Raw genomic sequence first — 178167 nt, 5'->3', positions numbered from 1 at the left:
CGCGGGGTCGCTGGTCAGGGGCGTGCCGCTCCCCCGGCGGAGTCGGGGGCCGCATCCGGTCCGGTCCTGCTGGTGGGCCGGCCGCACCTCGCACGCTTTTCTGTGGTCTCGCACCCTCTGCAGGAGCTGCGAGGTCGCAGAAACAGGTGCGACGTGGGCGCGGGGGCGACCGGCGGGAACACCGGCGCCGCGGGTGTCAGAGATCGGCGCCCACGGCGTCGTCGACGCACGAGAAGCCGTCGGCGCGCAACAGCGCCGCGAGCTCACGGTGGACCCGGGCGGGCCGGAGCAGACCCCCGTCGACGAGACCGGACCCGCCCGACGGGCCGCGTCGAGCGAGGTCGAGCCCCTGGCTGCGCACCGTCCTCACCGCGCACGTCGTCGGTGTCGGGACGCGCGGACGGAACACGGACGGGGGTCGGGTGGAACCGGACGGGCCTCGTGTACGACAGTGACGGTATGGACTGTCAGGGCTACCGCGAGGTGCTGTCCGCCCGTCTCGACGGTGAGGCGGGCGACGACGAGCGCGCGGCGGCCGAGGACCACCTCGCCGGGTGCGCGTCCTGCCGCGCCTTCGCCGACGGCGCCGACCGCCTCGGACGGCTCGCGCGGGTCGGTCCGGCGGACCCGGTCCCCGATCTCACCGACCGGGTACTCGCCGCGCTCGGCGTCTCCGCCCCGGCACCGGCACCACCGGTCCCGGCCGTCCCGCGGCTGAGCTGCCTCGACGGCGGCTGCTGCAGCGGGTCGGCGGGACGTGTCCCGGTGGGCGCGGCGACCTCGGCCTGCGGGTGCGCGAGTACCTGCGGCTGCGGCTGCCAGCAGGGCGCGCCCTGCCGCTGCGCCGTGCGCGCCGCGTAGGGGAGAGGAGACGGCCGGTCCGGTGCGGCCGGAACCGCCGGGCGGCGGGCTCGCCGACCGGCACCCGGAGCCACCCCGTCGGTGGCGCCGCGGCCGGTGCGGTCGTGATGCAATGGCGGTCCCGACATCCCGGCACCGCAGTGACGACGAGGGAGCCGCATGAGCGCACCGCGTACGCCCGGCCCGGGCGCGCTGTCCCCGGAGGCGTCACCCGAGCTCGCCGACGAGCTCACCCGCATCGCATGGCGGGTCGACCGCTGGATCGACCCCGGCCCCGCCTCGGTCGTCGCCGGCGCGGGGGTCGCCGCCGTCGTCGCCGCCCTGCTCATGCCCTGGTCCACCCGCGGCGCCGGGTGGGAGGTCCTCGTCGGCCGGGCCGCGATGGGCCCGCTGCCGTGGCTGTTCACCGTGGTCGCGGTCGTCGCGGTGGGGGTGTCGGTGCTCGCCCTCCTGACCCGGTTCTGGCCGCTGGCCTGGACCGCGGCCACCGTCACCGGCGTCGGCGCGGTCACCGGGCTCTGGGCGGTGTGGTCACGGCAGACCGCGGTCACCGGCACCGACGACATCGGGCCGGGCCTGATCGTCACCGTGCTCGGGGTGCTCGTGCTGTTCGGCACCTGGGCGCGCACCGTCGTCGCCTGCGGGCCGCGCGCCCCGCACGGCCCGCCCGCCTGACCCGGCAGGTCAGGCCACGAGCGCGGGGACCCGACGCGCGGCCAGGTCCTCCAGGACGCCGACGGCGTCCTCCACGGGCGGCAGCGCCAGCATCGCGCGCTGGGCCGAGCGCATCCGTGCGCGGATGTCGTCGTCGCCCAGGAGCCGGGTGCACGTCGCGGCGACCTCGGCGGCGTCGGGCGTGCAGTGCGCGCCCAGCCCGAGCTCGGCGATCCGGCGGGCGTTGTGCTCCTGGTCCCCGAACTGCGGCAGCACCGCCAGCGGGACGCCGTGCCGCACGGCCTCGCGGACGCCGTTGTAGCCGCCGTGGGTCAGGAACAGGTCCGCGACCTGCAGGAGCAGCGGCTGCGGCACCCACGGAGCGGGATGCACGTGTGCGGGCAGTGCGAGGTCGTCGACGGGCAGGCCGCCGGTGGACAGCACCACCTCGGCGTCGAGCCGGGACGCCGCCTCGGCCACCGTGCGCAGCGCGGCGTGCGGGTCGACGGGGGCGCGGCGCTCGGCACGCCCGGCCATCGCCGGCATCGCCGTCCCCAGCCCCGCGACGACCAGCGGCCGGCTCCCGGGCAGCGCGCCGACCCAGCCGGGCAGCGTCTCGCCGCGGGAGACCTGGTCGTCCTGGCGGAACGCCCGCGCCGGCGCGATCTGCGGCCCCGCCAGCGAGAACTGCGGCGGCATGCAGTCCAGCCGCCCCCACCGGTGCAGCGCAGCCGGGTCGTCCGGGGCGGCGAAGCCGAGCTCGTCGCGACGCTCCGACAGCGCGTCGGCCACCACGTCCGGCGAGAGGACGTTGCCCGCACCCGACGGCGCCGCCACGCACGGCACCCCCAGGTGCTCGGCCACCAGGAACCCCGCGGTCTCGCCGCCGTCGCGCAGCACCAGGTCCGGCGTCCCGTGCGACTCCACCAGCGCGAGCAGCGCCCGGGCCGAGCCCGTCACCTGCGGACCGGCGAACAGGGTGGGCAGCAACGCCGTCGTCACCTCGGTCGCGGTCAGCGTCGCCAGCGCGGCGGGCCCACCGAGCCGGGCGAGGGCCGGGCCGAGGTGCTCGGCGGAGTCGGCCATCGTCGCGAACACCGGCTCGACGACGACCGGCGCACCGTCGAACACCCCCGCGATGTCGGGCGGGCACGCCACCACGACCCGGTGGCCCGCGTCGCCCAGCGCGCGGGCGAAGGGGAGCACGGCCCGGCCGTGCGAGGGGGAACCGGTGACACTGCAGAGGACGAGCACCCGATCATGATCGACCCGATCGTTGCGGTAAGCAAATGATCAGGTGCGGGTCCAGCGGCCCAGCACCATCAGCGTCCGGGTCCCGGTGACCGTGCCGTTGCGCCGCAGCCGGTCGATCACCTCCTGCAGGTGCGCGAGATCGCGGACCCGGACCTGCACCAGGGCGTCGAGGTCACCGGCCAGGGTGTAGACCGCCTGCACCTCCGGCTGGCGCGACGCCGAGTCGACGATCTCCGAGACGCTCGCGGTGCCGGCGTAGCGGATCTCGCTGAACGCCTCGACCGGCCAGCCCAGTCTGGCGTGGTCGACCTGCACGGTGAACCCGGTGATCACCCCGGACCCGCGCATCCGGTCGACCCGGCGCTTGGTCGCGGCGGTGGACAGCCCGACCCGCTCGGCCATGTCGGCGTAGGTGCGGCGCGCGTCCTCGTGCAGCAACCGCAGGATCGCATGGTCCAGGTCGTCGACCTCGGTCTCGGGCACGGCACCTCCAGCGCAACGGATCCACGGTCTCGTGGCCTGCTGACGGTATCCGTTGCGTATCCGCGGCGATCGCTACCGCAGGCATTGTGTCGGGGCCGTCGTCGCGCTGTCCTGGTGCGGACGCGCCGCCCGACTCGCCGAGGAGCCGAGAATGACCGTGCTGGACGACAAGTACCTCGCCGCCCACGGTCGGGCCCCGATGAGCGGGATCCAGGCGCTGGTCCGCCTCGTGCTCGAGCAGGCCCGCCTCGACACCGCCCGCGGGTTCGACACCGCCTCGTTCGTCTCCGGCTACCAGGGCTCCCCGCTCGGCACCTTCGACGCCGAGCTCGGCCGCGCCCGTGCCCACCTCGACGCCGAGCGCGTGGTCTTCCGTCCCGGGCTCAACGAGGAGCTCGCCGCCACCGCCGTCGCGGGCACCCAGCTGCTCGACGCCGTCCCCGGTCGCCGCCACGAGGGCGTCGTCGGCTGGTGGTACGGCAAGAACCCCGGCCTCGACCGGGCCGCCGACGCGATCCGGCACGGCAGCCTGGCCGGCACCGCCCGGCTCGGCGGCGCCGTCGCCGTCATCGGGGACGACCCGTCTTGCAAGTCCTCCACCGTGCCCAGCTCCTGCGAGCCGATGGCGCAGTCACTGGCGATGCCGCTGCTCGCGCCCGGCTCGGTGTCCGAGGTGATCGAGTTCGGGCTGCACGCCGTGGCGCTGTCCCGGGCCACCGGCCTCTGGACCGGCCTGAAGATCATCGCCGACGTCGCCGACGCGTCCTGCACCGTCGACCTCGGTGCGCTGCGCCCGGAACTGCTCGGCGTCCCCGCCCCGCCCGCCACCGACCGCGCGCAGTCCGGCCCGCTCGTCGGTCCCGCCGCCGTCGAGGCCGAGCACGACCAGCTCACCCGCAGGCTCGACCTGGCCCGCCAGTACGCCCGCGAGACCGGGCTCAACCGCGTCACCTTCACCTCCCGCGACCCGCACCTCGCCGTGCTCGCCTCGGGGACCGGCTACGCCACCGTGCTGCGGGCGTGCGAGGACCTGGGCCTGGGCGAGGCCGAGCTCGACGCGCTCGGGGTACGCCTGATCCGCCTCGCCATGCCGTTCCCGGTCGACGCCGACGCGCTCGCCGGGCTCGTCGGGGGCTGCGCGGAGGTGCTCGTCGTCGAGGACAAGGTGCCGTTCCTGGAGGGCCACCTGCGCGACGCGCTCTACGGACGCGACCACCGGCCCACGGTCACCGGCCGCCGCGACGAGCGCGGCCGCCCGCTGCTGTCCGCCCGCGGCCAGCTCGGCGCCGAGGACGTCGCCCGTGCCCTCGCCGCCCGGCTCACCGCCGCCGGGCGGATCCTGCCCGCCGCGGCGACCGCGCACCTGGAGCGCCTCGCACCGCCCAGGCCGTCGCGGATCGGGCTGGACCTGCTCGGGAACCGGACGCCGTACTTCTGCTCCGGCTGCCCGCACAACACCTCCACCCGCACCGGCGACGACACGCTCGTCGGGGTCGGGATCGGCTGCCACGCGATGATCGCCCTCGACGGCGAGCACCGCGGCCACCAGATCGGGCTGACGCAGATGGGCGGCGAGGGCGCCCAGTGGATCGGCCTGGCCCCGTTCACCGACGACCGCACCCTCGTCCAGAACCTCGGCGACGGCACCTTCCACCACTCCGGCTCGCTCGCGATCCGCGCCGCCGTCGCCGCCGGGGTCACCATGACCTACAAGCTGCTCTACAACGACGCCGTCGCCATGACCGGCGGGCAGCGCGCCGAGGGCCGGATGAACGTCCCCGACATCACGCGCTCGCTCGCCCTCGAGGGCGTGCGCCGGATCGTCGTCACCACCGACAGCCCGCGTGACTACCGCGGCATCGCCCTCGACCCGATCGCGAGCGTGCGTCACCGCGACGAGCTCTCCGCGGTCGAGGAGGAGCTGAAGGCCCTCGACGGCGTCACCGTCCTGATCCACGACGACCGCTGTGCCGCCGAGGAGCGCCGCCTGCGCAAGCGCGGGAAGCTGCCGGCCCCGGCCGAGAAGGTGCTGATCAACGAGCGGGTCTGCGAGGGCTGCGGTGACTGCGGCGAGGCGTCCACCTGCCTGTCGGTGCTGCCGGTGGAGACCGAGTTCGGTCGCAGGACCGCCATCCACCAGGCGTCCTGCAATACCGACTACTCCTGCCTGAAGGGCGACTGCCCGTCGTTCCTCACCGTGGTGCCCGGCACCCGGCCCCGCCGCGAGATCCCGGCGCTGCCGGTCACGCTCGTCGCCCCCGAGCCGCGGGTCGACCCGGACGCGACCCTGATCCGGATGCCCGGCATCGGCGGCACCGGCGTCGTCACCGCCTCGGCGATCCTGCAGATGGCCGCCCACCTCGACGGGCTCTTCGCCGCGGGTCTGGAGCAGGTCGGGCTCGCGCAGAAGGGTGGCCCGGTCGTCTCGGACGTCCGGATCTCCAAGCAGCCCCACCACGGGATCCTGCGCGCCTCCCGCGGCACCGCCGACGTGCTGATCGGGATGGACCTCGTCGGCACCGCCTCCGACGCGACACTCGCGGTCGCCCGGCCCGGACACACCGTCGCCGTCGTCAACACCTCGCTCGTACCGACCGCGGCCATGGTCACCGGCCGCGTCGTGCTGCCCGGCTCCACCGACGACGCCGTCGAGCGGATCGGCGCGGTCACCCGGGACCTGCTCGCCGTCGACGCCCAGACGCTGTCCGAGGCGCTGTTCGACGACCACCTCCCGACCAACATGCTGCTGCTCGGTGCCGCCTACCAGCACGGGGTGCTCCCGGTGTCGGCCGAGGCGCTGGAGGAGGCGATCCGGGTCAACGGCGCGGCCGTGGAGACCACGCTGACGGCGTTCCGCTGGGGCCGGGCCGCCGCGATCGACGCCGCCGCCGTGCACAGCGCGCTCGTCACCCCGCAGCCGGCCCCGGTCGCCGTCGACGAGGCGTCCGCGGCGCTGGCCCGCTCGGTCGCCGCGGGCACCGGGTTCACCGACCTGCTCGCCACCCGGATCGCCGACCTCACCGGCTACCAGGACGCCGCCTACGCCCACCGCTACGCCGAGGAGGTCCGCCGGGTCGCGGCCATCGCCGCCGCGCGGGCCGGGGACACGGCCGGTGAGCGCGTCGGCGCCGCCTACGCCCGCGGCCTGCACCGGCTCATGGCCTACAAGGACGAGTACGAGGTCGCCCGGCTGCACCTGGACCCGGTGGAGACCGCCCGCCGCGACGCCGCGTTCGGGCCCGACGCCCGGGTGTCGGTGATGCTGCACCCGCCGGTGCTGCGCGCGCTGGGGATGAACCGCAAGATCGCTCTCGACGGACGGCTGGCCGCGCCCGCGTTCCGGGCACTGCGCGCGGCCCGGAGGCTGCGTGGCACCCCGCTGGACGTGTTCGGCCGGGCCGGGGTCCGTCGCGTGGAGCGTGAGCTGGTGGGGGAGTACCAGACACTGGTTCGCGCGGCGCTCGACCACCTGGCACCCGACACCGTCGAGGCGGTGGTCGAGGTCGCCGGGACCGCGGAGCTGGTGCGCGGCTACGAGGACGTCAAGCTCGGCAACGTCGAGCGGTTCCGCGAGCAGGCCCGGGCCGCGCTCGATGCCCTGACCGGCTGACTCTCAGCGACTCGCGCGGGCGGGTCTCAGGCACCCCTCAGCGTTGCGGCGCACAATCGCCCGCGTGGGGGAACGCCTGATCGCACAGCACTGGAACGACCGTCTCCGGGAAACCCGCACCCCGAGGCGGTGGCGGCGCCCGGAGTCGTCGGTGCTGCGGCGGCTCGCGATCGGGATCCTGGCCGGCGGGCTCGTCCTCGCCGGGTGCTCGGCGCCCGCCGCGGTCGGCGTCGCGGCGGTCGCCTCCGTCGTGCCGCCGGGTACGACCGGCGACCTGCCGAGCGCCGCGGCGCTGCCCGCGGCCACCGTCCTCACCGACCGCGACGGCACCCCGATCGCCTACCTCGACGAGCAGTACCGGATCCCCGTGTCCTACGACCGGATCGCCCCGGCGATGGTCGCCGCGATCGTGGACGTCGAGGACCGCCGGTTCTTCGACGAGTCCGGGGTGGACCCCGTCGGCACCCTGCGCGCGCTGGTCACCGACGCCGCGGGCGGCGCGGTGCAGGGCGGCTCCACCATCACCCAGCAGTACGTGAAGAACTGGCTGATCGACGTCGTCGACCGCGACGACCCCGCCGCCCAGCGGGCCGACCACGCCGACACCCCCACCCGCAAGATCCGCGAGGCGGTGCTGGCCCAGCGCCTGGCGCACGGCACGTCCAAGCAGGACGTGCTCGCCGGGTACCTCAACACCGTCGAGTTCACCGGCAACGTCTACGGCGTCGAGGCCGCCGCCCGCGCCTGGTTCGGCACCGACGCCGCGCACCTCACGGTCCCGCAGGCCGCGCTGCTCGCGGGCGCGGTCAACAACCCCACCCTGTTCGACCCGTTCCGCCACCCGCAGGCCGCGACCGACCGGCGCAACACCGTGATCGCGGCCATGCGCGACGCCGGGTCGCTCACCCCCGCCCAGGCCGCCGAGGCCACCGCCGCGCCGCTCGGGGTGCGCGCCGGCGGGCCGCAGGTCCCCGGGCACAACTGCTACGGCGCCACCGACGGCGCCGGGTTCCTCTGCGAGTACGCGGTGTCCGAGCTCGAGCGGGCCGGGTTCACCGAGCAGCAGCTCGACACCGGCGGCTACACGATCCGCACCACCCTCGACCCGGCCGCGACGGCGTCGGCGCAGCAGGCGGTCGACACGAACGTGCCGCGCACCCAGGACGGCGTCGCCAACACCCTGGCGCTGATCCGGCCCGGCCACGGCGACGCCGCCACCGGCGACCACCAGATCCTCGCCATGGTCGCCAACCGGCGGCCCGGCACCGACGCCACGGCCGGCGACACCACCCGCGACCTTGTCGCCGCGCCGTCGAACGTCTTCGGCGCCGGGTCCACCTTCAAGATCTTCACCACCGCCGCGGCGCTGGAGGCGGGCACCGTCGGCTACGACAGCACGCTGCCCGACCCGGCGTCGGCGTGCTTCCCCGTCGCCGGGAGCAGCTGCTACCCCGTCAGCAACGACACGCCGGACTACCCCGACCCGATCCCGCTGCCCGTCGCGCTCGCGACCTCGCCGAACACCGCGTTCGTCGACCTGGAGGAGCGCACCGGCATCGCGAAGGTCGTCGACATGGCGCGCCGGCTCGGACTGCGCGACACCCTGACGTCGAACGCGGCGGGCGGGACGCCGGACCCGTCGTCGCCGGACGCGCGGATCTCCCAGCCGCAGTCGACCTTCTTCGCCGACCTGCCGTCGTTCACCCTCGGGGTCAGCCCGGTGTCCACCCTGGAGATGGCGAACGTGGCCGCGACCGTCCAGAGCGACGGCGTGTGGTGCGCCCCGGACGCCGTGCTGTCGGTGACCGACCGGGACGGTGCCGCGGTGCCGGTGAACCGGCCCGCCTGCGAGCAGGCCGTCGCCCCCGGGATCGCGCACACCCTGTCCGCCGGGCTCGGCGGGGACACCGTGTCCGGTACCTCGGCGGCCGCGGCGCGGGCCGCGGGCTGGACGCGGCCGACGATCGGCAAGACGGGTACGACCAACGCCTCGGAGTCGGTCGCGTTCGTCGGGGGCACCGGGGGCATCGACGGCGTCGCCGGGTCCTCGATGGTGTTCGCCGACGGCCCGAACCCGTCCGAGATCTGCCCCGGGGACCCCGTGCACCTGGGCGACTGCGGGCACGGCGCGTTCGGCGGGACCGTCGCGGCGCCGCCGTTCTTCGCGGCCGTCGACCCGCTGGTCGCCGGGCGGGCCGACGTGCCGCTGCCCGACCCGGACCCGGCCTACCTGCAGCCCCGCAACGGGTGACCGGGCCTACTTCAGCAGCTTCTGGACCTCGCGGAAGCGCGGATGCGCGGCGTCGCGCAGCCACTCGAACAGCACCATCTCCGAGGTGACGATCTCGGCTCCGGCCGCGCGGGCGCGCTGCAGCGCCAGCTGCTCGTCCTCGACGAACCGTGAGCCGACCGCGTCGGCGACGAGCACCACCCGGCGGTCGTCGGCGAGCAGCTCCAGCACGGTCTGCAGCACGCAGACGTGGGCCTCCACCCCGGCGACGACGATCTCGCCGCGGCCGGGCGGGAACAGCACGTCGTCGTCGGCGGCGAAGCGGGTCTTGGGCATCACCAGGTGCGGAAGCCCGGCGAGCCGCTCGACGGTCGGGCCCAGCTTCTCCGGGACCTGTTCGGTGGCCAGCACGGGGACCTCGAGCAGGGTCGCGGCCTCGGCGAGCCGGGCGGCCCGGGCGACGACCCGCTCGCCGTCGTGCATGGCGGGGACCAGGCGCTGCTGCAGGTCGACCAGCAGCAGGACGGCGTTGCCTGCGTTCATCAACACGCCTCCGACGGTACGGGCAACGCCGTCGCGGTCAGCTCCGCGACGCGTCGATCACCCGGTCCAGCACCGCCCGCAGCTCCTCCAGCTCGGGCAGCGGCATCCCGAGCCGCTCCACGATCGCCGGCGGGATCGCCTCGGCCCGCGCGCGCAGCGCCCGGCCCGCGTCGGTGAGGGAGACCGCCATCGTCCGCTCGTCGCCGGGGACCCGGCGGCGGTCGACCAGCCCGGCCGCCTCCAGGCGCTTGAGCAGCGGCGACAAGGTGCCCGGGTCGAGGGCGAGCGCGCGGGCCAGCTCGCCCAGCGAGCGGGGGGAGTGCTCCCACAGCGCGAGCATCACCAGGTACTGCGGGTGGGTCAGGCCCATCGGCTCGAGCAGCGGCCGGTAGAGCGCGATCACGTTGCGGGCCGCGACGGCGAGGGCGAAGCAGACCTGACGGTCGAGCCGCAGCAGGTCCCCGCCGGTCGCGGCACCGTCACCCGTGTCACCGTCACGCGTGTCACCCTCGTCCGGGGATGCGCTCGCCATGACGGACATCGTACATTGTTGGTGCACCAAGAATTGGGGGACCAACTGTGAACGAGCGGCCGAACCCACTGCGGTGGCTGGCCTACGTCTACGGCGCCGGGCTGCCCACCCGGCACCGCGGCTGGGTGCTGCACGACGTCACGACCCGGACCTGGCAGCTGCGCCACCTCGTGCGCACCACCGTGCAGCTGCTGCCGGTCGGGGTGCTGCTGTACCTGCTCATCCCCGGCCCCGTGTACGTCCGGGCACTGTCGGTGCTGGCCGGGGCCATCCTCGGCTACTTCTACTCGGTGGCCTACATGTACGAGTCCGCCGAGCACCGCGTCGCGAAGGCCGGGTACCCGGTCGGGCACGCCGCCGCCGTGCGGGAGCAGGCCGACGCGGGGAATCGGGACGCGGCCCGGGAGCGCTACGAGCGGCGCTGGCGCGGCTGAGCCCGGCTCACCCGCCCATCGTCTCGGGCAGCCACAGCACCACACCGGGCAGCGCGGCGAGCACGGCCACGAGCACGAGCAGCGCCGCCACGTAGGGCAGGACCCCGACGAAGATCTCCTCGGCCGGGCGTCCGGTCGCCTTCGACACGATGAACACGTTCATCCCCAGCGGCGGGGTGACCAGGCCGATCTCGGCCAGCAGGATGACCATCACCCCGAACCAGATCGGGTCGTAGCCCAGCTGCTCGACCACCGGCAGCACGACCGGGACGGTGAGCGCGAGGATCGCGAGCTGGTCGAGGAACGCCCCGAGCACGAGGTAGACCAGCGCGATCAGGGCGAAGATCGCCAGCGGCGGCGCGGCGACGCCGGCGATCGCGTCGACGAGGGTTCCGGTGATCCGGGTCAGCGTCATGAAGTAGCCGAACAGGTACGCCGAGGCGATGATCAGCAGGATCATCGCGGTCGAGGTGAGGGTCTCGACGAGCGCGTCGCGGATCCGGGCGAGGTCGAGCCGCCGCCGGACCAGCCCGATGACCAGCGCACCGGCGACACCGAGGCCCGCCGACTCGGTCGGCGTCGTCAGCCCGAGGTAGATCGAGCCGACGACCAGCAGGAACAGCAACGCGACGGGCCCGAGGACGGGGACCGTCCGCAGCTTCTCGGCCAGGGTGTACCGGCGACCGGCCGGCGCGAGCGCGGGCTTGCGGTGCACCAGGAACAGCGTCGTGACGATGATCGTCACCGTGACGAGCAGCCCGGGCACCAGGCCCGCGACGAGCATCTGGCCCACGCTGACCTCGGCCAGGATCGCGTAGAACACCAGGATGATGCTGGGCGGCACCATGGCGGCGAGCGTGCCGACGACGGCGACCAGGCCGTTCGCGAGCCGGCCGTCGTAGTGTTCGCGCTCCATCTCCGGGATGGTCGTCGAGGCCAGTGCGGCCGCGGCCGCGGTGCTCGACCCGGAGACCGCGGCGAAGGTGGCGCCGGTCGTCGTCGTGGCGACCCCCAGACCTGCCGGGACGCGCCCGACCCACACCCGGGCCGCGGCGAACAGCTCGGTCGTGACCCCGCTCTTGAGCACCAGCTGGGCCATGAGGATGAACAGCGGGATCGCCGCGAGGGTGTAGGTCGAGACCGCCGCGTACGGGGTGGTCTCCAGGAAGCCGACGGCGGCGGACGGGCCGCCGTGGGCGAGCAGCCCGACGACGGCGCTCACCCCGATCGCGACGCCGACCGGTACCCGGGCCAGCAGCAGGACGAACAGCAGGACGAGGACTCCGGCGAGCACCATCAGACGATCTCCTCCGCGGCCGGGGTGAGGGGGGTGGCGGCGGGCGCGGGGCCGCGCAGGTCGTGGACCAGCGTGTGCAGGCATCGGAGCACCGCGAGCCCCGCCCCGATCGGCACCAGCACCGCCGAGGTCCACACCGGCCACGACAGCTCCGAGGCCCCGGCCAGCGGGACGTCGCCGTGGCGGAGCGCGCCCGCGGTCAGGAGCAGCCCGCCGTAGCCGACCAGTGCCAGGAACACGGCGGTGAGGGCCGACCCGGTGACCGCGAGCACGCGTCGTCCGGCCGGTCCCAGGCGCTTGTGGACGAGGTCGATCCGGACGTGGGCGCCCTCGCGGACCGTGTAGGACAGCCCGAGGAAGAACAGTCCCACGAGTGCGTAGTCGCCGACGAAGCCCACCGACCACGACAGCGGCGCCCCCACCAGGTAGCGCAGGGCCACGTCGATCACGATCAGCGTGACCGTGACGACGACGCCGGTGAGGCCGACGGCGGCCGCCGCGTTCTCGACCGTGCGCAGCACGCGGTCCGCCGGGTCCGGCCGCGTCGTTCCCGCGTTCGTCGTTCCCGCGTTCATCGTGCGGCCTCCGGGGTCTCGTCGCGGGCCCGGTCGAGCGCCGCCTCCATCGCGTCCAGTGCGGCGCGACCGGGTCGCCCGCGGGCCTCCATGTCCGCGGCCCAGTCGGCGCGCACCGAGGCGACCGCGTCCTGCCAGCGCTGCTGCTGTGCGGCGGTCAGGGAGGTGAAGGTCATGCCGCCGTCCTCGAGGGTCGACCGGGCCTGCGCCGTCTCCTCGCCCATCACCGCGCAGAGGTGCCGGGAGGTCTCCTCGCCCGCCCGGGTCATGGCGTCGCGGTGGGCCTCGGGCAGCTCCCGCCACAGCGCCTCGGAGATGGCGAAGGTGAGGGTGAAGCCGCCGAGCGGAGCGCCCTCGGTGGCGTGCGAGGCGACCTCGTCGAGCCGGAAGGGGACCGCGCTCATCGGAGGGAGGGTCATCGCGTCGACGGTGCCGCGCGACATCGCCTCGTAGACCTCGGGTCCGGCGATGGAGACCGGGGTGGCGCCCAGGGTGCGCAGCGTCTGGTCGACGACACCGCCGGGGGAGCGGGTGAGCAGGCCGGGGAGCTGCGCCGGGTCGGTCACCGGGCCGTTGGTGAACAGCTCGTACTGCGGGACGACGCCGACGAACAGCGTCCGCAGCCCGCGGGGCGCGAACTCCTCGCGGTGCAGGAGCCCGCCCTCCCGGGTGAGCTCGCCGACCGCGCGGGCGGTGGTGCACGAGTCCGTGCTGAGGCCCGGCAGGTCGCCGACGTTGGACAGGGGGAGCTTGTCGGACAGGTAGGGCGGCGACACGACGCCGACGTCCACGGCGCGGCTCGCGACGAGCTTGACGTAGTCGGTGGACTTGCCCAGCTGCTCGGACGGGTAGTATTCGACGTCCAGGGCGCCGCCGGTCAGCTCGCGGACCCGGTCGGTGAAGTGGACGATCCCGTCCCGGGACGCGGGGTGGGTCACCGGGTAGGAGTCGGCGACCACGAGGGTCCGGACCCCGTCGGGCGGTGCCTCCCGTGCGGGTGTGCAGGCGGTCAGCAGCGCGACCGCGGCGACGAGGCAGGTCGTCAGCCCGGCTCCCTTGCCCAGCGTCCTCATCGGTTCCTCTCGGCGTCGTCCCGGGCGGGCCTCGCGGGAACGGCGCCGCGCCGCGCACGCGGGGCGGGCGCGGCCACGACACCGGCCGGGCGTCGGCGACCGGTCGGGGTGGCACGGTCCGGGGGCGGACCGTGTGGGGCGTCACAGGGAGCGTCGCACGGCGCCGACCGTCGGTTCAAGCAATCATCAGATGTTTTCTCACTGACTTCGGCGAGCCCTCGAAGAGTCGATATCGGCGTTGACAGGTAAACATCAGACGTTAACGATGGACAGATGCTCGCCATCGATGCCGCGACCACCTTCCTGTTCGTCCCCGGCTCCCGACCGGACCGCTACGACAAGGCGGTCGCCAGCGGTGCCGACGTCGTGATCGTCGATCTCGAGGACGCCGTCGCGCCCGAGGGCAAGACCGCCGCGCGGGAGCAGGTCAGGGAGTGGCTGGCCGCCGGCGGCCGGGCCGCGGTGCGGGTGAACGGCACCGGCACGCCCTGGTTCGACGACGACGTCGCCGTGGTCGCCGCGCTCGGCTGCCCGGTGGTGCTGCCCAAGGCCGAGACCGGCGCGGAGCTCGCCGAGCTGGCGGACCGGCTCCCGCCGGGCACCCCCGTCGTGCCCGTCGTCGAGACCGCGCTCGGGGTCCGCCGGGCCGAGGAGATCTGCGCCGCCCCCGGCGTCGTGCGTCCCGCCTTCGGCAGCGTCGACCTCGCGGTGGACATCGGCGTCGACCACCTCGACGACGTCGCACTGCGCCACACCCGCTGCGAGCTCGTGCTGGCCGCCCGCGCCGCCGGTGTCACGGCACCGGTCGACGGGGTCACGACCGCCGTCCGCGACGACGCCCGGCTGGCCGCCGACAGCGCCGCGGCGCTCGCCCTCGGCATCACCGCGAAGCTGTGCATCCATCCCGCCCAGGTCGCCGGTGTCGCCGCGGCCTTCCGCCCCTCCGCGGAGGAGCTGGCGTGGGCGGACCGGGTCGTCGCGGCCGCGGAGACCGGCGCCGTCGCCGTGCTGGACGGGGCGCTGGTCGACAAGCCGGTCGTCGATCGCGCGGTCGCGCTGCTGCACCGGGCCGGGCGCCCCGTCCCGGTGCGCTGACCCGGCGGACCTGCTCGGGCGCCGTGTCCTCGTGGCGGCACGAGGACCTCACCAGCGGCGTTCGCCCGCTCCGGGACGACGGCTCCGACCCGTTTCACGGCCGGTCCCCTCGGGCCGGGGGTGCGCTCGGGAGGTCATGGCGGGGGCGGCACGCAGCACCGGTGCCACCTCGCGGGCGAGCAGGTCGAGGGAGGCGCGGGCGTCCTCGACCGGCATCCCCGCCCAGTCGGTCCGGAGCACGAAGTGGTCGACGCCGACCTCGTCGCGCCAGGGCAGCAGCGCGCCCAGGCAGTCCTCCGGGGTCCCGACGACGAACCGGTCGCGGGCCAGCACGTCGTAGCCGGTACGGAAGGTCTCGGCGCCGGGCAGCACCCGGTCCTGGCCCCAGTCCGCGTACACCTCGTACTTCCCGGCGAGGTACGGCCGGGCCAGCTCGAGCGCCCGCTCCCTGGTGGGCGCGCAGTAGACCTCGCGCATCAGCGGCAGCTCGGGCAGCGGACCGCGCCCGGCGGCGGCCCGCTCGGCGTGGAACAGGTCCAGCTGACGGCGCACGGTCGCCGCGGTCGCGTGCGGGTTGATCATCCAGGTGTCGGCGAGCCGGGCGGCGCGGCGGACCGCGCCGTCGGAGTTCGCGGCCATCCAGACCGGCGGTACGACCGCCGGGAGCGTCGTGGCGCGGACCCCGTCGAGGCGGCACCAGTCCACGTCGGCGTGCACCGGCTCCCCGGTCCACAGCGCGCGGACGATCCGCAGGTTCTCGGTGAACCGGCGGACCTTGTCCCCGGGCGGGATCCCGAACGCGGCGTACTCGACCTCGCGGTAGCCCAGCCCCACCCCGAACACCGAGCGCCCGCCGGTCACGACGTCGAGGCCGGCGAAGCTCTCGGCGGTGCCGACCGGGTTGTGCAGGGCCAGCAGGTGGATGCCGGTGCCGATCCGCATGTCCCCGGCCTCGGCGGCCAGCCGGGCCAGCCAGGGCAGTGGCTGGATGTGCGAGAACGACTCCGGCAGGTGGTGCTGACCGGCGAACACCGAGTCCAGGCCGCCGTCGCGGGCGGTGCGGACCAGCGACAGCTGCTCGGCCAGCGCGAGCAGCGGGTCCCGCCCGGCGGGCTGCTGGTGGGTCAGGAACACCCCCACCCGCACCGGGCGGTCAGCCACGGCAGGCCTCGGCGAACTCCACGGCCGGGGTGTCGTCGCCGAGCCCCAGCACCGCGCGCTGCACCCGGTCGGCGACGGCGGCCGGGGCGACCGTGCCGATCGTCTCCCGGAACTTGGCGACGACGTCGTCGTTGGTGAGCGGGCGCTCGTCGTGGCCGCGGTTGACCTGCTCGCGGTGGCGCAGGATCCGGCCGTCGGCCAGCTCGATCTCGATCGCGCCGGAGTAGGAGGCCGGGAAGGCGCTGTCCGGGTCCTCGGTGACGCGCACCTTCTGGGCGAGGTCGAGCGCGGTGCGGTCGGCGAGCGCGGCGTCGGACAGCTCGGCCAGCCCGAAGCGGCCGCGCAGCAGCGTGGTGGCGACGACGTAGGGGAGGCTGAACTTGGCGTCGTACTCGTCGCGGGGGGTCCACTTGGCCTCCGCCGGCTCGCACACGACCTTGCCGGGTACCGGGTGGATCGCGCAGCGGATCCCGGTGATCGCGGTGTCGCCGATCTCGGGGCGCAGCAGCAGCGCGGCGTCGGCGAAGGCGTGGATGAAGTGGCAGATCGGATACGGCTTGACCGCGGTCCGCATCAGCTCCCACGTCCTGCCCAGACCCTCGCCGACCGCGCCGGGCCGGGGCCCGCGCCCGGCCAGATGGGAGTTGTAGAGGCCGAACCGGCCCTCGTAGACCGCGCCCGGCCCGCTCCAGCCCGCCTCGGCGAACCCGGCCGCGGTGAGCCCGGACATCGCGGCCCACCCCGGGTGCAGCCGCTTGGTCCAGGCCCCGTCGGCCAGGAACTCCAGCAGCCCGGAGCTCATCGAGCCGACGACGCCCTGCGCCGTCGCGAGACCGTCGGCGTCCAGGCCCGCGACCTTCCCGGCGGCGACGGCGGCCCCGAACGCCCCGGCCACCGCGGTGGGGTGGAAGCCGACGTCGTGGAACCCGCCTGCGCCGCCGATGCCGACCCGGGCCGAGACCTCGACACCGAGCACGTAGGCCAGGAGCAGCGTCCGGGTGTCCGCCCCGCGGGCGACGGCCGCGGCGAGCGCGGCGGGCAGCGCCGCGGCGGAGACGTGGGTGACGGCCGGGATGTGGGTGTCGTCGAAGTCCATGCCGTGGATCAGCACGCCGTTGAGCACCGCGGCGTCACGGGCCGGGAGCCGGTCGGGCAGGCCGAGCACGGGCTGGTCGCCCGCGCCCCCGAAGGACGACAGGGCCGCCACGGCGACCCCCGGGAAGCCGTACGCGGTCGAGGCGAACGCCAGCCCGACGGCGTCGAGGATCAGGTGGCGGGCCCGCTCCTGCACCTCGGCGGGGACGTCGTCGAGGGTCGCGCGGGCCGCGAACGCTCCGACGGTGGCGGACAGCGAGGTGGTCGTGGACGGGGCCGGGATGGTGGTCATCGGTGACCTCCGGGTCGGAGTGGGACGGTCAGGTGATCCGGTCGGCGACCGGTGGGGTGCGCCGGTGGTGGTCGGTGCGGTCCTGGAACAGGGCGGCGACCCGCAGCGCGGTGATCTCGTCGTGCGGACGGGCGATGAGCAGCGCCGAGACCGGGCAGTCGTCGGGGGCGAGACCGGTCGGCAGGGCCAGGCCGGGGGCCCCGGTGAGGTTGCCGAGCATCGTGGCGCGCGACTGCGCCGCATAGAGCGGGTACCGCTCACCGTCGACGACGACCGTGCAGTCCGGCAGCCGCGGTGCGGTCGCGGGCGTGGTGGGGACGACGACCAGGTCGGCCCCGGCGAACACGGCGTCCAGCTCGGCCTGCAGCTGCACCCGGAACTGCAGGGCGCGCAGGAGGTCGGCGGCCGGTGTGGTGATGCCCTGGCTGATCCGGCGCACCGTCACCGGGTCGTAGTCGCCCCAGCGGTCGGCGTCGACCCGGTGCACCGCAGCGGCCTCGGTGAACACGAGCTGGTACCCGATGGGCAGCGCCTGCTCGGCCGACGGGATCTCGCCGGGCACGACGGTGGCCCCGGCGTCGGTGAGGACGTCGACGAGGTGGTCCACGCCCGCCCGGACGGCCGCGTCGCACAGCGCGGTGAGGTAGCCGCCGGGACGGGCGACCCGCAGGCCGCGCAGATCGGCCGGCACCGTCGTCGGTGGCAGCTGCGGCAGCTGCGGCACCCGGGGGTCGACGCCGTCCGGGCCGCGGAGCAGGCCGAACAGGAGACCGACGGTGCGGGCGTCGCGGGCCAGCGGGCCGACCGTCTCGGTGGTCCAGGACAGCGGCATCACCCCGGTGCGCGGCACCGCCCCGGCCGTGGGCTTCAACCCGGTCAGGCCGCACCAGGCCGCGGGCAGCCGGACCGAGCCGCCGACGTCGGTCCCGAGCCCGAACGGGACGACGCCGGCCGCGACCGCGGCCGCGGTCCCGGTCGAGGAGCCGCCCGCCCACCGCCCGGGGTCCCACGGGTTGCGGCACGGCCCGGTCAGCGGCGGGTGCGGCCCGCCGACGGCGAACTCGGTCGTCGCGTCCTTGGACACCGGTACCGCGCCCACCGCCTCCAGCCGGGCGACGACCGTCGCCGAGGCCGCCGCCGGGGCGGCGTCGGCGCGGGTGCGCGAGGCCCCGGTCGTCGGCACCCCGGCGACGTCGATGACGTCCTTGACCGCGAACGGCACGCCCTCCAGCGGCCGGGGCGGCCCCTCGGGCGCGTGGTGGTCGCGGGCCCGCTCGTACAGCACCCGGATCGTGCAGTTCAGCTCGGCGTGCAGACGCTCCAGCTGCTGCGCGGCCCCGGCCGCGCGCCCGGACCACTCCGCACGCAGCTCCGCGGCGCGGGGATCCGGCCCCGTGGGAGCACTCCCGGCGACGGCGGGCGGGGCGAGCCACGCCTCACCCCGCGCCGGGTCGGCGGCCGCCGCCGGGACGGGGGCCGCGCGCAGCGCTGCCACCGCGGGCTCGGCGCCCGCGACCGCGTCGTGCATCGCCGTCACCTGGCCGGGGTCGAGGACGTACCCGAGCCGCGCGGCGAGGGCGCCCAGCTCGTCGGCCGTGCTCACCGGACGGTGGCCTTGCCGCTGAGCAGCGCCTTCGCCACCACGCCGCGCAGCACGTCGTTGGTGCCCTCGCCGATCGACATGAGCGGGGCGTCGCGGTAGAGCCGCTCGACCTCGAACTCGGTGGAGTAGCCGTAGCCCCCGTGGATGCGCATCGCGTCGAGCGCGCACTCCAGGGCCTGCTCCGAGGCGAAGATCTTCGCCATCCCGGACTCGGTGTCCATCCGCACGCCGTCGTCCATCCGCGACGCCGCCCAGTAGGTCATGAGCCGAGCCGCCTGCAGCCGCACCGCGGTCTGGGCGAGCCGCTGCTGGACGGCCTGGAAGTCGCCGATCGGCCTGCCGAAGGCCTCGCGCTCGCGGGCGTAGGACAGGGCCTCGTCGTAGGCGCGCTGGGCGATCCCGACGCTGCGGGCGGCGATGTTGATCCGCCCGGTCTCCAGCGACGACAGCGCCTGCTGCAGACCCCGCCCCTCGACTCCGCCGAGCAGCTGCGACGACGGGACGCGCACGCCGTCGAGCACGACCTCGCAGGACTCGGTGCCCTTGTAGCCGAGCTTGCCGATGTCGGCGGTGACCTCGAAGCCGGGGGTGCCCGCCTCGACGAGCAGGATGCTCATCCCCTTGTGCGCGGGGGAGGCCGACGGGTCGGTCTTGACCAGCACCGGGAGTGGGTCGGCGTGCCGGGCATTGGTGATCCACATCTTGGTTCCGTCGATGACGTAGTCGTCGCCGTCGCGGCGGGCGGTGGTGCGGATGCCCTGCAGGTCGGTACCGGCGCCGGGCTCGGTCAGCGCGATCCCGGTGCGCCGCGCGCCCGTCGCGAGCTCGGGGAGGTAGCGCTGCTTCTGCTCCTCGGTGCCGTGGTTCGCGAGCAGGAAGCAGGACACCGAGTGGCTACCGAGGATGCCGGCGATGCCCATCCAGCCCCGCGAGATCTCCTCGAAGGTGAGCGCGAACGAGACGGTGTCGGCGGCCAGGCCGCCGTAGGACTCGGGGACGGCCAGGCCGAAGAGTCCGAGCTTGCGCATCCCCTCGACGATCTCGGTGGGGTAGCGGCCCGACTGCTCCCACTCCCGCGCGACGGGGACGATCTCCTTGTCGACGAAGGCGCGCAGCGTGTCCCGGTAGAGGCGCTGCTCGTCGGTGAACCGGAAGTCCATGTCAGTCCTTCCCCAGCGCGCCGGAGCTCCGGAGCGCGGTGATCCTGGTGTCGTCGTAGCCCAGCTCGCGCAGGACGCGGTCGGTGTCGGCGCCCATCACGGGTGCGGCGCGGGTCGGGGCCCGGTCGGCGCCGGGCGGGCCCACCCGGACCGCGCTGCGCAGGGTGCGGACCGGCCCGAAGTCGGGGTGCGGCGTCTCGGCGACGAGGTCGCGCTCGACGGTGTGCGGGTCGGTCAGCGCGCCCGCGACGTCGCGGACCGGGGCGCAGGGGACCGAGGCCGCGTAGAGCGGGGCGAGCCACTCCGCGACCGTGCGGGTCCGGAACAGCGCCTCCAGCACGGGCAGCAGCTCGTCGCGGTGCAGGTTGCGGTCGGCGAAGGTCGCGAAGCGGGGGTCCTCGGCCAGGTCCGGGCGGCTCAGTACGACGGTGAGCCGCTGCCAGAACTTCTCCTTCGCACACCCGACGACCAGCCAGCCGTCGGAGGCCTCGAAGGCCTGGAAGGGCACCAGCGAGGGGTGGGCCGACTGCCGGGTGCGCACCGGTGCGAAGCCCGCGGTCAGGTGCCAGGTCCCGGGGTAGGCGAGCAGGCTCACCGCGGTGTCGTAGAGCGAGACGTCGCAGTCGGTGCCGACGCCGTCGCGCCGAGCCCCGTGGATCGCGCCCAGCAGCGAGATCGCGGCGACGTAGCCGCCGCAGTAGTCGACCAGGCTCGGCCCGGTCTTCTGCGGGGCGCCGCCGGGCTCGCCGGTCAGCGACATCCAGCCCGCCAGCGCCTGCAGGACGTAGTCGTAGCCCGGCTCCGCCGAGCGCGGACCGGTCATCCCGAACCCGGTCAGCGAGCAGCAGACGATCTGCGGGTTGACCTCCTTGAGGTCGTCGTAGCGGATCCCCAGCGTCGCCGGGACGTCGGCGCGCAGGTTGGAGAACACGGCGTCGGCGGTGCGGACCAGGTCGTGGAACACCTCGCGGCCCTCGGGGGTGCGCACGTCGAGGGTGACCGAGGACTTGTCCCGGTTGAAGGACTGGAAGAACAGCGAGTCGCCCGGCGCGGTGTAGGGCGGGATCGCGCGGCCGACGTCACCGCCGACCGACGGGTCCTCGATCTTGATGATCTCCGCGCCCAGCTCGGCGAGGTGCATCGACCCGAACGGGCCGGCGCCGTACTGCTCCAGTGAGACGATCCGGACGTCCTCCAGCGGCCGCCGGGTCACGCGCCCTCCACCGTCAGCGGCTCCGCGGCCTGCGGGAACAGTGACGACGCCCCGCCCACCTCCCGCTTGTGCACGTAGAAGGTCCGCCGGAAGCTCAGCACCTCGACCGCGTCCTGGTTCAGGGTGCGGGTCCGCACGGTGACGATCCCGGCGGTCGGGCGGGACGAGGACTCGCGCTTGTCCAGCACGATCGACTCCGACCAGATGGTGTCCCCGGCGAACACCGGCGCGGTGAGCTTCAGGTCGTCGAGCCCCAGGTTGGCGAACGCGTTCTGGGTGGTGTCGGTGACCGACTGGCCCATCGCGATGGAGATCGTCAGCGGGGAGACGACGAGCATCCGGCCGAACTCCGAGGACTCGCCGACCTGGCGGTTGAAGTGCGCCTGGTTGGTGTTCATGGTCAGCAACGTGAACCAGGTGTTGTCGGTCTCGGTGATCGTCCGGCCCAGCGGGTGCTGGTAGACGTCGCCGGTCTCGAAGTCCTCGTAGAAGCGTCCCTGCCAGCCCTGCTTGATCGTCACGTGCGTGTCGTCCTTCCGGTGGGTGGTGGTCATCCGCGCTCGATGTCCTCGAGGCGGCGGTTCGTGGTGCGTTCGCCGAACAGGGCCATGACCAGGCCGAGCAGCAGTGCCGCCGCGGCGAGGTAGACGTAGACGGCGGTGAGGCCGAGGCCGGCGAAGGTCGCGGCGACGAGGAGGCCGCCGGCGACCCCGGCGAGCCGGCCGGAGCCGTTCGCGATGCCGGAGCCCAGGCCGCGCAGGTGCAGCGGGAAGACCTCGGCGATGTAGGTGTAGAGGACCGGCACCGTCGCCTGCATGAACATCGCGGCGAGGAATCCGGTCACCGCGATCGCGACCGGGTGCGTGACCAGGCCGAAGGCGAGCACCAGGCCCGCGGAGAGGGTCTGCAGCACCAGGACGACCGCGCGGCGGTCGAAGCGGTCCACCACCGGCGCCACGAGCAGCGCCCCCGGCACGGCGGCGATCGCGAGGACCGAGGCGAAGGTCAGGCTTTCGGCCGTGGTGTACCCGCGTTCCACGAGCAGCGTCGGCACCCAGGAGCTGAAACCGTAGAACGACAGGATCAGGAACACGCAGGCCGTCGAGGCGACCACGGTCCGGCGCAGCGTCGCGCCGCGCAGCAGGTCCGACAGCCGGCCCTCGGGCTTCGGGGGGTCGGGGACCGCTTCGGGCAGGTCGCCGCCGAGCTGCGCGCGGGCCTCGTGCTCCATCCGGGCCACGAGCCGTTCGTCGCGGGGGTCGGGGGACCGGCCCTGCGCCGAGCGCCAGCGGACCGACTCGGGGACCGTCCGCCAGGCGACGAGGGCGACGACGGCGCCGAGCGCGCCCACGACGAAGATCCAGCGCCAGGAGCCCGGTCCGAGCGGGACGACGATCCGGGCCAGCCACGCGGCGATCGGGATGCCGGCGAGGCCGACGGCGAGCAGCAGCGCCTGGTACCGGCCCCGCAGCGAGCGCGGGAACATCTCGCTCACCCAGACCAGCAGGACCCCGGTCGTGGCCTGCAGCCCGAACCCGGTGAGCACCCGCAGCACACCCAGCGACCAGGCGTCCCAGCTCAGCGCGCTCAGCAGCGAGCAGACGGAGAAGAACAGGACGGCCCCGAGCAGGACGGGGCGGCGGCCGTAGCGGTCGGAGAGGCGGCCGCCGACGATCGCCCCGGCGAACATCCCGACGAACGCGGCCGAGGTGACCGCGCCGACCTCCCCGATGGACAGCCCCCACTCGGCCCGCAGCGCAGGCGCGGCGTAGGCGAAGGAGTTGAGGTCCACCAGGTCGAAGACGAACAGTGCACCGAGCACCGCCACCCAGCGGCGGTGCGTCGGGGTGGCGACCGGGATGCGGTCGAGCCGGGCGGCCAGGTCCGTGACGGGAGCCGGAGCGGCCGGCACGCCGGTCGCCTGCCGGTCACCGGGTGGGTCGACGGTCATCGCGTACTCCCCTCGGCGGGCGCCGTCGCCCGCCTTCCGGTCCGCGGGGACCAACCGGACCCCGCCTCCGCACGGTAAACGTCAGACAGTTTCGTAAGCAAGACCCACGAGCGGCGACAAGCTGCTGAGAAGCTCGATGAATCTGTCGGACCTATACCGTCGGGCGATGGTCGCGGGCAACGCCCGACCGGTACCCTGGAACGGGCCGCGGGACGCGCGGCACGGTGGACGACAGGGCGGCGGCGTGAAGATGGGTGCGACCCGGGATCCGCGTGACGGCGTCACCGTGCCGACCGACGCACCGGCGGGGGAGCGGCCCCGCGACGGTCACCGGCCGCCGACGGCGCGGCTGCGGGTCCAGCGGGTCCGTCCCGCCTACCGGCAGGTGGCCGACGAGCTGCGCGCGCAGATCATGCGCGGTGCCCTGCCCGCCGGCACCCGGCTGCCCGCGGAATCCGAGCTGACCGGCATGTTCGGGGTGAGCCGCTCGACGGTCCGCGAGGCGCTGCGGGTCCTGGCCAGCCAGCACCTGATCGACACCCGGCGCGGGGTGCAGGGCGGCTCGTTCGTCGCCGCGCCGGACCCCGCCCGCCTGGTCGAGGACGTCGGCGGCGCGCTCGGGGTGCTGGTCGCGACGCCGCAGCTCGGCATGGCGGACCTGCTGGAGGCCCGGCTGCTGCTCGAGCCCGCGGCGGCCCGGCTCGCCGCCCAGCGCGCCGCCCCGGAGACGATCGAGGCGCTGCGCGCCGCCGCCGCGGCACCGCGGGACCCGCGCGACCCCAGCGGGTTCGTCGAGCACATGGACTTCCACACCACGGTGCTCATGGCCACCGGCAACCTGATGATCACCATGATGGGCCAGCCGGTGGGCGACGTGCTCCGCACCCGACTGAACCGGCACGTCGTCGCGGCCGAGCACTGGGCCGAGGTCGACGCCTGCCACACGACGATCACCGAGCACATCGCCCGGGGCGAGGCGGCGCAGGCCGAGGAGGCCATGCGCAGCCACCTGCTCGACCTGCGCGACATCTACGGCCGCCCGGGGGCGTGGAAGTCCGACTGAGCGCCGCGCACGGCAGGATGGACGCGTGCGCACCGTCCTCGACCTGCTCCGGCTGCTGGCCGACCGGGCCGACGGCGATGCCCGCGACGGTGAGCTGGACCGCGTCGTCGCGGAGCTGGCGGCGTCCGAGCCGGAGGCCGGCGCGCTGACCCTGCGGGTGCGGGCGGCGATGGACGCCGGGCGCCGCCGCGAGTCCGAGCTCGCCGCGCTGGTCGGCATCGCCCGCGACCTCGCCTCGGAGTCCGACCCCGGCTCGGTGCTGCAGGCGATCGTGCGCCGGGCCCGCGGGCTGCTCGGCACCGACATCGCCTACCTGACCCTGCACGACCCCGAGCGCGGGGACACGTTCATGCGGGTCACCTCCGGGTCGGTCTCGCACCGCTTCCAGTCGCTGCGGCTCCCGCTCGGGGCCGGGCTGGGCGGTCTCGTCGCGGCCAGCCGCACCCCGCACTGGACCGGCCGCTACGCCGGCGACGGCCGCTACCGGCACACCGAGGAGATCGACACCGCGGTCGCCGAGGAGGGCATCGTCGGCATCTGCGGCACCCCGCTGCTGGTCGACGACGAGTTCGTCGGCGTCCTGTTCGCCGCCAACCGGTCCGCCCGGCCCTTCACCGCCGAGGACGTCGCCCTGCTCGGCTCGCTGGCCGCGCTCGCCGCGGTGTCGCTGGTGCAGACCCGCCGCCTCGCCGACACCGCCACCACGCTGCGCGAGCTGCGCGGTGCGCACGCCGCGATCGCCGAGGCCGCCGACGCCCACGACCGGTTCGCCGGGGTCGTCCTGGAGGGCGGCGACGTCGGCGACATCGCCGAGGCGCTCGGCCGGCTGCTCGGCGGGTGGGTCGCGGTGCTCGACGGCGACGGCGCCACCGCCGCGGCCCACGGCCCGGTCCCGCCCGGCCTGGACGCCCGCGCCGCGGCCCGCCGCGCCGGGGAGCGCGACGGCGGCGGTCGCCCGGTGCCGGTGCCGTGCGCCGGCGGCGTCTGGGTGACCGCGGTGATCGCCGGTGGTCAGCGTCTCGGGACGCTGCTGCTCGGCGGGCTCGGCGCCGGGGACGCCCTGACCCCCGGCCAGGTCCGCACCGTGGAGCGGGCCGCGATGGTCACGGCGCTGGTGCAGCTGTTCGCCCAGCGCGCCGACGAGGCCGACCGGTCCGACCGCGCCGACGCCCTCACCGAGCTCCTCGCCGCGTCCGGGGCCCCGCGACCGACGACGCTGACCCGGCTCGCCGCGCTCGGGGTGTCGCCCCGGCGGCCGCACGTGCTGCTGGTCTGCCGCTGCCACCCCGCCCGGCGACGGGCGCTGGCCCGGGAGGCGGCCGCTCTCGGCGGCCGTTCCGGGCTGGTCGGGGAACGGGACGGCGCGGTGGTCGTGCTGCTGCCGGGCACCGACCCGGCCGCGGCCGGTGCCCGGCTCGCGCGTCCGGCGTCGGAGCAGGACCCCGACGGGGCGGTGACAGTCGGCGGTGCCGGCCCGCTGCAGCCGGCCGACGGCGCGGACGCGGCGCTGGCCGAGGCCCGTCGCTCGGCGGAGGCGCTGGTCGCGCTGGACCGGGAGGGGGAGTGCGCGTCGGCGTCGGACCTCGGGTTCGCCGGGCTGCTGCTCGGCGAGCGCCCGGACGTCGCCGGGTACGTGCGCGGCATCCTCGGGCCCGTCGCCGAGCACGACGCGCGCCGCGGCAGCGAGCTGCTGCGCACCCTGGAGGCCTACTACGCCGCGGGTGCCAGCCCGACCCGGGCCGCGGCGGCGCTGCACGTGCACGTCAACACCGTGGCCCAGCGGCTCGACCGGGTCGCGTCGCTGCTGGGCCCGCGCTGGCAGGACCCGGACCACGGGCTGGAGCTGCAGCTCGCGTTGCGGCTGCACCGGCTGGGCACACCGCGACCGGAGGGGACACCGTGACCGACCGCAGCACCGACCCGACCACCGACCTCGGCACCGACCTCGCGGCCGTCGCGGCGGGACTCGACGCCGAGGACCCGCTCGCCGGGTACCGCGACCGGTTCCTGCCCGCCGACGGCGTCGTCGCCTACCTCGACGGGAACTCCCTCGGTCGTCCGCTGCGGGCGACGGCCGAGCGGATGGAGCGGTTCGTGCGCGCGGACTGGGGCACCCGGCTGATCCGCGGCTGGGACGAGGGCTGGGTCGACCGGCCGCGCAGCCTGGGGGACCGGATCGGGGCGGCCGCGCTCGGTGCCGCGCCGGGGCAGGTCGTCGTCGCCGACTCCACGACCGTGCTGCTCTACAAGCTGGCCCGGGCCGCCGTCGACCACCAGGCGGCGGCGGGGCGCCGCGAGATCGTCGTCGACACCGACAACTTCCCGACCGACCGCTACGTGCTCGAGGGCATCGCCGCCGAGCGCGGCGCGGTCCTGCGGTGGATCACCTCCGATCCGGCCTCGGGCGTGACGCCCGAGCAGGTCGCGGCCGCCGTCGGGCCGGACACGGCGCTGGTGCTGCTGTCCCACGTCGCCTACCGCTCCGGGTTCCTCGCCGACGCGCCCGCGATCACCCGGACCGCCCACGACGCCGGCGCCCTGGTGCTCTGGGACCTGTCGCACTCGGTCGGGTCGGTCCCGGTCCGGCTCGACGCGTGGGGCGCCGATCTCGCCGTCGGCTGCGGCTACAAGTACCTGAACGGCGGCCCGGGCGCGCCGGCGTTCGGCTACCTCGCCGCCCGGCACACCACGACGCTGCGCCAGCCGATCACCGGCTGGTTCGGCCACCGCGCGCCGTTCGCGATGGGGCCCGGCCACGAACCGGCGCCCGACGTGCGCGCCCTGCTCTCCGGCACCCCGCCGGTGCTGGCGTCGGTGCCGCTGGAGTGCGGGGTGGAGCTGCTGGAGCAGGCCGGGATCGACGCCGTCCGCGCGAAGTCGGTGCGGCTCACCGGGTTCGCCCTCGACCTCGCCGACACCCTGCTCGCGCCGCACGGCGTCACCGTGGCCTCACCGCGCGACCCGGACCGCCGCGGCGGGCACGTCACGCTGCGCCGCGAGGACCTCGCCCAGGTCAACGCCCGGCTGTGGGAGCGGGGGGTCATCCCGGACTTCCGGGCCCCGGACGGCATCCGCATCGGGCTCGCGCCGCTGTCGACCTCGTTCGCCGAGGTCCTCGCCGGGATGACCGCGCTCGCCGAGGAGGTCGCCCGATGAGCGACGACGGCACGAACACCCGGCCGGTCGAGGACGGTGTGGTCCGCGACTTCGGTGAGAACCTGTCCTACGGCGGCTACCTCGACCTGGACCGGGTGCTGGGCGCACAGCACCCCCGCAGCCGCCCCGAGCACCACGACGAGCTGCTGTTCATCGTCCAGCACCAGACCTCGGAGCTGTGGCTGAAGCTGGTGCTGCACGAGCTGGGCAGCGCCGCCGACGACACGGCCGCCGACGACCTGTCGCTCGCCCTCAAGCGCCTGGCCCGGGTCAAGCACGTGCAGCGCACCCTCATCGAGCAGTGGTCGGTGCTCGCGACGCTGACGCCGTCGGAGTACGTGCAGTTCCGCGGCGCGCTCGGGACCTCGTCGGGGTTCCAGAGCTACCAGTACCGGGCCGTGGAGTTCCTGCTGGGCAACAAGAACGCCGCGATGCTGGAGCTGTTCGCCGACGACGCCGCGGCGCACGCGCTGCTCCACGCGGCACTGCACCGGCCCAGCCTCTACGACGAGTTCCTGCGCCTGCTCGCCCGCCGCGGGTTCGCCGTCCCCGCCGACCTGCTCGACCGCGACGTCACCCTCGCCCACACCTACCGCGAGGACCTCGTGCCGGTGTTCGCCGAGGTCTATGCCGACCCGCGGACCCACTGGGATCTCTACGAGACCTGCGAGGAGCTCGTCGACATCGAGGAGAACTTCCAGCTGTGGCGCTTCCGGCACCTCAGGACCGTCGAGCGGACGATCGGGGTGCGGCGGGGAACCGGTGGTTCCAGCGGCCGGGACTTCCTGCGCCGGGCGCTGGACCTCACCTTCTTCCCCGAGCTCTACGCCGTGCGGACGGCGATGTGACGGGCCCTCACGGCACCTGCGCGCGCCGCCGCGCCGAGAGCCCGGACCGGTACTGCCGCGGGACCGCGTGCCCGCGGAAGTCCTGGTCCAGGGCCGCGTTCAGCGTCCAGTACGGGTCCACCAGGTGCGGCCGCGCGATCGCGCACAGGTCCGCCCGGCCGGACGCGATGATCGTGTTCGCGTCCTCCACGCTGGACACCGCGCCGACGGTGATCGTCGGGACGCCGGTCTCCTGACGGATCCGGTCCGCGAACGGCGTCTGGTAGAGCCGCCCGTAGGCCGGCTTCGCCTCGGTGCTGGTCTGGCCGGTGGAGACGTCGACGATGTCCGCGCCGTGCGCATGCAGCATCGGGGCCAGCGCGACCGCGTCGTCGCCGTCGAAACCGCCGTCGACCCAGTCGGTGGCGCTGATCCGGACGCTGACCGGCTTGTCGTCGGGCCACACCGCGCGGACGGCGTCGAGGATCCGCAGGGCCAGGCGGGCCCGGTTCTCCAGCGGGCCGCCGTAGGAGTCGGTGCGCCGGTTCGACACCGGCGACAGGAAGCTCGACACCAGGTAGCCGTGCGCGAAGTGCAGCTCGACCAGGTCGAACCCGGCGGAGTCGGCGCGGCGGACCGCCTCGACGTGGTCGGCGACGACCCGGTCCAGGTCGGCCTCGGTCGCCTCGCGCGGGACGGCGCTGTCGGACCGGTAGGGCAGCGGCGAGGGCGCCAGGATCTCCCAGTTGCCGTCCTCGAGGGGCTCGTCGATGCCCTCCCACATGACCTTGGTCGAGCCCTTGCGCCCGGCGTGCCCGATCTGGGCGCCGATCCTCGCGTCGGTGTTCTCGTGCACGAACCGCACGACCCGGGCCCAGGCGTCACGCTGGGCGTCGGTGTAGAGACCGGGGCAGCCGGGGGTGATCCGGCCGTCGGCGGAGGTGCAGATCATCTCGGTCATGACCAGGCCGGCGCCGCCCTGGGCGCGCCCGCCCAGGTGCACCAGGTGCCAGTCGGTCGGCACGCCGTCGACGGCGGAGTACTGCGCCATCGGCGAGACGACGATCCGGTTCGGCAGCGTCATGCCGCGCAGCCGGTAGGGGTGGAACATCGGCGGGGTGCCGGTCTCGACCTCGAGACCCAGGTCGCGGGTCCGGTCGGCGAGCCAGGCGTCGATCCGGCCGACGTAGCCGGCGTCGCGGAGCTTCAGGTTGTCGTAGGTGACCCGCTGCGAGCGCGTGAGCAGCTGGAACACGAACTGCCGGGGGTCCAGGTGCCGGTAGCGGCGGACGCCCTCGAACCACTCCAGGCTGGTCTGTGCGGAGCGCTGCAGCGACTCGACGACCGGCTTGCGGTCCTCCTGGTACGCCTTCAGCGCGGCTTCGACGGTCGGCTCCCGGTCGATCGCGCCGGCCAGGCCGATCGCGTCCTCTAACGCGAGCTTGGTGCCCGAGCCGATGGAGAAGTGCGCGGTGTGCGCGGCGTCGCCGACGAGCGCGACGTTCCCGGCGCGCCAGGACTCGTTGCGCATCACACCGAAGGACAGCCAGCCGGAGTTGTTGCCGATCAGGCCGTGGCCGTCGAGCAGGTCGGCGAAGACCTCCTCGCAGAACCGCAGGGAGCGCTCGTCGTTCTCGCCCGGGCGCCGCTTCGCGGCGGCGAACTCGGCGAGCCCGGCGCGCTCCCAGGTGGCCTCGTCGGTCTCGACGATGAAGGTGGAGCGCTCCCCGTCGAAGGGGTAGATGTGCGCCCAGAACAGCCCGAACCGGGTCTCCACGAACTGGAAGGTGAAGCAGTCGAACGGACGGGTGGTCGCGAACCACACGTAGCGGGCGGTGCGCCGGTCCAGGCTCGGCCGGAACTCCTCCGACAGGGCCTCGCGGATGCGGGAGTTGACGCCGTCGGCCGCGATGACCAGGTCGTTCTCGCGGCGCAGCGTGTCCAGGTCGGGCGCCTCGGTGCAGTGGCGCACGTCCACGCCCAGCTCCGCGGCGCGCTCGCCGAGGATGCCGAGCAGCCGCTTGCGCTCCAGCGCGGCGAAGGCGTGCCCGTCGCTGCGCTCGCGGGCGCCGAGGACGTCGACGTCGATCGCCGACCAGTGCCGGAACTCCGCGGAGATGCGCTCGAGGGACTCCGGGTCGGCGGCCGAGATGTTGTCCAGGGTCTCCTCGGAGAACACGACGCCGAAGCCGAAGGTGTCGTCGGCGCGGTTGCGCTCGTAGACGACCACCTCGCGCGACGGGTCGGTCTTCTTCAGCAGGATGGCGGAGAACAGCCCGCCGGGGCCGCCGCCGACGGAGGCGATGGAGTGTGCGCTCACGGGAGGTTCACCAGTCCTTCCTGGACGACCGAGGCCAGCGGGCGGCCGTCGGCGGAGTAGAGGCGGGCGGTGCCGAGCCCGGTGCCGCGGGTGGCGACCGGGGAGGTCTGCACCAGCGCGACCCACGAGTCCATGCGGCCGTCGTGGTGCCACCACATGGCGTGGTCGAGGCTGGCGGTGACGACGCCGTCGTCGGCCCAGGCGGCGCCGTGGCGGCGCAGGATCGGTTCCAGCAGCGTGTAGTCGCAGACGTAGGCCAGCGCGCTGCGGTGGATCGCCGGGTCGTCGGGCAGCCGCTCCCAGGCCCTCAGCCACACGGTCTGGCGGGCGACGCGCACACCGTCGTGGGTGGTGTAGAGCGCCGACGGGGCGTGCCGGATGTCGAAGGAGCGGTGGTACCGCCAGTACTGGGCGTCGCGGGTGTCCGCGCCGACCAGCACGTCGGCCGTGCTCGGCAGCTCGTCGGGGTCGCCCGCCTCCGGGGGGAGGGTGTCGGCGTGCTCGACGGCGCCGTCGACCGGCACCGCGAACTGCGCCATCGCCCGGAAGATCTCCTTGCCGCCCTGCAGGCCGCGGACCGCACGGTGGGAGAAGCCGCGGCCGTCGCGGACCCGCTCGACCTCCCAGCGGGTCTGCGTGTGCACGTCGCCGGCGCGCAGGAAGTAGCCGTGCAGGTTCGCGACGCGGCGGTCGTCGCCGACGGTGAGGGTCATGGCCCGCTCGGCCTGGGCGACGAGCTCGCCGCCGTAGGCACGACCCGACGGGATGACCTGGTGGTGGGCGAGGAACGCGTCGTCCCCGTCCTTGGTCAGGTCCAGCGCCGCGAGCAGCGGGGCGACGGACCTCTCGCTGGTGGAGGGCATCGGAGTGGTCATGCGCGGCGGTACCCCTCGAGGCTCGCGTCGTCGACCTCGGGGAGGTTGACGACGATGTTGTCCGGTGTCCGGCAGGTCAGCCACACCAGTTCCTCGGTGGTCGACATGTTGCCCTCGACGTGCGGCATGAACGGCGGGACGAACACGAAGTCGCCTTGCGCCATCTCGATCCACTGCGCGTAGTCCTCGCCGAACCAGATCCGGCCGGTGCCCGACAGCACGTAGCCGCCGGTCTCGGCCTCACCGTGGTGGTGCGGCAACGAGCGGTAGCCCGGCTCGTTGGAGACCCGGCCGAACCAGATCCGGGTGGCCGGGGTGTGCTGCGGCGACACGCCCGAGACGCGGACGCAGCCACCGGACTGGCCGGTGCCGGTGTCCTCGGACCCGGCGCGGGTCACGACGGGCACGGCGGACCAGGCGAGCTCGGTGCCGTCCTGCTTGCTCTGCTCACTCATGCGCACTCCTCGAACTCGATGCGGATCGGTGTGGTCAGGACGCCGACGCCCTGCAGCGACACCTCGACGACGTCGCCGTCGGCGAGGAAGCGGGGCGGGCTCGTCGCGGCGCCCACCCCGGCGGGGGTTCCGGTGAGCACGACGTCGCCGGGGGACAGGCGGGTGAACGCCGAGATGTAGGCGAGCAGCGCGGGCGCGTCGAACACCAGGTCCGCGGTGTCGCCGGACTGCACGACCTCGCCGTTGACCCGGCAGGTCAGTGCGAGCCCGGCGGCGGGGTCCAGCTCGTCGGGGGTGACGAGGACCGGGCCGAGCGGGGTGGTCGCGTCGAACGCCTTGCCCGGGAGCCACTGCCCGGTGTGGTGCTGCCAGGTGCGCACCGACAGGTCGTTCGCCGTGGTGTACCCGGCGACACCGGCCGACGCCTCGGCCCGCGTCGCCCGGTGCAGCGGGGCGCCCACGACGACGGCCAGCTCGGCCTCCCAGTCCGGACGCCCCGCCCAGTCCGGCAGCGTCACGGTGTCGGCGGGGCCGGTGAGGGTGTCGGCGAACTTGGTGAACAGGGTCGGGTGCTCGGGCAGGTCCCGGCCCATCTCGCGGATGTGCCCCGCGTAGTTGTGCCCGCAGCAGACGATCTTCGACGGCCGGGGGACGACCGGGGCGAGGCCGCCGGCGGGGGTGGCGGGACCCTCCGCGGGGGACGGGGCGGCGACCGCGCGGGCCGTCCGGAGACCGTCCGGGTCGCGGAGCAGGTCGCCGGCGTCGGAGTGGGGGAGCACCGCCCACTCCGCTCCGGCGGCGACGGCGGCGACGGTCCCGTCGCCCGACCGCAGGGTCGCCAGACGCATCCCGACCTCCTGATGTGTCGTGTCCTTGACGGCGAACACTGAAACACGATGAACGTGGCCTCGGCAAGCGCGGCCGCGTGATCTGCGTCAGGCGGACAGTGGTCGCGTTTCGTGGCCATGACGTACCGATCTCGGCTGTGACCGGAGCGTGTGTGGGGGTTGCCCGCTCCCGGCATCGCATGCTCTGATGACTGTCGTCACGTCAGCGATATACAGCTTGTGCCGGGAGAAGGGGACGCCGTGACCGACCAGCCGTTCTGGAACCCCAAGACCGAGCTCATGCCGCGCGCGGACCTGGTCGAGCTGCAGCTCGCGAAGCTGCGCCGGGTCCTGGCCTGGGCGAAGGACCGCAGCCCGCACTACCGGCGCACCCTCGCCGGCGTCGACCCGGACCGGATCCGCACCCGCGACGACCTCGCCCGCATCCCGTTCCTCACCCGCGAGGAGTGGATGGCCTCGCAGGAGGCGCACCCGCCGTTCGGCGAGCTGCCGGTCACCGGCGCCCACGACGCGATCCGGCTGCACACCACCTCCGGCACCTCCGGGCGCACCCCGCTGCGTGCGCTGGACTCCCGCAAGGACTGGTCCTGGGCGGCGGAGATGTGGTGCTACGCGCTCTGGGGCGCCGGGGTCCGCCCGCACGACGTCGGCTACGTCGCGTTCGGCTACGGCTCGTTCATCGGGTTCTGGGGCCTGCACAACGGGCTGGAGAAGATCGGCGCGCTGACCATCCCGGGCGGCGCGCAGTCCACCGCCCAGCGGGTGCGCCAGATCCACGACTTCGGCGCGACCGTCGTCGCGTCCACCCCGACCTATGCGCTGCGCCTGGCCGCCGAGGCCGAGGAGCTGGGCATCGACCTGGTGAACGGCCCGGTCCGCCGCGTGATCCTCTCCGGTGAGCCCGCCGGGTCCATCCCGGAGACCAAGGCGCTCATCGAGCGGAAGTGGGGTGCGGCGGCCTACGACACCGCGGGCATGACCGAGGTGTCGACGATCGTCATGTTCACCCCGGCCGAGCAGCCCGGCGGCTGCCACGTCATCGAGGACCACCTCCTGGAGGAGGTGATCGACCCGGAGACCGGGCGTGAGGTCGGCTACGGCGAGCGCGGCGAGCGGGTCTGCACCTCCTTCGGGCGCTCGACCACCCCGCTGCTGCGCTACCGCACCGCCGACCTGGTCGTGAAGGTCCCCGGCTCCCGCACCACGTCCGGCCGCACCTGGGACCTCTACGAGGGCGGGATCATCGGCCGGGTCGACGACATGAAGCTCGTCCGCGGCACGAACGTCTACCCCGGCGCCGTCGAGGCGATCGTCCGGGGCTTCGACGGGATCGAGGAGTTCCAGATCCGCATCTCCCGCCCCGGTGACCGCGACGAGATCGAGCTGCTGCTGGAGCCCGCGGCGACCGTCGACGACACCGGGTGGGACCTGCTGTCCGGGCGGGTCGCCGCCGAGCTGGCGGACTCCCACGAGGGCCTGCGCTTCCACGTCCGCCGCGCCGCGACCGGTGAGCTGCCCCGCTTCGAGCTGAAGGCCAAGCGGCTCACCGACCTGCGTCCGGCCGTCTGACCGGGCCCGCCGCCGACCCGACCCGCGAGGAGCCCGCCATGAGCACGACCACCACGACGACCACCGCGCCGTCCGCCCCGCGCGCCGCCGCCGACCGGGCGACGGACCTGCTCGGTGCCCCGCTCGACGACGCCGAGCGGGCCCTGCTCGACGTCTACGACCGGATCGTCGCCGCGCTGCGCCGCGACGACCTCCCGCCCTGCGTGGCGGCGAACCTGCGCGCCGCGCTCGCCCCGGTCGCCGTCGCCGTCACCGACCTCGGCCTGCGCTTCGAGCACCTGACCGACCTGGGTGTGTAGCCGCGCGGTGCGCTCCGCGCAGCGCCGATCGGACAGCGACCACGCCCACGGGATAGGCGCCACGCGATCCGGTGCCTAGCGTCGGTACCGACGACCACCTCCCACCACCACGACCACCACGACGAGAGGACGGCCATGGCCGAACGGTCCTTCGCCGCCGAGGTGCAGAAGCTGCGCGCCGGAGCCGGCGAGACACTGCACGTCGAAGGCATCCTGGCCGTGACGAAGGCGCTGCTGCAGTCCGGCGTCGCCTACGTCGGCGGCTACCAGGGCGCGCCGATCTCGCACCTCATGGACGTCCTCGGCGACGCCCGCGAGATCCTCGACGAGCTCGACGTCCGGTTCGAGAACTCCGCCTCCGAGGCGACGGCCGCGGCCATGCTGGCGGCGTCGGTGCACCACCCGCTGCGCGGCGCGATCACCTTCAAGTCCCCGGTCGGCACGAACGTCGCCTCCGACGCACTGGCCAACCTCGCCTCCGGCGGGGTCACCGGCGGCGCGCTGGTGATCCTCGGCGAGGACTACGGCGAGGGCTCCTCGATCATGCAGGAGCGGGTGCACGCGTTCGCGATGAAGTCGCAGATGTGGCTGCTCGACCCGCGCGCCAACACCACCGCGATCGTGAACGCGGTCGAGTCCGGGTTCGCGCTGTCCGAGGCGTCCAACACCCCGGTGTTCCTGGAGCTGCGGCTGCGGTCCTGCCACCTGCACGGCGGGTTCGTCGCCAAGGACAACGTGCGGCCGCCGATGACCGTCGCCCAGGCCGCGGACGCCCCGCGGCGCAGCGTCGACCGGATCGTGCTGCCGCCCGCGTCGTTCGCCCACGAGCGCGAGAAGCTGCAGGACCGCTGGCCCCGGGCGGTGGAGTTCATCCGCGAGCACGGTCTCAACGAGCTGTTCCCGGGCGACGGCACCGCCTCCGACGTGGGCATCATCGTCCAGGGCGGGCTGTACAACACGCTGAACCGGTCGATGGAGCTGCTCGGTGCCTCCGACACGCTCGGCCGCACCCGCGTCCCGACCTACATCATGAACGTGACCTACCCGGTCGTCGACTCCGAGATCGTCGAGTTCTGCTCCGGCAAGCGTGCGGTGATCATGGTCGAGGAGGGTCAGCCCGACTACATCGAGCAGAACCTGCACGCGATCCTGCGCCGCGCCGACGTCCCGACGGTGCTGCACGGCAAGGACATGCTGGCCGCGGGCGGCGAGTACACCGCCCAGGTCGTCACCCGCGGCCTGGAGCAGTTCCTCGGCAAGTACGCCCCCGACGTCGTCACCCACCGGCCGTCGCTGCTGCGCGACCCGGCCGATCCGGCGAGCCCGTTCGCGCCGCGGGTCGCCGCCGAGGTCGTGCGCCCGCGCCCGCCGGGCCTGTGCACCGGCTGCCCGGAGCGCCCGATCTTCTCCGGCCTCAAGCTGGCCGAGCGCGAGACCGGGCAGCACCAGATCTCCGCGGACATCGGCTGCCACCTGTTCGCCATCAACGCCCCGTTCGACCTGGGTGCGACGACGATGGGCTACGGCATGGGCGCCGCGGGCTCGGCCGCGCTGGCCGGCGGCGGTGCCGAGAAGCGACCGGTGTCGATCATGGGCGACGGCGGGTTCTGGCACAACGGGCTCGTGTCGGGCGTCGGGAACGCCGTGTTCAACAAGTCCGACCAGGTCATGGTGGTCGTCGACAACGACTACGCCGCCGCCACCGGCGGGCAGGACGTGCTGTCCAGCCACGCCGACTCCGAGCGCCGCTCGACCAGGCACCCGATCGAGAAGGCCGCGCGTGGTCTCGGCATCACCAACGCCACCACGATCGACCACACCTACGACGTCGCCAAGGTCCGCGACACCTTTCTGAAGGCGTTCCGCCGCAAGGAACGCGGCCCCGAGCTGCTGGTGATGCAGTCGGAGTGCCAGCTCAACCGGCAGCGCCGCGTGAAGAAGGACCGCGCCGCGAAGCTGAAGCGCGGCGAGCGCGTCGTGCGGGAGCGGTTCGGCGTCGACCCGGAGACCTGCACCGGTGACCACGCCTGCATCCGGATCTCCGGCTGCCCGTCGCTGACGATCACCGACAACCCGGACCCGCTGCGCACCGACCCGATCGCGACCGTGCTCGACTCCTGCGTCGGGTGCGGGGTGTGCGGCAACAACGCCCACGCGGCGGTGCTGTGCCCGTCGTTCTACCGCACCGACGTCGTCGACAACCCCACGGCCGGGGAGCGGGTCCGCGCCCGCCTCCGGTCCTGGTGGATCACCCTCGTCGGGCGCGGCCTCGATCGCCGCGCCGCCCGGATGGAGGCAGCCTGATGCCCACCGTGATGCCCGCACCGGCGGGTCCCTCCGGGTCCTGGTACACCGGGACCCGCCCGATCACCCTCGCGATCCTCGCGATGGGGGGCGAGGGCGGCGGGGTGCTCGCCGACTGGGTCGTCGCCGTCGCCGAGGCCGCCGGCTACCACGCGCAGACCACCTCGGTCGCCGGCGTCGCCCAGCGGACCGGGGCGACCGTCTACTACGCCGAACTGCACCCCCCGGTGCCCGGGACCGACTCGGCCGACGGCGCGGGCCGGGCCGAGCCGGTGCTGTCGGTGTTCCCGACGCCCGGCGAGGTCGACGTCGTCGTGGCCTCGGAGCTGATGGAGTGCGGCCGCGCGGTCCAGCGCGGCTTCGCCACCCCCGACCGCACCACGCTGATCACCTCGACCAACCGCGTCTACTCCATCGACGAGAAGATGCACCTCGGCGACGGTCGCGTCGACTCCGCCGAGCTGGTCGCCGCCGCGGGCCGCGCCGCGCAGCACCTGGTCGCCGCGGACTTCGCCGCGATCGCCGAGGAGCACCGCAGCGTGATCTCCGCGGCGTTGTTCGGGGCGCTCGCCGGGTCCGGGGCACTGCCCTTCTCCCGGGACCGCTTCGAGCAGGCCGTCCGCGACGCAGGCAAGGGCGTCGAGCCGAGCCTGGCCGCGTTCGCGGGCGGGTTCGACGCGGCCACCGCCGCGCTCGCCCCCGCCCCGCCCGCCCCGCCCGCGCCCCGCGCGCCGGCGACGGTCGACATCGCGATCGGTCCGCGGCCCGTCTCCGCCGAGGAGCGCAAGGAGCGTGAGGAGGCGCGGCGCAACGACATCGCCGCGACCGACCCGGAGTCACTGGTGGGCGAGGACCTGCGCCCGCTCGCCCGCACCGTCGCCGACCTCCCGGCCGCGGCGCGTTCCACGGTCCTGCACGGCCTCGTGCGGACCGGTGTCTACCAGGACCTCGACTACGCCGCCCGCTACCTCGAGCGGGTCCGCGCGTTCGCCGCCGTCGACCCCGACCCGTTCGGCGACGCCCGCCTCACCACCGAGGCGGCCCGGCACCTGGCGCTGTGGATGTGCTACCAGGACACGATCCACGTCGCGCTGCAGAAGACCCGCGCGCGGCGGCTCGAGCGGGTCCGCGACGAGGCCGGGGTGACCTCGGCGCAGCTGTCCCGGGTGCGCGAGTACCTGCACCCGCAGGCCGAGGAGATCACCGACACGCTGCCGTACCGGCTCGGGAAGGTGCTGCGCCGCTCGAGGGCGTTCACCCGCGCCGTCGACCGGGTCACCCGCGAGGGCATGGTCCTCGACACCACCTCGGTGACCGGCTACGCGATGCTCGCGACGATGGCGCGGATGCGGCCGCTGCGGCCGCGGTCGCTGCGGTTCGTCGAGGAGCAGAAGGCGATCGAGGCCTGGACCGCGCTCGCGCTCGACACCGTCGCCGCCGACGCGGACCTCGCCGTGGAGATCCTCGTCTGCCAGAAGGTCCTCAAGGGCTACGGCGAGACCTACGCCCACGGCAACGACAGCTTCGCCCTGCTCAGCCGGGCCGCCGGCGAGCTGCGCGGCCGTACCGGCGCCGCCGCCACGCTCGCCCGGCTCCGCTCCGCGGCCCTGGCAGACGAGGACGGCGCGGCCCTCCGCGCCCGGCTGTCCGGGGCCGGCCTGCCCACCACCGTTCCGTCGAGGAAGAGGAAGCACTGACATGACCACCGGCACCACGACCGGCACTGCGTCCGACGTCGAGCTCATCAACCCGGACACCCTCGCGAAGCCGTCCGGCTTCACCCACGCCGTCCGGCACGGCGACACCGTCCACCTCTCCGGCCAGACCGCGATGGACGCGACCGGCCGGATCGTCGACGGCGGCATCGTCGACCAGTTCCGGCAGGCCCTGTCCAACGTCGTCACCGCCCTGCGCGCGGCGGGCTCCGAGCCCGGGGACCTGCTGTCGGTGCGGATCTACCTGCTCGACGTGCCCGGCTACCAGGCCCGCGGCAAGGAGATCGGCGCGATCTGGAAGGAGCTGTGCGGGCGGACCTACCCGGCGATGACCGGCGTCGGGGTCACCGCGCTGTGGCAGCCCGAGGCGCTGATCGAGATCGAGGCGGTCGCGGCGCGGCGGGTCTGAGAGCTCCCTCCGGTCGCAGCCGTCGAGCTAGAACAGCATCGGTCCCCCGGGTGGCGGCCGCCGATCGAGATGCGGGATCGACGAGCCGGTGAAACTCCAGGTCAACAGGGCCAGGAAGATCAGCACCAGCAGGCCGATACCGGCTGCCCAGCCGATGATCACTCCGTAGGCGCCGGCGTTGTCGAGGAACGGCCAGGCGAGGAGCCACAGGGCGGCCACGGGCAGCACGGCGGCCGCGACCAGACGCTGAACGGTGCGGAGCCGGACGTCCCGGCCCACCCGGGACGCGCGGGCTTCGGTCAGCTCACCCCGTCCGCCGCAGGGCACGCACTCGACCGGACCGAGCTCGCGCATCGCCGCGACCGGGAGGAGGTTGACGCTGATCAGGAAGTCCCCGGCAGCTCCCTTGCGGTGCATGACCTTCCAACCGCGACACGCCGGACAGGGCGTCATGGGGTCCACCGGGGTCCCGAGCGCGCCGGCCGGTGCGGATCCGTGAGCTCGCGGCACGGCGGAACTGCGCAGGCCGGCTCGGTGGGGGTCCACGTCACGACGACGAGTATGGGCCGAGACCGCGATGAGGTCCACGGTGCGCCGGGGGCCGGGCGGGGCGGATACCCCGCGGCCCCTCCCGCCCCGCAGCGCCGTGCCGGGACAAGGCGGCTCAGGTGTCCAGGACGCTGCTGACGTGTTCGCGCGCCGGCCCGGCGAGGCGGGCGCGCAGGTCGCCGAAGAGCTCCTCGGCACGGTCGCCGACCCAGCTCTCGGGCAGTGCCTCCAGCGGCAGGCCCGGGTCGAGGTAGGGCAGGCGTCGCCAGACCGTCACGAGCGTCACGAAGTCGGCGAAGGCCTGCTCGGGCTCGCCGTCGGCGTCCCGCCAGGCGTGCAGCACCGGCTCCTGGCGGGCGACGAAGGCGGAGTACTGGCTCGCGAGGGCGTCGAGGTCCCACCAGGACGCGACGGTCTCGCGCAGCGGACGGCCGGCGACGTGCCGGCTGCGGAACAGCTCCGTGTAGCCGCGCAGACCGGCGCGGTCCAGCGCGTGCGAGACCTCGGCCTCCAGGTGTGCCGGGGCGACCCACAGGCCCGGGGCGACCGTGCCGAGGCCGAGCCGGATCAACAGGCTGCGCAGCTGATGACGCTGGTCGCGGGCCGACTCGGGCACCGAGAAGGCCACCAGCAGCCAGCCCTCCCCGGCGCCGGCGCGTCGGCGGGAGAAGATCCGCTCGTCGCCCTCGGCGAGCACGTCGGCCAGCGCGGGGGACAGGCGGTACCCGGCGGCGCCGCCGACCTTCTGCGGTTCGAGGAGGCCGCGTCGCTTCAGCCGGGACACCGCGGACCGGACGGCCTGGCCGTCCACCCCGAGCCCGCCGAGCAGCCGCACCAGCGACGACACCGACAGGGCCCCGCCGCGCTCACGGGCGTAGAGCCCGTACACCGACACGATGAGCCGACGCGGGGGGACGGGAGCGAGGATCTCGTCCGGTTCGGCGACGGTCGTCACGACCACATCGTACGGGCGTGCCCGCACCCCCGGGCGAGCGCGACGCGCCGCACCGTCCGGGAGGGACGGTGCGGCGCGCCTCGGGGGAGCGGAGCTCGTCACCCCGCGGCCCGCAGCGGGGTGGCCCGGCGCCGGGGCGCGTCCGCGGTGACCGGTGCGTGCCGGGCGGTCAGGTCGGCGGTGATCCGGGCGTAGGCACCCGGGTCGACCGGCAGCAGCCACTCGCCGAACCGGCGCCGGCGGCCGATGCCCGCCCCGAGGTCGGACAGCATCTCGTCGATGTTGTGCAGGGAGAACGGGATGATGTTCGTGCCGCGGGCGTGCTTGCCCTCGGTGCGCTCCTCCATCCAGCGCAGGCGCTCCTGGACGAATGCCCGGCGCTCCTCCACCGACGGCAGGTCGATCCCGCCCGCCAGGTGCACACCGATCCACAGCGCCGCGACCTCAGCCGACAGCGGGGACAGGAACGACGAGTTGTACCCGCAGAAACTCAGGTCCGCCACGGTGTGCGGGTGGATCTGGCGGTAGAGCTCGAAGTTGCCGCGCTCGTCGACGAGCCGGTCCCGCACGTCCTGGGACAGGAACGGCACCCGCTGGTGGAAGCCCGTCGCCGCGACGACGACGTCGGCCGCGACCTCGGTGCCGTCCTGCAGGATCGCGACGGGCCTGCCGTCGCGGGCACCGAGCGCGCTGATGAGCGTGTCCCGGTGGACGGTGATCGAGCCGTCGGCGACGGCCTCGTAGAAGCCCTCGGTGGCCAGCGACACCGTGGACCGCGCGATGTCCTCCAGCGACCCGTCCGGGACCAGGCCCAGCTTCTGCAGCTTCAGCTGCCGCACGATCTGGCCCTGCAGGCTCGACATCATGCCGTTGCGGACGCCCCGCCCGGCGCCGTGCAGGAACTTCTCGAAGCCGGCCAGGTGGGCGTAGCGGAACAGGCCCTCGCCGAGTCGGGTGAGCAGCAGGTACTTGTAGTTCAGGGCACCGCCGATCCGGCGCGGCATCTTCCACAGCAGCTCGCGCGCGACGACCGTCGTCGAGCGGGACACCGAGTCCAGTGCCACGGCCACGTCGCAGGAGGACTTGCCGTAGCCGATCACGACGACGTCGCGGTCGCGGGCGTCGTCGATGTCGGTGAAGTCCGACGGCGCGCAGTACCGCCCGCCCGCGGCGCGGTGCTCCTCGGTGCCCGGGAAGGCGGGGAGGAACGGCTCGGAGAAGATCCCGTTCGCGACGACGAGGTGGTCGAACTCCTCGGTGGCCGTGCCCGCGCCCGCGGTGGTGACGGTCCAGCCGCCGCCCCGGCGGGGCTCGGCGGAGAGCACCTCGGTGCTCGTGCGGACCTTGTCGCGGATGCCGAAGTGGCGGGCGTAGGCCTCCAGGTACTCCTGCACCTGCTGCCCGCTCGGCCACTCCGGGTAGTGCCTCGGCATCGGGAAGTCCGACAGCGAATAGGTGCCCTTGTCGTTCTGGGTGGTCAGGCCGGGGTAGCGGCGGCTGGCGCTCCACACCCCGCCGACGTCCGGCGCCTTCTCGAACACGGTGACGTCGTGACCGAAACCGGTCAGGACCTTGGCGGAGGAGAGGCCGGCGAATCCGGCCCCGACGACGGCGATCTTCATGGTGGTCACTCCGAAGCGGTCGCGAGCTGGGGGATGGCGGGGACGGCCTGCTCCGGGCCCATGGCGGAGTAGCCGCCGTCGGCGGCCCAGTCCGCGCCGGTGACGGCGGAGGCGGCCGGGGAGAGCAGGAAGGCGACGACGGCACCGACCTCGTCCGGGTCGGCGACGCGGCCGGTGAGGTGGAACGGGGCGGCGACGCGGTCGGTGTGCGCGCGGTCGGAGCCCGACAGGTCGTCCATGATCTTCGACCAGGTCCAGCCGGGCGAGACCGAGTTGACCCGGATCCCGTCGGCGGCCAGGTCCATGGCCATCGAGCGGGTGACCTGCACCAGCGCCGCCTTGGACGCCGGGTAGACCCACCGGCCGGTCTGGGCGACCTTGGACGAGATCGAGGTCAGGTTGACGACCGCGCCGCCGACCGCGGCGAGGTGCTCCCGTGCGGTGCGGGTCGTCTGGACGGTGCTGACCAGGTTGACGTCGAGGGCGCGCAGCCAGTCGGCGCGGACGGTGTCGGCGCCGTCGTCGAGATAGCTGCACGCCAGGTTGACCAGGCCGTGCAGGCCGGACGGGCCCGCGACGGCGGAGACGCAGGCGTACACCGCGTCGTCGTCGGTGATGTCGGTGTGGTGGAACGACACCCGCTCACCGAGTTCGTCGAGCAGGGGCTTCGCCCCGGCGGCGTCGATGTCGGCGATCGCGACCGTCGCACCGGCGGCGTGCAGGGCGCGGACGACACCGTGTCCGACCAGGGTGGATCCGCCGGTCACGAGGATCGTGCGGCCGTGCAGGTCAGTCATGGGAGCCTCCGAAACAGAACGGTCATCTAGCGGACCCGTGATGGCAGTCATCTTTTGGCTATATAGTCGGGGTGACTATCCCCACCACGCGGTCGCTGTCCGGGGGACGCGGCCGGGACGACGGAGCCGGGGTCGAGCACGAGGAGGTGCCATGACCGAGGTGCTGAGCGGTTTCTGCCGGGTGGACTCGCCCGATCTGGAGGAGGCGCGCGAGCGCGTCGGCGAGGTGTTCTGCCCGCACCGGCTCGAACCCGTCGACCGCGGCACCCCGACGCCGGTCCGGTTCAACACGGCCGGGTTCGGGGCGGTCGGTCTGTCGTACCTGTCCTACGGGGCGTCGGTGCGGATCCGCCCGCAGCCGCTGCGCTCGTTCGTCCTGGTGCAGATCCCGCTGTCGGGCCGGGCGCTGGTGCGCACCGGCGGGACCGAGGTCGTCTCCGACCCCACGACGGCGTCGGTGCCCGACCCGGACGCCGGGCTGGACATGACCTGGGAGGCCGGCAACGAGCAGCTGATCGTGCGGATCGAGCGCGCGGCCCTGGACGCCCAGCTGCACCGCATGCTGGGGCGGCCGCCGTCGAAGCCGCTGCGCCTGGCGACCAGCGTCGACCTGCGGACGCCGGCCGCACGGTCCTGGCTCTCGACCGTCGACATGGTCCGCACCGACCTCGACGGGCCCGGCGGCCTCACCCACCCCGTGCTGCGCGCCCAGGTCGAGCAGCTGCTGATGGGCCAGCTGCTCGCCGCGGTGCCGCACTCGGCGGCCGGGGAGCTGCTCGCCGTCGCCGACCCGGCACCCGCGGTGCCGAAGGTGATCCGCCGGGCCGAGGCGCTCATCGAGGGGCACGCGCGGGAGCCGCTGACCGTCGACGACGTCGCCGAGGCCGTCGGGCTGTCCGTGCGCAGCCTGCAGGAGGGCTTCCGCCGCCACCTCGACACCACGCCGACCGCGCGGCTGCGCGACGCCCGCCTCGCCGGGGTGCGCACCGAGCTCGCCGACGCCGACCCCACCCGGTGCACCGTCTCGCAGGTCGCCGCGGACTGGGGGTTCGGGCACCTCGGCCGGTTCGCCGTCGCCTACAAGGAGCGGTTCGGCGAGTCGCCGTCGGACACCCTGCGCGGATAGGCCCACGTCGCGCGGACAGTCACCGCGCACAACGGATGGCCGCACACGCATCGGTGCGACGAAGCTGTCCGGCACGCCCCGCCCGACCTGGAGGTCCCCGTGTCCGTGCTCTCCGCCCTGCTCGACGCCGCCCGTTCCGGATCGGTGCGGGTCGTCGACCTGACCACGCCGTTGCAGTCCTCGACGCCGATCCTGGAGCTGCCCGAGCCGTTCGGGCAGACCAGCCGGTTCGAGCTGGAGGAGATCTCCCGCTACGACGACCGTGGCCCGGCCTGGTACTGGAACAACATCCGCACCGGTGAGCACACCGGCACCCACCTCGACGCGCCGAACCACTGGATCACCGGCAAGGACGGCCTCGACGTCTCGCAGGCGCCGTTGTCGACCCTCGTCGCACCGGTCGTGGTGATCGACCGGACCGCCGAGGTCGAGAAGGACGCCGACTACCTGCTGCAGATCGCCGACGTGCAGGCGTGGGAGGCCGAGAACGGTCCGCTGCCCGAGGGCGGCTGGCTGCTGCTGCGCACCGGGTGGTCGGCCCGCGGTGAGGACGAGGCGGCCTTCGCCAACGCCGACGAGAACGGCCCGCACACCCCGGGCGTCGCGCCGGAGTGCGCGCGGTGGCTGGCGCGCGAGACCCCGATCACCGGCCTGGGTGTGGAGACCGTGGGCACCGACGCGGGGCAGGCGCCGAACCTGGAGCCGGCGTTCCCGTGCCACTCGGAGCTGATGGGCGCCGACAAGTGGGGCCTGACCAGTCTGCGCAACCTCGACCAGCTCCCGGCGACCGGCGCGGTGCTCGTGGTGTGCCCGCTGCCCATCGTCGGCGGCTCGGGCAGCCCGGCGCGTGTGCTCGCGCTCGTCGAGGGCTGAGCCGTGCACGCCACGTACGACGCCGTCGTCGTCGGCGGCGGGATCAACGGCCTGGCGGCCGCCGCACGGCTGGCCCGGTCCGGCTGGTCGGTCGCCCTCGTCGACGACCACGACCGGATCGGCGGGTTCGTCGCCGCCCAGGAGCACGACGGGTTCGTCCGCGACACCTGGTCGAGCTGGCACCCGCTGTTCGTCACCGGCCCGGCCTACGCCGCGTTCGGTGCGGACCTGCACCGGCACGGCCTCGCCTACGCCAACACCGACGGCCCGCTCACCGCGACGGTCTCGGGTGACGGCTCGGTCGCGCTCGCCCACCGGTCGGTCGACGAGACCGTCGCCGGGTTCGCCGAGGCCGCCGACCGCGACGCCTACCGCGCCATGATCGACCGCTTCGGCGCGCACGCCGCCGGGATCGGCGGGCTGCTCGGCTCCGAGCTGCACGCCCCCGGCACGCTCGGCCCGGTCGCGACCCTGGCCCGCGCCGCGGGCGTCGCCGGGATGGAGACCTACGCCCGCGACACGCTGACCTCCGGCCGGTCCTGGATGCGCGCGCGGTTCACCGGTCCGGAGACCGACCGGCTCTGGGCGCCGTGGCTGCTGCACGCGGGCCTGGCCCCGGACTCCGCGTCCGGCGGGCTGATGGTCCCGATCTTCGCCGCGACCATGCACGGCGCCGGGCTGCCGGTCGTCGCCGGCGGGGCGGGCCACTTCCTCACCGCCTGGGAGCGGCTGCTCGACGAGCTCGGCGTCGCCGTGCACACCGGCCGCCGGGTCGAGCGGGTCACGGTCGGGTCCGGGCGCGCGACGGGCGTCGCCGGCGACGGGTTCGCGTTCCGGGCGCGCCGTGCGGTGCTGGCCTCGGTGACCCCGCCCGCGCTCTACGGCTCGCTGCTCCCGCCCACCGTGGTGCCCCCGCCGGTGGCCGAGGCCGCCGCCCGCTACCGCCCCGGCCGGGCCGCGATGCAGGTCCACGTGACGCTGTCCGGGCCGGTCCCGTGGGCCGACGCCCGGCTGGCCGGGGTGCCGCTCGTGCACGTCTCCGACGGCTCGGCCTCGACCGCGATCGCCTGCGCGGAAGCGGAGGCGGGGCTGCTGCCGCGCCGGCCGACCGTCGTCGTGGGGCAGCAGCACGTGCTCGACCCGACCCGGGTCCCCGAGGGTGCCGCCGCGCTGTGGCTGCAGCTGCAGGAGCTGCCGTTCGCCCCGGTCGGGGACGCGGCCGGCGAGCTGGACACCGCCGACGGCTGGGACCGCACGCTGGCCGAGGGCTACGCCGAGCGCGTCCTGGACCGGGTCGCCGCGCACGCGCCGGGCCTGCGCGAGCTCGTCGGCCGGGTCGACGTGCTCGACCCGACCGCCATCGCCGCGCACAACCCGAACGCGCTGTGCGGGGACCCCTACGCCGGGTCGGCCGAGCTGGACCAGAACTTCTGGTGGCGACCGCTGCCGACGGGCGGCGGGCACGCGACGCCGGTGCCGGGTCTCTGGCAGATCGGCGCGTCCACCCACCCCGGACCGGGGCTGGGCGGGGCGTCGGGATTCCTGGTCGCCGACCGGCTCACCGCCCCCGGCCCGCTGGCCCGGCTGCGGTCGCGCCTCACCGGGGCCTGAGCGCGCCGCAGCCCGGCACGGACCGCCGCCGGTCGCGACCGCCGGGGATGGAGCACGCGGTGCGTCGCACCGGGCGTCCCACCCCCGGCGGTCATGCGCGGTGCCGGCGCGCGGTGTCCGAGGGCAGCTCCCCGTACCGGTCGCGGTAGTCGTGGGCGAAGCGCCCGAGGTGCCCGAACCCGCAGGCGTGCGCGACGTCGGCGACCGTCGTCGCGCCGGCCTCGACCAGGGCGCGGTGTGCCCGGGCCAGGCGCACCTCGCGCAGCACCGTCGCCGGGCCGGTGCCGAGCCTGCGGCGGAACTCCTCCTGCAGCCGTCGCACGCCGACCCCGGCGGCGCGGGCGATGTCGGCGACGGTGACCGGCTCGGCGTGGTGGGCCTCGATCCAGGCCAGCGCCCGGTCGACGGCGTCGGCGGGCCCGGCGGCGGCCTCGTCGCGCAACGCGTCCGACGCCGTGTGCGGCTGGGTCAGCAGCACCGCGGTGAGCAGCTGCTCCGACAGCACCCGGCGGACCAGCGGCGCGGGCCGCCCGCCGCACTCGGTGAGCACCGCGCACGTGGTGCGCCAGGCCTGGTCGAGCAGCGACGGCGGCGCGGCCGGCGTCGCCGCCCCCGGCGGGAGGAACCGCAGCGCGTGTCCTGGCGGGCGCCCGGTGAGCGCGGCCAGCTGCTCCTCCAGCCGCCCCGCACCGGCCGAGACGACCAGCGCCCCGGCGACCGGGTCGGGTTCCATCACGGTGTGCGCGTCGGCGGCCAGCACGAACGGCCCGGGCACGATCCCGCCGTCGGCGATGCCGGGGGCGCGCACCCGCATCGGGCCCAGCGGCACGGTGAGCGCGAACCGGTTGCGGGTGGGGAAGGCGTCGACGGTCACCTCGGCGCCGTAGCGCACGAACGCGACGTTGACGCCGTCGAGCCCGGCGACCGCGACCGCCCCGTCGGGACGGCCGCGGCGCACACCGATCTCGTGGACCACCGTGACCTGGGCGACCTCGTCGCGCAGCTCGGCGAGGCGGTCGCTGCGCCGCGCCGGCAGGGCGGGCGACGACGGCTCGGTCACGGTCACCTCCGGCTCAGACCGGGAGGCGGATGCCCCGCGCCTCGAGCCGGGGGAGCACCTCCTGGGCGAAGTATCCCAGCTCACCGAGGTAGTCGACGAACGACAACGTCATGCCGGCGAACCCCGCCTCGTGGAAGGCGACGATCCGGTCGGCGACCTCGTCGGGGGTGCCGACGAGCGGGCAGGAACCGTGCCCCGCGGCGAAGCGGTGCCGGAAGGTCTCCAGCATCTCGGGGGTGAAGGACTGCGCGTGCATCCCCTGCAGCCGCATCAGGTTCTCCACCGCGGCCCAGTCGGCGTTCTCGTCGGCGTAGTACCGCAGGTAGTCCTCGGCCTCGGCGCGGGTGGGACGGCAGACGACGTGGCCCAGGGTGAACGTCCCGACCCGGCGGTCGTACCGTGCGCGGGCGCGGTCCCGGATGCCCGACACGATCGCCGCACCGTCCTCGGGCCCGCCGACCACGGTGAACGCGACGTCGGCGTTGCGGGCGGCGTAGTCGCGGCCCTGCGCCGACGACCCGGCGTTGAGCACCGGCAGCGGCCCGTCGTGCGGCTTCGGCATGCCCTCGACCCCCTCGAGCCGGAAGAAGCGGCCCTCGTGGTCGAAGCGGCCCCGCTCGGTCCAGATCCGGTGGATGACGTCCCACCACTCCTGGGCCAGCTCGTAGCGGGCGTCGTGGTCGGTGGGCAGGGTCGCGCCGAGCGCCCGGTACTCGGGCTCGTTCCAGCCGGCGACGATGTTGATCCCGGCGCGCCCCTGCCCGACGAGGTCGGCGGTCGCGAGCTGCTTGGCGACGACGACCGGGTGGTGGAAGGCGGTGTGCACCGTGGCGAAGACGGTGATCCGCCGGGTGCGGGCGAGCAGCGCGGCGGCCAGCGTCGTCGGGTCCAGGACGCCCTCGTGGAAGTTGGTCTCGCCGCCGTAGCCGATCCAGCGGGCGATCGGCAGCAGGAAGTCGATCCCGACGGAGTCGGCCAGCTCGGCGAGCCGGAGGTTGTCCTCCCAGCTGCCCGACCAGCGCTCCGGCACGCGGGTGACCGCGAGGCCGGAGGAGCAGTTGGCGGAGAACAGCCCGAGCTTGAAGCCCTTGCCGTCCGCGACGGGCTTGACCATGGTCGCTCCTGGGATGGGGTCGTGGAGTGGTGCGGCGAGTGTGGGCGGCGTCGCACCCACTCCACGATCCGATCCGCGCGACCGCTGGCCGGACCGCGCACGCCCCCTGTTACGAGTGCGTGGCGGCGCCCCGCGGCACCAGCGCCATCACGATCGCGCCCAGTACGGCGGGGATCGCGAAGGCGAGGAAGTTCGCGGCGAACCCGGCCCCGGTCGCCATCACGACGCCGCCGTAGAGCGGCCCGGCGATGGCCCCGATCCGGCCGATCCCCAGCGACCAGCCGAGCCCGGCGGCGCGCAGGTGCTCCGGGTAGAACGTGGCGGTGTAGGAGTTGACGATGATCGTCGTGCCGATCGTGCAGGCGCCGGCGACGGCGATCAGGCCGAGCAGCACCGGCGTCGGGAAGCGGTTCATCAGCAGCAGGATCGACGCCGCCGCGGTCAGGAACATCCCGGTGACGACCGGGCGCGGCCCGACCCGGTCGGCGAGCGCCCCGAGCAGCGGTGCCCCGACGATCGCGCCGAGGTTGAGCGCCAGCAGGAACGCCAGCGCCCCGCCCAGCGGGTAGCCGGCCTGGCGCATGATCTGGGCGAGCCAGGTGTTGAGGCCGTAGACCAGCAGCAGCCCGAACCCGGTGCCGACCCAGAACAGCAGCGTCCCGCGCAGATGGTGGCGGTCGAGCAGCGCCCGCAGCCCGGCGCGGCCGTGACCGGCCGGGGCGTCACCGGGGACGGGCATCCCGTAGCGGGCGGCCAGCGCGGCCGCCTCCTCACGACGGCCCCGTCCGACCAGGTAGGACACCGACTCCGGCAGCGCCGCGGCGACGACGACCAGCAGCACCGCGCCGACCCCGGCACCGATCCAGAACAGCGCCCGCCAGCCCAGCTGCTCCAGCAGCACGATCCCGGACAGCGCCGCGACGACACCACCGACGGAGTAGCCGGAGAACATCAGCGCGTTCGCCGCGTTGCGCCGCCCCGCGGGGGCGTACTCGACGGTGAGCGCGATCGCGGTCGGCACGACACCGCCCAGCCCGACGCCCGCGACGAAGCGCAGCAGCCCGAACACCTCGGGCGACGGCGCGAGCGCACACAGCGCCATCGCCGCCGAGAACCAGGCGATGCAGAGGATCATCAGCCGCCGCCGCCCGATGCGGTCGGTGAGCGTCCCGGCCAGCAGCGCGCCGACGAGCATGCCGACCAGCGCCAGCGAGCCGATCCAGCCCGCGGTACCCGCGTCGAGGGCCCACTCGCCGGAGATCAGGGTGGGCAGCACGGTGCCGTAGACGATGAGGTCGTAACCGTCGACGACGATCGCCGTCCAGCACAGCGCGATGACCCAGGCGCGGGAGCGGGTCCCGGTACCGGGTGGCGCGGAACGGTCGGACACGTCGGTCATGCGTACCTCCTCGGACGGCTTCGTCGAGGACGCACCTTATGTCGTTTACGTGCCGCACGTCACCATCCAGGCATGACGAACGGCGTCCGGGTCCGGTCGCGCTGCGTCCGGACCCGGACGGCCCCGCACCACGGACGGCCCCGCACCACGGACGGCCCCGCACCACGGACGGCCCCGCACCACGGACGGCCCCGCACCACGGGCGACCCCGGTACGGGCGGCGGCCCCGACAGGGAGTGCCGGCTCAGTCCGTCGGGGCGTCGACCCCGGTCCCGGCGTCGTCCGGCTCCCCGGCGCCCCCGACCGGTTCCGGTTCGGCCGCGCCCTCGGACGTGGTGTCCGCGGACTCCTCGCGGTCGGCCTCGGTGTCCCCGGCGTCGATCCGCCGGCCGAGCACCCGTTCCTCGAGCTCGTCGAGTGCGCGTTCCGGGTCGATCGGGGGGCTCTCGCGTCCGGTGTCGTTCTCGTCGTCGCTCACCCGACGGGGATACCCGGACGCCGCGAGGCCCATACCGGGTGCGGAGGCCTCAGAGTCCGACGGTCGGCTGGTCCAGGCGGACCCGGGCCAGGCGCTCCACGAGCTCGGGCAGCGCGCCAACCGGACTGCCCCGCAGGTCGTCGCAGGCCTGCGCGACGGCGGCGACCACGGCGTCGCGGCTGATGGCGGGACCGAACTCCTCGAGCAGTCGGCTGACCGCGTCGGCGGCCCGGGCGAGGTCGGGCGTCACCGCAGGCCACCGTAGGACCGACGGCAGGAGCGCGCCCGGTGACGACACGGACGGAGTCCGGAACGGATACCCATCTGTGTGTCGGCCATGACGATCCCTCCATCGATCTTCACCCGGTCGGCGGTGAGTACCCGACGCCGGTCGCCTCAATCGCGTCGGAACGGGTGATCCGGCGACGACGGAGCGCGATCGTGACACCCTGTCTCGTTCTGAGACGGACCGTGTGACGCTCCGTCCGGCGGGTACGGACGGGACATGGACGACGACGCCCAGGACCCCCGGGACGCACCCGACCCCGCAGGTGAGCAGTTCGAGACCGAGCAGAACACGGTGGAACGCCAGGCGCCCGGCCGCACCGCCGACGAGGCCGGAACCGAGCCGGGCGTGCTGCCCGTCGACCCGCCCCTGGTCGGGGAGGACACCACCGCCTCGCCGCCGTCGGACTGAGTCAGGTCCCGTCCTGCTCGACCCGCCGCCGTGGTGGGTCGAGCAGACCGTGGTGCAGGGCCCGCAGCACCGCGCGGGTCCGGTCCCGCGTCCCCAGCTTCGCCAGCACGCTGGACACGTGGTTCTTCACCGTGCCCTCCGCCAGCACGAGGACCTGCGCGATCTCGCGGTTGCTGTGCCCGGCGGCGAGCAGCCGCAGCACCTCGACCTCACGGGCCGACAGGTCCTGCGGGGCGAGACCGGACACGTCCTCGGACGGGGGCGGGCCGTCGCGCACCGCCCGCAGCAGCCGGTCGGTGACGGCCGGGCTGATCAGGGTGCCGCCGTCGGCGAGGGTCCGTACCGCGCCGACGAGCTGGTCCAGGGTCACGTCCTTGAGCAGGTAGCCGCGGGCCCCGGCGCGCAGCGCGGACAGGACCAGCTCGTCGTCGTCGAAGGTGGTGAGGACGAGCACCGGCACGTCGAGCCCGCGCGAGCGCAGCTCGGCCAGCGCCCACAGCCCGTCGTGACGCGGCATGCGCAGGTCCAGCAGCACCACGTCCGGCTCGTGCGCGGCGACGGCGGCCACCCCTTCCGCGCCGTCCCCGGCCTCGGCGACGACCTCGACGCCATCGGCCAGGCCGAGCAGCCCGCGGATGCCGTGGCGCACCAGGGTCTGGTCGTCGACGAGCACGACGCGGACCGTCGTGGCCCCCGGTCCGGCACCGCCCGGGCCCGCACCGGCCCTCACGGCAGCTCCGCGGTCACGGCGAACCCGCGCGGTACGGCCGGGCCCCAGTCGACCGACCCGCCGAACGCCCCGGCCCGCTCGGCCAGGCCGCGCAGCCCGTTGCCGGGGACTGCGCCGGCGGCGGCGCCACGGCCGTCGTCGCGGGCGGCCAGCCGCAGACCGCCGCCGGGCACGGGGGACAGGTCGATCCAGACGGTGTCGGCGTCGCCGTGCCGGATGGCGTTGGTGAGGATCTCCTGCACGCAGCGGACCACCGCGAGGGTGCGTTCCTCGTCGGCGGCGACCCCCTCGGCGACGCGCACGTGCACCACCGGGCGGGGCAGCTGCTCGCCGATCCGCTCCAGGGTGGCGGCCAGGTCGGGGGCGCGGCTGCGCAGCTGCCCGACGGTCGTGCGGACGTCGGCGAGCAGGTCACCGGCCAGCGCACGGGCCCGCGCGACGTGCCCGCCCGGGTCGTCGCCGGTGTGCGTCGCGATCTCCAGCTCCAGGGCGAGCGCGGTGAGCTGGTGCCCGACGAGGTCGTGCAGCTCCCGGGAGATCCGTAGCCGCTCCTGCGCCCGGCTGGTCTCGGCGAGCGCGGCGCCCGCGGCCGCGAGCTCGGCGTGCGCTGCGGCGAGGCGTCGTCGCGACGCCTCCTCGCGGTGCAGCGCCACGATGAGCAGCACCGAGGCGCTCTGCAGCAGCAGGTAGATCGCGCCGGTGACCGCCGCGACCTGCACCGAGCTGCCCGCGACCAGCGCCGCCGCCGCGGCCACCCCGACGTTGCCGACGACGATCGCGGCGGTCACCGGGCCCCGCAGGTGGTAGGTGGAGACGGACGCGGTGACGACCAGGAGGATCGGCAGCCAGCCGAACTGCGCGCCGAGCAGGACCAGCGCCGCCGACGCGAGCACCATCAGCGCGAGCAGCACGCGGACCGCGACCACCCCGACGACCTCGTCCAGCCAGCCCCCCACCACCAGCGCGAGGAGGAACGCGGCGTAGGTGGCCCACCACAGCCACGGCGGGCCCAGGGGGCTCGCGACCCCGGCGGCCTGCTCCAGCGCCACCGGGACGGCGAGGATGCCGCACAGGACGGTCATGATGAGCCCGGCCACGACGTTCGGGTCGATCCGGCGCATACCGGACACGGTAGGCCACGGTGCGGCGCGGGCACCGGTGCCGGAAGTCATGGTCCGGGGTCACGACGTCCGGCACTGACCCCGGCGCCGTCCGGCCGCCACCGTGGACGGCATGGATGCGATCGAGGTGCACCGGCTGCACAAGCGCTACGGCGACACGGTGGCCGCCGACGGTGTCGACCTGTCGGTGCCCGCGGGGTCGGTCGTCGGGCTGCTCGGACCCAACGGCGCCGGCAAGACGACGACCGTCGAGTGCGTCGCGGGGCTGCGCGCCCCCGACTCGGGCACGGTGCGGGTGCTCGGGCTGGACCCGCGCCGCGACCGGCGCGCCGTCCGCGCCGTCCTGGGGGTGCAGCTGCAGGAGGCCGCCCTGCACGACATGCTTACCGCCGCCGAGCTCGTGCACCTGCACCGGTCCCTGCACCGCACCGGGCGCGACCCGGCGGAGCTGCTCGACGCGGTCGGGTTGTCCGCGCACGCCGGGACCCGCTTCGACCGGCTCTCCGGCGGCCAGGCGCAGCGCCTGTCGGTGGCGCTCGCGCTGGTGGGGGCGCCCCGGGTGGTGGTCCTCGACGAGCTGACCACCGGCCTGGACCCGGCGTCCCGGGAGACCGTGCTCGACCTGGTGCGTGACCTCGCCGCCGACGGTGTCGCGGTGCTGCTGGTCAGCCACCGGATGGACGAGGTCGAGCGGCTCTGCGACCGGGTCCTGCTGCTCGACGCGGGCCGGGTCGTCGCCGACGCGACCCCGGCCGGGCTCGTCGCGGCCGCCGGCCTCGGGGAGTACGTCCGGTTCCGGACCGACGCCGCGTTCGACCGGGCCGCGTTGCTCGCCCTGCCCGGCGTCGCGGAGGTGTCCCGGGTCGGGCACGACGTCACCGTGACCGGCGGGGGCGGGCTGCTGGGCCCGGTCGGGGCCGAGCTCGTCCGGCAGGGCGTCGTGGCCACCGGGCTGCGTGTCGAGCGCCCCGGCCTCGACGAGGCGTTCCTGGCGCTCACCGGACACCGGAGCCGTGCGGACCGCCCGGCGACGGCGGGGGAGGTGGCGGCATGAGCGCCCCGGCCCGGTCCGGGCTGCCGCTCGCCGGGTGGCGGGCGCTCGCCGCCGCCGAGCTCAGGATGGTCGCCCGGGACACCGCGGGCCTGGTGGTCCCGTTGGTGCTGCCGCTGCTGATCCTGGTCATGGTCGGGGCCACCGCGCCGGAGCTGCCCCCCGACGTCCTCGGCGGCCGGTCGGTGGTGGAGGTCGTCGGGCTGCCGGTCGCGATCGCCACGGTGCTCGCACTGGTCGGCATGGTGAACGTGCCGAGCTTCGTGGCGGCCTACCGGCGCAGCGGGGTGCTGCGCCGGCTCGGGGTCACCCCGGCGGGCCCGGTCCCGGTGCTGGTGGCGCAGGCGGTGGTCGGGGTCGGGCAGGTCGCGGCCGGTGCCGGGGTCGCGCTGGCGGTCGCGGTGCCGGTGTTCGGCGCGCGGATGCCCGCCGCGCCGTGGGCGGCGCTGGGCGGGCTGGTCCTGGCCACGGCGGCGTTCTTCGCGGTGGGCGCGCTCGTCGCGGCGCTGGCCCCGACGGCGAACGCGGCCGTCGCGGGCGGTGTTCTGCTGTTCTTCGGCACCGGGCTGCTCGGCGGCATGTTCGGCGACCCGCGGAGCCTCCCCGGACCGCTCGCCGGGATCGGCCGGACCCTGCCCTACGGCGCGACGTCGGAGCTGCTCGGGACGGCGTGGCGCGGGGTCCCGCCGGACACCGGCGCCGTCGTCGGGCTGGTCGTCGCGGTGCTGGTCGGGGCGGTGGGCGCGGTCCGGTTGTTCCGCTGGGACCGCTGACGAACTGCGCGTTCGGTCCGCGGGACCGAACGGGGCGCCGATCTTCGGTCCCGACGACCGAGGAATCGTGCGCCGATCTCCCTACCGTCTGCCCCGACGTTCCGTCAGAGCCGACGCGAGGAGGAACCCGATGCGGACCTATGCACTGTCCGAACCGGTGGACGGTCAGCACACCTGGCACGACGGCAAGCGCTACGCCTGGCTGCTGGGTCTGCTGGTCCCGGTCCTGCCGTTCCTCGCGATCGGTCTGCACCTGGCCACCGGCTGGTCGGTGGCGCTGTGGCTGGGTCCGATCGTCGTGCTCGGCATCGTCCCGACGATCGACCTGTTCGCGGGCAAGGACCCGACGAACCCGCCGGACGAGGTGATGGAGGAGCTGGAGGAGGACCGCTACTACCGCTGGGTCACCTACGCCTACCTCCCGCTGCAGTACGCGGGCCTGTTCGCCGGGATGTTCTACATCGCCACCGCCGGGGCGCCGGTCGTCGGCAACATCGGTCTCGCGGTCACCCTCGGCACCGTCGCCGGCGTCGCCATCAACACCGCCCACGAGCTGGGCCACAAGCGCGAGGACGTGGAGCGCTGGGCCGCCAAGATCGCGCTCGCCCCGAGCTTCTACGGCCACTTCTACGTCGAGCACAACCGCGGCCACCACGTGCGCGTCTCCACCCCGGACGACCCGGCCTCGGCCCGGATGGGCGAGAGCTTCTACCGGTTCTGGCCGCGCACCGTGTTCGGCTCGCTGACCAGCGCCTGGCGCCTGGAGCGCAAGCGCTACGCCCGCCGCGACCGGCACCCGTTCCGGATCGGCAACGACGTCCTCAACGCCTGGCTGATGTCGGTGGTGCTGTGGGGCGCGATCATCGCGTCGTTCGGCTGGGGCGTGCTGCCCTACCTGCTGATCCAGGCCGTCTTCGGGTTCACCCTGCTCGAGCTGGTGAACTACATGGAGCACTACGGGATGCTGCGCCAGAAGGTCGGCCCGCCGGACCGCCGCCGCTACGAGCGCGTGCTGCCCGAGCACTCCTGGAACTCCAACAACATCGCCACCAACGTGCTGCTCTACCACCTGCAGCGACACTCCGACCACCACGCGAACCCGGTCCGCCGGTTCCAGACGCTGCGCGACTTCCCGGAGGCCCCGGTCCTGCCGACCGGCTACACCGGGATGATGCTGGCCGCGACCGTCCCGCCGGTGTTCCGCCGGCTGATGGACCCGCTGGTGGTGGCGCACTACGACGGCGACCTGCGCTACGCCAACCTGCAGCCCGGCAAGCGTGACGAGCTGCTCGCCGCCTACCCGCCGCCCGCCGACCCGGCCCCGGTCGCCGACACCGCCGCCGACGTCACCCGTCGCGCGCAGAGCGACGCCGTCACCGCGGCCCGCTGCCCCGGCTGCGGGTACACCTACGAGGTCGCAGCGGGCAACGAGGCCGAGGGCTTCCCGGCGGGAACCCCGTGGTCGCAGGTCCCCGACGACTGGTGCTGCCCGGACTGCGGGGTCCGCGAGAAGGTCGACTTCGTCGCGCTGACCACCGAGGAGGTCTGATGCGCATCGTCGCCGACCTCGACGCCTGCCAGGGCATCGGGATGTGCGAGGCGATGGCCGACGGCTGGTTCGAGGTGGGGGAGGACGACGTGGTCGTCGTCCGCGACGAGCACCCGCCCGAGTCCGAGCGGGCCCACGTCGACGCCGCCGTGCGCGCCTGCCCCGCCCGCGCACTGGCCCTGGAGAACTGAGCACCTCGCCGCGACGCCCGCCCGGCACCGGATCCCCGGAGCCGGGCGGGCGTCGCGCTACGGTCGGTCCCGTGTCGACGGTGACCGCCCTGCTCGCCCGCCTCGCCACCGAGGTCCGCGACGACGTCGAGGCGCTCGGTGCGCGGGTGCTCGTCGAGATCGACGCCGGGCTGCCCGAGCTCGGCCGCGACCCCCGCGTGCGCGAGCTGCTGGTCGCCACCGTGCAGGGCTCGCTGGAAGGGGCGCTGGTCGTGCTGACCGGCCGGGCCCAGGACGACGTGCCGCTGCCCCCGGTCGCCGGGGAGCTCGCCCGCCGACTCGCCCAGCAGGGGGTCCCGGTCACGGTCGTCCTGCGGGCCTACCGGCTGGGCCAGTCGGTGTTCCAGCAGGAGCTCATCGGCCGCATCGCCGGGTCCGGGCTGGGGACAGCCGAGGTCGGGGACGCCGTCCGTGCGCTCACCGCGGTCGCCTTCGGCTACGTCGACCGGGTCTCCGAGGAGATGGTCGCGGTCCACCAGGCCGAACGCGACGGCTGGGTCCGCCGCCGCGACGCGGCCCGCCTCGCGATGGTCGACGCGGTGCTCGCCGGGCGCGGCGGCACCGTCACCGAGGTCGAGGCGGCGCTCGGGCACCCGGTCGCGGGGGAGCACCTGGCCGCGGTGCTCTGGGTCGACCCGGACGCCCCCGATCCCGGCCGGGCCCTGGAACGTGCCGTCGCCGACGTCGGCGCCGCCCTCGGCTGCACCCGCGCCCCGCTCGTCGTCGCCCCGGACGCGGTCACGTCCTGGGCCTGGTACCCCGGCACGGGCGGGCCGGTGACCCTGCCGCCCGGACCGGTGTCGGTCGCGCTCGGCGGGCCCGGCCGCGGCCTCGACGGGTTCCGCGGCGCGCACCGCCGGGCCCGCCGGGTGCAGGAGGTGGTCACCGCCGCCGCTCCCGCCGCCCGGCTCCCGGTCACCACCGCCGACGACCTCGGCCCGCTGCTGCTGCTCGACGCGGGCACCGACCTGCTCGCCGACCGGGTCGCCGAGATCCTCGGCGACCTCGCGATCGACGACGAGCAGCACGCCCGGCTCCGCGACACCCTCGCCGCCTACCTGCGCGGCGGCGGCAGCCTCGTCGCGGCGGCGGGCGAGCTGCACCTGCACAAGAACACCGTGCAGTACCGGCTGCGCCGCGCCGAGGAGGTCCGGGGCCGGCCCCTCGGCGACGACCGGCTCGACGTCGAGGTGGCGCTCCTGGCCTGCCGGGTCCTCGGGGCGACCGTGCTGCGCCCGGCCGACTGACCGGCTCCGCGCGCCGACCCGTCGGCTGCCCCGGTGATCCGCCGGGCCCCGGTGATCCGCCGGCTTCGCTGATCCGCTGTCCGAGTGCCGATCCGCTGTCCGCGCGGTGATCCGCTCCGCGCGCGCGTCCGGACACGCGCGGGCAACGGATCACCACGCGGGGTACGGATCATGCTGCCCGCGGGAGCCGCTGCGCGACGGCGGCGAAGTCGTCGAGCTCCGCCCAGGTCCAGCGCACGACCGTCCGCACTCCGGGCCGGGCACGCAGGGCGTCCTCACGCCGTTTCTCCCGGACGACGGCGTCGGCCGCGCTCTCTCCCGGGCGTCGCGACCGCCCGTACTTGCCGAGGCCGTCGAACTCCCCGACCACCCCGTGGTCGGGCCACCAGAAGTCGACGACCCCGGTCCGGTGGCCCCGCTCGTCGAGCACGGGATGCTGCAGCACCGGGCTCGCCACGTGCAGGCGGGCCATCCGGACGCGACTGCGTGACTCGCCCGGTCCGTCCGCGCGGGCGTCGGCGAAGGCGACGACCGCCCGGGCCCGGCCGACGCCGTGGCGCCCGCAGGCGGCGAGTACCGCATCCCGCAGCCGGTCCGGCGTGACGAGGTGGCGGTGCAGGGCCGCGTCGGCGACGGCCACGGCGGTCTCGAACGGTGCTGTGCGGGCCACGTCGACGACGGTGCGGGCCACCGACGTCGTCGCGATGCCGCGGACGTCGACGACCTCGTCGGCGGACAACGGGGAGGCGTGTACGCGCAGCCGCGGCCCGCCGCGCCCGCCGGACGCGCCGTCCCGGGTGACGTGCACCGTGGTCAGAGGCACGCCCCAGACCGGCAGGCCGTGTCGAACGGCGGCGGACGGACCGCTGACCACGGCCCCGGGGGCGAGCGAGGGGACCGTCGCCTCCACCAGGGTCGCGTGCCGCGTCGAGGCGAATCGCAGACGCTCGTCGCCGGTCTCCAGGTACACACCGGGGCCGATCCCCGTCCATCGCCCGCTGCGCAGGGCGGCGCGGATCTCGGCCTCGGTCGTCCCGAGTCTCAGCAGGTCGCGGCGCAGCAGCGGTTCGTCCACGGCCCCGACCCTGCCCGCGCCCGGCGCCCGCGCCGGAGCGGATGCGCCACCTGTGGAGCATTCCCGCGATTGTGGACGGGCACCCGATGATCGCACTGTCGCGCGGTGATCCGCTCGGCGCGCGCGTCCGGACACGCGCGCCGAGCGGATCACCGCGCGGGGTGCGGATCAGGGCGCGGGCGGGGGACCGGGCGCGGCGGCGGACCGGCGCGGGCGCGGAGGGGCCGGCGGGCGGTGGGTCAGAGCTCGCCCGCGAGCACCTCGTGGCCGCGCAGCCGGGGCAGCCGCAGCACGACGGCGTCGCGGTCGTCGCGGGTGGGGCGGGTGCAGTGCGGGCAGCGGACCCCGGCGGCGTCGCCGTGGCGGGCGGCGCGGCACAGGGGCACGACGGTGGCCGGAGCGGGTGCCTCGTGAGCAGGCATCGGCGTACCCCCGAGACGTCGTCGTCGTGTGGTCACCCCAGGCTAGCGCAGTCGGTGTGGTCCCCGTCACCCCGTCGTCGTCACGCCGCGGTCGGCGAGGTGGGTCCGGTAGAGGCCGGCGTGCCGTTCCGCGGCGGCGGTCCAGGTGTGGTCGGCGGCCAGCGCGCGACCGGCGGCCGCCCGCCGCGGGTCGGGGGCGGCCAGTGCGTCGGCGAGCGCGGCGGCGAACCCGGCGGGGTCGCGGGCGAACCGTGCCGCGTCGCCGAACACCTCGCGCAGCACCGGCAGGTCCCGGGTCACCAGCGGGACCCCGGCGGCCAGCGCCTCCATCGCGGCCAGGCCGAAGCCCTCCTTGGCCGACGGGAACGCGAACGCCGCCGCACCCGCCATCAGGCCGGGCAGCGCGTCGTCGTCGACGGGGCCGAGGATGTCCGGGACGACGCCCAGCTCGTCGGCCCGGGCGAGCACCCGGGCGCGGTAGTCGCGGTAGTCGAACAGCGTCTCGCCGCCGCCGATCACCAGGCGGGTACCGGGCCCGAGCAGCGCCATCGCCTCGACCAGGTCGGCGGTGCCCTTGCGCGGCTCGATCCCGCCGACCGAGAGCACGTAGCGGCCGAACCGGGCCCGCCACGGCGCGCCGGCGCCGGCGTCGGCGGCCCGGGCGAACCGGGCGGCGTCGACGCCGTTGCCGATCACCGTCGCCTCCCGGCCCCAGCCGGCGCGCACCTCCGCGGCGACGGCCCGGGAGACGCACACCAGCGCGGCCGGATGCACCAGCGCGCGTTCGTGGCAGGCGGCCAGCTCGGGGGTGCTGAACTCGTCGAGGTGGTGCACGGTGCGCAGCAGCGAGCCGTAGCCGTGCGCGCGGCCCTCGGCGTTGGCGGACAGACAGTCCTGGGCGTGCCGCACGTCGACCGCGGGGGCGTCGGCCAGCCCGGCGGCCAGGAGGTCGATCGAGCGGAGGATGCGGGCGCCGACCGTCTCGCCGTCGACCTCCGGAACCGGGACCAGATGCACCGCGACGCGGGGGTCGACGGCCCGGAAGAAGCCGGTGTCCCCGCCCCGGGCCAGGGAGAACACCGCGACCTCGTGCCCGGCGGCGGCGAGCGCCTCGGCCAGCGCGAGGGTGTGCACGACCCCGCCGCGTGGCTTGGTGGAGTAGGTGGACAGCCGTATCCGCACCGCTCAGCCCCGGTACAGGTCGGGTCGGCGTTCCTTGAGGTGGTGCAGCACCGCGCGGGCGGAGGCGATCATCTCGTCGGGTTCGACGTCGGTGACGGCGAGCCCGCCCTTGGACCAGGTGCGGGCCAGGATGTCCCCGCCCGGCCCGACGACCTTCGCCCGGCCCAGGAAGTGCAGGGAACCGTTGCGCCCGCTCTGGTTCGCCGAGAGCAGCAGCACCTGGTTCTCGGCGGCGCGGGACTGGTCGTAGAGGTCGAACAGCCGGGCCTGGCGGTCCTGCGCCATCCGGGGGGCCCGGTTGGTCAGCGAGGTCGGCCAGGCCGACAGGCAGGCCAGCAGCTGCGCGCCGTCGAGCGCGAGCGAGCGGGCCGACTCGGGGAAGGTCTTGTCGTGGTCGATGAGCATCCCCATCCGCCCGGCGGGGGTGTCGAACGCGGTGAACCCGTCCCCGGCGGCGAACAGCCCGGCGACGCCCGCGGGCTGGTGCACCTTGCGGTGCCTGCCGAGCACGCCGTCCCCGGTCAGGCAGACCGCGGAGTTCCACCGCACGCCCGGCTCGGGGCCGGCCTCGCAGAACCCGACGCACACCACCATCTCCCGGGCGAGCGCGGCGACCGCGCGCACCTCGGGGCCGTCCGGGTCGAGCTCGGGCGGCAGCACCGCGCGGTCGTCCGGGTCGGCGGGATCGGGGCTGCGCAGGTCGTGCACGTAGCCGCCGAGCGCGCCGTCGGGCAGCACCAGCACGCTCACGCCCTGCTCCCGGGCGTGCGCGACGATGACACCGATCCGCTCCAGGTCGAACGCGACGTCGCGGGTGAAGTTCGCGGCCGCCGCGGCGACGCGCACCTCACACCCCCGCGCGGACCGGGCCCGGCCCGTAGGTCGCCGGACGGCGGTCACGCAGGTGCCCCATCACGCGGCGGGCCGCGTCCACCTCCGCGTCCACGTCGACGGTCGCGACGGCGAGTCCGGCCTCGCTGCCGGTCGTCGCCAGCACCTCGCCCCCCGGGTCGACGATCTTGGCGCTCGCCACCAGCTGCATGTCGCCGAACGTACCGGCCTGGTTGGCCGAGACCCAGACGAACTGGTTCTCCAGTGCCCGGGAGCGGTCGTGCAGGTCGAAGCGGCGGGCCCACCGGTCCTCGGCGAGGACCGGGGCACGGTTGGTCCGCGACGCCGGCCACGCCGACAGGCACAGCACGGTCCGGGCGCCGTCGTCGGCCAGCGCACGGGCCGCCTCGGGGAACGCCTTGTCGTAGCAGATCATCATGCCGGTCCGGCCGTACGGCGTGTCGAACGCGGCGAACCGGTCACCCGCGGCGTAGCTGGAGTTCTCGTTGATCGGCTGGTGCACCTTGCGGTGCCGTCCGAGCACCCCGTCCCCGGTGACGGCGACACAGGAGTTGTAGGGCCGCCCGCCGGACGCGGCGTCCCCGGTCTCGCAGTACCCGGCGGCGACGACCATGTCCCCGGCCAGTGCGACCAGCCGCCGGACCTCCGGTCCGTCCGGGTCCAGCTGCGGGGGCCGGTCGGCGGGGGTGCCGGGCACGTCGTGCAGCGACGACAGGTAGCCGCCCATCGCCGCCTCGGGAAGCGCGAGCACCTGCACCCCGGCCTCGCGGGCCCGGTCGATCGTGGCGGCGATGCGGGCGAAGTCCTCGTCGAGGTCGCGGACGAAGCCCTGCGCGGCGGCGCCGAACGTCGTGGGCGTCATCGAATCTCCTCGGGGTGGTGGACGGGGGCGCCGGCGCGGCCCATGCCGGTGACACCCGCGGTGACGGCCTCGGTCTGCTCGCCGTCGGGCCAGCGCAGCCGGACCCCGGCACCGGCGACGAGCTCGCCGCACTCGGCGGAGACCGCGGGGCCCGCGTCGGGGGCGGGTGCGCCGGGGTCGTCCGCGGTGAGCAGGCCGAACCCGGGGAAGCAGGTGAACCAGTCGCCCGCGGTGGCGCCGTCCGGCCGGGGGACGGCGGCGACGTCGAGGACGGCGCCGACGCCGGAGGCCTCGGCGAGCATGCCGAGGGTGCCGGCGAGCCCGGCCATCGACACGTCCTTCGCCGCGGCGGGGCGGTGCGGTGCGTCCGGACCGATGGCGCCGACGGTCGCGGCCAGCTCGGCGCGGGTGCGCGAGGTCGTCGAGTCCCACTGGCGTCCGGTGTAGCCGGGACGCCAGCCGCCGCCGAGATCGGTGGTGAGCCGCACCCGGTGCCCGGGCCGCCCGCCGCCGGCGGGGACGGGGCGGTCGGTGCGTCCGAGCGCGGTCAGCGACAGCGCCGCGGGCACGTCGAGCTGGGTGTGCCCGCCGAGCAGCGGGACGCCGTAGGCGTCGGCCGCCGCGCGTACCCCGCTCAGCACGCGGTGGGCGAAGGAGGCGTCCCGGGCGCCGACGGCGTCGAGCAGCCCGACCGGGGCGGCACCCATCGCCGCGAGGTCGTTGACGTTGACCAGCACGCCGGCCCAGCCCGCCCACTCCGGGTCGCGCTCGACCATCGCCGGCACGATCGCGTCGCAGCAGGCCACGACGTCGGTGCCCGGGACGGGGGCGCCGTCGTCGCCGACGAACCCGGCCGGGCCGAGGCCGCCGACCAGTGCACCCAGCGGTGACTTGGTGGCGACGACGAGGTCCTGGACGCGGGTCACCGGCCACCGCATCGTGACGTGCGGGGCCCCGGCGACCTCGCAGTCGCGGACCCGGGTCCAGCCGAGCCGGTCGAACAGGACCGCGCCCGCGGCCTGGACGTCGGCGTCGAAACGCAGGACGCCGGCGGCCTCGGCACGCGCGCAGGCGGCGCGGACCAGTGCCGCCCCGACGCGGACCCCGGTGCGGCGTCGCGCGGTGGGGGCGACGACCAGCCTGCTGCCGGTCCACCACCCGATGTCGGGGTGGGCCGCCCGGGCCGGGCCGAGGCGCACCCCGCCGAGCAGGGTCCCGTCGGCGTCGTGGGCGAGCAGGACGACCACGCGCGGGTCGGCGTCGTGGTCGTCGAGGTCGGCGGTGGGCCGGTCGGGGAACAGCCCCTGTTCGACGCAGAACACCGCGCGGCGCAGCGCTCGGTACCCGGCGACGCCGGAGTCGCCCGCGTCGTCGGCGCGGGCCTCGCGGATCGTCACCGGCGGGGTGTCGGTGCCGGCGACCGGGCGGCCGCCGAGCAGCTCGTCGGCGATCCAGCGGGGGGCGGGGGTCAGGTGACGGGGTGCCCCGCTCACGAAGCGGGGGCGGGGGTCGGTGGTACTCATGGCTCAGCCCCCCGCCGCCGACAGCGCACTGCACGCCCCGCAGGCCGCGCAGCCCGCGGCCTGGTCGGCGCCGCGCATCCCGGCGGCGCGGAGCACCGCGGCGACCCGGCCGGTGACGTCGGCGAGCAGGTCCGGGTCGGGAGCGGGAACCCCGTCGGCGAACGCGAGGGTGCCGGGCAGCGGCCGGTAGGGGACGACGAAGGGGTACACCCCGGCCGCGACGAGCTCCGCGGCGCCGGCGACGAGCTCGTCGGGGTCCTCCCCGAGGCCGACGATCAGGTAGGTCGACACCGCGTTCGGGCCGAACACCCGCACGGCCTCGTCCCAGGCCGCCCGGTACTGGGACAGCCCGACGGTGGCCTTCCCGGGCATCCAGCGCCGGCGGACGTCGTCGTCGAGGGACTCGACGTGGATGCCGATCGCGTCGGCGCCCGCGGCGGCCAGCTCGGCGAGCACACCGAGGTCGTCGGGGGCGGGCGGCTCGCACTGGACCTGGATCGGCAGCCCGGGGACGCGGTCGCGGACGGCGCGCACGCAGCGCAGCAGGTGCCGGGCGCCGCGGTCGCGACCGTTCGAGGTGCCGGTGGTCAGCACCATCTGGCGCACCCCGTCCAGGCGGACCGCGGCCTCGGCGACCTCCGCGAGCTGGTCGGGTGTCTTGACCGCCGTGGTGGCGCCGGACTCCAGGGACTGCTCGATGGCGCAGAAGCGGCAGCGGTCCGCCTCGCCGTAGCGCACGCAGGTCTGCACCACGGTGGAGGCGAGCACGTCGTCGCCGTGCAGGCGGGCGATCTTCTCGTAGGAGATGCCGTCGGCGGTGGTGAGGTCGTAGAACGCCGGCCGGGCGACGGTGTCGACGGCGACGCCCATGTCGGTCACGCCGCCGCCGGGCTCGCGGCGCAGCAGCCGCCCGTCCCGGAGCCGGTAGGGGGAGTCGGCGACGATCGGCACGGTGGTGGCCAGCCCGTCGACGAGCACGTGACCGTCGGCGGACGGCCCGGCCCCGCCGGGGCGGCGGAGCGGGATGACCGACCCGAGGTCGGTCACGCCGGAGGGGTGCCCGGGTCCGGTGTCGGACACGGTGTCGGGGTCGAGCCCCACGCCGCGGACGGCCAGCTCGGCGCGGGCCCGCAGACCGGGCTCGGTACGGGACGGTGCGGACATGCGGACGGACCTCCGGGGATGTGACGGGCCGGGTACGGCGGGGTGCGACCGGCACACCCGCCCGCGCCGAGATGCAGCCCACGGCTGCCGCGACGGACGACGCGGCGCCCTGAGCTGCATCTCGGTGCGGATGCGGGACGCGGTGGCGTCCCGCCGTGTCCTCAGAGCTGGTACGTCGAGTTGATGATCGCGCCCTTGCGGGCGTAGTGGATGAGCGCGTCCTGGACGTCGAGCGGGTGCGTCGGGATGACGCCCTCGATCAGGTCCTCCTCACGGGCACCGTGCAGCGACAGCCCGAAGCGGCAGCAGAACACCTTGCCGCCCTCGCTCATGAACGTCTTGAGCTGGTCGTTGATGTTGTGCTCGCCGGGGAACGCGGACGTGCCGGTCGTCGGGAAGCCGCGGGTGGCCAGGCAGTTCAGCGAGCCCGGACCGTAGAAGTACATGGCCGACTCGAACCCCTTGCGCAGCGCACGGGTCGCCTGCAGCACGGCCACGAAGCTGACCGAGGACTCGTGCGCGATGCCGTGCACCAGGGTGAAGTAGGTCTCGCCGTCCTCGGCCTGCAGGTCCGGGAAGACCTTCGTGCCGCCGTAGATGCTCGAACCCTCGGGCAGCGAGGGGTGCGGGATCTCCTCGAGGCTCTTCTTCTCGACGTCGGACAGCTCGGCGCTGGTCATGGGGATACTCCTCGTGGTGTGACGGATCCACGCCGGGAATACGGGTGCGTGGGAGCGCCGGGGTAGGGAGAATGCGATGGAATCGGGTCCCACCGTTTCCGGCGAGCACTACGACACCAGTGATCTGTTGCCGGAACGTTGAGAGCGGACTACGACGACAATTCCGGATCAGCTTTTTGTGACCGTCGTGTTGCGTAACACGGGGCAATGTTCCCGTCGTCCGAACGACACGATTCGGTAATACGACAGGTCGACCGTGGGGCCGTTCCCCTGATCCCCCACGAGGAGGCCCCATGACCGCGGTGATCCGGCGCGAGGACCGGCGCACTCCGCCGACCGAGCTCGACGGCGAGCACCGGACGGTGGTCGTCGTCGGCGGCGGACAGGCGGGGCTGTCGATGAGCCGCTGCCTGGACGTGCGCGGCATCGACCACCTCGTGCTCGAACGCGACGTCGTCGCCTCGTCCTGGAAGCGACACCGCTGGGACACGTTCAGCCTGGTCACGCCGAACTGGCAGTGCGACCTGCCGGACTTCCCCTACGCCGGGCCGGACCCGCACGGGTTCATGGTCCGCGGCGAGATCGTCGACTACCTGGAGGCCTACCGGGCGTTCGTCGACCCGCCGCTGCTCGAGGGCGTCGCGGTGACCCGGCTGCACCGCGACGAGCGGGGGACCTTCGTCGTGGAGACCTCCGCCGGGACGTGCACCGCCGACCAGGTCGTCGTCGCCACCGGCGGCTACCACACGCCGCTCACCCCGCCGCTGTCCGAGCCGCTGCCGGCCGGCATCACGCAGATCGGGTCCCAGGACTACCGCAACCCCGGCCAGCTGCCGCCGGGGGAGGTGCTGGTGGTCGGGTCCGGGCAGTCCGGCGCCCAGATCGCCGAGGACCTGCACCTGGAGGGGCGCAGGGTGCACCTCGTCGTCGGGCACGCGCCGCGGGTGGCTCGCTTCTACCGGGGCCGTGACGTCACCGACTGGCTCGACGAGATGGGTTACTACCGGATGCCGGTGACCCGGCACCCGCGCCGCGAGGCCGTGCGCGCCCAGGCCAACCACTACGTCACCGGGCGCGACGGCGGTCGCGACATCGACCTGCGTCGCTTCGCCGCCGAGGGCATGCACCTCTACGGTGCGCTGACCGACCACGCGGGCGGCCGGCTCACCTTCGCCCCCGACCTGGAGTCCTCACTGGACCACGCCGACGAGGTCAGTGAGTCCATCAAGGACACCATCGACGGCTGGATCGCCGAGCAGGGTGTGGACGCGCCGGTCGAGGAGCGCTACACCCCGGTGTGGCGTCCGGAGCGCGAGGTCACCGAGCTGGCGCTCGACGGCTCCGGGGTCACCTCCGTGGTGTGGTGCATCGGGTTCCGGCAGAACTTCTCCTGGATCGACCTGGGGGTGTTCACCGGCCGTGGCTCGCCGGTGCACAGCCGGGGCGCGACGGCCGTCCCCGGGCTGTTCTTCCTGGGTCTTCCCTGGCAGTGGACCTGGGGGTCCGGGCGGTTCTCCGGGGTGGGCGCGGACGCGGCGTTCCTCGCCGAGCGGATCCGCTCGCAGCGCGGCCTGACCTCGACCGGCGGCCGCGGCGACGTCTGCAACGTCCTCGCCCTGGGGTCCTGAGTGGACGATCCCGCCGACCCGTCCGACCTGGGGGGCGCCTCCGGCTGGGGGCGGGTCACGGCGCCGGCCGACGTCGAGCCGGAACCGCCCTTCGGTGAGCCGTGGCAGGGCCGGGCCTTCGCGCTCACCGCGCTGACCATGGGTCGCATCTCCGGGCGCAACCTGGACGCGTTCCGGCACGCACTGTCCCGGTTGGACCGCACCCGCTACCTCGACGACGGCTACTACGGTCGCTGGCTGCACGCCGCCGAGCTGATGCTCGTCGACTCGGGCGTCCTGGCACGCGGCGCGGTGGAGGCACGGGCCCGGCGCGGTCGCGGCGAGGACGTGCCCGAGCCGGCCGACCCCCCGGTCGCGAAGCCCGACTACGCGCCCACCGCGCCCGGGTCGCTGCGGACCGTCGACGCCGCGCCGCGCTTCGCCCCCGGCGACCCGGTCCGCGCCCGCCGCGAGCCCCCGGACGTCGCTCCGCCCGCACCGTCGGCGGGCCCGGTCGGCCGCGGGCCGTGCAAGCTCCCGCGCTACCTGCGCGGGACGCCCGGCGCCGTGACCGCGGTGCGGCCCGCACACGTGCTGCCCGACACCCACGCGGTGTTCGCCGGTGAGCACCCCGAGCACGTGTACACCGTCGCGTTCGCCGCGCCGGACGTGTGGGGCCCCGGCGCGGACCCGCACGTCACCGTGCACGCCGACCTGTTCGAGTCCTACCTGGAGCCACGATGACCGACGACGATCCCGGTCCGGCGCTGCGCACCGCGGCGCTGGAGGAGCTGCTGGTCGAACGGGGGCTGGTGGACCCGGCCGTCGTCGACGGGTTCGTGCGCACCTACGAACGCGACGTCGGCCCGCTGAACGGCGCGACGGTCGTCGCCCGCGCCTGGACCGACCCGCGGTTCCGGGAGTGGCTGCTGCGCGACGGCACCGCGGCCATCGCCTCGCTCGGGTTCACCGGACCGCAGGGCGAGCACATGGTGGTGCTCGAGCAGACCGAGCAGGTGCACCACGTCGTGGTCTGCACGCTGTGCTCCTGCTACCCGTGGCCGGTCCTCGGGCTGCCCCCGAGCTGGTACAAGGACCCCGCCTACCGCGCCCGGGTCGTGCGGGAGCCGCGGACCGTGCTCGCCGAGATGGGGCTCGACGTGCCCCCGGAGCGGCGGATCGAGGTGTGGGACTCCTCGGCCGAGGTCCGCTACCTGGTGCTGCCGCGCCGGCCCGCGGGCACCGACGGACTCACCGCCGAGCAGCTCGCCGGGCTGGTCGGGCGGGACGCGATGGTCGGGGTCGCCGAGGCGGTGGAGCCGTCGTGAGCGCTCCGCTGCTCGACGTCGCGGGCCCCGCCGCCCCGCCGCGCGCCAACGGCGAGCTGGTGTTCACCGCGCCCTGGGAGGGACGCGCGTTCGGGCTGGCCGTCGCGCTCGCCGAGGCGGGGGTGTTCACCTGGGACGGCTTCCGCGACCGGCTGGTCGCGCGGATCGCCGCCGACCCCGCCGCCCCCTACTACGGCTGCTGGCTCGCCGCCTGCGAGGACGCGCTCGTCGCCGCGGGTCGGCTGGGCGGGGCCGACGTGTCCACCCGGGCCGCGGGCCTCGCCGCCCGCCCGGCCGGGCACGACCACGCCGGGCACGACCACGCCGGGCACGACCACGCCGGGCACGACCATGCTGGCCACGGTCACGGTCACGGCCGGTAGGAGAACATCCACCCGTGGTGACGGAATGGTGCGGTGGACGCATTCCGCGCACTACCCCACGCGAATGCGGAACGGAACCGGGCCGACCCGAACGGGGCCGTGCGCGACCCGGCCGGTGTCACCGCTCGATAACCGATCATGTCTTCGCGGGGCCGATGCCCCGATGCGCGGATAGATTGGGGTCATGAGCGGATCCGGGTCGGTGGTCCTGCGGACCGTCGCCTGGTGTGCCGGGGTCCTGCTGGTGGGTGCCGGAGTGCTGGCCGCCGTCGTCGTCGGGTTCGGCGCGCTCGTCGCGCCGGGGGAGGCGCGCGCGTCCCGCGAGATCGACCCGGCCACCGAGTTCGCCCGGCTCGCCGTCGACGACCCGGCCGCCGCGCTGCGTTCGTGCACCCCTGCCCGCGGGACCCTCGTCGACGCGTTGTCCGGTGCGCTCCCGGTCGGTGCGGTGCCCGGCGCCGACCGGTTCACCGCGACCGACGGGGACCTCACGTTCGTCTCGGCGCCGATCACCGGCACGCTGCGCGGCGCCGGGGACCGCGCCGTCTGGGTGTGGGGGCGGCAGGGCTTCGCCGCCGTCACCGACGACGCGCGCGCCCTCACCCCCGGGCTCCCCGGGCCGTCGCTCTACGCCACCGGCCCGGACGCGGCCGGCGCGGTCCGCTCCGCGACCTGTGTGGAGGCCGCGCAGCGCGCCGACCGCTCCGGCAGCGCGCCGACCCAGGGCCCGGTCGCGCCGCGCTGAGACGGCTCAGCCGCCGGGCAGGATCAGGCAGCTCGACGTGGCCTCGCCCAGCAACCGGCCCCCGGCGTCGGTCAGCTCGGCCCGGGCCAGCGCGGTGCGGCGCCCGGCCTGCACGACGTGGCCGGTGCACGTCACGGTGCCGGTGTCGACGGTGATCCGGCGCAGGAAGCGCACCGACAGGTCCAGGCTGGTGTAGCCGGTCCCGGCGGGGAGCGTGGAGTGCACCGCGCACCCGCAGGCGGAGTCGAGCAGCGTGGCGTACACCCCGCCGTGCACCGAGCCGATCGGGTTGTACTGGTGCTCGCCGGGCTCGAAGGCGAACGCGACGCGCCCGTGCTCGGCCGAGACGGCCCGGAACCCGACGAGGCTCGCGATGGGCGCCCCGGGGAGGCGGCCGTCGACGATCCGGCGCAGGTACTCCAGTCCGTCCAGACCGGACGCGGCGGCGGCGAGCACCATCGGGTCGGTCCACTCGTGCTCGCGGCGGCGCGTGGCGGTGGCCGGGCCGGTCGTGGGTTCTGCTGCGGAGGTCATCGTGGCTCCTGCTCGGGGACGGGGGCTCCGGGGCCCGGTTCGAGGTGGACGTCGTCGGCGCGGCCCAGGCGGTGTCCGGCGGCGCACACGCTCACCAGGCGCACCGGGGCACCACAGCCGGTGTGCACGCGGACCACGGGCGGGCCGGCGTCGCCGGCGAGGTGCCGGTCGCCGAAGTCCATGAGCGCGGCCAGGACCACGCCCAGGTCGCGCCCGCGGCGGGTCAGGCGGTACTCGGCGCGGGTCCGGGCGCCGGGCTCGCGGTAGTCCACCCGTTCGACGACGCCGTCGCCGACCAGCTCGGACAGCCGCCGACTCAGGACGGTGCGTGCGACGCCCAGGCCGTGGGCCAGCTCGTCGAAGCGGGCGACCCCGCGGCCGAGGTCGCGCACGATCAGCACCGTCCACGGGTCGGCCAGCAGCGCCGCGGTGCGGGCCACCGAGCACACCTGGGACGCCGCCGTCGTCCGTGCGTCCATCCCCGCCTCCTGGGTATCGCTGCGCTACTCAGGACGCAGAGTAGCCCGGCGCGGCGCACGGCGACAGCGCCCGGTCCCGTCGTGCGCGATTGATCGTGCGCACAGCGGGAAGCCGGGAGGGGACAACACACGAGCACGAGACCGAGGAGGAACCCACGGTGGCGAACGAACTGCAGGGCCGGACCGTCGCGATCCTGGCCGCGGACGGCGTGGAGAAGGTCGAGCTGGTCCAGCCCCGCGAGGAGCTGCAGAAGGCCGGCGCCCGGGTCGAGGTGGTCTCGCTGTCCACGGACCCGATCCAGTCGATGTCGGCCGACATCAACCCGGACGAGAAGCTCGACGTCGACCGGGCCGTCGCGGACGTGTCCGCCGACGACTACGACGCGCTGGTACTGCCCGGCGGCACCGTGAACCCGGACAACCTCCGCGCCGACGCCACCGCGGTGGCGTTCGTGAAGGCCTTCTTCACGGCGGGCAAGCCGGTCGGCGCGATCTGCCACGGCCCGTGGACGCTGGTCGAGGCCGACGTGGTGAAGGGCCGCACCCTCACGTCGTTCCCGAGCATCCGGACCGACCTGCGCAACGCGGGCGCGACCGTCGTCGACGAGCAGGTCGTCAACGACAAGGGCCTGGTCACCAGCCGCAACCCCGACGACCTCGACGCGTTCTGCGCGAAGCTGATCGAGGAGTTCGCCGAGGGGAAGCACCCGGTGCACCCGGAGGGTGCCACCGCCTGACCCGCGCGCTCGCACGACGCGACGGGCCCGGCACCCCGAGCGGGTGCCGGGCCCGTCCGCGTCCGGGTCAGCCCTCGACGGGGCCGGCCATCTGTGCGGCGTCCTCGGGATGGTCGCGGCACCGGTCGGTGTCGGGGCGCGCCTCCAGCCGCTCGTCGTCGATCTGCTCGCCGCACACGTCGCAGCGTCCGTACTCGCCCTTGTCCAGACGGGTCAGCGCTGCCCGGACCCGCGCGGTGCGGGCCCGGCGGGTGTTCTCGTCGAGGTCGTGGGCCATCGTCTCGTAGGCCCGCAAGCCTTCGTCGCCGAAGTCGAGACCCTCGCCGACGCGGTCGTCGCCCGGCGCCGGCCGCTCGGTCACCGCCGAGCTGTCCTCCAGCTGGTCCAGCTCCTCGGTCAGCAGGGTGCGTGCCCGCTGCGCGTCCATCGGGTCTCCTCTCGTGCCGCGCGACCGGACGGCCGCACGGGGACCGGACTACCCCACCGGCGGGCGCGCACACGCACGCCGTTTCGCCCCGGGCGACGCGGGTAGGCGCGGCGTGGCCGACGGGTGCGGCCGTGGTCCTCCCCGGTCGCACCGCCGGCGCGCCGTCCCGGCCCGTCGACGGGTTCGTCCCGTCGCCGGTCACGGACCGATCGAGAGGGAGCCCCGTGTCCGACAGTCCGCCCGCCCAGCAGCAGAGCCCGCCCGGTGACACCGGTGCGATGGACCCCCGGCCCCGCGACGAGATGCGCGGCTACCAGGGCCGCGACCTGCTCGCCGGCACCGTCGCCCTGGTCACCGGTGGTGACTCCGGCATCGGGCGCGCGGTGTGCGTCGCGTTCGCCAAGGAGGGCGCCGACGTCGCCCTGGCCTACCTGGAGGAGCACGACGACGCCGAACACACCGCCGGGCTCGTCCGCGCCGAGGGGAGGCGCTGCCTGACCCTTCCCGGGGACCTCGGGGACGCCGCGCACTGCGCCGACATCGTGCGGCGCACCGTCGAGGAGCTGGGCGCGCTCGACACCGTCGTGAACAACGTCGCCACCCAGGAGCCGGTCGACGCGCTCACCGACATCGAGGACGACGCCTGGCTGCGGACCTTCGAGGTCAACATCCACAGCTACTTCCGGGTCACGAAGGCGGCCCTGGAGCACCTGCCCGACGGCGGCGCGATCGTGAACACCGGATCGATCAACGGCCTGCGCGGGAACAGGAGCCTCATCGACTACTCGGCCACCAAGGGCGCGGTGCAGTCGCTGACCTACTCGCTCGCGCAGTCGCTGACCCCCCGCGGCATCCGGGTCAACTGCGTCGCCCCGGGTCCGGTGTGGACGCCGCTGATCCCGGCGACCATGCCGCCCGACACGGTCGACGGATTCGGCGAGCAGACCCCGATGGGTCGTCCCGCGTCCGCGGACGAGATCGCGCCGTCCTTCGTGTTCTTCGCGGCGCCGCGGCTGTCGTCGTACTACACCGGTGAGGTGCTCGCACCGGTCGGCGGGGAGACCCTGCCGGGCTGAGCGTCCGGGCCCCGCCGCGGCCGGCGGCCCGCCTCTAGTCGTCGGCCAGCCGCTCGCGCAGCCGCGCGAGGGTCCGGGACAGCAGCCGCGAGACGTGCATCTGCGAGATGCCCAGCTCGGTGGCGATCTGGGACTGGGTCCGGTCGCCGTAGAAGCGCAGGACCAGCATCCGACGCTCCCGTTCGGGCAGCTCGTTGAGCGCCGCACGCATCCCGGGGCCGTGCGCCGCGAGGTCCAGCGCCGGGTCGTCGGAGCCCATCCGCTCGGCGAGCGACAGGCCCTCACCGGAGCCGTCGTCGCCGACCGGCGCGTCCAGGGACTTGGCGTGGTGCGACTCCAGCGCGCCGAGCGCATCGACGACCTCGCCGATCGGCACGCCGACCTCGGTCGCGATCTCCGAGGGGCGGGGCGGGCGGCCGAGCCGCTGTCCCATCTCGTCGGCGACCCGGCCGACGGTGACGGCGAGTTCCTTCAGGTCGCGCGGGACCCGCACCGCCCAGGAGTAGTCCCGCAGGTGGCGCTTCATCTCGCCGCGGATGCTCGGGACCAGGTAGCCGAGCGGGCCGCCGGTCGCCGACGACGGATCGTAGCGGTCGACCGCCTTGACCAGCCCGAGCATGCCGGCCTGCTCGATGTCCTCAACGCCCCGGCCGGGGGCGGCGAAGCGCCGGGACAGGTTGCGCACGAGTGGACGGAACTCGCGGATCACGTACTCGCGCAACGCATCGCGGCCCGGCGTGCCCGGCGGGGTCCCGGCCAGCTGGTCGAGATCGGGGATGAGGTCGTCGTAGCCCCGTCGGCCGTCGCGGGAGGTCGTCGCGGGCCGGGTGGGCAGAGTGGGACTTCGCATGGTCCCTCGCAATCGCCGATGGCAGGTGCGGGGTCCGCTGCGCGGTTGAACGGATCTCGTGTGGACCGGTGGGCGGGCGGAACCGCGTCGGCGGTGTCCTGCGTGCCCGGTGCCGGGAGCCCGACCGTAACCCCGGCCCGGGCGGTCCACAACCCGGGGCGGGGGACCGCGGTGCGGTTCAGGTCCGGGCGTGTGGCGGCGTCACGAACACCGCGGCGCCGTCGCTGAAGCGGGCGAGCAGGTCCTGCATGGTGTGCGACCGTGTGCGACCACCCGCCGGAGGCGTTCCGACCCGTCTCGGACCGGACGCGTCCGGCGGGCTGCCGGTGGGGCCGCGACACCGGCCCCGGCAGGTCCGCTCAGGCGTCGGTCTCGACGACGGTGGCGCCCTCGGCGGCGCGCTGGACCGCCTCGCAGCCCTTGTGGGCGGCCGACTTGCTCTCGTAGGCCTCGCCGACGGCGACGACCTGCCCGTTGCTCGCCTTCAGCCGGAACCGGAACTTCCCGCCCCGGTCCTCGTACACCTCGAACTTGCCTGCCACAGGGGCCTCCTCGGCTTGATCGACCACCGCTGGTTGGTGCGGATGGCCGCGCACGTTAGCCCAGATGGCATTGCGACGGGCAACGGAGTGTGCCCCTCGTCGGGGCGGGCCGGGCAACCTTCCCGGCGTGTGAGGGTAGAGTCCGGTCCTCCGACGGTCCGGCCGGTGCACGTGCCGGGCGGACCCGGCGGGCGGAGGAGGGTGCCATGGGTCAGGACGACCGTCCCGCCGACCCCGATCGGGTACCGGTCACCCGGGTCGAGGTGCTGGACTTCGTGGGTGAGCTGTTCGGCCACGGTCCGGTGCCCCGTGCGGCGCTGCTGGCCGCGGCCCGCGCCGAGGACGCCAGGGCCCGCCTGCACGAGGTGCTCGACGCCGCCCTGCCGGACCGCCCGCTGACCGGGCTGGACGACCTGTGGCGCCACGTCGACGTGCCCGAGGACCTCGGCGCGGTGCGCGGACTGCCGTCGCCGCGCTAGTCGTCCGCGTCGCCGGTCCGCGGCTCGGACAGCGCCCGCAGCTCGCGGGAGAGCAGCTCCAGCCCGTGGATCCGGGCGTGCAGCGCCTCGATCCGCGACTCGGCGGCGGTGCGGTAGAGCGCCAGCCGGTCCCGGGCGTCGTCGCCGACCGGGCGGCCCGCGTCGAGGTCGGCGCGGGCACCGTCGATCACCGCCATCAGCGCGCGGATCTGGTCCAGGCCGAGGTCGAGCGGCTTGAGCGTCTTGACGAACCGCAGGCGCTCGACGTCGTCCTCGGTGTAGAGACGGAAGCCGCCGGTGCTGCGGGCCGACGGCGTGACCAGCCCCAGCTCGTCCCAGTGCCGGATGGTGCGCAGCGACAGCCCGACACGCGTGGCCACCTCACCGATCTGCTGCACCACACCACCTCCCCTCGACCGTGCGGCCCCGACCGTACCGCCGGGGCGGGGCCGGTCTCAGCGGGCTCTCAGCGGGGCGGGCCTTCTCAGGGGCGCCACAGCGAACCGTCCCTAGCGTCGTCGACATGCCGACTGCACTGGTCACCGGAGCGAGCCGCGGGCTCGGCGCCGTCTACGCCCACGAGCTCGCCGAGCGCGGATGGTCCGTCGTCCTCGTGGCGCGCGACGCCGCCCGCCTCGCCGACGTCGCCGAGCGGATCGGCCGCGCCACCGGCGCCATCGTCGAGATCCTGCCCGCCGACCTCACCGACCCGGCCGGGCTGGCCGCCGTCGAGCGCCGGATCACCGACCGGGACCTGCCGATCGAGCTGCTGGTCAACAACGCGGGCGTCGAGACCGACGCGGTCTTCGCCGAGGCGCCGGTCGAGGCGCTGACCGGCGAGATCGACCTCAACGTGACGGCCCTGATGCGCCTCACCCGCGCCGCGGTCCCGGCGATGACCGCCCGCGGCCGCGGCGGCGTGCTCAACATCGCGAGCTTCGCCGGGTACCTGGCCTCGGGCGGCAACGCCTACGGCGCGTCGAAGTCCTGGGTGCTGGCGTTCAGCGACACCGTCGCGGCGTCGCTGCACGGCACCGGCGTCACCGTCACCGCGGTCGCCGCGGGCCGGATCCGGACCGACGACGACCCGCAGGGCCCGCTGTGGCTCGACCCCCGCGACGTCGTGCGCCGCTCGCTCGACGACCTCGCCCGCGGCCGCACGCTGTCCGCGCCGGGCTGGGTGTACCGGGCGCTGGTCGGCTACCTGGAGGCGCCGCGCACCGCGCTGCGGCTGGCCGCACGGGTGGCGGGCCGGGGCCGGGAGCGCTGCGAGCGCCTGGAGCGGGGGAGCGGACACGCCCGGCCGTCGCCGGTCCCGACGCCGTTCCGTGACGCGCCCGCCCCGGCCCGGCCGCAGCCGGCTGTCGCGGTGCACGCGGTGGGCCCGGCGACGCCGGTGCCGCCGGTCCTCCCCGAGGAGCCGGCGCGGCCCGCGCACGTCGCCGCCGCGACCGTCCCGGCGCCGCGCGTGTCGGGTACCGGCCCGCTGCCCGTCGTGACCGGTCCGGCCGGGACCGGGGCCGCCGCGGTCCGCCCGGCCGCCGCGCGGGCGGCCGCCTCCGCGACGGCCCGCGCCGCCGTCCGCAGGTTGCCCGCCGCCCCGCGTCCGGTGCAGCCGGCCCGCGACGCCGCGACCGTCCGGCTCGCCGCGGGCTGAGGACCGCGCCCCGCCCGCCGGTCTCGCGGCCACCCCGCGGGCCCACGACGACGCCGCCCGCCCGGTGAGATCATCGGCGGAAACGGACAGATGTGACGAGACTCGCGTACCCCCCACTGTCGGAACCCGGAGTCATGCCCTAGCGTTCTGCACAGTCGAAGGGGAGTACTCCCGAACACGGCGTCGCCGTCATCACGGCACCGGCCCGAGCCGGTCCCGGTTGCGCCGGTCCACCGCGGTCACCGCGGCGGGCGGAGGAGACCTTCAGCGCCCCTACCTGCGCTGGAGGACCCTGTCATGAACGTTCCCCTCTGGGTGTGGCTGGCGACGCTCGCCGTCGTCGTCGGCATGCTCGTGTTCGACTTCGTCGGACACGCCCGTGACCCGCACGAGCCCACGCTGCGCGAGTCGGCGATCTGGTCGGCCGGCTACATCGCGATCGCCCTGCTGTTCGGCGTCGGCGTCGGCGTCTTCTCGGGCTGGCAGTACGGCGGCGAGTACATGGCCGGCTGGCTGACCGAGAAGGCCTTGTCGGTCGACAACCTGTTCGTCTTCCTGCTGATCATGACCAGTTTCGCGGTGCCGAAGGTGCACCAGCAGAAGGTGCTGCTGATCGGCATCGCGATCGCGATCGTCATGCGCGGTGCGTTCATCGCGGTCGGCGCGGTGATTATCGAGCAGTTCGTCGCGGTCTTCTACCTGTTCGCGGTCATCCTGTTCTGGCTCGCCTGGTCCCAGATCCGCGAGGCGATGTCCTCCGACGACCACGAGCAGGCCGACGCCGGTGACTCGAAGCTGATCCGCCTGGTCCGCAAGGTGCTGCCCACCTCCACCGAGTACGACGGCGCGAAGCTCGTCACCCGCGTCGACGGCAAGCGGCTCCTCACCCCGATGGCGCTGGTCATCGTCGCCATCGGGCTGACCGACCTGCTGTTCGCGTTCGACTCGATCCCGGCGATCTTCGGTCTCACCCAGGAGCCGTTCCTGGTGTTCACCGCGAACGCCTTCGCCCTGCTCGGCCTGCGCCAGCTGTACTTCCTCATCGGCGGCCTGCTGGAGCGCCTGATCTACCTGGCGCACGGCCTCGCGGTGATCCTGGCGTTCATCGGCGTGAAGCTCACCCTGCACGCACTGCACGAGAACAACGTGCCGTTCATCAACGACGGGCAGCCGGTGCCGGTGCCCGAGGTGCCGATCTGGCTGTCGCTGCTGGTCATCACCGGGACGATCGCCGTCGCCGCCGTCGCGAGCCTGGTCGTCTCCCGGCGCCGCGCCGCGGCCGCCCCGGAGGTCGCCGGACCCGAGACCGACGGCGCGGACGACGCGACCGTGGACGCGGGTCAGATCCCCAGCACCACCCGGGCGACCGAGAAGTAGATCAGGAGCCCGGTCGCGTCGACGAGCGTCGTGACCAGGGGAGCGGACACCACCGCCGGGTCGATCCCGACCCGGCGGGCCAGCAACGGCATCGTCGCGCCGACCGTCGCCGCCCAGCCGCAGATCGCCACCAGCGTCACCGCCACCACGACGGCGACCTGGACCCCGACCAGCAGCGACGCGACGGCCAGCCCCAGCGCACCGAGCAGGGTGCCCAGCAGCAGACCGACCCGCAGCTCCCGCCACACCACGGCGGGCAGGTCGGCCAGGCGCACCTCCCCGACGGCGATCGCCCGGACCGCCGCCGATGCGGACTGGGCACCCGCGTTGCCGCCGGTGCCCACGAGCAGCGGGATGAACAGCGCCAGCGCGGTGACCTGCTCGAGTGCGTCCTCGAAGATCTGCAGCACGTTGACCGTCAGCACCGCGGCGAGCAGCAGCACCGCCAGCCACACCGCGCGGGTGCGCGCCAGCTTCGTGACCCGCACGTACATGTAGTGGCCCGACCACGGCGCCGCACCGGACTGGCGGGCGACGTCCTCGGTGTCGGCGCGCTCCAGGATCTCGACGGCGTCGTCGATCGTCAGCAGACCCAGCAGCCGGTCCTCCGAGTCGACGACCAGCAGGTCGAGCAGGTTCGCCTCACCCATCAGGCGTGCGGCGTCCTCGGCGGCGTCGGTGGCCCGCACCCGCGGCGCCCCGTCGTCGACGAGGTCGGCGACGGCGACGTCCGGCCGGGCCAGCACCAGGTCGCGCAGCGAGACGGTGCCGGTCACCCGGCGCCCGGCGTCGGTGACGGCGAGGGTGTACACCGTCTCGGCCTGCGCGCCCTTGCGCCGCACGACGGCCAGCGCCTCGGTCACGCTGCTGTGCAGCGGCACGGCGACGGTCTCCGGCGTCATCACCCGCCCGACCGAGCCGTCGGGGTAGCCGAGCAGCGCCGCGGTCATCGACCGTTCCCCGGCCGACAGCCCGGCCAGCACCCGGTTGGCGACCTTGGCCGGCGCCTCGCCGAGCATCCGGGCGCGGTCGTCGGGGTCCATGTCCTCGACCAGGGCGGTCACCGCGTCGTCGCGCAGCCCCGCCAGCAGCTCCTGCTGGTCGACCGGGTCGAGCTCCTCGAACACGTCGAGCGCGCGGTCCTTGCCGAGCAGCCGGAACACCCAGCCCGCGTCGACCGGTTCCATCCGGGCCAGCGCGTCGGCGATCTCGTGGGCGGGCCGTCCGTCGAGCCGGTCGAGGACTCCGGCGGGGTCGTGGCGTTCGACGAGATCGGTCCAGCGTTCCATGCGGGTGATCCTGCCGCCGGGGCCTGCCGCGTGCAGCGGCGGGAGTATGTCCGTTTCGGTAGGATCGGTGACGTCTACCGCACATCCCGGATGACTGCCCCCGGGAGCGGGAACCCGGTCGGTGGCACCGAGGAGGTCACGATGTCCGTCACACCCCCGCCCCTGCCGCCCCCGTCGCCCGGCGGCGGGACCGGCGATCCCGACCCACGCCCGGTGGCGCGCCCCCTGGACCGCGACGAGGAGCTCCGGCTCTCCGGCCTCGAACAGGAGCTGCGCCGCTCCGACCCGGACCTGGACACCGAGCTGACCGCACCGCACCGGCCCGCGCGCGCCGCGGGCGGCCGCGCGGACCGGATCCTGCAGGCCGTCGCGATCACCGTGATCGTGCTGGTGATCGTGCCGGGCGACTGGGTCGCCGGGCTGCTGTCGTTCGGGCTGCTGCTCGGGATCCCGGCCGCGATGGCCTGGATCGCCGTCCGTGCACACCGGGAGAACGTCGCCCGGGAGCAGGCCGAGGGCCGCGACGACGAGCGCGCCTGACCCGCGCCCGGTGCCGCGGCGCCGGTCACGGGAGCGCGGTCAGGTCGTGGACGGGGCCGCCGTCGCCGCCTCGGTCGGGTCGGTCGTCGAGCGGACGGCCGGCAGCCCGAGGTGCTCACGCAACGTCGTCCCGGTGTACTCGGTGCGGAACGACCCGCGCTCCTGCAGCAGCGGCACGACCCGGTCGGCGAACTCGTCGAGCCCGCCCGGGGTGACGTGCGGGACCAGCACGTAGCCGTCCGCGGCGTCGGACTGCACGGCGTCGTCGATCGCGTCGGCGACCGTCCGTGGGCTCCCGACGAAGGTGTGCCGCCCGGTCACCTCGATCACCGTCTCGCGCAGGGACAGGTTCTTCTCCGCGGCGAGGGCACGCCACTGGTCGGCGACGGCCTTCGGGTCCCGGTACTGGCGCACGCTGGCCCGGCCTTTCGACACGAGCTCGCCCTCGACCGGGTCGAACTCCGGCAGCGGGCCGTCCGGGTCGCGCCCGGACAGGTCGGTGTTCCACAGCTGCTCGGCGAACACGATCGCGGTCTGCGGGCTGACCTGCTGGGAGCGGATCACCTCGGCGCGCTCGGCGGCCTCGGCGTCGGTGTCGCCCAGCACGTACGTCGCGGCGGGGAGGATCTTCAGGTCGTCCCACGCCCGGCCGTAGCGGGCGAGGCGGCCCTTCACGTCGGCGAGGAACGCGCGTCCGGCCTCCGGCTCGGCGTGCCGGGAGAAGATCGCGTCGGCCGACGCGGCGGCGAACTCGCGACCCTCCTCGGAGTCACCCGCCTGCAGGATCACCGGGCGGCCCTGCGGGCTGCGCGGCAGCGAGAACCGGCCGTGCACGTCGAACTGGTCGGAGGCGTAGGCGAACTCCCCGCGGTCGTCGGGACCGGTGCGCGAGTCCCAGATCGCGGCGGTCGCGGCCAGCTGCTCCTTGGCCCGGGAGTAGCGCTTCTCCTTCGGCAGGAAGCCGCCGCGGCGGAAGTTCTCGCCGGTGAACGCGTCCCACGAGGTCACCACGTTCCAGGCGGCCCGGCCGCCGGACAGGTGGTCCAGCGACGCGAACTGGCGGGCGACGTCGTAGGGCTCGGTGAAGGTCGAGTTGATCGTCCCGGCCAGGCCGAGCCGGTCGGTGACCGCGGCCAGCGCGGACAGGACCGTGAACGTGTCCGGGCGGCCCATCACGTCGAGGTCGTAGATCTCGCCGCGGTGCTCGCGCAGGCGCAGGCCCTCGGCGAGGAACAGGAAGTCGAACCTCGCCCGTTCGGCCGTTCGCGCGAAGTGCGCGAACGACTCGAACTCGATGTGGCTGCCGGACGCCGGGTCGCTCCACACGGTGGTGTTGTTGACGCCCGGGAAGTGTGCGGCCAGGTGGATCTGCTTGCGCGCCATGAACGGCCTCCCGAGGGGTTCAGCGGTCTCCTACCGGTGCAACACCGTGCGGCCGGTCGTGTTCCCGCCCGGCGTGGTCGCGGACGACGGAGACCCCGACCCCGCGGGTCATCGCTTGCCGGCGCTCCAGGCGTAGGGCAGGTCGGTGCCGTTGAGGACGTGGTCCCCGACCGTCTGCAGCTTGTAGATCAGCGGGTTGTGCGTGGAGATCACCCGGGCGTTGCGCCAGTGCCGGTCCAGGCGCAGCTTCTCCGAGGTGATCGACGCGCCGCCGACCTCGAACAGCTGGGTGGTGGCGTCGAGCACGGCCGGGATGACGGCGGCCTGGGCGTGGGCGACGTCGAGCTCCACGCGGTCGAGCAGATCGGGGTCCTCCCCGCCCGCGTCGAGCAGCCGGTCGAGCTGGTCGGCGATGGTCAGCACCAGGGCCCGCGACGACCACGCCGCGGCGGACAGCCGCCCGACGACCTGCTGGACCAGGGGGTCGTGGCGGGGCAGGTCGGCCGTGGCGTGGGTGAAGGTGCGGGTGCGCTCCCGCACCCAGCCGGCGACGTCGTCGGTGGCGCGACGCGCGATGCCGGCGAGCACGGCGAGCTGGACGAGCTGCAGGTAGGACGTGCCCCAGGACCGGCCGGCGGAGCCGTAGCCCGGACCGAGGACCCGGTCGGCGGACACGGCGACGTCGGTGAACACGGTGGTGCCGCTGGCGGTGAGGCGCTGGCCGAAGCCGTCCCAGTCGTCGTGCTGGACGACGCCCTCGGCGTCGCCGTCGACGAGCACCGAGACCCGCTCGCCGTCGAGGTCGGCGGCGACGAGGATGCGGTCGGAGTAGAGGCTGCCGGTCGAGTAGTACTTCGTGCCGTTCAGCCGGTAGCCGCCGTCGCCGTCCGGGGTCAGCGCGGTCCGGTAGCGGTCGATCGCGCCGACGCCGGGCTCGGTGATGGCGTTGCCGACGAGCTCACCCCCGGCGACGGCGGCCAGCCGGGCGTCGCGGTCCGGGCCCGGGGCGGCGAGCAGCAGGTCGTCGACGTACCACCAGTGCACACGCAGCGCCTGGGGCAGGTTCGACTCGGCGGCGGCCAGGTCGACGAGCAGCCGGAACTGCTGGCGGACGGTGGCGCCGTAGCCGCCGAGGGCGACGGGCAGCCGCAGCGCGCCGAAGCGTTCGGCGCGCAGGGCGGCGACCTCGTCGTGGGCGAGGGTGCGGCCCTGCTCGCGGGTCACCGCGCCCTCGGCGATCCGGGCGAAGACCGGTGCGAAGACGGCGTCGAGCTGCTCGTCGGTCCAGGCGGTCCGGCCCGCGACGCCGTCGGTGCCGGCGGGGGCGGGGGAGGTGGTGGTCATGAACGGTCCTTCCGGAGAGGGGCGCGCGGCGGTGGGCGACGACGGCGGGGACGCCGGGCGGGGCCACGGCGGGGTGCGCGGGCCCGACGGGCGCGCGGAGCGGGACGGGTGCCGCCCGGGGACGACTCGGGAGGTCGCCTCGGGACGACGGCTCAGGGTCGACAGAGTGCCGACGCCACGCGCGCGAGGTCGACATGCCCCCGCGTGGTCAGCAGCACCGATCCGGTCACGGTCGCCACGCTAGCCGCCACCCCGGGTGCCGCCCAAGCCTCCGGCGACCCGGATCACTCGCATCCTGCCTGGTGGGAGCCGTGATCACGGCCGTCCGGACAGGTGTCCCGAGGTGTGAGAGATCTACAGTGGACAGGTCGTGGTCGATGGGTGGGACGTCGTGCCGATCCTGCGGGCGCCGCCCGGGTCAGACGGTGAGCGCCAGCCCCCGGGCGCGCAGCACCCGTCGCTCCAGGGGGCGGAAGACCAGCAGCTCGACCCCGATGCCGACGATGAGGATCAGCAGGATCGCGGCGAACACCTGCACGATGTCGTTCACGTCGGCACCGTTCTTCAGGTAGGCGCCCAGTCCGACCCCGAGCGCGGGTCCGGCCGCGATGATCTCCGCCGCCATGAGCGACCGCCAGGAGAACGCCCAGCCCTGCTTGCAGCCGGCGAGGTAGCCGGGCAGCGCCGCGGGGAGCAGGACGTGGCGGGCCATCCGGTACCCCGTCGCGCCCAGGACCTGGCCGGCCCGGGGCAGGATCGGCGGCACCTGGTCGATGCCCGCGACCAGGCCGTTCGCGATCGAGGGGACCGAGCCGAGCAGCACCACGAAGAAGATCGTGGCGTTGGTCAGCCCGAACCACAGCACCGCGGCCGGCACCCAGGCCACCGAGGGCAGCGACTGCAGACCGGTGAGCAGCGGACCGATCGCCGCACGCACCACCGGCACCTTCGCGACCACCACACCGAGCGGGGTGGCGATCACCAGGGCGAGCAGGAAGCCGAGGGCGGCGCGGCTGACCGAGGTCCAGAGGATCGACCAGATCTCGCCGCTGGCGACGGTCTCGCCGAACGCCTCGGCCACGGCGCCGGGGGCCGGCAGCTTGTACTCGGGCGTGACCGCCGAGGCCCAGACGAGCTGCCAGACCACGACGATCAGGGCGAGTGCGACGAGCGGCGGCAGCCAGGTCCGCAGCAGCCGCTGCCACCACGGGGTGGTGCGCTCGACCGGGGTGTCGAGGGCGTCGAGCCCGGCGACCGCGGCGGCGGAGTCCCGGTCGTTCTCGACGACCGTGATCGAGGTGTCCTCACGCGGCATGGCTGGTGATCACCTGCCGCAGTCGTCCGGTGATGTCGTCGTGCAGCTCGGCCTGGGCCTCGGCGTCGTGGCCGTCGGCGGGCACCGTCCACTCCCGCACCACGGTGCCGGGCCGCGAGGACAGCAGCACCACCCGCTCGGCGAGCCGGACCGCCTCGCGGACGTCGTGGGTGACGAACACGATCGTGGTGCCGGTGGCCCGCCAGACGCGCAGGAGCTCGCCCTGCAGGACGTCGCGGGTGATCGCGTCGAGCGCCGCGAACGGCTCGTCCATCAGCAGCAGCCCGCCGGTGGCCTGGTCCTCGCCGAGACCGGTCGCGGCGGCGAGTGCCCGGGCCAGCGACACGCGCTGGCGCATGCCGCCGGACAGCTCGTGCGGACGCTTGGCGCCCATGCCCTCCAGGCGCACCAGCGACAGCAGCTCCTCGGCGCGCTCCTGCCGGGCCGACCGGCCGTGCCCGGCGAGCTTGAGCGGCAGCTCGACGTTGCGCAGCGCGGTCAGCCACGGCATGAGCGCGGCCTCCTGGAACATGAACGACGGCCGGGCGGACCCCACCGTGACCTCGCCCGCCGTCGGGGCGTCGAGCCCGGCGAGCAGGTTCAGCAGCGTCGACTTGCCGCAGCCGGACGCGCCGAGCACACAGACGAACTCGCCGGCGCCGACCCGCAGGTCGATCCCGTTGAGCGCGGTCACCGCCCCCGGCCCGGTGCCGAAGGTCTTGGCGACCCCGGACAGCGCCACCGCGGTGTCGCGGGTCGGGGGACGTCGGGTGGTGAGGTCGACGGTCATCGGTGGGTTCCCCTCGTGGGTGGTGGTGTCAGTTCCGGGAGGCGAGGCCTGCCGGGTCCACGGCGGCCTCCCCGGAGCTCGTCCGGACCGCGTCGACCGCGGTCGGGTCGAGGAAGCCGGTCAGGTCCGCCTCGCTCTTCGCGATGCCCGCCGTGACCGAGTCCTTCGCCAGCTGCGGGAAGGTCGAGGCGAGCGGGTCGGAGTCGAAGGACAGCTCGGTGAACGCGCGGTCGAGGATGTCGGCCGCCAGCGGCTTGCCGGTGATCTCGCCGATCGCCTCGTTGGAGACGGTCTTCGCCTGCGCCGGGTCGTCACGGATGAGGGCGATGGCCTTCTGCTCGCCGCGCAGGATCGCCTCGACGGTCTCGGGGTGCTGCTGCAGGAACTCGGTCCGGACGATGACGACGGTCGTCGGGAACTTCCCGCCGGGCCACAGGGACTTCTCGTCGACCAGGACCTTCGCCCCGGCGTCGACCAGGCGCGAGCTCCACGGCTCGGGCAGCCAGCCGCCGGCCACCTTGCCCTGCTTGAACAGATCGAGGGTCTGCGGGTTCTCGATGTTCTGCACGGTCACCGCGTCCGGGCCCTGCCCGATCGGGAGCTTGTTCTCCGACAGCCAGGTCTTCAGCGCGATGTCCTGGGTGTTGCCCAGCTGGGGCGTCGCGATGATCGTGCCCCTGAGCTGCTCGGGCGAGGTGATGTCGGGCCGGGTGACCAGCTGGGCGCCGGCCGAGGTGGAGCCCGCGACGAGGCGCACGGCCTCGCCGCCCGACTTGGTGAACGCGTTGATCGCCGGGCCGGAGCCGATGAACGCGACGTCGATCGAGCCGCCGAGCAGGGCGTTGACCTGGTCCGGACCCGCGTTGAACGTCTGGGTGGTGAGCGTCGTGCTCCCCAGCTCGGCGGCGAACAGGCCCTGCTTCACACCGACCAGGGCGGGGGCGTGGGTGATGTTCGGGAAGTAGCCGAGGCGGACCTCGGTCGCGGGGGAGGTGGCGCCCGCGGCGGTGGTGCTCTCGTCGGCGCGGGAGCAGCCGGCCAGCAGCCCGAGCGCGGTGAGGAGCGCGAGCAGGACGGCGGCGGTGCGCGCCCGGGATCCGGGGCGCAGGACGTGCGGGGACATCGCGGAACGGGGTCCTTCCGTGGGGGCGGGCGGTCGGGGACGACCGCTGCGCGCCGGGGCCGGCCGGCCCTGGGAGGGCGTGCCGGGGTTCGGGACGGGTGGCGGGCCGGAGTGGTGTCCGGCGGGCGGTTCCCGGTCCGGGCGGGTGCGTCGCACGCCGGGGGCGTGGCGTTACGGCCCGCGGGACGGGGACCGGTCAGCGACAGAGTTCGCTGTAGGCGGGGGCGCGCCGGCTCGGCCAGAACGGCTCGAGGCCGGTCGGGCGCAGGGGCACCGCGTGCCACGCGGTGCGCGTCTGCCGCTGGGGGACGGGGGCCGTCGCGTCCCCCACGAGCCGTGCGGTGCGCGAGGGCCGCCGCTGGCTCGTCGTCACCCGTCCAGGGTGCGCGGTGGTCACCTCTCCGGACAACCCGGAGTCCACCAACCAGGAACGGCCGCGGGCTGTCCGGACACCTTCCGCGGCGTTCGGGTGGTGATTCCGCAGGTCGGGAGACCTGCTGCGGTGCGGGTCACTCGCTTGCGATGCGGGTTGACACCGTCGGGCACCGGATACCTACAGTCGGGACGCACACCATCCGGAGCGGCCGAGAGACCCGGCTCGACGACGCCGCAGCAACCCCCCGCAGCACGCGGGTGCGGGTGCTCCAGCCGGGTCCGATGGAGGATCCCATGCGCACGGTCGCCGAACAGGTGCGCGCCGCGCACCATCCCCGGTACCGCCGCCACGTCGACCTGATGCGGGTCGCGGGCGCCACCTGTCGGATCTGACCGGCGTCCTGCCGGGCGCCCCGTCCACCCGACCCGCCCCGGCCGTCCACGACGGCCCCCGTCCCGGCCGCCGCGTTCCGCGCCGCCCCGACGTCCTTTTCGTCCCGTCGTGCCCCCCGGGCGACGAGAAAGCGATGCCGTATGTCCACATCGGACACCACCACCGGCGGCCCCCTGCACCTGGCCGTCGCCCTCGACGGCGCCGGCTGGCACCCCGCCGCCTGGCGCGACCCCGCCGCGCACCCCCGTGGGCCGTTCACCGCCCGCTACTGGACCGACCTGGCCCGCACCGCCGAGCGCGGGCTGCTGGACCTGGTGACGATCGAGGACGCACTCGGCCTGCAGTCCGGGGACCACCTGAGCGGCGCCGACCGGCGCACCGACCGGGTGCAGGGACGCCTCGACGCCTCGCTGGTCGCCGCCTTCCTCGCCCCGACGACGTCGCGGATCGGGCTGGTCCCGACCGTCACCACCACCCACACCGAGCCGTTCCACGTCGCGTCCGCGCTGTCGACGCTCGACCACGACAGCCACGGCCGCGCCGGGTGGCGGGTGCAGACCTCGGTCCGCGCCGACGAGGCCGCCCACTTCGGGCGCCGCAGCGTCCCCGGCCTGCGCCGTGCCGACCTCGGCACCCCGGCCGCCCGCGAACTCGTCGCCGAGCTGTTCGGCGAGGCCGCCGACGCCGTCGAGGTCGTGCGCAGGCTCTGGGACTCCTGGGAGGACGACGCCGAGATCCGCGACGCCCTGACCGGGCGCTTCGTCGACCGCGACAAGCTGCACCGGGTCGACTTCGCCGGGGAGCACTTCGGCGTCGCCGGGCCGTCGATCGTGCCGCGCCCGCCGCAGGGCCAGCCGCTGGTCGTGTCGCTGGCCCACGGCTACGACCCCGCGCTGCTCGCCGCCCGGGTCGGCGACGTCGTGTTCACCACACCGCACGACGCCGACGACGCCGCGCGCATCGTCGCCCAGGTCCGCTCCGCGGAGGCCGCCGCGGGCCGCACCGCGCCGCCGCTGCGGATCCTCGGCGACGTCGTCGTGGTGCTGGCCGGCACCGAGCGCGCCGCCCGCGAGCGGCTCGCCCGCCTCGACGCGCTCGACCCGCTCTCCTCCGACGCCGCGATCCTCGCCACCACCCCCGCCGCGCTCGCCGACACCCTGCTGTCCTGGCGCCGCGCCGGGCTCGACGGCTACCGGCTGCGCCCCGCCGTCCTGCCGACCGACCTCGACGCCGTCGTCGACGGCCTGGTCCCCGAGCTGCAGTCCCGCGGCGTGTTCCGCACCGCCTACGGCGAGACCACCCTGCGCGAGCGCTTCGGGCTGCCCAGGCCCGCCAGCCGCTACGCCGCCGGGGCCGGGTCCGCCGCCGTCCCGACCTTCTCCGGAGCCACCGCATGAGCAACAGGAAGCAGATCGTGCTCGGCGCCTACTTCCCGGGCGTCAACCACGACACCGTCTGGAGCGACCCGGCCTCGGGCAGCCACATCGCCTGGGAGTCGTTCGAGCACTGGGCGCGCACCGCCGAGCGCGGGCGCCTCGACCTGCTCTTCCTCGCCGAGGGACTGCGGCTGCGCACCCGCGGTGGGGAGATCTTCGACCAGGACGTCGTCGGACGCCCGGACACCTTCACCGTGCTCGCCGCGCTGGCCGCGGTCACCGAGCACATCGGTCTGGCCGGGACGATCAACTCGACCTTCAACGAGCCCTACGAGCTGGCCCGGAAGTTCGCGACGCTGGACATCCTCTCCGGCGGGCGCGCGGCGTGGAACGTCGTGACCAGCTCCGACGCCCCCACCGGCGAGAACTTCCGCCGCGGTGCCTACCTCGGCCACCACCAGCGCTACGGGCGCGCCGGGGAGACCCTTGCCGCGGTCCGCGCGCTCTGGGACTCCTGGGGTTCCGACGCCGTCGTCGCCGACCCCGCGTCGGGCACCTTCCTGCGCGACGGCCACGTCGGCGACTTCGCGGTCTCGGGCAACCAGTTCGACATCGCCGGGCGCTTCACCACCCCGCGCAGCCCGCAGGGCCACCCGGTGGTGCTGCAGGCCGGCGAGTCCCCGGCCGGTCGCGACTTCGCCGCCGCGTCCGCCGACGCGATCTTCTCCCGGTACCAGAAGTTCGACGAGGCCCGCGCCTTCTACGACGACGTCAAGGCCCGGGTCCGCAAGGCCGGCCGGGACCCCGACGAGGTGCGGATCCTGCCCAGCGCCGGCGTCGTGCTCGGCGACACCGACGCCGAGGCCCGCGAGCGTCACGAGCACATCCACGACCGGCAGGTCGACCCGTGGACCTCGATCGTGCTGGCCGAGATGGTCTGGAACCGCGACCTGTCCGGCTACGACCCGGACGGACCGCTGCCCGACGTCGAGCCCACCCCCGAGGCCCCGACGTGGATCGAGGGCCGGGCCCCGCTGACCCAGGACGCGCACGCGACCGTCGCCGCCTGGCGCGAGCTCGCGCAGGCCCACGGGTACTCGCTGCGCGAGACGGTCAAGCACGTCTTCGACCGCGCGGTGTTCGTCGGGACCCCGGAGCACGTGGCCGACGAGATCGACCGCTACGTGCAGAACGACGCCTCCGACGGGTTCATCCTCGGCTCCCACGTCAGCCCGTCCGGGCTCGACGAGGTCGTCGACCGGGTCGTGCCGATCCTGCGGGAGCGCGGGGTGTTCCGGACCGACTACACCCCGGGCGCCACGCTGCGGGAGAACCTCGGGCTCGCGCACCCGTCGCGTTTCGGCGAGCGCCGTGCGGCGGTGGCGTCGTGAGGCGCCGGTTCCGGCTGTGGCGGGACCTGCCCGCCGGCCGCTCGGCCGTGCTGCTCGCCGCCACCGCGCTCACCCTGACCGCCTGCGGCTCCGGCGCCGGTGGCGCCGCCGCCGACGCGGGCCCGCCGCAGCCGGGCGGGACGCTGGTGTTCGCGGTGTCCTCGGACCAGGGCTGCGCCGACCCGCAGCAGGTGCAGAGCAACGACTCGATCTACTCGCTGCGCCAGGTCGTCGACTCGCTCACCGACCAGGACCCGTCCACCGGCGCGATCGTGCCCTGGCTGGCGACCCGCTGGTCGTCGAACGCCGACGCCACCGCCTGGACGTTCACCCTGCGCCCCGGCGCCACCTTCTCCGACGGCGCGCCCGTCGACGCGGCCGCGGTCAAGACGAACCTCGACCGGGCGGTGCAGCTGGGCGCCCGCGGCAGCCTCCCCAAGGGCTACCTGGCCGGGTACACCGGCACCGACGTCACGAGCCCCACCGAGTTCACCGTCCGGTTCTCCAAGCCCAACGTGCAGTTCCTGCAGGGCACCTCCACCCACAGCCTCGGCCTGCTCTCCCCGGCCAGCGCCGTCCGCTCCGACGACGAGCGCTGCGCCGGCGTCGTCGGCTCCGGTCCGTTCACCCTCGAGCGCTACGCCAAGAACGACGTCACCGTGCTCGCGAAGCGGGCCGGCTACGACTGGGGCTCGCAGCTGTTCACCCACCCCGGCGAGGCCTGGCTCGACCGGGCCGAGTTCCGCGTCGTCCCCGAGTCCGGGGTGCGGGCGGGCAGCGTGCAGTCCGGCGAGGTCGACGCGATCGCGAGCGTCGGCCAGCAGGACGAGGCCCCGCTCACCGGAGCCGGGGTCCAGCTCCCGGCCCGGCCGAACCCGGGCCTGCCGTTCGGGATCACGTTCAACCAGGGCACCCCGCTCGGCGCCGACGCCGCCGTCCGCGAGGCGGTGAGCCGGGGCATCGACCGCAACGAGGTCGTCGCCGCGGTCTACCCGGCCCAGACGCGGGCGGCGACGAGCCCGCTGTCGTCGACGACGCCGTCCTACGCCGACCAGTCCGCGCTCGTCGGCTACGACCCGGCCGCCGCGACCGCCGCGCTCGACCGCGCCGGGTGGGTGCCCGGCCCGGACGGCATCCGCGCCAAGGGCGGGCAGCGCCTGACCGTGCCGCTGACGTTCGCCCAGAACATCGGCACCACCAAGCCCGCGCTGGAGCTGATCCAGCAGCAGCTGCGCCGGATCGGGATCGACGTGGCGCTCCGCGAGATCCAGATCGCCGAGACCCAGGCCGTCCTCGACGGCGGGGACTTCGTCGCCGCGTGGGGCAACCTGACCCGGGCCGACCCGGACATCCTGCGGTCGACCTACGGCACCGACGGGACCAACCGCTACCGGCTGCCCGCCGGGCCGCTGCAGGCCCCGCTGGCGGAGCAGGCCGCCACGGTCGACCCGGCGCGACGCGCGGCACTCGCCGGGCAGGCGCAGAAGCTGCTCGCCGAGCGGTTCGACACCGCGCCCGTCGTCGAGCTCACCACCGTGCTCGGCGTCGGCCCGGACGCCCACGGCGTCGCGTTCGACGCGTCCTCGCGCATCCAGCTGCACGACGCCTGGAAGTCCGACGCGCGATGACCGTCCCCTACCTGCTGCGCCGCCTCGGGCTCGCCGCCGTCGTGCTGTGGGCGGCGTGGACGGTCAGCTTCATCGTGCTCTACCTGCTGCCCGGCGACCCGGTCGCGACCATGGCCTCGGGCGACGGCGAGCCGGTGTCGCCGGCCGAGCTGGACGCCCTGCGTGCCCGCTACGGCCTCGACCAGCCGCTGCCGGTGCAGTACGTGACGAAGCTCTGGGCGGCGCTGCACGGCGACCTCGGCACGTCGTTCGCCAGCGGGCAGGACGTGCGGACCGCGGTCGCGCAGGCCCTCCCCCCGACCCTGCAGATCGCCGCCGCCGGGCTGCTCGTCGCCGTCGTCGGCGGCACCGCGGTCGCGCTCGCCGCGACCTGGGCCCGGACGCCGTGGCTGCGGCAGGTGCTGGCGTCGCTGCCGTCGCTGGCCGTGTCGCTGCCGGTGTTCTGGGTCGGGCTGATGCTGGTGCAGCTGTTCTCGTTCTCCCTCGGCTGGCTGCCCTCGGTCGGCGACCGCGGACCGGAGTCGCTGATCCTCCCGGCGGTCACCCTCGGCCTCCCGACCGGCGCGCTCGTCGCCCAGGTGCTCGCGAAGAGCCTCACCCAGGCGCTGGACTCGCCGTACGTCACGACCGCCCGCGCCAAGGGGGTCGGCGCGGCCGCGGTGCACCTGCGCCACGCGCTGGGCAACGCCGCGATCCCCGCCCTCACCGTGCTCGGCTACGTCGTCGGGAACCTGCTCGCCGGGTCGGTCGTCGTCGAGACGGTGTTCACCCGGCCCGGCCTGGGCCGGCTCACCGTCGCCTCGGTCGGGGCGCAGGACATCCCTGTCGTACAGGGCATCGTGCTGTTCGCGGCGCTCGCCTTCGTCGTGGTCAACCTGCTCGTCGACCTGGCCTACCCGCTGCTCGACCCACGGGTCGCCGTCGCCCCCGGGAGTACCCGATGACCCTGCTCGACCGCGCCCCCCTCGCCGCGCCCGGCGTCCGTGACACACCGCCTCCGGCCGGTCGGCGGCCGCGGGCCCGGCTCGGGCGGTTCCTGCGCTCCCGGCCCGGGCTGGTGCTCGCCGGGGCGGTCGTGCTGCTCGTGCTGACCGCGGCGTTCGTGCCGTCGCTGCTCGCGCCCGGCGACCCCGCGGTCGGTGACACCGCACGCCGGCTCGCCCCGCCCGGGCCCGGCCACTGGTTCGGCACCGACCACCTCGGCCGCGACGTCTGGACCCGGGTCGTGCACGGCGCCTCGCTGTCGCTGCAGGCCACCGTGATCGCGGTCGCCGTCGCGCTCGTCGCGGGCGGGCTGATCGGGCTGCTCGCCGGGTTCGCCGGCGGCTGGGTCGACGAGGTCCTCATGCGCGGCGTCGACGTGCTGCTCGCGATCCCCGCGATCCTGCTGTCGCTGGCCCTGATCACCGCACTCGGCTTCGGGACGGTGAAGGTCGCGATCGCGGTCGGCGTGGCGAGCGTCGCGAGCTTCGCCCGGGTGATGCGCGCCGAGACCCTGCGGGTGCGCCGCGCCCTCTACGTCGAGGCCGCCCGCGCGGTCGGCACCCGCTGGTACGTCTCGCTGTGGCGGCACGTGCTGCCGAACGCGGCCGGGCCGGTCGTCGTGCTCGCGGTGCTGGAGTTCGGCCTGGCGATCCTGGCGGTGTCCGCGCTGAGCTTCCTCGGCTACGGCGCCCCGCCACCCGCCTCGGAGTGGGGCTCGCTGGTCGCCGACGGCCGCAACTACCTGGCCGTCGCCTGGTGGGTGTGCGCGATGCCCGGCCTGGTCATCGCCGCGACCGTGCTGTCGGTCAACCGCATCTCCCGCGCCCTGGACGGCGAGTGGGGGCGCTCCGCATGAGCGCCCTGCTGCAGGTCGAGGGCCTGGAGGTCACCTACGCCGGGAGCGGGGGGACGGTGCACGCCGTGCGCGGGGTCGACCTGACCGTCGCACCCGGGGAGGTCGTCGCCGTCGTCGGGGAGTCCGGGTCGGGCAAGACCACCCTCGCCGCCGCGGTGCTCGGGCTGCTGCCCGCCGCCGGTGCCGTCGCCGCGGGCACCGTCTCCCTCGACGGCACCACCCTCACCGGGCTGTCCGAGCGCGCGTACCGGTCGGTGCGCGGCGCCCGGATCGGGCTCGTCCCGCAGGACCCGGGCGTCGCGCTGAACCCGGTCCAGAAGGTCGGCGTGCAGGTCGCGGAGGTGCTGCGCACCCACGGGCTCGCCGACCGCCGCTCCGCACCGGCCCGTGCCGTCGAGCTCCTGGGGCAGGCCGGTCTCGATGAGCCGGGGACCCGCGCCGGGCAGTACCCGCACCAGCTGTCCGGCGGGATGCGCCAGCGCGTGCTCATCGCGATCGCCATCGCCGCCGGGCCCGCGCTGGTCGTCGCCGACGAGCCGACCAGTGCGCTGGACGCGACCGTCGCCCGGCGGATCCTCGACCACCTCGACACGCTGCGCCGCGACCTCGGCACCGCGCTGCTGCTGATCACCCACGACCTCGCCGTCGCCACCGACCGGGCCGACCGGATCGTCGTGATGCGGCACGGGCGGGTCGTGGAGCAGGGCACCCCGGCCGAGCTGCTCGCCGGGGCCCGCGACCCCTACACCCGGGAGCTGCTCGCCGCCGCCCCCGGTCTCGCGCTCACCGCCCCGCCGGTGCTGCCGCCCGTCGACACGGCGGGGACCCCGGTCGCCGAGGTCCGCGACCTGGTGAAGGAGTTCCCGCTGCCCCGCGCCCGCGGCTCCTGGACGCGGCGCACCCACCGCGCCGTGGACGGGGTGTCGTTCACGATCGCCCGCGGCGAGACCGTCGCGCTGGTCGGGGAGTCCGGATCGGGCAAGTCGACGACGGCGCGGCTGCTGCTGCGCCTGGAGGACCCCACCTCCGGGCAGGTGCTGCTCGGCGGCGACGACGTGACCCGCGTCCGCGGTGAGGCGTGGCGGGCCCTGCGCCGCCGCGCCCAGCTGATCTACCAGAACCCCTACGCCTCGCTGGACCCCCGGTTCACCGTCCGGGAGATCGTCACCGAGCCGCTGCGGGCGTTCTCCGTCGGTTCGGCCGCCGAGCAGGCCGATCGTGCCGCGGAGCTCGTCGACCGGGTCGCGCTCCCGTCCGGGACGCTCGACCGGCGGCCGGGGGAGCTGTCCGGCGGGCAGCGTCAACGCGTCGCGATCGCCCGGGCGCTGGCGCTGTCGCCGGACCTCGTCGTCGCCGACGAGCCGGTGTCCGCGCTCGACGTCTCGGTGCAGGCCCAGGTGCTGGAGCTGCTCGCCGAGCTGCAGGAGCGCGACGGCCTGTCCTACCTGTTCATCTCGCACGACCTCGCCGTGGTCCGGCGGGTCGCGCACCGCACCGGCGTCCTGCGCGACGGACGGCTCCGCGAGCTGCGGCCCACCGCGGAGCTGTTCGACGACCCGCAGGACGAGTACACCGCGGAGCTGCTCGCCGCGATCGCCGGTAGGAAAGCCGCGGCGTCGTGAGCCGGTACATCAACACCGTCCTGTCCCGGCGGCGTCACATCGACTACGTGCGGATCTCCTCGACGCTGTGTCGGCCGGTCGATCGTCCCGACGGATCGACACCGACACCTCGTCACCAGGAGACATCCCATGACCGTTCCGACCCTGCCCACCGCTGATCCGGGAACCCAGCTGCTCGACGGGCTCGACGCCCTCGTACGTCGCCACCGCGCGCTGCGCGGTGGTGGCGACCCCGGCAACGACGCCCTGCACGCCGAGCTGATCACCGCCGAGGTGGCCCAGCAGCTCGCGGCGGCCCGTTCCGCGTTGCGCCGCCGCCCGCGCGTCGCCTGACCCGTCCCGCCGGGACGCGGCACGCCCGTCGCGTCCCGGCGGACCCGGGACGACACCGGGATGCAGCTCGGGGGGCGCAGGGTGACCCGGGGCGTCCGCCGGGCTGCCTCTCGGCGGGCGCGGGAGCGCGGCGGGGTGCCATCGGGCCGTCCGGCGTGCGGGCCACCGCGCACCCGGGCGTCGGCGAGATGCCGCCGCGCACCGCGACGGCGGCCGTCGCACCCGTCGCGGCGGGTGCGACCACCGCACTCGGGGTGCGACGGCCCTGCTTCACCGCGGTCAGCCGCCCGGTCGCGACGTCGAACACGAAACCGCGCACGGCGTCGGTGTGCGGGAGCCGTCCACCCGGGTGGCGTGCGGCGGGGCGTGTCCGGACACCCCCCCGCACCGGCTCACTCCGGCCCGGTGAAGAACTCCAGGGCGATGTTGTCCGGGTCGCGGAAGGAGACGCCGCTGCCGTAGTGCGCCTTCTTGACGCCCTCGTGGGCGATGCCCAGGTCGGTCAGCTTCTGCGCCCACTGCTCCAGCTCGGCGTGCGAGCCGACCGCGAAGCCGACGTGGTCGAGGCCGGTGCGCTCCTCGTCGAACGGCTCGCCGGACTCGCGGCCCTGGTGGGTGTGCAGACCGAACAGCATCCCACCGTCGAGGGCGAAGACGGTGTGGTGGAAGCGGCCGCCCTCCTCGTCCTCGTCCAGGACGGGCTCGGCGCCGAACAGCGCCGCGTACCAGCGCGTGCTGCGTTCGAGATCGCTGACGGTCAGGGCGACGTGCTGCAGACCGGGGAAGGCCACGGTGTCCCTCGCTTCGTTGCGTGCGGGTGTCCGCATGTGTCTATCAGCCGGATGCGGCCGCGGGGCCCCTCCGACCGGAGGGTCGTCACGGTGCCGGAAGGGCCGGGTACCCGATCGGGGTCCGGTCGCCCTCCCAGCCCCAGCGGCGCACCGGGACCGAGGTGACGTCGTAGGCGTCGACGGCGAGGTCGGTGTCGATCCGGGTGATCGAGCCCCAGTCGGCCTGGTCCGGGTCGTCGGCGGTGTCGATCCGGGTCGCGACGACCTGCTCGGTGGTGGTGCGGCGCATCGCCGCGAAGCTGCCCCCGGCGACGTCGGCGAACGACACGTCCACGGCGAACCCGAGCGACGACGGGCCCAGCACCAGGTAACGCGGGGTCTGCACCAGCCCGGCCCGGACGGCGGGCAGGTCGCGCAGGCAGGGCGCCGACCAGAGGATCGACCAGTCGACGTAGACCGGGCCGTCGGCGTCGCGCAGCATCGGCACCACCGGCGCCGGGGTGATCATCCGCGGGGCGGCGGCGGCCACCCAGCCACCCGGCCCGACGGCGGTGTCGACGGCGTGCACCCGCACCCGGTCGACGTCCGCCGGGAACGCGGAGACGGGCACCCGCACGGTGCGCCAGCCCGGCCGGTCCAGCGGCACGGCCTCCTGCACCCGCTCGGTGGGGTAGGTGCCGCGGGCACCGGTCGCGGTGTCGTCGAGCGACACGCGTCCGTCCGGGCCCGGCGACCCGGCCCGGGCGTACTCCAGCTCCAGGGTGTTGCCCTGCCCGGTCCGCCCGGCGACGTCGACCGACAGCACCCGGTCGCCCGGTCCCGGCGCGACGGCGAACCATCGGGTGCGGAGCTCGCCGGTGGTGTCCGGGCCGCCGTCGAGACTGCCCCAGGCGAGCCCGCCGCGCGGCGGGTCGTCGACCCAGCCGCGGCCCTCGGTGAACCCGGTGAGCGTGTCGGCGCCGCCGGCGGCGGGCAGCGCGCCCGCGTCGACCGGGACCGTGACGTGGTCGAGGATCCCGCAGGTGTCGCGGCCGGTCAGCTCGCTCCACATCTGTCCGCCGACGCTGTAGCCCCCGCCCTGGCGCACCGGGGCGACGACGAAGGACGCCACCACCACCGACACCCCGGTGACCAGGGCGACCACCACGATCCCGGCTGGCAGCGCCGCCGCGGCCCGGGCCGTGGAGTCCCGCCGCGTCCGGTGTCCTCGGCGTCCCGACCGGTGTACCGCGACGGCGGACACGGCCAGCACCGCCGCCGCCACCACGGCCCACACCGCGGGCGAGTTCAGCGGCGCGAACGGCCCGTCGGCGCGCGGCACGCCCCAGCCCGACCACAGGAACCACTCGTTGCGTCCGGAGAAGGCCAGCGCGACCAGCACGACCGCCGCCAGGGTGCCGGCGGCGGCCGCGCCGCGCACGGTCGGGTCGGCGGGCCGCCGGGCCGCGGTCACCACCAGCACCGCCCCCGCGGCGACGGCGAGCGCCCCGGTCCCGGCGAGCGTCCCGAAGTAGTGGGTCCACTTCGACGGCGCCGGGGTGAGCAGCACGAACCCGAGTGCGAGTCCGGCCAGGGGGACCGGTGTCCACCGCAGACCGGGGCCCCACCGGTGCGCGCCGCGTGCGACCAGCGGCAGCGCCGCGACCAGCATCGCGACGGCGAGCAGCACCGGCACCCGGCGGCCGAGGCCGCCCTGCTCGGTGCCGAACCCCAGCAGGTAGCTCCAGCGGCGCAGCTCCTGGAACCACGGCGTGGCCGGGCCGTAGAACTGGTGCATCTCGGTGGCCCGCGCGACCGTGTACAGGCTCTGCCCGGTGAAGACGGGGGTGAGCCCGGCCGCGGCGATCCCGGCCGCGGCGACGGTCGCCGCGACCCCGACGGCGAGCCCCCCGCCGCCGTGGCGGGTGACCCGCCGCCACAGCGCCGGGAGCAGCAGCACCAGCGGACCGGCGACGGTCACCGCCGACGGAGTCACCGCCAGTGCCAGCCCCGAGGCGAGGGCGGCGGCCGCGGTCCACGTCCCGCCGCGGCGCCCGGGCCGGGCGGCGGCGCGCAGCGCACAGCACAGCGCCGCGGTCGTCGCGAGCGCCGCGAACGGCTCCGGGCGGACCCCGAGGTTCAGCGGCAGCCACCACGCCAGCAGCGCGACGCCGAGCGTGCCCCGCACCCAGGCCCGGCGGTGGTGGCGTGCCAGCACCGCGGGCAACGCGACCCGCGACAGCAGCAGCCACACCGCGATCCCGGCGAGCACCGAGGGCACGCGCAGCACCAGCGGCCCCACCCCGGTCTCGGCCAGCGCCCGCACCAGGCGGATCACCAGCGTGTACGGCGCCTCCGAGGCGTTGCCCCAGCGGTAGACGTTGCCGAAGTCGCCGGTCGCGGTACCCGTCGCGTTGCGCGCGATCGCCTCGGTGAAGCCGTCGTCGGTGGACAGCGGCCCGAGCACCGTCCACACCGCCAGGGTGACGACGACGAGCACGTCCGCGGCGGCCCGTCCGATCCCGGCCGGGGTGGCCACCGCGGCCAGCCGGGCCCGCCGGAGCCGGGCCGCGCCACGGCGGCGCCGGAACCGGTCACCGGCCAGGCGGGCCAGCAGCACCGCGGCGAGGGCGGCGGCGAGCCACTGCGACCCGATCAGCACGGTCTTGGCCGGCGACGACGCGGCGGCGAACCAGTCCGCGGTGCGCGCGGTGACCCGCAGGCCGTCGGCGTCGGCGGGGGAGAGCTGGGTGGTGAACGCGGCGACCGCGCGCACGATGTCGCCGGGGAACGCGAGCGGGGCGGCGTCGCCGAGGGTGACCCGGGACCCGGCCTCGTCGGTGTCGAGGACCAGCCCGCAGGCGTCGCCGGGCGGGACGGGGGCGCGCAGCAGCTCACGGCCCCCGACCAGGACCCGCAGCTCCCCGCCCGGTCCGGTGAGCACGGCGAACCCGATCCCGGTGGCGCCGGGCCGCTCCGAGCCCACGACGGTCGTCGACGTCCCGGTGTCGGCCGAGCGGGCCTGCGCGGTGCGCAGCACCCGGCAGCCGACGTCGACGCGCACCGCCTCCGGCGCGTAGGGCTGGAACGCCGCCGTCGTCGACACCGGCTGCTCGCCCGCCCGGGGCCAGGTCACGGTCGTGCTGCGGGTGTCGACGGGGGCGAACGGCACCAGCGCCGCGAGCAGGCCCGCGAGCAGGCCGGCGAGCAGGGTCGCGACCACCAGGCGGCGGGGGACGGAGGGCGGGGCGGGGTGGTCTGAGGGGTGCATCGACTTCCGGATCGACTCGGCGGGGGAGCGCGGCGGGGCCGGCCCGCCCGTCAGACCGCGGTGACCGGCACCGTGTGCCGGCCGGTCGCGCCGTCGGGGATCGAGACCTGTTCCCGTTCCGTCTGCACCGTGCCGGTCCGGTCGGTCGCGCGCACGCGCAGGGTGTGCTCGCCGGGTCCCAGTTCGATCTCGGTGCGCCACATCCGCCAGGTGTCGGCGCCGACGTCGGCGCCGAGGCGGGCCGGGACCCAGGTCCCGCCGTCGACGGCGACCTCGACCCGGGTGATGCCCACGTGCGGCGCCCACGACGTCCCGGCGACGACGACCCGCCCGGCCGGGACCGACGCCCCGGCGACCGGGGTGTCGATGCGGGACTGGGTCTTCACCGGGCCCTCGCGGGCCCAGCCGCGTTCGGCCCAGTACGCGGTGGCCGCATCCCAGGTGGTCACCTCGATGTCGGTGATCCACTTGCAGCCGGAGACGTAGCCGTAGAGGCCGGGGACGACCATGCGCACCGGGAAGCCGTGCTCGACCGGCAGCGCCTCGCCGTTCATGCCGAACGCGAGCAGGGCGTCGCGGCCGTCGGTGACGACGTCGACCGGGGTGCCGGTGGTGAACCCGTCGACGCTGGTGGACAGCAGCTGCTGGGCCCCGGGCCCGATCCCGGCCTCGGCGAGCAGGTCGGCCAGGCGCACCCCGGTGAACCGCGCGTTGGAGATCAGCGCGCCGCCGACCGGGTTGGACACGCACACCATCGTGATCGGCACCTCGACGACCCGGCGGGCCCGCAGCTGGTCCAGGGAGAGGGTCAGCTCGCGCTCGACCATGCCGTGCACACGCAGGGTCCACGAGGCGGTGTCGACCCGCGGGACCTGCAGCGCGGTGTCGATCCGGTAGAAGTCCGCGGTCGGGGTCAGCCAGGCCGGTGCGCCCGGCAGGGTCGCGTCCGGCGGGAGCGCCGGTACCGGCGGGGCGGGCGGCAGCGCGAGTGCCGCCGGCCCCGACGTCGACGGCGCGGCGGCGAGCAGCCGCCCGGCGACGGTCGCCCCCAGTGACACGACGGCGACCCCGCCGGCCAGCGAGAGGGCCTGCCGGCGCGACAGCGGGGCGGCGGCGCCCAGGCCGTCCCGGGCCGCCCGGGTGAACGCGGCGTGCACCGCGAGGAACACCGTCGGCCCGACGAGGAGCGCCACGGTGGGGGCGAGCAGGTCGACCGGCCGGAACGCGGGCGCGAGCACCGTGGTGACCAGGGCGGTCACCCCCATCGCGACGAGGACCGCCACGCCCGGGGCGGGCCGTCGCCGGGCCAGGAGCCCGGCGGCCACGCCCAGCCCGGTGATCACCAGCGCCATCCCGGTCAGCAGCGCGAGCTTGTCGGCGGTGCCGAACGTGGCGATCGCGAACTGCTTCAGCCACTCCGGGGTCAGCCGGACGAACTGGTCGCCGACGGTCAGGAACGGCGACGACGCCGGCGCCACCAGCCCCGCGACGAGGTCGCCCACGGCGAGGGCCGAGCCGACGCCGAGCAGACCGGTGACCACCGCCAGCGGCCGGGTGAGGGACGCGGCGGGGTGGATCGGGGTCGCGGTCACAGCAGGGTGTTCGTACGACGACGGGCCCGGGGTTCGCACCCCGGGCCCGTCGTGTCGTGCCGTCGGTCGTCAGCTCTTGGGCATGAGGACCTTGTCGATCACGAACACGGTGGCGTTCGCGGTCGGGATGTTGCCGCAGAGGATGTTGGCGGTGTTGCCCTGCCCGTCGGTGACGGTGGGGGCCTCGGCGGTGCCGCCGATGGTGAGGTCGCCGCCGGCCAGCTCGGTCAGGGTCTTCTTCTCCACGATGCCCGCGGCGTCCAGACGCTCCGGGGTCACGTGGTAGGAGAGCAGGCCCTGCAGCTGGGTGGTGTCGGCCAGCAGGGCGTTGAACTTCTCCTCGCCGAGCTGCTGCTGCACCGCGGCGAAGGCGTCGTTGGCCGGGGCGAAGACGGTGATGCCCTGCTGCTGGTTCAGGGTGTCGGCCAGGCCGGGGACCTTGCCGACGGCGGTGACCAGCGTGGTCAGCAGCGGGTTGGTGCTCGCGGCGGTGGCGACCGGCTGCGGGCCCATCGAGTTCAGCGAGCCGGGCTCGTCGCCCTGCGGCAGCTGGCTGCAGGCCGGGCCGAAGACGTCGTCGTTGGTGGTGACGCCGTCGGCGGCGGCGGTGGTCGCCGGGGCGGAGGAGGAGGCCGGGGCCGCCGCGGGCGGTGCGGAGGTGTCGCTGCCGCCGCCACAGGCGGTGAGGCCGAGCGAGAGGGCGGCGAGCAGGCCGACGGTGGCGAGGGTGCGAGAGGCGCGCATGGCTGATTCCCTTTCGAGGAAACTGTCTGTCCTGTATGGACTTCAGTGAATTGTTCGGGCGGTGGGTCCGGGCGGTTCGGCGGTTCCGGAAGTTTTTTCGGATATTTCTTCCGGGTGGCGTGGAACGATTCAGACGACGGTGATGATCGTGCTCGGCCACCCCGTCGCGCCGTCCGGGATCGGGTCGACGCGGACGTCGGTCTGGACGAGCCCGCGGCGGTCGGTGGCCCGGGCGGTGAGGGTGTGGCTGCCGGGGGAGAGGTCGAGCTCGGCCCGCCACATCCGCCAGGTGTTCGGGTTGACCTCGGTGGCCAGCTCGGCCCGCACCCACGGGCCGTCGTCGGCGCGGACCTCGACGGCGGTGATCCCGACCGGCTGCGCCCACGCGACCCCGGCGACCTGCACACGTCCGGCTGGGAGCTTCGAGAAGCCGACCGGGGCGTCGATGCGGCACTGGGTCTTGATCGGGGCGCGCTCGGCCCAGCCCCGATCGCGCCAGTACACGCTGCGCTCGGCGAAGGTCGTCAGCTCGATGTCGGCGAGCCACTTGGTGGCCGAGACGTAGCCGTAGAGCCCCGGGACGACCATGCGCACCGGGAAACCGTGCTCGACCGGCAGCGCCTCGCCGTTCATGCCGAGCGCGAGCAGCGCGCCCCGGCCGGGTTCGAGCACGGTCGCGGTCGGGGTGCCCGCCGTCCAGCCGTCGCGGCTGGTGGAGACGATCTGGTCCGCGGACGGGTCGACCCCGGCCTCCAGCAGCAGCGGGGCCAGCTCGACGCCGACGAAGTCCGCGGTGGACACCAGGTTCCCGCCGACCGTGTTGGACACGCAGGTCATCGTGATCGTGCGCTGCACGAGCGGCCGTCGCAGCAGGTCGTCGACGGTGAGGACGAGCTCGCGCCCGACCCGGCCGTGCACCCGCAACGACCAGTCCTCGGCCCGCACGGCCGGGATCGTGAGGGCGACGTCGATGCGGTAGAAGTCGGCGTTCGGCGTCACGAACGGGACGGTGCCGAGCTGGGGGAACGCGGCCGACGCGGGTACCGGCGGGGCGGTCTCGGCGAGCGTCGCCGCGGCCAGCCTGCCGGTCAGCGCGGCCCGCGAGGCCGCGATCCCGCTGCCGGAGGAGGACAGCGCCAGGCCGGCCCCGCCCGCGACGAGCGTCCCGGCGGCGACGGCGGCCGAGGCCCCCGCGAGCACGGTGCGCCGGGGGACCCCGTCACCGCTCCCGCCGCTCCCGGTGCGGGTCCCACCGTGACGGCGGGCGAGGCGGTCCAGCCCCCGCTGCACCGCCACGCCCACCACCAGCGCGACGACCGGGGCGGCCAGGTCGGTCGCGGTGGGCACCGGACCCGTCAGCACCGCGGCCACCGCGAGCAGCCCCAGCGCGGCGACGACCGCGGTCCCCACCGCGGGCCGTCGGCGCGCCGCGAGCCCGGCCAGTGCGCCGAGCAGCACCAGCAGCACGCCGATCCCGGCGAGCAGGACCGGCTTGTCGGCCGTCCCGAACGCGGACTTGGCGAACTCCACGACCGGCTGCGGCGAGAGCCGCACCACCGCGTCGCCGACGGCCACGAAGGGCGACGACGCCGGTGCCACCAGGGCCGCCACGAGATGCCCCGATGCCACTGCCGCGGCGATCGCCAGCAGTTCCACCAGGATCGCCACGGAACGCGACGGAAGGGCCAGGGGCCCGTTTCCCTCGGTCCGGTTCTCGGTCAGCACAACCGTTCTTCGGAACCGGCGGCGGAAACGGTTCGACCGGGTTCCGACGATTCCGCCGCGGAACGGGTCAGGCCAGGCCGAGCGAGTCCGGCTGCACCGGGATCGGGGCGTCGGCGCCGAGCCCCTTCTGCGCCGCCGCGGTCCGGACGGCCTCGATCACCAGCGGCAGCGCGGCCCGTCGTGCGGTGGTGGTGCGGTAGGCCAGTGACACCGTGCGGGTCAGGGCGTCGCCGAGCGCGACGATGTCGACCCCCGGCGGGCGCAGCGCCAGGCCCAGGTCGGTCACCAGGGTGACGCCGAGCCCGGCCGCGACCATCGCCATCGCGGTGGCCTGCTCCTCGACCTCGTGGTCGATCCGCGGCTCGAAGCCCGCGCTCTGGCAGGCCAGCCGGGCCGCCTGCCCGAAGTGCGACCGGGCGGGCGACACGATCCACGGGTGCTCGGCCAGCTCCGACAGCATCACGCTCGCGGCCGGCACGGCCCCGGCGGGCACCGCCGCGTAGACCCGCTCGACGGCGATGACCGCCCGCTCCAGGCCCTTGTCCCACGTCATCGGGTAGTTCGAGTAGTCGATGACGAACGACAGGTCGAGCTCGCCGTCGCGCACCGCGGCCGCGGTCTCCTCCGGGGCGAGCTCGCGGGTGCGGACCTCGACGCCGGGGTGGGTACGGGCCAGCGCGGTCAGCGCGTCGGGCAGCAGGCCCGAGGCGACCGAGGCCCACACCCCGGCGGTGAGCTTGGCCGCAACGGTCTCGCCCGCCTCCTCCAGGGCCTGGGTGGCGCGCTCGACCGAGGCGAGGATCTCCTCGGCGTGCTCGGCCAGCAGGACCCCGAGGTCGGTGAGCTGGACCCGGCGACCTCTCCGCTCGAACAGGCGGGTCCCGACGTCGCGCTCGAGCTGCGCGAGCTGCTGGGACACCGCCGACGCCGTGTAGTGCAGCGCGGTCGCCGCCGCCGTGATGGTTCCCCGCCGGTGCAGCTCGCGCAGCATCCGCAGCCGAGACAGGGACAGCTCCATGTCGCTGAGCCTATTGCGCTGTGCAGGAACGGTGAACAGCGCCGTGAATGATCCGTAAATGGACGCGGGACCGGGTGCGACCCCAACCTGGGGCCACCGGTCGGGAACGACTGCGGCCGGGGGACGACGAGGTCCGCGATGTCGACGAGACCGGAACGGCCCCTGGCGGCGACGACCGGTGCAGCACGAGCAGGAGGTGGGTCGCCATGACGACGATGCAGAACCCGGCCGGGAGCACCCCGCAGACGGCGGCCACGGCCGCCCCGTACGTCGCCGGCGCCCCGGCGCCCACCGTCGCTCCGGTCGTCCGCCGCCCCGAGCCGTACATGCGCCTGCAGTGGAACGACGCCGTGACCGGCGCCGTCGGCTACCTGGTCGTGCACACCCTCCGGGCGGGCCTCGCCACCGGCGGCACCCGGATGCGGGCCGGCTGCACGTTGTCCGAGGTCGAGGACCTCGCACGCGGCATGGCCAACAAGACCGCCACCTTCGACCTGCCGATCGGCGGGGCCAAGGGCGGCATCGACTTCGACCCGAAGGACCCGCGCGCCGTCGAGGTGCTCGAGCGGTTCTGCGAGGCCATGCGCCCCTGGATCGACGCGCACTGGGTGACCGCGGAGGACCTCGGCGTCCCGCAGCACCTGATCGACGAGGTCTTCGAGAAGATCGGCCTCGGCCAGAGCTACCACGCCGCGATCAGCCGCGCCGCCGACCCGGCCGCCACCCTGGAGCGGGTGCGCACCGGGCTGACCGCCGAGGTCGACGGTGGGTTCGAGCTCGGCGACGTGATCGGCGGCTACGGCGTCGCGCACGCCTGCCTGGCCTCCGCGGTGTCCTGGGGCCAGATCCCGGCCGACACCACGGTCGCGATCCAGGGCGTCGGCACGATGGGCGGTGCGGCCGCCTACTACCTGTACGAGGCCGGGATGAAGGTCACCACGCTGGCCGACGCCGCGGGCACCCTGCACTGTGCCGACGGCCTCGACGTGCCCGCGCTGCTGGACCTGCGCGACGGCTTCGGCGAGATCGACCGCACCCGGCTGCCCGCCGGTGTCGAGCAGCTCCCGCGCACCGCGATCCTCTCCGCCGAGGTCGACATCCTGGTGCCGGCCGCGATCTCCTACGCGATCACCCCGGACAACTCCTACGACGTCCGCGCCCGCGTGGTCGTCGAGGCCGCGAACGCCGCGACCACCCCGGAGGCCGAGGCCATGCTCGCCGCCCGCGGCGTGCCGGTGCTGCCGGACTTCGTCGCCAACGCCGGTGCGGTCGCCTGGGCCTGGTGGCTGCTGCTCGGTGAGGTCGACGACGACCCGCAGAACTCCTTCGACCGGCTGCGCACCGTGATGCACGCCAAGGTCGCGCAGCTGCTGGCCGCGTGGACCGAGGACGGCGTCACCCCGCGCGAGACCGGGCACCGCTGGGCCGACGACCCCGCCCCGACCACCGGGCCGGTCGTCATCCCCTGACCCGCTCCACCCGCGGCGCCCCGTGACGCCGCGCGGCACCCGTGCACCGGGGCCGCGCGCCGGGACGGGGCGCCGCGGCGTGCGGGCGCGGGCCCCGGCCTCGCCGCTGGTCGGAGAGCACCCCCCGCACCCCGCCGCGGGCGTCGACCCGGATGCTCCTCCCATGACCTCCGCGACCCCGCCGCAGCTCGTCCTCGGCACCATGAACCTCGGCACCCGCGTCGACGAGGCCACCTCGTTCGCGCTGCTCGACCGCTTCGTCGAGCGCGGCGGGGTATGGCTCGACACCGCCGACGTCTACGCCTTCTGGAACGACCCGGCCGGGGAGATCGGGGCGAGCGAGCGGGTGCTCGGCGCCTGGCTCGCCGCCCGGCCCGGCGTGCGCGGGCAGGTCCGGATCTCCACCAAGACCGGGGTGCGCGGCGGGCTCGGCGCCACCGCGGTGCGCGACGCGGCCGCCGGCAGCCTGGCCCGGCTCGGCGTCGAGGCCGTCGACCTCTTCTGGGCGCACACCGAGGACCGCGCGACCGACCTCGACGAGACCGTCGCCGCGCTCGGCGCCCTGGTCACCGACGGGCTGGCCGGGCGGCTCGGCGCGTCCAACCACGCCGCGTGGCGGGTGGAGCGGGCCCGTGCGAGCGCCGCGGCACAGGGCGTCGCCGGGTTCGACGCCGTCCAGTACCGGCACTCCTACGTGGTCCCGCGGCCCGGTGCGGCGCTGCCGGACTCCGGGCACGTGCTGCTGACCGCCGACGCCGCGGACCTCGCGACCGCCGAGGACCTGACCCTGTGGGCCTACACCCCGCTGGTCAACGGGGGGCTGACCCGCACCGACCGCCCCCTGCCCGACGCCTACGACCACCCCGGCACCACCGCGCGGCTGGCCGCGCTCGACGCCGTCGCCGCCGACACCGGCGCGACCCGCAACCAGGTCGTGCTCGCCTGGATCACCACCGGCGGCCACGGCCGGACCGGGCTCGCGGGCGAGCAGGCCGTCGGGCCGGCGTGGCCGCTGGTCGGGGTCAGCCGCGCCGCCCAGCTCGACGAGGCCCTCGACGCCCGTGACCTGCACCTCACCGAGGAGCACCGGGCCCGGCTCGACGGCGCGGCGTGACCGCGGCCGGGGCCCGCCGCGGCGGGGGTGCTCAGCCCCGGCGGTCGTCCCGGTCGCGGTCCGCCCCGAACTCCCGGTCGTGGCGCAGCCGGGCGTCGACGTGCTGCTCGGCGCGTCGCGCCTCCCGGGTCGACGCGGCCGCCCCCACCGGGTAGCCGGCCTTCATCACCCGGGTCTCGCACGCCTCGACCACGTAGACCGTCGAGTAGAAGTAGCCGATCACCGCGCCGGAGGCGATGGCGCCCAGCCGCACCCACGCCGGTCCGGGCACCACCAGGAACAGCAGGACCAGCAGCGGGATCAGCTGGACCGTCGTGCGGAGGAGGTGGCGCAGCACCCAGGTGCGGGTCGTGACGTCGTGCAGCACCCAGCGCCGGTTCCGGACCGGCAGCCGGGCACCGAAGGCGTAGGCCACCCAGCGGAACGGGTTCGGACGCCGGATCCGATCGTCCATCGGACGTCCCCCCTCATCGGATCGCGCACCCGGGTCAGACACCCGGATGCCGGACGAGCACGGCGAACGGGTCCGTCCAGTGCCGCCCGCCGTTCTGCGGGGCGACGGTCACGCCGTCGGCACCCGGCAGCGGCTGCGGCAGCGGCCTGCCCGCCGCCGCGTCGGCCACGAGCTCGCGGACCCGCTGCCCGGCCCGATGGTAGAACTCCAGCTGCACCGCGCGGCCGAACAACCCGAAGCCGAGCCGGAACAGGGGGTTCGGGATGTGCGCGGGCCGGGAGAACGCGCGGATGACGAACTCGACGTCGCCGGTGGCGAGGTCCTTGACCACCTCGTAGGTGAGCCGGCCCTCCTCCAGGTGCCCGTGCAGCGTCTCGTAGGTCCAGCCCCAGACGCGCCGGCCGTCGACGGTCTCGTCGACGAGACCGGTCACGCGGACGCCGAGGTGGAAGCGCATCGGCCCGAACCGGCCCTCCAGCAGCATGTCCCGCCCCAGCAGCGGGTCGGACGGGCGGAACACACCGCGCAGCCGGTTCGGGGCGGTGAACTGGTAGTCGCGCAGCACCGCGCAGGCACGTTCCCAGGGGCCGTCGGGGACCGGGTCGCCGGGCGGCTCGGTGCCGACCAGGGCCCGGCCGTGGTCGACGTGCCAGCGCGGGTCACGGGTGTCGGTGGGGGTCTCGGCGTCGTCGAAGTTCACGCCGCGTGCGGCGAGCCCGTCCAGGTCGGCGCGACGGTCCCCGGGGGCGGGGCGCTTCAGGACCGACGGCCCTTCTCCTCGCGCCGCATCGAGTCGCCGATCAGCCAGAACATCGACGGCCACAGGCCGACGAAGACGGCGCGGCGTTCGGCGTTGCCGCGCTCGTCCTGGTCCACGGTCTTCGCGCGCAGCCACAGCGCGATGGAGAAGCCCACCGAGCCGAGGGAGAACCACTGGAGCTGGGCACCGCGCAACCCGACCCGGTGCAGGACACGTCCGACCGTCATGGCGGTTCCTTCCCCGCTCCCGGCGGATGTAATCCCGCAGAGGGGGTATGTCCACGCCGTGCGGACTTCCATGACGGCCACGACGAGAGATCGGTCCACCCCGGTGACGGGGGACCGGCGGTCCCGGCGGGTGTCGGCGGTGCTGCGCTGGCCGGTGGGCCTGGCGCTGGTGTCGTGGCGCTACTTCTGGCGCACCACACCGATCCACCGCAGCGACGTCGTCGGGGACCTGGGGGACCTGCCACCCGCCTCGCCGCAGGGCGCCGAGGGCGACGACGTCCAGCGCCCGTCGGACGGGGTCGGGACCCTGCTGCACCGGCGCTACAGCGTGCGCATCCGCGGGTCCCGGCTGAGCCCCGAGGAGCTCATGACGCGCCTCGCCGCGGACCCCGACCGCTGGTCACCGGAGTTCGCGGTGTTCCGCCGCACCCGTGGTGAGCCCGGCGGGATGGCGGTCGGCGACGAGTTCCTGATCCGCATGCCCGGCCCGTGGGACGGCCCGGTGCGGGTGGCCGCCGCCGGGCCGAGCGCGTTCTCCTTCGTCACCCTCGACGGGCACCTGGAGGCCGGCCGGATCGAGTTCCGCACCCGTCGCGACCCGGACCACCCGGAGATGCTGCGCTTCGACATCGAGTCCTGGGCCCGGCCCGGGGACCGGCTGTCGCACGTGCTCTACAACACCCTGCGGGTGGCCAAGGAGGTGCAGTTCAACATGTGGACGCACGCCTGCATCCGGGCGGCCGCCATCGCGGGCGGCCGCCCGGACGGCGGCGTGACGGTGCGCACCCGGCGGTTCGCGACCGCCGGATGACGCGGCGGGCCTCACCGGGCGGCCCGCACCTCGCGGATCATGACGACCCCGAGCCCGGCGACGGCGATCCCGCGCAGCAGCTCCACGTGCAGCCCGCTGAGCACCGGGGCCTCCGGCAGCGGCACGAACAGCAGCAGCGCCCCGGCCAGCGCGGCCGCGCCGATCCAGCGCGGCACCCCGGCGGTGCGCAGCAGCGCCACACCCGTCAGCGCCAGCCCGGCCAGGAACACCAGCCCGCCGACCATCTGCAGCAGCGCGAAACCGGGGGCGGCGAGGATGCTGCCGTCGTCGGGGACCAGCTCCGGGGCGGCACGGGCGATCGCGGGCGCCACCAGCCCCTCGACGACGAGGTGGCCCTGCGCGCTCAGCGCGTTGCCCAGGAAGTACAGACCGAACCCGAGCGTGCCGAGCACACCGGCCCGCGGGGCGAACCAGCCCCAGGCCGCGGGCAGGCCCAGCATCAGCGCGAGCGCGCCGGCGTAGATCGACAGCTGCGCCCACGGCGAGCCGGGGGCGAGCAGGGACGCGACGGAGTGGGCGTTCCCGTCGACGACGGGGTGGGCGACGCCACCGGCGAGCGAGAGCACGGCGGAGGCGAGCAGCATCACGCCGCCGCCCACGACCAGGCGTCGCCGGGCGGGGTCGACGGCGGGGACCGCCGGGGCGGTGGTGGCGGTGGGGGCGTCCTGCAGGGTCACGGTGGGTCCTTCCGGAGGGGCGCGTCCGGTCGGTCCGGCGCGACGGGACCACCGTGCGCCCGGCCGCTTGCAGCCCGCTTGCGGGCGGGCTGCGGGCGCCGCGGGCACTGTCGCCCGGGCGCGGGGCGGGGCAGACTCGCCGATCATGAGCACCGACGCTCCCGCCTTCACCCAGATCTCCTACGACGTCGACGACCGGGTCGCCACGATCACCCTCGACCGCCCGGACCGCCTCAACGCGTTCACCCCGACGATGGCCCGCGAGCTGATCGCCGCCTACGACCGCGCCGACGCCGACGACGCCGTCCGCGCGATCGTGCTCACCGGCCGCGGACGCGGCTTCTGCGCCGGCGCCGACCTGGGCCGCGGCGGGGCGTCGTTCGACCCCACCGACCCGCAGCGCGCCGCCGACCGGGCGGGCGTCGGCACCATCGGCGGCGTCGTCCGCGACGGCGGCGGCACCGTGACCATGCGGATGGCGGCGCTGCGCACCCCGGTGATCGCCGCCGTCAACGGGCCGGCGGTCGGCATCGGGGCGACGATGACGCTGCCCGCCGACATCCGGCTGGCCGGGGCCTCGGCCCGGTTCGGGTTCGTGTTCGCCCGCCGCGGGCTCGTCCCCGAGGCCGCGTCGAGCTGGTTCCTGCCGCGCATCGTCGGCGTCTCCCGGGCCATGGAGTGGGCCGCGACCGGCCGGGTGTTCGACGCCGCCGAGGCCCTCGACGGACGTCTGGTCTCCCGTGTCCTGCCCGACGACGAGCTGCTCGGCGCCGCGTACGCGATCGCCCGCGAGATCGCCGACAACACCTCCGCGGTGTCGGTCGCGCTGACCCGCCAGCTGCTGTGGGGGATGCTCGGCGCGCCCACCCCGTGGGACGCCCACCGCGCCGACTCGGCCGCGATCGCGCACCTCGGGCAGGGCCGCGACGTCGCCGAGGGCGTCACCTCGTTCCTGGAGAAGCGCCCGCCCGCCTTCCCCGACACCGTCTCCGACGACTACCCCGGCCACGTCCTGCCGCACTGGCCCGCACCGCCCGCCGACCTGACGGACTGAAATCCGGGTGCGCCGGCGACCCCGTCGCCCCTACCGTCGCCCCGTGGCCTCGATACGCCTGCGCGTCGCCCGACGGCGGCGCCACACCTGATCCCTGCCGATCTCCTGGCGCCGCCGTCCGAGCAGCCGGTCCTCGTACCCCTGCCGGGCGGCGCCCCGCCGCGCCCCCGGCTCCCACCCCGGGAGCCTCCTGTGCGATCCCCCCTGCCCCGCCCGCTCGGCCGTCACGAGCACGGCCAGAACTTCCTCGTCGACACCTCCGTCCCGGCCGCGCTGGCCGCCGTCGTCGCCGGGTACCCGCCCCGGCCGCTGCTGGAGCTGGGCCCCGGCGACGGCGCGCTGACCGCCGCGCTGCTGCGGCTGCCCGGCAGGCCGCTGACCGCGGTCGAACTCGACCCGCACCGGGTGGCCCGGCTGCGACGGCGGTTCGGCGACGCCGTCACCGTCGTCCACGGCGACCTGCTCGACACCCGCCTGGACCGGCCCGTCGACGTGGTGTCCAACGTCCCGTACGCGGTGACCACCCCGCTGCTGCGACGCCTGCTGGGCGCCCCGCGCTGGGCGCACGCGCTGCTGCTGGTGCAGTGGGAGGTGGCGCGCAAGCGGGCGGCGGTCGGCGGCACCAGCGCGCTCACCGCCCGCTGGTGGCCGTGGTTCACCTTCACCCTGCACGACCGTGTCCCGGCCCGGGCGTTCCGGCCGGTCCCGGCCGTCGACGGCGGGGTGCTGGAGATCGCCCGCCGCGACGTGCCGCTGCTCGACGCCCGGCCCCGGGACCACCACCGACTGGTCGACGCGGTGTTCACCGGCCGCGGCCGCGGGGTCGTCGACGTCGTCGGGCGGCGGTTCGGCCGCGCCCTCGCCCGGGACTGGGCGCGCGAGTGCGGTCTCGGGCCGCGGGCACTGCCACGCGACCTCGACGCCGGGCAGTGGGTCCGGCTGCACGCCCGGGTCGCCGGGCGGGGGTGACCCCGGTCCCGCCTCGTTGCGCCGGGCGGGGGTCGTCTGTTCGGGTAGGTGGCGTGGAGCACTCGGAGCTGACCCGCCGGCGGTGGCTGGACCACGGCCGCCTGTCGTCGCACGCCTGTCGCTGACCCCGGCCCCGCGCACCGACTCCCCGCTCCGCCTCACCCACCGGCAGGTCCCGTGTCCAGCTCCGCCGTGTCCGATCCCGCCCCGACGTCCGGTGCCACACCGCGCCGCGCCGCCGTCGCGAGCCTCGTCGGCACCACCATCGAGTGGTACGACTTCTACCTCTACGCCACCGCCGCGGCGTTGGTGTTCGCCCCGCTGTTCTTCACCGACGCCGATCCGGCGACCGGTGTGCTCGCCTCGTTCGCGACCTACGCCGCCGGGTTCGGGGCGCGGCCGATCGGCGCCGTCGTCGCCGGGCACCTGGGCGACCGGATCGGCCGCCGCGCCGTCCTGGTCGGGTCGCTGGTGCTGATGGGCGTCGCGACGACGCTCATCGGGCTGCTGCCGACCTACCCGACCGTCGGGCTGCTGGCCCCGGTGCTGCTCGTGGTGCTGCGGCTGGCCCAGGGGCTCGCCGTGGGCGCGGAGTGGGCCGGTGCGGTGCTCATGGCCGTCGAGCACGCCGAGACCGAGCGCCGGCGCGGCCTGTTCGGCAGCTTCCCGCAGATCGGCTCCTCGGCGGGGATGCTGCTCGCGTCGGGCGTCTACACCGCGGTGCTCGCGATCGCGGGCAAGGAGGCGTTCCTCGCCGGGGCCTGGCGGATCCCGTTCCTGCTCAGCGCCGTGCTCGTGGTGGTGGGGCTGGCCATCCGGCTCACCCTGGCCGACCCCGCGGTGTTCACCGCCGCCCGCGACGCCGGGACGCTGTCCCGCCGCCCGGTGCTGGAGGTGCTGCGCACCGACTGGCGCACCGTGCTGCTGACCGTCGGCAGCCGGATCGCCCAGAACTCCGTCTACATCCTGGCGACGACGTTCGCGCTGACCTACCTGGCCCGGGGCGACTCCGGGGCCGCCGAGGGCGCCGGGCTGACCGCGGTGATCATCGCGTCGGCGATCGGGCTGTTCTCGACGCCGCTGTGGGCGGTCCTGTCCGACCGGGTCGGCCGCAAGCCGGTCTACCTGGCCGGCGCGATCGGGGCGCCGCTGTTCCTCGGGGCCTTCTTCCTGCTGCTCGACACCGGGTCCACCGTGCTGGTCGTGGTGGGCATGGTGGTGCTGGTCAACCTCTTCCACGACGCGATGTACGGCCCGCAGGCGGCCTGGTACGGCGAGCTGTTCGACACCCGGCTGCGCTACAGCGGGGCGTCGCTGGGCTACCAGATCGGGTCGGTCGTCGGCGGCACGACGCCGCTGGTCGCCACCGCGCTGCTCTACGCGGGCGGCGGGACCCCGTGGCTGATCTGGGGGTACTTCGGGGTGCTGTTCGCGATCTGCGTCGTCTCGACCGTCCTGCTCCCCGAGACCCACCGCGGCGGGCTGCGCACCGCCCGGGAGAAGGTGTCGGCATGACCGGCCGCATCCTGCTCAACGCCTTCGACATGGCCTGCGTGGGCCACCAGTCCGCCGGGCTGTGGCGCCACCCGTCCGACGAGGGGCACCGCTACACCGACCTCGGCCACTGGACCTCGCTGGCCCGGATGCTGGAGGACGGCGGCTTCGACGCGCTGTTCCTCGCCGACGTCCTCGGCGTCTACGACGTCTACGGCGGCTCCCGTGACGCCGCCGTCCGCGCCGCCGCGCAGGTCCCGCTCGCCGACCCGCTGCTGCTCGTCCCCGCGATGGCGGGGGTCACCTCGCGGCTCGGGTTCGGGGTGACCGTCTCGGTCGCCTACGAGCACCCCTACGCGCTGGCGCGGCGGCTCACCACCCTCGACCACCTCACCCGAGGCCGGGTCGCGTGGAACGTCGTCACGTCCTACCTGGACTCCGCGGCGCGCAACCTCGGCCGGTCCGGGCAGATCCCGCACGACGAGCGCTACGAGCTCGCCGAGGAGTTCCTGGAGGTCTGCTACAAGCTGTGGGAGGGCTCCTGGGACGACGACGCCGTGGTCCGCGACCGCGCCCGCGGCGTGTTCACCGAGCCGGACCGGGTGCACGACATCGCCCACCACGGCCGCTGGTTCGACGTGCCCGGCCCGTTCCTGTCCGAGCCGTCCCCGCAGCGCACCCCGGTGATCTTCCAGGCGGGCGCGTCGCCGCGCGGTGCCCGGTTCGCCGGCACCCACGCCGAGGCCGTGTTCGTGTCCGGTCCGTCGCCCGCGGTGGTCCGCCGCTCGGTCGACGCGGTGCGCGGCGAGGCCGCCCGCGCCGGGCGGGACCCGCGCTCGGTGAAGGTCTTCGCCATGCTCACCGCGATCGCCGGGGAGACCGACGAGGCCGCCCGCGCGACGCTGGCCGAGTACCTGGAGCTGACCGACCCGTCCGCGGCGCTGGCGCTGTTCGGCGGCTGGTCCGGCGTCGACCTGGCCGGGGCCTCGCCGGAGCAGAAGCTCGAGTACGTGCAGACCGACGCGACCCGCTCGGCGCTGGCGTCGTTCACCGGGCCGGACCGCGACTGGACGGTGGGGGAGCTCGCGGAGTTCATCACCGTCGGCGGGCGCGGGCCGCTCGTCGTCGGGTCGGGGGCGGGCGTCGCCGACGAGCTGGAGCGCTGGGCCGACGAGGCGGACCTCGACGGCTTCAACCTGGCCTACGCCGTCACCCCGGGGACGATGGCCGACGTCGTCACCCACGTCGTGCCCGAGCTGCGCCGCCGCGGCCGGATGCCCGCCGCCGCCGACGCGGGCGGCCCCACCCTGCGCGAGCGCTACGGCACCGGCGACGGCGCCCGGCTCGCGAAGGACCACCCCGGGTCGGCGCACCGTACGCTCTGACGCCGTGATCACCGGGAGCGGAGCGCGGGGAGCAGCTCCCTCACCCGGCCGCTCCACCCCCGGTGGTCATGGTGCCGACGGTCGCGTTCCGCGCCGCAGGGTCACTCCGCAGGGGACGTCGCGCCCCCCGACCAGGTGGCACTGCACCACCGACGCGTGACGCCCCGCGCCGTCGCCGTACCGCCGTGTTCACCTCGGTCCCGGCCGGGGTGGCGATCGGGGGAGTGCGGGCATGGTGGGGTGGACGGGCAGCCGGGGCGCGGCGGTGGCGGCGGCGGTCGTGATCGGGGTACTGGTGCCGGCCACCCAGCAGGCGTCCGCGGCCCCCGCCCCGGAGGCGCACCCCGTCGCGGCCACCGCGCCCGCGGCATCGCCCGCGGCAGGGGCCGGGCCCGCCGCACCCGGGGCCGCCCCGGGCCCGGCCGCGGCGCCCGTCGCGCCGGCCCCGCAGGCCCCCGCGATCACCCACCGCGAGGAGCGGGTCGACACCCCGGCCGGGCCGGTGACCGTCGACATCGTCGTCGCCGACCTGAACCGGTCCGAGCTGCGCGCCACCCTGCTCACCGGCGCAACGGTCGGGGAGCGGTCGTCGGTGCCCGCGCACGCCCGGCGCGGCGGTGCCGTCGCCGCGATCAACGGCGACTTCTTCGACCTGGCCCGCAGCAACGCCCCGGCCGGCCCCTCGGTCCGCGACGGCCGGGCACTCACCTCCGCCGTGCCGCCCGGGCGGCGGCTCGCCCCGGGCGTCCCCGGCGCCCGGCAGGGCGACGTCCTCGCCATCGACGACGACGGCACCCCCCGCCTGGACCGGCTCACCCTCGACGCGTCCGCGACCGGGCCGAAGGGCCGCCTGCGCATCGACACCCTCAACGCCTACGCCGTGCCCGTCGGCGGGATCGGGCTGTTCACCTCCGACTGGGCGGGCGACCGGGCCGCCACGCTGTGCGGCAGCGACACCGACCGGGACGCGCCGTGCGCACCGGACCGGTTCGAGGTCGTGGTCCGCGACGGCGCGGTCACCGCCGTCGGCCCGCCCGGCGGGGGAGCGGTCCCGGCCGGGGAACAGGTCCTCGCCGGCCGCGACCAGGGCGCCGCCGCGCTGCGCGGGCTCGCCGTCGGCGACCGGGTCACCGTGCGGCAGGCGCTCACCGCCGCGTCGGGGACCGTGCCGCGGACCGCGGTCGGGGCGTCACCGATCCTGCGCGACGGCACACCCGTCGCCGGGCTGGACGCCCGCTCGCGCGACCCGCGCAGCGCCGCGGGCCTCACCGCGCAGGGACGGCTGATCCTGCTCACCGCCGACGGCCGCGAGTCGACCTCGGTCGGGATCACCCTGGCCGAGACCGCCGAGCAGCTGCGCCGGGCGGGCGCCGTCGACGGCGTCAACCTCGACGGCGGCGGCTCCTCGACGATGGTGTTCCGCGACCAGGTCGTGAACAGCCCGTCCGAGGACGCCTACCGGCTGGTGCCCAACGCGCTCGGCGTCGTGGAGAACTGAGCGTCCGGGTCGCGGGCCACGGTGACCCCGAGCATCGCGAACAGCTGCTCCACCAGCCAGTCCCGCAGCTCGGCGTGGGCGGGCACCCGGCCCGCCTCCAGCCACACCAGCACCGAGCCCTCGACCAGCGCGACCCAGCCGCGCAGGGTCATCAGCTGCAGCGGGGTCGGGTCGGGGACGCCGCCGCGCACGCACAGCAGGTCCACGATGTGGTCGCGCACGCCGTCGACCATGGCGTCGGTCTCCCCGGTGGAGACGACCGAGCCGCTGCGCAGCAGCGCGACGTAGGCCCGCGAGTGCCGGCCGACGACGTCGAGGAACACGTCCAGCGCGTCGGCGAGCTGCCCGTCCAGCGGACCGTCGGTGGGCAGCGCGACCCGGTCGATGAGCTCCTCGGCGACGCTGCCCAGCGCTGCCACGTGCAGCTCCTCCATCCCGGAGAAGTACCGGTAGAACAGCGCCCGGGACACGTCCGCGGCCCGGGTGACGTCCTCGACGGCCACCTCCTCCGGCGAGCGGGCGCCGTAGAGGTCGAGCGCGGCGGACACGAGCTGTGCGCGGCGGGCCTCGGGCGTCATGCGCCGGGGTGGACGTGCGGGTGAGGTCATCACCGACGAGGGTACGGATCCCACGCCTCAGCGCCCGAGATCGACGACGATCGTCCCGTCCGTGGCCCGCCCGACACACAGCGCGGTCAGGCCCGGCCCGGCCGGGTCGCCGACGGTGGTGCCCTCCACGAGCCGGACGTGGCAGGTCCCGCAGAACCCCTGCCGGCACGAGTACGGCACGTCCGGGCGCAGCGCGCGGACCGCGTCCAGCGCGGTGCGGTCGGCGGGGACCGCGACGTCCGGGCCACCGGCGATCCGGACGGTGAACGGGCGGCCGTCGCGGATTGGGGGCGGGGAGAACCGCTCGGAGTGGAACCGCTGCCCGGCGGGGAGCGCCCGGCGCAGCGACTCGATCATCGGCGGCGGGCCGCAGCAGTAGACGGCGGCGTCGGCGTCGGTCCCGGACAGCAGCTCGGCCGCCGACGGGACACCCGCGACGTCGTCGGGGCGGCGCAGGACCCGGTCCGGGGCCAGCGCGGCGAGTGCGTCCGACAGCGGCATCGACGCCCGGTCCCGGCCGGTGTGCACCAGCCGCCACGGCACCCCGGCGGCGTGCGCGGCCCGGACCATCGGCGCGATCGGGGTGATCCCGATGCCGCCGGCGACGAACAGGTACGACGGCGCCGTGGCCAGCGGGAAGGCGTTGCGCGGGCCGTGCAGCCGCAGCCGCACCCCCGGGCGCAGGGCGTGCATCTCGTGCGAGCCGGTGCCCCCGGGCACCCTCCGTACCGCGATCCGGTACACCGACCGGTCGTCCGGGTCGCCGCACAGCGAGTACTGGCGCATGACCCCCGAGGGCAGCTCGACGTCGACGTGCGCGCCGGGCCGCCAGCCCGGAAGCGGCTCGGTGCCCGCCGGGACGAGGTCGAGCTCGGCGACGTCGGGGCAGGGACGGCGCACGGCGTGCACCTCGACGAGCAGGGTGCGGTCCACCGGGGTGACCGGGCGGCGGCGCCGGGCACCGGCCGTCGCGAGGGTCTGGGTCACCGCGGTGAGCACCGACAGCGCGGTGGCCCCGCGGTTCGGGTGCGGCGGCGGCGCGGTCGAGCCCGTGCCGGGCAGCAGCGCGGGACTCATGCCGCGGACCCCTCGGCCGGGCCGGCGTGGCCCGCCTCGGCGGCGCGGGCGGCGGGGGAGACCGCGAGGTAGGCCACCGCGGCGTCGGTGTCGCCGTGCGCGGCCGGGTGGAACCGCGGGCTGAGGTAGGTCAGGACGGCGCGGGTGAACAGCCACGGTCCGGGCACCAGCCCGCGCCGGGAGTCCCGCAGGTAGTCGCGCAGCCGGGCCCGGCGCTGCGGTGTCCCGCGCAGGTGCGGGTCGCGGGCGCACAGGTGCCGGGTGCCGTCGACCCACAGCTTCGCCAGCGCCGGGCCGGCCACCGCCATCGCCCGGATCCGGCGCAGCCAGCGGCCGTCGAGGTGGGTGTAGAGGTCGTGCGCGACGTTGCGGTGCTCGACCTCCTCGGCGCCGTGCCAGCGCAGCATGTCCAGCATGTGCGGGTCGGCCCCGGCCGCGTCCAGCGCGGCGGAGTCGAGGATCCAGGAGCCGAGGACGGCGGTGAAGTGCTCGATGGCCGCGATCAGCCCGACCCGCTCCACCAGCCACTCCCGGGCCGCGTCGCCGGTCAGGCCGCGGTCGCCGAGCAGCTCCTTGAAGATCCACTCGACCTGCTCGACGAAGCGGGTCACGTCGACGCCCGCCTCGACGAGGTGGTCCAGCGCCCCCTGGTGGGAGGTCGCGTGCACGGCCTCCTGGCCGATGAACCCGCGCACGTCCTCGGCCAGCGCCTCGTCGCGGACCATCGGCAGCGCGCGGGAGAAGACCTCCACGAACCAGCGCTCGCCCTCGGGCAGCAGCAGGTGCAGCACGTCGATCAGGTGCGAGGCGAACGGCTCGCCGGGGATCCAGTCGGTCCGCAGCTCGGCGAAGTCGAAGCGGACGTCGCGGGCCTGCAGGGCGATGCGGTCGGCGGCCGGGTCACCGGCGGCGGGGCGGTTCACGGCGGTTCTCCTCTCGGACGGGTTCTCAGCGGGTGCCGTCGACGCGGGCGAGCGCGCGGACGAGGCCGGGGGACAGCCGGGACGCGAGCAGCCCGACGTGCGCCTCGGCGGTGACCGGGGCGATCGGCAGGTCCCGCTCGACGGCGCGGACCAGGCGGGCGGCGACGCGCTGCGGGGTGTACCCGCGCCGGGAGTAGGCGGCCGCGGCGTCGCGGCGGCGGACGGCCTGGGTGGCGTGGTCGGTGCCGGCGAAGCGGGTCGCCCCGGTGATCGGGGTGTCGACGAACCCGGGGCACAGCGCGGTGACCCCCACCCCGGCGCCCGCCAGCTCGGCGCGCAGGCACTGCGACAGCATCAGCACCGCCGCCTTGGTCGTGGCGTAGGCCGGCAGCGAGCGCGACGGGAGGTACGCCGCCGCCGAGGCGGTGTTGACGATCGTGCCGCCCTCGCCGTGCGCGGCGAGCAGCGCGCCGAAGTGCCGGCAGCCGTGCACGACGCCCCACAGGTTCACGTCGACGATCCGCTGCCACTCCTGCGCCGTGGTGTCGGCGAACGACCCGGCGACGGCGATCCCGGCGTTGTTGACGACGAGGTCGGGCACCCCGTGCTCGGCCGCGACCCGCTCGGCGAGGGCGGCGACGGCGGCCTCGTCGGCGACGTCGACGACCGCGGCCACCGCGCGCCCGGGCCCGTGCCGCCGGGTCACCAGGTCGACGGTCTCCGCGGCACCGGCCTCGGAGACGTCGGCGACGACGACCCGTCCCCCCAGATCGGCGACCTGGCGGGCGATCTCGCGGCCGATCCCGCTGCCCGCCCCGGTGACGACGGCGAGCCCGCCCTCCCAGCGCGACGCCCGGCCCGGCCGTCCCCCGGTGCGGACCAGGGCGGCGCCCCGGGCCCCCGCCCGGGCCAGCGCGGGCGCGGCGGTCCCGCCGCTCCGCTCGGCGACGAGCTCGCGGACACACCGGGCGATCACGCCCGCGCGCTTGCGGACGATCCAGTGCCCGCCGGGCAGGTAGCGGACCCGCAGGTCGGGGGCGTACCCGGCGGCGCTCGTCGCCATCGCGGGGGTGACGTAGGCGTCGCCGAGCGGAGCCAGGACCTGCACCGGGACGTCGGTGCGGCGCGGCTGCGGGCGGCCGAGCCGCCGCGGCAGGTTCCGCCGGTAGAGCTCCAGGCCGTTGACCGCGTCGCGCACCGAGGGGCGCGGGATCCGCTCGGTCCGCGCCACCAGCGCGCCGAGCAGCCCGCTGCGGATCATCAGCTCGGGCAGCACCGGCACCCGGAACGCCAGGGTGTACCAGGAGTGCAGCGCCTGGGTGAGCACCGGCCGCAGGTCGCGGAGCCCGCGGCGGCGCAGGAACAGCGCCACGTGGTCCAGGCACGGGCCGGAGATCGAGGTGAACGACGCGACCCGGCCGTCCATCGCCGAGGGGGTGCCGTCCTCGCGCGTGACGGCGTGCCAGGTCTGGATCGAGCCCCAGTCGTGGGCGAGCAGGTGCACCGGGGCGTCGGGGGAGACGGCGTCGGTCACCGTGCGCAGGTCGGCGGCGAGGAGCTCCAGGTCGTAGCCGGCCGGGGCGCCGGGGGCGGCCGAGCCCCCGTGGCCGCGCACGTCGTAGGTGACGACGTGGTGGTCGGCGGCGAGGTCCGCGGCGACGCGGTCCCACACGTGCCGGTCGTCGGGGTAGCCGTGCACCGCGACGACCGTCGGGTGCGACGGGTCGCCCCGTTCCTCCACGACCAGCTCCAGGCCGTCCTGCGTGGTCACCGTCCGGGTGCGGCTCGCGGACTCCACCTCGTTGTGAGACACACCGTCATCGTAGAAAACGTGTCAACAAGACGCCACCCCCGGCCCGTCATCCGTCCCGGTGGCCGGGCGGTGCACCGCGCCGGCGACGGCTGCGCCGCCGGGTCAGCCCCGGTCGTCGGCGGTACGGGTGGGGTGCGGCGCCCGTCCGGCCGCCCACATCGTCCCGACCCGGGCGGCCACCGCGTCGTGCGCCGCCGCGGCCGCGGTCCCCGTGGTTCGGACCCCGGCCAGCGCGTAGAGCAGCTCGCCGTCGGCGCCCAGGTCGAGGTCCAGGACGCCGTGCACCCGGGCGAGCTCCAGCACCAGCGCCGGGGCCGTGGTGCCGGCCGCGGCGGCCGCCCGGCGCAGCGGCCCCTCGTCGGCGCCGGGCAGCGTCCGGGCACCGAGGGCGGCGGCGAGCAGGCCGAGCGCCGCGACGTCGGCCGGTCCGACCGGGACCAGGCACAGGTCCGGGCACGGCCCGGGGCCGTACCCGGGGCGGTGCTGGGCGGCGCGCAGCGGCCCGGCCATCCGGCGCCAGCCGCGCAGCGCGTCCGCGGTCCCCGCCGGGGCGTCCGCGTCGCGCGCGAGCGACACCAGCGCGCACCCCAGGCGCCGGTCGGTGCGGTCCCACGCCCCGGGGTCGCGTGGCACGGCCCGCACCACCGTCCCCGTCGCCGCACCGGTCATCGCGCCTCCTCGTCGGCCCCTCGGTGACGCAGGTCGCCCGGCCCCCGCGCCCCGTTACCCGGCGTGGTCAGAACTGACGAGGGGCGTAGGTTCGAGCGGTCGTCCCCGTCCCACGAACAGAGGTCCCCGCGTGTCCACCGCTCCGCCCACCTGGTTCACCGACGCACTCGCCGAGCCGGGGGAGCCCGGTCGCACCGAGAGCGACGGCGTCGAGATCCGCTTCCGCAGCTGGGGCACCCCGGGCGGGCCCGGCGTGCTGCTGGTGCACGGCGGCGCGGCGCACCTGCACTGGTGGGACCACATCGCCCCGCTGCTGGCCGAGGGGACGCGCCGGGTCGTGGCGGTCGACCTGTCCGGGCACGGCGACTCCGGGCGGGCACCGTCCTACGACCTGGACCGCTGGGCCGTCGAGCTGCGCGCGGTGATCGACGCGTCGGGTCTCGGCCCCCGGCCGACGGTCATCGGGCACAGCATGGGCGGGTTCGTGACGCTCACCGCGGCGCTGCGCTACGGCGACGCGCTGGCCGGCGCCGTCGCCGTCGACTCCCCGGTCCGGGACCGGTCGCCGGAGGAGCGCGCCGCCCGCGAGCAGCGGGCGTTCGGCCCGGCGAAGGTGCACCCCGACCGCGACGCGCTGATCGCCCGGTTCCGCACCATCCCCGAGCAGCCCGGCGACCTGCCCTACGTGCACCGCCACATCGCCGAGCACAGCATCCGCGCGGTCGACGGCGGCTGGAGCTGGAAGTTCGACCCGGCCATCTTCGCCGGCATCTCGCTGACCCCCGGCGACCTCGGGCGGCCCGGTTGCCGGATCGCCCTGTTCCGGGCCGAGCACGGCCTGGTCCCGGCGGACATGGGGGAGATGGTCGTCGACCGGATGGGCCGGGCGGCGCCGGTCGTCGAGATCCCCGGGGCCGGGCACCACGTGATGATCGACCAGCCGCTGGCCCTGGTGACCGCGCTGCGGACGCTGCTCGCGGACTGGGAGCACTCGGTTCCGGTGGTGGCCCCCGCGATCTAGGGTGGCCCCATGACAGAGCAGTCAGAGCTGACTCCTTCCGGACCGGCCGCTTCCGAGGAGGAAGTGCTCGTCGAGCGGCGGGACGGCGTCCTGCTGATCACGATCAACCGGCCCCGTGCGAAGAACGCCATCGACGAGAAGGTGGCGCACGCCGTCGCCGCGGCCGTCGACGAGCTCGACGCCGACCCGGACCTGCGCGTCGGCGTGCTCACCGGGGCGGGCGGGGTGTTCTCCGCCGGGATGGACCTGAAGGCGTTCCTGCGCGGTGAGCGCCCGTCGCTGCCCGGGCGTGGGCTGTGCGGGATCACCCAGCGTCCGCCGGTCACCCCGATGATCGCCGCGGTGGAGGGCTGGGCGCTGGCCGGCGGGTTCGAGATCATGCTGGCCTGCGACCTCGTCGTCGCCGGGCGCGGCGCCCGGTTCGGGGTGCCGGAGGTGAAGCGGTCCCTGGTCGCCGCCGCGGGCGGCGCGCTGGAGCTGGCGAACCGGGTCCCCCGGGCGCTGGCCCTGGAGATGCTGCTGACCGGCGACCCGATCGACGCGACGCGCGCCGAGGCCGCCGGGCTGGTCAACCGGGTCGTCGACGACGGCGGCGCGCTGGACACGGCGCTGGAGCTGGCCGGGCGGATCGCCGTGAACGGCCCGCTCGGGCTGGCCGCGTCGAAGCGGATCGTGCGCGAGAGCCCGGACTGGGGCGCCGACCGCTGGGAGCGCCACGACGCGGTCGTCGGCCCGGTGCTGACCTCCGAGGACGCCCGGGAGGGCGCGACCGCGTTCGCCGAGAAGCGCGACCCGGTCTGGCGCGGCCGCTGACTCAGGCGACGAACGCCTCCCAGATCAGGAACGCGTTCAACCCGACCACGACCGCGGCGACGACGACCGCCGCGGTCGTGGTGACGCGGTGGTTGACCAGGTCGCCCATCACCTCGCGGCGGGCGGTCAGCCACACCAGCGGGACCAGCGCGAACGGGATGCCGAACGACAGCACGACCTGGGAGAGCACCAGCGCCTGCGTCGGGTCGATCCCCATGCCCAGCACGAGCAGGGCGGGCGCGAGGGTCAGCAGCCTGCGCAGCAGCAGCGGGATCCGGCGGCGCAGGAACCCGGCCATGATGACCTGCCCGGCGTAGGTCCCCACGCCCGAGGACGCGAACCCCGAGGCGAGCAGTGCGATCGCGAACCCGTACGCGGCGACGGCGTCGAGCTCGGTGCCCAGCCCGGCGAAGATCCCCTCCAGGGTGTCGGTGCCGGGGACGTCGGTCCCGGCGAACAGGGCGGCCGCCACGACCAGCATCGACAGGTTGACCAGCCCGGCTACGCCCATCCCGAGCGCGATGTCGGTACGCCCGACCCGCAGCAGGAACCGGGTGTCCTCGGGCCCGCGGGCGACCAGACGGCCCTGCGTCAGCGCGGAGTGCAGATAGATCACGTGCGGCATCACGGTGGCGCCGAGGATGCCGGTGGCGAGCACCAGCGAGCCGACGCCGTCGAAGCCGGGGACCAGGCCCGCGGCCAGCGCGGGACCGTCGACGTCGGTGCGCACCACGGTGGACACCAGCCCGACCATGATGATCGCGAGCAGGAACACGATCGCCCGCTCGAACGGCCGGTGCCCGCGCGACTGCAGGCCCAGCAGCACGAAGGCGATCACGCCGGTGATCACCCCGCCGGTGAACAGCGGGATCCCGAACAGCAGGTGCAGGGCGACCGCGCCGCCGATCACCTCGGCCAGGTCGGTCGCGATCGCGACGAGCTCGGCCTGGGCCCACATGAACCGGTTCCGCCACGGGGTGAGGTGCTCGCGGCACAGCTCGGGCAGGTTCTTCCCGGTCGCGAGCCCGAGCTTGGCCGAGAGCGACTGGATGAGCATCGCCATCAGGTTGGCGACGACGATCACCCACACCAGCAGGTAGCCGTAGCCGGCGCCGGCGGAGAAGTTGGTCGCGAAGTTGCCCGGGTCGACGTAGGCGACGGCGGCGACGAACGCGGGCCCGAGGACGGCGAGCCTGCCGCGCCAGCCGCGCCGGCGCAGCTGTTCCACGCTGACCGGTGCCGCCGCTGCGGCCGTGTCCGTGCTCGTCATGTGCGCCCCCGCGAGGTGATGAGGTCCGGCGAAGACGCAGTGTAGGCACGACTAACTCCGCTGGTACAGACCTGTGACGGTGCAGGCCGTGCGGCTCACAGGTAGCGGTGCATCACGTGCAGGCCGGTGGTCGTGCCGTCGGGCAGGGTGAAGGCGTCGGGCACCGTGCCGACCGTGGCGAAGCCCAGCGAGTGCCACAGCGCGACCGCGCGGGTGTTGGTCGCCACGACGGCGTTGAACTGCATCGCGGAGTAGCCGTCCGCGCGGGCGAGGGCCAGCACGTGCTCGCCGAGCGCGCGTCCGGTGCCGCGCCCGGCCTCGCCCGCGTCGACCGCGAAGCTCGCGGTCGCGACGTGCGAGCCCGGCCCGGCCTGGTTGGGCCCGGTCTTCGCGGTGCCGACGACCCGGCCGTCCCGCACCGCCACGACGACCCGCGCCGGCGGCGGGAGCATCCACATGCGGGTGACCCAGGCGTCGTCGGCGTCGGGCGGGACGGTGTAGGTGCGGCCCTCGGCGAAGATCGGGCGGAGCACGGCGAGGACGGCGGGGAGGTCGTCGTCGGTGGCGGCGCGGATGTGCATGCGCTCAGGGTAGGTAGAGGTCGCGCGGGCCGGTGTCGAGCGCCTCGACGTCGCCGCCGGTGTGCTCGGCGAGCCAGTCGGCGAAGGCGCCGGTCTCCGGCTCGGCGACGGCCACGGTCAGCGTGACGTCCGTGCCGTGCGTGACGTCGCACAGCCGGTACGGGGAGTGGCGCAGGTCGTGCTCCAGGCGGCCGGCGCGGTCGTGGCCGACGGCGAGCAGCAGCTCCCGGTGCCGGACCCGGCGCAGCTCGCCGACCGCGTCCAGGGCCGCGGTCAGGGCGCCGGAGTACGCGCGGACCAGCCCGCCCGCGCCGAGCTTCGTCCCGCCGAACCAGCGCGAGACGACGGCGACGACGTCGGTCAGCCCGCGCCGGGTGAGCACCTCCAGCATCGGGACGCCGGCGGTGCCCGAGGGCTCGCCGTCGTCGCTGCTGCGGGCGGTGAGGTCCCCGGTGCCGGGGTCACCGATGCGCAGTGCGGTGCAGTGGTGGGTGGCGTCCGGCCCGGCCCGGCGGACGCGGTCGATCACGCCCTGGGCGGCCCCGACGTCGGCGACCCGGGCGACGGTGCAGCGGAAGCGCGACCGGGCGATCTCGGTCTCCGCGCTCCCGTCGCGGGCGATCACCCGCACGCCGCGACCGGCCTCACACCGTGACCGCGCTCGCGATCGGCGGCGCGTCGGGATCGATTCAGTGCATCCTGGGCGTGTCCGGTGACGAGGCCGCCCGCCTCACCCGGCGGGCTCCCTCGTCCACACCAGGCGGTTCCACCGCCGACATCGAAGGGACCCCCACCCATGAGCGACACCCTCCGCGTCCTGCGTTCCGGTCTGGCCCGCGTGGCGCGCCGGATCGACGACTACACCCTCGCGGCGTTCAACCCGGTCTACCCGACCCCCGCCGACCGGGAGCGCTGAGGGCGCCCCCGGCCGGGGGAGTGCGGTCAGTCCTGCTGCTCCGGTGCGGCCAGCTTCAGCGGTCGCAGGTACACCCACAGCACGAACAACGCCCCGATGACCAGCATGCCGATGCCGGTGTCGAGGTTGAGGTTCGTCCCGCCGGTCTTGGCGAGGTTCTCCGGGTCGTCGCCCGACACGATCCCCATGACCAGCAGGACGATGCCGTAGACCCCGAACAGCAGGGCGATCACCGAGCGCAGGTCGAACAGGTTCGCCGCGGTCGAGGAGACCGGGGCCTCGGTCCCGTGGTGGTCGGGGTGGTTCTCACTCTTCGAGCTCATCGCAGGTCTCCGCTCAGCCGAACACGACGTAGAGGACGACGGTCAGGGCCAGCACCAGCGCGCCGAGGACGTTCGGACTGCGGTACCAGCCCGCGTCGTCACCGTCGGTGGAGTGGGTGCGCGCCTCCTTCGGGGTCAGGCTCCAGGTCAGGCCGACCAGCTCGGCGTCCGGCTTCGGGGTGGTCACCATCGAGACCCCCGCGGACACCCCGACACCGACGACGAACGCCGCGATGGCGCCGACGAAGCTGCCCGCCTGGCTGGACATCGTCCAGACCTCGGTGCGGACCAGGATGTCGACCAGCACCGCCGCGGTGGTGCCGGAGAGCAGGCCGATCCAGGCCGACGGCCCGGTCATCCGCTTCCAGAACAGGCCGAGGATGAAGATCGCGAACAGCGGCGCGTTGAAGAAGCTGAACAGCGACTGGATGTAGTCCATCAGGTTCGCCGACCCGGACGCGATGAACGCGGTGCCGATCGCGAGCACACAGCCGATGATCGTGACCAGCCGGCCGACGCCGAGGTAGTAGCGGTCGGCGCGGCCCGGGCGCACCCAGTCCTGCCAGATGTCGTAGGTGAACACCGTGTTGAACGAGCTGATGTTCGCCGCCATGCCGGCCATGAACGCGGCCAGCAGACCCGCGATCGCGACGCCGAGGATCCCGTTGGGCAGGACCTCCTTCATCAGCAGCGACAGCGCGTTGTTGTAGGTGATGCCCTCGACGGCGTCGCCGCCGCCGGACTTCACCGCGGCGATCTGCGGGACCAGGATCCCGGCGATCATGCCCGGGGTCACGATGACCAGCACGACCAGCGCCTTCGGGAACGCGCCGATGATCGGGGTGCGCCGCGCGGCGGACATCGACTTGGCCGACAGGGCGCGCTGGACCTCGGCGAAGTTCGTCGTCCAGTAGCCGAAGGACAGCACGAACCCGAGACCGAACACGATGCCCAGCACCGACAGGAACGGGTTCGCGATCTCGGTGAGCGGGGTGCCGGGCCAGGCGTTCAGGTCGGCACCGGCGCTGGGACCCTCGGTGACCGCACGGGTCAGGCCGTCCCAGCCGCCGACCCGGTTGAGCCCGGCGACGGTCAGCGGGATCAGCAGCGCGAGGATCACGAAGAACTGCAGGACCTCGGTGTAGATCGCGGCCGACAGCCCGCCGAGGGAGATGTAGCCCAGGACGACGACGGCCGCGACCGGGATCGCCAGGTACAGCGACCAGCCGAGCAGCGCCTCCAGGACCAGGCCCAGGGAGAACAGGTTGACCCCGGCGATCAGGATCGAGGCGACCGCGAAGATCACCGCCTGCACCCGCTGGGTGGTCTTGTTGAACCGCTTGAGCAGGAACTCCGGGACGCTGCGGGCCTTGGAGCCGTAGTAGAACGGCATCATCACGATGCCGAGGAACACCATCGCCGGGATCGCGCCCAGCCAGTAGTAGTGCACCGTCGGGATGCCGAACTGGGCCCCGTTGGCCACCATGCCGATCAGCTCGATCGCACCCAGGTTGGCCGAGATGAACGCCAGGCCGGTGATCCAGGCCGGCATCGACCGGCCGGACAGCAGGAAGTCGAGGCTGGAGGACACCGAGCGCCGCGCCGCGAAGCCGATGCCGAGCACCAGTACGAAGTAGAACGCGACCAGCAGGTAGTCGACCAGGTTCGGGTTGAGGCGCAGGACCTCCTGGGCGGTCATGCCGCGTCCTCCCGGGACGTCCCCGGGGCCCGCCGGGCCGTCTCGTGATGATCCATCTCGGGTAGCTCCTCGCCGTCGAGTGCGTGTGCTGCCGGTCCGCCGGCCGGTGGTGCACGACGGCACGTTGCGCGGACCAACGCACAAGCTAGACCGCACTCGATCAGAAGTGAACACTTTCGCTCGAATTCGAGACCGCTCGGTGACCTCCGCGCACGGTTCGACCGGGTCTCGACACGCAGGGTCGACCCTTGCCGCACGTTCGGTTGTGTTGCATTCTGTGCGGGTGAAGTCCCGACGGTGTCCGGCCCGGACGCGATGAGCCTGCTCGCCGAGCAGCGGCGCGAGGTGATCGTGGAGCAGGTCCGCACCCGCGGCGCGGTGCGGGTGTCCGAGCTCGCCGACCACCTCGGCGTGTCCGAGATGACCGTGCGCCGCGACCTCGACGTGCTGGCCCGGCGACGCCTGGTGGACAAGGTGCACGGCGGCGCGACGGCCGTCGGCGAGCACACCACCTCCGAGCCCGGGTTCGCCGCGAAGTCGGTGTGCGAGCTGGAGGAGAAGGACGCCATCGCCGCCGCGGCCGCCGAGCTGGTGACCCCCGGCGCCGCGATCGGCCTGTCCGCGGGCACGACGACCTGGCGGCTCGCCCAGCTGCTCGCCGCCGTGCCGCGGCTGACCGTGGTGACCAACTCCGTCGCCGTCGCCGACGCGTTCCACACCGGTGGCGCCGACGCCCGCGGGACCACGGTGATCCTCACCGGGGGCGTGCGGACGCCCTCGGAGGCACTGGTCGGCCCGGTCGCGATCACCGCGCTGCGCTCGCTGAACCTGGAGACGGTGTTCCTCGGGGTGCACGGCATGAGCGCCGCGGCGGGCTTCTCCACCCCGAACCTCACCGAGCGCGACACCAACCGCGCCCTCATCGAGTCCGGCAGCAGGCTCGTGGTCGTCGCCGACCACACCAAGTGGGGCACCGTCGGGATCTCGACGATCGCCGAGCTGTCCGAGGCCGACGTCCTCGTGACCGACTCCGGTCTGGCCGACGCCGACCGTGCGGTCCTCGAGGGCGAGGTCGACCACGTGATCATTGCCCGCCCCGGAAGGTGACGTCCGTGCAGAAGGTGCAGAAGCTGACCACCCGGATGGCCGACGGCCGGGAGGTCATCTGGTTCGACGGCCCCGACCACGCCCCCCGCGACCCGGCCGATCTCGTCGACGCCCGCGACCTCCCGCGGGTCGTGCCCGCCTCCCAGCTGCGCTACGACGCGCTGGCCGGGGAGTGGGTGACGATCGCCGCGCACCGCCAGGACCGGACCTACAAGCCGCCGGCCGACCAGTGCCCGCTGTGCCCCAGCCGCGACGGCCGCCACACCGAGGTGCCGAGCCCGGAGTACGGCGTCGTCGCGTTCGAGAACCGGTTCCCGTCGTTCGGGTCGGCACCCGGCGCCCCGCTTCCCGAGCCGGGCGCGGTGCCGCAGGCGGCGTCGGGCCGGTGCGAGGTCGTCTGCTTCACCGACGACCACGACACCCCGTTCTCCCGGCTGACGCCCGACCGCGCCCGCCTGGTGCTGGAGGCCTGGGCCGACCGGACCGCCGAGCTGGGCGCCCGGCCGGGGGTCCGCTACGTCTTCCCGTTCGAGAACCGGGGCGCCGAGATCGGCGTGACGCTGTCCCACCCGCACGGCCAGATCTACGCCTACCCCTACGTCCCGCCGTTCCCGCAGCGGATGCTCGCCCACGTCGCCGCGCACCGGGAGGCGACCGGCGAGAACCTGTTCGACACGCAGCTGGCCGCCGAGCGGGCGGGGGAGCGGGTCGTCGTCGCGGGGGAGCACTGGACGGCGTTCGTGCCGCAGGCGGCGCGCTGGCCGGTCGAGGTGCACCTGTACCCGCACCGTCCGACCCCGGACCTGCCCGCCCTCGACGAGGTCCAGCGCGCCGAGTTCGCGACCCTCTACCTCGACGTACTGCGCCGCCTCGACGCCCTCTACGACGACGAGCTGCCCTACGTCGCGGGCTGGAACCAGGCCCCGGTGCTGGAGTCCGACGGTCGCTCCGACGCCCGGCTGCACCTGCGGCTGCACTCGATCCGCCGGGCGCCCGGGAAGATCAAGTACCTGGCGGGGTCGGAGTCCGGCGCGGGCGCGTTCATCTCCGACGTGCTGCCCGAGGCGGTCGCGGAGCGGCTGCGTTCGCTGTAGCCGGGGTCGGACGGCGGCTGCGGAACGCGCGGTGATCCGTCGTCCGCGCGCGTCCGGAAGCGCGCGTCCGGCGGATCTGCGCGCGGAACGCGGATCATCGAGCGGGACGTGGACCGCGGACGTGCTCCGCCCCGACGTGCGTCGAGGCCGGTACCCCTCCCCAGGGGCACCGGCCTCGGACGTCGGTGACGCGGTCGGTCAGACCCGGACCGCGTTGTGGAACGGCATCGCGTCGATGTCGGAGTACTTGACCGGCTCGCCGCTGGTGGAGGCGTGGAGCACCTTGCCGTTGCCGGCGTAGATGCCGACGTGGCTCACCGGGGAGTAGAAGAACACCAGGTCGCCGGGCTTGAGCTGGCTCTTGGAGACCGGGGTGCCGTCCATCTGCGACTGCGCGCTGGAGGTGCGCGGCAGGTCGACGCCGATCTGCTCGAACGCCCAGACCATCAGACCGGAGCAGTCGAACGCGCTCGGGCCGGTGGCGCCCCACTTGTAGGGCTTGCCGAGCTGCTGCTTGGCCTGGGCGAGCGCCTGGGCGCCGTCCGAGGAACCGGTCAGACCGCCGACGATGTCGCCGAGGCCGCCGCCGTCACCGTCGTCGTCACCGCCGCCGCCGTTGCGGGCGGCCGCCTCGGCGGCCTTCGCACGGGCCTCGGCCGCCTTCGCGGCGGCCTCCTTCTGGGCGACAGCGGCGATGCGGGCCGCGTCGGCCTTCTCGAACGCCTGCGGGACCGACGCGGTGACGTGCTCGAAACCGCTGGTCAGGGTGGACGCGGCGTCGCTGGTGCCGGTGCCGCCGTGCTCGGAGCCCGCGGCCGGGACCGACAGCTTCATCGTGGCCTCGTTGGCCGCGCCGGTGAGGTCCATGTCCGCGGAGGTCTCGGGGGACTGCTCCGGCGAGCTGAGCGTCGACACGACGCCCATGACCGCGGTGGCGCCGACCAGGGTGGCCGACATGGTCGCGACGACCGCGCGCGGGTGACGCCCGAGCGGCCCGGTGTCCGAGGTGCCGCGGAGCAGGCCGATGGCGGTCCGCGAGGTGACGCCGGCGGGGGTGTCCGGCACGTCGCGGGTGATGACGGTGTCGACGCCGGACGCGGCGGGGAGGCCGGTCGCGGGGGTGTCGATGCGCTCCAGGTCCGGGCCGGGGGCCTCGGAACGGCGGGCTCGGCGGCTGCCGGGCGCGGGGGTGTCGAAACCGGCCTCGGAGTACCGCGCGAGCAGATCGGCGGCGGAGATGCCCGCACCGGCGTCGCGGTCCCGGCGACGCCGGGGGACGTCGCTCTCGGATGTATGGAGGTCCGGGGTGAGTGCAGTGGTCATTCGGGGGTCCTCGCCACCCCGGATCCGCCCCGGTCCTCGTGACCGGACACGGCTCCGCCCGCTGCGTGCTGGGTGGGCGCCAGGGGGAGTGTCGGCCAGCGGGGAGCGGGGGACCGACCAGGCGCACCAGCCGACATCTCGTCGACCAGCCAGGAGGGACCGTAACCGCTCCGTGACACGCACACCGACCGGGCTCGCCGGGTGTGCGGCGAACGGCCGGTCCGGAGCGACCCACGCACCGGACCCACGTCCAACGGTGGGTGCGGTGCGCCGTTCGGGTCGTACGGTCGGTGTGCTGCGCCGAACGGTGCGTCCGGGCCGGTGTCGCGGTGCGCACCGTGACCGGGAAAAGCCCCGGACGGACCAGCTCGTCACGAACCCGGCACGCCCGCCGGCGGCGCCCGGGCGGCACCCCGTCCGGTGACTGCGCCGGGAGGCGGTCCGGACCGTGGCGGACGGAGCAGCACGCGGGAGGCGTCCCGTGCCTGGTGAGCGCGGGTGCCGGGTGCTCTGCGACGATCGGGGCGCGTGCCGGCCGTGACCGGTGCGGCGCGCACCGGCCGGCTCGACGCCGTGGTCCGGTGCCCGGGGCGGGATCCCGGTGCGGCGCAACGTGACGTCGGCCGCACACGGTGAACCGGGCGGCGGTCCGCGACGTAGGCACACGGGGTCACGTCCGCCAGCGGACGGGTCCCGGGGCCGGACCACCGACACGGACCCACCGACGAGGACCCACGACCCGGGAGGTCGCAGCAGTGCCGGACCGAGCAGGCGGCCCCGTCTGGGTGGGCGAGCTCGCCCACCACCGTGCCGTGCACGGCACGGGTCGTGGGGCCGGTGACCTCGTCGTCCCGCCGCGGTTCGGTTCGGCCCGGCTGCTGGTGACCGACGGCGGCGTACCCGTCGGGCAGGCCGACGTCCCGCTGCACGAGGGCCGGGCGCGCGCCGCCGACCTGGCCCGGGCCGCCGCGGCCGTCGCCGGGCGTGAGCCGCCGGGGGAGCCTGCGGTGTCGGCCGAGCCGCTCACCGTCGTGGTCGCGACGCGGGGGCGGCCGGAGAGCGTGCGCCGCTGCCTGGCCGCGGTGCTGGCAGGCGACCACCCGGACGTGACCGTGCTCGTCGTCGACAACGATCCGCCCGACGAGCGCACCCGCGAGGTCGTCCGTGACTGCGCGGACCCGCGGGTCCGCTACGTCCGCGAGCCGCGCCGCGGTGTCTCGGTCGGGCGCAACCGCGGCCTCGCCGAGGCCCGCACCGCGGTCGTCGCGTTCACCGACGACGACACCGAGCCCGACCCGCGGTGGGCGTCGCGGATCGCCGGGTCCTTCGCCGAGGACCCGGGGCTCACCGCGCTGAGCGGGCCGGTGCTCGCCGCGCGGCTGGAGACCCCCGAGGAGCGGGCCGCCGACGTCGCGCTGGCCTGGAACAAGGGCTTCCTGCCGCGCCGGTTCCGGCTCGACGACCCGCCCGCGGACTCCCCGGTGTTCCCGTTCTCACCGGGCCTGTTCGGGATCGGCGCCAACCTGGCGGTGCGCGCCGAGCCGGTCCGTGCGCTCGGCGGGTTCGACGAGGCGCTGGGACCGGGCCGGCCCACCCGGGGCGGTGAGGACATCGAGCTGCTGGTCCGGATCGTGCTCGACGGCGGCACCCTGGCCTACCTGCCCTCGGCGTGGGTGTGGCACCACCACCGGCCGTCGCCGGGGGAGCTGCGCGAGCAGATGGGCGGCTACGCGCTGGGTCTGGGCGCGTTCCTGGGCAAGGTCGCGCTGGACCCGCGGGCGCGCCGGCTCGCGGTGCGCCGGTTCCCGGCCGCGGTCGGGCGCCTGCGTGACATCGTGCGCCGCGAGTCCTCGACGCCGGCGACGGTCGCGCGGGCCCGGCAGGAGCCCGCGCCCGCCGCGGTCGGCGCGCCCGGCCCGACCCCGGGGCCGGTCCCGATCGCGACCGAGGAGCGCCCGGCGCCGCAGGACGTCGCCGCGCTGCCGGGCGGCGCGGGCGCCCGCAAGCTGCGCGGGCTGGTGTCCGGTCCGGCGCTCTACCTCCAGGCGCGCCGTCAGGTGCAGGCCGAGGGCGGGACGACCCCGCCGCTGACCGGCCCGGCCCGGCCGCTGCGGCGGCGCTGACCGCGGTCCGGGCCCGGCGGGCCCGCCACCGGGCGCCGGCCCCGGGGTCGGCGCCCGGTGGCGGGCCGGAGCCCGGGATCAGGTCCCGGTCCAGCTCGGGGTGCCGCCCTGCCCGAACCCGGCGACCGTCGTGTGGAAGTCGGTCGATCCGTAGACCCGGTCGACCACCGCGGTGTCGTCGGCGGACCGGTCGTCCAGCAGCCGTTTGGTCGCCCAGATCGTCAGCGGTGCGCCGGTGGTGAGCCGCCCGGTGAGCGCGTCCAGTCCCGCGTCGAGGTCGTCGACGACGGCGTGCAGGAACCCCGGCACCCGCGCGGCCTCCGCTGTCTCCAGCATCCGCGCGGTGAGCAGCAGGTCCGCCGTCAGCGGTCGGCCCAGGGCCTCGACCATCAGGTCCAGGGTCCGCGCGGACAGGCAGTTGCCCAGCGTGCGGGCGATCGGCACGCCGAACCGGGACCCGGGCGTCGCGATGCGCAGGTCGGCCGCGCAGGCGATGCCCAGCCCGCCGCCGACGCAGTACCCGGCGACCGCGGCCACGGTGGGCACGCCGACGGCGCGGACCCGGTCGAGCACGGCGGTGACCCGGCGCTCGTAGGCCACCCCGTCGGCGCCCGAGGCGAACGCGCGGAACTGGCCGATGTCGGTGCCCGCGGCGAAGGCCCGGCCGCCCTCGCCGCGCACGACGAGCGCCCGGACCTCCGGGTCGGCATCGGCCCGCTCGCACGCCGCCACCAGCCCCTCGTACATGTCCCAGGTCAGTGCGTTGCGCCGCTCGGGACGGCGGAAGGTCACGGTGAGCACCCCGGCCGCGAGCTCCGCGGTCACCTCCGGGCTCACGCGTGGCCCCCGCGGGCGGGGTCGGACAGCTCGGCGAGGACGTCGTCGGTCGCCGCCCCGAGCGGGGGCCCGGCGGTGCCCCGCCGCGCGGGGGTGCGGGAGAAGCGCATCGGCGACCCCAGCTGGCGGACCGCGGGCAGGGTCGGGTGCGGGGCGTCCCAGAAGAAGTCCCGGCCGGTGAGCAGCGGATCGGTGAAGACCTCGTCGTAGCCGGCGATGGACGCGCAGGGGACCCCGGCCGCGTCGAGCGCGGCGAGCACGTCGGACGACGACCGGGTGCTCGTGACCGTCTCGATGCAGTCGATCAGCGCCACCCGGTTCGCCAGCCGCGAGCCGGGGTCGGCGAAGCGCGGGTCGCGCTCGAGGCGTTCCAGCCCGAGCGCCGCGCACAGCGACGTCCAGAGCCGGGTGGTGTTCGCGCCGACCGTCACGTGCCCGTCGCGGGTGCGGACGGCCTGGTAGGGGGCGTAGCGCTGGTGGGCCGAGCCCTGCCGCGTGGGCACCTCCCCGTCGCCGAGGTACATGCCGGCCTCCCACACCGCGAGCGAGACACCCGACTCCAGCAGTGAGACGTCGATGTGCTGACCGGTCCCGGAGCGGTCCCGCTCGCGCAGCGCCGCGGTCACCGCGAGCGCCACGTAGAGCGCGGTCACCAGGTCGCAGACCGGCACGCCCACCTTGACCGGGTCGCCGTCGGGCTCCCCGGTCACGCTCATCAGCCCGCTCGCGGCCTGCGCCATGATGTCGAGCCCCGGCCGCGTCGCGGCCGCATCGTCGACACCCCAGCCCGACGCCGAGGCGTACACCAGCTCCGGACGGCGCTCGGCCAGGTCTGCGTAGCCGAGCCCGAGCCGGTCCATCGCGCCCGGACGGAGGTTCTCCACGACCACGTCGGCGCGGTCGACCAGCGCCAGGAACGCGGCGCGGCCCCGCTCGTCCTTGAGGTCGAGGACGACGGACTCCTTGTTGCGGTTGAGCCGCAGGAACGGGGAGCTCTCGCCGTCGAGGAACGGGCCCGCGGACCGGGTCGGGTCGCCGGTGCCCGGTGGCTCGACCTTGACCACCCGGGCTCCGAGGTCGGCGAGCTGCATCGTCGCGAACGGCGCGGCCATGAAGGCCCCCACCTCCAGCACGAGCACTCCGGTCAGCGGTGGGTCGGTCTGCATCGGCAGCCCTCCGGGGTCGTCGGCGTCGGCCTTGATATACGGTATACGGGAACGCGGGAGAGGTGGGTGCGGTGACGGCGGTGCACACGGGTACCGGTGGCCGGATCGTCGCGCCGCCGTCCATGGCGGAGCTGGCGACCGACGCCCTGCGCGCGATGATCTTCTCCGGCGAGCTCGCGCTGGGGGAGCGGCTGGTCGAGGCGCGCCTGACCGAGCGGCTCGGGGTCTCCCGCCCGCCGCTGCGTGAGGCGCTGCAGACGCTGACCCACGAGGGCCTGGTCGTCGCGCACCCGCGGCGCGGCGCGACCGTGCGCACGCTGACCCGGCACGACGTCTACGAGATCGTGACCCTGCGCGAGGACCTGGAGGCGCTCGCCGTCCGCCTCGGTGTGCCGGTACGCGTGCCCGAGCGGCTGGAGCGCTGCCGGGCGGCCCTGGCGGCGTTCGAGGAGGTCGGCCGGGCCGGCGACGAGAGCCGGTTCCTGCACCACAAGGTCGAGTTCCACCTGTCGCTGGTCGCACTGGCCGGGCACTCGCGGCTGACCGAGGCCTACCGGGCGCTGTCGTTCCAGATGCAGCTGTGCATGGCGATGAACCGCACCGCCCGTCGCGAGTCGCTGCTGGAGAACGTCGAGCGGCACCGTGAGCTGCTCGCCGTGGTCGAGGCGGGGGACCCGGAGGTCGCGCAGCGGGCCCTGACCGAGCACGGCCACACCTCGTTCCTGCTCGACCTCGTCGACCGGCTCGACGGCGGTACGCCGGAGTCCGAGGAGTGGCTCGCCCGCCGACGCGGGGCCTGAGCTCCGGTCGGCGCTCACGCGAGCGTCCCGCCGATGCCCTCGGCGGCGGCTCGCAGCAGGGCGGCCGCCTCGGGGACGCGGTCGTGCCCGAAGCGGTGGATCGGGCCGGACACCGACAGCGCTGCCGGGCTGGACACCCCGGCGAGCGGGACGGCCACGCAGAACACGCCGACCTCCTGCTCCTCGGCGTCCACGGCGAACCCGGCCCGGCGGATGCGGTCGAGCTCGTCGAGCAGCCGGTCGGGGTCGACGACGGTGTGGTCGGTCGCCGCGGGCAGCCCGGTGGAGCCCAGCAGCCGCCGTGCCACGGGTGCGGGCAGCTGGGCGAGCAGCGCCTTCCCGACGCCGGTGCTGTGCAGCGGCACCCGTCGCCCGACCTCGGTGAACGTGCGCATCGAGTGCGGCCCGGGCACCTGCGCGGTGTAGACGGCGCGCTCCCCGTCGAGCACGGCCATGTTGGCGGTCTCGCCGAACCGCTCCGCCACCGCGCGCAGGTCGTCCCCGGCGCGCACCCCCAGCACCCGCGACGCCCGGTCCCCGAGCCCGATCAGCCGGGGTCCGAGGGTGTAGCGGCGGTTGGTGACCTGGTGGGCGTGGCCGAGCTCGCGCAGGGTCGCGACGATCCGGTGGATCGTGGGCTGCGGCAGGTCGACGGCCACGGCGAGCTCGCTGATCGACAGCTCCCCGTCCGCCTCGGCCAGCACGTCGAGGATCCGGAAGGCCCGGACGACGGACTGGACGCCACCGCCCGGGCCTGCTCCCGTTCCCGGCACCGGATCAGCCCCAGCCGGGGACGACGAAGATCAGCCAGCTCAGCAGCGGCGCCACCGCGCACATGCTGAAGCCCCAGATCATGAGCCCGCGGAAGACCTGGTCGGTCCGGTCGGCCGGCGCGTTCGCGACGACGAGCGCCCCGCTGGTGGAGAACGGCGAGGAGTCCACCACCGACGACGACAGCGACAGCGCGATGATCAGGCCGACCGCGCCCACCTCGCCGGCGAGCAGGAACGGCACGGCCAGCGGGATCAGGGCGCCGAGGATGCCGGTGGTCGAGGCGAACGCGGACACGATCGCGCCGATCAGGCAGATGATGATCGCGGCCAGCAGCGGGGACCCGATCGTCGTCACGAGGTTGCCGAGCCAGTCGATGGTGCCGACCCGCTCCATCAGCGACACGAAGGTCACGATCCCGCAGATCAGCAGCACCGTCGGCCACGCGACCTGCCCGACGGCCGCCTTGGCCGACGACGGCGAGATGACCGAGAGGACCGCGGCCACGGTGAGCGCGGTGAAGCCGACGTCGAGGCCGAACGCGAGTGCGCCGACGGCCAGGGCGACCAGGCCCAGGATCGTGAACACGTGGTCGCGTTCGAGCGGGCGGTGCGGCTCGTCGTCCGGGCCGACCGGCCCGGCGCCCCCGGACCCACCCGACCCGGACCCGCCGGTGACTGTCCGTGACCGGCCGTGCGGCACGGCCCCGCCGCCCAGTGCGAGCGAGGTGCCCGGCTCGGCGGCCACGGCGACCCGGTCGCCGCCGGCGCCCGAGGATCCCGCGGCATCCCGGGAACGGCGGAGCAGTTCCCGCCCGCCGAACATCAGGAACACGACGATGCTGAGCACGAGATTGAACACGAACGACGAGACGAACAGCAGTCCCGGATTGCTCGGCAGGTTGTTGCGGGCGACGACACCGTTCACGATGCTGCCGAAGATGCTGATCGGTGAGAAGCCGCCGGCGCTCGCCCCGTTGATGATGAGAAGGCCCATCAGCATCGGGTTGATCTTGTAGCGCTGGGCGAATCCCATGCCGATCGGCGCGATGATGGCGACCGCGGCGGGGACGACGGCGCCGACCGCGGTCAGGACCGCGGTGACGCCGAACATGACCCACGGGATCAGGGCGATCCGGCCGCCGACGGCCCGAACGGCCAGCTGGACCAGGCGATCCACCGTCCCGTTGCCCTTGGCGATGGCGAACAGCAGGGTCACGCCGACGAGGATCACGAACAGGTCGCCGGGGAACCCGCCGACGATGTCGTCGGTGTCCTCCCCGACGAACGCCGTGCCGACGACGAACGCGGCGACGAAGGCCAGCGCGCCCATGTGGACCGGGAGGATCGTCGCTATCAGGAACACCAGGGCGAGTGCCACGATGGTGATGAGTTCGATGGACATCGTTTTCCTCTGGGGTCGGCACTGACGCAGACAGGAACTGATGACGCGGTCCGTGCGACGTCGCCGGGCCGCATTTTCCGCAATGCGGAAAACGAATTCGATATCCCGAGTATCAGCAGGATCACACACGCCCGTCAAGCGGCGTCGATGCCGCCCGCCGAGGCGCGTGGCGGCCCTGCTGCACCCTCTCGACGGCAGACTGTAGACGGTATACCGTCATCAGCGCGAGACCCGGATTCCGTCATCCGGAACCATCGGTCACCGAGCGTGGAGGACCTCATGACGTACGCAGCCGGTCGGCACTTCCTGCAGATCCCCGGCCCGACGAACGTGCCGGACTCGGTGCTGCGCGCGATGTCGGCCGCGACGATCGACCACCGCGGCCCGGACTTCCAGGCGCTGGGGACGGAGCTGCTGCGCGACGTCCGCCCGGTCTTCGGCACCACCGGCCCGGTCGTGATGTACCCGGCCACCGGCACCGGGGCGTGGGAGGCGGCCCTGGTCAACACCCTGAACCCGGGGGAGACGGTGCTGTGCTTCGAGACCGGGCACTTCGCCACGCTGTGGCAGGAGATGGCGGGCCGGCTCGGGCTCCGGGTGGACCTCGTGCCCGGCGACTGGCGGCACGGGGCGGACCCCGCCGTCGTCGCCGAGCGGCTCGCCGCCGACACCGGTCGCCGGATCGCCGCCGTCTGCGTGGTGCACAACGAGACCTCGACCGGTGTCACCAGCCGGGTCGCCGAGATCCGCGCCGCGATGGACGCCGCCGACCACCCCGCCCTGCTGCTGGTCGACACCATCTCCTCGCTCGGCTCGATGGACTACCGGCACGACGAGTGGGGCGTCGACGTGACCGTCGCCGGCTCGCAGAAGGGGCTGATGCTGCCGCCGGGGATGAGCTTCAACGCGATCAGCGCCAAGGCCCTGGAGCGCTCCCGCACCGCGACGATGCCGCGCACCTTCTGGGACTGGGGCCCGATGCTCGCGGCCAACGAGCGCGGCTTCTTCCCCTACACCCCGAACACCAACCTCATGTACGGGCTGAAGGAGGCGCTGCGCCTGCTCCACGACGAGGGCCTGGAGAACGTCTTCGCCCGCCACACCCGCCACGCCGAGGCCACCCGGGCCGCGGTGCGGGCGTGGGGCCTGGAGGTGCTGGCCCTCGACGAGCGCGAGTACTCCAGCGCGCTCACCGCCGTGCTCGTCCCCGACGACGTCGACGCCGACAAGGTCCGCGCGGTGATCCTCGACCGCTTCGACATGTCGCTGGGCGCCGGTCTCGGCCGCCTCGCCGGGCGCATCTTCCGGATCGGCCACCTCGGTGCGTTCAACGACCTCACGCTGGCCGGGACCCTCGCCGGTGTCCAGATGGGCCTCGGTCTCGCCGGGGTGCCGGTCGCGGGCTCCGGCCTCGACGCGGCGCTGGAGCGGCTGCAGACCGACTGACCCGCCCCGACCGCCCCCGCACCGTCGCGAGAGGACGCCACCCCATGACCGCCGAGCTGACCCGTCCCGCCACCGCCACCACCGCCGTCCCGGGTCTGGAGGAGACGCTCCGGTCCCGGGTGACCGGCGAGGTCGCCTTCGACGACTACAGCCGCCACCTGTTCTCCCGCGACGCGAGCATGTACGCGATCACCCCGCTCGGAGTGGTCTTCCCCCGTACCCACGACGACGTCGCCGCGGCCGTGCGCACCGCGGCCGAATTCGGCGTGCCGGTCGTCCCGCGCGGTGCCGGCACCAGCCTGGCCGGCCAGACCGTCGGACCGGGGCTCGTGCTCGACCTGTCCCGGCACCTCAACCGGATCGTCGAGCTCGACCCGGTGGCGCGCACCGCCGTCGTCGAGGCGGGGGTGGTGCAGGACCAGCTCAACCGGGCCGCGGCCGCGCACGGGCTCATGTTCGGCCCGGACACCTCCACGAGCAACCGGGCCACGATCGGCGGGATGATCGGCAACAACTCCGCGGGCAGCGGGTCGCTGACCTTCGGGATGACGATCGACCACGTCCGCGCGCTCGACGTCGTGCTGTCCGACGGCTCCACCGCCCGGCTGGAACCCGTCGACGCCGACGAGCGCCGCCGTCGCGCCGCGGCGGACACCCTGGAGGGTGCCCTCTACCGCGAGCTCCCCGCGCTGGTCACCGAGAACGAGGACGCGATCGCCGCGGGCATGCCGCTGTTCTGGCGCCGGGCCTGCGGCTACCGGCTGGACCGGCTCGCGGGCTTCGCGGAGTCCGGGACGTTCGACCTGGCGAAGTTCGTCGTCGGCGCCGAGGGCACGCTGGTGCTGGCGACCCGCGCCGTCGTCGACCTGGTGCCCAAGCCCGCGCGGACGGTCTACGCCGTCGGCCACTTCGACACCGTGCACGGCGCCGTCTCCGCCACCACCGACGCGCTCAGCTGCGATCCGCACCAGGTCGAGATGATGGACAGGACCATCCTCGACCTGTCCCGCCGCAAGATCGAGTACGCCGATCTGGGCAACCACCTCGTCGGCGACCCGGCCGCGCTGCTGTTCGTCTCGTTCTCCGGCGACGACGAGGCCGGGCTGGTCACGAAGCTGCGCGCGCTGGCGGCGCTCTGGGAGCGCCACGGCCACGGCTACCACACCCTGGAGCTGGTCACCCCCGCCGAGCAGGCCGCGCTGCTCAAGGTCCGCAAGTCCAGCCTCGGGCTGCTCATGGCGGCGGGGGAGGGCACCCGGCGTCCGCTGGCCTTCGTCGAGGACACTGCGGTGGCCCCCGAGCACCTGGCCGAGTACACCGCGCGGTTCAAGCAGATCCTCGACGAGAACCGCCTCGAGGCGGGGTTCTACGGGCACTGCTCGGTCGGCTGCCTGCACATCCGCCCGTTCGTCGACCTCACCGACCCGGCCCAGGTCGCCACGATGCGCCGGGTCGCGGAGCGGATCAAGGACCTGGTCGCCGAGTACGGCGGCGTGAACTCCTCCGAGCACGGCGACGGGCTGGCGCGCTCGGAGTTCAACCGCGAGATCTTCGGCGACGAGCTGTACGAGGCGATGCGCCGGGTGAAGGCCCTGTTCGACCCGGGGAACGTCATGAACCCCGGCAAGATCGTCGACGCCCCGTCGATGACCGAGAACCTGCGCGACCGCGACGCGCTGCCGCCCGCCCCGCGGCTGACCACGGCGCTGTCGTTCGAGGTGATCGGTGGCCCCGGCGCCACCGGGATGCGCGACGCCGCCGACCGCTGCATGAACATCGGCCTGTGCCGCAAGACCACGGCCGGGGTGATGTGCCCGTCCTACCAGGTCACCCTCGAGGAGGAGCACTCCACGCGCGGCCGGGCGAACGCGCTGGTCAAGGCGCTGTCCGAGCCGGACCCGGCCGCCGGACTCGCCGACGGTCGGCTGCACGAGATCCTCGACCTGTGCCTGATGTGCAAGGCCTGCAAGAGCGAGTGCCCGATGGGCGTGGACATGGCCTCGCTCAAGGCCGAGGCGCTCCACCAGCAGCACGCGGTGCACGGCACGCCGCTGCGCTCGCGGCTGTTCGGCGCGATCCGCACGCTGAACCGGCTCGGGTCGGCGACCGCGCCGCTGTCCAACCTGCCCGGCCGGGTCGGGGTGCTGCGCCGGCTCGCCGAGCGGACCCTCGGGATCACCGCGCGCCGCCCGCTGCCGCGCTTCGACCGGGACAACCTGGTGCGGTGGTTCCGGCGCCGTGACCCCGCGCGGGCCGCCGCACCGGCCGGGACCGTCGTGTGGCTGGCCGACTCGTTCACCACCTTCACCGAGCCGCACATCGGGCGGGCCGCGATCGGTCTGCTGGAGCGTGCCGGGTGGCGGGTCGAGCTGGCCGGCGGCGGCTGCTGCGGCCGGTCCAGTCTGTCCAAGGGGCTGCTCGACGACGCCCGTCGCAAGGCGACCGGCCTGGTCACCTCGCTCGCCCGGGACACCCCGGCCGACGCGCCGATCGTCGGCTGCGAGCCGTCGTGCGTGTTCACCCTGCGCGACGAGACCCTCGCCCTGCTCCCGGACAGCGCCGAGGCCCGGTCGGTGGGCGAGCGGGTCCGCCAGGTCGAGGAGCTGCTCGTCGAGGCCCTCGACGACGGCCGCCTGGTCCTGCCGGAGCGGTCGGCGCTGAGCGGGCGGCGCGTGGTCTACCACGGGCACTGCCACCAGAAGGCCGAGGTCGGGACCGCGGCGACGCTCGCGCTGCTGCGCCGCATCCCCGGGCTGGAGGTCTCCGAGATCGACTCCGGCTGCTGCGGGATGGCGGGCTCGTTCGGCTTCGAGGCCGAGCACTACGCGACCTCGATGGAGGTCGGCCGGGACCGGCTGCTCCCGGCGATCGACGCCGAGCCCGCCGACACCCTGGTCGCCGCGACCGGCGTCTCCTGCCGCCAGCAGATCTTCCACGGCGCCGGGCGCACCGCCTGGCACCCGCTGGAGCTGGTGCGCGAGGCACTCGGCCCGGCCGGGACGGTGTGAGCGGATGCGACTGGTCCGCTACGACTCCGGCCGGGGCCCCCGCACGGGGCGGGTCGAGACCGGCGGCGACGGCGACGTCGTCCGCGAGCTGGGCCCGTCCGGGCCGGGGGCGGTCGCCGGGCGGCTCGCCGAGGTCGTCCTGCTCGCCCCCTGCGACCCCCGCACCATCGTGTGCGTCGGGAGCAACTACCCCTGCCAGCTCGCCGAGAAGGGGCGCCCCCGCCCGGAGCGGCCCGCGCTGTTCCTCAAGGCGCCCAACGCCGTCGTCGGGCCGGGGGAGCCCGTGCTGCGCCCGGCCGGGGTGCAGCGGCTGGAGTACGAGGGCGAGCTCGCGGTGGTGATCGGTCGCCGGGCCCGTGACCTGGACGAACGCGCCGCCTGGTCGCACGTGCTCGGCCTGACCTGCGCCAACGACGTCACCGCGCACGACTACCGCGCCGACGGGCAGTGGGCGCGGGCGAAGAGCGCGGACACCTTCTGCCCGCTCGGGCCGTGGATCGAGACCGAGCCGGGCGCGGGGCCGTGGGGGCTGCGGACCACGCTGAACGGCCGCACCGTCCAGGAGTCCGACACCGGGGCGATGATCTTCGACGTCGCGCGGATCCTCGCCCATGTGACCCGCTGGATCACGCTGCAGCCCGGCGACGTCGTGCTCACCGGCAGCCCCGGCGGGGTCGGGCCGATGACCGCGGGGGACCGGGTCACCGTCGAGATCGACGGCGTCGGGACCCTGGAGAACCCGGTCGCCGACCGGCCCGCGCCCGTTCCGCACTGAGCCGGCCCGGCCCGCCGCAGCTCGGCTCAGCCCCGGCCCACCGGCTCCGGCGTGTCCAGCTCGGCGGGAGCGGGCGCGCCCGCCACCCCGGCCGCGCTGCGGTAGACGTCGCCGAGCCGGGCCGCCCACGGCGCCGCCGCGAACCGGTCGAGGAACCGCCGCCGGGCCCCGGCCCCGAGCCGGGCGCGCAGCTCGGCGTCGCGGGTCAGCCGCACCAGCTCGTCGGCGATCCGGGTGGCGTCGACCGGGGCCAGCAGCCCGGTCTCGCGGGTCACGATCTCCGGGATCCCGCCGACCCGCGTCGCGACCGCCGGGGTCCCGGTGCCGTGGCCGAGCAACAGCATGCGGGGCATCGTGTCGTGCCGGGTCGTGTGCAGCTGCACGTCGGCGGCGCGGAGCAGCGCGACCGGGTCGGTGCTGCGGCGGAACGCCACCCGGCCGGACAGGGCCTCGTCGGCGGCGACGCGCGACTCCAGCCACGGCCGCAGCGGCCCGTCGCCGCCGAGCACCACGGTGAGCGGCTCGTCCGGTCCGATCCCGGCGACGGCGTCGAGCAGCATGTCCTGCCCCTGGCCGCGGCGCATCGGCGCGACCGAGACGGCGACGACCTCGTGGTCGTCCACGCCGAGCCCGCGCCGCAGACGCTCCCGCTCCTCGGGCGTGCCCTCGCCCGGGTCGGCCGCGCCGTCCGGGATCACCGACAGGCCCTCGGTGGACCCGGCGGCGCGGCGGTACCAGTCGCGCTGCAGGGCGGACGTCGCGATCGTGCGATTCATGAACCGCTTGCGCGCCAACGTCTTCGCGGTCCGCCGGAGCTGGTCGCCGCGGTCGGCGGGGTGCTCGTGGATGTGGTGCAGCGTGGACACCGCGGGCACCCGCAGCCGGGCCGCGGCGGCCGAGCCCACGACGTCGGGCCGGGCGCCGTGGGTGTGCACCAGGTCGACACCGTGCTCCCGGAACGCGGCGAGGACCTTCAGCACGGCACGCGGGTCCCACGGTGCGACGTTCAGCTCGACCGGTGGCGCCCCGGCGCGGGCCATGCGCTCGGCGACGTCGGAGTGCCCGGACGGGGCCAGCGCGACGACCACCACCCGGAACCCGGCGTCCGGGGCCGCGGCGGCGAGGTCACCGAGCGCAGCGGCGACGCCGCGGTCGTCGAGCGACTCGACGAGGTGTCCGATCGTCAGGGTCCTGCTGTGTTCGCTGGTGGGCACGGTGACGTGGCCTCCCGGGGTGGCGCTGCGGGGTCGGTCGTCGGCGGTCGGCCGGTGACCCGGTCGTGGCTCGCCGGTCACCATGACACTACCGAGTGACGACGTCGCGTGACGGGGTCGGGCGCTGCGCGCATCGGGCGACACCGGGCGGGGGGTACCTGCCGATCGGGGGAGTGCCGGGGAGCGCCCGGGGTCCGTTACGGTCACTCCGGTGCGCACGGTTCTCGTGATCGGGATCGGGGCCGGTGACCCCGACCACCTCACCCTCCAGGCGGTCCGCGCCCTGCGCCGGGCCGACGTCGTGTTCGTCATCGACAAGGGCCTCGACGGCGGGGGGTCGCAGGACGACCTGCTGGCCCTGCGCACCGAGCTCCTGCGGCGGCACCGCCCGGACGGTGGGTACCGGCTGGTCACCGCGCCCGAGGTGGGCCGGGACCGCGGCACCGAGGTCGAGCGCGACGACGAGCGGTACCGCGACGTCGTGGTCGACTGGCAGGACCGCCGTGCCCGGCTCTACCGCGAGATGCTCGACGCCGAGCTGGCCGACGGGCAGACCGGCGCCTTCCTGGTCTGGGGCGACCCCTCCCTCTACGACGGGACACTGCGCCTGCTCGACCGGGTCCTCGCCGGCGCGGGGGAGCAGTGGTCGGTCGAGTCGGTCGCCGGGATCTCCAGCGTCGCCGCCCTCGCCGCCGCCCACCGGCTGATCCTCAACCGGGTCGGGCGCCCCGTCCTGATCACCACCGGGCGCCGGATCGCCGAGGGGATGCCCACCGACGTCGACGACGTCGTCGTGATGCTCGACGGCCGCACCGCCTTCGCCACGTTGCCCGACGAGCAGCGCCGTGAGCTGCACATCTTCTGGGGCGCCTACCTGGGTACGCCCGACGAGCTGCTCGTCGCCGGGCCGCTCGTCGAGGTGACCGACGAGATCCTGAAGGTCCGGGCCGAGGCCCGGGAGAACAAGGGGTGGATCATGGACACCTACCTGCTGCGCCGGGGTGCCGACGAGCGCTGACCCGCCGCGGCCCGACGACGAGGAGGTCGCATGCGCTACGCCGACGGACCCACCACCGAGGCCACCGCCCGGGTCGCCGCACCGCCCCAGGCGGTGTGGGAGCTGGTGACCGACCCGGAGTTCCTGGCCCGGGCGTCGACCGAGATGCAGCGCGCCTCGTGGGGCGAGGGTGACGAGCCGGGCCTCGGCGCCCGGCTGCACGGCCACCACCGCCACGACGCGATCGGGGAGTGGAGCACCGTCTCCACCGTCACCGGATGGGAGCCGGGGCGGCTGTTCGAGTGGACCGTCGAGCCCGGTGGCGACGGGGGAGCGACCGCCGTGTGGCGGTTCGAGCTCACCCCCGACGGCGACGGCACCGTGCTGCGCCAGTGGGCCCGGATGGGTCCCGGGCCGTCGGGCCTCTCGCAGGCGATCGAGCGGTGGCCGGACAAGGAGGAGCGGATCGTCGAGGGCCGGCTGCGCGAGTGGCGGACCGGGATGGAACGCAACCTCGACGCCGTCCGCGAGCGCCTCGGCTAGTTCCCGTCCGGGGTGACGGCCACGCGCCGGGACGTACGAGCGGTGGCCGTTCTGCGACGACCCGTCACCCCGGCGTCGCCCGCTCGTTGAACGGAGGGGGCCTCCCGCGATCCTGAGAACACGGAGGGTGTTCGTCGTAGATCGTTGAGCCGTTCGGTCCAGCCGACCTGTCACTCGGCGTCCGGTGCCGACCCGTGATCGCCCGGGTCGCCGAGGTCCTCTCAGGAAAGCAACCTCGACGGGTCACCGTTTCGTACCGTCCCGAACCGGACGAGCCGGGTGACCCGGCACGATCCGGCCGCTCCCCAGGGGTGCCCCCGCACCCCGGCCACGCCGGTGCCCGCGCCGTCCTCCACCGCTCCCCAGCACCCTCGCCCACGGCGAGGCGGAAGGACCGCTCGAGATGGGCAAGCACACCCGGACCGGCCACCGTTCGACCGGCGTCGCCGCGGCGGTGGCCGCCGGCCGGTCCCTCCGCGGACGGCGCAGGCACGCCGCTCCCCCCGCGGGCACCGCGCGCCGGATCGCCGCCCCCGCCGCGCTCGCGGCGCTGCTGCTGACCTCCGGCGGGACGGCCGGGACGGCGTTCGCCGGGACGGGCTCCGACGACGACTCGTCGGGCGCCGCGGCGGACTGCCCCGACGGCACCACCCCGGTCGGCGGGTCGTGCTCCGACTCCCCGGGCTCGTCGGGGTCCTCCTCCGGGGGGCTGGGTGACCTGGTGACCGGCGCGGACGTCGTCGGCTCGGTGCTGGGACAGGGCGGCTCGGGATCGGGCTCGCCGGGTTCCTCGGCGGACGGCGGCCCGGGCCGCGACACGTCGGACGCGGCCTCGGGGACGTCGGGTGAGGGCTCCGGGAAGTCGGGGAAGGGCTCCGGGAAGTCGGAGAAGTCGGAGAAGGCCGCCGGGAAGTCGGAGAACTCCGGGAGGTCGGACCAGGACTCTGAGGAGCCGGACCGGGACTCCGCCGGCTCGGCCGGTTCGAAGGACTCCGTCGGCTCGTCCGGTTCGAAGGACTCCGCCGGCTCGGCCGGTTCGAAGGACTCCGCCGGCTCGTCCGGCACGAAGGACTCCGCCGCCCCCTCGACCGGTCCGCTCGACGCGGTCCCCGGCCTCGGCGACCTGACCGGCGGCCTCGGCACGGGCGTCGACCTGAACACCCCGACGAAGCCCCTGACGTCGCTGCCCGACCCGGCGCAGACCCTGTCCGACGCCGGTTCCTCGGTGCCCGGCGCCGGGCAGGCCGGCTCGCTGGTCGACACCGCGGTGGGCGCCGCGGGCACCGTCGTCGGCACCGACACCGGCAACAGCCCGCTGGCCGGCCCGACCGACACCCTCACCGGTCTCGGCGACGTCGTGCCGGAGCTGCCGTCGGTCCCCGGCGTCACCGACGGCAGCACCGACGAGCTCCCGGACGTCCCCGGCCTCACCGCGGGCGGACCGCTGGAGGGCCTCAACGAGATCGCGGGCCTGCCCGACACCACCCCGCTGACCGGCAGGGACGGCCCACTGCCGGACCTGTCCGGCGTCGCGCGCACGGCGGGCCTGCCCGACTACTCGGGTCTCGGCGGCCTGCCGGACGTGGCCGGGGTCGTCGGCGGCCCGAGCACCGGGCCCACGCAGGTCGACCTGGCGTCGAAGAACACCGACGGCGTGGCCGGGACCGCCACCGTCGACTCCGACACCGTCTCCGGCACCGCGACCGGCATGGACCCGGACGCCCGCTACGTGTCGTTCTTCTACGGCGCGACCTCCAGCGCCACCAACAACAACCCCTGCATCCTCGACGGCACCAACCCGCTGCCCGGCGGCCAGACCGTCGGCGAGTGGGAGGTCGACGAGAACGGCAACGGCACCCTGGACGCGCCCAACCCGTCGGGGAACATGTACAAGCTCACGGGCGGCACCATGTCGATCCGCAAGGTCGAGCACGGCTTCGACAAGGCCACCGCCCCGCCGGTGAACCCGCTGTCGTACTCGCTGTCCAGCTGCGGCGCGATGGAGCGGATCTCCACCGCCGACCCGGTCACCGACGCCGTCCCGAAGCTCCCGACGGCGAACGTCCCCGGCACCCCCTACGTCTCCGGTCCGGGTCTGCAGGGCTGATCGACGCGCGGGCGGCGCGGTGCTGTGGTCGGATCGGTCCGTGCTCGGCAGCGCTCTGGATACCGTCCTCGACCGCACCCTGGTCCCCGGCTACTCACGGATCGGGTACCTGCTGCGGCGCCCGGGGTGGAGCGGCGACCGCGCCGACCCGCCGCGCGGCGCCCTGACCGGGCGCACCGCGCTGGTGACCGGCGCGGGCGGCGGGCTGGGGGAGGCGATCGCGACCGGGCTCGTCCGGCTCGGTGCGACGGTGCACCTGCTCGTCCGCTCCCGGGACAAGGGGGTCGCCGCGCAGGACCGGATCCTGGCCGCCGTCCCCGGCCTGTCCCGCGACCGGCTCCCGGTGCAGGTCTGCGACCTGGGTGAGCTCGCCGACGTGCGCGCGTTCGCGACCCGGTTCGCCACCGAGGTCGACGCGCTGGACGTCCTGGTGCACAACGCCGGGCTGCTCCCGCCCGAGCGCAGCGAGACCTCCGAGGGCAACGAGCTGACCCTGGCCGTGCACGTCCTCGGACCGCTGCTGCTGACCCGGCTGCTCACCGACACCCTCGCGGCCGGCGCCGAGCGGTCCGGAACCGACTCCCGGGTGATCATCATGTCCTCGGGCGGCATGTACGCCCAGCCCCTGCGTGACGACGACCTGCAGTTCCGCACCGGTGACTACGGCGGCACCGCGGCCTACGCCCGCACCAAGCGGATGCAGGTCGTCCTGACCGGTCTGCTCGCCGACGAGCTGGCCCCCCGGCACGTCACCGTGCACGCACTGCACCCCGGGTGGGCCCGCACCCCGGGCGTCACCGGGTCGCTGCCGTTGTTCGACAAGGTCGTCGGCCCCGTGCTGCGCACCCCGGCGCAGGGCGCGGACACCGCGGTGTGGCTCGCGGCCGCGCCGTCGTCGGCGGTCGGGACCGGCCGGTTCTGGCACGACCGCGCCCCGCGCCCGGCGCACTACCTGTCGCGGACCCGGGAGACCCCGGCCCAGCGCGAACGGTTCCGCGCCGAGGTGGACCGGCTCACCGGCTGAGCCCGGGCGCCTCCAGCAGGGTGCGGGCGGCGCGCGTGACGTGGTCCAGCACCGTGTCCGGGTCGGCCCGCCCGACCGCGCCGCCGGGCAGCAGCGGCTGGACCAGGCTCAGCCCGAGCAGCCAGGTCAGGACCAGCTCCGCACGCAGTTCGGCGTCGGCCCGGTCGGCGGCGCCGGTGGCCTGCGCGGCGAACGCCTCGGTGAACGCCCCGGCCAGCTCCACCCGCACGGCCGCGGCCGCCTCCGACGTCCCGGCCGAGCGCACGACGGGCCCGAACAGGTCGCGCTCGGGCCCGTCGCCGCCGTCGAGGATGGACCGCAGCAGGCGGGTCAGGAGTTCCTCGGGCGGGCCGTCGTGCAGCACGGCGAGGGCGCGCTCGGCGGCGACCCGGGCGAACAGGGCGTCCTTGCTGCCGAAGTAGCGGAAGAGCAGCGCCTGGTTCACCCCGGCCCGGTCGGCGATCGCGCGGACCGAGGTGCGGTCGTAGCCGTGCTCGGTGAACAGGTCCGCGGCCGCGGCGAGCAGGGCGCTGCGGGTGCTGTCACCGGAACGGGCGGACGGGGCGGCGGTCACGGGGGAGTGCTCCTTCGTACGACGGGTGCGGCGCGGGAACCGGCCACGGCGGATCCGGTGTCGGCGACCGTAGCGTCCGGGCGCCGGCGCATGGCGCGGCGCGACGCGGGGTACGCACGGTCGATACCGCACACCGCCCGACACACGGCCACACCGAGGAGACCCGCGACCGATGGCATCCGCTTCAGGTGACGAGAACGAGTTCCAGCCGGAGGCGCCGGACATGGCGTCGGCGATGCAGCTGGACACCGACGAGGCGCTGACCGGTCCGTCGGACACCGACCCGCTGGACTCCGGCTACGTCCCGCCGGACCGTCCCTACGGCGTCGAGGACAACGCGGTGACCGCGGCGGGGCAGGAGGAGGGCGAGTCGCACGAGGCGCGACTGGCCCGGGAGCTGCCCGACGAGCTGCCCGAGGGCGACCCGGGCCGCTCCGGCCGGCTGACCGCCGCGGCCGACTCCGCGGCGGGCGACCCGGCGGTCGACGGCGCCGGGACCGACGTGGGCATCGACGGCGGCGCGGCCAGTGCCGAGGAGGCCGCCGTGCACGACGTCGACGAGGGCATCGTGCCGGTGGTCGACGAGTCCCCGGTCGGGGACCCGGAGGTCAGCGACCAGCTCGCGCGCGACGCCGACCACGCCGACGAGGCGGCGGCCGACGCCGAGTGGGACGCCTCGACCGACCCCGAGTGGGCCGAGCAGAACAGCTGAGCGGCACCCGGCACACACGAGGGCCCCGGTACCGCGTCGTGCGGTCCGGGGCCCTCGTCGTGGGTGCGAGCGTGCGCTCAGGGGGTGGTGGGGCCCGCCGCGCTGCCGGTCAGCCGGGCGATGGCGCCGTCGAGGTCGAGGTGGTCGTGCTCCTCGCCGAGGTCGACGATCTCCAGCGTCGAGTCGACGAACTGGGCCAGCAGGTCGCGGTCGACCTCCAGGACGGCGGACCCGCCGTCGGAGCGGATCTCCAGCTCGACGACGTCGTAACCGTCGATGCGCCGGGGCGCCATCCGGATGTCACCGATGCCGGTGGGCGTGGTCAGGCCCTCGATCACGAGGTCGCGGGCGACGAGCCACTCGATCCAGCGGTCGGAGGACCGGCGCACCGAGAACGAGATCGCGAACGGGTCCGAGGCGCGGTACGCCCAGCGGCTCACGATCGGCGACGCCTGCCCGTGCAACACGGTGAAGACGTCCTGCTGGACCGACTCGCTGGCCATCGTGCTCCGCCTCTCCTGGACCCCCCGACCGCCGCGGTACCGCGACGGCCTCACACGGAACATCGTCGGAACGGGCCCGGACGCTGCACCCGGCGCCGGGTTTCACCCGTTCGCGCCAACTGTCATTCACCTCACGGTACCCAAGGCGCGCAAAGGGTGTAACGCGAGGCCGGGTTCCGGCGAGGGACGCCGTCCGGTACGAGACCCGGTGACGCTGGGTGCCGGTGCGGGCCGACCGTCCCGTCAGCCGCGGTCGACGCGGTCGACCACCCAGATCCCGCCGGTGCCGGAGCGGACCGGCTGGGTGAGCCGGATCGTCGAGCGCTGCGCCGACCGGCCGTCGGTGGCGGCGTACACACCGTTGCCGAGGCGGGTGACGGTCGGGTTCCGGTAGCCGAGCTCGCTGCCGACGTAGGAGATCGTGACCTCCTCCGGGTCGAGCAGCCACGGGTCGCCGCCGGCGTCGGACTGCTGCTGCATCCGCTTCGCGGTCGCCGCGTCGCCCGCGGGCCACATCGGCGACGCCGCCGCGGCCGCCCCCGGGGCGCCGGTGCGGCCCGTCCCGGTGCCGCCGTCGGTGCCGCCGCGCCCGGGTGCGGGCGCGGCCGTCGTGCGGGACGGGTCGGCGGTGCGGCTCGGCGCGGGAGTCGTCGTCGGCGTGGGCGTCGGGGTCGGTGTCGGGGTGGCGGTCGGCGCCGTCGTCGGGACCGGCGACGGGGTGCGCCACGCCGCGGGAAGCTCGCCGTTGCCGCAGCCGGCCAGCAGCAGCACGAGGACCAGCAGCGCCAGCCCCACGAGCACGCCGCGCAGCAGCAGCCGCGGCCCGTACCGGCCCACCCGCAGGCGGGACACCGACACGTCGGGGGTCGGCACCTTCGGCAGGTTCGGCACGGTCACGCGGGCACCTTACGATCACCGGCCCGCCCGGGCGGGCCGACCTCGCCGCCACCATCGCGTGATCGGCACCGCACGGTCGGTGCCCGGCCGGCGGCGGCCGTCGCGCACTGCCGGGGCGCCGGTGGAGTGACTAGGGTCGCGGTACGGCCGCACGGGCGGCCCCGCACGACGGGCCCGGGGCACGGGCCCCCCGCACGAGCCCACCGAGGTGCACCCCATGGCGACCGGCAGCCCGGCGACGGAGAAGTTCCTCGCCGCCCGCGACTTCCTGCTGACCCACCGCGAGGACTACGACACGGCCTACCGCGACTTCCGCTGGCCGGAGCTCGAGGAGTTCAACTTCGCGCTCGACCACTTCGACGTCGTCGCCGCCGATCCCGAGCGGGGCGCGCGGAAGGCGCTGTGGATCGTCGAACAGGACGGCTCGCAGGCGCACTGGACGTGGGCGGAGCTGTCCGAGCGGTCCAACCGGGTCGCGAACTGGCTGCGTGCGCAGGGCGTCGCCCGGGGCGACCGGATCATCCTGATGCTCGGCAACCAGCTGGAGCTGTGGGAGACGCTGCTGGCGGCGATGAAGCTGGGCGCGGTCGTGATCCCCGCGACCACCCTGCTCACCCCGGCCGACCTGCAGGACCGGGTGGACCGCGGGCGGGCCGCGCACGTCGTCGTCGGGGCGGACGACGCCGGCAAGTTCGACGACGTCGACGGCGACTACACCCGCATCGCCGTCCGCGGCGCCGTGGCGGGCTGGCGCGACTACACCGGCGAGGCCTACTCGGCCGCCGCCGAGTTCACCCCGGACGGCGCCACGAAGGCGTCGGACACGCTGCTGCTGTACTTCACCTCCGGCACCACGGCGAAGCCGAAGCTGGTGGAGCACACCCACACGTCCTACCCGGTCGGGCACCTGTCGACGATGTACTGGATCGGCCTCGAGCCCGGCGACGTGCACCTCAACATCTCCTCGCCCGGCTGGGCCAAGCACGCCTGGTCGAACGTGTTCGCGCCGTGGATCGCCGAGGCGACGGTCCTCGTCATGAACTACGCCCGGTTCGACGCCGAGTCCGTCCTGTCGGTCCTGGACTCCTGCGGCGTGACCAGCTTCTGCGCCCCGCCGACGGTGTGGCGGATGCTGATCCAGGCCGACCTGTCCGGGCTGGCGACGCCACCGACCAAGGTCGTCGGGGCGGGGGAGCCGCTCAACCCCGAGGTCATCGAGCAGGTCGAGAAGGCGTGGGGCCTGCGCATCCGCGACGGGTTCGGCCAGACCGAGTCCTCGGTGCAGATCGGCAACCCGCCCGGGCAGCCGGTCAAGCCGGGCTCGATGGGCAGGCCGATCCCCGGGTTCGTCGTCGCACTGGTCGACCCGGCCACCGGGAAGGTCGCCGACGAGGGCGAGATCTGCCTGGACCTCGACCACCGCCCGACCGGGCTGATGGTGGGCTACGCCGACGACCCGGAGCGCAACGCCGAGGCCATGGCCGGCGGGTTCTACCACACCGGCGACGTCGGCTCCCGCGACGAGTCGGGCTACATCACCTACGTCGGCCGGGCCGACGACGTGTTCAAGGCCAGCGACTACCGGATCAGCCCGTTCGAGCTGGAGAGCGTGCTGATCGAGCACCCGGCGGTCGCCGAGGCCGCGGTCGTGCCGTCCCCGGACCCGGTCCGCCTCGCCGTGCCGAAGGCCTACGTGGTGCTCGCCAAGGGGCACGAGCCGACCGAGGAGACGGCGACGGCGATCCTGCGGTTCGCCTACGACAACCTCGCGCCCTACAAGCGGATCCGCAGGCTCGAGTTCTTCGAGCTGCCGAAGACGATCTCGGGCAAGATCCGCCGGGTCGAGCTGCGCGGCCGGGAGGGCGAGATCCACGCCGACCCGGCCGCGACGCCGCCCACCGAGTACACCCTGTAGACCCGGCGGGGGCCGGGTCACCCGTCGCCGAAGTGACCCGGCCACTGCTGGTAGGGGATGCGGGTGATCTCGAGGACCTCGCCCATCCGCGACCACTCGTTGCGGCCCAGGCGGGCCAGCGGGGCGAGCCGGTGGATGTCGGGCAGGGAGTTGCCGCGCTCGTCGGTGACGAACACGCTCTCCTCGATCGCGGCGTGCACGACCCGGCCGATGACGACGGTCGAGTTGCCGAGCTCGATGCCGGCGTGCAGCACGCACTCCAGGGCGACCGGTGACTCGGCGACCCGCGGCGGCGCGACGACCGACGACGCCTCGGCCGTCAGCCCGACCGAGGAGAACTCGCTGATCTCGGCGGGGAAGTCGGTGCCGGTCGCGTTGATCTTCTCGAACATCGGCTCGTTCGCCAGGCAGACGACGAACTCGCGGGTCTCCGACACGTTGCGCAGGGAGTCCTTCTTCCCGACCGACGTGAACTGGATCATGGGCGGGTCCACGCAGGACACCGTGAAGAACGAGTGCGGGGCGAGGTTGTCGACGCCGTCGGCCGAGCGGGTGGAGACCCAGGCGATGGGTCGGGGGACGACGACGCTGGTCAGCAGCTTGTAGAACGGGCCGCTGCCCATCTCGTCCGGCTTGAGGTCCGTGCGCATGCCCATGATCCTGCCCGGCCTGCCCGCACCCTGCGCGCGCGCCGCTCTAGGTTCGGCGCATGGGAACACGTGGCCGCGCGGCCGGACTGGCCGCCGGGATCGTCGCCGACGCACTGCTCGGCGACCCGCGCCGGGGCCACCCGGTCGCCGGCTTCGGCACGCTCGCCGCCCGGCTGGAGGGCCGGATGCACCGCGACGCCGTCGCACCCGGGGTGGCCTACACCGCGATCCTGGTCGGGTCGGTGATCGCGGCGGGGGTGGTCGCCGAGGCGGCCGCGACGCGTGCGGGGGCCCGGGCCGAGCCCGTCGTGCGGGCCGGGCTGACCGCCGTCGCCACCTGGGCCGTGCTCGGCGGGACCTCGCTGGTGGGGGAGGGTGCCGCGCTGGCCGCATCGCTCGACTCCGGTGACCTGGCCGCCGCCCGCGCCCGGATCCCGCACCTGTGCGCGCGCGACCCGGAGCTGCTCGACGCCGACGGCATGGCCCGCGCCGGGACCGAGTCGCTGGCCGAGAACACCTCCGACGCCGTCGTCGGGCCGCTGGTGTGGGGTGCGGTCGCCGGCATCCCGGGGCTGCTGGGCTACCGCGCGGTGAACACCCTCGACGCGATGGTCGGCTACCGCTCCGCCCGGCACGCCCGCTTCGGGTGGGCCTCGGCCCGTCTCGACGACGTGGTCAACCTCGCCCCGGCCCGGGTCACCGCGGTGGTCACGGTGGCCGTCGCGCCGCTGGTGGGTGGCTCGCCCGCGTGCGCGCTGCGGGCCTGGCGCCGCGACGCCGCCGGGCACCCCAGCCCTAACGCCGGCCCGGTCGAGGCGAGCGCCGCCGGTGCGCTCGGGCTGCGTCTGGGCGGGCCGACGGTCTACGCCCACGGCACCGAGGACCGCCCGTCGCTCGGCGACGGGCACCCGCCCCGGGTGGCCGACCTGCACCGCGTCGCGCGGCTGTCCCGGCTGGTGGCCGGGGCGGCCGGGCTGCTCGCCGTCGCGACGGCGGCGGTGCTGGGGCGGCGGCGCGGCTGAGCCGGTCGCCCCGTACCTGCCCCCGTCCGCCCGGTCCCGGTGCCGGTTCCGACCGACGTGGCCGTATCCGTCGCCCCGGTCTCCATACCTACCCGGTCGGAGAGGGTGGATCACCGGGAGTTCGCTTACCGGGTGAGCGAGTCGGGAGAAAGATCGTCCCGGAGCATGGCGGCCCTGGGCACCGCTGACCGAGCACGGCCGGCGGGAAACGACCGACGGGGCCACCCTGTCGTACGGGTGAGTTCGCTTACCGGGTGAGCGAACTCGGCCGGGGCGAACAGGCGGAGGGGACCCGCGCCCTCGGTGAGCGGGTCCGGCGACGCAGTGCTCCGGCGCGGGGAGCCGGGAGCCCGGCGCAGCATCCGGGGAGCCCGGCACGGCACCCCGACACGGCACCGCACCCTGCAGGCCGGCGGCCCGCGACGTTGATCGTGGCGCGGGAGCCGTCGACGGTCAGGTCGACCGGCTTGGGTGTGGCGCGGTGCGGGATCAGCCCGAGCCCGGACCGGACCCGGCGGCGGCGTCGCGGGTGGTGCCGGGGGCGCTGTCGTCGGCACGGTCGGCGGGGACGGGCTCGTCGCCGAAGCCGTCGCGGCCGGAGAGCTGGTCCCGCAGGCTGCCCGCCTTCTCGCGCTTCCCGCTGCGCTGCAGCAGTTCCAGCCGGATGAACAGCACCAGGGCGACCAGGGCGACGGCGCCGAAGGTCAGCCACTGCAGGGCGTAGGAGAAGTTGCTGAACGGCGCTCCGCCCCCGACCGGCTCGACCGGGATCGGGTCCAGCACGCCGGGCTGGCCGGCCTCCAGCACGACGACGCCCTCGACCGGGGTCAGGCCGGTGGCGGCGGCGACCGAGCGGGAGTCCGACACGTAGACCTGGCGGGTGCCGTTCTCGACCAGCGGCGGGCGGCCCTGCGGGTCGGTCTCGTCCAGGCGCAGCCTGCCCTCGACCGTCACCGGGCCGGCGGGCGCGGCGGCGTAGTCGGGCACGGCGCCCCGGTCCGCGGCCGGGACCGACCCCCGGTTCACCACGACGGTCCGGCCGTCGGTGAGCCGCAGCGGCGTCAGCACCTCGAAGGCGGGCGCGCCGTCGACGACCCGCAGGCGGACCAGGGTCTCCGCGGCACGGTCGAAGGTGCCGGCCAGGGTGACCCGGCGCCACTGGTCGTCGGCGCCGATCGCCGTACCGGGCGGGACGAGCGTGTCGAACCCGACGGCGGGCGTCGCGTCGGCGGTGGCGATGGCCCGGCTCTGCGCGGAGCGCTCGGACTCACGGTCGAACTGCCACGGCGCGAGCAGCGTGTAGCAGGCGACGGCGAAGGCCAGCACCGCGACGACGAACGCGATCCACCCGGGACGCAGCAGGAAACGCACGCGGCCCAGGGTAGCCGCGCCCGCGGGCGGTCCCGCCGGGGCGATACTTCCGGCCGTGGTGGTTCAGGGAGCGGTCCTCGTCGCGGGGACGACGTCGGACGCGGGCAAGAGCGCCGTCGTCGCCGGCATCTGCCGGTGGCTGCACCGGCGCGGCGTCTCGGTGGCGCCGTTCAAGGCGCAGAACATGAGCAACAACTCGGTCGTCACCCCGGACGGCGGCGAGATCGGCCGCGCGCAGGCGATGCAGGCCTTCGCCAGCGGCATCGCCCCCTCGGTCGACCTGAACCCGGTGCTGCTCAAGCCCGGCGGGGACCGGACCTCGCAGGTCGTCGTGCGCGGCCGCGCCGACGGCCAGGTGTCGGCGCTGTCCTACCGGCACCGCACCGCGGCGCTGTCCGACGTCGTCGCCGACTCCCTGGCCCGGCTGCGCGCCCGCCACGACGTCGTGGTCTGCGAGGGAGCGGGCTCGCCCGCGGAGATCAACCTGCGGGCCACCGACCTCGCCAACATGGGCTTCGCCCGGCGCAACGACCTGCCGGTGCTGGTCGTCGGCGACATCGACCGCGGCGGGGTGCTCGCGCACCTGTTCGGCACCCTCGCCGTGCTCGACCCGGCCGACCAGGCGCTGATCGCCGGTTTCGTGATCAACAAGTTCCGCGGGGACCCCCGCCTGCTCGACCCCGGCCTCGACCGGCTGCGCGAGCTCACCGGGCGGCCGACGCTGGGCGTGCTGCCCTTCGCCGAGGGCCTCTGGCTCGACGCCGAGGACTCGCTCTCGGCCGTCGCCGACGGGGTGCTCGGACGCCCGGCCCCGCCGCGCGGCGGGCAGTGGCTGCGGGTCGCCGTCGTCCGGTTCCCGCGGATCTCCAACGCCACCGACGCCGAGGCGCTGGCCTGCGAACCGGGCGTCGCCGTGCGCTACGTGACCGAGCCGTCGCGGATCGCCGACACCGACGTCGTCGTGCTGCCCGGGACCAAGGCGACCGTGTCGGACCTGGCCTGGCTGCGCGCGTCCGGGATGGCCGACGCGGTGCGCGCGCACGCCGCGGCCGGGCGCCCGGTGCTGGGGATCTGCGGCGGGTACCAGATGCTCGGGCACACGGTCTCCGACCCGGACGGCGCCGAGGCCGCTCCCGGCACGACCGTCGACGGGCTGGGGCTGCTGGACCTCGAGATCGCGTTCGACCCGGTCAAGCACCTCGCCACCCCCACCGCGACGGCGTGGGGCGAGACCGTCACCGGCTACGAGATCCACCACGGCCGCGTCGTGCGCTCCGGCGACCCCGGCCTGATCGGGGACGAGGGCAGCGACCGCGGCAACGTCCTGGGCACGCACTGGCACGGCCTCGCCGAGAACGACGGCTTCCGGCGGCTGCTGCTCACCCGCCTCGCCGACGAGGCAGGGCGGACCGGGTTCGTGGTGGCGCAGGACACGTCGTTCGCGGCCGAGCGCACCCGGCAGGTGGATCTGCTGGCCGACCTGGTCGAACACCACCTCGACACGTCGTCACTTGAACATGTGATCGGACACGGTGCGCCGTCGGACCTCCCGGTGCTGACCTCCGGTCTGGCAGCCTCACCCGCGTGAGCACGAGCACCGCCCCCGCCGCCGGACCTCCCCGTTTCCCGTTCTCCGCCGTCGTCGGCCACGACGACCTGCGGCTGGCGCTGCTGCTCAACGCCGTGCACCCGGGTGTCGGCGGTGTCCTGGTGCGCGGGGAGAAGGGCACCGCGAAGTCCACGGCGGTGCGCGCGCTGGCCGCGCTGCTGCCCTCGCACGAGGTCGTCGACGCCTGCCGGTTCGGCTGCGACCCCGCCGCGCCGGACCCGTCCTGCCCGGACGGCCCGCACCCGGCGGGGGCGGCGGGCGGGCGTCGCCCGGCCCGGCTGGTCGAGCTGCCCGTCGGCGCGACCGAGGACCGCCTGGTCGGCTCGCTCGACCTGGAGAAGGCACTGTCGGAGGGCCGCCGCGCCTACCAGCCCGGCCTGCTCGCCGACGCCCACCGCGGGGTGCTCTACGTCGACGAGGTCAACCTCCTGCACGACCACCTCGTCGACCTGCTGCTCGACGCCGCCGCGATGGGCCGCGCGCACGTCGAGCGCGACGGCGTCTCCGTCTCGCACGCGGCCCGGTTCCTGCTGGTCGGCACGATGAACCCGGAGGAGGGCGAGCTGCGCCCGCAGCTGCTCGACCGGTTCGGGCTGACCGTGGAGGTGCGGGCCAGCCGCGACGTCGACACCCGGGTCGAGGTGACCCGGCGGCGGATGGCGTTCGAGGACGACCCGGCCGGGTTCGTCGCCCGCTTCGCCCCGGACGAGACCGCGACCGCGGCCCGGCTCCGCGCCGCGCAGGCCCACGTCGCCGCCGTCGCGGTGAGCGACCGGGAGCTGCGGCGGATCGCGTTCGTGTGCGCCCGGTTCGACGTCGACGGCATGCGCGCCGACCTGGTCATCACCCGGGCCGCGGCCGCGCACGCCGCCTGGCAGGGCCGCGACGCGGTGACCGCCGACGACGTGCGCGTCGCCGCCCGGCTCGCGCTGCCGCACCGCCGTCGTCGCGACCCGTTCGACGAGCCCGGCCTGGACCCGGCCGAGCTGGACCGCGCCCTCGCCGACGCCGAGGACCACCTGGGCCCCGAGGACGACCCGGACCCCGACGACGACCCGGACTCCGGCGGCCCCGGCCCCGACGACCCGGCCGGGCCGCAGGACGGTCCGGACGGCCCCGACGCCGGCGACGAGCCCGGCGACGCCGACCCGACCGGGGACACGCCCCCCGCCGGCGGCGACCCGCGCGGCGACGGCGGGACCGGCACCGGTGAGCGCGCCGAGGCTCCCGGCACCGACGGCACCGACGGCACCGACGGCACCGACGGCACCGGCGGCACCGACGGCGGGGACGACGCCACCGACCTGGCGACGCCCGGCGACGACCGGGCCCCGGAGACCGCCGAGGCCCCGGCCGGCGGCGACGGCGGGGACGGCCGGGCCGTCGTCGTCGGGGACGCCGCGCGGCTGCACCGGGCGACGGTCCGGAAGTTCACCGTCCCCGGGCTGGGCGCGGGCGCGCCGGGCCGCCGCTCCCGGGCCCGCACCGACGCCGGTCGCGTCGTCCGTCCGTCCGGGGCCGGGACCACCCGTGCCGCGGACCTGCACCTGCCCGCGACCGTGCTCGCCGCCGCGCCGCACCAGGCCGGGCGCGGGCGCCGCGGGCCGGGCCTGCTGGTCCACCGCGACGACCTGCGCCGCGCCGAGCGGGAGGGCCGCGAGGGGAACCTGGTGCTGTTCGTCGTCGACGCGTCCGGCTCGATGGCCGCGCGCACGCGGATGACCGCCGTCTCGGGGGCCGTGCTGGGCCTGCTCCGCGACGCCTACCAGCGCCGGGACAAGGTCGGGCTGGTCACCTTCCGGGCCCGGTCCGCGGAACTGGCGCTGCCGCCGACGTCGTCGGTGCCGACCGCCCAGCAGCGCCTGTCCCGGCTGCGCACCGGCGGGCGGACCCCGCTGGCCGGTGGCCTGCTCAAGGCCCGCGCCGTGCTCGACGCCGAGCGCCGCCGCGACCCGCGCCGCCGCCCGCTGGTCGTGCTGCTCACCGACGGGCGGGCCACCGTCGCCGCCCGCGACGGCGGGGACCCCGTCGCCGACTCCCGCCGCGCCGCCGGGCTGCTGGCCGCGGACGGGGTGCACACCGTCGTCGTCGACTGCGAGGCGGGCCACGTCCGCCTCGGGCTCGCCGCGCCGCTCGCCGCCGCCGCGGGCGGCGAGCTGGTGACCCTCGACGAGCTGACCGCCGACAGCGTGGGCGACCTGGTCCGGGAGACCCGGTCCGCCCGCGCCGCCTGAGAGGAGACCACCGTGCCGCAGGGACAGGTGTCCGTCACGCCCACCGACGGGCTCACCACCCGCCAGCGTCGCAACCGGCCGCTGCTGGTCGTGCACACCGGGGTGATGAAGGGGAAGTCGACCGCCGCGTTCGGGATGGCGCTGCGCGGCTGGAACCAGGGCTGGTCGATCGGGGTGTTCCAGTTCGTGAAGTCCGCGAAGTGGAAGGTCGGCGAGGAGGAGGCGTTCCGCGCCCTGGGCGAGGTCCACTCCCGGACCGGGCAGGGCGGGCCCGTCGAGTGGCACAAGATGGGCTCGGGCTGGTCCTGGTCGCGCAAGGCCGGCACCGAGACCGACCACGCCGCCGACGCCGCCGAGGGCTGGGCCGAGATCCGCCGCCGGATCGGGACCGAGGCGCACCGCGTCTACGTGCTCGACGAGTTCACCTACCCGCTCAAGTGGGGCTGGATCGACGTCGACGAGGTCGTCGACGTGCTCACGAACCGGCCCGGGCAGCAGCACGTGATCATCACCGGCCGCGACGCCCCGCAGGCCCTGGTCGACGCCGCCGACCTGGTCATGGAGACCACGAAGGTCAAGCACCCGATGGACGCCGGACAGAAGGGCCAGCGGGGGATCGAGTGGTGAGCACGGCCCGCGCGCTGGTCGTCGCGGCGCCGTCGTCGGGGAGCGGGAAGACCACGGTCGCGACCGGGCTGATGGCCGCGCTGTCGCGGCGCGGCACCCGGGTCGCACCGTTCAAGATCGGGCCGGACTACATCGATCCCGGCTACCACACCCTCGCCGCGGGCCGCCCGGGCCGGAACCTCGACGTCGTCCTGCAGGGCGCCGACCGGCTCGCCCCGCTGGCCCGGCACGGCGCGCGGGACGCCGACGTCGCCGTCGTCGAGGGGGTGATGGGCCTGTTCGACGGCCGCATCGCCGACGGCGCCGGGTCCACCGCCCAGGTCGCGGCGGCCCTGGGCGCGCCGGTGGTGCTGGTCGTCGACGTCCGGGGGCAGTCCCGGTCGCTGGCCGCGCTGCTGCACGGTTTCCGCAGCTTCGACGACTCCGTGCAGGTCGCCGGGGTGATCCTGAACCGGGTCGGGTCCGACCGGCACGCGCAGGTCTGCCGGGCCGCGGCCGAGGAGGTCGGGCTCCCGGTGCTGGGCGCGGTCCCGCGCCGCGCCGAGCTGGCGGTGCCCTCGCGGCACCTGGGCCTGGTCACCGCCGCCGAGCACGGCTCCGCCGCGACCGCCGCGGTGGACGCGATGGCCGCGCTCGTCGCCGAGCACGTGGACCTCGACGCCGTCCTCGCGCTCGCCCGCCCGCTGCCCGACGGACCCGTCTGGGACCCGGCGGCCGAGCTCGGGACGGACCCGGTGCCGGGCCGTCCGGTGGTCGCGCTCGCGGGGGGCCCGGCCTTCGGGTTCGGCTACGCCGAGCACGCCGAGCTGCTCAGCGCGGCCGGTGCCGACGTGACGACCTTCGACCCGCTGCGCGACCCCGCGCTCCCGGCGGGCACGGCCGCGCTCGTGCTGCCCGGCGGCTTCCCCGAGGAGCACGTCGGCGCGCTCGGGGACAACGCGCCGCTGCGGGCGCAGGTCGCCGCGCTGGCCGCGTCCGGGGCGCCGGTGCACGCCGAGTGCGGCGGGCTGCTGTACCTGTGCCGCGACCTCGATGGGACGCCGATGTGCGGGGTCCTCGACGCGTCGGCGGGGATGACACCGCGGCTCACCCTCGGCTACCGCGACGCGGTCGCGGTGTCGGCGTCGCCGCTGTTCGCGGCGGGTGAGCGGGCCGGGGCGCACGAGTTCCACCGGTGCGCGGTCACCCCGAGGGCCGGGGCCGCCCCGGCCTGGGCGTGGCGCGGCGGCGAGCCGGAGGGCTACGTCGACGCCCGGGTGCACGCGTCGTTCCTGCACACCCACCCGGCCGGGGTGCCCGGCGCCGTCGCCCGGTTCGTCGCGGCGGCCCGCGCCGGCGCCCCGGCCGCGCTCGCATGATCACCGGCCGGGGAGCGGAGCCTCCGCGGGCCGAGCGCTCCGCTCCACGGCCGGTGGTCACCGTCGGGGTGGGGCTGCGGCCGGGCACGTCCGAGGCCGCGGTGCGCGCGCTGCTGGACCGGGTCGCCGCCGCGCACGGGCTGGAGCTCGGGGACGCCGTCGTCGCCACCCTGGACCGGCGGGTGTGGGAACCGGGGTTGCGGGCGGCCGTAGCACCGCGGGAGCCGCACGGGTTCGCGGCCGCCGCGCTGGCCGCGGTCGCGGTGCCGCGGCCGGCTGCCCGGGTGGCCGCGGCCGTCGGGACCTCGTCGGTCGCAGAGGCCGCCGCGCTGCTCGCCGCCGGCGACGGGGCCCACCTGGTCGTCGGTAAGACCGCTGGTCAGGGCGTCACCGTCGCCGTGGCCGCCCGATCGGCGGATGTGGGATTGCCCTCCGGGGTCTCCTCCGAAACATGCGGGCCCGGCTATCGTCCGGCGTCGCCGTCGAGCGGGGGGCCCGCGCAGGGAACCGCTGCCACCGCCGGGCGTCGGAGTCCGGGAGAGGAACGTCGTTGAACGCGCACCACGAGCAGTACCTGGTCGGGCTGGACCTGGCCGGCCGCCGGGCCGTCGTCGTCGGTGGGGGACAGGTCGCCCAGCGCCGTGTCGCCCGCCTGATCGCCGCGGGAGCGGTCGTCGAGGTCGTCTCGCCCGAGGTCACCCCGGCGGTCGAGGGCATGGCCTCGGCCGGGGAGATCACCTGGACGGCCCGCCGCTGGACCGACGGCGATCTCGCCGGCGCCTGGTACGCGATCGCGGCCACCGACGAGGCCGCGACCAACGCCGCCGTCGTCGCCGAGGCCGAGCGGGACCGCGTGTTCTGCGTCCGCGCCGACGACGGCGACAAGGGCACCGCGGTCACCCCCGCCACCGGCGGCTACGACGGGCTCACCGTCGGCGTGCTGGCCCGGGGCGCGCACCGGCGGTCCGCGGCCGTGCGCACCGCGCTGGTCGAGGCGCTGGCCGCCGGTGTCGTCGACGAGTCGGCCGAGCCCCCGCGGGCGGGGGTCGCGCTGGTCGGTGGCGGCCCGGGCGACCCGGAGCTGATCACCGTGCGCGGCCGGCGGCTGCTGTCCCGCGCCGAGGTCGTCGTCGCCGACCGGCTCGGCCCGCGCGACATCCTCGACGAGCTGTCCCCCGAGGTCGAGGTCATCGACGCCTCGAAGATCCCCTACGGCCGCGCCATGGCCCAGGAGCGGATCAACGAGCTGCTCATCTCCCACGCCCGGGCCGGGAAGTTCGTGGTCCGTCTCAAGGGCGGTGACCCGTTCGTCTACGGCCGCGGGTTCGAGGAGGTCCAGGCGTGCGCCGCGGCCGGGGTGCCGGTGACCGTCGTCCCGGGCATCACCAGCGCCTTCGCCGCACCGGCCGTCGCCGGGACGCCGGTGAGCCACCGCGGGGTCGCGCACGAGATCGTCGTCGTGTCCGGGCACGTCGCGCCGGGTGACCCGCGCAGCCTCACCGACTGGACCGCGCTGGGCCGGATGACCGGCACCATCGTGCTGATGATGGCCGTGGAGCGGCTCGGGAAGTTCGCCGAGGCGCTGATCACCCACGGCCGCCCGGCCGACACCCCGGTGCTGATCGTGCAGGACGGCACCACCCGGATCGAGCGGTCGGTCCGCGCGACGCTGGAGACCGCCGAGCAGGTCGCGGCCGAGCAGGAGATCAGCCCGCCGGCGATCGTCGTGATCGGGCCCGTCGCGGGGCTGCAGGCGCCCGTCGGGGGGTGACCCCGGCAACCCGTTGCACACTGCAAGTTTGCAATGTGCAACGATCGCGGGCGTGACGGACGAGATCGATGACGTCGTCGACGCGGTGATGACCGCGAGCCGGGCGATGCTCTCCGTGGTGGCCCGGTCCCTGGCCGCCGCGGGCGAGCGCACCGGCGGTGACACCGCCGGCGACGTGACCCTGCCCCAGTACCGCGCGCTGGTCGTGCTGGCCCAGTACGGCACCCGGCGACCGGCCGACCTGGCCAGGGCACTGACCGTGTCGGCGTCGACGGCGACCCGGATGTGCGACCGGCTGGTGACCCGCGGCCTCGTCGCGCGCACCCGCACCGGCGACGACCGCCGCGAGGTCGCCGTCGCGCTCAGCCCGGCCGGGCGGGCGCTCGTCGACGAGGTCACCCGGCTGCGCCGCGCCGAGATGCACCGGCTGCTCGCGACGCTGCCCGCCGCCGAGCGCGCCGCGGTCCGCGACGCGCTGCGCCGCTTCGCCGAGGCCGCGGGCGAGGTCGGCGAGACCGACTGGGCCGTCGCGCCCGTGCCCGCCGAGGACGGTTCCCGGTGACCGCGGTCCGCGCGCTGCACCGCGCGCTCGTCGGCACCCGGCCGGGGCTCGTCGGCCTGGCGACGGTCATCGGGGTCGGTGCCGGCATCGGGTCGGTGCTGTTCCACGAGCTGATCCTCGGTGTGACCTGGCTGGTCACCGGCCGGGAGGACTTCTCCGACGCCGGCCGGGTCGCCTCGCCGCACCTGCCCGGGCTGGGGGTCTGGTTCCTGCTCGTCGCCCCGGTGCTCGGCGGCCTGGTGTACGGCCCGCTGGTCCAGCGGTTCGCGCCGGAGGCCCGCGGGCACGGGGTGCCGGAGGTGATGCTCGCCGTCGCGCGCCGGGGCGGGCGGATCCCGGCCACCGTCGCCGCGGTGAAGGCGCTCGCGTCGGGGATCTGCATCGGCACCGGCGGCTCCGTCGGCCGGGAGGGCCCGATCGTGCAGATCGGCTCCGCGCTCGGCTCGGCCATCGGGCAGTGGCTGCGGGTGCCTGCCACCCGGCTGGTCCTGATGGTCGCCTGCGGCGCCGCGGGCGGGATCTCCGCGACGTTCGACGCCCCGATCTCCGGGGTGGTGTTCGGCCTGGAGCTGATCCTGCGGTCGTTCAGCGCCGAGGCGTTCGGCGTGCTGGTGATCAGCTCGGTGGTCGCGAACGTCGTCGCCGAGGTGATCGCCGGGGACCGCGCGATCCTGACCCTGCCGCACTTCGACCTGGGCAGCCCCGCCCAGCTGCCGCTCTACGCGCTGCTCGGGCTGCTCGCGGGGCTGCTGGGCTGGGCCTTCGCCCGCATCCTCTACGCCGTCGAGGACGCCTGCGACGCCGTCTGGCGCGGCCCGGAGTGGCTGCGCCCGGCCGTCGGCGGGCTGCTGCTCGGCGCGCTGCTGCTGGCGCTGCCCCAGATGTACGGCGTGGGCTACCCGGTGCTGGAGGCCGCGATCGGCGGCCGGTACGTCGTCGGGTTCCTGCTCCTGCTCGTCGTCGGGAAGATCCTCGCCTCCAGCCTCACCATCGGCATCGGCGGGTCCGGCGGCGTCTTCGCGCCGTCGCTGTTCGTCGGCGGCACCGCCGGGACCGCCTTCGGCTACGCCTCCGCGGCCCTGTTCCCGGCGCTCGACCTGCACCCCGGCGCGTTCGGCCTGGTCGGCATGGCGGCGGTGTTCGCGGGGGCCGCGCACGCCCCGATCACCGCGGTGCTCATCGTGTTCGAGCTCACCGGCGACTACGCCCTGATCCTGCCGCTGATGGCCGCCGTCGTCCTGGCCACCGGCCTGTCGAACCTGGTGTCGCGGGACAACATCTACACGCTCAAGCTGCTGCGACGCGGGATCGACCTCGCCGCCGACACCCCGACCGACGAGGCGCTGCGCCGGGTCGTCGTCGCCCAGGTCATGCGCCCCGCCGACGGCACGACGCCCGACCCGGAGCTGCCCGCCCTGGACCCGCACGGCTCCGTGCACGACGTCCTCGGGGTGCTCGCCGCGCACCGGGGCGCCGCGCTGCCCGTGCGGGAGGGGCCGGACGGGCCGCTGCTCGGGACGTTGACCGAGCACGACCTGCTCGACCATCTGCGGGGAGTGGCCGGGCGGGGGACGGTTGACCGCTAACCCGGTCGCGTGATGGGCTCCGGCCGACGACGGAACAGGAAGCCGGTGCGAGTCCGGCGCGGTCCCGCCACTGTCACCGGGGAGTGCCCTCCCCACACCGGCGCCACCGCCCGCGAGGGTGGGAAGGCCTGGGAGGGCGTACCGATCCGGGAGCCAGGACACTGCCCGTCGTCGCGGATTCCCACTGATGAGGGCGCGGACCCTCGAGGAGGACATGCGATGAGCCACGACCTGGTGGTGCTCGGTACCGATCCGTCCGGCGACGACGCGTCCCGGACGGGGGCGCACGACCTGCTGGCCGAGGCCGGGACGGTCTTCGCCTTCCCGCAGGCCGAGTCGACCGCCCTGTTCTACGCCGAGGCGTGGCGGGTCGAGCCGGTCACACCGCGCGACGCCGTCGCCCGGATCGGGGCCTGGGCCGCCGCCGGGCCTGCCGATGCCGCGGTGCTGCTGGTCGGGGGCGACCCCGCGGGCGACGCCGCGCTCGGCGCCGTCCTCGACGGTCTGGCCCGCACCGCTCCCACGCTGCGCGTCCGGATCGCCGAGGGCAGCCGCGTCGCACCGCCGCACCGCAGCCCGCTGATCGGCTGAACTCACACGGGGCCCGGGCTCAGCCCCGCCAGCTGCCCAGCGGGTCGGCTCGGGTGAGGTCCGGGTCGGCGGCGTCGAGCGTGCGGGTGCGGCCGGGGCCGGTGAGCGCGGTCTCGAACCGCACGGTGACCCGCCCGTGCCCGGCGCCCTGGACCCAGCCGTGGCCGTGCTCGGGGTGGGCGACGTCGTCGCCGGCGCGCCAGGGCCGGTCCGGGTCGGGTTCGCGGTCGGGCCGGTCCGGGCGGAGCGGGCCGGGCGCGTCGCCGGGCTCCTCGATCGCGTCGGGCCCGGTGGCCGCGTCGTTCTCCGGAGCTGCGTCGAGCACGGTCACCCCCGCCGCGACGGCCGGGCGGGTGGCCGCGGGCGGGGCGTCGGGGGCCGGGGCCGTCGTCCACCCGCTCTCCGACGGCACCGCGTCGAACAGCGCCAGTGGCGGCTCGTCGCCGAAGCCGGACACCGACACCCCCAGCAGCCGCACCCCGCCCTCGCCGACGGCGCCCTCGGCCAGCCGCCGGGCCACCGCGACCAGGGTCGCCAGGTCCCGGGTCCCGAAGGGGGTCGTCTCGGACCGGGTGTGGGTGGTGAAGTCCCCGGTCCGCGCCTTCACCGTGACGGTGCGGGCGGTCCGGCCGTCGGCGACCAGGCGCCGGTGCACGGCGACGCAGATCGACTCCACCGCGGTGTGCACCGCGCTCATCGCGGTCAGGTCGGCGTCGAACGTCGTCTCCGCGCTGATCTGCTTGGCCGCGCCGCGCGGGGCGACCGGACGGTCGTCGACACCGCGGGCCAGGCGGTGCAGCTCGGACCCGACGGCACCGCCCAGCACCCCGGCGACCTCGCGGGCGTCCATCGCGGCGAGCTGTCCGATCGTCTCGATCCCGATCTTCCGCAGCGCCTCGCCGGAGACCGGCCCGATGCCCCACAGCGACCTCACCGGGAGCGGGTCGAGCACGGCGGCCTGCTCGGCGTGGGCGATCACCCGCAACCCGTCCGGCTTGGCCAGCTCGGAGGCGATCTTCGCGACCTGCTTGCCCGACCCGGCACCCACCGAGGCGGGCAGCCCGGTGCGCTCGCGCACCGCGCCGCGCAGCCGGGTGCCCCACTCCCGCACCCGGTCCGGGGAGGCCCCCACGAGGTCGGGCGGCTCCACGAACGCCTCGTCGACCGACACCGGCTCGAGCACCGGGGAGAACTCGCCGAGGACGGCCATGACCTCCTCGGACAACGCCTTGTACAGCGAGAACCGGGGCGGCAGGACGGTCGCGTGCGGGCAGCGCCGCCGCGCCTGCCCCATCGGCATCGCCGAGCGGGCCCCGAACACCCGCGCCTGGTAGCTCGCCCCCGCGACGACGCCGCGCGGTCCCGCGCCGCCGACCAGGACCGGCCGGTCGGCCAGGGTGGGCCGGGTCAGCTGTTCGACGGAGGCGAAGAACGCATCCATGTCGAGATGCAGCACCCAGCGGTCGGCCGCCGCGGTCACCTCACCATCACCCGTGCATCGTGCCCCGGCGCACCGACAGGACCGCGTCGCCGTCGGCGACGGAGACGACCGGGGCCACCGGTCCCGCCCCGGCGACGGCGCCCGGGTGGTCGTCGAGGCCGGTGGCGACGTCGGCGACCCACCAGCTCCCGCCGGTGCCGGTCCAGCCCAGCACCCGGGCCGGGGCGTGCGGCGGGGACAGCGTGATCGCGTCCATCGGGCTCGACAGGCCCTCGCCGGTGGCCTTGAGCAGCGCCTCCTTGCGGGTCCAGGTGACCAGGAACCCGGTGCCGTCGGGCGTGCCCGCGGCGAGCTCGGCGGGGGAGAGGGTGTGCCGGACGAGACCGTCGAGGCCGGACAGCGGGCGGTGCGCCTCGACGTCGACGCCGACCGGGCCGGTCCCGACCGCGACGCCGACCAGCGCGCCGGAGTGGGTCAGCGAGAACCCGGGGTCGTCGCCGCGCCCGGCCAGGCGCGGCTTGCCGTGCGGCTCCCCGCAGCGACAGGTCCGGTCCAGGACGAGCGCGGCGGGGTCGGCGTCGAGCCGCTCGGCGAGCACGAGCCGGGCCAGGGCGTGCGCGGCGAGGTAGCGGGCGCGGTCCTCGTGCCTGCGCAGTGCGAGGAGCCGCTCGCGTTCATGGGCGTCCAGCAGCGCGACGAGGTCGGCGCGGTCGCCGGGATCGGCCGGGGCGGCCCACCAGACGGTGACGGTCACGGCGTCCAGCCTTCCACGTCGCTCCCGCGCCGGGCCGCACCGCCGGGAGTGATCACGGATCGGGCACGCGGAGGGTCGCCCGCCGACGTCCCCGGTGCCCGATCCGTGATCGTGCCCGTGCCCTCAGCCGCTGCGGCGGGCGGCGAAGTCCGTGCGGACGTGGGCCGGGCGGGCCTGCGGGGCCGGCCCCGCCGTGCGCGGTGCCGGCGGGCCGCCCGGGGCGCCGGACCGGCCGCGCCTCGCCGCGCGACGCTCGGCGCGGTTGGCGGGGGTGGGCGCCCCGGCGGGACCGGTGTCGGCGGTGGGGACAGAGGTGTGTCGGGTCGTGGGCATACGACCTCCTCGGGGCATCGGGTCGGACTCGGACCGGGTGCGGAGGGCCGGTGACGCGCGGGGACGCCGGAAGGGCCGCACGAGGGCGGCGACGGTTCCGGGCCCGGTGGACGTCACGGGCCGGCGGCGGAGCGCGGAGGTCGGCTCCGCGGGCCGCTCAGAGGAACCGGATCAGCATGGCGGCGACGCTACGACGACCGCCCGGGCCGGGGCCACCGGTTTTCCCCGGGGCCGCCGACCTATCGTCGCGGGCATGGAGACGGCGGACGTGCTGGTGGTCGGCGGCGGCATCGCCGGGGTGTCGGTCGCGTGGGAGCTGGCCGCGCACGCCCGCGTCGTGCTGACCGAGGCCGAGCAGGACCTGCCGGTCCACGCCACCGCCCGCTCGGCGGCCACCTACATCCCCGGCCACGGCTCCGGCCCGTTCCGCACGCTGATCGACGCCTCCGGGCCGCGGTTCGCCGCGCTGCCCGAGCAGCTCGGCACGCCGCCGCTGCTGTCCCCGCGCCCGGTCCTGCACCTCGCCGACGACGAGCAGGCCGCCGACCGCCTCGCCACGACGCTGCGCGAGCAGCACGGCGAGCCCGGCGCCCCGGTCGCCCTGGACCCCGCGCAGGCGTGGCGCCGCGCGCCGGTGCTGCGCCGTGCCCCGCGTGCGGCCGCGTGGACCGCCGGCGCCTGCGACGTCGACACCGCGGCCCTGCACGACGGCTACCGGCGCGGGCTGCGCGCCCGCGGTGGCACCGTGCTGCGCGGCGCCCGGGTGGCCGCGCTGGACCGGGACGGCTCCGGCTGGAGCGCGACGACGACCGGCGGGCACCGGGTGCGGGCGGGAGTGGTCGTCGACGCGGCCGGGGCCTGGGCCGACGCGGTGGCGGCGCTGGCCGGCGTACCCGGCGCCGGGCTGACCGCGTACCGGCGCACGATCGCCGCCTGCCCGGTCGGCGACCCGTCGGTGCTCACCGTCGACGGTGCCGTCCTGCCGATGATCGCCGACGCCGCCGAGCGCTGGTACCTCAAGGCCGAGGCGGACGTCGTGCTGGTCTCCCCGGCCGACGAGACCCCGGCCGAGCCGGGCGACGCGCGGCCCGACGAGCTCGACGTCGCCCTCGCCCTGGACCGGGTGGGCTCGGCGACCACGCTCGGGCTGCGGTCGGTCCGGACCGCGTGGGCGGGGCTGCGGACCTTCGCCCCCGACCGCGCCCCGGTGCTGGGCGCGCGCCCGGAGCACCCGGGGTTCTTCTTCGTCGCGGGGCAGGGCGGGTCGGGCATCGAGTCCGCCCCGGCACTCGCGGCGCTGGCCGCGTCGGTCGTCCTGGGCCACCCGGCCCCGGCCGACGTCGAGCTCGACCCGGCTGTGTGCTCGGTCACACGGCTGATGTAAGCGGACGCTTACCCATGGCTGGCACCATGGTCCCCATGGCGCTGACCACCACCGGCACCGAGACGCACGACCTGTTCTCGGGCGACTTCTGGACCGACCCGCACCCCGCCTACGCGGCCCTGCGCACCGAGGAGCCGGTGCGCGAGCTCGCGCTGCCGGACGGGAAGGCGTGGCTGATCAGCCGCTACGCCGACGTCCGTGCGGCGTTCGTCGACCCGCGGCTGAGCAAGGACTGGCGCTGGACGCTCCCCGCCGACCAGCGCGAGGGCCAGCCGGCCGCGCCGATCCCGATGATGATCCTGATGGACCCGCCGGACCACACCCGGCTGCGCAAGCTCGTCGGTCGCTCGTTCACCGTGCGGCGGATGAACGACCTGCAGCCCCGGGTGGAGGAGATCACCCAGGAGCTGCTCGACGCGCTGCCCGCCGAGGGTCCCGTCGACCTCATGCGCCAGTACGCGTTCCTCGTCCCGGTGCTGGTCATCTGCGAGCTGCTGGGGGTGCCCGCCGAGGACCGCGACATGTTCTCGGCGTGGTCGTCGGTGATGGTCGACGACTCCCCGCAGGAGGAGAAGTTCGCCGCGATGGGCAGCCTGAACGGTTACCTTGCCGAGCTGATCGAACGCAAGCGCACCGAGCCCGACGACGGCCTGCTGTCCGGCCTGCTCGCGGTCAGCGACGCCGACGGCGACCGCCTGTCGTCCGAGGAACTGGTCGCGATGGCGACGCTGCTGCTCATCGCCGGGCACGAGACCACGGTCAACCTGATCGGCAACGGCGTGCTCGCCCTGCTGACCCACCCCGAGCAGCGCGCCCGGCTGCAGGCCGACCCGTCGCTGATCGCCTCGGCGGTGGAGGAGTTCCTGCGCTTCGAGTCCCCGGTCGCCAACGCCCCGATGCGGTTCGCCAGCGAGGACGTCGAGTACTCCGGGGTGACCATCCCGGCCGGGTCGACCGTCATGCTCGGCCTCGCCGCGGCGAACCGGGACCCGGAGTGGCTGGAGGACCCGGAGCGGCTCGACATCACCCGGGACTCGTCGTCCGGGGTGTTCTTCGGCCACGGCATCCACTTCTGCCTGGGCGCGCAGCTCGCCCGCACCGAGGGGCGGGTGGCCATCGGCAAGCTCATCGCCCAGCGGCCGGACCTGGCGCTGGCCGTCGAGCCGTCCGAGCTCGTGTACCGCGAGTCGACGCTGGTCCGGGGCCTGTCCCGGCTGCCGGTCACACCGGGCGAGCCCGCCTGAGGGCGCCGCGGCCGGGCGCGACCGAGGGGGTGCGCCCGGCGGGCGGTGTCGGACCGGCCGTCGGCGCAGCGGGCGGGTGTCAGCGCAGCGGGGCGCCGGTCTTCTCCCGCACCTCGTCGGCGCCGACGCCGGGCGCGGTCTCGACCAGCTCGAGCCCGTCCGGCGTCACGTCGATGACCGCCAGGTCGGTGACGATCTTCGTGACGCAGCCCAGGCCGGTGATCGGCAGCGAGCACCGCTCGACGATCTTGGGGGACCCGTCCTTGGAGACGTGGTCCATCATCACGATCACCGAGCGCGCGCCGTGGACGAGGTCCATCGCCCCACCCATCCCCTTGATCATCTTGCCGGGGATCGCCCAGTTCGCGAGGTCGCCGTTCGCGGCGACCTCCATCCCGCCCAGGACGGCGACGTCGAGCTTCCCGGCCCGGATCTGGCCGAAGCTCTCCGCGGAGCCGAAGAAGGCGGCGCCGTCGGCGACGGTGACGGTCTCCTTGCCGGCGTTGATGAGGTCGGCGTCGACCTCGTCGTCGGTGGGGTAGGGGCCGACGCCGAGGATCCCGTTCTCCGAGTGCAGGACGACCGTCCGGCCCTCGGGGATGTGTCCGGGCACCAGGGTCGGCATGCCGATGCCGAGGTTGACGTACGCGCCGTCGGGCAGTTCGGCCGCGACCCGGGCGGCCATCTCGTCACGGTTGAGGGCCATGGTCAACGCACCGTCCTGAACTCGACCGGCTTCTCGACGCCGGGGACGTGCAGCACGCGGTGCACGTGGATACCGGGGGTGTGCACCGCGTCGGGGTCGATCTCCCCGGGCTCGACCAGGTGCTCGACCTGGGCGATCGTGGTCCGCCCGGCCGCGGCGCAGTCCGGGTTGAAGTTGCGCGCTGCGCGCCGGAACACCAGGTTGCCGTGCCGGTCGCCCTTCCAGGCGTGGACCAGCGCGAAGTCCGGGGTGAGGGCGCGCTCGAGGACGTAGGTCACGCCGTCGAACTCGCGGGTCTCCTTCGCCGGGGACTCGACGGCGACCGAGCCGTCGGACGCGTAGCGCCAGGGCAGCCCGCCCTCGGCGACCAGCGTCCCGACCCCGGCCGGGGTGTAGAACGCCGGGATGCCCGCACCGCCGGCCCGCAGCCGCTCGGCGAGCGTGCCCTGCGGGGTCAGCTCCAGCTCCAGCTCACCGGCCAGGTACTGGCGGGCGAACTCCTTGTTGTTGCCGACGTAGGAGCCGATCGTCCGCCGGATGCGCCCGGCGGCGAGCAGGGTGCCGAGGCCGAAGCCGTCGACGCCCAGGTTGTTCGAGATCGTCTCCAGGTCCGTCGCGCCCTGCTCCAGCAGTGCCGCGATCAGCACCGTCGGAACCCCGGACATGCCGAACCCGCCGACCGCGAGCGACGCCCCGTCGCCGATGTCGGCGACCGCGTCCGCGGCGGATGCCACCACCTTGTCCATCACGCACCTCCGTCGCCGACGACGGTACGCGGCGTACGACAGACGCACAAGCGTTCGCTGTGCGAACACGACTCGACGGGTCGGGACCCACCCTCCGCGCGCCGAGGTGCAGCTCAGGGGTATCCGAGAGGCCGACCCGGGAGCTCCGAGCTGCATCCCGGTGACGTTCCAGGGGCAGGGGTGCCCGCTCACGGTGTCGAGATGCAGCTCAGCGGGGCCCGAGGGTGCCCCGCACCCCGCTGAGCTGCATCTCGGCGACCGCCGCCGTCGCGGCGCACCGTCGGCGGGGTGGGCGCGGCGTGGGTCAGGCGGGGGCGGTGTGCGGGTCCCCGACGGCGATCTCCCCGCCTGCGGCGACCTCGGCGTAGACCCCGGCGCACGCCCAGACCCCGCCGACCTGCGGGATCTCGATGCGGTTGTTCTTCGCGATCGTCCGCAGGGTGTCCGGGTCGTCGGGCAGGTCGCCCTGGGGGAGCGTGGTCATGACACAGCGCATGGTGGCGAAGGAGAACGTGATCCGGGCGTCGTCGCCCAGGGCGCTGGTGCTGCCGGGCCAGTCGTTCTCGACGAAGCCCGTCCCCTCGTCGCGCAGCACGATGTTGGGGCGGTAGCGGAGCGGGTCGAAGGTCGCGTCCGGGTTCAGCTCCCGGAGCCGGTCCAGCGTCGACTCGGTGAGCACGTGCAGCGACGACAGGTCGAAGAACGTGCCCGGCGCCCCGAACGCGGAGATGTCGAACCGGCTGATGACCTCGCCGGAGTCCTCGTGCCGGGTCGTCGTGTCCTCGATGAGCTTCCGCGGCGCGAGCTGCTGCGGGGTGAGGCCCTCGATGTCGGGCCACAGCTCCTCGAAGTAGCTCCCCTCCGGCGGGACCGAGATCAGCGAGACGTCGCGGCCCAGCGCCGCGGACAGCGCGGTGTCGAGGCCCTCGTCGTCGCTGCGCAGCACCGAGCCGTCCGGGAAGGTGATCTCCACCGGCGGGGTGGGCTCCCCGACGACCGGCTCGGCCACGAACCGCGCGGAGAAGCTCAGCAGGCCCAGCCAGCGCTTGGGCACCTTGGCGCTGGCGATGATGCCGGTCCCGTTGTCGAGCACCGCGTAGGCGCGGTCGCCGAGCAGCCCCCGTTCGGTGATGGTGGCCCGGGTCAGGGACTCCCCGAGCATCGACTTGACCGGATAGCGGTAGAGCGCGGCGACCGTCATGTCCGGTGTATATCGGTCCGTCCGTTCGACGTGCACGGCCCGAACGGACGGGCCCGCGGGAGCAGTCCTCAGCTGAGGACGCGCCTCCGGTCGACGGCCGCAGATGCGCGGCCTCCGGCGCCCGGTTCACCCGGACGTCGCAGCTCAGCGGCCGAGCAGTGCCGCCCGCAGCTCGTCGGCGGAGGCGTACACCGTCGTGGCGCCCGCGGCCTCCAGCTCGCCCGGCTCGGCGTAGCCCCAGCCCGCTCCGGCACAACGGAGGCCGTGCTCGGCGGCGCCCTCGACGTCGTGCAGCCGGTCGCCGACCATCAGCGGCTCGTCCGCGCCCGCGGGGGACCCGAGCCGGCGCAGCGCCTCGGCGACGACGGCGCCCTTGGTCGGCCGGTCCGCGGCGCGGGTGTCACCGACGATCTCGGTGAACAGGTCGGTCCAGCCGTGGTGGGCGAGGATCTTGCGGGCCGAGGTCTCGCCCTTGCTGGTGGCCAGGGCCATCGTCACGCCGGCCGCGGACAGGGCACGCAGCAGCTCCGCGACGCCGGGGTAGGGCGTGCAGTCCAGGCAGCCGTCCTCGTCGCCGTAGAGGCGCCGGTACACGGGCAGCACGGCGGCGGTGCCCTCGTCGCCGAGGATCGGGGGCAGGCTGCGGTAGAGCGGCGGGCCGAGCAGGTGCGTGCCGAGCGCGGACTCGGGGACGTCCAGGCCCACCTCGTCGATCGCGCGGCGCATCGAGCCGAGGATGCCGGGGGCGGAGTCGACGAGGGTGCCGTCGAGGTCGAGCAGGATGTGGGTCAGCACGTCGGGTCATTCTGCCTCCCGGGAGACCCGGCCGTCCCTTCTCCCCGAACGGTCGCAGGTCGTACACTTGTACGCATGGCGAACACACTGCTCGGGCCGCTGTCCGGCACCGACCGGGTCGACGGTCTGCTCGACGACGGCGGGTGGATCGCCGCCCTGCTGGAGGTCGAACTGGCGCTGTCGGCGGTCGCCGCCGAGCAGGGCGCGGTCACCGAGCACGACGCCGACGCGGTGGAACGCGCCGTCGCCGCCGTCGCGGGCGTCGACCCGCACGCGCTGGCCGCCGAGTCGGTCGAGGGCGGCAACCCGGTGATCCCGCTGGTCAAGCGGCTCAAGGCGGCCGCGGCGCGGATCCAGCCCGGCGCCGAGCGCGCGGTGCACCCGGGCGCCACCAGCCAGGACGTCATGGACACCGCGCTGATGCTGCTCACCCGACGGGCCGGGCACCGCGTCGTCGCCGACCTCACCGCCTGCGCCGACGCCGCGGCCGCGCTCGCCGCCACCCACCGCGACACCCCGTGCGCCGCCCGCACCCTCGGCCAGCAGGCGCTGCCCACCACCTTCGGCCTCGTCGCCGCCACCTGGTGCACCGGGCTGGACCGGGCACGCACCGGCCTCGACCGGGTGCTCACCGCGCTGCCGGTCTCCTACGGCGGCGCCGCGGGCACCCTCGCGGCCGTCCACCCGTTCGGCCCGGCCGTCGCCGACGCGCTGGCCGCGCGGCTCGGCCTCGCCCCGCAGGGCGTGCCGTGGCACACCGAACGCAGCCGCATCGGCGAGCTCGCCGGGGCGCTCGGCGTTGCCGCCGGGGCCTGCGCCAAGCCCGCGGGCGACGTCGTGCTGCTGTCCGCCACCGAGCTCGGCGAGGTGTCGGAGTCCGCGCCGGGAGACTCGTCGTCGATGCCGCACAAGCGCAACCCGGCCGCGGCCGTCACCGCCCGTGGCGCCGCGAAGCGCGCCCCCGGCCTGGTCGCGACGCTGCTCGCCGGCGCCGAGCAGGAGTTCCAGCGTGCCGCCGGTGCCTGGCACGCGGAATGGGAGACGCTCGTCGCGCTGCTGCGGGTCACCGCGGGCGCCGCGGCCCGGCTGCGGGTGAGCCTGGAGGGGCTGCAGGTGCACCCCGAGGCGATGGCCCGCAACCTCGACCTCGCCGCGGGCACCCAGGGCCACGGCACCGGGCACGCCGCCGACCTGGTCGACACCGTCCTCGCCGGGCGGCCGGCGTGAGCACCCCGGAGGACGTGGGCGCCCCGCGCACCGAGCAGGTCCGCTCGCTGGCCCGGGGGCTGGCCGTCATCCGGTCCTTCGACGCGCAGCGCCCGCAGCAGACCCTCGCCGACGTCGCCCGTGCCACCGGGCTCACCCGCGCCGCGGCGCGCCGGTTCCTGCTCACCCTGGCCGAGGAGGGCTACGTCCGCACCGACGGCAGGCTGTTCACCCTCACCCCGCGGGTGCTCGAGCTCGGCTGGTCCTACCTGTCCGCGATGGGCCTGCCCGAGATCGCGGCCCCGCACCTGGAGCGCCTGGTCGCCACGGTGCGCGAGTCCGCGTCGGTGTCGGTCCTCGACGGCGACCCGCACACCGGCTACGACGTCGTCTACGTCGCCCGCGTCCCCACCTCGCGGATCATGACCGTCACCATCACCATCGGGACCCGCTTCCCGGCCTGGGCGACGTCGATGGGCCGCGTCCTGCTCGCCGCGCTCCCGCCCGCCACCCTCGACTCCTACCTCGGCGCGCTGGAGCCCGCGGCGCTGACCGCGCACACCGTCTCGACGCCCGGGCAGCTGCGCACCGAGCTGGACCGGGTCCGCGCCGACGGGCACTGCGTCGTCGACCAGGAGCTGGAGGCCGGGCTGCGCTCGGTCGCGGTGCCCGTCCACGACCGCGCCGGGAGGGTCGTCGCGGCCGCGAACGTCTCCACCCACGCCTCCCGCAACGACGCCGACGGCCTGCGCGCCGACATCCTGCCCGAGCTGCGCGCCTGCGCCGCCGCGATCGAGGCGGACCTGCGCGCCGCCGGGTGACCGGGAACAGACCGCGCCCGCGGTGGGTTGGCCCTCCCAGGAGCTGATCACGAGCGACGGAGGCACGGTGAGCGGACGTCTGCACCTGGCGGTCGAACTCGGAGCGGCGGGGCGTCACCCCGGCGCGTGGCGGCTCGGCGGCGCCGACCCGGCCCGGCTGTTCACCGCCCCGTACCACCTGGACCTGGTCCGCACCGCGGCGCGCGGCGGGCTCGACCTCGTCGCGCTGCCCGACTCGCTGCAGCCGCCCGGGGCCGACCCGGCCGCACTGCCCGGCACCCTCGACGCCGTCGCCGTCGCCGCGCGGGTCGCGCCCGCCGTCCCCGGTATCGGGATCGTGCCGACGGTGACGGTCACCCACACCGAGCCGTTCCACCTGTCCAAGGC

170 protein-coding genes and 1 riboswitch (1 of these 171 running past the window's edge) are annotated in these 178167 nt (G+C 75.3%); of the genes, 81 read left to right on the top strand and 89 right to left on the bottom strand.

The window, feature by feature from the left end; translation table 11 throughout:
• Nucleotides 1–196 precede the first annotated feature (196 nt).
• Complete coding sequence (locus ND486_RS18125) at nt 197–361, bottom strand: hypothetical protein (protein ID WP_251785338.1); 165 nt, start codon at nt 359–361, stop codon at nt 197–199.
• Nucleotides 362–459: 98 nt separating this feature from the next.
• On the opposite strand from ND486_RS18125, the gene ND486_RS18120 reads away from it, so the two are divergent.
• Nucleotides 460–861: a zf-HC2 domain-containing protein gene (locus ND486_RS18120; protein ID WP_251785336.1), complete on the top strand. Its 402-nt coding sequence runs from the start codon at nt 460–462 to the stop codon at nt 859–861.
• Nucleotides 862–1020: 159 nt separating this feature from the next.
• Nucleotides 1021–1536, top strand: coding sequence for a hypothetical protein (locus tag ND486_RS18115; protein WP_251785334.1), 516 nt, complete (start codon nt 1021–1023; stop codon nt 1534–1536).
• A gap of 9 nt (nt 1537–1545) precedes the next feature.
• Here the strand turns inward: ND486_RS18115 and ND486_RS29830 are convergent, their stop codons facing one another.
• Both ND486_RS29830 and ND486_RS18105 read right to left on the bottom strand, forming a co-directional pair.
• Nucleotides 1546–2769 (bottom strand): glycosyltransferase, encoded by a 1224-nt coding sequence (locus tag ND486_RS29830; protein ID WP_251785332.1) that lies wholly within the window; start codon nt 2767–2769, stop codon nt 1546–1548.
• A 39-nt stretch (nt 2770–2808) separates the two neighbouring features.
• Nucleotides 2809–3252, bottom strand: coding sequence for an Lrp/AsnC family transcriptional regulator (locus ND486_RS18105; protein WP_251785330.1), 444 nt, complete (start codon nt 3250–3252; stop codon nt 2809–2811).
• Nucleotides 3253–3403: 151 nt separating this feature from the next.
• Between ND486_RS18105 and ND486_RS18100 the strand changes: the two genes are divergently transcribed.
• Entirely contained in the window at nt 3404–6862 is a 3459-nt protein-coding gene (locus ND486_RS18100; protein WP_251785328.1) for an indolepyruvate ferredoxin oxidoreductase family protein, read from the top strand.
• Nucleotides 6863–6926: 64 nt separating this feature from the next.
• On the top strand, nt 6927–9113 hold the full coding sequence (locus ND486_RS18095) for a transglycosylase domain-containing protein (protein WP_251785326.1): 2187 nt from the start codon (nt 6927–6929) through the stop codon (nt 9111–9113).
• 6 nt (nt 9114–9119) lie between these two features.
• Here ND486_RS18095 and ND486_RS18090 read toward each other — a convergent pair whose 3' ends face one another.
• Complete coding sequence (locus tag ND486_RS18090) at nt 9120–9635, bottom strand: isochorismatase family protein (protein ID WP_251785363.1); 516 nt, start codon at nt 9633–9635, stop codon at nt 9120–9122.
• 37 nt (nt 9636–9672) lie between these two features.
• Nucleotides 9673–10167: a MarR family winged helix-turn-helix transcriptional regulator gene (locus ND486_RS18085; protein WP_251785324.1), complete on the bottom strand. Its 495-nt coding sequence runs from the start codon at nt 10165–10167 to the stop codon at nt 9673–9675.
• A 47-nt stretch (nt 10168–10214) separates the two neighbouring features.
• Between ND486_RS18085 and ND486_RS18080 the strand changes: the two genes are divergently transcribed.
• On the top strand, nt 10215–10601 hold the full coding sequence (locus ND486_RS18080; protein ID WP_208825799.1) for a DUF5313 family protein: 387 nt from the start codon (nt 10215–10217) through the stop codon (nt 10599–10601).
• Between the two features lie 7 nt (nt 10602–10608).
• Here ND486_RS18080 and ND486_RS18075 read toward each other — a convergent pair whose 3' ends face one another.
• The 3 genes from ND486_RS18075 to dctP are packed head-to-tail and all read right to left on the bottom strand — an operon-like array spanning nt 10609 to nt 13546.
• Nucleotides 10609–11898 carry a TRAP transporter large permease gene (locus ND486_RS18075; protein ID WP_251785322.1) on the bottom strand — a complete coding sequence of 430 codons (1290 nt, stop codon included), beginning with the start codon at nt 11896–11898 and terminating at the stop codon, nt 10609–10611.
• The gene (locus tag ND486_RS18070) at nt 11898–12473 is read right to left on the bottom strand and encodes a TRAP transporter small permease (RefSeq protein ID WP_251785314.1); all 576 of its coding nucleotides are present in this window, start codon (nt 12471–12473) and stop codon (nt 11898–11900) included. Before ND486_RS18070 ends, ND486_RS18075 begins: the two co-directional genes overlap by 1 nt.
• The gene (dctP, locus tag ND486_RS18065; RefSeq protein ID WP_251785307.1) at nt 12470–13546 is read right to left on the bottom strand and encodes a TRAP transporter substrate-binding protein DctP; all 1077 of its coding nucleotides are present in this window, start codon (nt 13544–13546) and stop codon (nt 12470–12472) included. Before dctP ends, ND486_RS18070 begins: the two co-directional genes overlap by 4 nt.
• 273 nt (nt 13547–13819) lie before the next feature.
• Between dctP and ND486_RS18060 the strand changes: the two genes are divergently transcribed.
• A complete protein-coding gene (locus ND486_RS18060; protein ID WP_251785305.1) occupies nt 13820–14641 on the top strand; it encodes a CoA ester lyase in 822 nt (273 codons plus the stop codon).
• Nucleotides 14642–14689: 48 nt separating this feature from the next.
• On the opposite strand, the gene ND486_RS18055 is transcribed toward ND486_RS18060, so the two are convergent.
• The 7 genes from ND486_RS18055 to ND486_RS18025 are packed head-to-tail and all read right to left on the bottom strand — an operon-like array spanning nt 14690 to nt 23116.
• Nucleotides 14690–15802, bottom strand: coding sequence for an LLM class flavin-dependent oxidoreductase (locus ND486_RS18055; protein ID WP_251785303.1), 1113 nt, complete (start codon nt 15800–15802; stop codon nt 14690–14692).
• Nucleotides 15795–17189 (bottom strand): MmgE/PrpD family protein, encoded by a 1395-nt coding sequence (locus ND486_RS18050; protein ID WP_251785301.1) that lies wholly within the window; start codon nt 17187–17189, stop codon nt 15795–15797. Before ND486_RS18050 ends, ND486_RS18055 begins: the two co-directional genes overlap by 8 nt.
• A 28-nt stretch (nt 17190–17217) precedes the next feature.
• Nucleotides 17218–18792, bottom strand: a complete 1575-nt coding sequence (locus ND486_RS18045) for an amidase (RefSeq protein WP_251785299.1) — start codon at nt 18790–18792, stop codon at nt 17218–17220.
• Complete coding sequence (locus ND486_RS18040; protein ID WP_251785291.1) at nt 18789–19952, bottom strand: acyl-CoA dehydrogenase family protein; 1164 nt, start codon at nt 19950–19952, stop codon at nt 18789–18791. The genes ND486_RS18045 and ND486_RS18040 overlap by 4 nt, the downstream gene beginning before the upstream one ends.
• 1 nt (nt 19953) lies before the next feature.
• A complete protein-coding gene (locus tag ND486_RS18035) occupies nt 19954–21165 on the bottom strand; it encodes a CoA transferase (protein WP_251785288.1) in 1212 nt (403 codons plus the stop codon).
• Complete coding sequence (locus ND486_RS18030) at nt 21162–21719, bottom strand: MaoC family dehydratase (RefSeq protein WP_208825781.1); 558 nt, start codon at nt 21717–21719, stop codon at nt 21162–21164. Before ND486_RS18030 ends, ND486_RS18035 begins: the two co-directional genes overlap by 4 nt.
• Entirely contained in the window at nt 21716–23116 is a 1401-nt protein-coding gene (locus tag ND486_RS18025; RefSeq protein ID WP_251785286.1) for an MFS transporter, read from the bottom strand. The genes ND486_RS18030 and ND486_RS18025 overlap by 4 nt, the downstream gene beginning before the upstream one ends.
• Before the next feature lie 286 nt (nt 23117–23402).
• On the opposite strand from ND486_RS18025, the gene ND486_RS18020 reads away from it, so the two are divergent.
• From ND486_RS18020 to kynA, 4 genes are read left to right on the top strand one after another with little or no spacing between them, the layout of a single operon-like run.
• The gene (locus ND486_RS18020) at nt 23403–24179 is read left to right on the top strand and encodes a FadR/GntR family transcriptional regulator (protein ID WP_083658122.1); all 777 of its coding nucleotides are present in this window, start codon (nt 23403–23405) and stop codon (nt 24177–24179) included.
• A 25-nt stretch (nt 24180–24204) separates the two neighbouring features.
• Nucleotides 24205–26082 carry a helix-turn-helix domain-containing protein gene (locus tag ND486_RS18015; protein ID WP_062396374.1) on the top strand — a complete coding sequence of 626 codons (1878 nt, stop codon included), beginning with the start codon at nt 24205–24207 and terminating at the stop codon, nt 26080–26082.
• Nucleotides 26079–27335: an aminotransferase class V-fold PLP-dependent enzyme gene (locus ND486_RS18010; protein ID WP_251785283.1), complete on the top strand. Its 1257-nt coding sequence runs from the start codon at nt 26079–26081 to the stop codon at nt 27333–27335. Before ND486_RS18015 ends, ND486_RS18010 begins: the two co-directional genes overlap by 4 nt.
• Nucleotides 27332–28183, top strand: a complete 852-nt coding sequence (gene kynA / locus ND486_RS18005; protein ID WP_251785282.1) for a tryptophan 2,3-dioxygenase — start codon at nt 27332–27334, stop codon at nt 28181–28183. The genes ND486_RS18010 and kynA overlap by 4 nt, the downstream gene beginning before the upstream one ends.
• 7 nt (nt 28184–28190) lie before the next feature.
• On the opposite strand, the gene ND486_RS18000 is transcribed toward kynA, so the two are convergent.
• From ND486_RS18000 to ND486_RS17985, 4 genes are read right to left on the bottom strand one after another with little or no spacing between them, the layout of a single operon-like run.
• Nucleotides 28191–30482 carry a bifunctional salicylyl-CoA 5-hydroxylase/oxidoreductase gene (locus ND486_RS18000; protein ID WP_251785280.1) on the bottom strand — a complete coding sequence of 764 codons (2292 nt, stop codon included), beginning with the start codon at nt 30480–30482 and terminating at the stop codon, nt 28191–28193.
• The gene (locus ND486_RS17995; RefSeq protein ID WP_251785278.1) at nt 30479–31357 is read right to left on the bottom strand and encodes an acyl-CoA thioesterase II; all 879 of its coding nucleotides are present in this window, start codon (nt 31355–31357) and stop codon (nt 30479–30481) included. The genes ND486_RS18000 and ND486_RS17995 overlap by 4 nt, the downstream gene beginning before the upstream one ends.
• Nucleotides 31354–31812 carry a cupin domain-containing protein gene (locus tag ND486_RS17990; protein WP_208825768.1) on the bottom strand — a complete coding sequence of 153 codons (459 nt, stop codon included), beginning with the start codon at nt 31810–31812 and terminating at the stop codon, nt 31354–31356. The genes ND486_RS17995 and ND486_RS17990 overlap by 4 nt, the downstream gene beginning before the upstream one ends.
• Nucleotides 31809–32660 carry a fumarylacetoacetate hydrolase family protein gene (locus ND486_RS17985; protein ID WP_251785277.1) on the bottom strand — a complete coding sequence of 284 codons (852 nt, stop codon included), beginning with the start codon at nt 32658–32660 and terminating at the stop codon, nt 31809–31811. Before ND486_RS17985 ends, ND486_RS17990 begins: the two co-directional genes overlap by 4 nt.
• Nucleotides 32661–32900: 240 nt before the next feature.
• Here ND486_RS17985 and ND486_RS17980 point away from each other — a divergent pair, with 240 nt between their 5' ends.
• From ND486_RS17980 to ND486_RS17960, 5 genes are all read left to right on the top strand, one after another.
• Nucleotides 32901–34229, top strand: coding sequence for an AMP-binding protein (locus tag ND486_RS17980; RefSeq protein ID WP_208826973.1), 1329 nt, complete (start codon nt 32901–32903; stop codon nt 34227–34229).
• Between the two features lie 38 nt (nt 34230–34267).
• Nucleotides 34268–34528: a hypothetical protein gene (locus ND486_RS17975; protein ID WP_251785275.1), complete on the top strand. Its 261-nt coding sequence runs from the start codon at nt 34268–34270 to the stop codon at nt 34526–34528.
• A 135-nt stretch (nt 34529–34663) separates the two neighbouring features.
• Nucleotides 34664–36832 carry an indolepyruvate ferredoxin oxidoreductase subunit alpha gene (locus ND486_RS17970; RefSeq protein ID WP_251785273.1) on the top strand — a complete coding sequence of 723 codons (2169 nt, stop codon included), beginning with the start codon at nt 34664–34666 and terminating at the stop codon, nt 36830–36832.
• On the top strand, nt 36832–38529 hold the full coding sequence (locus ND486_RS17965) for an indolepyruvate oxidoreductase subunit beta family protein (protein WP_251785272.1): 1698 nt from the start codon (nt 36832–36834) through the stop codon (nt 38527–38529). The genes ND486_RS17970 and ND486_RS17965 overlap by 1 nt, the downstream gene beginning before the upstream one ends.
• Before the next feature lies 1 nt (nt 38530).
• Complete coding sequence (locus tag ND486_RS17960; RefSeq protein ID WP_251785270.1) at nt 38531–38956, top strand: RidA family protein; 426 nt, start codon at nt 38531–38533, stop codon at nt 38954–38956.
• 27 nt (nt 38957–38983) lie between these two features.
• Here ND486_RS17960 and ND486_RS17955 read toward each other — a convergent pair whose 3' ends face one another.
• From ND486_RS17955 to ND486_RS17940, 4 genes are all read right to left on the bottom strand, one after another.
• On the bottom strand, nt 38984–39373 hold the full coding sequence (locus ND486_RS17955; protein WP_251785268.1) for a hypothetical protein: 390 nt from the start codon (nt 39371–39373) through the stop codon (nt 38984–38986).
• Nucleotides 39374–39620: 247 nt separating this feature from the next.
• On the bottom strand, nt 39621–40460 hold the full coding sequence (locus tag ND486_RS17950; RefSeq protein ID WP_251785266.1) for a PaaX family transcriptional regulator C-terminal domain-containing protein: 840 nt from the start codon (nt 40458–40460) through the stop codon (nt 39621–39623).
• Nucleotides 40461–40558: 98 nt separating this feature from the next.
• Nucleotides 40559–42082: an NAD(P)/FAD-dependent oxidoreductase gene (locus ND486_RS17945; protein ID WP_251785264.1), complete on the bottom strand. Its 1524-nt coding sequence runs from the start codon at nt 42080–42082 to the stop codon at nt 40559–40561.
• Nucleotides 42083–42087: 5 nt separating this feature from the next.
• A complete protein-coding gene (locus ND486_RS17940) occupies nt 42088–42879 on the bottom strand; it encodes an SDR family oxidoreductase (protein WP_251785262.1) in 792 nt (263 codons plus the stop codon).
• Nucleotides 42880–43030: 151 nt separating this feature from the next.
• On the opposite strand from ND486_RS17940, the gene ND486_RS17935 reads away from it, so the two are divergent.
• From ND486_RS17935 to ND486_RS17925, 3 genes are all read left to right on the top strand, one after another.
• On the top strand, nt 43031–44005 hold the full coding sequence (locus ND486_RS17935; RefSeq protein ID WP_251785260.1) for an AraC family transcriptional regulator: 975 nt from the start codon (nt 43031–43033) through the stop codon (nt 44003–44005).
• A gap of 99 nt (nt 44006–44104) precedes the next feature.
• Nucleotides 44105–44878 carry a cyclase family protein gene (locus tag ND486_RS17930; protein ID WP_224401959.1) on the top strand — a complete coding sequence of 258 codons (774 nt, stop codon included), beginning with the start codon at nt 44105–44107 and terminating at the stop codon, nt 44876–44878.
• Between the two features lie 3 nt (nt 44879–44881).
• Nucleotides 44882–46489 carry an NAD(P)/FAD-dependent oxidoreductase gene (locus ND486_RS17925; protein WP_251785258.1) on the top strand — a complete coding sequence of 536 codons (1608 nt, stop codon included), beginning with the start codon at nt 44882–44884 and terminating at the stop codon, nt 46487–46489.
• A 91-nt stretch (nt 46490–46580) separates the two neighbouring features.
• Here the strand turns inward: ND486_RS17925 and ND486_RS17920 are convergent, their stop codons facing one another.
• The 5 genes from ND486_RS17920 to ND486_RS17900 all read right to left on the bottom strand — a co-directional run bounded on the left by ND486_RS17920 (nt 46581) and on the right by ND486_RS17900 (nt 50790).
• Nucleotides 46581–47549, bottom strand: coding sequence for an AraC family transcriptional regulator (locus tag ND486_RS17920; protein WP_251785256.1), 969 nt, complete (start codon nt 47547–47549; stop codon nt 46581–46583).
• Between the two features lie 13 nt (nt 47550–47562).
• Nucleotides 47563–48663, bottom strand: a complete 1101-nt coding sequence (locus ND486_RS17915) for an LLM class flavin-dependent oxidoreductase (RefSeq protein ID WP_251785254.1) — start codon at nt 48661–48663, stop codon at nt 47563–47565.
• A gap of 109 nt (nt 48664–48772) precedes the next feature.
• Nucleotides 48773–50062: an aromatic acid/H+ symport family MFS transporter gene (locus ND486_RS17910; protein WP_251785253.1), complete on the bottom strand. Its 1290-nt coding sequence runs from the start codon at nt 50060–50062 to the stop codon at nt 48773–48775.
• 244 nt (nt 50063–50306) lie between these two features.
• A complete protein-coding gene (locus ND486_RS17905; protein WP_208826345.1) occupies nt 50307–50540 on the bottom strand; it encodes a hypothetical protein in 234 nt (77 codons plus the stop codon).
• A gap of 49 nt (nt 50541–50589) precedes the next feature.
• Complete coding sequence (locus tag ND486_RS17900; RefSeq protein WP_251785252.1) at nt 50590–50790, bottom strand: three-helix bundle dimerization domain-containing protein; 201 nt, start codon at nt 50788–50790, stop codon at nt 50590–50592.
• A gap of 255 nt (nt 50791–51045) precedes the next feature.
• On the opposite strand from ND486_RS17900, the gene ND486_RS17895 reads away from it, so the two are divergent.
• On the top strand, nt 51046–51237 hold the full coding sequence (locus tag ND486_RS17895; RefSeq protein ID WP_251785250.1) for a hypothetical protein: 192 nt from the start codon (nt 51046–51048) through the stop codon (nt 51235–51237).
• Nucleotide 51238: 1 nt separating this feature from the next.
• On the opposite strand, the gene ND486_RS17890 is transcribed toward ND486_RS17895, so the two are convergent.
• The gene (locus ND486_RS17890; RefSeq protein ID WP_251785248.1) at nt 51239–51967 is read right to left on the bottom strand and encodes a response regulator transcription factor; all 729 of its coding nucleotides are present in this window, start codon (nt 51965–51967) and stop codon (nt 51239–51241) included.
• Complete coding sequence (locus ND486_RS17885; RefSeq protein ID WP_251785246.1) at nt 51964–53088, bottom strand: sensor histidine kinase; 1125 nt, start codon at nt 53086–53088, stop codon at nt 51964–51966. The genes ND486_RS17890 and ND486_RS17885 overlap by 4 nt, the downstream gene beginning before the upstream one ends.
• Nucleotides 53089–53200: 112 nt before the next feature.
• On the opposite strand from ND486_RS17885, the gene ND486_RS17880 reads away from it, so the two are divergent.
• The 5 genes from ND486_RS17880 (at nt 53201) to ND486_RS17860 (ending at nt 57938) form a co-directional block, all read left to right on the top strand.
• Nucleotides 53201–54142: an ABC transporter ATP-binding protein gene (locus ND486_RS17880; RefSeq protein WP_251785244.1), complete on the top strand. Its 942-nt coding sequence runs from the start codon at nt 53201–53203 to the stop codon at nt 54140–54142.
• Nucleotides 54139–54912 (top strand): ABC transporter permease, encoded by a 774-nt coding sequence (locus ND486_RS17875; RefSeq protein ID WP_251785242.1) that lies wholly within the window; start codon nt 54139–54141, stop codon nt 54910–54912. The genes ND486_RS17880 and ND486_RS17875 overlap by 4 nt, the downstream gene beginning before the upstream one ends.
• 130 nt (nt 54913–55042) lie before the next feature.
• Complete coding sequence (locus ND486_RS17870) at nt 55043–56461, top strand: fatty acid desaturase (RefSeq protein ID WP_224401968.1); 1419 nt, start codon at nt 55043–55045, stop codon at nt 56459–56461.
• Nucleotides 56461–56652 (top strand): ferredoxin, encoded by a 192-nt coding sequence (locus tag ND486_RS17865; protein WP_062396337.1) that lies wholly within the window; start codon nt 56461–56463, stop codon nt 56650–56652. Before ND486_RS17870 ends, ND486_RS17865 begins: the two co-directional genes overlap by 1 nt.
• 71 nt (nt 56653–56723) lie before the next feature.
• Complete coding sequence (locus ND486_RS17860; protein ID WP_251785235.1) at nt 56724–57938, top strand: helix-turn-helix domain-containing protein; 1215 nt, start codon at nt 56724–56726, stop codon at nt 57936–57938.
• A 169-nt stretch (nt 57939–58107) separates the two neighbouring features.
• On the opposite strand, the gene ND486_RS17855 is transcribed toward ND486_RS17860, so the two are convergent.
• The 8 genes from ND486_RS17855 to ND486_RS17820 all read right to left on the bottom strand — a co-directional run bounded on the left by ND486_RS17855 (nt 58108) and on the right by ND486_RS17820 (nt 65698).
• Nucleotides 58108–59013, bottom strand: a complete 906-nt coding sequence (locus tag ND486_RS17855; protein ID WP_251785231.1) for a hypothetical protein — start codon at nt 59011–59013, stop codon at nt 58108–58110.
• 239 nt (nt 59014–59252) lie between these two features.
• Nucleotides 59253–59435 carry a hypothetical protein gene (locus ND486_RS17850; RefSeq protein WP_157818271.1) on the bottom strand — a complete coding sequence of 61 codons (183 nt, stop codon included), beginning with the start codon at nt 59433–59435 and terminating at the stop codon, nt 59253–59255.
• A gap of 66 nt (nt 59436–59501) precedes the next feature.
• A complete protein-coding gene (locus ND486_RS17845; protein ID WP_251785230.1) occupies nt 59502–60617 on the bottom strand; it encodes an MSMEG_0565 family glycosyltransferase in 1116 nt (371 codons plus the stop codon).
• A 3-nt stretch (nt 60618–60620) separates the two neighbouring features.
• Nucleotides 60621–61463, bottom strand: a complete 843-nt coding sequence (locus ND486_RS17840) for a carbon-nitrogen hydrolase family protein (RefSeq protein WP_251785228.1) — start codon at nt 61461–61463, stop codon at nt 60621–60623.
• Nucleotide 61464: 1 nt separating this feature from the next.
• Entirely contained in the window at nt 61465–62331 is an 867-nt protein-coding gene (locus ND486_RS17835; RefSeq protein ID WP_251785226.1) for a carbon-nitrogen hydrolase family protein, read from the bottom strand.
• Nucleotides 62328–63854 (bottom strand): MSMEG_0567/sll0787 family protein, encoded by a 1527-nt coding sequence (locus tag ND486_RS17830; protein ID WP_251785225.1) that lies wholly within the window; start codon nt 63852–63854, stop codon nt 62328–62330. The genes ND486_RS17835 and ND486_RS17830 overlap by 4 nt, the downstream gene beginning before the upstream one ends.
• Before the next feature lie 3 nt (nt 63855–63857).
• Complete coding sequence (locus ND486_RS17825; RefSeq protein ID WP_251785223.1) at nt 63858–65018, bottom strand: MSMEG_0568 family radical SAM protein; 1161 nt, start codon at nt 65016–65018, stop codon at nt 63858–63860.
• A gap of 161 nt (nt 65019–65179) precedes the next feature.
• On the bottom strand, nt 65180–65698 hold the full coding sequence (locus ND486_RS17820; protein WP_178374012.1) for an MSMEG_0572/Sll0783 family nitrogen starvation response protein: 519 nt from the start codon (nt 65696–65698) through the stop codon (nt 65180–65182).
• Between the two features lie 293 nt (nt 65699–65991).
• On the opposite strand from ND486_RS17820, the gene ND486_RS17815 reads away from it, so the two are divergent.
• From ND486_RS17815 to ND486_RS17795, 5 genes are all read left to right on the top strand, one after another.
• Nucleotides 65992–67326 carry an MSMEG_0569 family flavin-dependent oxidoreductase gene (locus ND486_RS17815; RefSeq protein WP_251785222.1) on the top strand — a complete coding sequence of 445 codons (1335 nt, stop codon included), beginning with the start codon at nt 65992–65994 and terminating at the stop codon, nt 67324–67326.
• Entirely contained in the window at nt 67327–68049 is a 723-nt protein-coding gene (locus ND486_RS17810; RefSeq protein WP_251785221.1) for an SH3-like domain-containing protein, read from the top strand.
• On the top strand, nt 68046–68633 hold the full coding sequence (gene nthA, locus ND486_RS17805; protein WP_224401978.1) for a nitrile hydratase subunit alpha: 588 nt from the start codon (nt 68046–68048) through the stop codon (nt 68631–68633). Before ND486_RS17810 ends, nthA begins: the two co-directional genes overlap by 4 nt.
• Nucleotides 68630–69016: a nitrile hydratase accessory protein gene (locus tag ND486_RS17800; protein WP_251785220.1), complete on the top strand. Its 387-nt coding sequence runs from the start codon at nt 68630–68632 to the stop codon at nt 69014–69016. The genes nthA and ND486_RS17800 overlap by 4 nt, the downstream gene beginning before the upstream one ends.
• Before the next feature lie 184 nt (nt 69017–69200).
• Nucleotides 69201–69761, top strand: a complete 561-nt coding sequence (locus ND486_RS17795) for a hypothetical protein (protein ID WP_062396316.1) — start codon at nt 69201–69203, stop codon at nt 69759–69761.
• Between the two features lie 6 nt (nt 69762–69767).
• On the opposite strand, the gene ND486_RS17790 is transcribed toward ND486_RS17795, so the two are convergent.
• Both ND486_RS17790 and ND486_RS17785 read right to left on the bottom strand, forming a co-directional pair.
• Nucleotides 69768–70295 (bottom strand): PaaI family thioesterase, encoded by a 528-nt coding sequence (locus ND486_RS17790; protein WP_208824322.1) that lies wholly within the window; start codon nt 70293–70295, stop codon nt 69768–69770.
• Nucleotides 70292–70774, bottom strand: coding sequence for a helix-turn-helix domain-containing protein (locus ND486_RS17785; RefSeq protein ID WP_251785218.1), 483 nt, complete (start codon nt 70772–70774; stop codon nt 70292–70294). The genes ND486_RS17790 and ND486_RS17785 overlap by 4 nt, the downstream gene beginning before the upstream one ends.
• 158 nt (nt 70775–70932) lie before the next feature.
• On the opposite strand from ND486_RS17785, the gene ND486_RS17780 reads away from it, so the two are divergent.
• Nucleotides 70933–71511, top strand: coding sequence for a type 1 glutamine amidotransferase domain-containing protein (locus ND486_RS17780; RefSeq protein ID WP_161152328.1), 579 nt, complete (start codon nt 70933–70935; stop codon nt 71509–71511).
• A 67-nt stretch (nt 71512–71578) separates the two neighbouring features.
• Here the strand turns inward: ND486_RS17780 and ND486_RS17775 are convergent, their stop codons facing one another.
• The gene (locus ND486_RS17775) at nt 71579–71938 is read right to left on the bottom strand and encodes a TraR/DksA C4-type zinc finger protein (RefSeq protein WP_251785217.1); all 360 of its coding nucleotides are present in this window, start codon (nt 71936–71938) and stop codon (nt 71579–71581) included.
• A 278-nt stretch (nt 71939–72216) separates the two neighbouring features.
• Between ND486_RS17775 and ND486_RS17770 the strand changes: the two genes are divergently transcribed.
• A complete protein-coding gene (locus ND486_RS17770) occupies nt 72217–73014 on the top strand; it encodes an SDR family oxidoreductase (protein ID WP_226358040.1) in 798 nt (265 codons plus the stop codon).
• 34 nt (nt 73015–73048) lie between these two features.
• On the opposite strand, the gene ND486_RS17765 is transcribed toward ND486_RS17770, so the two are convergent.
• Nucleotides 73049–73864 (bottom strand): sigma-70 family RNA polymerase sigma factor, encoded by an 816-nt coding sequence (locus ND486_RS17765; RefSeq protein ID WP_251785216.1) that lies wholly within the window; start codon nt 73862–73864, stop codon nt 73049–73051.
• 359 nt (nt 73865–74223) lie between these two features.
• Nucleotides 74224–74406, bottom strand: a complete 183-nt coding sequence (locus ND486_RS29825) for a DUF1508 domain-containing protein (RefSeq protein ID WP_178374004.1) — start codon at nt 74404–74406, stop codon at nt 74224–74226.
• 206 nt (nt 74407–74612) lie between these two features.
• Between ND486_RS29825 and ND486_RS17755 the strand changes: the two genes are divergently transcribed.
• On the top strand, nt 74613–74885 hold the full coding sequence (locus ND486_RS17755) for a hypothetical protein (RefSeq protein ID WP_226357961.1): 273 nt from the start codon (nt 74613–74615) through the stop codon (nt 74883–74885).
• On the opposite strand, the gene ND486_RS17750 is transcribed toward ND486_RS17755, so the two are convergent.
• Nucleotides 74882–75286: a MerR family transcriptional regulator gene (locus ND486_RS17750; protein WP_226366344.1), complete on the bottom strand. Its 405-nt coding sequence runs from the start codon at nt 75284–75286 to the stop codon at nt 74882–74884. The two genes, ND486_RS17755 and ND486_RS17750, sit on opposite strands and share 4 nt — an antisense overlap.
• A 122-nt stretch (nt 75287–75408) precedes the next feature.
• Between ND486_RS17750 and ND486_RS17745 the strand changes: the two genes are divergently transcribed.
• Together ND486_RS17745 and ND486_RS17740 are read left to right on the top strand one after the other, a co-directional pair.
• Nucleotides 75409–76542 carry an SDR family oxidoreductase gene (locus ND486_RS17745; protein ID WP_251785215.1) on the top strand — a complete coding sequence of 378 codons (1134 nt, stop codon included), beginning with the start codon at nt 75409–75411 and terminating at the stop codon, nt 76540–76542.
• Between the two features lie 297 nt (nt 76543–76839).
• Entirely contained in the window at nt 76840–77919 is a 1080-nt protein-coding gene (locus ND486_RS17740) for a TerC family protein (RefSeq protein WP_251785212.1), read from the top strand.
• Here the strand turns inward: ND486_RS17740 and mgtE are convergent.
• The gene (gene mgtE, locus ND486_RS17735) at nt 77883–79208 is read right to left on the bottom strand and encodes a magnesium transporter (protein WP_062396298.1); all 1326 of its coding nucleotides are present in this window, start codon (nt 79206–79208) and stop codon (nt 77883–77885) included. The two genes, ND486_RS17740 and mgtE, sit on opposite strands and share 37 nt — an antisense overlap.
• A gap of 141 nt (nt 79209–79349) precedes the next feature.
• Here mgtE and ND486_RS17730 point away from each other — a divergent pair, with 141 nt between their 5' ends.
• On the top strand, nt 79350–79748 hold the full coding sequence (locus ND486_RS17730) for a DUF3040 domain-containing protein (RefSeq protein WP_168172112.1): 399 nt from the start codon (nt 79350–79352) through the stop codon (nt 79746–79748).
• Nucleotides 79749–79787: 39 nt separating this feature from the next.
• On the opposite strand, the gene ND486_RS17725 is transcribed toward ND486_RS17730, so the two are convergent.
• From ND486_RS17725 to ND486_RS17705, 6 genes are all read right to left on the bottom strand, one after another.
• A complete protein-coding gene (locus ND486_RS17725; RefSeq protein WP_251785211.1) occupies nt 79788–81131 on the bottom strand; it encodes an NtaA/DmoA family FMN-dependent monooxygenase in 1344 nt (447 codons plus the stop codon).
• A gap of 108 nt (nt 81132–81239) precedes the next feature.
• Nucleotides 81240–82475 (bottom strand): acyl-CoA dehydrogenase family protein, encoded by a 1236-nt coding sequence (locus ND486_RS17720; protein ID WP_251785210.1) that lies wholly within the window; start codon nt 82473–82475, stop codon nt 81240–81242.
• A gap of 152 nt (nt 82476–82627) precedes the next feature.
• Complete coding sequence (locus ND486_RS30060; RefSeq protein ID WP_374210257.1) at nt 82628–82693, bottom strand: putative leader peptide; 66 nt, start codon at nt 82691–82693, stop codon at nt 82628–82630.
• 200 nt (nt 82694–82893) lie between these two features.
• Nucleotides 82894–83790 carry an ABC transporter permease gene (locus tag ND486_RS17715; RefSeq protein ID WP_208827073.1) on the bottom strand — a complete coding sequence of 299 codons (897 nt, stop codon included), beginning with the start codon at nt 83788–83790 and terminating at the stop codon, nt 82894–82896.
• Nucleotides 83780–84580 (bottom strand): ABC transporter ATP-binding protein, encoded by an 801-nt coding sequence (locus tag ND486_RS17710; RefSeq protein WP_251785209.1) that lies wholly within the window; start codon nt 84578–84580, stop codon nt 83780–83782. The genes ND486_RS17715 and ND486_RS17710 overlap by 11 nt, the downstream gene beginning before the upstream one ends.
• A gap of 28 nt (nt 84581–84608) precedes the next feature.
• Nucleotides 84609–85703: an ABC transporter substrate-binding protein gene (locus tag ND486_RS17705; RefSeq protein ID WP_251785208.1), complete on the bottom strand. Its 1095-nt coding sequence runs from the start codon at nt 85701–85703 to the stop codon at nt 84609–84611.
• A 669-nt stretch (nt 85704–86372) separates the two neighbouring features.
• On the opposite strand from ND486_RS17705, the gene ND486_RS30055 reads away from it, so the two are divergent.
• The 8 genes from ND486_RS30055 to ND486_RS17670 all read left to right on the top strand — a co-directional run bounded on the left by ND486_RS30055 (nt 86373) and on the right by ND486_RS17670 (nt 94662).
• Nucleotides 86373–86471, top strand: coding sequence for a putative leader peptide (locus ND486_RS30055; RefSeq protein ID WP_337825869.1), 99 nt, complete (start codon nt 86373–86375; stop codon nt 86469–86471).
• 141 nt (nt 86472–86612) lie between these two features.
• Nucleotides 86613–87869 (top strand): LLM class flavin-dependent oxidoreductase, encoded by a 1257-nt coding sequence (locus ND486_RS17700; protein ID WP_251785207.1) that lies wholly within the window; start codon nt 86613–86615, stop codon nt 87867–87869.
• Complete coding sequence (locus ND486_RS17695) at nt 87866–89239, top strand: NtaA/DmoA family FMN-dependent monooxygenase (protein ID WP_251785206.1); 1374 nt, start codon at nt 87866–87868, stop codon at nt 89237–89239. Before ND486_RS17700 ends, ND486_RS17695 begins: the two co-directional genes overlap by 4 nt.
• Nucleotides 89236–90867: an ABC transporter substrate-binding protein gene (locus ND486_RS17690; protein WP_251785205.1), complete on the top strand. Its 1632-nt coding sequence runs from the start codon at nt 89236–89238 to the stop codon at nt 90865–90867. Before ND486_RS17695 ends, ND486_RS17690 begins: the two co-directional genes overlap by 4 nt.
• Nucleotides 90864–91811, top strand: coding sequence for an ABC transporter permease (locus tag ND486_RS17685; RefSeq protein WP_251785204.1), 948 nt, complete (start codon nt 90864–90866; stop codon nt 91809–91811). Before ND486_RS17690 ends, ND486_RS17685 begins: the two co-directional genes overlap by 4 nt.
• Nucleotides 91808–92707: an ABC transporter permease gene (locus ND486_RS17680; RefSeq protein ID WP_073574345.1), complete on the top strand. Its 900-nt coding sequence runs from the start codon at nt 91808–91810 to the stop codon at nt 92705–92707. Before ND486_RS17685 ends, ND486_RS17680 begins: the two co-directional genes overlap by 4 nt.
• A complete protein-coding gene (locus tag ND486_RS17675; RefSeq protein WP_251785203.1) occupies nt 92704–94329 on the top strand; it encodes an ABC transporter ATP-binding protein in 1626 nt (541 codons plus the stop codon). The genes ND486_RS17680 and ND486_RS17675 overlap by 4 nt, the downstream gene beginning before the upstream one ends.
• A gap of 129 nt (nt 94330–94458) precedes the next feature.
• The gene (locus ND486_RS17670) at nt 94459–94662 is read left to right on the top strand and encodes a hypothetical protein (protein ID WP_251785202.1); all 204 of its coding nucleotides are present in this window, start codon (nt 94459–94461) and stop codon (nt 94660–94662) included.
• Nucleotides 94663–95054: 392 nt separating this feature from the next.
• On the opposite strand, the gene ND486_RS17665 is transcribed toward ND486_RS17670, so the two are convergent.
• The 6 genes from ND486_RS17665 to ND486_RS17640 all read right to left on the bottom strand — a co-directional run bounded on the left by ND486_RS17665 (nt 95055) and on the right by ND486_RS17640 (nt 103782).
• On the bottom strand, nt 95055–95453 hold the full coding sequence (locus ND486_RS17665; protein WP_208821987.1) for a VOC family protein: 399 nt from the start codon (nt 95451–95453) through the stop codon (nt 95055–95057).
• Nucleotides 95454–95538: 85 nt separating this feature from the next.
• Nucleotides 95539–98703 carry an arabinosyltransferase domain-containing protein gene (locus ND486_RS17660; RefSeq protein ID WP_251785201.1) on the bottom strand — a complete coding sequence of 1055 codons (3165 nt, stop codon included), beginning with the start codon at nt 98701–98703 and terminating at the stop codon, nt 95539–95541.
• 50 nt (nt 98704–98753) lie between these two features.
• A complete protein-coding gene (locus ND486_RS17655; protein WP_251785200.1) occupies nt 98754–100295 on the bottom strand; it encodes a sulfite oxidase in 1542 nt (513 codons plus the stop codon).
• Between the two features lie 69 nt (nt 100296–100364).
• Nucleotides 100365–101039: a fasciclin domain-containing protein gene (locus ND486_RS17650; protein WP_224402000.1), complete on the bottom strand. Its 675-nt coding sequence runs from the start codon at nt 101037–101039 to the stop codon at nt 100365–100367.
• Nucleotides 101040–101168: 129 nt separating this feature from the next.
• Nucleotides 101169–102707 carry a molybdopterin-dependent oxidoreductase gene (locus ND486_RS17645; protein ID WP_251785199.1) on the bottom strand — a complete coding sequence of 513 codons (1539 nt, stop codon included), beginning with the start codon at nt 102705–102707 and terminating at the stop codon, nt 101169–101171.
• Nucleotides 102708–102831: 124 nt separating this feature from the next.
• Nucleotides 102832–103782, bottom strand: a complete 951-nt coding sequence (locus ND486_RS17640) for a LysR family transcriptional regulator (RefSeq protein ID WP_062396203.1) — start codon at nt 103780–103782, stop codon at nt 102832–102834.
• 326 nt (nt 103783–104108) lie between these two features.
• On the opposite strand from ND486_RS17640, the gene ND486_RS17635 reads away from it, so the two are divergent.
• Complete coding sequence (locus ND486_RS17635) at nt 104109–105251, top strand: Glu/Leu/Phe/Val dehydrogenase (protein ID WP_062403389.1); 1143 nt, start codon at nt 104109–104111, stop codon at nt 105249–105251.
• A 163-nt stretch (nt 105252–105414) separates the two neighbouring features.
• Complete coding sequence (locus tag ND486_RS17630; protein ID WP_251785198.1) at nt 105415–106365, top strand: aldo/keto reductase; 951 nt, start codon at nt 105415–105417, stop codon at nt 106363–106365.
• 31 nt (nt 106366–106396) lie between these two features.
• Here ND486_RS17630 and ND486_RS17625 read toward each other — a convergent pair whose 3' ends face one another.
• Genes ND486_RS17625 through ND486_RS17615 form a run of 3 tightly spaced genes read right to left on the bottom strand, consistent with a single transcriptional unit; the run spans nt 106397 to nt 107806 of the window.
• A complete protein-coding gene (locus tag ND486_RS17625) occupies nt 106397–106819 on the bottom strand; it encodes a DUF5313 family protein (protein WP_208822007.1) in 423 nt (140 codons plus the stop codon).
• 34 nt (nt 106820–106853) lie between these two features.
• On the bottom strand, nt 106854–107519 hold the full coding sequence (locus ND486_RS17620) for a DUF1990 family protein (RefSeq protein ID WP_251785197.1): 666 nt from the start codon (nt 107517–107519) through the stop codon (nt 106854–106856).
• A gap of 56 nt (nt 107520–107575) precedes the next feature.
• Complete coding sequence (locus ND486_RS17615; RefSeq protein WP_062403384.1) at nt 107576–107806, bottom strand: hypothetical protein; 231 nt, start codon at nt 107804–107806, stop codon at nt 107576–107578.
• Nucleotides 107807–107876: 70 nt separating this feature from the next.
• Between ND486_RS17615 and ND486_RS17610 the strand changes: the two genes are divergently transcribed.
• The gene (locus tag ND486_RS17610; RefSeq protein ID WP_251785196.1) at nt 107877–108617 is read left to right on the top strand and encodes a DUF1990 family protein; all 741 of its coding nucleotides are present in this window, start codon (nt 107877–107879) and stop codon (nt 108615–108617) included.
• A gap of 11 nt (nt 108618–108628) precedes the next feature.
• Here ND486_RS17610 and ND486_RS17605 read toward each other — a convergent pair whose 3' ends face one another.
• Entirely contained in the window at nt 108629–109315 is a 687-nt protein-coding gene (locus ND486_RS17605) for a hypothetical protein (RefSeq protein ID WP_251785195.1), read from the bottom strand.
• Between the two features lie 145 nt (nt 109316–109460).
• Between ND486_RS17605 and ND486_RS17600 the strand changes: the two genes are divergently transcribed.
• From ND486_RS17600 to ND486_RS17580, 5 genes are all read left to right on the top strand, one after another.
• The gene (locus tag ND486_RS17600; protein WP_251785194.1) at nt 109461–110369 is read left to right on the top strand and encodes an enoyl-CoA hydratase-related protein; all 909 of its coding nucleotides are present in this window, start codon (nt 109461–109463) and stop codon (nt 110367–110369) included.
• 204 nt (nt 110370–110573) lie between these two features.
• Entirely contained in the window at nt 110574–111338 is a 765-nt protein-coding gene (gene erm / locus ND486_RS17595) for a 23S ribosomal RNA methyltransferase Erm (RefSeq protein ID WP_285898923.1), read from the top strand.
• Between the two features lie 177 nt (nt 111339–111515).
• Nucleotides 111516–112853, top strand: a complete 1338-nt coding sequence (locus ND486_RS17590; RefSeq protein ID WP_251785192.1) for an MFS transporter — start codon at nt 111516–111518, stop codon at nt 112851–112853.
• Nucleotides 112850–114217 (top strand): LLM class flavin-dependent oxidoreductase, encoded by a 1368-nt coding sequence (locus tag ND486_RS17585; protein WP_251785191.1) that lies wholly within the window; start codon nt 112850–112852, stop codon nt 114215–114217. Before ND486_RS17590 ends, ND486_RS17585 begins: the two co-directional genes overlap by 4 nt.
• Nucleotides 114218–114449: 232 nt before the next feature.
• Nucleotides 114450–115715 carry a phosphodiester glycosidase family protein gene (locus ND486_RS17580; protein WP_251785190.1) on the top strand — a complete coding sequence of 422 codons (1266 nt, stop codon included), beginning with the start codon at nt 114450–114452 and terminating at the stop codon, nt 115713–115715.
• On the opposite strand, the gene ND486_RS17575 is transcribed toward ND486_RS17580, so the two are convergent.
• The 5 genes from ND486_RS17575 to ND486_RS17555 all read right to left on the bottom strand — a co-directional run bounded on the left by ND486_RS17575 (nt 115673) and on the right by ND486_RS17555 (nt 120805).
• Nucleotides 115673–116323 (bottom strand): TetR/AcrR family transcriptional regulator, encoded by a 651-nt coding sequence (locus ND486_RS17575; protein ID WP_251785189.1) that lies wholly within the window; start codon nt 116321–116323, stop codon nt 115673–115675. The genes ND486_RS17580 and ND486_RS17575 overlap by 43 nt on opposite strands.
• 27 nt (nt 116324–116350) lie before the next feature.
• Entirely contained in the window at nt 116351–117400 is a 1050-nt protein-coding gene (locus ND486_RS17570; RefSeq protein WP_251785188.1) for a PDR/VanB family oxidoreductase, read from the bottom strand.
• Entirely contained in the window at nt 117397–118323 is a 927-nt protein-coding gene (locus tag ND486_RS17565) for a metal-dependent hydrolase (protein ID WP_208822026.1), read from the bottom strand. The genes ND486_RS17570 and ND486_RS17565 overlap by 4 nt, the downstream gene beginning before the upstream one ends.
• A 25-nt stretch (nt 118324–118348) precedes the next feature.
• Nucleotides 118349–120136, bottom strand: coding sequence for an SDR family oxidoreductase (locus tag ND486_RS17560; RefSeq protein ID WP_251785187.1), 1788 nt, complete (start codon nt 120134–120136; stop codon nt 118349–118351).
• Between the two features lie 102 nt (nt 120137–120238).
• On the bottom strand, nt 120239–120805 hold the full coding sequence (locus ND486_RS17555; RefSeq protein ID WP_208822029.1) for a hypothetical protein: 567 nt from the start codon (nt 120803–120805) through the stop codon (nt 120239–120241).
• Nucleotides 120806–120935: 130 nt separating this feature from the next.
• Between ND486_RS17555 and ND486_RS17550 the strand changes: the two genes are divergently transcribed.
• Both ND486_RS17550 and ND486_RS17545 read left to right on the top strand, forming a co-directional pair.
• Nucleotides 120936–121826: an alpha/beta fold hydrolase gene (locus tag ND486_RS17550; RefSeq protein ID WP_208822032.1), complete on the top strand. Its 891-nt coding sequence runs from the start codon at nt 120936–120938 to the stop codon at nt 121824–121826.
• A gap of 9 nt (nt 121827–121835) precedes the next feature.
• A complete protein-coding gene (locus ND486_RS17545; RefSeq protein WP_251785186.1) occupies nt 121836–122639 on the top strand; it encodes a crotonase/enoyl-CoA hydratase family protein in 804 nt (267 codons plus the stop codon).
• 1 nt (nt 122640) lies between these two features.
• Here the strand turns inward: ND486_RS17545 and ND486_RS17540 are convergent, their stop codons facing one another.
• The 5 genes from ND486_RS17540 to ND486_RS17520 form a co-directional block, all read right to left on the bottom strand.
• Entirely contained in the window at nt 122641–123909 is a 1269-nt protein-coding gene (locus ND486_RS17540) for an Nramp family divalent metal transporter (RefSeq protein ID WP_251785185.1), read from the bottom strand.
• 95 nt (nt 123910–124004) lie between these two features.
• A complete protein-coding gene (locus ND486_RS17535) occupies nt 124005–124490 on the bottom strand; it encodes a GNAT family N-acetyltransferase (RefSeq protein WP_062396171.1) in 486 nt (161 codons plus the stop codon).
• A 4-nt stretch (nt 124491–124494) separates the two neighbouring features.
• Complete coding sequence (locus ND486_RS17530) at nt 124495–125121, bottom strand: YigZ family protein (RefSeq protein WP_251785184.1); 627 nt, start codon at nt 125119–125121, stop codon at nt 124495–124497.
• Between the two features lie 311 nt (nt 125122–125432).
• On the bottom strand, nt 125433–125729 hold the full coding sequence (locus tag ND486_RS17525; protein ID WP_251785183.1) for a hypothetical protein: 297 nt from the start codon (nt 125727–125729) through the stop codon (nt 125433–125435).
• Between the two features lie 13 nt (nt 125730–125742).
• Nucleotides 125743–127428, bottom strand: coding sequence for a sodium:solute symporter family protein (locus tag ND486_RS17520; RefSeq protein ID WP_251785182.1), 1686 nt, complete (start codon nt 127426–127428; stop codon nt 125743–125745).
• Between the two features lie 315 nt (nt 127429–127743).
• Here ND486_RS17520 and ND486_RS17515 point away from each other — a divergent pair, with 315 nt between their 5' ends.
• On the top strand, nt 127744–128535 hold the full coding sequence (locus ND486_RS17515; protein WP_208822112.1) for a DeoR/GlpR family DNA-binding transcription regulator: 792 nt from the start codon (nt 127744–127746) through the stop codon (nt 128533–128535).
• 14 nt (nt 128536–128549) lie between these two features.
• The gene (galT, locus tag ND486_RS17510; RefSeq protein ID WP_251785361.1) at nt 128550–129629 is read left to right on the top strand and encodes a galactose-1-phosphate uridylyltransferase; all 1080 of its coding nucleotides are present in this window, start codon (nt 128550–128552) and stop codon (nt 129627–129629) included.
• A gap of 198 nt (nt 129630–129827) precedes the next feature.
• On the opposite strand, the gene ND486_RS17505 is transcribed toward galT, so the two are convergent.
• On the bottom strand, nt 129828–130952 hold the full coding sequence (locus ND486_RS17505; RefSeq protein WP_251785181.1) for a C40 family peptidase: 1125 nt from the start codon (nt 130950–130952) through the stop codon (nt 129828–129830).
• A gap of 755 nt (nt 130953–131707) precedes the next feature.
• Here ND486_RS17505 and ND486_RS17500 point away from each other — a divergent pair.
• The gene (locus tag ND486_RS17500; RefSeq protein ID WP_251785180.1) at nt 131708–133075 is read left to right on the top strand and encodes a glycosyltransferase; all 1368 of its coding nucleotides are present in this window, start codon (nt 131708–131710) and stop codon (nt 133073–133075) included.
• Between the two features lie 78 nt (nt 133076–133153).
• Here the strand turns inward: ND486_RS17500 and ND486_RS17495 are convergent, their stop codons facing one another.
• Nucleotides 133154–133912: an enoyl-CoA hydratase gene (locus tag ND486_RS17495; protein ID WP_251785179.1), complete on the bottom strand. Its 759-nt coding sequence runs from the start codon at nt 133910–133912 to the stop codon at nt 133154–133156.
• A complete protein-coding gene (locus ND486_RS17490) occupies nt 133909–135078 on the bottom strand; it encodes a CaiB/BaiF CoA-transferase family protein (RefSeq protein WP_251785178.1) in 1170 nt (389 codons plus the stop codon). The genes ND486_RS17495 and ND486_RS17490 overlap by 4 nt, the downstream gene beginning before the upstream one ends.
• Nucleotides 135079–135149: 71 nt before the next feature.
• On the opposite strand from ND486_RS17490, the gene ND486_RS17485 reads away from it, so the two are divergent.
• Nucleotides 135150–135878 (top strand): GntR family transcriptional regulator, encoded by a 729-nt coding sequence (locus ND486_RS17485; protein ID WP_374231427.1) that lies wholly within the window; start codon nt 135150–135152, stop codon nt 135876–135878.
• 14 nt (nt 135879–135892) lie between these two features.
• Here ND486_RS17485 and ND486_RS29820 read toward each other — a convergent pair whose 3' ends face one another.
• On the bottom strand, nt 135893–136651 hold the full coding sequence (locus ND486_RS29820; protein WP_251785177.1) for an IclR family transcriptional regulator: 759 nt from the start codon (nt 136649–136651) through the stop codon (nt 135893–135895).
• 4 nt (nt 136652–136655) lie between these two features.
• Nucleotides 136656–138053 carry an SLC13 family permease gene (locus tag ND486_RS17475; RefSeq protein WP_251785176.1) on the bottom strand — a complete coding sequence of 466 codons (1398 nt, stop codon included), beginning with the start codon at nt 138051–138053 and terminating at the stop codon, nt 136656–136658.
• A 279-nt stretch (nt 138054–138332) separates the two neighbouring features.
• Between ND486_RS17475 and ND486_RS17470 the strand changes: the two genes are divergently transcribed.
• From ND486_RS17470 to ND486_RS17460, 3 genes are read left to right on the top strand one after another with little or no spacing between them, the layout of a single operon-like run.
• Nucleotides 138333–139499: an alanine--glyoxylate aminotransferase family protein gene (locus tag ND486_RS17470; protein ID WP_100880556.1), complete on the top strand. Its 1167-nt coding sequence runs from the start codon at nt 138333–138335 to the stop codon at nt 139497–139499.
• A 44-nt stretch (nt 139500–139543) separates the two neighbouring features.
• Nucleotides 139544–142507 carry an FAD-binding and (Fe-S)-binding domain-containing protein gene (locus ND486_RS17465; RefSeq protein WP_251785175.1) on the top strand — a complete coding sequence of 988 codons (2964 nt, stop codon included), beginning with the start codon at nt 139544–139546 and terminating at the stop codon, nt 142505–142507.
• Nucleotides 142508–142511: 4 nt separating this feature from the next.
• Nucleotides 142512–143282 (top strand): fumarylacetoacetate hydrolase family protein, encoded by a 771-nt coding sequence (locus tag ND486_RS17460; protein ID WP_251785174.1) that lies wholly within the window; start codon nt 142512–142514, stop codon nt 143280–143282.
• Between the two features lie 26 nt (nt 143283–143308).
• Here the strand turns inward: ND486_RS17460 and ND486_RS17455 are convergent, their stop codons facing one another.
• Nucleotides 143309–144496 carry a glycosyltransferase family 4 protein gene (locus ND486_RS17455; protein WP_251785173.1) on the bottom strand — a complete coding sequence of 396 codons (1188 nt, stop codon included), beginning with the start codon at nt 144494–144496 and terminating at the stop codon, nt 143309–143311.
• A 211-nt stretch (nt 144497–144707) separates the two neighbouring features.
• Between ND486_RS17455 and cobF the strand changes: the two genes are divergently transcribed.
• The 4 genes from cobF (at nt 144708) to ND486_RS17435 (ending at nt 149167) form a co-directional block, all read left to right on the top strand.
• Nucleotides 144708–145514, top strand: coding sequence for a precorrin-6A synthase (deacetylating) (gene cobF, locus ND486_RS17450; RefSeq protein ID WP_208822065.1), 807 nt, complete (start codon nt 144708–144710; stop codon nt 145512–145514).
• Nucleotides 145515–145544: 30 nt separating this feature from the next.
• Nucleotides 145545–146036, top strand: a complete 492-nt coding sequence (locus ND486_RS17445) for an SRPBCC family protein (RefSeq protein WP_251785172.1) — start codon at nt 145545–145547, stop codon at nt 146034–146036.
• 403 nt (nt 146037–146439) lie between these two features.
• Nucleotides 146440–148143, top strand: a complete 1704-nt coding sequence (locus ND486_RS17440; protein WP_251785171.1) for a hypothetical protein — start codon at nt 146440–146442, stop codon at nt 148141–148143.
• Between the two features lie 40 nt (nt 148144–148183).
• Nucleotides 148184–149167: an SDR family NAD(P)-dependent oxidoreductase gene (locus tag ND486_RS17435; protein WP_208822075.1), complete on the top strand. Its 984-nt coding sequence runs from the start codon at nt 148184–148186 to the stop codon at nt 149165–149167.
• Here the strand turns inward: ND486_RS17435 and ND486_RS17430 are convergent.
• Complete coding sequence (locus ND486_RS17430; RefSeq protein WP_251785170.1) at nt 149157–149741, bottom strand: TetR/AcrR family transcriptional regulator; 585 nt, start codon at nt 149739–149741, stop codon at nt 149157–149159. The genes ND486_RS17435 and ND486_RS17430 overlap by 11 nt on opposite strands.
• Nucleotides 149742–149913: 172 nt before the next feature.
• Between ND486_RS17430 and ND486_RS17425 the strand changes: the two genes are divergently transcribed.
• A complete protein-coding gene (locus tag ND486_RS17425; protein ID WP_174525494.1) occupies nt 149914–150453 on the top strand; it encodes a DUF5709 domain-containing protein in 540 nt (179 codons plus the stop codon).
• Between the two features lie 77 nt (nt 150454–150530).
• Here the strand turns inward: ND486_RS17425 and ND486_RS17420 are convergent, their stop codons facing one another.
• A complete protein-coding gene (locus tag ND486_RS17420) occupies nt 150531–150956 on the bottom strand; it encodes an SsgA family sporulation/cell division regulator (RefSeq protein ID WP_062396127.1) in 426 nt (141 codons plus the stop codon).
• Nucleotides 150957–151199: 243 nt separating this feature from the next.
• Nucleotides 151200–151853: a hypothetical protein gene (locus ND486_RS17415; protein WP_251785169.1), complete on the bottom strand. Its 654-nt coding sequence runs from the start codon at nt 151851–151853 to the stop codon at nt 151200–151202.
• 217 nt (nt 151854–152070) lie between these two features.
• Between ND486_RS17415 and ND486_RS17410 the strand changes: the two genes are divergently transcribed.
• Entirely contained in the window at nt 152071–153768 is a 1698-nt protein-coding gene (locus tag ND486_RS17410) for an AMP-binding protein (RefSeq protein ID WP_251785168.1), read from the top strand.
• A 17-nt stretch (nt 153769–153785) separates the two neighbouring features.
• On the opposite strand, the gene ND486_RS17405 is transcribed toward ND486_RS17410, so the two are convergent.
• Nucleotides 153786–154418, bottom strand: a complete 633-nt coding sequence (locus tag ND486_RS17405) for a flavin reductase family protein (RefSeq protein ID WP_251785167.1) — start codon at nt 154416–154418, stop codon at nt 153786–153788.
• Nucleotides 154419–154477: 59 nt separating this feature from the next.
• Here ND486_RS17405 and ND486_RS17400 point away from each other — a divergent pair, with 59 nt between their 5' ends.
• Nucleotides 154478–155440 (top strand): cobalamin biosynthesis protein, encoded by a 963-nt coding sequence (locus tag ND486_RS17400; RefSeq protein WP_251785166.1) that lies wholly within the window; start codon nt 154478–154480, stop codon nt 155438–155440.
• 489 nt (nt 155441–155929) lie between these two features.
• Here the strand turns inward: ND486_RS17400 and ND486_RS17395 are convergent, their stop codons facing one another.
• Nucleotides 155930–156811 (bottom strand): SURF1 family protein, encoded by an 882-nt coding sequence (locus tag ND486_RS17395; RefSeq protein WP_251785165.1) that lies wholly within the window; start codon nt 156809–156811, stop codon nt 155930–155932.
• A gap of 58 nt (nt 156812–156869) precedes the next feature.
• On the opposite strand from ND486_RS17395, the gene ND486_RS17390 reads away from it, so the two are divergent.
• The 9 genes from ND486_RS17390 to ND486_RS17350 all read left to right on the top strand — a co-directional run bounded on the left by ND486_RS17390 (nt 156870) and on the right by ND486_RS17350 (nt 167149).
• The gene (locus ND486_RS17390; RefSeq protein WP_251785359.1) at nt 156870–158399 is read left to right on the top strand and encodes a cobyric acid synthase; all 1530 of its coding nucleotides are present in this window, start codon (nt 156870–156872) and stop codon (nt 158397–158399) included.
• Nucleotides 158396–160654 (top strand): putative cobaltochelatase, encoded by a 2259-nt coding sequence (locus ND486_RS17385; RefSeq protein ID WP_251785164.1) that lies wholly within the window; start codon nt 158396–158398, stop codon nt 160652–160654. The genes ND486_RS17390 and ND486_RS17385 overlap by 4 nt, the downstream gene beginning before the upstream one ends.
• 12 nt (nt 160655–160666) lie before the next feature.
• The gene (gene cobO, locus ND486_RS17380; protein ID WP_251785163.1) at nt 160667–161281 is read left to right on the top strand and encodes a cob(I)yrinic acid a,c-diamide adenosyltransferase; all 615 of its coding nucleotides are present in this window, start codon (nt 160667–160669) and stop codon (nt 161279–161281) included.
• Nucleotides 161275–162639: a cobyrinate a,c-diamide synthase gene (locus tag ND486_RS17375; RefSeq protein ID WP_251785162.1), complete on the top strand. Its 1365-nt coding sequence runs from the start codon at nt 161275–161277 to the stop codon at nt 162637–162639. Before cobO ends, ND486_RS17375 begins: the two co-directional genes overlap by 7 nt.
• 53 nt (nt 162640–162692) lie before the next feature.
• Nucleotides 162693–163193, top strand: coding sequence for a cobalamin biosynthesis protein (locus ND486_RS17370; protein WP_251785161.1), 501 nt, complete (start codon nt 162693–162695; stop codon nt 163191–163193).
• On the top strand, nt 163190–164410 hold the full coding sequence (cobA, locus tag ND486_RS17365) for a uroporphyrinogen-III C-methyltransferase (protein WP_251785160.1): 1221 nt from the start codon (nt 163190–163192) through the stop codon (nt 164408–164410). The genes ND486_RS17370 and cobA overlap by 4 nt, the downstream gene beginning before the upstream one ends.
• Before the next feature lie 52 nt (nt 164411–164462).
• The gene (locus tag ND486_RS17360; protein WP_251785159.1) at nt 164463–164972 is read left to right on the top strand and encodes a MarR family transcriptional regulator; all 510 of its coding nucleotides are present in this window, start codon (nt 164463–164465) and stop codon (nt 164970–164972) included.
• A complete protein-coding gene (locus ND486_RS17355; RefSeq protein WP_251785158.1) occupies nt 164969–166558 on the top strand; it encodes a chloride channel protein in 1590 nt (529 codons plus the stop codon). The genes ND486_RS17360 and ND486_RS17355 overlap by 4 nt, the downstream gene beginning before the upstream one ends.
• A riboswitch (cobalamin riboswitch) is annotated at nt 166555–166743 on the top strand. Its footprint overlaps the gene before it by 4 nt.
• 34 nt (nt 166744–166777) lie before the next feature.
• On the top strand, nt 166778–167149 hold the full coding sequence (locus ND486_RS17350; protein ID WP_251785157.1) for a hypothetical protein: 372 nt from the start codon (nt 166778–166780) through the stop codon (nt 167147–167149).
• A gap of 19 nt (nt 167150–167168) precedes the next feature.
• Here the strand turns inward: ND486_RS17350 and ND486_RS17345 are convergent, their stop codons facing one another.
• The 3 genes from ND486_RS17345 to ND486_RS17335 form a co-directional block, all read right to left on the bottom strand.
• Nucleotides 167169–168629, bottom strand: a complete 1461-nt coding sequence (locus ND486_RS17345) for a DNA polymerase IV (protein ID WP_308215854.1) — start codon at nt 168627–168629, stop codon at nt 167169–167171.
• Nucleotides 168630–168636: 7 nt separating this feature from the next.
• The gene (locus tag ND486_RS17340; RefSeq protein ID WP_251785156.1) at nt 168637–169344 is read right to left on the bottom strand and encodes a 4'-phosphopantetheinyl transferase superfamily protein; all 708 of its coding nucleotides are present in this window, start codon (nt 169342–169344) and stop codon (nt 168637–168639) included.
• Nucleotides 169345–169467: 123 nt separating this feature from the next.
• Nucleotides 169468–169677: a hypothetical protein gene (locus ND486_RS17335; RefSeq protein ID WP_251785155.1), complete on the bottom strand. Its 210-nt coding sequence runs from the start codon at nt 169675–169677 to the stop codon at nt 169468–169470.
• Nucleotides 169678–169930: 253 nt separating this feature from the next.
• Here ND486_RS17335 and ND486_RS17330 point away from each other — a divergent pair, with 253 nt between their 5' ends.
• Entirely contained in the window at nt 169931–171061 is a 1131-nt protein-coding gene (locus ND486_RS17330) for an FAD-binding oxidoreductase (RefSeq protein WP_251785154.1), read from the top strand.
• 35 nt (nt 171062–171096) lie between these two features.
• Complete coding sequence (locus ND486_RS17325) at nt 171097–172305, top strand: cytochrome P450 (RefSeq protein ID WP_251785153.1); 1209 nt, start codon at nt 171097–171099, stop codon at nt 172303–172305.
• 79 nt (nt 172306–172384) lie between these two features.
• Here ND486_RS17325 and ND486_RS17320 read toward each other — a convergent pair whose 3' ends face one another.
• From ND486_RS17320 to ND486_RS17305, 4 genes are all read right to left on the bottom strand, one after another.
• Nucleotides 172385–173011, bottom strand: a complete 627-nt coding sequence (locus ND486_RS17320) for a 3-oxoacid CoA-transferase subunit B (protein WP_251785152.1) — start codon at nt 173009–173011, stop codon at nt 172385–172387.
• 2 nt (nt 173012–173013) lie between these two features.
• Nucleotides 173014–173757 (bottom strand): CoA transferase subunit A, encoded by a 744-nt coding sequence (locus ND486_RS17315; RefSeq protein ID WP_062396104.1) that lies wholly within the window; start codon nt 173755–173757, stop codon nt 173014–173016.
• Nucleotides 173758–174061: 304 nt separating this feature from the next.
• On the bottom strand, nt 174062–174958 hold the full coding sequence (locus ND486_RS17310) for an MOSC domain-containing protein (RefSeq protein WP_251785151.1): 897 nt from the start codon (nt 174956–174958) through the stop codon (nt 174062–174064).
• A 144-nt stretch (nt 174959–175102) separates the two neighbouring features.
• Nucleotides 175103–175753: an HAD hydrolase-like protein gene (locus tag ND486_RS17305; protein ID WP_251785150.1), complete on the bottom strand. Its 651-nt coding sequence runs from the start codon at nt 175751–175753 to the stop codon at nt 175103–175105.
• Between the two features lie 75 nt (nt 175754–175828).
• Between ND486_RS17305 and ND486_RS17300 the strand changes: the two genes are divergently transcribed.
• The 3 genes from ND486_RS17300 to ND486_RS17290 all read left to right on the top strand — a co-directional run.
• A complete protein-coding gene (locus tag ND486_RS17300; RefSeq protein WP_251785149.1) occupies nt 175829–176980 on the top strand; it encodes a lyase family protein in 1152 nt (383 codons plus the stop codon).
• Complete coding sequence (locus tag ND486_RS17295; protein WP_251785148.1) at nt 176977–177780, top strand: IclR family transcriptional regulator C-terminal domain-containing protein; 804 nt, start codon at nt 176977–176979, stop codon at nt 177778–177780. The genes ND486_RS17300 and ND486_RS17295 overlap by 4 nt, the downstream gene beginning before the upstream one ends.
• Nucleotides 177781–177847: 67 nt before the next feature.
• Nucleotides 177848–178167 carry the beginning of an LLM class flavin-dependent oxidoreductase gene (locus ND486_RS17290; RefSeq protein WP_251785147.1) on the top strand. Its footprint extends 817 nt past the window's final position, so only the first 320 of its 1137 coding nucleotides appear in the window; it begins with the start codon at nt 177848–177850; its stop codon lies beyond the right edge, outside the window.

It is taken from the genome of Pseudonocardia sp. DR1-2 (assembly GCF_023717215.1).
In the GTDB taxonomy this organism is placed as follows: Bacteria; Actinomycetota; Actinomycetes; order Mycobacteriales; family Pseudonocardiaceae; genus Pseudonocardia; species Pseudonocardia alni.
Note: the sequence above shows the minus strand (reverse complement) of the source record. Positions and strands in the feature narration are given on the sequence as shown.

Coding starts and splice junctions, on each gene's coding strand:
- ND486_RS17630 (WP_251785198.1), top strand. CDS start 105,415: ATGACCTCCGCGACCCCGCCGCAGCTCGTCCTCGGCACCATGAACCTC.
- ND486_RS17580 (WP_251785190.1), top strand. CDS start 114,450: ATGGTGGGGTGGACGGGCAGCCGGGGCGCGGCGGTGGCGGCGGCGGTC.
- ND486_RS17960 (WP_251785270.1), top strand. CDS start 38,531: ATGACCACCGGCACCACGACCGGCACTGCGTCCGACGTCGAGCTCATC.
- ND486_RS17785 (WP_251785218.1), bottom strand. CDS start 70,774: ATGGACGCACGGACGACGGCGGCGTCCCAGGTGTGCTCGGTGGCCCGC.
- ND486_RS17615 (WP_062403384.1), bottom strand. CDS start 107,806: ATGACGGTCGGACGTGTCCTGCACCGGGTCGGGTTGCGCGGTGCCCAG.
- ND486_RS18075 (WP_251785322.1), bottom strand. CDS start 11,898: ATGGTGCTCGCCGGAGTCCTCGTCCTGCTGTTCGTCCTGCTGCTGGCC.
- ND486_RS17850 (WP_157818271.1), bottom strand. CDS start 59,435: ATGCCTGCTCACGAGGCACCCGCTCCGGCCACCGTCGTGCCCCTGTGC.
- ND486_RS17710 (WP_251785209.1), bottom strand. CDS start 84,580: ATGACCGTCGACCTCACCACCCGACGTCCCCCGACCCGCGACACCGCG.
- ND486_RS17705 (WP_251785208.1), bottom strand. CDS start 85,703: ATGTCCCCGCACGTCCTGCGCCCCGGATCCCGGGCGCGCACCGCCGCC.
- ND486_RS17465 (WP_251785175.1), top strand. CDS start 139,544: ATGACCGCCGAGCTGACCCGTCCCGCCACCGCCACCACCGCCGTCCCG.
- ND486_RS17985 (WP_251785277.1), bottom strand. CDS start 32,660: ATGCGTCTGGCGACCCTGCGGTCGGGCGACGGGACCGTCGCCGCCGTC.
- ND486_RS17815 (WP_251785222.1), top strand. CDS start 65,992: ATGACCGCGGTGATCCGGCGCGAGGACCGGCGCACTCCGCCGACCGAG.
- ND486_RS17350 (WP_251785157.1), top strand. CDS start 166,778: ATGAGCCACGACCTGGTGGTGCTCGGTACCGATCCGTCCGGCGACGAC.
- ND486_RS17490 (WP_251785178.1), bottom strand. CDS start 135,078: ATGCAGACCGACCCACCGCTGACCGGAGTGCTCGTGCTGGAGGTGGGG.
- ND486_RS17725 (WP_251785211.1), bottom strand. CDS start 81,131: ATGGCGCGCAAGCAGATCCACCTGGCCGCACACTTCCCGGGCGTCAAC.
- ND486_RS17695 (WP_251785206.1), top strand. CDS start 87,866: ATGAGCAACAGGAAGCAGATCGTGCTCGGCGCCTACTTCCCGGGCGTC.
- ND486_RS17520 (WP_251785182.1), bottom strand. CDS start 127,428: ATGACCGCCCAGGAGGTCCTGCGCCTCAACCCGAACCTGGTCGACTAC.
- ND486_RS17825 (WP_251785223.1), bottom strand. CDS start 65,018: ATGTCCGCACCGTCCCGTACCGAGCCCGGTCTGCGGGCCCGCGCCGAG.
- ND486_RS17505 (WP_251785181.1), bottom strand. CDS start 130,952: ATGACCACTGCACTCACCCCGGACCTCCATACATCCGAGAGCGACGTC.
- ND486_RS17325 (WP_251785153.1), top strand. CDS start 171,097: ATGGCGCTGACCACCACCGGCACCGAGACGCACGACCTGTTCTCGGGC.
- ND486_RS17730 (WP_168172112.1), top strand. CDS start 79,350: ATGTCCGTCACACCCCCGCCCCTGCCGCCCCCGTCGCCCGGCGGCGGG.
- ND486_RS17795 (WP_062396316.1), top strand. CDS start 69,201: ATGAGCGGATCCGGGTCGGTGGTCCTGCGGACCGTCGCCTGGTGTGCC.
- ND486_RS17470 (WP_100880556.1), top strand. CDS start 138,333: ATGACGTACGCAGCCGGTCGGCACTTCCTGCAGATCCCCGGCCCGACG.
- ND486_RS17775 (WP_251785217.1), bottom strand. CDS start 71,938: ATGGACGCGCAGCGGGCACGCACCCTGCTGACCGAGGAGCTGGACCAG.
- ND486_RS17715 (WP_208827073.1), bottom strand. CDS start 83,790: ATGCCGCGTGAGGACACCTCGATCACGGTCGTCGAGAACGACCGGGAC.
- ND486_RS17765 (WP_251785216.1), bottom strand. CDS start 73,864: ATGCGAAGTCCCACTCTGCCCACCCGGCCCGCGACGACCTCCCGCGAC.
- ND486_RS17320 (WP_251785152.1), bottom strand. CDS start 173,011: ATGGCCCTCAACCGTGACGAGATGGCCGCCCGGGTCGCGGCCGAACTG.
- ND486_RS17525 (WP_251785183.1), bottom strand. CDS start 125,729: ATGAGCTCGAAGAGTGAGAACCACCCCGACCACCACGGGACCGAGGCC.
- ND486_RS18040 (WP_251785291.1), bottom strand. CDS start 19,952: ATGGACTTCCGGTTCACCGACGAGCAGCGCCTCTACCGGGACACGCTG.
- ND486_RS17755 (WP_226357961.1), top strand. CDS start 74,613: ATGGGTCAGGACGACCGTCCCGCCGACCCCGATCGGGTACCGGTCACC.
- ND486_RS17915 (WP_251785254.1), bottom strand. CDS start 48,663: ATGGTCAAGCCCGTCGCGGACGGCAAGGGCTTCAAGCTCGGGCTGTTC.
- ND486_RS17445 (WP_251785172.1), top strand. CDS start 145,545: ATGCGCTACGCCGACGGACCCACCACCGAGGCCACCGCCCGGGTCGCC.
- ND486_RS17745 (WP_251785215.1), top strand. CDS start 75,409: ATGCCGACTGCACTGGTCACCGGAGCGAGCCGCGGGCTCGGCGCCGTC.
- ND486_RS17635 (WP_062403389.1), top strand. CDS start 104,109: ATGCGCCTGCAGTGGAACGACGCCGTGACCGGCGCCGTCGGCTACCTG.
- ND486_RS18060 (WP_251785305.1), top strand. CDS start 13,820: ATGCTCGCCATCGATGCCGCGACCACCTTCCTGTTCGTCCCCGGCTCC.
- dctP (WP_251785307.1), bottom strand. CDS start 13,546: ATGAGGACGCTGGGCAAGGGAGCCGGGCTGACGACCTGCCTCGTCGCC.
- ND486_RS17650 (WP_224402000.1), bottom strand. CDS start 101,039: ATGCGCGCCTCTCGCACCCTCGCCACCGTCGGCCTGCTCGCCGCCCTC.
- ND486_RS17685 (WP_251785204.1), top strand. CDS start 90,864: ATGACCGTCCCCTACCTGCTGCGCCGCCTCGGGCTCGCCGCCGTCGTG.
- ND486_RS17425 (WP_174525494.1), top strand. CDS start 149,914: ATGGCATCCGCTTCAGGTGACGAGAACGAGTTCCAGCCGGAGGCGCCG.
- ND486_RS17420 (WP_062396127.1), bottom strand. CDS start 150,956: ATGGCCAGCGAGTCGGTCCAGCAGGACGTCTTCACCGTGTTGCACGGG.
- ND486_RS17410 (WP_251785168.1), top strand. CDS start 152,071: ATGGCGACCGGCAGCCCGGCGACGGAGAAGTTCCTCGCCGCCCGCGAC.
- ND486_RS17870 (WP_224401968.1), top strand. CDS start 55,043: ATGCGGACCTATGCACTGTCCGAACCGGTGGACGGTCAGCACACCTGG.
- ND486_RS17895 (WP_251785250.1), top strand. CDS start 51,046: ATGGACGACGACGCCCAGGACCCCCGGGACGCACCCGACCCCGCAGGT.
- ND486_RS17640 (WP_062396203.1), bottom strand. CDS start 103,782: ATGGAGCTGTCCCTGTCTCGGCTGCGGATGCTGCGCGAGCTGCACCGG.
- ND486_RS17965 (WP_251785272.1), top strand. CDS start 36,832: ATGCCCACCGTGATGCCCGCACCGGCGGGTCCCTCCGGGTCCTGGTAC.
- ND486_RS17545 (WP_251785186.1), top strand. CDS start 121,836: ATGACAGAGCAGTCAGAGCTGACTCCTTCCGGACCGGCCGCTTCCGAG.
- ND486_RS17540 (WP_251785185.1), bottom strand. CDS start 123,909: ATGACGAGCACGGACACGGCCGCAGCGGCGGCACCGGTCAGCGTGGAA.
- ND486_RS17515 (WP_208822112.1), top strand. CDS start 127,744: ATGAGCCTGCTCGCCGAGCAGCGGCGCGAGGTGATCGTGGAGCAGGTC.
- ND486_RS17330 (WP_251785154.1), top strand. CDS start 169,931: ATGGAGACGGCGGACGTGCTGGTGGTCGGCGGCGGCATCGCCGGGGTG.
- ND486_RS17310 (WP_251785151.1), bottom strand. CDS start 174,958: ATGACGGTCGCCGCGCTCTACCGCTATCCGGTCAAGTCGATGCTCGGG.
- ND486_RS17945 (WP_251785264.1), bottom strand. CDS start 42,082: ATGAAGATCGCCGTCGTCGGGGCCGGATTCGCCGGCCTCTCCTCCGCC.
- ND486_RS17610 (WP_251785196.1), top strand. CDS start 107,877: ATGACGGCCACGACGAGAGATCGGTCCACCCCGGTGACGGGGGACCGG.
- ND486_RS17995 (WP_251785278.1), bottom strand. CDS start 31,357: ATGACCACTCCGATGCCCTCCACCAGCGAGAGGTCCGTCGCCCCGCTG.
- ND486_RS18100 (WP_251785328.1), top strand. CDS start 3,404: ATGACCGTGCTGGACGACAAGTACCTCGCCGCCCACGGTCGGGCCCCG.
- kynA (WP_251785282.1), top strand. CDS start 27,332: ATGAGCGACGACGGCACGAACACCCGGCCGGTCGAGGACGGTGTGGTC.
- ND486_RS17660 (WP_251785201.1), bottom strand. CDS start 98,703: ATGCACCCCTCAGACCACCCCGCCCCGCCCTCCGTCCCCCGCCGCCTG.
- ND486_RS17670 (WP_251785202.1), top strand. CDS start 94,459: ATGACCGTTCCGACCCTGCCCACCGCTGATCCGGGAACCCAGCTGCTC.
- ND486_RS18030 (WP_208825781.1), bottom strand. CDS start 21,719: ATGACCACCACCCACCGGAAGGACGACACGCACGTGACGATCAAGCAG.
- ND486_RS17865 (WP_062396337.1), top strand. CDS start 56,461: ATGCGCATCGTCGCCGACCTCGACGCCTGCCAGGGCATCGGGATGTGC.
- ND486_RS17935 (WP_251785260.1), top strand. CDS start 43,031: ATGACCGAGGTGCTGAGCGGTTTCTGCCGGGTGGACTCGCCCGATCTG.
- ND486_RS17940 (WP_251785262.1), bottom strand. CDS start 42,879: ATGACTGACCTGCACGGCCGCACGATCCTCGTGACCGGCGGATCCACC.
- ND486_RS17300 (WP_251785149.1), top strand. CDS start 175,829: ATGGCGAACACACTGCTCGGGCCGCTGTCCGGCACCGACCGGGTCGAC.
- ND486_RS18115 (WP_251785334.1), top strand. CDS start 1,021: ATGAGCGCACCGCGTACGCCCGGCCCGGGCGCGCTGTCCCCGGAGGCG.
- ND486_RS18085 (WP_251785324.1), bottom strand. CDS start 10,167: ATGGCGAGCGCATCCCCGGACGAGGGTGACACGCGTGACGGTGACACG.
- ND486_RS17585 (WP_251785191.1), top strand. CDS start 112,850: ATGACCGGCCGCATCCTGCTCAACGCCTTCGACATGGCCTGCGTGGGC.
- ND486_RS17570 (WP_251785188.1), bottom strand. CDS start 117,400: ATGAGTCCCGCGCTGCTGCCCGGCACGGGCTCGACCGCGCCGCCGCCG.
- ND486_RS17400 (WP_251785166.1), top strand. CDS start 154,478: ATGGGAACACGTGGCCGCGCGGCCGGACTGGCCGCCGGGATCGTCGCC.
- ND486_RS17600 (WP_251785194.1), top strand. CDS start 109,461: ATGAGCACCGACGCTCCCGCCTTCACCCAGATCTCCTACGACGTCGAC.
- ND486_RS17675 (WP_251785203.1), top strand. CDS start 92,704: ATGAGCGCCCTGCTGCAGGTCGAGGGCCTGGAGGTCACCTACGCCGGG.
- ND486_RS17405 (WP_251785167.1), bottom strand. CDS start 154,418: ATGCGCACGGACCTCAAGCCGGACGAGATGGGCAGCGGCCCGTTCTAC.
- ND486_RS17835 (WP_251785226.1), bottom strand. CDS start 62,331: ATGACGCCCACGACGTTCGGCGCCGCCGCGCAGGGCTTCGTCCGCGAC.
- ND486_RS17460 (WP_251785174.1), top strand. CDS start 142,512: ATGCGACTGGTCCGCTACGACTCCGGCCGGGGCCCCCGCACGGGGCGG.
- ND486_RS17820 (WP_178374012.1), bottom strand. CDS start 65,698: ATGACCAGCGCCGAGCTGTCCGACGTCGAGAAGAAGAGCCTCGAGGAG.
- ND486_RS17475 (WP_251785176.1), bottom strand. CDS start 138,053: ATGTCCATCGAACTCATCACCATCGTGGCACTCGCCCTGGTGTTCCTG.
- ND486_RS18025 (WP_251785286.1), bottom strand. CDS start 23,116: ATGACCGTCGACCCACCCGGTGACCGGCAGGCGACCGGCGTGCCGGCC.
- ND486_RS17885 (WP_251785246.1), bottom strand. CDS start 53,088: ATGCGCCGGATCGACCCGAACGTCGTGGCCGGGCTCATCATGACCGTC.
- ND486_RS17910 (WP_251785253.1), bottom strand. CDS start 50,062: ATGACCGACGTGTCCGACCGTTCCGCGCCACCCGGTACCGGGACCCGC.
- ND486_RS17875 (WP_251785242.1), top strand. CDS start 54,139: ATGAGCGCCCCGGCCCGGTCCGGGCTGCCGCTCGCCGGGTGGCGGGCG.
- ND486_RS17740 (WP_251785212.1), top strand. CDS start 76,840: ATGAACGTTCCCCTCTGGGTGTGGCTGGCGACGCTCGCCGTCGTCGTC.
- ND486_RS17575 (WP_251785189.1), bottom strand. CDS start 116,323: ATGACCTCACCCGCACGTCCACCCCGGCGCATGACGCCCGAGGCCCGC.
- ND486_RS17990 (WP_208825768.1), bottom strand. CDS start 31,812: ATGAGTGAGCAGAGCAAGCAGGACGGCACCGAGCTCGCCTGGTCCGCC.
- ND486_RS18070 (WP_251785314.1), bottom strand. CDS start 12,473: ATGAACGCGGGAACGACGAACGCGGGAACGACGCGGCCGGACCCGGCG.
- ND486_RS17555 (WP_208822029.1), bottom strand. CDS start 120,805: ATGACCGGTGCGGCGACGGGGACGGTGGTGCGGGCCGTGCCACGCGAC.
- mgtE (WP_062396298.1), bottom strand. CDS start 79,208: ATGGAACGCTGGACCGATCTCGTCGAACGCCACGACCCCGCCGGAGTC.
- ND486_RS17880 (WP_251785244.1), top strand. CDS start 53,201: ATGGATGCGATCGAGGTGCACCGGCTGCACAAGCGCTACGGCGACACG.
- ND486_RS17970 (WP_251785273.1), top strand. CDS start 34,664: ATGGCCGAACGGTCCTTCGCCGCCGAGGTGCAGAAGCTGCGCGCCGGA.
- ND486_RS17335 (WP_251785155.1), bottom strand. CDS start 169,677: ATGCCCACGACCCGACACACCTCTGTCCCCACCGCCGACACCGGTCCC.
- ND486_RS18120 (WP_251785336.1), top strand. CDS start 460: ATGGACTGTCAGGGCTACCGCGAGGTGCTGTCCGCCCGTCTCGACGGT.
- ND486_RS17625 (WP_208822007.1), bottom strand. CDS start 106,819: ATGGACGATCGGATCCGGCGTCCGAACCCGTTCCGCTGGGTGGCCTAC.
- ND486_RS17790 (WP_208824322.1), bottom strand. CDS start 70,295: ATGACCTCCGCAGCAGAACCCACGACCGGCCCGGCCACCGCCACGCGC.
- ND486_RS17720 (WP_251785210.1), bottom strand. CDS start 82,475: ATGACCACCACCTCCCCCGCCCCCGCCGGCACCGACGGCGTCGCGGGC.
- ND486_RS17770 (WP_226358040.1), top strand. CDS start 72,217: ATGGACCCCCGGCCCCGCGACGAGATGCGCGGCTACCAGGGCCGCGAC.
- ND486_RS17440 (WP_251785171.1), top strand. CDS start 146,440: ATGGGCAAGCACACCCGGACCGGCCACCGTTCGACCGGCGTCGCCGCG.
- ND486_RS30055 (WP_337825869.1), top strand. CDS start 86,373: ATGCGCACGGTCGCCGAACAGGTGCGCGCCGCGCACCATCCCCGGTAC.
- ND486_RS17830 (WP_251785225.1), bottom strand. CDS start 63,854: ATGAGTACCACCGACCCCCGCCCCCGCTTCGTGAGCGGGGCACCCCGT.
- ND486_RS17535 (WP_062396171.1), bottom strand. CDS start 124,490: ATGCACATCCGCGCCGCCACCGACGACGACCTCCCCGCCGTCCTCGCC.
- ND486_RS18050 (WP_251785301.1), bottom strand. CDS start 17,189: ATGACCACCATCCCGGCCCCGTCCACGACCACCTCGCTGTCCGCCACC.
- ND486_RS17700 (WP_251785207.1), top strand. CDS start 86,613: ATGTCCACATCGGACACCACCACCGGCGGCCCCCTGCACCTGGCCGTC.
- ND486_RS17315 (WP_062396104.1), bottom strand. CDS start 173,757: ATGGACAAGGTGGTGGCATCCGCCGCGGACGCGGTCGCCGACATCGGC.
- ND486_RS17955 (WP_251785268.1), bottom strand. CDS start 39,373: ATGCACCGCAAGGGAGCTGCCGGGGACTTCCTGATCAGCGTCAACCTC.
- nthA (WP_224401978.1), top strand. CDS start 68,046: ATGACCGACGACGATCCCGGTCCGGCGCTGCGCACCGCGGCGCTGGAG.
- ND486_RS17975 (WP_251785275.1), top strand. CDS start 34,268: ATGAGCACGACCACCACGACGACCACCGCGCCGTCCGCCCCGCGCGCC.
- ND486_RS18090 (WP_251785363.1), bottom strand. CDS start 9,635: ATGAACGCAGGCAACGCCGTCCTGCTGCTGGTCGACCTGCAGCAGCGC.
- ND486_RS17680 (WP_073574345.1), top strand. CDS start 91,808: ATGACCCTGCTCGACCGCGCCCCCCTCGCCGCGCCCGGCGTCCGTGAC.